The organism is Pseudomonas sp. Seg1, from assembly GCF_018326005.1.
Lineage (GTDB): Bacteria > Pseudomonadota > Gammaproteobacteria > Pseudomonadales > Pseudomonadaceae > Aquipseudomonas.
This window is the reverse complement of sequence record NZ_AP021903.1, coordinates 6340787-6571472: the sequence shown is the minus strand read 5'-3', so window position 1 is coordinate 6571472 and position 230686 is coordinate 6340787. Positions and strand designations below refer to the sequence as shown.

General features: G+C 59.3%; 212 protein-coding genes and 2 pseudogenes (2 of these 214 cut by a window edge). 125 read left to right on the top strand and 89 right to left on the bottom strand.

Going from position 1 to position 230686, the window contains the following annotated elements; translation table 11 throughout:
• The 6 genes in view from KI231_RS29675 to KI231_RS29650 are tightly spaced (at most 3 nt apart) and all read right to left on the bottom strand, a layout consistent with a single transcriptional unit that may run on beyond the window.
• Positions 1-225, bottom strand: the beginning of a protein-coding gene (locus KI231_RS29675; protein ID WP_213027062.1) for a glycosyltransferase family 4 protein. Its footprint begins 1152 nt before the window's first position; the window shows 225 of its 1377 coding nt (coding positions 1-225); its start codon is at positions 223-225; the stop codon falls past the left edge of the window.
• Positions 222-1487 (bottom strand): ABC transporter ATP-binding protein, encoded by a 1266-nt coding sequence (locus KI231_RS29670; protein WP_213027061.1) that lies wholly within the window; start codon positions 1485-1487, stop codon positions 222-224. The genes KI231_RS29675 and KI231_RS29670 overlap by 4 nt, the downstream gene beginning before the upstream one ends.
• The gene (locus KI231_RS29665; protein ID WP_103302830.1) at positions 1487-2284 is read right to left on the bottom strand and encodes an ABC transporter permease; all 798 of its coding nucleotides are present in this window, start codon (positions 2282-2284) and stop codon (positions 1487-1489) included. Before KI231_RS29665 ends, KI231_RS29670 begins: the two co-directional genes overlap by 1 nt.
• On the bottom strand, positions 2285-3727 hold the full coding sequence (locus tag KI231_RS29660; protein WP_213027060.1) for a mannose-1-phosphate guanylyltransferase/mannose-6-phosphate isomerase: 1443 nt from the start codon (positions 3725-3727) through the stop codon (positions 2285-2287).
• A 3-nt stretch (positions 3728-3730) separates the two neighbouring features.
• Positions 3731-4702, bottom strand: a complete 972-nt coding sequence (gene gmd / locus KI231_RS29655; protein ID WP_103302826.1) for a GDP-mannose 4,6-dehydratase — start codon at positions 4700-4702, stop codon at positions 3731-3733.
• Positions 4699-5613 carry a GDP-mannose 4,6-dehydratase gene (locus KI231_RS29650; protein WP_213027059.1) on the bottom strand — a complete coding sequence of 305 codons (915 nt, stop codon included), beginning with the start codon at positions 5611-5613 and terminating at the stop codon, positions 4699-4701. The genes gmd and KI231_RS29650 overlap by 4 nt, the downstream gene beginning before the upstream one ends.
• A 427-nt stretch (positions 5614-6040) precedes the next feature.
• Here KI231_RS29650 and KI231_RS29645 point away from each other — a divergent pair, with 427 nt between their 5' ends.
• The 7 genes from KI231_RS29645 (at position 6041) to KI231_RS29615 (ending at position 15206) form a co-directional block, all read left to right on the top strand.
• Positions 6041-7669 (top strand): glycosyltransferase, encoded by a 1629-nt coding sequence (locus tag KI231_RS29645; RefSeq protein ID WP_213027058.1) that lies wholly within the window; start codon positions 6041-6043, stop codon positions 7667-7669.
• Positions 7663-8967, top strand: coding sequence for a glycosyltransferase (locus KI231_RS29640; protein ID WP_213027057.1), 1305 nt, complete (start codon positions 7663-7665; stop codon positions 8965-8967). The genes KI231_RS29645 and KI231_RS29640 overlap by 7 nt, the downstream gene beginning before the upstream one ends.
• Positions 8964-9851 (top strand): class I SAM-dependent methyltransferase, encoded by an 888-nt coding sequence (locus KI231_RS29635; protein WP_213027056.1) that lies wholly within the window; start codon positions 8964-8966, stop codon positions 9849-9851. Before KI231_RS29640 ends, KI231_RS29635 begins: the two co-directional genes overlap by 4 nt.
• Positions 9848-11002 (top strand): acyltransferase family protein, encoded by a 1155-nt coding sequence (locus KI231_RS29630; protein WP_213027055.1) that lies wholly within the window; start codon positions 9848-9850, stop codon positions 11000-11002. Before KI231_RS29635 ends, KI231_RS29630 begins: the two co-directional genes overlap by 4 nt.
• The gene (locus KI231_RS29625) at positions 10996-11823 is read left to right on the top strand and encodes a class I SAM-dependent methyltransferase (protein ID WP_213027054.1); all 828 of its coding nucleotides are present in this window, start codon (positions 10996-10998) and stop codon (positions 11821-11823) included. The genes KI231_RS29630 and KI231_RS29625 overlap by 7 nt, the downstream gene beginning before the upstream one ends.
• Before the next feature lie 76 nt (positions 11824-11899).
• Positions 11900-13087 carry a DUF3142 domain-containing protein gene (locus KI231_RS29620; protein WP_213027053.1) on the top strand — a complete coding sequence of 396 codons (1188 nt, stop codon included), beginning with the start codon at positions 11900-11902 and terminating at the stop codon, positions 13085-13087.
• Complete coding sequence (locus tag KI231_RS29615; protein ID WP_213027052.1) at positions 13074-15206, top strand: hypothetical protein; 2133 nt, start codon at positions 13074-13076, stop codon at positions 15204-15206. Before KI231_RS29620 ends, KI231_RS29615 begins: the two co-directional genes overlap by 14 nt.
• On the opposite strand, the gene KI231_RS29610 is transcribed toward KI231_RS29615, so the two are convergent.
• On the bottom strand, positions 15203-15832 hold the full coding sequence (locus tag KI231_RS29610) for a LysE family translocator (RefSeq protein WP_213027051.1): 630 nt from the start codon (positions 15830-15832) through the stop codon (positions 15203-15205). The two genes, KI231_RS29615 and KI231_RS29610, sit on opposite strands and share 4 nt — an antisense overlap.
• Before the next feature lie 144 nt (positions 15833-15976).
• Between KI231_RS29610 and KI231_RS29605 the strand changes: the two genes are divergently transcribed.
• Positions 15977-16450 (top strand): Lrp/AsnC family transcriptional regulator, encoded by a 474-nt coding sequence (locus KI231_RS29605; protein ID WP_103302808.1) that lies wholly within the window; start codon positions 15977-15979, stop codon positions 16448-16450.
• A 74-nt stretch (positions 16451-16524) separates the two neighbouring features.
• Here KI231_RS29605 and lpdA read toward each other — a convergent pair whose 3' ends face one another.
• Positions 16525-17925, bottom strand: a complete 1401-nt coding sequence (lpdA, locus tag KI231_RS29600; RefSeq protein WP_213027050.1) for a dihydrolipoyl dehydrogenase — start codon at positions 17923-17925, stop codon at positions 16525-16527.
• A gap of 211 nt (positions 17926-18136) precedes the next feature.
• Here lpdA and hflK (KI231_RS29595) point away from each other — a divergent pair, with 211 nt between their 5' ends.
• The 8 genes from hflK (KI231_RS29595) (at position 18137) to cfaB (ending at position 27421) form a co-directional block, all read left to right on the top strand.
• Entirely contained in the window at positions 18137-20098 is a 1962-nt protein-coding gene (hflK, locus tag KI231_RS29595; RefSeq protein WP_213028857.1) for a protease modulator HflK, read from the top strand.
• Entirely contained in the window at positions 20095-21135 is a 1041-nt protein-coding gene (hflC, locus tag KI231_RS29590; protein WP_213027049.1) for a protease modulator HflC, read from the top strand. The genes hflK (KI231_RS29595) and hflC overlap by 4 nt, the downstream gene beginning before the upstream one ends.
• The gene (gene hflK / locus KI231_RS29585; protein WP_213027048.1) at positions 21132-22193 is read left to right on the top strand and encodes a protease modulator HflK; all 1062 of its coding nucleotides are present in this window, start codon (positions 21132-21134) and stop codon (positions 22191-22193) included. Before hflC ends, hflK (KI231_RS29585) begins: the two co-directional genes overlap by 4 nt.
• Positions 22190-24097, top strand: a complete 1908-nt coding sequence (locus KI231_RS29580; RefSeq protein ID WP_213027047.1) for a heavy metal translocating P-type ATPase — start codon at positions 22190-22192, stop codon at positions 24095-24097. The genes hflK (KI231_RS29585) and KI231_RS29580 overlap by 4 nt, the downstream gene beginning before the upstream one ends.
• 110 nt (positions 24098-24207) lie before the next feature.
• Positions 24208-24459, top strand: a complete 252-nt coding sequence (gene bufA2, locus KI231_RS29575) for a BufA2 family periplasmic bufferin-type metallophore (protein ID WP_213027046.1) — start codon at positions 24208-24210, stop codon at positions 24457-24459.
• Between the two features lie 65 nt (positions 24460-24524).
• A complete protein-coding gene (bufB, locus tag KI231_RS29570) occupies positions 24525-25370 on the top strand; it encodes an MNIO family bufferin maturase (RefSeq protein ID WP_213027045.1) in 846 nt (281 codons plus the stop codon).
• Entirely contained in the window at positions 25361-26149 is a 789-nt protein-coding gene (locus KI231_RS29565; protein ID WP_213027044.1) for an HvfC/BufC N-terminal domain-containing protein, read from the top strand. The genes bufB and KI231_RS29565 overlap by 10 nt, the downstream gene beginning before the upstream one ends.
• 84 nt (positions 26150-26233) lie before the next feature.
• A complete protein-coding gene (gene cfaB, locus KI231_RS29560) occupies positions 26234-27421 on the top strand; it encodes a C17 cyclopropane fatty acid synthase CfaB (protein WP_213027043.1) in 1188 nt (395 codons plus the stop codon).
• A 36-nt stretch (positions 27422-27457) separates the two neighbouring features.
• Here the strand turns inward: cfaB and cls are convergent, their stop codons facing one another.
• Positions 27458-28897 carry a cardiolipin synthase gene (gene cls / locus KI231_RS29555; protein ID WP_213027042.1) on the bottom strand — a complete coding sequence of 480 codons (1440 nt, stop codon included), beginning with the start codon at positions 28895-28897 and terminating at the stop codon, positions 27458-27460.
• 132 nt (positions 28898-29029) lie between these two features.
• Here cls and KI231_RS29550 point away from each other — a divergent pair, with 132 nt between their 5' ends.
• Complete coding sequence (locus KI231_RS29550) at positions 29030-29548, top strand: DUF3617 domain-containing protein (RefSeq protein ID WP_213027041.1); 519 nt, start codon at positions 29030-29032, stop codon at positions 29546-29548.
• 80 nt (positions 29549-29628) lie between these two features.
• On the opposite strand, the gene KI231_RS29545 is transcribed toward KI231_RS29550, so the two are convergent.
• From KI231_RS29545 to folE2, 6 genes are read right to left on the bottom strand one after another with little or no spacing between them, the layout of a single operon-like run.
• Complete coding sequence (locus tag KI231_RS29545; RefSeq protein ID WP_213027040.1) at positions 29629-30960, bottom strand: dihydroorotase; 1332 nt, start codon at positions 30958-30960, stop codon at positions 29629-29631.
• Positions 30961-30963: 3 nt separating this feature from the next.
• The gene (locus KI231_RS29540; protein ID WP_213027039.1) at positions 30964-31524 is read right to left on the bottom strand and encodes a gamma carbonic anhydrase family protein; all 561 of its coding nucleotides are present in this window, start codon (positions 31522-31524) and stop codon (positions 30964-30966) included.
• Entirely contained in the window at positions 31521-32396 is an 876-nt protein-coding gene (locus KI231_RS29535) for a metal ABC transporter substrate-binding protein (RefSeq protein WP_213027038.1), read from the bottom strand. Before KI231_RS29535 ends, KI231_RS29540 begins: the two co-directional genes overlap by 4 nt.
• Before the next feature lie 11 nt (positions 32397-32407).
• Positions 32408-33271, bottom strand: a complete 864-nt coding sequence (locus KI231_RS29530) for a metal ABC transporter permease (RefSeq protein ID WP_213027037.1) — start codon at positions 33269-33271, stop codon at positions 32408-32410.
• Positions 33271-33939 carry a metal ABC transporter ATP-binding protein gene (locus KI231_RS29525; RefSeq protein ID WP_213027036.1) on the bottom strand — a complete coding sequence of 223 codons (669 nt, stop codon included), beginning with the start codon at positions 33937-33939 and terminating at the stop codon, positions 33271-33273. Before KI231_RS29525 ends, KI231_RS29530 begins: the two co-directional genes overlap by 1 nt.
• Positions 33936-34832: a GTP cyclohydrolase FolE2 gene (gene folE2 / locus KI231_RS29520; RefSeq protein WP_103302774.1), complete on the bottom strand. Its 897-nt coding sequence runs from the start codon at positions 34830-34832 to the stop codon at positions 33936-33938. The genes KI231_RS29525 and folE2 overlap by 4 nt, the downstream gene beginning before the upstream one ends.
• A gap of 84 nt (positions 34833-34916) precedes the next feature.
• Here folE2 and KI231_RS29515 point away from each other — a divergent pair, with 84 nt between their 5' ends.
• A complete protein-coding gene (locus KI231_RS29515; protein WP_213027035.1) occupies positions 34917-36119 on the top strand; it encodes an N-acetylmuramoyl-L-alanine amidase in 1203 nt (400 codons plus the stop codon).
• On the opposite strand, the gene KI231_RS29510 is transcribed toward KI231_RS29515, so the two are convergent.
• Entirely contained in the window at positions 36116-36493 is a 378-nt protein-coding gene (locus tag KI231_RS29510) for a glutamine synthetase (RefSeq protein WP_213027034.1), read from the bottom strand. The two genes, KI231_RS29515 and KI231_RS29510, sit on opposite strands and share 4 nt — an antisense overlap.
• Positions 36494-36718: 225 nt before the next feature.
• Here KI231_RS29510 and zigA point away from each other — a divergent pair, with 225 nt between their 5' ends.
• Together zigA and KI231_RS29500 are read left to right on the top strand one after the other, a co-directional pair.
• Complete coding sequence (gene zigA / locus KI231_RS29505; protein WP_213027033.1) at positions 36719-37924, top strand: zinc metallochaperone GTPase ZigA; 1206 nt, start codon at positions 36719-36721, stop codon at positions 37922-37924.
• On the top strand, positions 37924-38574 hold the full coding sequence (locus tag KI231_RS29500; RefSeq protein ID WP_213027032.1) for a DUF1826 domain-containing protein: 651 nt from the start codon (positions 37924-37926) through the stop codon (positions 38572-38574). Before zigA ends, KI231_RS29500 begins: the two co-directional genes overlap by 1 nt.
• A gap of 4 nt (positions 38575-38578) precedes the next feature.
• Here the strand turns inward: KI231_RS29500 and KI231_RS29495 are convergent, their stop codons facing one another.
• Positions 38579-38935 (bottom strand): NADH:ubiquinone oxidoreductase, encoded by a 357-nt coding sequence (locus KI231_RS29495; RefSeq protein WP_213027031.1) that lies wholly within the window; start codon positions 38933-38935, stop codon positions 38579-38581.
• Between the two features lie 41 nt (positions 38936-38976).
• On the opposite strand from KI231_RS29495, the gene KI231_RS29490 reads away from it, so the two are divergent.
• Positions 38977-39948, top strand: a complete 972-nt coding sequence (locus KI231_RS29490) for a CobW family GTP-binding protein (protein ID WP_213027030.1) — start codon at positions 38977-38979, stop codon at positions 39946-39948.
• A 1-nt stretch (position 39949) separates the two neighbouring features.
• Here the strand turns inward: KI231_RS29490 and KI231_RS29485 are convergent, their stop codons facing one another.
• A complete protein-coding gene (locus KI231_RS29485) occupies positions 39950-40363 on the bottom strand; it encodes a DUF3301 domain-containing protein (RefSeq protein ID WP_064389782.1) in 414 nt (137 codons plus the stop codon).
• Between the two features lie 117 nt (positions 40364-40480).
• Here KI231_RS29485 and pdxY point away from each other — a divergent pair, with 117 nt between their 5' ends.
• Entirely contained in the window at positions 40481-41353 is an 873-nt protein-coding gene (gene pdxY, locus KI231_RS29480; protein WP_166221993.1) for a pyridoxal kinase PdxY, read from the top strand.
• A 116-nt stretch (positions 41354-41469) separates the two neighbouring features.
• On the opposite strand, the gene KI231_RS29475 is transcribed toward pdxY, so the two are convergent.
• Positions 41470-41952, bottom strand: a complete 483-nt coding sequence (locus KI231_RS29475; protein WP_003229693.1) for an acyl-CoA thioesterase — start codon at positions 41950-41952, stop codon at positions 41470-41472.
• A 280-nt stretch (positions 41953-42232) separates the two neighbouring features.
• On the opposite strand from KI231_RS29475, the gene KI231_RS29470 reads away from it, so the two are divergent.
• Positions 42233-43996: a cation:proton antiporter gene (locus tag KI231_RS29470; protein ID WP_213027029.1), complete on the top strand. Its 1764-nt coding sequence runs from the start codon at positions 42233-42235 to the stop codon at positions 43994-43996.
• Positions 43997-44017: 21 nt separating this feature from the next.
• On the opposite strand, the gene KI231_RS29465 is transcribed toward KI231_RS29470, so the two are convergent.
• The 4 genes from KI231_RS29465 to uvrD form a co-directional block, all read right to left on the bottom strand.
• Positions 44018-44425 carry an SMI1/KNR4 family protein gene (locus KI231_RS29465; RefSeq protein WP_007995855.1) on the bottom strand — a complete coding sequence of 136 codons (408 nt, stop codon included), beginning with the start codon at positions 44423-44425 and terminating at the stop codon, positions 44018-44020.
• A 138-nt stretch (positions 44426-44563) separates the two neighbouring features.
• Positions 44564-45439 (bottom strand): Tim44 domain-containing protein, encoded by an 876-nt coding sequence (locus KI231_RS29460; protein ID WP_213027028.1) that lies wholly within the window; start codon positions 45437-45439, stop codon positions 44564-44566.
• Between the two features lie 177 nt (positions 45440-45616).
• On the bottom strand, positions 45617-46057 hold the full coding sequence (locus KI231_RS29455; protein WP_103302756.1) for an EamA family transporter: 441 nt from the start codon (positions 46055-46057) through the stop codon (positions 45617-45619).
• 147 nt (positions 46058-46204) lie between these two features.
• Positions 46205-48388 (bottom strand): DNA helicase II, encoded by a 2184-nt coding sequence (gene uvrD, locus KI231_RS29450; RefSeq protein WP_213027027.1) that lies wholly within the window; start codon positions 48386-48388, stop codon positions 46205-46207.
• A 257-nt stretch (positions 48389-48645) separates the two neighbouring features.
• Between uvrD and KI231_RS29445 the strand changes: the two genes are divergently transcribed.
• From KI231_RS29445 to KI231_RS29435, 3 genes are all read left to right on the top strand, one after another.
• Positions 48646-51519 carry a GGDEF domain-containing phosphodiesterase gene (locus KI231_RS29445; RefSeq protein ID WP_213027026.1) on the top strand — a complete coding sequence of 958 codons (2874 nt, stop codon included), beginning with the start codon at positions 48646-48648 and terminating at the stop codon, positions 51517-51519.
• A gap of 127 nt (positions 51520-51646) precedes the next feature.
• A complete protein-coding gene (gene hexR / locus KI231_RS29440) occupies positions 51647-52513 on the top strand; it encodes a transcriptional regulator HexR (RefSeq protein ID WP_213027025.1) in 867 nt (288 codons plus the stop codon).
• Positions 52514-52748: 235 nt separating this feature from the next.
• Positions 52749-52952: a PA3496 family putative envelope integrity protein gene (locus tag KI231_RS29435; protein WP_103302750.1), complete on the top strand. Its 204-nt coding sequence runs from the start codon at positions 52749-52751 to the stop codon at positions 52950-52952.
• Here the strand turns inward: KI231_RS29435 and KI231_RS29430 are convergent.
• Positions 52894-53856, bottom strand: coding sequence for a LysR family transcriptional regulator (locus KI231_RS29430; protein WP_103302748.1), 963 nt, complete (start codon positions 53854-53856; stop codon positions 52894-52896). The genes KI231_RS29435 and KI231_RS29430 overlap by 59 nt on opposite strands.
• Before the next feature lie 190 nt (positions 53857-54046).
• Here KI231_RS29430 and KI231_RS29425 point away from each other — a divergent pair, with 190 nt between their 5' ends.
• Together KI231_RS29425 and oadA are read left to right on the top strand one after the other, a co-directional pair.
• Positions 54047-55462 carry an acetyl-CoA carboxylase biotin carboxylase subunit gene (locus KI231_RS29425; RefSeq protein ID WP_025112637.1) on the top strand — a complete coding sequence of 472 codons (1416 nt, stop codon included), beginning with the start codon at positions 54047-54049 and terminating at the stop codon, positions 55460-55462.
• Between the two features lie 11 nt (positions 55463-55473).
• Positions 55474-57282, top strand: coding sequence for a sodium-extruding oxaloacetate decarboxylase subunit alpha (gene oadA / locus KI231_RS29420; RefSeq protein WP_123536726.1), 1809 nt, complete (start codon positions 55474-55476; stop codon positions 57280-57282).
• Between the two features lie 200 nt (positions 57283-57482).
• On the opposite strand, the gene KI231_RS29415 is transcribed toward oadA, so the two are convergent.
• The 4 genes from KI231_RS29415 to KI231_RS29400 form a co-directional block, all read right to left on the bottom strand.
• A complete protein-coding gene (locus KI231_RS29415) occupies positions 57483-59738 on the bottom strand; it encodes an autotransporter outer membrane beta-barrel domain-containing protein (RefSeq protein WP_213027024.1) in 2256 nt (751 codons plus the stop codon).
• Positions 59739-59936: 198 nt separating this feature from the next.
• Positions 59937-62894, bottom strand: coding sequence for an autotransporter outer membrane beta-barrel domain-containing protein (locus KI231_RS29410; protein ID WP_213027023.1), 2958 nt, complete (start codon positions 62892-62894; stop codon positions 59937-59939).
• Positions 62895-62979: 85 nt separating this feature from the next.
• Complete coding sequence (locus KI231_RS29405) at positions 62980-63816, bottom strand: amino acid ABC transporter permease (protein WP_213027022.1); 837 nt, start codon at positions 63814-63816, stop codon at positions 62980-62982.
• Positions 63813-64634 carry an ABC transporter substrate-binding protein gene (locus KI231_RS29400; protein WP_213027021.1) on the bottom strand — a complete coding sequence of 274 codons (822 nt, stop codon included), beginning with the start codon at positions 64632-64634 and terminating at the stop codon, positions 63813-63815. Before KI231_RS29400 ends, KI231_RS29405 begins: the two co-directional genes overlap by 4 nt.
• A gap of 112 nt (positions 64635-64746) precedes the next feature.
• Between KI231_RS29400 and KI231_RS29395 the strand changes: the two genes are divergently transcribed.
• From KI231_RS29395 to KI231_RS29380, 4 genes are all read left to right on the top strand, one after another.
• On the top strand, positions 64747-65646 hold the full coding sequence (locus KI231_RS29395) for a homocysteine S-methyltransferase family protein (RefSeq protein ID WP_213027020.1): 900 nt from the start codon (positions 64747-64749) through the stop codon (positions 65644-65646).
• Between the two features lie 403 nt (positions 65647-66049).
• The gene (locus KI231_RS29390; protein ID WP_213027019.1) at positions 66050-66415 is read left to right on the top strand and encodes a DUF6124 family protein; all 366 of its coding nucleotides are present in this window, start codon (positions 66050-66052) and stop codon (positions 66413-66415) included.
• Positions 66416-66621: 206 nt separating this feature from the next.
• Positions 66622-67974, top strand: a complete 1353-nt coding sequence (locus KI231_RS29385; protein WP_213028856.1) for a HipA domain-containing protein — start codon at positions 66622-66624, stop codon at positions 67972-67974.
• The gene (locus tag KI231_RS29380; RefSeq protein WP_095191927.1) at positions 67971-68249 is read left to right on the top strand and encodes a helix-turn-helix domain-containing protein; all 279 of its coding nucleotides are present in this window, start codon (positions 67971-67973) and stop codon (positions 68247-68249) included. The genes KI231_RS29385 and KI231_RS29380 overlap by 4 nt, the downstream gene beginning before the upstream one ends.
• Before the next feature lie 100 nt (positions 68250-68349).
• Here the strand turns inward: KI231_RS29380 and KI231_RS29375 are convergent, their stop codons facing one another.
• The 3 genes from KI231_RS29375 to KI231_RS29365 are packed head-to-tail and all read right to left on the bottom strand — an operon-like array spanning position 68350 to position 70114.
• Complete coding sequence (locus tag KI231_RS29375) at positions 68350-69021, bottom strand: GNAT family N-acetyltransferase (RefSeq protein WP_213027018.1); 672 nt, start codon at positions 69019-69021, stop codon at positions 68350-68352.
• A 12-nt stretch (positions 69022-69033) separates the two neighbouring features.
• Positions 69034-69480, bottom strand: a complete 447-nt coding sequence (locus KI231_RS29370; protein WP_213027017.1) for a GNAT family N-acetyltransferase — start codon at positions 69478-69480, stop codon at positions 69034-69036.
• Positions 69481-69490: 10 nt separating this feature from the next.
• Complete coding sequence (locus tag KI231_RS29365; RefSeq protein WP_213027016.1) at positions 69491-70114, bottom strand: FMN-binding negative transcriptional regulator; 624 nt, start codon at positions 70112-70114, stop codon at positions 69491-69493.
• A 92-nt stretch (positions 70115-70206) separates the two neighbouring features.
• On the opposite strand from KI231_RS29365, the gene pdxR reads away from it, so the two are divergent.
• Entirely contained in the window at positions 70207-71784 is a 1578-nt protein-coding gene (gene pdxR, locus KI231_RS29360; protein WP_213027015.1) for a MocR-like pyridoxine biosynthesis transcription factor PdxR, read from the top strand.
• On the opposite strand, the gene KI231_RS29355 is transcribed toward pdxR, so the two are convergent.
• From KI231_RS29355 to aspA, 7 genes are all read right to left on the bottom strand, one after another.
• A complete protein-coding gene (locus KI231_RS29355; RefSeq protein ID WP_213027014.1) occupies positions 71717-76312 on the bottom strand; it encodes a dermonecrotic toxin domain-containing protein in 4596 nt (1531 codons plus the stop codon). The two genes, pdxR and KI231_RS29355, sit on opposite strands and share 68 nt — an antisense overlap.
• Before the next feature lie 143 nt (positions 76313-76455).
• Positions 76456-77487, bottom strand: a complete 1032-nt coding sequence (locus KI231_RS29350; protein WP_103302722.1) for a histone deacetylase family protein — start codon at positions 77485-77487, stop codon at positions 76456-76458.
• A 164-nt stretch (positions 77488-77651) separates the two neighbouring features.
• A complete protein-coding gene (locus tag KI231_RS29345; protein WP_213027013.1) occupies positions 77652-79541 on the bottom strand; it encodes an ankyrin repeat domain-containing protein in 1890 nt (629 codons plus the stop codon).
• Between the two features lie 72 nt (positions 79542-79613).
• Positions 79614-80606: an AraC family transcriptional regulator gene (locus KI231_RS29340; RefSeq protein WP_213027012.1), complete on the bottom strand. Its 993-nt coding sequence runs from the start codon at positions 80604-80606 to the stop codon at positions 79614-79616.
• A gap of 166 nt (positions 80607-80772) precedes the next feature.
• Positions 80773-81777, bottom strand: coding sequence for an asparaginase (locus KI231_RS29335; RefSeq protein WP_213027011.1), 1005 nt, complete (start codon positions 81775-81777; stop codon positions 80773-80775).
• 171 nt (positions 81778-81948) lie between these two features.
• Entirely contained in the window at positions 81949-83394 is a 1446-nt protein-coding gene (locus KI231_RS29330) for an alanine/glycine:cation symporter family protein (RefSeq protein WP_213027010.1), read from the bottom strand.
• A 608-nt stretch (positions 83395-84002) separates the two neighbouring features.
• The gene (gene aspA / locus KI231_RS29325) at positions 84003-85427 is read right to left on the bottom strand and encodes an aspartate ammonia-lyase (protein ID WP_103302711.1); all 1425 of its coding nucleotides are present in this window, start codon (positions 85425-85427) and stop codon (positions 84003-84005) included.
• A 180-nt stretch (positions 85428-85607) separates the two neighbouring features.
• Here aspA and KI231_RS29320 point away from each other — a divergent pair, with 180 nt between their 5' ends.
• The 5 genes from KI231_RS29320 (at position 85608) to KI231_RS29300 (ending at position 89419) form a co-directional block, all read left to right on the top strand.
• Positions 85608-86516 carry a LysR substrate-binding domain-containing protein gene (locus KI231_RS29320; protein ID WP_103302709.1) on the top strand — a complete coding sequence of 303 codons (909 nt, stop codon included), beginning with the start codon at positions 85608-85610 and terminating at the stop codon, positions 86514-86516.
• 331 nt (positions 86517-86847) lie between these two features.
• A complete protein-coding gene (gene purE, locus KI231_RS29315; RefSeq protein ID WP_003229641.1) occupies positions 86848-87339 on the top strand; it encodes a 5-(carboxyamino)imidazole ribonucleotide mutase in 492 nt (163 codons plus the stop codon).
• 10 nt (positions 87340-87349) lie between these two features.
• Positions 87350-88432, top strand: a complete 1083-nt coding sequence (locus KI231_RS29310; RefSeq protein ID WP_047596872.1) for a 5-(carboxyamino)imidazole ribonucleotide synthase — start codon at positions 87350-87352, stop codon at positions 88430-88432.
• Between the two features lie 111 nt (positions 88433-88543).
• A complete protein-coding gene (locus KI231_RS29305; RefSeq protein ID WP_007920223.1) occupies positions 88544-88789 on the top strand; it encodes a GlsB/YeaQ/YmgE family stress response membrane protein in 246 nt (81 codons plus the stop codon).
• 93 nt (positions 88790-88882) lie between these two features.
• The gene (locus KI231_RS29300) at positions 88883-89419 is read left to right on the top strand and encodes a DUF3299 domain-containing protein (RefSeq protein WP_007920225.1); all 537 of its coding nucleotides are present in this window, start codon (positions 88883-88885) and stop codon (positions 89417-89419) included.
• A gap of 171 nt (positions 89420-89590) precedes the next feature.
• Here the strand turns inward: KI231_RS29300 and KI231_RS29295 are convergent, their stop codons facing one another.
• On the bottom strand, positions 89591-90490 hold the full coding sequence (locus KI231_RS29295; protein WP_213027009.1) for a D-hexose-6-phosphate mutarotase: 900 nt from the start codon (positions 90488-90490) through the stop codon (positions 89591-89593).
• A gap of 58 nt (positions 90491-90548) precedes the next feature.
• Positions 90549-90953 carry an acyl-CoA thioesterase gene (locus tag KI231_RS29290; protein WP_003229628.1) on the bottom strand — a complete coding sequence of 135 codons (405 nt, stop codon included), beginning with the start codon at positions 90951-90953 and terminating at the stop codon, positions 90549-90551.
• Between the two features lie 377 nt (positions 90954-91330).
• Here KI231_RS29290 and KI231_RS29285 point away from each other — a divergent pair, with 377 nt between their 5' ends.
• From KI231_RS29285 to KI231_RS29250, 8 genes are all read left to right on the top strand, one after another.
• The gene (locus tag KI231_RS29285) at positions 91331-92629 is read left to right on the top strand and encodes an MFS transporter (RefSeq protein ID WP_103302704.1); all 1299 of its coding nucleotides are present in this window, start codon (positions 91331-91333) and stop codon (positions 92627-92629) included.
• Between the two features lie 247 nt (positions 92630-92876).
• A complete protein-coding gene (locus tag KI231_RS29280; protein ID WP_034152107.1) occupies positions 92877-93878 on the top strand; it encodes a phosphate ABC transporter substrate-binding protein PstS in 1002 nt (333 codons plus the stop codon).
• Between the two features lie 423 nt (positions 93879-94301).
• Positions 94302-96335, top strand: coding sequence for an ABC transporter permease subunit (locus KI231_RS29275; protein ID WP_213028855.1), 2034 nt, complete (start codon positions 94302-94304; stop codon positions 96333-96335).
• A gap of 16 nt (positions 96336-96351) precedes the next feature.
• Complete coding sequence (gene pstA / locus KI231_RS29270) at positions 96352-98022, top strand: phosphate ABC transporter permease PstA (RefSeq protein WP_103302699.1); 1671 nt, start codon at positions 96352-96354, stop codon at positions 98020-98022.
• 183 nt (positions 98023-98205) lie between these two features.
• Positions 98206-99039, top strand: coding sequence for a phosphate ABC transporter ATP-binding protein PstB (pstB, locus tag KI231_RS29265; protein ID WP_103302696.1), 834 nt, complete (start codon positions 98206-98208; stop codon positions 99037-99039).
• Between the two features lie 71 nt (positions 99040-99110).
• Positions 99111-99872, top strand: a complete 762-nt coding sequence (phoU, locus tag KI231_RS29260) for a phosphate signaling complex protein PhoU (protein ID WP_007954334.1) — start codon at positions 99111-99113, stop codon at positions 99870-99872.
• Between the two features lie 180 nt (positions 99873-100052).
• On the top strand, positions 100053-101009 hold the full coding sequence (locus tag KI231_RS29255) for a response regulator (protein WP_201229384.1): 957 nt from the start codon (positions 100053-100055) through the stop codon (positions 101007-101009).
• 205 nt (positions 101010-101214) lie between these two features.
• The gene (locus tag KI231_RS29250) at positions 101215-102111 is read left to right on the top strand and encodes a peptidoglycan DD-metalloendopeptidase family protein (protein ID WP_213027008.1); all 897 of its coding nucleotides are present in this window, start codon (positions 101215-101217) and stop codon (positions 102109-102111) included.
• A 182-nt stretch (positions 102112-102293) separates the two neighbouring features.
• Here KI231_RS29250 and KI231_RS29245 read toward each other — a convergent pair whose 3' ends face one another.
• The 3 genes from KI231_RS29245 to phoB form a co-directional block, all read right to left on the bottom strand.
• Positions 102294-103634: a hemolysin family protein gene (locus KI231_RS29245; RefSeq protein ID WP_007920256.1), complete on the bottom strand. Its 1341-nt coding sequence runs from the start codon at positions 103632-103634 to the stop codon at positions 102294-102296.
• Between the two features lie 122 nt (positions 103635-103756).
• Positions 103757-105079 carry a phosphate regulon sensor histidine kinase PhoR gene (gene phoR / locus KI231_RS29240; protein ID WP_213027007.1) on the bottom strand — a complete coding sequence of 441 codons (1323 nt, stop codon included), beginning with the start codon at positions 105077-105079 and terminating at the stop codon, positions 103757-103759.
• Between the two features lie 38 nt (positions 105080-105117).
• A complete protein-coding gene (phoB, locus tag KI231_RS29235) occupies positions 105118-105807 on the bottom strand; it encodes a phosphate regulon transcriptional regulator PhoB (RefSeq protein ID WP_007896474.1) in 690 nt (229 codons plus the stop codon).
• Positions 105808-105958: 151 nt separating this feature from the next.
• Between phoB and KI231_RS29230 the strand changes: the two genes are divergently transcribed.
• Entirely contained in the window at positions 105959-106345 is a 387-nt protein-coding gene (locus KI231_RS29230) for a COG4315 family predicted lipoprotein (protein ID WP_016985771.1), read from the top strand.
• Positions 106346-106457: 112 nt separating this feature from the next.
• Here the strand turns inward: KI231_RS29230 and ubiA are convergent, their stop codons facing one another.
• Positions 106458-107348, bottom strand: coding sequence for a 4-hydroxybenzoate octaprenyltransferase (ubiA, locus tag KI231_RS29225; RefSeq protein ID WP_103302687.1), 891 nt, complete (start codon positions 107346-107348; stop codon positions 106458-106460).
• The gene (locus KI231_RS29220) at positions 107348-107908 is read right to left on the bottom strand and encodes a chorismate--pyruvate lyase family protein (RefSeq protein ID WP_213027006.1); all 561 of its coding nucleotides are present in this window, start codon (positions 107906-107908) and stop codon (positions 107348-107350) included. Before KI231_RS29220 ends, ubiA begins: the two co-directional genes overlap by 1 nt.
• Before the next feature lie 202 nt (positions 107909-108110).
• On the opposite strand from KI231_RS29220, the gene KI231_RS29215 reads away from it, so the two are divergent.
• From KI231_RS29215 to KI231_RS29205, 3 genes are all read left to right on the top strand, one after another.
• Complete coding sequence (locus tag KI231_RS29215) at positions 108111-108278, top strand: rubredoxin (protein ID WP_007954349.1); 168 nt, start codon at positions 108111-108113, stop codon at positions 108276-108278.
• A gap of 20 nt (positions 108279-108298) precedes the next feature.
• Positions 108299-109447 (top strand): NAD(P)/FAD-dependent oxidoreductase, encoded by a 1149-nt coding sequence (locus KI231_RS29210; protein WP_213027005.1) that lies wholly within the window; start codon positions 108299-108301, stop codon positions 109445-109447.
• Positions 109448-109637: 190 nt separating this feature from the next.
• On the top strand, positions 109638-109913 hold the full coding sequence (locus KI231_RS29205; RefSeq protein WP_003213368.1) for an HU family DNA-binding protein: 276 nt from the start codon (positions 109638-109640) through the stop codon (positions 109911-109913).
• 95 nt (positions 109914-110008) lie between these two features.
• Here the strand turns inward: KI231_RS29205 and KI231_RS29200 are convergent, their stop codons facing one another.
• From KI231_RS29200 to tssI, 4 genes and pseudogenes are all read right to left on the bottom strand, one after another.
• Positions 110009-110680: a hypothetical protein gene (locus tag KI231_RS29200; protein ID WP_213028860.1), complete on the bottom strand. Its 672-nt coding sequence runs from the start codon at positions 110678-110680 to the stop codon at positions 110009-110011.
• Positions 110681-110814: 134 nt separating this feature from the next.
• Positions 110815-111084 (bottom strand): hypothetical protein, encoded by a 270-nt coding sequence (locus KI231_RS29195; RefSeq protein WP_213027004.1) that lies wholly within the window; start codon positions 111082-111084, stop codon positions 110815-110817.
• A gap of 13 nt (positions 111085-111097) precedes the next feature.
• Positions 111098-111769: a DUF2931 family protein gene (locus tag KI231_RS29190; protein WP_213027003.1), complete on the bottom strand. Its 672-nt coding sequence runs from the start codon at positions 111767-111769 to the stop codon at positions 111098-111100.
• Positions 111762-115109: pseudogene (tssI, locus tag KI231_RS30460) on the bottom strand (type VI secretion system tip protein TssI/VgrG). The gene KI231_RS29190 and the pseudogene tssI overlap by 8 nt, the downstream one beginning before the upstream one ends.
• A 717-nt stretch (positions 115110-115826) precedes the next feature.
• Here tssI and tssA point away from each other — a divergent pair.
• From tssA to KI231_RS29040, 29 genes are all read left to right on the top strand, one after another.
• Entirely contained in the window at positions 115827-117389 is a 1563-nt protein-coding gene (tssA, locus tag KI231_RS29180; RefSeq protein WP_213027002.1) for a type VI secretion system protein TssA, read from the top strand.
• A 32-nt stretch (positions 117390-117421) separates the two neighbouring features.
• The gene (tssB, locus tag KI231_RS29175; protein ID WP_003229587.1) at positions 117422-117925 is read left to right on the top strand and encodes a type VI secretion system contractile sheath small subunit; all 504 of its coding nucleotides are present in this window, start codon (positions 117422-117424) and stop codon (positions 117923-117925) included.
• Between the two features lie 25 nt (positions 117926-117950).
• Positions 117951-119426: a type VI secretion system contractile sheath large subunit gene (gene tssC, locus KI231_RS29170; RefSeq protein WP_103302677.1), complete on the top strand. Its 1476-nt coding sequence runs from the start codon at positions 117951-117953 to the stop codon at positions 119424-119426.
• A gap of 9 nt (positions 119427-119435) precedes the next feature.
• Entirely contained in the window at positions 119436-119843 is a 408-nt protein-coding gene (gene tssE / locus KI231_RS29165) for a type VI secretion system baseplate subunit TssE (protein ID WP_103302675.1), read from the top strand.
• A gap of 40 nt (positions 119844-119883) precedes the next feature.
• Complete coding sequence (locus KI231_RS29160; protein ID WP_249412084.1) at positions 119884-120291, top strand: hypothetical protein; 408 nt, start codon at positions 119884-119886, stop codon at positions 120289-120291.
• Between the two features lie 159 nt (positions 120292-120450).
• Entirely contained in the window at positions 120451-121233 is a 783-nt protein-coding gene (locus tag KI231_RS30130; protein WP_249412083.1) for a hypothetical protein, read from the top strand.
• Positions 121224-121574, top strand: a complete 351-nt coding sequence (locus tag KI231_RS29150; RefSeq protein ID WP_177431362.1) for a hypothetical protein — start codon at positions 121224-121226, stop codon at positions 121572-121574. Before KI231_RS30130 ends, KI231_RS29150 begins: the two co-directional genes overlap by 10 nt.
• The gene (locus KI231_RS29145; RefSeq protein WP_146041222.1) at positions 121574-121957 is read left to right on the top strand and encodes a hypothetical protein; all 384 of its coding nucleotides are present in this window, start codon (positions 121574-121576) and stop codon (positions 121955-121957) included. The genes KI231_RS29150 and KI231_RS29145 overlap by 1 nt, the downstream gene beginning before the upstream one ends.
• 77 nt (positions 121958-122034) lie before the next feature.
• Positions 122035-122349 carry a hypothetical protein gene (locus KI231_RS29140; protein ID WP_213027001.1) on the top strand — a complete coding sequence of 105 codons (315 nt, stop codon included), beginning with the start codon at positions 122035-122037 and terminating at the stop codon, positions 122347-122349.
• Positions 122346-122567 carry a hypothetical protein gene (locus tag KI231_RS29135; RefSeq protein ID WP_213027000.1) on the top strand — a complete coding sequence of 74 codons (222 nt, stop codon included), beginning with the start codon at positions 122346-122348 and terminating at the stop codon, positions 122565-122567. The genes KI231_RS29140 and KI231_RS29135 overlap by 4 nt, the downstream gene beginning before the upstream one ends.
• Complete coding sequence (locus KI231_RS29130; protein WP_213026999.1) at positions 122564-123010, top strand: hypothetical protein; 447 nt, start codon at positions 122564-122566, stop codon at positions 123008-123010. The genes KI231_RS29135 and KI231_RS29130 overlap by 4 nt, the downstream gene beginning before the upstream one ends.
• The gene (locus tag KI231_RS29125) at positions 123003-123428 is read left to right on the top strand and encodes a hypothetical protein (protein WP_103302665.1); all 426 of its coding nucleotides are present in this window, start codon (positions 123003-123005) and stop codon (positions 123426-123428) included. Before KI231_RS29130 ends, KI231_RS29125 begins: the two co-directional genes overlap by 8 nt.
• Before the next feature lie 27 nt (positions 123429-123455).
• Positions 123456-125243, top strand: a complete 1788-nt coding sequence (gene tssF / locus KI231_RS29120) for a type VI secretion system baseplate subunit TssF (protein WP_213026998.1) — start codon at positions 123456-123458, stop codon at positions 125241-125243.
• Positions 125207-126214: a type VI secretion system baseplate subunit TssG gene (gene tssG, locus KI231_RS29115; RefSeq protein ID WP_103302661.1), complete on the top strand. Its 1008-nt coding sequence runs from the start codon at positions 125207-125209 to the stop codon at positions 126212-126214. Before tssF ends, tssG begins: the two co-directional genes overlap by 37 nt.
• Positions 126215-126225: 11 nt before the next feature.
• Positions 126226-128883, top strand: a complete 2658-nt coding sequence (gene tssH / locus KI231_RS29110) for a type VI secretion system ATPase TssH (protein ID WP_103302659.1) — start codon at positions 126226-126228, stop codon at positions 128881-128883.
• Positions 128884-128893: 10 nt separating this feature from the next.
• Positions 128894-130414 (top strand): sigma-54 interaction domain-containing protein, encoded by a 1521-nt coding sequence (locus KI231_RS29105; protein ID WP_213026997.1) that lies wholly within the window; start codon positions 128894-128896, stop codon positions 130412-130414.
• Positions 130415-130729: 315 nt separating this feature from the next.
• Complete coding sequence (locus KI231_RS29100; protein ID WP_007920296.1) at positions 130730-130870, top strand: hypothetical protein; 141 nt, start codon at positions 130730-130732, stop codon at positions 130868-130870.
• 18 nt (positions 130871-130888) lie between these two features.
• Positions 130889-132085 (top strand): type VI secretion system-associated FHA domain protein TagH, encoded by a 1197-nt coding sequence (gene tagH, locus KI231_RS29095; protein WP_213026996.1) that lies wholly within the window; start codon positions 130889-130891, stop codon positions 132083-132085.
• 5 nt (positions 132086-132090) lie between these two features.
• On the top strand, positions 132091-132591 hold the full coding sequence (tssJ, locus tag KI231_RS29090) for a type VI secretion system lipoprotein TssJ (RefSeq protein ID WP_103302649.1): 501 nt from the start codon (positions 132091-132093) through the stop codon (positions 132589-132591).
• Positions 132592-132593: 2 nt separating this feature from the next.
• On the top strand, positions 132594-133925 hold the full coding sequence (gene tssK / locus KI231_RS29085; protein ID WP_103302646.1) for a type VI secretion system baseplate subunit TssK: 1332 nt from the start codon (positions 132594-132596) through the stop codon (positions 133923-133925).
• 5 nt (positions 133926-133930) lie between these two features.
• The gene (icmH, locus tag KI231_RS29080) at positions 133931-134806 is read left to right on the top strand and encodes a type IVB secretion system protein IcmH/DotU (protein WP_103302644.1); all 876 of its coding nucleotides are present in this window, start codon (positions 133931-133933) and stop codon (positions 134804-134806) included.
• 13 nt (positions 134807-134819) lie between these two features.
• Positions 134820-138359 (top strand): type VI secretion system membrane subunit TssM, encoded by a 3540-nt coding sequence (gene tssM, locus KI231_RS29075; RefSeq protein ID WP_213026995.1) that lies wholly within the window; start codon positions 134820-134822, stop codon positions 138357-138359.
• The gene (locus KI231_RS29070) at positions 138359-139087 is read left to right on the top strand and encodes a PP2C family protein-serine/threonine phosphatase (RefSeq protein WP_103302641.1); all 729 of its coding nucleotides are present in this window, start codon (positions 138359-138361) and stop codon (positions 139085-139087) included. The genes tssM and KI231_RS29070 overlap by 1 nt, the downstream gene beginning before the upstream one ends.
• Positions 139084-140085, top strand: coding sequence for a serine/threonine-protein kinase (locus tag KI231_RS29065; protein WP_213026994.1), 1002 nt, complete (start codon positions 139084-139086; stop codon positions 140083-140085). The genes KI231_RS29070 and KI231_RS29065 overlap by 4 nt, the downstream gene beginning before the upstream one ends.
• 28 nt (positions 140086-140113) lie before the next feature.
• Complete coding sequence (locus KI231_RS29060) at positions 140114-142147, top strand: type VI secretion system Vgr family protein (RefSeq protein ID WP_213026993.1); 2034 nt, start codon at positions 140114-140116, stop codon at positions 142145-142147.
• Positions 142148-142195: 48 nt separating this feature from the next.
• A complete protein-coding gene (locus tag KI231_RS29055) occupies positions 142196-144430 on the top strand; it encodes a hypothetical protein (RefSeq protein ID WP_213026992.1) in 2235 nt (744 codons plus the stop codon).
• Positions 144427-144957: a hypothetical protein gene (locus KI231_RS29050; protein ID WP_213026991.1), complete on the top strand. Its 531-nt coding sequence runs from the start codon at positions 144427-144429 to the stop codon at positions 144955-144957. The genes KI231_RS29055 and KI231_RS29050 overlap by 4 nt, the downstream gene beginning before the upstream one ends.
• Positions 144958-145003: 46 nt before the next feature.
• On the top strand, positions 145004-145426 hold the full coding sequence (locus tag KI231_RS29045) for a hypothetical protein (protein ID WP_249412082.1): 423 nt from the start codon (positions 145004-145006) through the stop codon (positions 145424-145426).
• A gap of 534 nt (positions 145427-145960) precedes the next feature.
• Positions 145961-146896: a PoNe immunity protein domain-containing protein gene (locus KI231_RS29040; RefSeq protein ID WP_213026990.1), complete on the top strand. Its 936-nt coding sequence runs from the start codon at positions 145961-145963 to the stop codon at positions 146894-146896.
• 65 nt (positions 146897-146961) lie between these two features.
• Here KI231_RS29040 and KI231_RS29035 read toward each other — a convergent pair whose 3' ends face one another.
• Complete coding sequence (locus KI231_RS29035) at positions 146962-147348, bottom strand: DUF6124 family protein (RefSeq protein WP_213026989.1); 387 nt, start codon at positions 147346-147348, stop codon at positions 146962-146964.
• Between the two features lie 501 nt (positions 147349-147849).
• On the opposite strand from KI231_RS29035, the gene KI231_RS29030 reads away from it, so the two are divergent.
• From KI231_RS29030 to KI231_RS28940, 19 genes are all read left to right on the top strand, one after another.
• A complete protein-coding gene (locus KI231_RS29030; RefSeq protein WP_213026988.1) occupies positions 147850-148599 on the top strand; it encodes a lysozyme inhibitor LprI family protein in 750 nt (249 codons plus the stop codon).
• A 41-nt stretch (positions 148600-148640) separates the two neighbouring features.
• Positions 148641-149045, top strand: coding sequence for a hypothetical protein (locus tag KI231_RS29025; RefSeq protein ID WP_213026987.1), 405 nt, complete (start codon positions 148641-148643; stop codon positions 149043-149045).
• A 43-nt stretch (positions 149046-149088) separates the two neighbouring features.
• Positions 149089-149616 (top strand): hypothetical protein, encoded by a 528-nt coding sequence (locus KI231_RS29020; RefSeq protein ID WP_213026986.1) that lies wholly within the window; start codon positions 149089-149091, stop codon positions 149614-149616.
• A gap of 33 nt (positions 149617-149649) precedes the next feature.
• Entirely contained in the window at positions 149650-150075 is a 426-nt protein-coding gene (locus KI231_RS29015; RefSeq protein WP_213026985.1) for a hypothetical protein, read from the top strand.
• Positions 150076-150084: 9 nt separating this feature from the next.
• Positions 150085-150546: an XAC2610-related protein gene (locus KI231_RS29010; RefSeq protein WP_213026984.1), complete on the top strand. Its 462-nt coding sequence runs from the start codon at positions 150085-150087 to the stop codon at positions 150544-150546.
• A gap of 21 nt (positions 150547-150567) precedes the next feature.
• Positions 150568-151617, top strand: a complete 1050-nt coding sequence (locus KI231_RS29005; RefSeq protein ID WP_213026983.1) for an SEL1-like repeat protein — start codon at positions 150568-150570, stop codon at positions 151615-151617.
• The gene (locus KI231_RS29000; protein WP_158249164.1) at positions 151614-152027 is read left to right on the top strand and encodes a lysozyme inhibitor LprI family protein; all 414 of its coding nucleotides are present in this window, start codon (positions 151614-151616) and stop codon (positions 152025-152027) included. The genes KI231_RS29005 and KI231_RS29000 overlap by 4 nt, the downstream gene beginning before the upstream one ends.
• A gap of 214 nt (positions 152028-152241) precedes the next feature.
• Entirely contained in the window at positions 152242-152670 is a 429-nt protein-coding gene (locus KI231_RS28995) for a hypothetical protein (RefSeq protein WP_213026982.1), read from the top strand.
• Positions 152671-152769: 99 nt separating this feature from the next.
• Positions 152770-153258, top strand: coding sequence for a cell division protein (locus tag KI231_RS28990; RefSeq protein WP_213026981.1), 489 nt, complete (start codon positions 152770-152772; stop codon positions 153256-153258).
• Entirely contained in the window at positions 153251-154693 is a 1443-nt protein-coding gene (locus KI231_RS28985; RefSeq protein ID WP_213026980.1) for a TIGR01777 family oxidoreductase, read from the top strand. The genes KI231_RS28990 and KI231_RS28985 overlap by 8 nt, the downstream gene beginning before the upstream one ends.
• 9 nt (positions 154694-154702) lie before the next feature.
• On the top strand, positions 154703-157153 hold the full coding sequence (locus KI231_RS28980; protein ID WP_213026979.1) for a PEP-utilizing enzyme: 2451 nt from the start codon (positions 154703-154705) through the stop codon (positions 157151-157153).
• 38 nt (positions 157154-157191) lie between these two features.
• A complete protein-coding gene (locus tag KI231_RS28975; protein WP_249412081.1) occupies positions 157192-157869 on the top strand; it encodes a hypothetical protein in 678 nt (225 codons plus the stop codon).
• 88 nt (positions 157870-157957) lie between these two features.
• Positions 157958-158407, top strand: a complete 450-nt coding sequence (locus tag KI231_RS28970) for a hypothetical protein (protein WP_213028853.1) — start codon at positions 157958-157960, stop codon at positions 158405-158407.
• A 10-nt stretch (positions 158408-158417) separates the two neighbouring features.
• Positions 158418-158789 (top strand): hypothetical protein, encoded by a 372-nt coding sequence (locus KI231_RS28965; RefSeq protein WP_213026977.1) that lies wholly within the window; start codon positions 158418-158420, stop codon positions 158787-158789.
• A gap of 19 nt (positions 158790-158808) precedes the next feature.
• The gene (locus KI231_RS28960) at positions 158809-159357 is read left to right on the top strand and encodes a hypothetical protein (protein WP_213026976.1); all 549 of its coding nucleotides are present in this window, start codon (positions 158809-158811) and stop codon (positions 159355-159357) included.
• Complete coding sequence (locus tag KI231_RS28955; RefSeq protein WP_213028852.1) at positions 159344-160198, top strand: tetratricopeptide repeat protein; 855 nt, start codon at positions 159344-159346, stop codon at positions 160196-160198. Before KI231_RS28960 ends, KI231_RS28955 begins: the two co-directional genes overlap by 14 nt.
• Positions 160195-160956: a lysozyme inhibitor LprI family protein gene (locus KI231_RS28950; protein ID WP_249412080.1), complete on the top strand. Its 762-nt coding sequence runs from the start codon at positions 160195-160197 to the stop codon at positions 160954-160956. The genes KI231_RS28955 and KI231_RS28950 overlap by 4 nt, the downstream gene beginning before the upstream one ends.
• A gap of 55 nt (positions 160957-161011) precedes the next feature.
• Positions 161012-162010, top strand: coding sequence for a hypothetical protein (locus KI231_RS28945; RefSeq protein ID WP_213026975.1), 999 nt, complete (start codon positions 161012-161014; stop codon positions 162008-162010).
• An 80-nt stretch (positions 162011-162090) separates the two neighbouring features.
• The gene (locus KI231_RS28940; protein ID WP_213028850.1) at positions 162091-162495 is read left to right on the top strand and encodes a hypothetical protein; all 405 of its coding nucleotides are present in this window, start codon (positions 162091-162093) and stop codon (positions 162493-162495) included.
• Positions 162496-162552: 57 nt separating this feature from the next.
• Here the strand turns inward: KI231_RS28940 and KI231_RS28935 are convergent, their stop codons facing one another.
• Entirely contained in the window at positions 162553-162915 is a 363-nt protein-coding gene (locus KI231_RS28935) for a DUF6124 family protein (RefSeq protein ID WP_213026974.1), read from the bottom strand.
• 418 nt (positions 162916-163333) lie between these two features.
• Between KI231_RS28935 and KI231_RS28930 the strand changes: the two genes are divergently transcribed.
• Positions 163334-163717 (top strand): SCP2 sterol-binding domain-containing protein, encoded by a 384-nt coding sequence (locus KI231_RS28930; protein ID WP_213026973.1) that lies wholly within the window; start codon positions 163334-163336, stop codon positions 163715-163717.
• Between the two features lie 172 nt (positions 163718-163889).
• A complete protein-coding gene (locus KI231_RS28925) occupies positions 163890-165251 on the top strand; it encodes a hypothetical protein (protein WP_213026972.1) in 1362 nt (453 codons plus the stop codon).
• Positions 165252-165315: 64 nt separating this feature from the next.
• On the opposite strand, the gene KI231_RS28920 is transcribed toward KI231_RS28925, so the two are convergent.
• The 6 genes from KI231_RS28920 to exbB form a co-directional block, all read right to left on the bottom strand.
• Positions 165316-166716: an aminoacyl-tRNA deacylase and HDOD domain-containing protein gene (locus KI231_RS28920; RefSeq protein WP_213026971.1), complete on the bottom strand. Its 1401-nt coding sequence runs from the start codon at positions 166714-166716 to the stop codon at positions 165316-165318.
• A 79-nt stretch (positions 166717-166795) separates the two neighbouring features.
• Complete coding sequence (gene recG / locus KI231_RS28915; protein ID WP_213026970.1) at positions 166796-168871, bottom strand: ATP-dependent DNA helicase RecG; 2076 nt, start codon at positions 168869-168871, stop codon at positions 166796-166798.
• A 9-nt stretch (positions 168872-168880) separates the two neighbouring features.
• A complete protein-coding gene (locus KI231_RS28910) occupies positions 168881-169810 on the bottom strand; it encodes a hydrogen peroxide-inducible genes activator (protein WP_103302608.1) in 930 nt (309 codons plus the stop codon).
• Positions 169811-170088: 278 nt separating this feature from the next.
• A complete protein-coding gene (locus tag KI231_RS28905) occupies positions 170089-170835 on the bottom strand; it encodes a TonB family protein (RefSeq protein ID WP_038359287.1) in 747 nt (248 codons plus the stop codon).
• The gene (gene exbD / locus KI231_RS28900) at positions 170832-171260 is read right to left on the bottom strand and encodes a TonB system transport protein ExbD (RefSeq protein WP_103302606.1); all 429 of its coding nucleotides are present in this window, start codon (positions 171258-171260) and stop codon (positions 170832-170834) included. The genes KI231_RS28905 and exbD overlap by 4 nt, the downstream gene beginning before the upstream one ends.
• A 6-nt stretch (positions 171261-171266) precedes the next feature.
• Positions 171267-172226 (bottom strand): tonB-system energizer ExbB, encoded by a 960-nt coding sequence (gene exbB, locus KI231_RS28895; RefSeq protein WP_213026969.1) that lies wholly within the window; start codon positions 172224-172226, stop codon positions 171267-171269.
• 188 nt (positions 172227-172414) lie between these two features.
• Between exbB and KI231_RS28890 the strand changes: the two genes are divergently transcribed.
• A complete protein-coding gene (locus KI231_RS28890) occupies positions 172415-173272 on the top strand; it encodes an SDR family oxidoreductase (protein ID WP_213026968.1) in 858 nt (285 codons plus the stop codon).
• Positions 173273-173408: 136 nt separating this feature from the next.
• On the opposite strand, the gene KI231_RS28885 is transcribed toward KI231_RS28890, so the two are convergent.
• The 6 genes from KI231_RS28885 to KI231_RS28860 form a co-directional block, all read right to left on the bottom strand.
• On the bottom strand, positions 173409-174149 hold the full coding sequence (locus tag KI231_RS28885; RefSeq protein WP_103302603.1) for a putative periplasmic lipoprotein: 741 nt from the start codon (positions 174147-174149) through the stop codon (positions 173409-173411).
• 69 nt (positions 174150-174218) lie between these two features.
• Entirely contained in the window at positions 174219-174599 is a 381-nt protein-coding gene (gene ridA, locus KI231_RS28880) for a deaminase RidA (protein ID WP_003229509.1), read from the bottom strand.
• 24 nt (positions 174600-174623) lie between these two features.
• Positions 174624-176729, bottom strand: coding sequence for a bifunctional GTP diphosphokinase/guanosine-3',5'-bis pyrophosphate 3'-pyrophosphohydrolase (gene spoT, locus KI231_RS28875; RefSeq protein WP_064589822.1), 2106 nt, complete (start codon positions 176727-176729; stop codon positions 174624-174626).
• A gap of 57 nt (positions 176730-176786) precedes the next feature.
• Complete coding sequence (rpoZ, locus tag KI231_RS28870; RefSeq protein WP_007894670.1) at positions 176787-177050, bottom strand: DNA-directed RNA polymerase subunit omega; 264 nt, start codon at positions 177048-177050, stop codon at positions 176787-176789.
• 167 nt (positions 177051-177217) lie between these two features.
• Complete coding sequence (gene gmk / locus KI231_RS28865) at positions 177218-177838, bottom strand: guanylate kinase (RefSeq protein ID WP_103302602.1); 621 nt, start codon at positions 177836-177838, stop codon at positions 177218-177220.
• Between the two features lie 10 nt (positions 177839-177848).
• Positions 177849-178712: a YicC/YloC family endoribonuclease gene (locus tag KI231_RS28860; RefSeq protein WP_103302951.1), complete on the bottom strand. Its 864-nt coding sequence runs from the start codon at positions 178710-178712 to the stop codon at positions 177849-177851.
• 270 nt (positions 178713-178982) lie between these two features.
• Between KI231_RS28860 and rph the strand changes: the two genes are divergently transcribed.
• The 3 genes from rph to gltS all read left to right on the top strand — a co-directional run bounded on the left by rph (position 178983) and on the right by gltS (position 181712).
• Positions 178983-179705: a ribonuclease PH gene (rph, locus tag KI231_RS28855; protein WP_027610407.1), complete on the top strand. Its 723-nt coding sequence runs from the start codon at positions 178983-178985 to the stop codon at positions 179703-179705.
• Positions 179706-179733: 28 nt separating this feature from the next.
• A complete protein-coding gene (locus KI231_RS28850; protein WP_103302601.1) occupies positions 179734-180102 on the top strand; it encodes a DUF4870 domain-containing protein in 369 nt (122 codons plus the stop codon).
• Positions 180103-180503: 401 nt separating this feature from the next.
• The gene (gene gltS, locus KI231_RS28845) at positions 180504-181712 is read left to right on the top strand and encodes a sodium/glutamate symporter (RefSeq protein ID WP_213026967.1); all 1209 of its coding nucleotides are present in this window, start codon (positions 180504-180506) and stop codon (positions 181710-181712) included.
• Positions 181713-181813: 101 nt separating this feature from the next.
• Here gltS and crc read toward each other — a convergent pair whose 3' ends face one another.
• The gene (crc, locus tag KI231_RS28840; protein ID WP_007920349.1) at positions 181814-182593 is read right to left on the bottom strand and encodes a catabolite repression control protein Crc; all 780 of its coding nucleotides are present in this window, start codon (positions 182591-182593) and stop codon (positions 181814-181816) included.
• Positions 182594-182675: 82 nt separating this feature from the next.
• On the opposite strand from crc, the gene pyrE reads away from it, so the two are divergent.
• Positions 182676-183320, top strand: coding sequence for an orotate phosphoribosyltransferase (pyrE, locus tag KI231_RS28835; RefSeq protein WP_007954442.1), 645 nt, complete (start codon positions 182676-182678; stop codon positions 183318-183320).
• Between the two features lie 172 nt (positions 183321-183492).
• Here the strand turns inward: pyrE and KI231_RS28830 are convergent, their stop codons facing one another.
• The 7 genes and pseudogenes from KI231_RS28830 to coaBC form a co-directional block, all read right to left on the bottom strand.
• Entirely contained in the window at positions 183493-183876 is a 384-nt protein-coding gene (locus tag KI231_RS28830; RefSeq protein WP_213026966.1) for a hypothetical protein, read from the bottom strand.
• The gene (locus KI231_RS28825) at positions 183863-184435 is read right to left on the bottom strand and encodes a hypothetical protein (RefSeq protein ID WP_103302598.1); all 573 of its coding nucleotides are present in this window, start codon (positions 184433-184435) and stop codon (positions 183863-183865) included. The genes KI231_RS28830 and KI231_RS28825 overlap by 14 nt, the downstream gene beginning before the upstream one ends.
• A gap of 18 nt (positions 184436-184453) precedes the next feature.
• A complete protein-coding gene (locus KI231_RS28820) occupies positions 184454-184714 on the bottom strand; it encodes a hypothetical protein (protein ID WP_103302597.1) in 261 nt (86 codons plus the stop codon).
• 191 nt (positions 184715-184905) lie between these two features.
• Positions 184906-185811, bottom strand: a complete 906-nt coding sequence (gene argB, locus KI231_RS28815; RefSeq protein WP_003229488.1) for an acetylglutamate kinase — start codon at positions 185809-185811, stop codon at positions 184906-184908.
• A 17-nt stretch (positions 185812-185828) separates the two neighbouring features.
• Positions 185829-187205, bottom strand: a pseudogene (locus KI231_RS28810) (phosphomannomutase/phosphoglucomutase); the annotation flags it as partial.
• A 331-nt stretch (positions 187206-187536) separates the two neighbouring features.
• Positions 187537-187992, bottom strand: a complete 456-nt coding sequence (gene dut, locus KI231_RS28805) for a dUTP diphosphatase (protein WP_016985816.1) — start codon at positions 187990-187992, stop codon at positions 187537-187539.
• Between the two features lie 5 nt (positions 187993-187997).
• Positions 187998-189206, bottom strand: a complete 1209-nt coding sequence (gene coaBC, locus KI231_RS28800; protein WP_103302595.1) for a bifunctional phosphopantothenoylcysteine decarboxylase/phosphopantothenate--cysteine ligase CoaBC — start codon at positions 189204-189206, stop codon at positions 187998-188000.
• Positions 189207-189341: 135 nt separating this feature from the next.
• Here coaBC and radC point away from each other — a divergent pair, with 135 nt between their 5' ends.
• Positions 189342-190016: a RadC family protein gene (gene radC / locus KI231_RS28795; RefSeq protein WP_213026965.1), complete on the top strand. Its 675-nt coding sequence runs from the start codon at positions 189342-189344 to the stop codon at positions 190014-190016.
• Positions 190017-190147: 131 nt separating this feature from the next.
• Here radC and KI231_RS28790 read toward each other — a convergent pair whose 3' ends face one another.
• Positions 190148-191734: an ABC transporter substrate-binding protein gene (locus KI231_RS28790; RefSeq protein WP_213026964.1), complete on the bottom strand. Its 1587-nt coding sequence runs from the start codon at positions 191732-191734 to the stop codon at positions 190148-190150.
• 448 nt (positions 191735-192182) lie between these two features.
• Between KI231_RS28790 and rpmB the strand changes: the two genes are divergently transcribed.
• Both rpmB and rpmG read left to right on the top strand, forming a co-directional pair.
• A complete protein-coding gene (gene rpmB / locus KI231_RS28785) occupies positions 192183-192416 on the top strand; it encodes a 50S ribosomal protein L28 (RefSeq protein ID WP_007920377.1) in 234 nt (77 codons plus the stop codon).
• An 11-nt stretch (positions 192417-192427) separates the two neighbouring features.
• A complete protein-coding gene (gene rpmG, locus KI231_RS28780; RefSeq protein WP_003177274.1) occupies positions 192428-192583 on the top strand; it encodes a 50S ribosomal protein L33 in 156 nt (51 codons plus the stop codon).
• A 74-nt stretch (positions 192584-192657) separates the two neighbouring features.
• On the opposite strand, the gene KI231_RS28775 is transcribed toward rpmG, so the two are convergent.
• Positions 192658-192867 carry a peptidase inhibitor gene (locus KI231_RS28775; protein ID WP_103302592.1) on the bottom strand — a complete coding sequence of 70 codons (210 nt, stop codon included), beginning with the start codon at positions 192865-192867 and terminating at the stop codon, positions 192658-192660.
• Between the two features lie 162 nt (positions 192868-193029).
• On the bottom strand, positions 193030-193392 hold the full coding sequence (locus KI231_RS28770; protein ID WP_103302591.1) for a cupin domain-containing protein: 363 nt from the start codon (positions 193390-193392) through the stop codon (positions 193030-193032).
• A 233-nt stretch (positions 193393-193625) separates the two neighbouring features.
• Between KI231_RS28770 and KI231_RS28765 the strand changes: the two genes are divergently transcribed.
• Complete coding sequence (locus tag KI231_RS28765) at positions 193626-195119, top strand: aldehyde dehydrogenase (protein WP_213026963.1); 1494 nt, start codon at positions 193626-193628, stop codon at positions 195117-195119.
• A gap of 244 nt (positions 195120-195363) precedes the next feature.
• Positions 195364-196509, top strand: coding sequence for an MFS transporter (locus tag KI231_RS28760; RefSeq protein WP_213026962.1), 1146 nt, complete (start codon positions 195364-195366; stop codon positions 196507-196509).
• Positions 196510-196677: 168 nt separating this feature from the next.
• Here KI231_RS28760 and KI231_RS28755 read toward each other — a convergent pair whose 3' ends face one another.
• Positions 196678-198228, bottom strand: coding sequence for a phospholipase D family protein (locus tag KI231_RS28755; protein WP_213028849.1), 1551 nt, complete (start codon positions 198226-198228; stop codon positions 196678-196680).
• A 277-nt stretch (positions 198229-198505) separates the two neighbouring features.
• Between KI231_RS28755 and KI231_RS28750 the strand changes: the two genes are divergently transcribed.
• From KI231_RS28750 to KI231_RS28735, 4 genes are read left to right on the top strand one after another with little or no spacing between them, the layout of a single operon-like run.
• Positions 198506-199156 carry a DUF1120 domain-containing protein gene (locus tag KI231_RS28750; RefSeq protein WP_213026961.1) on the top strand — a complete coding sequence of 217 codons (651 nt, stop codon included), beginning with the start codon at positions 198506-198508 and terminating at the stop codon, positions 199154-199156.
• Positions 199157-199199: 43 nt separating this feature from the next.
• Positions 199200-199967, top strand: coding sequence for a fimbria/pilus chaperone family protein (locus KI231_RS28745; RefSeq protein WP_349306213.1), 768 nt, complete (start codon positions 199200-199202; stop codon positions 199965-199967).
• Positions 199968-200005: 38 nt separating this feature from the next.
• Positions 200006-202393 carry a fimbria/pilus outer membrane usher protein gene (locus KI231_RS28740; RefSeq protein ID WP_249412079.1) on the top strand — a complete coding sequence of 796 codons (2388 nt, stop codon included), beginning with the start codon at positions 200006-200008 and terminating at the stop codon, positions 202391-202393.
• 13 nt (positions 202394-202406) lie between these two features.
• Positions 202407-202934 (top strand): hypothetical protein, encoded by a 528-nt coding sequence (locus KI231_RS28735; protein WP_213026960.1) that lies wholly within the window; start codon positions 202407-202409, stop codon positions 202932-202934.
• Positions 202935-202954: 20 nt separating this feature from the next.
• Here KI231_RS28735 and KI231_RS28730 read toward each other — a convergent pair whose 3' ends face one another.
• Positions 202955-204391, bottom strand: coding sequence for an aminotransferase-like domain-containing protein (locus KI231_RS28730; RefSeq protein WP_213026959.1), 1437 nt, complete (start codon positions 204389-204391; stop codon positions 202955-202957).
• A 179-nt stretch (positions 204392-204570) separates the two neighbouring features.
• On the opposite strand from KI231_RS28730, the gene KI231_RS28725 reads away from it, so the two are divergent.
• Entirely contained in the window at positions 204571-204816 is a 246-nt protein-coding gene (locus KI231_RS28725; protein WP_213026958.1) for a DUF1127 domain-containing protein, read from the top strand.
• Between the two features lie 115 nt (positions 204817-204931).
• On the opposite strand, the gene KI231_RS28720 is transcribed toward KI231_RS28725, so the two are convergent.
• Entirely contained in the window at positions 204932-206242 is a 1311-nt protein-coding gene (locus KI231_RS28720) for an NAD(P)/FAD-dependent oxidoreductase (protein WP_213026957.1), read from the bottom strand.
• Positions 206243-206388: 146 nt separating this feature from the next.
• Here KI231_RS28720 and KI231_RS28715 point away from each other — a divergent pair, with 146 nt between their 5' ends.
• Positions 206389-206742, top strand: a complete 354-nt coding sequence (locus KI231_RS28715; protein ID WP_103302949.1) for a YkgJ family cysteine cluster protein — start codon at positions 206389-206391, stop codon at positions 206740-206742.
• 141 nt (positions 206743-206883) lie between these two features.
• Here KI231_RS28715 and KI231_RS28710 read toward each other — a convergent pair whose 3' ends face one another.
• Positions 206884-207372, bottom strand: coding sequence for an Lrp/AsnC ligand binding domain-containing protein (locus tag KI231_RS28710; protein WP_003177284.1), 489 nt, complete (start codon positions 207370-207372; stop codon positions 206884-206886).
• Between the two features lie 156 nt (positions 207373-207528).
• Between KI231_RS28710 and dadA the strand changes: the two genes are divergently transcribed.
• From dadA to KI231_RS28685, 5 genes are all read left to right on the top strand, one after another.
• Complete coding sequence (dadA, locus tag KI231_RS28705; RefSeq protein WP_103302581.1) at positions 207529-208833, top strand: D-amino acid dehydrogenase; 1305 nt, start codon at positions 207529-207531, stop codon at positions 208831-208833.
• Positions 208805-209158 carry a RidA family protein gene (locus tag KI231_RS28700; protein ID WP_038359209.1) on the top strand — a complete coding sequence of 118 codons (354 nt, stop codon included), beginning with the start codon at positions 208805-208807 and terminating at the stop codon, positions 209156-209158. Before dadA ends, KI231_RS28700 begins: the two co-directional genes overlap by 29 nt.
• A 95-nt stretch (positions 209159-209253) precedes the next feature.
• Positions 209254-210327: an alanine racemase gene (gene alr, locus KI231_RS28695; RefSeq protein WP_213026956.1), complete on the top strand. Its 1074-nt coding sequence runs from the start codon at positions 209254-209256 to the stop codon at positions 210325-210327.
• 89 nt (positions 210328-210416) lie between these two features.
• Positions 210417-210965, top strand: coding sequence for a cupin domain-containing protein (locus tag KI231_RS28690; RefSeq protein ID WP_007920393.1), 549 nt, complete (start codon positions 210417-210419; stop codon positions 210963-210965).
• A gap of 182 nt (positions 210966-211147) precedes the next feature.
• Positions 211148-211564: a c-type cytochrome gene (locus KI231_RS28685; RefSeq protein WP_047596762.1), complete on the top strand. Its 417-nt coding sequence runs from the start codon at positions 211148-211150 to the stop codon at positions 211562-211564.
• Positions 211565-211622: 58 nt separating this feature from the next.
• Here KI231_RS28685 and KI231_RS28680 read toward each other — a convergent pair whose 3' ends face one another.
• The 3 genes from KI231_RS28680 to KI231_RS28670 are packed head-to-tail and all read right to left on the bottom strand — an operon-like array spanning position 211623 to position 214095.
• Complete coding sequence (locus KI231_RS28680) at positions 211623-212345, bottom strand: AAA family ATPase (protein WP_213026955.1); 723 nt, start codon at positions 212343-212345, stop codon at positions 211623-211625.
• A gap of 1 nt (position 212346) precedes the next feature.
• Positions 212347-213222, bottom strand: a complete 876-nt coding sequence (locus KI231_RS28675) for an ABC transporter ATP-binding protein (RefSeq protein WP_213026954.1) — start codon at positions 213220-213222, stop codon at positions 212347-212349.
• A 9-nt stretch (positions 213223-213231) separates the two neighbouring features.
• Positions 213232-214095, bottom strand: a complete 864-nt coding sequence (locus KI231_RS28670; RefSeq protein ID WP_213026953.1) for a 6TM ABC transporter family protein — start codon at positions 214093-214095, stop codon at positions 213232-213234.
• A gap of 340 nt (positions 214096-214435) precedes the next feature.
• Between KI231_RS28670 and KI231_RS28665 the strand changes: the two genes are divergently transcribed.
• On the top strand, positions 214436-216358 hold the full coding sequence (locus tag KI231_RS28665) for an acetyl-CoA hydrolase/transferase C-terminal domain-containing protein (protein WP_213026952.1): 1923 nt from the start codon (positions 214436-214438) through the stop codon (positions 216356-216358).
• 131 nt (positions 216359-216489) lie between these two features.
• On the opposite strand, the gene KI231_RS28660 is transcribed toward KI231_RS28665, so the two are convergent.
• Complete coding sequence (locus tag KI231_RS28660) at positions 216490-217062, bottom strand: xanthine phosphoribosyltransferase (RefSeq protein WP_047596759.1); 573 nt, start codon at positions 217060-217062, stop codon at positions 216490-216492.
• A 57-nt stretch (positions 217063-217119) separates the two neighbouring features.
• Complete coding sequence (gene rep, locus KI231_RS28655) at positions 217120-219129, bottom strand: DNA helicase Rep (RefSeq protein ID WP_103302574.1); 2010 nt, start codon at positions 219127-219129, stop codon at positions 217120-217122.
• A 262-nt stretch (positions 219130-219391) separates the two neighbouring features.
• Between rep and KI231_RS28650 the strand changes: the two genes are divergently transcribed.
• A complete protein-coding gene (locus KI231_RS28650; RefSeq protein ID WP_213026951.1) occupies positions 219392-221065 on the top strand; it encodes a putative bifunctional diguanylate cyclase/phosphodiesterase in 1674 nt (557 codons plus the stop codon).
• Positions 221066-221247: 182 nt separating this feature from the next.
• On the opposite strand, the gene KI231_RS28645 is transcribed toward KI231_RS28650, so the two are convergent.
• Positions 221248-222645: a NorM family multidrug efflux MATE transporter gene (locus KI231_RS28645; protein WP_213026950.1), complete on the bottom strand. Its 1398-nt coding sequence runs from the start codon at positions 222643-222645 to the stop codon at positions 221248-221250.
• A gap of 159 nt (positions 222646-222804) precedes the next feature.
• On the opposite strand from KI231_RS28645, the gene KI231_RS28640 reads away from it, so the two are divergent.
• Positions 222805-223725, top strand: coding sequence for a LysR substrate-binding domain-containing protein (locus tag KI231_RS28640; RefSeq protein WP_213026949.1), 921 nt, complete (start codon positions 222805-222807; stop codon positions 223723-223725).
• Between the two features lie 181 nt (positions 223726-223906).
• Complete coding sequence (locus KI231_RS28635; protein WP_213026948.1) at positions 223907-225883, top strand: methyl-accepting chemotaxis protein; 1977 nt, start codon at positions 223907-223909, stop codon at positions 225881-225883.
• Positions 225884-225896: 13 nt separating this feature from the next.
• On the opposite strand, the gene KI231_RS28630 is transcribed toward KI231_RS28635, so the two are convergent.
• The 5 genes in view from KI231_RS28630 to KI231_RS28610 are tightly spaced (at most 6 nt apart) and all read right to left on the bottom strand, a layout consistent with a single transcriptional unit that may run on beyond the window.
• Entirely contained in the window at positions 225897-226610 is a 714-nt protein-coding gene (locus KI231_RS28630; RefSeq protein ID WP_213026947.1) for a phosphocholine cytidylyltransferase family protein, read from the bottom strand.
• Entirely contained in the window at positions 226607-227236 is a 630-nt protein-coding gene (locus KI231_RS28625; RefSeq protein WP_213026946.1) for a gamma-glutamyl-gamma-aminobutyrate hydrolase family protein, read from the bottom strand. Before KI231_RS28625 ends, KI231_RS28630 begins: the two co-directional genes overlap by 4 nt.
• Positions 227233-229548, bottom strand: a complete 2316-nt coding sequence (locus KI231_RS28620; protein ID WP_213026945.1) for a PEP-utilizing enzyme — start codon at positions 229546-229548, stop codon at positions 227233-227235. The genes KI231_RS28625 and KI231_RS28620 overlap by 4 nt, the downstream gene beginning before the upstream one ends.
• Positions 229549-229554: 6 nt before the next feature.
• Entirely contained in the window at positions 229555-230304 is a 750-nt protein-coding gene (locus KI231_RS28615) for a class I SAM-dependent methyltransferase (protein WP_064589796.1), read from the bottom strand.
• A 2-nt stretch (positions 230305-230306) separates the two neighbouring features.
• On the bottom strand, positions 230307-230686 hold the 3' portion of the coding sequence (locus tag KI231_RS28610) for an adenylyl-sulfate kinase (protein ID WP_213026944.1). 163 nt of this gene lie beyond the right edge of the window; 380 of the gene's 543 nt are visible here — the last part of the coding sequence; its start codon lies off the right edge, out of view; the stop codon is at positions 230307-230309.

The following is a 230686-nucleotide window of genomic DNA, read 5'->3' as shown; positions in this document are numbered from 1 at the left end:
TTCGAGTTTCACCCGCAGACCGATCAGATCGAGCTTCAGCGATTTCAGCGGGGCCAGACTCTTAACCTGATACAGGCCACCGTCGATCATCACCACCGGAATGCATTCAAGGTGCTCGTCGGCTGCGGGCAGTTGCTGGATGACGTTGCGCACCACACGCTGGATACCCGAATTGGCGCTGGGGTGTTCAAAGACGTAAGTGCATTCCACCAACAGTCGCGTCATTTCGAGATCTCTCTGTCGGGCAGGGGCGCGAGGTGTTCCCCGGAACGGCTGATTTCAGTTTGCGCTTGCAGCCAGGCGCAGCCGACAAAGTCTTCCTGACGGTTGTTGATGACGTGGAAGATCAAACCGAAGTCGCGCCATTCGAAGTTGCGATCCAGATGCGAATCCAGACGCGACAGGCTCAGTGCGACCGAATAACTGCCCTTGCCCAGGCACATGTCAAAAGCGAAGCGGAAGGTCACGCGCTCGCCGGCACTCAGATCGATGACCGGTTTATCGAGGCGATGGGTATTGATGCCGTAAATCGCCTGACCCAGACGATCCTTGATCATGAAGCCGAGAATCAGCCGTTCGATGTCTTTGCGCACTTCGGTCTGTACTTCCAGCACCACAGGCTGGCCGACTTCCGCGACTTCGAGGCTGCGGCCCTGGGCATCGAGCAGGCGGACACTGACGATCCCCGCTTCCCCGGTGCCGGAAATGGTTTGTACCTGCCCATTGGCCAGCATCTCCTGACGCACGATCTGGCCTTCGCGCTGGGCGAGCATGGCGTTGTAGTAGTCCATGACCTCTTCGGGTTTGCCGCGCATCGCCAGACGCCCGTTTTCCAGCAGGATCGCGGTGTCGCAGATCGACTGGATGGCCGAGCGGTCGTGGGAGACGATCAGCAGGGTGGTCCCGGCCTTGCGGAAGCTGCGGATGCGTTCGAAGCTTTTGTGCTGGAAATAGGCATCGCCCACCGACAACGCTTCGTCGACGATCAGGATATCCGGGCGGCGCGCGGTGGCGACACTGAACGCCAGGCGCATCTGCATGCCACTGGAATAGGTGCGCACCGGCTGATCGATGGCCTCGCCGATCTCGGCAAAACTTTCGATCTGCGGCATCAGCGCCTCGATCTCTTCTACCTGCATGCCCAATAACTGGCCGGCCATGAACGCGTTCTGGCGACCGGTAAAGTCAGGATGAAAACCCATGCCCAGTTCCAGCAGGGCAGCGACTCGACCTTGCAGTTGAATCTGGCCGCGAGTCGGTTGGGTGGTGCCGGTGATCATCTTCAGCAACGTGCTTTTGCCCGCGCCGTTGACGCCGACGATGCCCACGGCTTCGCCCGCTTGAATCTCGAAATCGATGTCCTGCAAGACCCAGTGCAAGTGATGCCTGGGCCGGGAAAACGGCACCATCCATTCGAGCAGGCGGCTCCAGCGATTGGGGTACTGCTTGTAGGCCTTGGCCAGGCCACTGACACGTATGTTCCCCATCAGAGTTCGTCCACCATTTCACCAATACGTTGGCGGAACAGGCGCAGCGCCATGGCGCAGAACAGCAGGCCGATGATCAGTAGCGGCACCAGCGACGGCCAGTTCGGCCACTGGTTATAGAGGAACACGTTCTGGTAACTGGTCATCAGCGCCGTCATCGGGTTGAGGCTGATCAGGTGCTGGATGCCTGGCGGCAGAATCGACAGCGGGTACACGATCGGTGTCAGCCAGAACCAGAATTGCAGGCAGATACCGAACATCTGCCCGACATCGCGGAAGAACACGTTGAGGATGCCGAGGATCATCCCCAGTCCGGCGGCAAAGATCACTTGCACGATCAGCAGTGGTATCAGCGCCAGCAACGCCATGCCGGGCATACGCCCGCTGATCAGCAGAAAACCGAAAAACAGCGCGAGGATGATCGCGAAGTTGATCCCGGCATTGAACAACGCAATCACCGGCAGGCAGATACGCGGGAAGCTGATTTTCTTCAGCAGGTTGGCGTTTTCCAGAAACATGCTCTGGCTGCGCGAGGTGATTTCCGCAAACAGCCCCCAGGTCAGCAGGCCCGCACACAGGTACACGCTGTAGGCCAGACCGTCATCCACACCTGGCAGGCGTGCGCGCATGATCTGGGAAAAGATCACCGTGTACACGACGATCATCGACAACGGATTGAGCACGGTCCACAGCGCACCGAACAACGAATTGCGATAACGCGCCTGAAACTCCCGCTTGACGCTACCGAGGATGAATCCACGGTAGCTGCGCAGCGAGCGGTACAAGGAAAGCAGCATTCAGGCCGTCCTGCCGTAATCGTCTTCGAAGCGCACGATGTCGTCTTCACCCAGGTATTCGCCGCTCTGCACTTCGATGATCACCAGATCGATGACGCCGGGGTTTTCCAGGCGATGCCGGTGTCCGGCGGCAATGAACGTCGATTCGTTCTTGGCCACCAGATGCGTGCCGGCGCCGTTGTTGGTGACCTTGGCCATGCCTTCGACCACCACCCAGTGTTCGTTGCGGTGATGGTGCATCTGCAGGGACAACTTGCCGCCGGGCTTGACCACGATGCGCTTGATCTTGAAGCGCGGACCTTCCTCCAGCACGGTGTAGGTGCCCCACGGACGGCTGACCGTACGATGCAGGCGATAGGCTTCGTGGGATTTGTCCTTGAGCTGTTTGGCCACCCGCCGCACATCCTGTGCGCGGTCGGCGTGGGCCACCAGCACGGCGTCGGCGGTGTCGACGATGATCAGGTTATCGACACCGACAGCGGCGACCAGGCGGCCTTCGCTCTGGACGAAATTGTTGTGGCTGTCGATGAAAATCGCTTCACCGCTGGCGCGGTTGTTGTCGGCATCCGCCGGCACCAACGCGGCCACCGCGCCCCATGAGCCGATATCGCTCCAGTCGAAACCGGCGGGCACTACCACGACTTTTTCCGAACGCTCCATCAGCGCGTAGTCGATGGAGATGTCAGTGATCTCGGCGAACAGCGCCGGCGACAGTTCCTGTTGCAGGCAGCCGACGGTTTCCACCGGAGCGCTGGCGGCCATGCACGCGCGGGTCTGTTCCAGCAACTCAGGTGCATGCAATTGCAGTTCGGCGATCACGGTGGCGGTGGCGAAGCAGAACATCCCCGAGTTCCACAGGAAGTTACCGCTCTCCAGGTAGTGTGTGGCGGTGTCCAGGTCGGGTTTTTCCACAAAGCGCTGCACTTTCGCTGCGCCTTTGGCGTCCAGTGGCGCACCGGTCTCGATGTAGCCGAAGCCGGTTTCCGGGGCGGTCGGCAGCACGCCGAACGTCACCAGATAACCGTCCTTCGCCAGATTGACGGCGTGCTCGACCGCTGTTTTCAGTGCGTTCTGATTAACGATCAAATGGTCGGCCGGCATCACCACCATGATCGCGTCGTCGCCGTGCAGCGCTTGCAGTGACAGCGCGGCGGCGGCGATGGCCGGGGCGGTGTTGCGCCCGCTCGGCTCCAGCAGGAAGTGCCCGCGATGGCGCGATACGTGGGCAGCGCAATAGTGATCCTTGCTCTGGAAGTAGTACTCGCGGTTGGTCACCGTGACGATGTCGCCCCAGCCGTCCAGCAATGCGGCGGCACGCTGATAGGTCTTGCCCAGCAGCGACTGGCCGTCGGGCAGGGTCATGAACGGCTTGGGATGGCCCTCGCGGGACACCGGCCACAAACGGGTGCCGGCACCGCCGGACAGAATCACGGGGATCAGCATGGCCTACTCCTTGGCGACGCGTTTCATGTCCGCATCCATCATCATGCGGATCAAGGTATCCAGGTCGGTCTTCGGCTTCCAGCCCAGCACGCGCTGAGCCTTGGCCGGATTGCCGAGCAGCACTTCGACTTCGGCCGGACGGAAGAAGGCCGGGTCGATCTTCACGTAATCGCGGTAGTTGAGGCCGACGTGATCGAAGGCGATACGGCACATCTCGCGCACCGTGGTGGTGACGCCGGTGGCGACGACGAAATCGTCAGGCTTGTCCTGTTGCAGCATCAGCCACATGGCTTCGACGTAGTCGCCGGCAAAACCCCAATCGCGTTTTGCGTCGATGTTGCCCAGGGCCAGCTCCTGCTGCTTGCCTTGCTTGATGCGGGCGGCGGCGTCGGTGACTTTGCGGGTGACGAACTCGATGCCGCGCAGTGGCGATTCATGGTTGAAGAGGATGCCGCTGCTGGCATGCAGGTTGAAACTTTCGCGGTAGTTGACGGTGATCCAGTGGCCGTACAGCTTGGCCACGCCGTACGGGCTGCGCGGGTAGAACGGCGTGTTTTCGTCCTGCTGCTCAGCCTGAATCAGACCGAACATTTCACTGGTCGACGCCTGATAGAAGCGGGTATGCGGGCTGAACTGGCGGATCGCTTCGAGCAAGTGAGTAACGCCCAGGCCATCGACAATGCCGGTGGTTACCGGCTGATTCCACGACGCGGCGACGAAACTCTGCGCCGCCAGGTTATAGATTTCGTCCGGAGTCGATTGAATGACTGCACGTTGGACCGAGCAGGCATCGGCCATGTCACCGTCCAGATAGACGATGTCGGCCTCGACGCCCATTTCGCGCAGACGCCAGCGCGAATCGCTGCTGCGCCGAGCCACGAAGCCATAAACCTTGTAGCCCTTGTCGAGCAACAATTTGGCCAGATACGCGCCGTCCTGACCGGTGATCCCTGTGATCAATGCACTTTTTGTCATTCTTGTCGTACTCGCGTCTCCCAGTCGGACAGGATCGCCCGCAGGGATTGTTGTGTAGTGATGTCTGGCGCCCAGCCGGTGGTGTTGGCCAGTTTTGCGTGGCTGCCGCAAACGCGGCGTTGATCGGCGCGACGCATGCGCGCCGGGTCCTGAACCAGTTGCATCTCGACTTCGGCCAGGTCCGCCAACTGTTCAATGAGGCTGCGAATGCTTTGCTCGCGTCCCGAGCAGATGTTGTAGACCTGCCCCGGTTGGCCTTTTTCAAGCAGCGTGAAGTAGGCCGAGACCACATCGCCGACATCGAGGAAGTCGCGCGTGACATCGATGTCACCGACTTCCAGTTGTGGCGTTTGCAGACCCTGCTTGATGCGAATGATCTGGCGGGCGGCGCTGGCGATGACAAAGCTGTCTTTCTGCCCGGCGCCGATATGGTTGAACGGGCGCGCCACCAGCACCGGCCAGTGTTCGCTCAGGCCCCATTGCAGGCTGAGAAATTCCGCCGCGAGTTTGCTCACCGCATAAGGGTTGCGCGGGCAGGGCGGTTGTTGCTCGGTGATTGGAAGATCGTGCTCAGCCACTTGGCCGTAAACGTCGCCGGAGCTGACATACAGGAAGGTGCCGGTAAAGCCGCGAGCCTTGAGGGCCTGCAACAGATTGAGAGTGCCGAACAGATTGATGTCGAGGGTGCGGGCCGGATCACGAAAGGCTTCGGGGACAAAGGTCTGCCCGGCCAGATGAATGACCGCGTCGGGCAATTGCGGCCAGAGATCGACGAGGCTGTCGGCATTCGTGAGGTCGTAGGGCGAAGCGACAGGCAGCAACTCCCAAGACGAATCAGGTACTGCCAGACGTGCCTGGATATGGTGTCCCACGAATCCGCTAAGACCCGTGACGAACAGACGCTTTTTCAAACAGCGACCCCTTGGTCTTGAACTTGCGCCACTTTCCCACAGGCTTTAAGGAAATATCCGTCAGATCGAAAGAAAAAAGCGTCTGAGGGGCTGGCGAAGTCAAATGTTGTAGTTGTTTGTTACCAATCTGTGCCAATTGCTCGGCAATTTCAACAGGCCAAACCGTGACCGGTCAGTTCTCATTAGCGTAGTCAGGTTTTTTCTCGCCGTGCGGTTCACGAATGCTCGACGGATGTGTTTAGAATGCCCCTCGTCGCCATGCTCGGGGTTCGCCGTGGGCTTGGCGCAACAGGGTGAAACCGACCACTAAAACAAGAACGAAGACGGGCCTCAAGAGTAAGGACAAGCACCGGTGAGACCGGCTTGATCCGACGCTGGGCCGTCATAGCATGAGGTTGCCGGAATGGCTGCTTCATCGTGGGATGCCATGAATTTCATTCTTTACTCGGACGTCAACGACCGTTCCATCAGCCAGAGTCTCGGTCGTCCTGAATACAGTTACTACTTCGTGCTCAAGGCCTATCGCCCGGTGCTGGAAAGCCTTGGTCGCGTGCATGTGGTGGCGTCCGTCGCCGACGTCGATCCGCTGTATCAACAGCTGAGTCAGGCCGGTGAGGAATGTCTGTTCCTTTCGTTTTCGCCACCGCATAAAGCCCCGACCGATCTGCAATGCCCGATGGTCTGCGTGATTGCCTGGGAATATGACTCGATCCCGTCCGAGTGCTGCGACGACGATCCCCGCCAGGACTGGAGCCAGACCCTGGCGCGTCATGGCCGGGTAATTACCCTGTCCACCCACACGGCGCAGGCGATCCGTAAAACCCTGGGTGAGGACTTCCCCGTACTCGTGCTACCCACACCGTTGTGGGAGCGCTTTGCGCAGGTCCGACAAGACTATCCAGGAGCCCCGGTAAACCCGGGTACGACGTTGCAGATCAAGGGCTGCATCATCGACAGTCGCGCGATGGGCCTGTCCGCCGATGGCTTGATCGCGCCGATACACAGTGAGCAGGAACTGGAACTTCGCGGCCTGGCTGAACCTGAGCCGGAACCCGAGCCCGAAGCGGCACCGCCCCTGACCTGGCGTCGGCGTGCATTCATCACCAAGCATTACCTGCGCGAAGCCTGTCGGGCGCTGACCAGCCCTGGCGAACACCCGCCGCTGTTCTTGCTCAAGCACAATCTGCTGTTGTGGTATCGCGAAGCCGTTGGCGATCTGGTGCCGGACTCCCTCCGTCAGCGGTTGGCGAAATTGCGTACGCCAGCACCGCAGCCACTGCCGGTGGTCACCACGGTCAGCGAAGCGCTGGACCCCGCAGGACATCCGCAAGCGGTATTGCCTGACACCAGCGAACAGGTGGCCATCGATGTCAGTGGCGTGGTCTACGTGAGCGTGTTCAACCCTGAAGACGGTCGCAAAAACTGGCATCACCTGATCACCGCTTTTTGCTGGGCCATGCGTGATAACGAAGACGCCACGCTGGTGCTGAAAATCACCCAGAACGACCTGGCGAGCTACTACGTTCACTTGATCACCTTGCTGTCGCAACTCTCGCCGTTTGCCTGCCGGGTCGTGGTCATGCACGGCTATTTGCAGGACGAGGAGTTCGCCCGGTTGTACGGTGCCGCGAGTTTCTACGTCAACGCCTCCCGCTGCGAAGGTTTGTGTTTGCCGCTGATGGAGTTCATGTCGTGCGGCAAACCGGTGATCGCCCCGAATCACACGGCGATGCGCGACTACATCGACGAAAAGGTCGGCTTCATCGTCAAGTCCAGTCACGAGCCGACGATCTGGCCGGAAGACGTGCGGATCCTCTATCGCACCGTGCGCCATCGCCCGGACTGGAGCTCATTGAGAGCCGCTTATGAGGACAGCTATGCCATGGCCAAAAACCACCCGCAGGCCTATCTGGCCATGGCCGCTGCCGCCAATGAGCGCATGCGCGATTACTGCGGGTTTACCCCGGTGCAGCAGCGTGTGATGGCGTTTTTCGACCTGAAGGCGAACAGCGAAAACACGCCGCTGATGGCCGAGGCGGGGACTGCCGCATGCTGATCATCATTCATTCGGAAACCAACAAGAGCAACATCCAGCAGAACCTCGGCCGCCCCGAGTACAGCTACTACTTCGTCCTCAAGGAATTCCGCCCGGTGCTGGAGCGAATCGGTCAGGTGATCGAGGTCAGCAACCCGGACGAACTGGTTGATCGCCTGTATTTCGATTGCCTGAGCCGTGGCGAGGACTGCGTTTTTCTGTCCTTCTCGCCGCCGCATCGCACGCCGATTCATTACGCCTGCCCGACCATCCCGGTGTTTGCCTGGGAGTTCAGCACCATCCCCACCGAAAACTGGCAGGGCGAACCTCGCCATGATTGGCGGGTGGTGCTGGAGGCATGCGGCCGGGCGATCACCCATTCGAGCTTCACGGTCGACACCGTGCGCAATGCGATGGGCGCGGATTACCCGATCTGTGCGATCCCAGCGCCCGTGTGGGATCGCTTCGCCGCGCGCGGTGAACATTTGGATCGACGCCCTGTCATCGAGCCGATCACCCTGACGCTGCGCGGGTTGCTGATCGACAGTCGCACGGTGGATTTACGCCCCTATGGGCCACCCGGGCGGTGCGAAGGCTCGCCGCTGTCCTTCGCCGGGCCGGCGCAGGATTGCTCGCTGCAGCTTGACGGCGTGGTCTATTGCTCGGTGTTCAACCCCTACGACGGGCGCAAGAACTGGCAGGACATGCTCAGCGCGTTTTGCACCACGTTCCGTGATACCGCCGATGCGACCCTGGTGCTGAAACTCACGCACCACGACATCGCCGAGGCGTTGACCGACATGCTGCACCACCTCTACAAGAACCAGTCTTACCAATGCCGGATCGTGCTGATCCACGGTTATCTGGCCGACGTCGATTACGAACGCCTGGTGCAGGCCACCAGCTACGTGGTCAACAGTTCCTTCGGTGAAGGCCAGTGCCTGCCGCTGATGGAATTCATGTCCTGCGGCAAACCGGCGATTGCGCCGTTGAACACCGCGATGGCTGACTACGTGAGCGCCGACAACGCGTTTATCGTCGATTTCACCGAAGAGCTGACGGCCTGGCCCCACGACCCGCGAGCGGCCTATCGCACGATGCGCTACATGACCAATTGGGACTCGCTGTGCGCGGCTTATCGGGCCAGCTACGACGTGGCGAAGACTGATCAACAGCGTTATGCGGCGATGTCGGCCGAAGCGGTGCGCAGCCTTGAGCGCTTCTGCAGTCAGGCCAGCGCCGAGCAGCGTTTACAGGCGTTCCTCGAGCCGTTGTTGCAAGCGGCCGGCTCTTCATCAGCGCCAGTCGCCGTCGCATGATCCGGCGCCTGCTCGCACGATTGCGTCCGGCGCCTGCAGCGGTTCCCGTCGTGGAGCCGGCCCCTGCCGCACCCGATGCCGCGTCACCACTGTATGTCGGGTTGCGCGACGCGGTCCTCGACGGCTGGTTTCTCGGTGACAGCGGCGAGTTGCTCAAGGGCTTTGCCATCACCGCTGACGATACGTTGCTCGACGTCGGTTGCGGTGACGGCGTAGCGACACTGTTCGCCGTGCGCCAGGGCGCGTCAGTGATCTTCACCGACAGTGAACACGACAAGGTCCGCGAACTGGCGCGGCAGGTCGACGCGCAAAGCCGCCAGTTGAATCTGGGGCTGGTCAGTAACAGCCTGCCGCTGCCGCTGGCCGACGGTTGCGCCAGTAAAGTGGTGTGCATGGAAGTGCTCGAGCATGTCGACCAGCCTGAAGCGTTCATGGCCGAACTGGTACGCATGGGCCGTCCTGGCGCGCAGTATCTGCTCAGCGTGCCGGCCCCGGTTGGTGAGCACCTGCAAAAAGGCATCGCGCCGGCCAGTTATTACCAATCGCCCAATCATGTGCAGATTTTTACTCCGGAGCGTTTCGCCGCGCTGGTGGAGGACGCCGGTCTGGTGATCGAGCATCGTCAGGCCAGCGGTTTTTTCTGGGTGATGGGCATGATCTTCTTCTGGGCCGGCGAACGGGCGGCCGGCCGCGAACTCACGGGGGCCGTGCGTGACCGTATCCATGAGCCGTTCACGCCGATGATGGAGCACTGGGCCAGGGCCTGGCAGAGCCTGCTCGATCAGCCTGACGGGCTGCTGATCAAACAGACGCTGGACCGGTTCATGCCCAAAAGTCAGGTGATCATCGCGCGCAAGCCACTGGATGGCGGAGGCGCACCATGAGCGACAAGCGCATCATGGACATCGAAGTCTTGCGCGCTGTCGCGGTAATGGGCGTGCTGTTCCATCACGTGCAGGGCAGTCTGTTTACCGATACCGTGCCGCTGCTGGTGAAAATTCAGGTGTGGACGCAATCGTGGTGGGGCGTCGATCTGTTCTTCGCGATTTCCGGGTTTGTCATCGCTCGCGGCCTGATCCCGGCACTGCGCCGTTGCAACACGCGTCAGGAGTATTGGCAACAGACGCGCAATTTCTGGTTGCGCCGCGCCTTCCGGTTATTGCCGGCGGCCTGGCTGTGGCTGGCGCTGATGCTGCTGGCGTGTGTCTTTCTCAATCGCTCGGGGGCGTTCGGTTCGCTGTACGCCAACCTGCAGGCGACGCTGGCAGGTGTGCTGCAGTACGCCAATTTCCGCTTGGCCGACAGCTTCTTCCACTACGAATACGGCAGCAGTTTCGTCTACTGGAGCCTGTCGCTGGAGGAGCAGTTCTACCTGCTGTTCCCGCTGCTGATTGTGCTGTTGCGCAAACACCTGGTCTGGGCGTTGCTGGCGCTGATCGCGGTGCAGATTCTCACCGTGCGCTCTCCGTTGCTGATGTTTGTGCGCACTGATGCGCTGGCAGTTGGTGTGCTGCTGGCAATGTGGAGCGCGCAACCTTCCTATCGACGCTGGGAGCCGACCTTTCTGCGCTTGCCCGGGGTTGGCACAGCGGTGTTGCTGGGCATCGGATTGCTCTTGTGTTTCATGGCCACCGACCGCTTTACGTTTGCCAGCTATCGCATCGGTTCGCTCACCGTGCTCAGCGCGCTGCTGGTGTGGATCGCGTCGTACAACCGCGATTACTTGCTGCCGGCCGGCCGATTGCAGCAACTGATGGCCTGGATCGGCAGCCGTTCCTATGGCATCTACCTGATCCATGTTCCGGCCTATCTAATGGTGCGTGAATTGATCTTTCGCTTGCAGGCAGCCGGCCTGCCAAGTCCTGCCGGGCATCCGATTCTGACGTCGCTGCTTGCCCTGGGCCTGATCGCGCTGCTCAGCGAACTCAATTACCGCTTCGTTGAAATGCCCATGCGCAACCGCGGAGCTGCCCTGGTGGCGCGCCTCGGTACGTCCCGATCCGCTGTCCCATCCTCTGGAGCCACCTCATGCTGAGCTTTTTGAAGAAACGCACAGTGGCGGCGCCTGCTCCCGCCGTTGCGCCAGCCGTCATCCCACCGGCGCCCAAGGTCGATCCATTCCTGCTCGGCCTCCACGATTCGGAGCTCAGCGGCTGGTTCAACCAGAAGACCGGGGAGTTGTTCACAGGCTTTCCCGTGGGCCCCGAAGACACGCTGCTCGACGTCGGCTGCGGCGATGGCGGCAACGTGCATTTCTGCGGCATGCGCGGGGCGAAGATCATCATCGCCGACATCGACGGCGCCAAGGTTGAAGCCACCCGCCAGCGTCTGAGCGATACCCCGGCGCGCGACATCGAATGCCACGTCACCGACTGCAACCCCTTGCCGATCGCCGATGGCACCGCGACCCGCGTGGTGTCCACTGAAGTCATCGAGCACGTTGACGATCCGGCGCAGTTTCTCGCCGAACTGGTGCGTGTCGGCCAACCGGGCGCGCTGTATCTGCTGAGCGTGCCGCACCCCAGCTCCGAGCACCTGCAAAAGGGTATCGCCGCGCCGGTGTACTTCGAGAAGCCCAACCACGTGCGGATCATCGGCGAAGAGCAGTTCAAGACGATGGTCAGTGAGGCGGGGCTGGAAGTCATCAGCCACAGCCAGCACGGTTTCTATTGGGCCATGTGGATGTTGCTGTTCTGGGAAGCGAAGGTTGACCTGAGCAACCCCGATCATCCGTTGCTCAACCACTGGGCGGCTACCTGGCAGGCACTGCTGGAAACTCCGCGCGGGTTGCAGATCAAACAGGCACTCGATGCGGTGGTGCCAAGATGTCAGATCATCATTGCCCGCAAGCCCTGAAGTTTTACCGCCGTGAGCCTGCTCGCGGCGGTTTTGTGTACCCTGCATTTTTGTGTCGGCAGGGATTAGCGATTTCATGCGGTTGGGTTATTCGATACTGATTACGGTGATGTTGCTGGCGGGGTGTGAACAACGGGACGCACCGCCACTCGACCAGCAACTTTATGTCTGGCAACGCCAGTGGACGCCCGCCCATGCGGCGGCGTTGCGCGATAGCCGAAATGATTTTTCCACCTTGCGCGTGTTGGCGTTGCAGGCTTTTCCGGGGGCGGACTGGAGCCGGGCGCGAATCGATGCAGCCTTGTTGAAAAGCGATGGCCGTCCGCTGATCGCAGTGATTCGTCTTGACGGCCAACTCAAGGCGCTGGACCAGCAACAGGTCACGGCGCAAATCCTTCAGGTGATCCAGGACTGGCAGGCGCAAGGCCTCACGGTGCAGGGTGTGGAAATCGACCACGATGCCGGCAACGCCCGGCTGCCGGACTATGCAAAATTCCTCAGCCATCTGCGTTCGGCGTTGCCGGTGTCATTGCCGCTGAGCATCACCGCGTTGCCGGCGTGGCTCGACAGTGCGCAGCTGCCGACCCTGCTGGCCGCGGTCGATAGCAGCGTGCTGCAAGTGCATGCCGTCAGTGACCCGCGACGCGGTCTGTTCGATCCCGAGCAGGCACGGCGATGGGCGGACGCCTGGGGGAAGATCACATCTAAACCCTTTTACCTAGCGCTACCGGCCTATGGTGTGGCGCTGTTGGCGGATGGCGACGGCGCACCGCTGGTTGAAAGTGAAGTACCGCTTGAGCGCGGCGGTCAGCGCCGCGAATTGCTCGCTGATCCGTTGCAACTGAGCCAACTCGGTAAAGCATTACGCGAAGATCCGCCTGCGCATCTGGCCGGGTTGATCTGGTTTCGGCTGCCGTTGGCCAATGACCGGCGCGCCTGGAGTCTGACCACGTTGCGCGCTGTAGCGCGGGGCGATGCGTTGCACAGCCAGCTCGGCCTGAGCTTTAGCGAGCAGGGCGGTCTCTACGACATCACGCTGAACAATCCCGGCAACCTCGACAGCCCATGGCCCGCGCGGATCACCATTAAGGCCCAAGGTTGTGAAGGGGCCGATGCGCTCACCGGTTATTCGTTGCAACAAAGCCCGGATCTGCTTACCTTCACCCGCCTTCGCGACGGCCGCTTGCCGGCGGACGGGCAGCGCGCCATCGGTTGGGCACGTTGCGCACATATTGATCAAGGAGGTTCGCATGTTGACCCGTAACTGGCCCCGCCATCTGCTTTGCCTGAGCCTCAGCCTGCCGCTGGGTTCAGCTGTGGCCTGCGGCCCGGATTTCCCTAACCGGCTGCTCGATGATCGCGGGCAGACCCTGGCCGATTTGCCGGCGGGCAGCTTCAAATTCGAAATAAGTCGTCTCGGCAAGACCATCGCCGGGCTGAAGAATGTCACGGCGGCGACGCACAATCCCGACGACATGTATGGCGATGAAGAGGCGCCGGCCAAGGCCCGCGAACAAGCCGAACAGCTTGGTCTGGACAACGAGCAGGCCGCGCTGGTCATGCAACTGCGTGGCCTGACCGATGCCCGTCAAGCCGAAGAGCAGGGCGCCAGTCTGCCAGCGGAAATCCGTCTGTACGTGGCGGGCGCGGTAGCGTTTGCGACGGGCGAACATCAACTGGCGGTCGAGTATTTCGACAAACTGCTGGCATTGCCCGCCGAGCAGCGTCCGTTGCGCAGCACTTGGGCGGCCTACTCGCTTGGCCGTACCTGGTTGGCCATGAGCAGTGAAGCGGAAGACGCCATCGCAGCGCTGGAGCAATCGCGTGAAGCGTTCCGCCAAGCCCGCCAGATGAGCATCGACGGCTTCAGCGATCCGCTGGAACTGGGCGTTGCCAGTCTCGGCGAGGAGGCGCGGGTGTTGCGCAGCGCCGGCGACTGGAGCGGCGCCATCGAACTGTATGAAGCGCAAAATCTGCATGGCTCGGCCGTGGGTTACACCTCGCTGAAACAATTGGTGAACGAACTGGCCGAGTTGCCCGAGGCTGATCTGGCGAAGTTGCTGCAACGCAAAGCGGTGCAGCAGTTGGTCACCGCATCGTTGGTCAGCCGTCTCGACTGGTCGTATGGCGAGCAGCCGCCGAACGAGAAAAAACTCATCAAACTGCTGCAGAGCAGCACCCGCGGCAGCCTCGAAAACGCCGATCGGCTGGCGGCAATGAATTACCAACAGGGTGACTACGCCAGCGCCAAGGCCTTCCTCGAAAACGCCGGTGACGGCGGACTGGCCTGGTGGTTGCGGGCGAAGCTGGCGGTACGCGATGGCGATAAAAATGCCGCCGCTGCTGCTTACGCCAAAGCCGCACAAGCGTTCCCGCAGAGCGAAAGCTGGGGCTATCAGCGCACGGCGGACTGGGCGTTTGAAACCGTCCAGCCGAAATGCCGGGTCGAGGGCGAAAGCGCGATTCTGGCCTTGCAACGGGGCGAATACCTGCAAGCCTTCGTGCAGTTGTATCGCAGCAACAGCATCTATTGGTTTGACGCCGCGACGGTGGCCGAGCGCGTGCTGACGGTCGAAGAGCTCAAGCAGTATGTCGATGAAAACGTCCCGGCCCCGGCAGTGCCGATTGACGATGGGCAAGGAGACGCCGAGCAACTGCATACAGCCGAAAATCTGCGTTATCTGCTGGCCCGGCGTTTGTTGCGTGAAGGGCATTACGCCGAGGCGCTCGACTATTTCGACAGCAGCAGTATGAAAGATGAGGCCAGGTACTACGGCGAACAGCGTCTGGCGGCAGACAATGCATGGTGGCCGACGAAACGCGCCACGGCGTTGTTCAATGCTGCGGTGGCCGCGCGTGAAAACGGCTTCTTGATCCTGGGGTACGAGATGGCGCCGGATTATGTGTCGTTTGGCGGTTTCTATTCTCTCGGCAGCCCGGCGTTGCAAGCCGGGCCGCTGGTCAATGAAGACGAAGTGCAACGCCAGCAGGCCAGCGAAGCGCTGACCAAGCATCGTTTCCACTACCGTTTCGTCGCGTCCGAGTTGGCCAATCGTGCGGCCGACAACCTGCCGCATACCAGTCAGGCGTTTGCTGCCGTGTTGTGCAGGGCCGCCGGGTTCAACACCAGCGTGGAAGATCAGCAAGCGCTGTATCAGCGTTACGTGAAGGAAGGGCCGTACGTGCAGTGGGCGGAGAATTTCGGCCGTCAGTGCGAGGAGCCGGACTTTGCCAACGCTGACAAACGTTACGTCACCCAAGTGACCGATGCCGTACGCACGGCGCTGCGGCCTTACAAATGGCCGGTGATCGGTGCCGTTGTGCTGTTTGGCGTTGCCGCGTTGCTGGTGTTCGGCCGTCGTCGCAAGGTGCGCAAAAACTAAGCCTGCTGGATGAACGTCAGGCGCACCGCAAAGCCGATCAACAGGCTGCCGAACAGCCATTGCTGAACCCGTTGCGCCGTTGGACTGTGTTGCAGCCAACGGCCCAGCGCGGCGCCGGTCAGGGCGTAGGCGCTGTCGAACAGCAATCCGACGCCAACCAGCAGCATGCCGAGGACGGTGAATTGGCTCAGCACCGGTGCGCCATCGGCGACGATGAATTGTGGCAACAGCACGGAGCAGAACAGCAGCGCCTTGGGGTTGAGCAGATTGGTCAGCAAGCCGCGCCGGATTGCTTCGCGCCATTGCCCGCGCGTGTCGGCAATGTCCCCGGCGTTCAGGTTCGGCACCAGTGTGCTGCGCAGGCATTGAATGCCGATCCACAGCAGATACGCCGCCCCGGCCAGTCGCACCACGTCGAACGTCCACGGCGCAGCCTTGAACAACGCCGCCAGCCCCAACGCCGCCAATGCCACGTGACAACCGCGGGCAATCGCCAGACCCATCGCCGTGGCCAGCGCTGCCCCACGACCCTGACGGGCGCCGGTTTGCAGCAGCAGGATCATGTCCGGTCCGGGCAAAAGAAACACCACGGCCAATGCCAGGAAAAACAGCCAGAGACTCGCCACGTCATACCCCTTTCGTTGTCGATTCGGTGACGTCAGTCTAGGGCTGAAGGGCGGGGCAGGTGCTTGCGTAGTCAGCTTCAAAAGGTTGCAGATTTGGCATAACCTGCGTTCTTTTCATGCGCACACCATCAGGATCTGCCAAAGATGAAACTCGACGCTTTTGATCGCAAGATTCTCGCCGCGCTGCAACGGGACGGACGCCTGAGCAACGTCGAGCTGGCGGACGAAATCGGCCTGTCTGCCTCGCCCTGCCTGCGCCGGGTGCGGATGCTGGAAGAGGCCGGGGTGATTCGCGGCTATCAGGCCAATCTGGATCGCGATGAAGTGGGGTTGGGGCTGACGGTGTTTGTCGGGGTCAAGGTTGAGCGGCATAACGATGAACAGGCGGAAGCCTTTTACCGGGCGGTCACCGCGTTGCCGGAAGTGATTTCGGCGTTTCTGGTGTCCGGAGAGTCGGACTTTCTGCTGCAGGTTGTCGTGCCGGATCTGCGCGCGTATGACCGTTTTCTCAGTGGTTGCCTGTTGAAGCTGCCGGGGGTGAGTGACATCCGCAGCAACTTTGCGATTCACACGGTGAAGACTCCGGGAGCCTTGCCGCTGGGGCATCTTCCTGCCTGAAAGCAGAGATCGCAGCCTTCGGCAGGCAATGCGTACTCCTGTAGGAGTTGCCGAAGGCTGCGATCTTTTGATCTTTACATCTGCGTCGCCATCCCCTCGACATTCATTGCTGCCTGGCGCAGCGCCTCGGACCGTGTCGGGTGCGGATGGCAGGTCAAGGCAATGTCCTCAGCCGAAGCGCTGAACTCCATCGCCACACAGAACTCGCCGATCATTTCACTCACGCTTGGGCCGACCAGGTGCACGCCGAGCACTTCGTCTGTGCGCTCGTCGGCGATGACTTTGGCGAAACCTTCGGTCTCGTGATTGATCTTCGCCCGGCTGTTGGCGGTGAACGGAAACTTGCCGACCTTGTAGACGCGACCTTCAGCCTTGAGCTGCTCTTCGGTCTTGCCGACGCTGGCCAGCTCCGGTTTGGTGTAGATCACGTTGGGGATCAGGTCGTAATTGACCTCTCCGGCCTTGCCGTGAATCTGCTCGACGCAGGCCATTGCTTCATCTTCAGCCTTATGGGCGAGCATCGGCCCGGAGGTCACGTCACCAATCACCCAGACGCCGGGGGCTTCGGTGCGGTGCTGTTTGTTGGCGAGCATGCCGCGCTTGTCGGTACTCAGACCGACGTTTTCCAGGCCCAGGCCTTGGGTATACGGGCGGCGACCGATGGCCACCAGCACATAATCAGCTTCCAGCAGTTCGGCGCTGCCGCCCGCCGCCGGTTCGACGCTGAGCTGCACACCGTTGGCCGAGGCGGTGGCGCTGGTGACTTTCGAACTCAGTTTGAAGGCGATGCCTTGTTTGCTCAGCGCGCGCTGCAAGGTTTTGCCGGCCTCGCCATCGACACCCGGACAGATGCGATCGAGGTACTCGACCACCGTGACTTGCGCACCGAGCCTGCGCCACACCGAACCGAGTTCGAGGCCGATCACGCCGGCACCGATCACCACCAGATGTTTGGGCACTTCGCTCAGGGACAGCGCACCGGTAGAGTCGAGGATGCGCTTGTTGTCGATCTCGACACCCGGCAGGGGCGTGGGCTCGGAGCCGGTGGCGATGATGATGTCCTTGGCGGTCAGCTCGATCTTGCTGCCCTGATCGCCAGTGACCGTGACTTTACCCGGCCCGTCGATATGTCCCCAACCCTTGATCCAGTCGACCTTGTTCTTGCGAAACAGAAACTCGATGCCTTTGGTCAGGCCGGCCACGCTCTCGTCTTTCTGCTTCATCATTTGCGCGAGGTTCAGCGTCGGTTTGACTTCGATGCCGAGGTTGGCGAATTCCGCGCCCATGGCCGCGTCGTACAACTCCGAGGCATGCAACAAGGCTTTGGACGGCATGCAACCGACGTTCAGGCAGGTGCCGCCAAGGGTTGCGCGACCCTCCACGCAAGCAGCCTTGAGGCCCAACTGGCCGGCGCGTATCGCCGCGTTATAGCCACCGGGGCCGCCGCCCAGAATCACTACGTCATAGTTGCTCATGCGCTTACTCCTGGTTGAGGGATGCGGATCGCTAAAAGTAGTCGGTGATAAAAATTACGAGCGTAATATGTGCGCGTATAGACATTTCGGTCAAGGCTTCAGGCAAGCGACAGGTTGCGCGTCTTTAGATAAGCGCAATTGTGTACGAATATTTCACGACTTTCGTTATATCGTAACGATAAGAGCAGTGAGCCGATGGCTTTGGGGTGATATGCAAGTCGATCTGGAGGTTGAGGGCACGCAAGTGACCGGACTGCCGCGCTTTCAGCAGGCCGCGACACAGGGCCGGCGATTACGCCGTCTGGCGATTGGCCTTGGCAGTCTGGCCGGGGCAGGGTGGGGGCTGGCGTTTTTTGTCGGATTGTTCGCGCCGCAATCGTTATGGCTGCCGCTGCTGGTCAATCAGGGGGCGGCGTTGCTGGTGTTGGTCGCCGGACTGCAATCGGCGTGGTGGGTGACGCAGTGGCGTGCCCGGGTGATGAGTCCGCTGGCGTCGCTACCGCTTGCGGCTGAGGAGTCGCCCGCACCGGATGGCTGGTACGAGCGCCTGCTCGATCGTCTGAGTCGACGCAGTGTTTACTTGCTCGGCCTGATCGGCGCGGCGACGTTGTGGCTGGGTGGTTGGGCACTGTTGGTGGTGCTCAGTATCGAGCAGGTGTGGAACCTCGCCTTACCGGCCGCTGCAGTAGGTGTGTCCGCCACGGTTGGCGCGGCACTCGCCTTGCTGTTGGCGTTCGGGCTGCTGGTGCTGGAGCGGCAACTGGCTCAGGAAAACCCCGCGCAATGGCCCGAAGCCGGTTCATTGGCCCAACTGATGCGCGTGGCAATTATCAGTCTGGTGTTGGGAGCGCTGTGTTTACTGTTCGCCAGTGACCAGGCGTTGTGGCCCGTTCGCTTGGCGGTGCTAGTGGGAATCTTGCCGGGATTGGTCGCGATCGAGTGGTTATTGCGTGCCGTTCTGTCACTGTTCAGCCCTCGACGTGATCAGCTTGAACCGACCTTGCTGGCGCGCAGTTTTGTTGCCGATCTGCTGCGTTGGCCGCCGCAACCCTTGCTCGTGTTGCAGCACGAATTGCATAACCGGTTTGGCATCGATCTGCGCCAGATCTGGGCGTTCAGCTACATGCGCAAGGCGTTTCTGCCGGTGTTGGCATTGGTCGCGGTGGTGGGCTGGGCATTGACCGGCCTCCACGAAATTCCCCTGCAAGGATGTGGTATCTACGAGCGCTTCGGCAAACCGGTGCAGGTGTTCGGCCCCGGCTTGCACGCAGGTTTACCGTGGCCATTGGGACGGGTATTGAGCGTCGAAAACGGTGTGGTGCATGAGTTGGCGACCAGTGTTGGCGAAACGCCGGCAGTTGTTCAATCCGAACCGGCCGAAGGGCCGGCTCCGTACACAGCCAACCGTTTGTGGGACGCCAGCCATGTAAACGACAAATCCCAGGTCATCGCCAGCAGCCGCGGCGAGCAGCAGAGCTTTCAGATCGTCAACATGGACGTGCGTTTCGTCTATCGCATCGGTCTGAGCGATCAAGCGGCGCTGGCGGCAACCTACAACAGCGCCGATGTGCCGACGCTGATCCGCAGCACCGCCAGCCGGATTCTGGTCCACGATTTCGCCTCGCGCACCCTCGACGGATTGCTTGGAGCGGACCGGGCAGGGCTGGCAGAAGACATCGGCCGCGCTGTGCAAAGCGATCTGCAAAAACTCGACAGCGGCGTGGAAATTCTCGCCACGGTCGTCGAGGCGATTCATCCGCCGGCCGGTGCAGCCAACGCTTACCACAGCGTGCAAGCAGCGCAGATCGGTGCGCAGGCATTGATCGCCCGCGAACGCGGTGCAGCGGCCGAAGCGAGTAATCAGGCGCAGTTGCAGGCCAGCCTTGCCCGCGATCAGGCCAGCGCCAGCGCCCGCGAAATCAGCGCCGCCGCGCAGGCCGCTGATTTGAAATTCAGCGCCGAACAAAAAGCCTACGCCAGTGCCGGCCAAGCGTTTGTGCTGGAGCAATACCTCAGTCAACTCAGCCAAGGCCTGAGCAAAGCCAAATTGCTGGTACTCGACCATCGACTGGGCGGCAGCAGCAACGCCCCGACCATCGACCTGCGCTCATTCACGCTGCCGGCTGACCCGACGCCCGCGCGTACCATCGCTCAACCAGGAGTCGCCCATTGAGCCAGTCGCATCAACACGATCATCACGACCACGGCGGCCACGATCACAGCCACGGCGGACATCACCATCATCACGGTCATCACCACCACGGCGCGCCGGAAGAGGCGGGGCCATTGCCGTGGCGACGCCTGGGCTGGGCGGCGTTGCTGGTGGCTTTCGCCATCGCGGCGGCGAGTCTGGTGCAAGTGCGCTCCGGCGAAGCCACGGTCATCACGCGTTTCGGTAACCCATCGCGGGTTTTGCTCGACCCGGGTTTGAGCTGGCGCTGGCCGGCACCGTTCGAAGCAGCGATTCCAGTCGATTTGCGTCTGCGCACCACCTCCAGTGGGTTGCAGGATGTCGGCACCCGCGACGGTTTGCGCATCATCGTTCAGGCCTACGTAGCGTGGCAGGTCCAAGGCGATCCGGACAATGTGCAACGCTTCATGCGCGCGGTACAGAATCAACCGGACGAGGCGGCGCGGCAGATCCGCACGTTTGTCGGCTCGGCCCTGGAAACCACCGCGAGCAGTTTTGATCTGGCGAATCTGGTGAATACCGATTCCAGTCAGGTACGCATCGCCGACTTCGAGGCGCAGTTGCGCCAGCAGATCGATCAGCAACTGCTCGCCACGTATGGTGTGCGCGTAGTGCAGGTCGGTATCGAACGGCTGACTTTGCCCTCGGTGACACTCACCGCCACGGTTGATCGGATGCGCGCCGAGCGTGAAACGATCGCCACCGAACGCACCGCTATCGGCAAACGCGAAGCGGCACAAATCCGTTCTGCCGCCGAGCGTGATGCGCGAATCGTGCAGGCTGACGCGACAGTGAAAGCCGCCGATATCGAAGCGCAATCCCGTGTCGAAGCGGCGCAGATCTACGGGCGCGCCTATGCCGGTTCGCCGCAGCTGTACAACTTGCTGCGTTCGCTGGATACCCTCGGCACCATCGTTACTCCAGACACCAAACTGATATTGCGCACCGATGCCGCGCCGTTCCGTGTGCTGGTCGATGGCCCGCCGAATCTCGATAGCAAAAGCGGAACGCAGCCATGAGTGAAGAAGTTCCACGTGGAACACATGCGCTGAACAGTCCGTGGATTCAAGCCGGTCGCTTGGCGTTTTTCGCCTTGTACGCGGTTACCGTATTGGCCGCATTGGCGTGGGCGTTTTCCAATGTGCGGCAGATCGATCCGCAGAATCGTGCCGTGGTCTTGCACTTTGGCGCGCTGGATCGCATCCAGAATGCCGGTTTGCTGTTGGCGTGGCCGCAGCCATTCGAACAGGTGGTTCTGCTGCCGGCGGCGGATCGGGTGATTGAGCGGCGAGTGGAGAATCTGTTGCGCAGCGATGAGGCGTTGAAGGCCGACCGAGTCGCCTCGTTCGCGACACCGATCAGCGATGCACTGGCCGGTTCTGGTTATTTATTAACCGGTGATGCCGGTGTGGTGCAACTGGATGTGCGGGTGTTTTACAAAGTCACCGATCCCTATGACTTCGTCCTGCAGGGCGATCATGTGCTGCCGGCGCTCGATCGTCTGGTCACTCGCAGCGCCGTGGCCCTGACCGCCGCGCGGGATCTGGACACCATTCTGGTCGCTCGACCAGAACTCATTGGCGCCGACAATCAAGCCGCCGAACGCCGTGAACGCTTGCGCGGTGATCTGGTGCAAGGCATCAATAAACGCTTGGCTGAACTGAAGGCGAACGGGCAGGGCATCGGCATCGAAGTGGCGCGGGTCGATGTGCAATCGAGTCTGCCCGATCCTGCCGTCAGTGCATTCAACGCCGTCCTCACCGCCAGTCAGCAGGCCGACAAAGCTGTGGCCAATGCCCGCACTGACGCCGAGAAACTCACCCAGTCCGCCAACGAGCAGGCCGACCGCACGCTGCAAGTCGCCCACGCTCAGGCCGGTGAACGCTTGGCCAAAGCGTCAGCTGACACCGCCACGGTGCTGAGCCTGGCCAAGGCCCGACAACAAGGCACCGACCCGCAAATGCTCCTGCGCCTGTACCGCGAGCGCATGCCGAAAATCCTCGGCCAGGCTGGATCGGTGACCACGGTCGATCCGCAAGACGATTCCCGCCTGATCATTCAGGGAGCCAGTCAATGAACGCGACTACCGCTGCACCGAGTCTGTTGTCCTCAGCCGAACAACGGCGCGCAGCCCGGCAACTGACGTTGGCGATGCTCGCACTTGGGCTGCTCGGCCTCGGTTTGATCTGGCGCTGGGCGATGCCGGAACAAACCGGTGTCAGCCAGTTGCTGCTCGGTTTTGCTTCTTTATTAGTTGCCGTGCCGGTGATGCGTTCGGCGTGGTACAGCGTGCGTTATCCGAGCCTGCATGGCATTACCGATCAACTGATTGCCCTGGCGATGCTCGGGGCGTGGGCAACGGGTGATCTGCTGACCGCCGCGCTGCTGCCGATCATCATGATCTTCGGTCATGTGCTGGAGGAGCGCAGCGTCATTGGTTCACAGGAAGCGATTCACGCCCTCGGCCAATTGACCCGCAGTCACGCGCGCAAACTGCAGGCCGATGGCTCGATCATCGAAATCGACAACGGCATGCTCAAACCCGGCGACACGGTCGAGGTGCGTGCCGGTGACCGTGTTCCGGCGGACGGACGCGTTCTATCTGGCCAGGCCAGTCTCGATACTGCTTCGATTACCGGCGAATCCGTGCCGGTGGAAGCAGACGTCGGCATGTCGGTATTTGGCGGTGCGATCAATCTGGACGGACTGCTGCATATCGAAGTGACCCGCACCGGCGATGAGTCGACCCTCGGCAAAGTCATCGCGCTGATGCAAAACGCCGAGCGCTCAAAACCGCCCATCACTCGCCTGCTCGAACGCTATGCCGGCAGTTACATGGTGCTGGTGTTGCTGCTGGCAGCCGTGACCTGGTTTGTCACCCACGATGCGCAAGCGATGCTCGCGGTGTTGGTGGCGGCGTGTCCGTGCGCCTTGGTGCTTTCCGCTCCGGCCACGGCGATTGCCGGTGTCGCGGTAGCGGCGCGCCACGGGATTCTTATCCGCAGTTCGGCCTTCCTCGAAGAATTGGCCGACCTCACTTCGCTGGTGGTCGACAAGACCGGGACCCTGACTTTTGGCACTTTGCGCTTGCAGTCGATCAACAGCCCATGCGCGGATTCGTCCTCGGTGATGGCGCTGGCGGCCAGTCTCGGCGCTGCAAGCAGTCACCCGGTCAGTCGCGCACTGGCCGGGTTGGTGCGGCAGGAAGACTATTTGTCCCTCAGCGATATCCATGAGCGGCAGGGGCTCGGCGTCGTCGCCTTCACCGGACAGGGCGAAGCGGCTCTCGGCCGCCCTGAGTTGTTTGCGCAACTCGGCATCACCACGACCACGGTTCCCGATCACGACGGCCCCATCGCCGGGCTGTCGCTCAACGGGGAATTTCTCGCGTGGTTGTTACTGGCTGACAGCGTCAAACCGGAAGCAAGATTTGCCCTCGGTGAATTGCGTGAACTGGGCCTTGGACGGCAACTGCTGCTTACGGGCGATCGACACAGTGTGGCGCAGTCTCTGGCCAGAGAGGTCGGGTTGCACGAAGTCGAAGCCCAGGCCTTGCCCGAGGACAAACTCAATCGCGTGCTCAAGGAAATCGACAATGGCTTCCGGCCGATGGTGGTCGGCGACGGCATTAACGACTCGCTCGCGCTCAAGGCGGGTGTGGTGGGTGTGGCGATGGGGGCGGGCGGTGCGGATATTGCTCTGGCGTCGGCGGACATCGTGCTGATCGGCAGCGATCTACGCCGGCTCGGCACCTGCGTGCGACTCAGTCGTCAGTGCCGCAGGACATTGCAGGTAAATGTGATCATCGGCCTGGGCTGGACGCTGGCCATTGTGGTGTTCGCCGCGTTCGGCTGGCTGGGGGCTGCCGGGGCGATGATTGCGGCGTTGCTGCACAACCTCAGCACGCTATTGGTGCTGGGTAATGCCGGGCGATTACTGCGTTTTCAGGAACCGTTGCTCAAGCTCAAGGAAGAATCCTGAAATTATTTTTCGCTCCTCTGTAACGCCGTCGGGGCTGCTCTCTCTAGTGCCATGTCGGGACTGAACAACCTTCCAGCCGACAACCCCTGACGATGACCGAGGATATAAAAATGACGATCAAGACCGCTGCTGCCGGTGCCGCCCTCGCTTTGGCCGCTGCTACCCTGTTTGCCGGTGTCGCAACCAACGCGATGGCCGCCGATGCCAACGTTCACTGCTACGGCGTGAACGCCTGCAAAGGCCAGAACGACTGCAAAACCAAAGACCACACGTGCAAAGGCATGGGCTCCTGCAAGGGCCAGGGCTTCAAAGCCATGACTCAAGCGGCGTGCGAGAAAGCAGGTGGCAAGGTCGGCGAGTAACTGACCGGCAAGTGCCGCCGCAGTGGCTCACGCCACTGCGGCCACTTTTTATCAGGAGTTTGCTCATGCCCGCCTCTGTACCTTTTCTCGGCTACGGCCTGGGATTGCGCAGCGCTTACTACCAGCAGATCCTCGAACAGTCGCCCGACGTGGACTGGTTCGAAGTGGTCTCGGAGAATTTCATGGTGCAGGGCGGCAAGGCCCTGTATCACCTCGATGCCATCGCCGAGCGTTATCCGTTGGTGATGCATGGTGTGTCGCTGTCCATTGGCGGTCCGCATGCCATTGACGTCGACTATCTGCAACAGCTCAAGCAACTGGCCGAACGGGTCAGGCCTGCTTGGGTCTCGGATCACTTGTGCTGGAGCCGCGGTAACGCCCATCAATTGCATGATCTGCTGCCGTTGCCCTACACCGAAGAGAGCCTGGAATACATCGCCGGGCGGGTGATGCAGGTTCAGGATATTTTGCAGCGGCCCTTGGTCCTGGAGAATGTCTCCAGTTACGTCCGTGCAGCCTCGGACGATTTCACCGAATGGGAGTTTCTCGCCCTGTTGAGCCGTGTCAGCGGCTGCGAGTTGCTGCTGGATGTGAACAACGTCTACGTCAGTTCGCGCAACCACGGCTTCGATCCGTGGACCTTCATTCAAAGCCTGCCTGTCGACAAAGTCCGCCAACTGCATCTGGCCGGGCACAGCGATTACGGCGATTACGTGATCGACACCCATGACCATCCGGTGAGCGATCCGGTCTGGGCGTTATACCAGCGCACGCTGGAGCATTTCGGTCCGGTGGCGACTCTGCTGGAACGAGACGACCATTTCCCGCCCTTCGAAGAACTCCTTGATGAATTGCAAAAGACTCGTGAGCTGGGCACCAAGGTCTTGGCCGGGAGGCAGCAATGCGCCTGAATGAATGGCAATTGGCGTTCGAAGCATTTCTGCTCGATGAGACAGCGACGGCCAATCTGAACCTGGACGAGAGCCTGATCGGCGGCCCGACGCTGGATATCGCTACTGGCCTGGCGATCTATCACAACGCCTACAAGGCACGTTTGCTGGAGGTGCTGCGTAACGACTTCGAAGCGATCTGGCAGTGGCTGGGCGACGAGGAGTTTGATCTGCTCGCCACGGCCTACATTCGCCAATCCCCGTCGGCGCACTACAGCCTGCGTTGGCTGGGCAAGGGTTTTGAGGGTTTTGTCCGCAAGTATCTGGTGCCCGAGCAGAGTGCGCCATTGGCCGAAATGGCCGCACTGGAGTGGGCATTCACCCTGGCCTTTGATGCGCCGGCGGGTGATCCATTGACGATCGAAAGCATGGCGGCGCTGGCCCCGGAAGAGTGGCCAGAACTGCAATTCAAACCCATACCTTCTTTGCAGTGGCTTGATTGCCGCTTCAATAGTCTTGCGCTGTGGCGCTCGGTCAAGGACGGCACTGATTTTCCGGCCCGCGCGGCGCTCGATACGCCCAACATCTGCCTGATCTGGCGCCACGAGCTGATCTGCAACTACCGCAGTCTTGAGTCGGCTGAAGCGGCGGCGCTGAATGGCTTGCTCAATGAAGGCTGGAGCTTTGCCGAACTGTGCACGAATTCAACAGTCACTTATGGTAAGGACGCGCCATTGCAAGCGGTTACCTGGTTGAAGCAGTGGGTGCAGGATGGTTTGCTCGAGCGTCTGCAACGATAGTTTCGGCTGATCAAATCGATAGCCTGCTATTTTTCAAGGATGGTCTACCCTCAGATCTGACGTCTGAAACAAGGGGGATTTTCCATGCTCGCGCAACTTCCACCGGCCTTACAGAACTTGCAGCTCCCGCTTCGCCTGCGGCTCTGGGACGGCCATGAGTTCAATCTGGGCCCGACGCCCAGTGTCACCATCGTGGTCAAGGACCCGCAGATGGTCAGCCAGTTCACCCATCCGAGCCTGGACGCATTAGGGGCGGCGTTCGTTGAAGGCAAGCTCGAACTGGAGGGCTCGATCAGTGAGGTCATCCGGGTCTGCGACGAACTGAGTAATGCCTTGCTGGGTGAAGATGACGACACTCAACCTGTGCGTTCGGTCCACGACAAGGAAACCGACGCCAAAGCCATTTCCTATCACTACGACTTGTCCAACGCGTTCTACCAGCTCTGGCTGGACAGCGACATGGCGTATTCCTGTGCCTATTTCGAGACCGGCAGTGAATCGCTCGAACAGGCGCAGCAAGCCAAGTTCCGCCATTTGTGTCGCAAGCTGCGTTTACAGCCCGGCGACTATTTGCTGGATGTCGGCTGCGGCTGGGGCGGACTGGCGCGTTACGCCGCACGGGAATTCGGCGCCAAGGTGTTCGGCATCACCCTGAGCAAGGAACAACTGGAACTGGCGCGCGAGCGGGTCAAAGCTGAAGGCCTGGAAGATCAGGTCGAACTGCAGTTGCTCGACTACCGCGATCTGCCGCAGGACGGTCGATTCGATAAGGTGGTCAGCGTCGGCATGTTCGAACACGTCGGTCACGCGAACCTCGCCGAGTACTGCAAAACCCTGTTTGGCGCGGTAAAGGAGGGCGGTCTGGTGATGAATCACGGCATCACCGCCAAACACACCGATGGCCGCCCGGTGGGGCGTGGTGCCGGGGACTTCATCGAGAAATACGTATTCCCCAACGGTGAGCTGCCGCATCTGGCGATGATCTCGGCCGAGATCAGTGAAGCAGGGCTGGAGATCGTCGACGTCGAAAGTCTGCGTCTGCACTACGCGCGTACGCTGGATCATTGGAGCGAGCGGCTGGAAGACAACCTGGAAGCAGCGGGGAAACTGGTGCCCGATCAGGCGCTACGGATCTGGCGTCTGTACCTGGCCGGTTGCGCCTATGCGTTCGCACGTGGCTGGATCAATCTGCACCAGATCCTTGCGGTGAAGGCGCACGCCGATGGCAGCCATGAACTGCCATGGACTCGCGACGACATCTATCACCCTTGACCCTTGATCACCCTTTCCTTTCGGTAGAGAGGCGTTTCAAAGAATCGGTGAAATCAGCCGGGCGATCCGCATGCCGACCTGTTGCAGGCGGTGGATCTCCCGGCTTTCTTCTTTGGCGATCTCGTAGGATTGCTCGAAATCCTTTATGAGCATGTGTTCCACACTGGCGGCGAAGGCGCTGTCGACGGTCAGCAGCATCACCTCGAAATTCAACCGGAACGAACGGTTGTCCAGATTGGCGCTGCCAATGGCGCTGATCTCGCTGTCGATCAACACCACTTTCTGATGCAGGAAACCGGGTTCGTAGCGGAACACCCGCACGCCGGCGCGAACCGCTTCAAAGGCGTAAAGGCTAGAGGCGGCATAAACAATGCGGTGATCGGGCCGCGACGGCAGCAGCAAACGTACATCGACCCCGCGCAACACCGCCAGGCGTAAAGCGGCGAACACGGCTTCATCGGGAATGAAGTACGGGCTGGTGATCCACACCCGTTCCGTCGCCGCGTGGATGGCTTCGACGAAGAACAGCGAACAGGTTTCGTAGGCATCCGCCGGGCCACTGGCGAGCAATTGGCAGAGCACGCCGTCATCCGGGTATTCGTCCGGCAAGATCAACGGTGGCAATGCACGGGCGGCCCAGAACCAGTCTTCGGCAAACGATTCCTGCATGCACGCCACTATGGGGCCGCGCACTTTTACGTGGGTGTCGCGCCAAGGTGCCAGTGGAGGCTTCTCGCCCATGTATTCATCGCCGACGTTGTGCCCGCCAACAAAACCGACCACGCCATCGACCACGACAATCTTGCGGTGATTACGGAAGTTGACCTGAAAGCGGTTGAGCCAGCCACTGCGCGTGGCGAACGCTTTGACCTCGACGCCGCCATCGCGTAACGCCTGCACATAACTGTGGGGCAGGGCGTGACTGCCAATGCGGTCGTAGAGCAAATGAATCGCCACGCCTTCGGCGGCTTTCTTCAACAGCAGGTCGCGCAGACGTTGGCCGAGTCGATCATCGTGGATGATGAAAAACTGGATGAGCACGGCTTCCTTCGCTTGGTCGATAGCGTGGAAGATTGCCTCGAACGTCGCGGTGCCGTTTACCAGCAATTGGACTTCGTTGTTGGCCAGACATGGCATGCGCCCCAGTTTCGGCATCGCACGCAGCGATGCGTAGGCTTTCGAGGCGCGAGCGGTCAGGGCTTCTTCCACCCAGGGACGCCAGTTCAGTTCGGAGATGGCCTGACGCATATGTTCGTTGGCCTGGCGGCGCGCCTTGATGTAACCATCGAAGGTGCTGCGGCCGAACACCAGATACGGAATAAGCGTCAGGTAAGGAATGAAGATCAGCGACAATGCCCAGGCGATCGAGCCTTGAGCCGTGCGCACGGTCAGCACCGCGTGAATCGCAGCGATCAAACCAAGGGTGTGTATCAGGGCGATCAAATAACCGAAAATGTGCGGTCCGAAATAATCCATGGGGCAGCCTTGCTCCTCAAGATTCAATGCCTTAACAGACCATGTTCTGTGGCGAATGTCGCTATTTAATTGGTGCATGAACCGAAGCAATCGGCCGACGTCTAACGGCCACTACTGATCAGGAGTTACTCGATGAACGTTTGTTTGCTGGGTTTGGCGCTGGGCCTGGGTTTGGCATTGCCGGTGATTGCGCAGGCGCAAATGCTGCAGCCGGGTCTGTGGGAAATGACCTCAAGCAATGTGAAGGTCGATGATCAGCCGATGGATGTGCAATCGATCCTTGGCCAGCTTCAGGGCCAGATGACCCCGCAGCAGCGGGCGGCGCTGGAGAAGAACGGCATCAATATCGGCGGCAAGGGGATCCGCGCTTGCCTGACACCTGAGCAAGTGGCGACCAACGATATTCCGCTGGCCGATCCGCAATCGGGTTGCAAGCAGCAGATCACCGAGCGCAGCGGCAACCAATGGAAGTTTCGTTTCAGCTGCCCGAAAGCGCAGGGTACGGGTGTAGCGACGTTCCTCAGCGATCGGGAGTTCACCACGGTCGCCAACGGTACGTTCAACGCGATCGGTATCAATCAGAAGGGCAGCCTGGAAACCCGCGCGGTGTGGTTGGGTCAGGATTGCGGCGCCGTCAAACCAAGAGCTTAAAAGCTTCGCGAGCAAGCCCGCTCCCACAGGTTCAGCGTGATCCTGTGGGAGCGGGCTTGCCCGCGAAGGCGTCAGTAAAATCAACGCATGAACCGCAGCGGCAATCCCCGACACCCATCATTCACGCGACCCTCGCGCCAGGCGATCTGCCCCGACACCAGCGTTGTGCTCACCCGATGCCGAAAGCTTCGACCCGCAAACGGTGTCCATCCGCATTGCGACAGTATCGGTTGTCGAGACACCTCCGACATCTGCGGTTGAACCAATACCAGATCTGCCCAATAGCCCTCGCGCAGATAACCACGATCCGGAATGGCAAAAAGGTCCGCCACGCGGTGACTGGTCTTCGCCACCAGCGTAGTCAGCGGCACCACGCCATCCGCCACCAGTTCCAGTAACGCCGGCAGCGCATGCTGCACCAATGGCAAACCCGACGGCGCCTCGGCGTAGGGTCGCTGCTTTTCGGCCCAGGTATGCGGCGCGTGATCACTGCCGATCACATCCAGTCGATTGCTCAGTAATGCCTGTCGCAATGCATCGCGGTCGGCTTGGCTCTTGATCGCCGGATTGCATTTGATCAGGTTGCCGAGGTTTGGATAGTCGCGATCATCGAACAACAAATGGTGCAGGCAGACTTCTGCGGTGATGCGTTTTTGCGCCAGCGGTTTGTCCTCGAACAGTTCGAGTTCGCGAGCGGTGCTCAGGTGCAAAACGTGCAGGCGAGTGCCGTGACGTTTGGCCAGGTCCACGGCCAGCGAGGAGGAGCGATAACAGGTTTCAGCATTGCGAATCAGCGAATGCGCCTCTGGCGGCAAACGATCGCCGAACCGTTCACGCAGTCTGGCCGCATTGGTGTCGATGCTCGGCGTGTGTTCGCAGTGAGCCAGCAGGATCGTTGGTACTTCAGCAAACAGCCGTTCAAGAATTTGCGGTTCATCCACCAGCATGTTGCCGGTCGAGGCGCCCATGAATACTTTGACCCCGGCCACCTCACAAGGATTGAGCGCGGCCACGGTGTCGAGGTTGTTCTGGCTGACTCCGAAGTGAAAGCCGTAATTGGCCACCGAACTGATTGCCGCTCGGCGCTTCTTGTCGGCCAGTGCTTCGAGGGTGAGAGTCGCCGGATGGGTATTGGGCATGTCCATGAAACTGGTGATACCACCCGCGACTGCCGCGCGCGATTCGGTATGAATGCTGCCCTTGGCCGGCGCGCCGGGTTCGCGGAAATGCACCTGGTCATCGATCATGCCCGGCAGCAGCCATTGGCCGCTGGCATCGATTTCCACGCTCGCGTTTTCGCCTTCGATACTGCGGGCAATCTTGACGATGCGACCGTTGCTGACCAATAGATCGCTGTCGAACTCCCGTCCCTCGTTGACCAGCCGTGCGTTGCGGATCAGCACACTGCTCATGGTTCAGAACTCGTTCTGCAAGGCTTTGTAGCCGCGCACCAGATCGACATTGGTTCGCGCCACGTCTTCGGAAAACTCCGAGGCGCTGACACTCACCGGCGGGAATAACGAGAGATCGGTATTCGGGCCAATGCGCGTAGTGGAGGGCACGTAGAACGCGTCCGGCAAGTCGCGACCGTCGACCACCGAGTTGTGGCGCACCACACAACCATTGCCGACTACGCAATTGAACAACACGCTGTTGAAGCCGATGAATACTCGGTCGCCGACCACGCAGGGGCCGTGCACGATCGAGCGGTGGGCGATGGACGTGTATTGGCCAATGGTTACCGCCGCGCCGGACTTGGAATGGATGACCACGCCGTCCTGAATGTTCGAATTGGCGCCGATGGTGATTGGCTCCATCTCGCCAGACGCATCGACTTCGTCAGCGCGGATAACCGCATAGGGGCCGACGAAGACGTTTTCGCCGATCAGCACTTTGCCGCAGATGATCGCGGTTTTATCGACGTAGGCCGACTCGGCAATTTGCGGCAGATCGCCTGAAGGGTTTTTGCGGATCATGGTTGGCTCAGCGCGTCGTAAAGGGTGTTGAGGTTGTATTCGAACAGCCCGGTGAAGGTGCTGGCCGGGCCGCTGGCAGCCAGGGCATCGGAGTAGAGCGTGCCGCCAATGTGTGCGCCGCTTTCGTCGGCGATCTGTTTGAGCAGGCGCGCGTCCTTGATGTTTTCCATGAACACCGCTTTGACGTTGGCCTGACGGATCTGGGTAATCAGCGCCGCCACTTCCGCCGCTGACGGTTCACGCTCGGTGGACAATCCTTGCGGTGCCATGAAGTCGATGCCGTACGCCTGACCGAGGTAACCGAAGGCATCGTGGCTGGTGACGATCTTGCGATTGCCCGGCGGCAGCGAACCGAGTTTGGCCTTGGCTTCGGCGAGCAGGGCGTAGATCTGCTTCAAATAGGATTGGCTGTTGCGCTCGTAGTCCGCCTTGTTCGCCGGGTCGGCGGTGATCAGCGCCTTGGTGATGTTGGCGATGTACAACTCGGCGTTGGCCAGATTGTGCCAGGCATGTGGATCGGGAACGGTTTCGCCGTCCTCATCCAGCGAACGCGGAATCACGCCATGGCTGGCACTGATGATGGCGGCTTTGGTTTCATTGCTCGTTACCATACGATCAAGCCAGGGTTCAAAACCCAAACCGTTCTTGAAGATCAATTTGGCCTTGAGCAACGCTTTGGCGTCGTCCGGCGTCGGTTCGTAGGTGTGCGCGTCAGCGTCCCGGCCGACCAGATTGGTGATCTGAATGTGCTCGCCGCCGACGTGATGAACCATATCGGCGAGGATGCTGAAACTGGTGACCACTGGCAATTTCTCCGCCGCCGACAACGACATCGACAGCATCAGGCTGAACAGCACGAGTAGAACACGCATCGGGAAACACCTCATTGGGATGTGAGCAACGGTGGGCGGCGCAGCAGCCCATGTACCGGTCCGAACACCACGGACAGCAGATAACCGACGCCGGCTACCAATACGATGGCCGGGCCGCTGGGTAGCGAGTAATAGAAAGACAGCAACAAGCCGAGCCACACCGACAAGCAGCCGAGGAGTGCGGCGATGGCAATCAGGATCGGCAAGCGTCGACTCCAGAAACGTGAGGCAGCGGCGGGTAGCATCATCAATCCGACGACCATGAGCGCGCCGATTGCCTGGAATCCGATCACCAGATTCAGTACGACCAGGGTCAGGAACACGCCGTGGGCGAGTGGGCCGAGGCGGCTGACGGTTCGCAGGAATAATGGATCGAGGGTGTCGAGCAGCAGCGGTTTGTAGATAAACATCATGGCAATCAAGCTGAATGCCGAGACCCACAACATGCCGGTGAGGGTTGGGCCATCGACGGCCAATGCTGAGCCGAACAACAGGTGCAGCAGGTCGAGGCGTTTACCGGCAATACCCAGAATCAACACACCGCAGGCCAGCGATATGGGATAGATCGCCGCCAGGCTTGCGTCTTCACGCAGGCCGGTACGGCGGGTAATCCATGCAGCGAGGCCGGCCATGCTCAGGCCTGCTCCGAGACCGCCCAGTGTCAGCGCCGGCAAACTCAGGCCGGCGAACCAAAAGCCAAGTGCTGCTCCGGGGAGGATGCCGTGGGCGACGGCGTCACCAATCAGGCTCATGCGCCGCAGGATCAAGAACACCCCAAGCGGCGCAGTGCTGCAGGCCAACACCAGGCCGCCAAGCAATGCGCGACGCATGAAGACGAATTCGTTGAACGGTTGCCACAGGGTGACAGTGAGCATCAGGCCACCTGCATGTGCGGGGATTGCTGGATGAGTTCTGCGCTCGCGCCGTAAACGCAAATTCGGTTTTTGATCAGCAACGTTTTCGGGATGTGTTGGCGAACGGCGGCGAGGTCATGGCAGACCAAGACCAGCGTTCGTCCTTCGGCGTGCCAGGCGTGGATGTGTTGCCACAGGAGCTGTTGACCCAGTTCATCGAGTGCAGCATGGGGTTCGTCGAGGAGCAGCACAGGCGAGTCGGTCAGGCTCAATCGCGCGAGGAGCGCGCGTTGTAGTTCACCACCGGACAGCGCCATCAGCGGGCGATTGTCGAGGCCATTCAGGTGCCAGGCTTCCAATGCCGCGGCGAGGCGTTGGGCACGCAATTGGGTGGAAAGTCTGCGACCCCAGAATCCCGCGGCAACCAGTTCCTGAAGGCTGATCGGGAATTGACGATCCAGATGCTGTTGTTGTGGGAGGAAGGACACACCACTTTGACGTGGAACACTCAGGGTGACCTGTCCTGCCAAGGGTTTTTGCAGTCCGGCAATGACTTTCAGCAGGCTGCTTTTGCCACAACCATTGGCTCCGATGATTGCCGTCAGACTGCCGCTTTCAAGCTCAAGGGTCAGAGGCGAAGTGAGTGCTTGGCCGGGTGCGCCCCAGCTCAGGTCCTGGCAGCGAATCATGCTAGCTCCCGGTGCCAGGTGCTTTCCGCGACAGCGTCATGGGCATGGAGGCTTTCGGCGTGAATCACTCGCAGGTGGAGTGCGCTGACTCCCGGGGAGCGGCGTAGCGCGAGATTCAATCGGCGTGCGGCGTCTTCGCAGAACATCAGGTTCTGCCCATTGGCCAAGGCGAAGGCTTGTTCGTCCGCACGTTTCACCGCCGTTTGTACGGCGGTGCCGAGCGCTGCTTCAGCGTCGTTGATGATCGTGCTCAGCGGCAACTCGTCTATAAATTCGTCGAGGTGCACGTGCAGTTGGGCGGTGCTGCGTTGACTGTGTGGCGTGGCAACAATGCCTTGGGACGAGCCTAGCCAGGTTAGAACTTCGGCATGTTGCAGTGGCTTGTTGGCGAAATCATTGATGAATTGTTGCTGGATCAATTGTCTCGCCAAGGCTGCTGAGCATGGACAAGTTGAAGAGTATGGCACCTCGATTTTGAGTTCCACGTGGAACACTGTGTTTTTCAGGCTGGCTGAAATGATCGCGGGGTAGGACTTCCACCCAGCCAGAGGACTGACCATCGCCGGCCTTTTCAGCAGCAAATTGGTATGAATATTCAGGTAGGCGTTAGTGGATAAACCATGGTGGCTGTCGAGGAAAAACTGGAGAAGTCGGCGCAATAGAGCAGGGCGGAGGTTCTCCTCCTCAAGGGCTTCCAAAGCCAGATACAGGCGCGACATGTGAATACCGCGCGCTTCACCATCGTCAAGGCTCACGCCTGCATCAGCCTTCGCGGTCAAGCGTTGGCCATCTAACAAGACCGGTAGCGCTATGCCGCACATGCCCACCCATTCGAGCGGCAAGGCTTGGCGAGCAGATTGTGCGGCGATATCCGGGAGTGTCAGCGAATTCATGTTCGGAACCATCGTGTTGATTGAATTGGATGTTACATTATAACAATTCAAATCACGATGCCTTTTTCATGAACAGGCTTTCATATGCACAGACGTCATTTGCTCACTCTGATTCTAGCCAGCGCCGCCTTCGCTTTACCTATAAGTGGCTCCGCGACACAAATCCGCCAAGCGAGGTTCTGGCGCTCCGATAAAAAGCTTCGGTTGGTGTTCGATTTAAGCGCACCTGTTCGATACAAGGCGTTCAGCCTCAGCGCACCAGAGCGGCTTATTATTGATTTGAGCGGTGCAACGCTCAGTGGAGATTTGAGCCAACTGGCTCTCAACGACACGGTGATTCGTTCGATTCGATCAGGGCAAACGGGGCTGGGCGACACCCGTATCGTTCTCGATCTGAAGATTCCAGTGCTGGTTAACAGCTTCCTGTTGGCCCCTCAGGATGGTCAAGGTCATCGTCTGGTTCTGGATCTGGTCAGCGCAAAACAAGAGTCGACAGTCGCAATGGTTCCACGTGAAACACCTGCGATTAAGGTCCATCGAAAGCGCGACATCATTGTGGTTGTCGATCCTGGCCATGGCGGCAAAGATCCCGGCGCAGTTGGTGCGAAAGGTGAGCGTGAGAAGGACGTTGTACTTTCAATCGCTCAGATGCTCGCCAAGCGCCTGAAAAAAGAGAAGGGCTTTGACGTAAAACTAGTGCGAAACGACGACTTTTTTGTGCCCTTGCGCAAGCGGGTGGAGATTGCCCGTCAGCATAAGGCTGACCTGTTTATCTCCGTGCATGCTGACGCAGCGCCGCGACTGACGGCCTCAGGCGCATCGGTTTACTGCCTCTCCGAAGGTGGTGCGACATCGGCGACTGCGCGGTTCATGGCGCAGCGCGAGAACGGTGCGGATTTGCTTGGCGCAACAAGTCTGCTCAACCTCAAAGACAAGGATCCGATGCTTGCGGGTGTCATCCTCGACATGTCGATGAACGCCACCATTTCTGCCAGTTTGCAGCTTGGCAGCAAGATTCTGGAGAGTCTGGCGGGGATTACCACACTGCATCAGAAGCGTGTGGAACAGGCAGGATTTGCAGTGCTCAAGTCACCCGATGTGCCATCGATCCTGGTGGAAACCGGCTTCATTTCCAATGCTCGCGACAGTCAACGTTTAGTCACCAAGAGACATCAGCAGGCCATTGCGGACGGGTTGTACGAGGGCTTGCAGCGCTACTTTCAGAAAAATCCGCCGATCGACAGCTTTCTGGCCTGGCAGCAGGAGCAGCCCAAAAGCCTGGTTTAGCAGCCGCTAATCCGGCTACAGGTAAATTTTGCGCTACTGCCTCCCGAGCTGGAGAAACGATTGATCGTCGTCCATCCCACGCGTCGGGTGTAGCCCACCCACGCTTCACCGTCGGAGGCGATACCGGTGAAGAACGTCAGTTGGCCGAAGCGGCTGTTGGTTTGTGCCCAATAACGTTGGCCGTTCTTTTCGAAACCTCGCAGGTAGAGCGTACTGCCATCAGTGTTGACGCTGTAGGCATTGCCGTCGGCATCCATGCAGGCCAGCAGATTGGCGCTACGCGTGCAGGTGGCGGGCGCGGGATTTTTCCCCCAGGCGCTAGCGGCAGTTAACAACGCCAGACTCAATATTGAGCATTTCAGCGCTTCTTTCATGACATTTCCTGAGCGGCGTATTGATCGCAGCTTCCGACTCTTGGTCGTGAAGAGCAAGGGCGGGGCTGGCTAATTCATATTGTTATACTATAACATCAATTTTAACTGAGCCTGATTCGGTCGATTTCAAGCGTTTAGCTTCCTGCGAATCCATTGTTTGAAGCCCAAAAACGTCCAGCGCTACGCAAAAGCGCAGATCGGCTGCCACCTGTCGAGGATTACCCAATGTCAGCCGCACTGCCTGTGACCGTTCTTTCCGGATTTTTAGGCGCCGGAAAAAGTACACTTTTGAATTACGTACTACGTAATCGGCAAGGGCTGCGTGTGGCAGTCATCGTCAACGATATGAGCGAGATCAATATCGATGGCAGCGAAGTTCAGCGTGATGTAAGCCTGAACCGCGCTGAAGAAAAGCTTGTGGAAATGAGTAATGGCTGTATCTGCTGTACGTTACGCGAAGACTTGCTTCAAGAAGTCAGCAAACTGGCCCGCGATGGACGATTCGATTACTTGTTGATCGAATCCACCGGCATCTCCGAGCCTCTGCCGGTCGCGGAGACCTTCACCTTCCGCGATGAGCAGGGCCAAAGCCTCGCCGATATCGCCCGGCTGGACACCATGGTCACTGTAGTCGACGGGGTGAATTTCCTCCTCGACTATCAGGCCGCAGAATGTCTCGCCTCCCGCGGAGAAGTCCTTGGCGAAGAGGACGAACGCTCCATCACCGACTTGTTGATCGAGCAAATCGAATTCGCCGATGTACTGCTGATCAGCAAGATCGATTTGATCAGCCAGCGGGAGCGTGAAGAACTGGTCGCCATTCTCAAGCGCCTCAACGCCCACGCCGAAATCATCCCGATGGTGATGGGGGAGGTACCGCTGGAGAGCATTATCAATACCGGCCGTTTCGACTTCGAGAAAGCCGCACAAGCGCCGGGTTGGTTAAAGGAATTGCGCGGTGCGCACGTCCCGGAAACCGACGAGTACGGCATCGCATCCACTGCTTATCGCGCGCGCCGTCCCTTTCACCCGCAACGCTTCTTCAACTTCATCGACCGCCCGTGGCTCAACGGCAAATTGCTGCGCTCCAAAGGTTTTTTCTGGCTGGCCAGCAAGCCGAATGACGCCGGCAGTTGGTCGCAGGCCGGCGGTTTGATGCGTCATGGTTTTGCCGGGCGTTGGTGGCGTTTTGTGCCAAAAGACCAGTGGCCGCAAGATCAGGAAAGCACCCTGGCGATCATGGAAAACTGGACGCCGAGCGTCGGAGATTGTCGTCAGGAGCTGGTGTTCATCGGCCAGAACATCAATTTCCCTCAGCTCTCAGGCGAACTCGATGATTGCCTGCTGACCGACGAGGAAATGGCGCTCGGTGTGGAAGGCTGGCGGTTGCTGGCGGATCCGTTTGGCCCTTGGCACGCAGAGGTGGCCTGATGCTCGCGTTGAAAATGCTCCACGACCGTACGCGTCATCAGCATCAAGGCAATACGCCAAAAGCACTGATACGGATTCTTGAAGATGACGTAAACCTCGCCATATGGCAGCGTCAATTACCGCTGCACATCGCCGACTTTGCCAGTGTGCTGTTGTCACTCAACGTACCCTTGGCCGAGTCGCTGTGCCTGGAGATCAATGACGAAGACGCCGATCCTGATCTCACTGGGCTGGCCACAAGCTTCCGCGATCTGGAGGGCTACGAAGGCTTTATCGCTGACTTGAAATGGCTGGTCGGCGCGTTCGCCTGCCTGCTCGGTGCGCGGCGTATTGGCCTGCGCTTGCGCGTGCTGGATAAGGCCATGTGCCCGCGTTTCCACGTCGACCATGTTCCGGTGCGGCTGATCACGACCTATGCGGGCATTGGCAGTGAATGGCTCAAGGAAGGGGCAATGGATCGTCGTCAGCTTGGCCAGGCAAACGCCGAGCCGCACGAGTCCCGGCAGATTCAGCGACTCAAGAGTGGCGAAGTGGCGCTATTGAAAGGCGAAAAATGGCACGGCAACGAAGGTTTCGGGCTGATCCACCGCTCGCCGCAATTGGCGCCCGGCGAGCGTCGGTTGATGCTGACCCTCGACTGGCTCGGCTAGCGCTTCAAGGCTTGAGCCACGCGCCTTGGCTCTGACTTTCGCAATACGGCTTCAAGTAGGCCGCATCGGTGGCGACGCCGTAATAGTGGATATCCTGGCGATAGGGCATATTGGCGACTTGGGCGTTGCTGCACACGCCAAATGCCCCGCTCGGGCATTGATCGACGTACTGCACGTCGACCTTTTGCCCGGCCAGCGTTGGCTGACAGAAGCCGTCGTTAAACAGTTGTTCCGGGATGTTGCGGTTCTGCTGGCAGACTTTGACGTCGAGCCGTTCGCCTTGGCTATGCACCACGCAGGCCTGGGCCAGGACTTCGCTCGACACCAGCAGCAACAGCAACGACCATCCGTTTAAACGCATCTTCGACCCCCTCAGAAACTCTCCTCAGACAAGTGCCAGCCATGTTGCAGAACATTCCTACCCATGTCATCGCAGGCCCGCTGGGCGCTGGCAAGACCAGCCTGATTCGCCAGCTCATGGCGCAACGGCCGGCGGATGAGCGCTGGGCGGTGCTGATCAACGAGTTCGGTCAGATCGGCCTCGATGCCGCGCTGCTGACCAGCGACGGCGATGGTATCGCACTGGGCGAAGTGGCCGGGGGCTGTTTGTGTTGCGTGAATGGTGCGCCGTTTCAGATCGGCCTTGGACGGTTGCTGCGCAAAGCCAGGCCGCATCGGCTGTTTATAGAACCGTCCGGACTGGGCCATCCTGCGCAATTGCTCAAGCAACTGAGCGAGGCGCCATGGCTGGGTGTACTGACGGTTCAGCCGTGTGTTTTGGTACTGGATGCTCAAGCACTCCAGGCGGGTAAACCGTTGCCGGCAGCTCAACAGCAAGCATTGACCAGCGCCGGTTTGCTGTTGCTGAACAAGGCTGAAAATCTGGATGAAGCCGCCCGACAGACGATATCCAGTCAGTTGCCGCCAGTCAGGCAGATCTGGACACAGCAGGCACAACTGTCAGTGAGCGAATTGCCGGGGTTGGCCATTCAAGCGGTGGCAGCTGTGGATAACCTGATCATGCCAAACGGTGCCGCGCCAATGCCGGCGCTCTGGAGCGACCCGACGCTGCCGATTTGTCTGAGTCAGGCGCAGGAGGGCGGATGGAGTGTCGGTTGGCGCTGGCATCCGAGCCAGACATTCGATCGACAAAGCCTCGACGATTGGCTCAGCGGTCTTACCTGGAACAGAGCGAAAATGGTTATCCACAGCACCGATGGCTGGACGTCAGCCAATGCTCTGGATAACGCAGCGCTGGTTTGGCAAATCAGTGAATGGCGCAAGGACTCACGGATCGAACTGATTTTCGCCGATCCACAGAGCATCGCCGAGTTGCAGGCCGGGTTGGCGCAGTGCCGGATTCAGCCGAGCTGATTCACGGCTTCCACTTGGTGTGTTCCTGCCGCCACTGACTCAGCTCGATCACCTCGGCCCGGGGCTTGTGCACCTCGACCACCGGCGGCGTATCGTCGAACGGTGCCGGGTAGGGCGCTAGCTCGATCTGCGCACTGTGCGCGCCAAACTGGGTGATGGTGCCGTTGTGACGGGTCTCGCCGGTCACGGTGAACTCGAAGTTGTACACCCGCGCCAGACGTCGACGGCCGTTGGCGTCCTTGATGAAACCGATTTTCTTCAGCGCCACGTTGCCGTCGAGCAGCTCGACACGCACGTTCAGGCAATGTTGCTTGACCCGTTCCAGCGCCCGCTCGCGCAAGCCATGGTTGTGCCACAACCAGGCGCCGGCAGCGGCGAACAGCATCAGCACGAAGATGTTTTCGAGGGTCAGCATCAACAAGGGACTCCAAAAGATAGCGTCAGCTTAACTGCGTCGCCGGTCTGTCGTACAGGCTGCGTTTCGTCGCATACTGCGCGGCTTGAATTTCAATCGTTTTACGGAAAAACCCGAATGAAACGTACGCCTCATCTGCTCGCCATCCAGTCCCATGTGGTGTTCGGCCACGCCGGCAACAGCGCTGCGGTTTTTCCGATGCAGCGCGTCGGGGTGAATGTCTGGCCACTCAACACCGTGCAGTTTTCCAACCACACGCAGTACGGCCAATGGGCGGGCGAAGTGCTGCCGCCGCAGCAGATTCCCGAATTGATCGAAGGCATCGCGGCCATCGGCGAGCTGGGCAACTGCGACGCGGTGCTGTCCGGCTATCTCGGCAGCGCGGCGCAGGGCCGGGCGATTCTCAGTGGTGTGGCGCGCATCAAAGCGGTCAATCCCAAGGCTTTGTATCTGTGCGATCCGGTGATGGGGCATCCGGAGAAGGGTTGCAGTGTGCCCGCCGAAGTCAGCGACTTTCTGTTGGACGAGGCGGCCGCCGTGGCGGACTTCATGTGCCCGAATCAACTGGAGCTGGACAGCTTCTCCGGGCGCAAGCCGCAGTCGCTGTTCGATTGCCTGGCGATGGCGCGGGCGCTACTGGCGCGTGGGCCGAAAGCCGTGCTGGTCAAGCATCTGGATTACCCGGGCAAGCCGGCGGATGGTTTCGAGATGTTGTTGGTAACCGCCGAGGGCAGTTGGCATCTGCGTCGCCCGCTGCTGGCATTTCCGCGTCAGCCGGTGGGCGTGGGCGACCTGACGTCCGGATTGTTCCTGGCGCGGGTTTTACTGGGAGACAGTCTGGTCGCTGCGTTCGAATTCACGGCGGCGGCAGTGCATGAAGTGCTGCTGGAGACTCAGGCGTGCGCCAGTTATGAGCTGCAACTGGTGCGGGCGCAGGATCGGATTGCGCATCCGCGGGTGAAGTTCGAGGCGACCGCGATCAGTCTGTAAGACCGCGTTACCCCATTCGCGAGCAGGCTTGCTCCCACATTTGGTTTTGTGTACGCCACCGATCCTATGTGGGAGCGAGCCTGCTCGCGAAAGCTTTCGTCAGAGCGCTACCAATCTCAGGCGTCGCCCTTGATCTCCTGATAGCGCTTTTCCAGCTCTTGGCGAATCTGCCGGCGCTGCTGAGCCTGCATGTAGCGGCGTTTGTCTTCACTGTTTTGCGGTTGCAGCGGCGGCACGGCGGCCGGTTTGCGCTGGTCATCCACCGCGACCATGGTGAAGAAACAGCTATTGGTGTGGCGCACCGAGCGCTCACGGATGTTTTCCGTCACCACTTTGATGCCGACCTCCATCGAGGTATTGCCGGTGTAGTTGACCGACGCGAGGAAGGTCACCAGTTCGCCAACATGAATCGGCTCGCGGAAAATCACTTGATCCACCGACAGCGTCACCACGTAGCGGCCGGCATAACGGCTCGCGCAGGCGTAGGCCACTTCGTCGAGGTATTTGAGCAGGGTGCCGCCGTGGACATTGCCAGAGAAGTTGGCCATGTCGGGGGTCATCAGTACCGTCATCGACAGCTGGGCGTTTCCGGGTTCCATAACGTTCTCACGGATCAAGGCTGGTTTGCTGGAAGCGCCTCTGCGGGCGCCTGGTCGCTTTTCAAAAGCACCGTTATCGGGACGCCGGGCGACTGGCCGCCGTCACGCCGGGATCGATCTGTTTCCATATATTGCACCGCCTTTCAGGCGTAAGTCGCGGTGTTACCCTGCAAAAGCCCACCCCAAGGGCAATTCCCACACGAAAAGCGGATTTTTACCCTGCTCGCTCAGATCTTTCTGACGCCTGACTGCGAGCCTCGTCATTCAAGGAGCCCACGCCATGCATGCCATCAGTTTTATTCAGGACCTGGCAGTGATCATGTTGGTCGCGGGTGTGGTGACTGTCCTGTTTCACCGTTTCAAGCAGCCGGTGGTGCTGGGCTACATCGTCGCGGGATTCATCATCGGCCCGCACACCCCGCCATTCGGCCTGATCCACGATGAAGAAACCATCAAGACCCTCGCCGAGCTGGGGGTGATCTTCCTGATGTTCTGTCTCGGGCTGGAGTTCAGCCTGCGCAAGCTGTTCAAGGTCGGCGCCACGGCGTTTATTGCGGCGTTCCTCGAAATCGTCCTGATGATCTGGATTGGCTATGAAATAGGTCGCTGGTTCGACTGGAACACCATGGATTCGCTGTTCCTCGGCGCAATTCTGGCGATCTCCTCGACCACCATCATCGTCAAGGCGCTCAATGATCTGAAGATGAAGAACGAGCGTTTTGCGCAGTTGATCTTCGGCGTGCTGATCGTCGAGGACATTCTCGGCATCGGCATCATCGCTTTGCTCTCAAGCATCGCGGTCAGCGGCACCGTCAGTTCCGGCGAAGTGTTCTCCACGGTGGGCAAGTTGTCGCTGTTCATGATCGTCGCACTGGTCATCGGCATTCTGCTGGTGCCACGTTTGCTGGCCTACGTCGCCAAATTCGAAAGCAACGAGATGCTGCTGATCACCGTGCTGGGCCTGTGTTTCGGCTTCTGCCTGCTGGTGGTCAAGCTCGAATACAGCATGGTGCTGGGCGCGTTCCTGATCGGCGCGATCATGGCCGAGTCGCGGCAACTGCTGAAGATCGAGCGGCTGATCGAGCCGGTTCGTGACCTGTTCAGCGCGATTTTCTTTGTCGCCATCGGCTTGATGCTCGACCCGATGATTCTTCTCCAGTACGCGTGGCCGATTGCGGTCATCACTGTAGCGGTGGTGCTTGGCAAGATGCTGTCCTGCGGGCTCGGTGCGTTTATCGCCGGCAATGACGGACGCACCTCACTGCGGGTAGGGATGGGGCTGTCACAGATTGGCGAATTTTCCTTCATCATCGCCGCGCTCGGGATGACTTTGCAGGTCACCAGCAACTTCCTCTATCCGGTGGCCGTGGCGGTGTCGGTCATCACCACGCTGCTGACGCCTTACCTCATTCGCGCGGCTGACCCCCTGTCGATCAAGCTGTCCGCCGCAATGCCTAAGCGTCTCGGGCGTGTGTTCGGGATGTACGGCGAGTGGCTGCGCAGCATCCAGCCGCAAGGCGAAGGCGCCATGCTGGCGTCGATGATCCGGCGGATTCTGTTGCAGGTGGGGGTCAATCTGGCGCTGGTGGTTGCGATCTTCTTCGCCGGAGCGTACTTCGCAGAACGCATCTCGCTGTCGCTGCACGACTGGATCAACGATCCGAGCTGGCAGAAGGCGTTGATCTGGGGCGGGGCCTTGATGGTGTCGCTGCCGTTCCTGATCGCCGCCTATCGCAAGCTCAAGGCGTTGTCGATGCTGCTGGCCGAGATGGGCGTGAAGCCGGAGATGGCCGGAAGGCACACGCAGCGAGTGCGCCGGGTGATCTCCGAGGTGATCCCGATTCTCTCGCTGCTGGTGATTTTCCTGCTGCTGGCAGCCTTGTCGGCCAGTATTCTGCCGACCAACAAGTTGCTCGTGCTGATCGCCGTGGTCGCGGCCGCCGTGGCGGCGCTGCTCTGGCGCTGGTTCATCCGCGTGCACACACGGATGCAGGTGGCTTTGCTGGAAACCCTCGACAATCACAAGGAGTCGTCGGGGCATTGACCACTTGGCGCGTTGGGCGAATCAGCTTTCCAGCCAGACGTCCCGCGCCCAGTGCCACACCGATTCCCAGGATTCTTCGGTGATCAGCTCTTCTTCGCCGGACCACAGCACCACGGTGCCGTCTTCTTCGACGCAGTAATAGTTGTCGCCGTCCTGGCAGATCGGGATCAGATCGCGCGGCACGCCGGCGTCCCAGGCATTCGCTGCCACATCCGGCAAATAGGTATGCGATTGCGGGTCGGTGACAGTCACCGGCTCCAGGCTGCCGTAAACCACGTCGCTGACGGTCAGCAAAAACTCTTTGAAGACGAACGGAATGTTGATGAAGAGTTCTTCTTCGACTTCCACCAGTTGGTCTTCGTCAGGCAACTCCAATGGAACCGGTACGGGTTCGTTGGCTTCGCGCAGTTGTTCGATGATTTCTTCCACGTCCGGGATCCTCTTGCTTGAATGGCGCGGTTTATATGGGCCGGTTTATACAGTAGCTCGCTATAGATGCAACCGCGAAATAGAAAAACCCCGGACAAGTCCGGGGTTTTCTTCAACCGTTGCCTGACGCAGAAGGGATCAACCGTTCTGGCGGATACCGGCTACCAGCCAAGGCTGGTTTTCGCCTTGCGGACGTTCCATGTTCCAGCTTTCGCTGAAGACTTCGCCCTGGTCGAAACGCGAGGTCTTCGACACACCGCTGAAGGTCAGGGTGGCGATGGTCTTGTCGGCACGGTCATCCACGCCGTCCAGTTGCACCTGAAGGTTGTCGATGTAGGTCGACTGGAAGCCGTCGCCCAGATCCGCACGCTCACGCTTGAGGAACTCAAGCATTTGCGGGGTCACGAACTCGGCGATCTTGTCCATTTCGTTAGCGTCCCAGTGTTGCTGCAGCGACTGGAAGTGGCTGCGCGCAGCGGCCAGGAAGTTCTGTTCGTTGAACCAGGCTGGCGCGTTGATTACCGGACGGGCGGCAGCCGGAGCAGCCGAACCACCGAAGATCGAACCCATGCCAGCAGGCTTCTGCTCGAATGCCTCACGCTGCATCGGCGCGCCGGCCGGAGCCAGGTGCTCCTGTTGCCTGCGTCGACGAGCGGCGATGAAGCGGAAGATCACGAACGCGATCAGGGCCATGATCAGGATGTCGAAAATCTGCATGCCCTGGAAGCCGCCACCCATGAACATGGAAGCGAGCAGGCCACCGGCGGCGATGCCGGCCAGAGGGCCGAGCCATTTCGAAGCGCCGCCAGCCTTGGCAGCAGCACCGGCGGCACCGGCAGCACCCGCGGTCGCCGCAGCACCGCCCATGCCTGGAGAAGAAGGAGCCATCTGGCTGGTCTGGTGCGTCGGCGCAGCGCCGGCGCTTTTGCCACCACCAAAGCGCTTGGCATTGGCGTCGAGGCTCATCGTCAGGCCGATGCACAACGCCATGGCGATGCTAAGAAAACGTTTCATAAAGGGAATTCCCGTTTGTGGAGACACGCGCGCCATGTTGCACAGCTCAAGTGGCACTGGCTAGCGAGAGAGTGTTTCGGGCTTTTGCCTGACAGCTTACGTTCAGCTCGGTCGCGGCAATAGGACCCTGTACTTTTGTCTGTAGGAAAAAGGGATAGGTTCAGCGGGAAATGTTGCCTAGCGACGAAACGCCAGCATCACCACACCGGCAGTGATCAAGCCGATACCGCCCCATTGGCGCAGATCGAGTTTCTCACCCAGCAACATCACGCCAAGTACCGCCACCAACACCACACTGAGCTTGTCCACCGGAGCGACCAGTGAAGCCGGGCCCACCTTTAACGCGCGGAAGTAGCACAGCCACGACGCGCCGGTGCCCAGACCGGACAGCAACAGGAACAGATAGCTCTTGGCGGATATCGATCCCAACGACTGATATTGGCCCGTGGCGTACAGAATCAAGGCCAGACTGACGAGTACCACGATGGTGCGCAGCAGGGTGGCGAAATCGGAATTGACGTTTTCGATGCCGATTTTGCCGAAGATCGCCGTCAAAGCAGCGAAAGTCGCCGAGAGCAGGGCCCAGAATGTCCAGGAAGAAAAGAAGCCTGAGCCCATGGTGTTGCCTCCAGTGTTCATGTGCGATCGTTCCCACGCTCTGCGTGGTAACGCCGCCATGGACGCTCCGCGTCCACAGTGACGCGGAGCGTCACGGGATGCATTCCCACGCCGAGCGTGGGAACGATGAGCAACGACGGGCTGCCTTTAGATCGCTTCCAGCTTCGCGTACCCCAGCATCAGCCACTTACTGCCTTCGCTGAAGTTCACCTGCACTCGGGCCTGTGCACCTGCACCTTCGAAGTTGAGGATCACGCCGTCACCGAATATCGAGTGACGAACTGTTTGCCCAAGGCTGAACCCCGTTTCCGGAATCTCGCTGCCGCTGAACAGGTTGCTGCCGCTCATCGACTGATTGCCGCCGAACGGTCGGCTGACGCTGTTCGACAGGCGTACTTCCTGAATCAGACCTTTCGGCACTTCGCGCACGAAACGCGAGACCTTGTTGTAGGTTTCGCTGCCGTACAGGCGTCGGGTTTCAGCATAGGTCATCACCAGATTCTGCATCGCCCGGGTGATGCCCACGTAGGCCAGGCGCCGCTCTTCCTCGAGACGGCCAGGTTCTTCCAGGCTCATCTTGTGCGGGAACAAGCCTTCTTCCATGCCCACCAGGAACACGTAAGGGAATTCCAGGCCTTTGGCGCTGTGCAGCGTCATCAACTGAATGCTGTCTTCATGCTCGTCAGCCTGCGTGTCGCCGGCTTCCAGCGAAGCGTGGCCGAGGAAGGCCGCCAGTGGCGTCAGTTCTTCGTCGTCTTCGGTGTTCTCGAAGTTGCGCGCGGCGCTGACCAGCTCCTCAAGGTTTTCTACCCGGGCCTGGCCTTTCTCGCCTTTTTCCGCTTCGTGATAAGCGATCAGCCCCGATTGCTCGATGACAGTCTGGGTCATCAGGTGCAGCGGCATCTCCATGCACTTGGCGGCGAGGTTCTCGATCAGTTCGATAAAAGCACCCAGCGCACCGGCGGCGCGACCGGTCAGGCCTTTATTGGCGACCAGTTGGCGCATCGCTTCCCACATCGACACATCGCTGTGACGGGCGTGGTCGCGGATCGCTTCGACGGTTTTCTCGCCGATGCCGCGAGCCGGAACGTTGATCACCCGTTCCAGCGCGGCATCGTTGCCGCGACCTTCGAGCAGGCGCAGGTAGGCCATGGCGTTCTTGATTTCCGCGCGCTCGAAGAAGCGCTGGCCGCCATAGATGCGGTAGGGAATGCGCTCACGCAGCAAGGCTTCTTCCAGAACGCGCGATTGAGCGTTGGAGCGGTACAGAATCGCGATATCGCTACGAGCCAAGCCGGTTTTCAGCGCGCTTTCGATGGTTTCGACAACGTAGCGTGCTTCGTCGTGTTCGTTGAACGCGGCGTACAGATTGATCGCTTCGCCATCGCCGCCATCGGTCCACAGCTCTTTGCCGAGACGACCGGTGTTATTGGCGATCAGAGCGTTGGCGGCTTTGAGAATGCCAGCGGTGGAGCGGTAGTTTTGCTCCAGGCGAATGGTCACCGAATCCGGGAAGTCGGACGAGTACTGATGAATGTTCTCGATTTTCGCGCCGCGCCAACCGTAGATCGACTGGTCGTCGTCGCCGACCACCATCAGGCTGTCGCCACCCTTGCCGACCAGACGCAACCAGGCGTACTGCACGGCGTTGGTGTCCTGGAACTCGTCCACCAGAATGTGCCGGAAACGCTTTTGATAATGCGCCAGCAGGCCCGGGTGATCGCGCCACAGATCGAGGGCGCGCAGCAGCAGTTCGGAGAAGTCGATGACGCCGGCGCGCTGACACGCGGCCTCGTAGGCCTCATAAATGCCGCGCATGGTCGCCAGATACAAATCGCCGCTGGCTTGTATGTGTTTGGGACGCAGACCTTCGTCTTTCTGCCCGTTGATGAACCACTGGGCCTGACGGGCCGGCCAGCGTTGTTCGTCGAGGCCAAGCTCGCGGATCACCCGCTTGACCAGGCGTTGCTGGTCATCGCTGTCGAGAATCTGGAAGGTCTGGCTCAGCCCGGCCTCCTGCCAGTGCGCCCGCAGCAAGCGGTGCGCCAGGCCGTGGAAGGTGCCGACCCACATGCCGGCCGGGTTGATACCCAGCAACTGCTCGATGCGATGACGCATCTCGGCAGCGGCCTTGTTGGTGAAGGTCACCGACAAAATGGAGTGGGGCGAGGCGTTTTCGACCTGGATCAACCAGGCGATACGGTGCACCAGCACTCGGGTTTTACCGGAGCCAGCACCGGCCAGGACCAACTGACGGCCAACGGGGGCGGCTACGGCCTGGCGTTGGGCATCGTTGAGAGAGTTCAGCAGAAGGGAGAGATCATCGCGCATCGGGGCATTCTAGGGTGCGCCGCAGGCCCGGGCAAACCGAGCTTTGCATTAGCCGATGAAAGTGCTGCCGATGACGACCGGTCGGTCACCGGCTACAGGCGTTGGTCCGTCTCGCTTGGAGGGTTTTACCGGCGAGAGAGGCGGGTAAAGTTTCGCCCGATTTATGATCTGGAGCAGTTTGGCAAAGGGGGCGGCTTGTGTATGCTCCGTCCACGTTTCGGGCGCACGCCCTCCTTATAAGAACAAGAACGTTGCCCATGACCCTCAGCGCCGAACTGTCGGGCCCCTCCGTGGAACCCCGGGTTATCCGCAAGCACTATGCCGTTGAAATGGCGGTGGAGCGCACGCGCCTGCTGTATCAGGGCTCCTTGTTGCCCACCCTTTTCATGTTGATCAATGGTCTGGTCTGCGCCGGTTTGCTCTGGAGCCCGCAGCGCTATTTCGTGGTCAGCGTCTGGCTGGTGTGGTTGCTGTCGCTGGTGGCGTTGCGGGTGATTCAGGTCGCGGCGTTCGATTCGGCGATCCCCAACCGTCAGGCCCAACCGATCTGGTTCCGGATGTTCCTGATCGGTTCGACCATGACCGGCCTGACCCTGGCCGGTGCCGGCATCGCTTTGGTGCCTGCAGACAACTTCATTCAGCAAGCCTGGGTGTTCGGCCTGATTGGCGCCGCGACGCTGTCAGCCAGCGTCGCCTATGCAGTGAGCCTTCCAGCGTTTCTGTCGTTTACCTTGCCGTGTCTGTTGCCGGCGATTGGTTTTCTGTTCTGGGGCGGCGATGAACTGGCGCGAGGCTGGGGCTGGCTCGGGCTGATCCTGCTGGGCTCATTGAGCGTGGTGGCGTGGCAGGTCAATCGGCTGATTGATCGCAGCTTGCTGCGGCGCTTTCAGAATCAGCGCCTGATCGAACACCTGCAGCAAACGCAGTCGCGCAGCGAGCAGCTCAATCAAGAGCTGGCGACGGAAATCGACCATCGCCGCTGTGCCGAGGGCAAGTTGCGCGAAGCGCAGGTCGAGCTGGAGGATCGCGTCGCCCAGCGCAGCCGTGAACTGGATGCCGCCAATCAGGCCCTGAGCAAAAGCGAAGCGCGCCTGGCGCTGGCCTTGAAGGCCAGTGAGCTGGGACTGTGGGACTGGAATCTGCAAACCGATGAAGTCCATCACACGCAAATCCAGGAACTGTTCGGCCTCGCCCCGGAATACGTCACGGCGATCCTGCGTGACCTCAAGCCGCGCTTGCACCCGGAAGACGTGCCACCGCTAAAGCATGCGCTGGTCGAACATCTGAAGGGGCGCACCGAGGATTATCAGATCGAGTATCGCGTGCGTCACGGCGATGGCCACTGGGTGTGGATCGAAGACCGTGGTCGCGCCGTGGAGCGCAGCGACAGCGGGCAAGTGATCCGGATGGTCGGCACGCGTCGCGACATCAGTGCCAGCAAAAGCCTTGAAGAGCAGCAGAGGCTGGCGGCGACGGTGTTTGAAGCGGCCAGCGAAGGCATCGTGATTCTCGACCCGAACTACGCGTTGATCGCGATCAATCAGGCCTTCAGTCGGGTCACCGGCTATGACATCGACGACATGCTCGGGCGCAACGTCGTCGAGCTGCCATGCAGCCGCGATGCCCGTCGGCATTACGTAGCGATCCGTCACGCGCTGGAACAGCACGGCAGTTGGCAGGGCGAACTGGTGGAGACCCGCAAGAATGGCGAGTTGTACCCGCAGTGGCTGCAACTGAACGCGGTGCGCGATCATCGGGGAAATGTCAGTCATATCGTCGGTTTCTTCGCCGATCTTTCCGCTCGCCGCGAATCCGAAGAGCGCATGCGTTACCTGACGCACTACGACGAACTCACCGGGCTGGCCAACCGCTCGCTGTTCCGCGAGCGTCTGCACGAAGCGCATCAGCGGGTCCGGCAGGGCGGGCGGCGCAGTCTGGCGCTGCTGCACATCAATCTGGATCGCTTCAAGTTGCTCAACGACAGCCTCGGTCATGAAATCGCTGACCAGTTGCTGCAGAAAATGGCCCGTCGTCTGATTAATGCTTTACCGGAAGCCGACACCATCGCGCGCCTTTCCGGTGATGAATTTGCCGTGCTGTTCGATGCCTACGGCAACCTGTCGAGTCTGGCCCGTGTCGCCACGCGGTTGTCGGCCAAGCTGCGTCTGCCGCTGACTGTGGAAGGGCATGAGCTGGTGGTCAGCGCGTCGATGGGCATCAGCATGCTGCCGGACAATGCGCGGGAGATTTCCGCGCTGGTCAGTCAGTCGAATATGGCCATGCAACATGCCAAGCATCTGGGCGGTAACAACTTCCAGTTCTACACCGAGAGCTTGCAGGCCAGCACCCTTGAGCGTTTGCAACTGGAAAACCAGCTGCGCAAAGCCATCGACGAGAAGCAACTGAAGGTGTTCTACCAGCCGAAGCTGTGTCTGGAGACGGGACGCCTGAATGCGGCGGAGGCGCTGGTGCGCTGGGATCATCCGACGATGGGTCGGGTGCCGCCGGGGGATTTCATCGGGTTGGCCGAGGAGACCGGTCTGATCGGGCCGATCGGTGAGTTCGTGTTGCGTCAGGCCTGCTGGCAGGCGTGCGAATGGCAGCGACAGGGGCTCGCGCCGATTCGTGTTTCGGTGAATCTGTCGGTGCATCAACTGCGTCAGGGCAAACTGGTCAGCCTGGTGCGTCAGGTGCTCGAAGAAACCGGGCTGGCGCCGCACTACCTTGAGCTGGAACTCACCGAAAGCCAGTTGCTCGACAGCGTTGAACACATCATCGCGACGTTCCAGCAACTGCGCGATCTGGGGGTGAAACTGGCCATCGATGATTTCGGCACCGGCTATTCGTCGCTGAGTTACCTCAAGCGCATTCCGGTGGATTACGTGAAGATCGATCAGGCATTCATTCGTGGCCTGGGCGAGGGCAGTGAAGATGCGGCAATCACTCGGGCAATCATTGCCATGGCTCATGGCTTGTCACTGAAAGTGGTGGCCGAAGGGGTTGAGCGGCAGGAGCAGCTGGAATTTTTACGCGCTGAACGTTGCGATGAAGTGCAGGGCTATCTGATCAGCCGACCGGTGGAAGCTGCCGGGCTGGCCGGGCTTTTGCGCGAACAGGAAAACCCGGATTAAGGGCTACATGGATGCCATCGCGCCTGATATGGGGACATGGAGTTACGCATTGAGCAGGCAAAAAGCCGATTCATGTAGTATAACTACAAGCTTGCTACATCCCCGACCATAAGAAGAGTCCAGCCCCTTGAATCTGCTGCAACACATCGCCCAGTCACGTCACCTGTTACGCAAGTCGGAGCTCAAGGTCGCCGACCACGTGCTGCTTGACCCTGCGGCCGTGATGCACAGTTCCATGGCCGACCTGGCCCACAGCGTCGGCATCAGTGAGCCGACCGTCGTGCGCTTCTGTCGCGCCATCGGTTGTTCCGGTTTTCAGGATCTGAAGCTCAAGCTTGCGCAAAGCCTGGCGGCGGGTGCCAGCTTCGGCCAGTTCGCGATCCATGAAGACGACTCGGTCGCCGATTACAGCCTGAAGATTTTCGACACCACGCTGCACACGCTGATGGAGGTTCGCGAGAAGCTCGATCCGGTGGAGTTGCAGCGCGCGGTGACGCTGATGTCGCAGGCGCAGCGTGTCGAGTTCTACGGCTTCGGTGCCTCAGGCGCGGTGGCGGCGGATGCCCAGCACAAGTTCTTTCGCCTGCTGCTGACGGCGGCGGCGTATTCCGATCCGCACATGCAGGCGATGTCGGCGGTAACGTTGAAGCCGACGGACGTGGCGATCTGCATTTCCCAGTCCGGGCGTTCGAAAGACCTGCTGATCACCGCCAACCTCGTTCGCGAGAGCGGTGCGTCGCTGATCACGCTGTGTCCGAGCCAGACGCCGTTGGCGGAGCTGTCCACCGTCAACCTGGCGATCGATGTGCACGAAGACACCGAAATCTATACGCCGCTGACCTCGCGGATCGCCCATCTGGTGGTGATCGACGTGCTGGCGATGGGCGTGGCCATGGCGCGCGGGCCGAGCCTGGTCAATCACCTGAAGAGTGTGAAGCGCAGCCTGCGCAGCTTGCGGCTGTCGCCGAAAGCGGTGAAAGCGCTGGATGACTGATGACTGACGTCATCGTAAGCTCGTTCCGACCTTAATCGCGGGCAAGCCCGCTCCCACAGTGGCAGGTGGTTTTCACAAATATTGTGTTCGACACAAAGCTCTGTGGGAGCGGGCTTGCCCGCGATGGCGTCCGCAAAAAACAACGCAAATTCATTGGACTGTCATCCTCCGGCAGCCAAACCGTCATCCCTCACGCCTATCGTGAAACTCCCGTAAACGCCTTGGGAGACTCGAAATGGCTCAGCCTTACGAAGAACGCAACAGCGCCGCGAAAACCCGTCGTCAGCAGGAAGACCAGCGCCGCATGGAGTTTCGCCGCGCTATCGAAGATCGCTTCGAACTTCGTCAGCTTCAAGCCGAAATCGGCGACTTTCCCGAAATCAATCACTGGCAGGCAGCGCCCGCAGCTTCCCGTCGAAACGCTCAACCAGCGCGCTGATCTGCACGCGCTCGCTGCGGATAAACGCCAGGAAGGCGTGCGCCACCGGTGACAGCCGTTTGGCCTTCGCTTGCACCAGGCACCAACTGCGAAACAGCGGCAGCTCCTCGACCGGCAACTCCACCAGGCCGCCGGTCGCCAGTTCCAGGTTCAGGGCGTGGCGCGTCAACAGCGCCAGGCCCAGACCCGCCAACACGCATTCGCGCTGGGCTTCGGCCGAAGCGACCTCCTGGGTCTGAGTGAAGTGCACGCGCTTTTCCTTGAAATACTCCTCACACGCCAAACGTGTACCCGAACCCGGTTCGCGAATCAGCAATGTGTACGGTTCAAGGTCCTGCAAGCGCAACGGGCCCATGTGTGCCAGCGGATGATCCGGACGCGCCACGGCAACAATCGGATTATTGAGAAACGGCAGAAACTCCAGGCCCATGTCTTGCGGCACCATCGACATGATCACCAGGTCGTCGCGGTTGTCGGAGAGGCGGCGAATCACCTGGCCCCGGTTGACCACGGTCAGTTGCAGGTTCACTTCCGGATGCTGGCGCTTGAACGCTGCGAACAGGTGCGGCACGAAGTATTTGGCGCTGGATTCCACCGCGAGTTTCAGTTGGCCCTGCAGCGAGCCCTGCATGTCCGACAGCTGCATATCGAGATTTTCCAGGCGCCCGAAAATATCCCGACTGGCCCGTTGGAGTGCTTCGGCGGCCTCGGTCATGTAGAGTTTTTTGCCGACGTAATCGAATAATGGCTGGCCGATCAGCTCTTCCAGCTGACGAATCTGTAGGCTCACAGCCGGTTGTGTGAGCGACATTTCCTCCGCCGCGCGGCTGTAAGAACGCAAATCGCACACTTCGTTGAAGATCTGCAATTGACGCAATGTCATACGCATCAAGGACTTACGCATTTTCTACAGGCTCTGAACGCGGGAAGATGCGCTGACTATAAGTCTTTACTTATGCCTGACCCAATTTTTATTCATTTTTGTTAATCCCTCATGAGCGCTAGTGTGGACCTGCGACTAAATTGAAACATTTGGTCACGCGTCGACCTGGGTCTAGCAGGTCGTGGTGCCACCGGCTCAAGGGAACCTCCAAGTGATAACAAAGATCCTGATCGCCAACCGTGGTGAGATTGCCGTACGAATCGTGAGGGCCTGCGCCGAAATGGGCATTCGCTCGGTTGCGATTTTTTCCGACGCCGACCGTCATGCGTTGCATGTGAAGCGTGCGGACGAGGCCCATAGCATCGGTGCCGAGCCATTGGCCGGTTACCTCAACCCGCGCAAATTGGTGAACCTGGCGGTTGAAACCGGCTGCGATGCGTTGCACCCCGGTTACGGTTTCCTTTCGGAAAACGCCGAGCTGGCAGACATCTGCGCCGAGCGCGGCATCAAATTCATCGGCCCTTCGGCAGAAGTCATTCGCCGCATGGGCGACAAGACCGAAGCCCGGCGCAGCATGATCAAGGCCGGCGTACCGGTGACGCCGGGCACCGAAGGCAACGTTGCCGATATCGAAGAGGCGTTGGCCGAGGGCGACCGTATCGGTTACCCGGTGATGCTCAAGGCCACTTCCGGTGGTGGCGGTCGCGGTATCCGTCGTTGCAACAGCCGCGAAGAACTCGAACAGAATTTCCCCCGCGTCATCTCCGAAGCCACCAAGGCCTTCGGTTCGGCGGAAGTGTTCCTGGAAAAATGCATCGTCAATCCCAAGCACATCGAAGCGCAGATCCTCGGCGACAGCTTTGGCAACGTCGTGCACCTGTTCGAGCGGGACTGCTCGATCCAGCGCCGTAACCAGAAGCTCATCGAAATCGCTCCGAGCCCGCAACTGACCCCGGAACAGCGCGCCTACATCGGCGACCTGTCGGTGCGTGCGGCCAAGGCTGTCGGCTACGAGAACGCCGGCACCGTGGAGTTCCTGCTCGCCGAGGGCGAGGTGTACTTCATGGAGATGAACACCCGGGTGCAGGTGGAACACACCATCACCGAAGAAATCACCGGGATCGACATTGTCCGCGAACAGATCCGCATCGCCTCCGGCCTGCCGCTGTCGGTGAAGCAGGAAGACATTCAGCACCGTGGCTTCGCGCTCCAGTTCCGCATCAACGCCGAAGACCCGAAAAACAACTTCCTGCCGAGCTTCGGCAAGATCACCCGTTACTACGCCCCCGGCGGTCCGGGTGTGCGCACCGACACGGCGATCTACACCGGTTACACCATCCCGCCGTTCTACGACTCGATGTGCCTGAAGCTGGTGGTCTGGGCGCTGACCTGGGAAGAGGCGATGGACCGTGGCCTGCGCGCCCTCGACGACATGCGTCTGCAAGGCGTGAAAACCACCGCTGCCTACTATCAGGAAATCCTGCGCAACCCGGAATTCCGTAGCGGCCAGTTCAATACCAGCTTCGTTGAAAGCCATCCTGAACTGACCAACTACTCGATCAAGCGCAAACCCGAAGAGCTGGCCCTGGCCATCGCCGCCGCCATCGCCGCCCACGCAGGCCTGTGAGGAATACAACAATGTCCAAGAAGATTTTTGTCACCGATACCATCCTGCGCGACGCTCACCAATCGCTGCTCGCCACCCGCATGCGCACCGAAGACATGCTGCCGATCTGCGACAAGCTCGACAAAGTCGGCTACTGGTCGCTGGAATGCTGGGGCGGCGCGACGTTCGATGCCTGCGTACGTTTTCTGAAAGAGGACCCGTGGGAGCGCCTGCGCCAACTGCGTGCGGCGTTGCCTAACACCCGCCTGCAAATGCTCCTGCGCGGGCAGAACCTGCTGGGCTACCGCCACTACAGCGACGACGTGGTCAAAGCCTTCGTCGCCAAGGCTGCGGTCAACGGCATTGACGTGTTCCGCATCTTCGACGCGATGAACGATGTGCGTAACCTGCGCGTGGCCATCGAAGCGGTGAAAGCGGCCGGCAAACATGCCCAAGGCACCATCGCTTACACCACCAGCCCGGTGCACACCATCGACGCCTTTGTGGCGCAAGCCAAACAAATGGAAGCCATGGGTTGCGACTCGGTGGCGATCAAGGACATGGCCGGTCTGTTGACTCCGTATGCCACCGGCGAGCTGGTCCGGGCGTTGAAAGCCGAGCAGTCGTTGCCAGTGTTCATCCACTCCCACGACACCGCTGGCCTGGCGACCATGTGCCAACTGAAGGCCATCGAAAACGGCGCCGACCACATCGATACCGCGATCTCCAGCTTCGCCTCGGGCACCAGCCACCCGGGCACCGAGTCGATGGTCGCTGCCCTCAAAGGCACCGAGTACGACACCGGCCTGAATCTGGAATTGCTGCAGGAAATCGGCCTGTACTTCTACGCTGTGCGCAAGAAGTACCACCAGTTCGAAAGCGAGTTCACCGCTGTCGATACCCGTGTGCAGGTCAACCAGGTGCCGGGCGGGATGATCTCCAACCTCGCCAACCAGTTGAAAGAGCAGGGCGCACTGAACCGCATGGGCGAAGTGCTGGCGGAAATCCCGCGCGTGCGTGAAGACCTCGGCTTCCCGCCGCTGGTGACCCCGACTTCGCAGATCGTCGGCACTCAGGCGTTCTTCAACGTGCTGGCCGGCGAGCGTTACAAGACCATCACCAACGAAGTGAAGCTTTACCTGCAAGGTGGCTACGGCAAGGCACCGGGCGTGGTTAACGAAAAACTGCGTCGTCAGGCCATTGGCAGCGAAGAGGTTATCGACGTGCGTCCGGCCGACCTGCTCAAGCCGGAAATGACCAAGCTGCGTGCCGACATCGGCGCCTTGGCCAAGTCGGAAGAAGACGTGCTGACCTTCGCCATGTTCCCGGACATCGGCCGCAAGTTCCTCGAAGAACGTGCCGCCGGCACCCTCGTGCCGGAAGTGCTGCTGCCGATTCCCGAGGCTGGTGCAGTGGCGTCGGCAGGTGGCGAAGGTGTACCGACCGAGTTCGTCATCGACGTCCACGGCGAAACCTACCGCGTCGACATCACCGGTGTCGGTGTGAAGGCTGAAGGCAAGCGTCACTTCTACCTGTCCATCGACGGCATGCCGGAAGAGGTGGTGTTCGAGCCGCTCAACGAATTCGTCGGCGGTGGCAGCAGCAAACGCAAACAGGCGTCCGCGCCGGGTCACGTCAGCACCACCATGCCGGGCAACATCGTCGATGTGCTGGTCAAGGAAGGCGACACCGTCAAGGCCGGCCAGGCAGTACTGATCACCGAAGCCATGAAAATGGAGACCGAAGTCCAGGCCGCCATTGCCGGCAAGGTCACTGCTATCCACGTCGCTAAAGGCGACCGGGTGAACCCGGGCGAAATCCTGATCGAGATCGAAGGCTGAGATAACAGCCGCGATCCAACGCTTTAAACCTCGGGGGAGCATGGTGCTCCCCTTTTTTTCGCCCGGGATTTTTCTGAATCACGCAATTCCCCTGTGGGAGCGAGCCTGCTCGCGATAGCGACGGATCAGCCAACACTTATAGCGACTGACACTCAGTCATCGCGAGCAGGCTCACTCCTGCAATGAAGGCGTTCAGACCATCAGAATGCCATTCGCCATTGGCCCATCACGCTGTGAGTACGGCTTTCCGTTCCGAAATCACCAGTGATGCCCAGACCTACGGTGTGATTGGCTGACAGTCCGAGGTCAAGTCCTGCATCGACGCTTAGGCTGTTGCGATCCAGCGCCGCACCGGCCACTTCGAAACGCTTGCCACCCTTGACCAGCTGTTGCCGTGTATCGATGTCGAGCTCGCCGAAGGTGTGTTTCCAGCCGGCACTGAGTCGCGGTGTCAGGCTCATGCCGTTGTCCAGTCGGTTGATCTGCGCCGTGCGCAGGCCAAAGGTGCTGCTGAGGTTGTCACGGGTTTGCCCGAACACTTTCAGCGCCGCATCCCCACCTTTTTCACTGTAGCTGTCGCGTTGATAGCGCTGGTAGCCGAGGCTGGCGAAGGGTTCCAGCGTTACGTTGTTACGACCGAGATTGAAGCCCAGTTCGGCAAAGGCTTGCTGGGTGTTCGCGTCGTAGTCGCCCTTAAGGTTGTCGCTGAAACCCTTGAACGCCACCCGACGTTTGCTGCTGCCGTCGTGGCTGGCATAGGTGGCGCCCAAGCGCAGTGCCAGCGGTCCGTCCTGACGCACGGCGTAGGCACCGAGGTGCCAGCTGTCGAGGTCGCCGTCGTACTGGCGGGCATCGAGTCGGGTCTGGGATTTGCCGCCCAGCAGACCGACATGCCATTGCTCATTGAGCCGCCAGTCAGCGCCCATGACCAGACCTTGGGTAGCGTGTTTGAGGGTGCTGTCGTAGTCTCGGTCGACCTTGCCGCCATGGCCAAGGGCCTGAACCCAGACTCGTCCGGAATCTGCACCGCCCGCCGCATGGCGAGGTGAGTTGCCGGAACCACGCGTAGTGTTGGAGCGGTTATCCAGTTGGCGCATGGCCGACAGCATGCTGGTACTCACGGGCGTGATGCTGTTCAGCGTGGCTTTGGCGAGGTTGGCGTTGCTGCCGGCGGCGAGTTGTTCGAGGGCGATGGAGGCTGTTTTCCTGTCGCTGGCCAGTATCGCGGCGACGGCGTTGTTGGCGGGTTTTTGCGGTGCTGAGGCCGGCGCTTCGACAGCTTCGCTGACCGGCGCAGTCACGAATTCATCCTGAGCGGGTGATGAAACTGAGGTTGCAGCAGGAGCAGTCACTGAATCGGAAGCGGGAGCCGTTGCTGTTGAAGCTGACGCTGTATCCGCATTTGGTAGGGGAGCTGATGCCGTCAGCGGTGCCGACGGTGTGGAAGACGATGGCACCATCGGCTCGACAATACTTTCTGCCACCGCACGACCACTGTCCGTAGTGGCGACGCTTTTCAGCGGTACATCGTTGCGGGCGTAAGTCAGTCCGACAGACTTTTTGTTGTATTGAGCTGTGGCCGTCATGAAAGCCAGATCGTTCTGGATCGTGCCGAACTCACCTTCAATCTTGGCGGCTTCGATGATTTTGTACGGGCTGGTTGCTGGATATTCCCCTGGCGCCGCAACGATTTTCAGGGTGGCGCCACCAAGCTCGGCGGTGCCGTCGACTTTGATCGTCTGGCCACGGCCCTCAGGGGTGACCTCGTAGGCCAGCTCGGCTGTCCGGGACAGGCTCAAATCGCCTTTGACCCGGGGGCTGCCATGCAATCCATTGATGGTGAGCAGGCCTTCAACGTGCAGGTTTCTTACCGTCCCCTTACCTGCAAAACTGCCGCCCGTCTCGACATGTACATCGCCTTTGATGCTTCCCTTGTTGAAAAGCTTGCCGACGCTGATAGCACCACCCTCGATGCTGCCAAGATTGGTCAGTGTGCCGTCGCGATCTACCAACACGCCTTCCGTGAAGTCTCCCTTGCTACTCAATGTCCAGTCTCCATGCAGGAGATGCAGTCCATTGAAATTACGGGTGTCTTTGATCGTTCCGCCGTCAGTGACGTCGAGTACCAGGTAGTTTACGCCCCCGTCACCGTCCAGCCGACCACTGAAGCTGGCACCGTCTTTGAGAACGATGAAATCGTTGATAGCAGTGCCCTGGAAAGTACTTTCGGGCGAGTCGAAGGAGATTGGAACGGTGTTTATATGGGTGGAAAAATCTTTAAGCCTTTGAAGAGCCGCTTCATATGGCGTGGCCTCCGGCAGTTCCGGGACTTCCATGATCACAGGTGAGTCAGTCATTTGCGAAGGTAGCTGTGCGTTCGCAAGCTCTACGCCGCCAAGTGCCAGCGCAATGGCCAAAGCCAGGTGTTGTGGTTTGTATCGATGTTGAACGGGCATCAAGTTCGGCCTCTTTTGACAGGAGACCCAACTCTATTGATGCGCCAGAAAATCCGATGTCGGCTACTTCCCGCAGCCTTGCAGGCGACGTCGGATCGTTTTGTAGAAAATCGCCACGGTGGTACCAACCGGTGCTTTTACTCGGCTGCACCGATCCCTTTTCCTACAACCAACCCGGACCTCGCCGACTGTTCAAACTCAAAAGCTCATCTGCCACTGCCCAATCAACCCATGATTGCGACTGTTGCTGCCGATTTCGCCGCTGTACCCCACGCCCAGCGTATGCCGCGCAGAAATTCCCACGTCCAGCCCGGCCTCCAACACCAGACTGTCGCGATCCAGCGAACTGCCATCGACACTGAACGCCGTGCCGCCAACCACGAAGGCCTGACGCGTCGAGCTGCTGACATCACCGTAGGTGTGCTTCCAGCCAACGGCCATTCGCGGTGTCACGCTCATGCCGTTGTCCAGGCTGCTCAGGTGCGCCAGACGCAGGCCGAAGGTGCTGCTGAAGTTGTCCTGGGTCTGGCTGTCGACTTGCAGCGCCGCCGCGCCACCCTTTTCCCGATAGCTGTCGCGGTGGTAGCGCTGGTAGCCGAGGTTGGCGAAAGGTTCGGCGCTGAGGCGGCCGCTGCCCATGGCGTAACCGAGTTCGGCGAAGGCTTGCTGGCTGTCGGCGTCGTAATCGCCTTTGGGGCGATCGCTGAAGCCATTGAAGGCGATGGTGCGTTTGCTTTCACCTTGATGGCCGCTGTAGGCCGCGCCGAGACGCAAAGCCATCGGGCCGTTTTGATGCAAGGCATAAACGCCGGCGTGCCAGCTCTCGACGTTGCCATCGATGCCAGTAGCGTCCAGGTCGGTTTTCGAATAACCGCCGAGTATGCCCAGGCGCCATTGCGGATTGAGAGACCAGTCAGCGCCGAGCACGCTGCCCTTGGTGCGTTGTTCCAGACCGCTGCTGCCGTGTTCGCCGTCAAGCTTGCCGTAGCCGCCGATCGCTTGCAGCCAGAGTCGGCCGCGAGCGTTTGGATCATTCAGGTTGCGCGCTGCGGACGGCACGCCATTCGCTGCCAACACCGGGGTGTCGCGCTGATCGAGGCCGACCATCAAGCCCGGGCTGCCGCCCATTTGCTGCATCGCCGAGAGCATACTGCTGCCGACCTGACTGCTGGCGCCGAGGGTGGCGCTGGTCAGGTTGGCATTGCTGGCGCCGGCCAGTTGCTCGATCGCTGCACCCGCCGTGCTTTGGGTGGTGTTGAGCAGGGCGTTGTAGAGGGCGTTGCTCGTGCCCATCGAGGCCAGACTGTTGGCGGCATTGCTGCCGTTGCTGGTGGCGGCGAAGTTATTGAAGGCGACGTCGTTGCGGGTGTACGTCAGGTCGACTTGAGTCGGCGTATAGGCCAACGTCGGGGTGAGAAACGCGTAGTCGCTGGTGACCTTGCCAAAGGTGCCGTTGACCTGCGCCGCTTGCAGCACGGTGTAATGGCTCTGCCACGGATAGGTGCCGCTGCCGGGGTTCACCGCCAGGGTCGCGCCATTGAGATTGGCCGTGCCGCCGATTTGCACCGGCGCACTGCTGCCGTCGGCGTTGACGCCGTAGGCGAGGGTGGACGCACTGCCCATGTTCAAGTCATGCACAACCGTTGCGCGACCGAGGCCGGTGTCAGTACGCAATGTGCCGTTGACGTTGAGGCTGCCCACCGAGCCGCCACCGGCATAGACACCGCCGGCATCCACGCTCAGGTTGCCGGCAATGCTGCCCTGATTGATCAGGGTCGCGCCGTTGCGCACTGCACCGCCGTCGCTGAAATCGCCCTTGCCGGTCAGCGTCCACGCGCCTTGGCTGACTTCCAGCCATTCGAAGTTACGACTGTCGCCGAAGCTGCCACCCGCCGCGTCGTCCATCACCACTCGGTCGTAACCGCTGCCGCCGTCCACGGCGCCGACGAAGCGGCTGCCACGGCGCAAGGTCAGGCTGTCGTTGCCGCCTCCCAGATCCAGCGCCAGGCCATTGCTGCCGCTGATGGTGCCGCCGTTGACGACGTTGTCAGCGAACTCGCCAACGAACTTCACGGCAAAACCGTCGAGGCCCTGAATGGTGCCGAAGTTCTCCAGTGTGGTCGCCGCCAGCCCTGAACCGCCGCTGCCGTCGTCCACCAGAATGGCGCTGTTGGCACCACTGATCAGTGCGCCACTGGCGTTGAGAATGTAGCCGCCGCCGAGGGCAATGCCCTCACTGCCATTGGCGAAACCACCTTTGTCGACGCCGCCGGCGCCGACGCCTTGAATGGTGCCGTAGTTTTCGATGTGGGCGATCTTGTCGATGTCTACGCCATCGCCGTCACCGTTGGCTTGCAAGCCGGAATACGCGCCGGTAATGGTGCCGTGGTTGATCACCGTACCGTCGCCATCGGAACCGAAGCCGGAGCCGTTGCGCCCGGTGATCTGCCCGTAGTTGACCAGCGTTGCACCGAGGTCGGTGGTGATGCCGTGGCGGCCGCCGGAAATCACCCCGTAGTTGGTAACGCTGACGCCGCTCGCGGAGTCTATGTCGATGCCGTCGAATTTCTCGTCGGCATTGTGCGAGTCACCCGTAGAGATCTCGCCGTAGTTGGTAATCGTCGCGTTGGCGCCGGTCTTCATGCCGTCGCTGGCGTCGCCGCGAATCAGTCCGCCCGTGCGGTTGATGATGGTGGTTTTCACCCCGTCGCTGCGCAGTGCATCCAGATCCAGCCCTTGGCCGGTGGTTGAGCGAATGATGCCGCTGTTGTCGATCAACAGGCTGCCGCTGACGAAGTTGCTGTCGATGCGCAGGGCGTCGTTGGCGCCAAGAATCTGCCCGCCGCTGCGGTTGTAGATTGTGTAATTGCGCGCCTGGGTCAGGTCGCCACTGCTGTCGATGGCCCGACCGCCCGTGGAGATGATTTTGCCGGCGTTATCGATTACCACGCCGGCACCGCTGGTTTTGTCTTTAAGGCTCACGGTCTTGCCGCTGTTGGTGATACTGCCCGGCGCCGAAATCGTCAACGTGTCGCTGCCACCGAGGGTTTGTGCGGCGGTGGTGGCGGTGTCGATCTGTACGGTTTTACCGTGGGCGGCGGTGGCGGAAATCAACAGAGCGATTGCGAGCGACAGACGCTGCGGCGGGAAGGGCATGAGAGGACGGCCTTTTGTTAGAGACGGGCCGTCCTGTATAGCGATGGGTTTTTACAGAATGATGTCTGTTACGTTGCCGTTCACCTTAGGAACGGCGCACGTAAGCCTTGCCGTAATGCCGTTCCATGCGCGCCTGAATCAGCTCAAGACCGATCGACATCAGCCAGTAAATGATCGCCGCCGTCGTCAGCATCTCGATGTAGCGATAGCTTGAACGGCCATACGACTGCGCCAGAAACATCACTTCCCAAACGCCCATCACCGAAATCAGCGACGAGTCCTTGAGCATCGAAATGAACTGATTGGTCGTGGGCGGGATGATCGTGCGCATCGCCTGGGGCAGCGTGATGCGCCAGAGAATTACGGAGTCGCGCATGCCCAGAGCCAGTGACGCTTCGCGTTGGCCATAGGGAACACCGAGGATGCCGGCGCGGAAAATCTCGCTGAGATAGGCGCCGTAGTTCAACGACAAGGCGATGATCCCGGCAACGATAGCGCCGGGCACGATGCCCAATTGCGGCAAGCCGAGGTAGATCAGCAGGATCTGAATCAGCAGCGGCGTGCCGCGAAAGAACGAGGCGTAGAAACTGGCGATGCCGAACGCCACCGCGCTTTTCGACAGTCGCGCCAGCGCCGTGACGAAGCCCAGCAATGACGAAGCGACAATCGAGCACACGCACAGAAACAGCGTCAGCGCCGCGCCTTGCAGAAAGCCATTGGGTGCAAGCTTGAGACCGACAAGATTGGGCAGCTTGTCGAGGATGATCGAGAACTTCAGGTCGAAGCTCAGGAAGAATCCGGCGAACAGACAGAACAGCGCCGCCCACGTCAGGTACAACCGTGTACGGAACCCGAAGAACCGTCGCAGGCGTGATTCAGCCACCGGTTGCGGTGGCTTTGGAGGTGTCGGGAAAGAAGTCATTGACTGATATCGGCGCCGATCCATTTTTGCGAGAGCTTGCTCAGGGTGCCGTCCTGTTTGAGTTGGGCAAAGACCTCACGGACTTTGGCATCCCATTGCGCGTCACCCTTTTCGATGGCGACCGAATTCGGCTCCGAGTACAGCGCATCGCCGGCGAGTTTGAAGCGTTTGTCTTGATTCAGGCGTGGCTGCGCAGTGACGAGGTTGGTGAGGATCGCATCCAGACGCACGCCGGCACCCAGGCCCAAGTCCTGGAAGGCGACGTTGTCGGTGTCATACGGGGCGATCTGCACATCTTCGAACGGGTACTGCAACTGCGTGTCTTCAGCGCCTTCGATGACCAGATTCTTGTTCAGATAACTTTCGTAGCTGGAGGCACTGGTGAGGCCGACTTTCTTGCCGCTCAGATCCTTGGCGCCGTGGATACGATCGTCTTTGGCGTTGACCACGATCACTGCGGGCGAGGCGTAGTACTCGACCGGGAAGTCGAACACTTCGGCGCGGGCCTTGCTCGGGGTCATCGAGCAGATGCAGATGTCGTAGCGCCCGCTCCAGCGGCCGGCGGCAATGACGTCCCACGACGGCGTTTCCAGCCGCAGTTTCACGCCCAGTTTGTCCGCCACGGCTTTAGCGACTTCAACATCGAAGCCGTCGAGCTGGTTTTGCTCGTTGAGAAACGAGAAGGGCGGATAGCTTTCCATCAGTACGCCGACCAGCTCTTTTTTCTGCTCGACACGATCCAGTGTGGTGCCGCCGAAGGCTTGGGTGGAGGCAGCCAGAATCGTCAGGCCCAGGGCCAGTAGTGGTTGAAATTTCACAGTCGATCCCTGGAAAAAAAGAGGTTGTTATTAACCGAATGGTGCGTATTAAATAGTTATAAGAACGACTCTGGTAGTGAGTTATTTTCATAAGCATATGAGTGAAAAGCATATGGGCGCAGCAAGCACGATTATTCTCGATGGCGGCATGGGCCGTGAGTTGCAACGCGCCGGTGCGCCATTCCGGCAGCCAGAGTGGTCAGCCCTGGCGTTGAGCGAAGCGCCGCAAGCGGTGGAAGCGGTACACGCCGCCTACATCGACAGCGGTGCCAATGTGATCACCAGCAACAGTTACGCGGTGGTGCCGTTCCACATCGGCGAAGAACGTTTCGCCGCTGAAGGTCAGGCGCTGGCGGCACTGGCCGGTGAACTGGCACGGCGTGCGGTGCAGGCGTCGGGCAAAGCCGTGCGGGTGGCCGGTTCCTTGCCGCCGTTGTTCGGCTCTTATCGCCCGGATCTGTTCGAGGCGTCCCGGGTGACCGAATTGCTCAACCCGTTGGTCAAGGGCCTGGCACCACACGTGGACCTGTGGCTGGCGGAGACCCAGAGCTCGATCGTCGAGGCGCGCGCCATTCACGCCGGGCTGCCGCAGGACGGTAAACCGTTCTGGCTGTCGTTTACCTTGAAGGACGAAGATACCGACGAAGTGCCGCGCTTGCGCTCCGGCGAGCCGGTGGCCGAAGCGGCTGCGGTGGCCGCCGAGTTGGGCGTCGAGGCGCTGTTGTTCAATTGCAGTCAGCCGGAAGTGATCGGCGCGGCGATTGATGCGGCGCGCGAAACCTTCGAACGACTGGGGGTGAAGATTCACATCGGCGCGTATGCCAATGCGTTCCCGCCACAGCCGAAAGAAGCGACGGCCAATGATGGACTAGACCCGTTGCGCGAAGATCTCGATCCGCCGGGTTATCTGCATTGGGCGCTCGACTGGCAGCAGCGTGGTGCCAGTCATTTGGGTGGTTGCTGCGGGATCGGCCCGGAGCACATTGCGGTGTTGGCGCAGAAACTCGGTTAAGAGAAGAGGGCTGATACGACAGATAAATCGCCAATTATTCTGGTGCAGTAAACCTCTGTCGTCGCTCTTGTTTAAAGCCTGTTGGCTTTACGTCTTGCGACCTACAAATCCTTGCGCCGCTGCCTACGCATGCACCAGAATCCGCCGGCTTGTGCGCCTTTGGCTGGCTGCGTAACTTGGTTTGCATCACTGATTTCCAGTGATCGGGCTTAGCGGCCCGGCTAGTCACTACGGTTGCACATATCTATCCAGTCAGGCATTCGCCTGCACTTGATGGTGGCTGTGCGCATGGCACCTTCGGGTGCACCGGGTTTTTGGTGACTACCGGTCCGCTAACTTGCGCACAGCCGCCACCCTTTCGCTTAGCGGTGAAAAGATGGCGGCCTCACAGAGGTTAGTCACCATGTTCAAACCAACGCCAAACCCGCCGGTCACCGACCCGACATCCCCCTACGAATCGCCCGACTCAAAGAAATTCCACGAAGCCGCCGAGCGCGCCCTCGACCACTATCTCGGCACATCGGCGGCCGACATCATGGCCGCGCCTTACAAACCCAACACGCTGTACATGGCAAGTCTCGAGGCCGACAACGAGTCCCTGCTGGCAGATGCCAGTGAAACCCTCGGCTCGGCCACCGTCATCATCAACAACCATATCGCGCAGGTTGAAGGTACCCACCGCAAAACCCTGCAAGGCATCGCTCAGGTGGTGATGCTGGCAGAGTTGGCGGTCAATCGGGTGCTGGACAGGTTAGTGCCCACGGAGTGATCAACGCGCTGGCGGCACATGCGCATGTGCTACCAGCGCACTGGTTGGGAAATACGTTATTGCTGCTTGATTTAATTGGCATAGGTCATGGCGTATCTGCATTTTGTTGCAGATGAGCTTATAAGCTTCGACAAAATATGCACTATATTGCATTTATGGCTGAAAGATTCTTCGCAAAAATGCATTTAAATGCAGGTGAAAAGCTCATGTACAACCTGACATTACAGATATTCGCGGTTGGGCAATGGCATGACGCGATGGTTCTGAGCTTCACTAACCCCGAAAAGGGTTTCGAAAGTCGCTGCGATTTCGGGTATCAAACCACTTATCTCGTCGATAACTTAGATGCCCTCGGTTCGCCGTTCTCAAAAGCTGTGAGTGTACGGTTCCCATTGGAATGGGATAGCCGGAGATCCGCTGTGCCAGCCTTCATCCATGACATCGCTCCTGCCGGTGCGGCGAAACGTTTTCTTCTTGCTCGTGTGGGGCAAGAAAAACCCGCAGGCATCAGCGCCGATCTTTATCTGTTGGGTCGAAGTACAGCGGCACCGATCGGCAACATGCGGATAAAGGAGTCTGCCGAATCTGTGGATGAGCGAGAGCCCATTGGGTTTCAGCGTCAGGACGTGATCCTGCGTGACAACCGGTTTCTCGAGTACGCCTATGAACTGGGTGCAGCCATTGGCGGCGCGACGGGGGCGGGGGGGGAAGCACCGAAGCTTTTGTTGGCAGAGAACAAGGCCGGTCTCCTGTTCCCCGATGCAGTCCTTGAGGATTCAGAGGTCAGTCAGCACTGGTTTGTGAAATTTGCCCGTAACAAAGGCAACCGGACCGATCAGGACATCTTGCGAAGTGAGTTCCACTACTACAGGGCCTTGCAGACATTAGGCATTGAAACGGTCGCATCACAAGGGCTGGCACTGGAAGAGGCGACGAAACCCAGCTTGTGGATGCAGCGTTTTGATCGTCGGGTAACGGCTCAAGGTGTTGAGCGTTACGCGGTCGAATCTATTTATTCGCTGGCTAACGTGACAACGCCAGGCAGCGCGATGGACCATTTGGACGTGATTCGCATGCTTGCCGGCCTATGGCGTGAGGCAGGGCAAGCGGATCAGATTCCTGATCTGGTGGCGGACTACTTGCGTCGGGATCTGATCAACAAAATTCTCGGTAACTCGGATAACCATGGCCGCAATACCGCGATTATTCGTGGGGCAAGTTCGTTTCGACTTGCGCCCATTTATGACTTGGCGCCGATGGTCATGGACGATGAAGGCGTTACCCGTACGACTAAGTGGCCGAAAGCGTTGGAAAGAGCGGGTGATGTCGATTGGCGAGGCGTTTGTCGTGCATTGGCTGATATTGCAGACCCGGATGATCCCTTGGCTGCTTTGGCCGATGCGCCGGATTCATTCGAGCGCCTTCGTCAGGATGCACGACGCCTTGCGGCCCTTCCCGATATTTTGACCGAGAGCGGCCTGCCGGACCGAACCATGAATCACCCAGGCATCGCATTGAAGAATCTGGAGCAGCGATTGAAAGAGTGGGATCTGAAATGAGCCTGACCGTTGCCGAACGCACTGTGCTTATTGAAAACATACGGGAAGCGCTGGCACAGGGAACGCTTGAGATCGGCGAAGCCGTTCGCCGCTTACGTGTAGAAGTGACGGGGTTGCATCAAACCCAGTTCGCGAAAATGTGCAAAATCTCGGTGCGTACCTTGGTGCACATCGAACACGGTGAAGGTAATCAGACACTGAAGTCGCTGAACGCCGTGTTTCGTCCGTTTGGGATGAAGATGGGCGTTGTGCGGATTCGGCGAGATATCAGTTAAAGATCAAAACATCGTCCGAACGCGGCCCGAGCCTGCGGCAGCTCCTGCACAAGGCAAATGTAGGGCCTGCCGCAGGCTGCGATTTTTTGCTTTTAAAAGGTTAAGAACGGCACTCGACCAAGCCTTTCACCTGCCCGGTCGGTGTCTGGTTTTCATCACTCAACCATTGCTCAAACCCCGCCGCAATCGCCGGCCACTCACCATCCAGAATCGAATACCACGCCGTATCGCGGTTCTGCCCCTTGACCACCATGTGCTGGCGGAACACGCCTTCAAAACTGAAACCCAAACGCTCGGCCGCGTATTTGGAGCGGGCGTTGCCGTTGTTGCACTTCCATTCGAGGCGACGATAGCCCAGCTCGAAGGCGTATTTGCCCAGCAGGTAAACCGCCTCGGTGCTCTTCGGCGAACGCTGCATCGGTGCGCCGAAGGTGACGTGGCCGATTTCGATGCGGCCCTGAGCCGGAACAATCGACATCAGGCTGAGGATGCCTTGCACCTGGCCGCTGGCGCGGTCGATGACGCTGAAGAAATACGGGTCGCTGCTGGCTGCGTGATTGTTCAGCCAGTCATTGAACACACCGCGCTCGGGGAACGGGCCGTAGGGCAAATAATCCCAGAGTTTCGGATCGGCGCCGGGACCTTGCAGCGCGTTGAACAACTCGTCGGCGTGGCGCGCCGGGTCGAGTCTTTCCAGGCGGATGAAGCGTCCTTCGAGCAGCTTGGTCGTGGGGGCAGGAACGCCTTTCCAGTCAGCAAGTGAAGCAGTCATGCGCGTCTCTCCTTAAAGGGCTTTGCGAAACTGGATGAGGCCCGGGCGCTCGGCGATGCGCTCGTAGAGCTGGATCGCCGTGGCGTTGCTTTCGTGGGTCAGCCAATGGACTTTGCAGCAACCGTCGGCTTTAGCGGTGGCGTAGACGTGTTCGATCAGTTGGCGACCGACACCCGTGCCGCGGGTGTGCTCTGCGACCAGCAGGTCTTGCAGGTAGCAGGAGTTTTCGATGCTCCAGTTCGAGCGATGGTAGATGTAATGCACCATGCCCAGCGCTTTGCCGTCAGCCCAGGCGAGCGCCGCGTGAGTCGGCTCGCTCGGGTCGAGGAAACGCTGCCAGGTGCTGTGCGTTACGGCGTCCGGCAATTCGGTGTTGTAAAAGCGCAGGTAGGCCTGCCACAGCGGCAGCCAGGCGGTGTGGTCGTCGGCGCTGACCTGACGGATCTCGATCTGACTCATGGGGTTTTCCTTAACGCATCAATTGGGCAAGGGTTTGGTCGTTGATGTCGGGGCTGGCGGCCAGACCTTCGCGCACGCCGGCAATGTCTTCGGCGCTGCGGTTCTGGCTGAGCTTGCGCTTGCCCTCCAGCCGGTCGATGGGAATGGCGAAACCGACGATGGCCTTGAGCATCCCGTCGATGTAGTCGGCGGGGGCGTCGTCGACTTTCCATGGCTGCGCGCGGCCCGCTTCGTGGCGGTCGGTGAGGGTGCTGACGATGTCGAGCAGTCGCCCGCCATCGCTGAAGGTTTCGGCATGGCCGTAGGCGTGCACAGCGATGTAGTTCCAGGTCGGCACGACTCTGCCGTGTTCGGCCTTGCTCGGATAAAAGCCCGGGCTGACGTAGGCGTCGGGACCGGCAAAAATCAGCATGGCTTCGGCGCCGTCGCGCAGGTCTTTCCACTGCGGATTGGCCTTGGCCAGATGCCCGTACAGCGTGCCATTTTCGCCTTGCTCGCAATGCAGCAGCACGGGGACATGACTGGCCTGCAGACCGTTTTCGCCGTGGGTCACGAGAATGGCGAGGCGGGTGGCGAGGATCAGTTCGTGGAGTTGCGACAACTCGTCGATGGCAAAGGCGCGCGGCGTATACATGGAGATATTTCCCTTGGCGAATGCCTGCATCGTAGGCAGGCTATTGGTCTGTTGTAAGAGCCATTGATGACCAATTTCATAGGTCCATTGCCATGCCTGATGCCACCACGTTGTCCATGCCCTTCAATCCGGCCGGAATCGAGCTCGACCGCCGTCAGGGCCTGACTCGTCAGCTCTACCAGGCGTTGCGCTTGCGTGTGCTCGACGGCCGTCTGGCCAGCGGTACACGATTGCCGGCCAGTCGCGATCTGGCGCTGGCCTTGGGTATTTCCCGCAACAGCGTGGTGCGGGCCTACGATCAGCTGTATGCCGAAGGCTTTATCGAGGGCAAAGTCGGGGATGGCACCTACGTCGCTCAATTACCCCAGACCGCGTCTTTGGATAAAAAACTATCCACAAAAGTATCCACAGGGTTTTCAACAGGCTTACCCACAGCCTTATCCACAAATTGGCTGGATTTACCTGTTGATCCATCCAGCAAAGTTATCCACAGCGACGCAATGAGTCGGGTCCAGAACAACCATTTGGCTCGTCCTCCGAGTGGCCCGCCACGCGCATTTCGAGTGGGCGTCCCGGCCTTTGATCTGTTCCCGTTCGACGTCTGGGCCAAGCTCAACGCGGCTTTCTGGCGCAAACCGGATCTTCAGCAACTGTGCTACGGCGATCCTGCCGGTGATGCGCGCTTGCGCAGCTTGATTGCGGCTTATTTGCGCAGCTCACGCGGTTTGCAGTGCACGGCTGAACAAATTGTGATCACCAGTGGCGCGCAACAGGGCATCAGCCTTTGTGCACAGCTGCTGGTGGCGCCGGGTGACGGCGTTGGCATCGAAAATCCCGGTTACCGCGCGGCGGGTCATGCCTTCGCTGTGGCAGGGGGCCGCTTGCGCGGTATCGCCGTGGATGAAGAAGGCATCGATTGCGCGGCGTTATCGGCGGCCAGTGATTGTCGCGTGGCGTACGTGACGCCCTCCCATCAATACCCGACAGGGGTGGTGATGAGTCTGGCGCGACGTCTGGAATTGCTCGCCTGGGCCGAACGGACCCAAGGCTGGATCGTCGAGGACGATTACGATGGCGAGTACCGCTATACCGGTGCGCCCTTGGCACCTTTGGCGGCACTCGATCGCCAGGGACGGGTGTTGTATGTCGGCACCTTCGGCAAAGTCGCCTTCCCGGCGTTGCGCCTTGGTTATCTGGTGCTGCCACCGGGGCTGGTGGACGCGTTCTCGCAACGCCGGGCGGTGGACGTCCGGCATTCCGAGGTGAGCACCCAAGCGGTGATGGCCGAGTTCATGGCCGCCGGGCATTTCCAGCGGCATATCCGGCGCATGCGCCGCGCTGCGCTCAGCCGTCGCAATGCGTTGCTCGACGGCTGGCCGACGGGCATTGCCGGCGTGGGTAAATTGCCCGCAGTGTCTGCCGGACTGCACCTGACCGTGCCGGTAGAGAGCATCGCCCGCGAGCAGCAACTGATTGAACAGGCTGCCCGCGTGGATGTGGAAATCAACGGTTTGAGCCATTACTGGCTGCCCGATTCATCGACCGCTTCCGATCAGCGCGCCGGTCTGGTCCTGGGCTTTGCCGCTGTGCCCGAACCTGCAATCAGGGCAGCACTGACGCGGTTGCAGCAGGCTTGGCAGGAGGGAAAAACAGCTCTTCGGCCAATTTAGGCGTCATCGCGCTGCGGTGAATTTTGATGAGTTCCTGATTGCTCAGGTTGCGCATGTCGTAGGCACCGCCAAGGCGCCGCTGCTCCAGGGTTTTCATATGGCGAGCCGTCGACGCGGTGGCCGGGGCGGTGGCGTTGTCATAGTGAATGTGCGCGTACCACAACGCTGCGCCGGTTCTGGCGTCGCTGATTTCATATTCATCGAGAAAGTCTTTAGGGCCTTTGAGGCGGCGGCGAGAAACGGTTTTGCTGATTTTCACTTCACCGACATTGTTCAGCCATTGAACATGGGCGGCCGTCGGCGGCTGCTGTTTGATCAAGGTAATCCGGGTTTTTCGGCCCTTTTTATCGAGCGCTGCCGCTGCGCTGTCGAGCGCGTCCACCAGCGTGGACGCCACACGATCTGCGGTCTCGTTGCTGGCGATCAAGGCCTGATCGATGGCCTCTCTGGCGCTGCGCAGAGTCACGGCATGCACTTGGTAGAGCGATTCAGCTTCGGCCGGTATGCGTTTGGCGCGTTTGATATGGCCATCGGTTCGCTTGTGGAACGCGGGCAGGTCGTCGATCAAGGTTTGTCCCACGGCAAGACTGTTTTTCAGATTCGGCCTGGACGGGGTTGGCGATGTCTTCGGTGTAACTCGCTCGACCCACTCCCCGGGCGTTTTTTCATGAAACGTGGCGATGAGTCTGCCCGATACTTTCGCTCGCACGTCCACCAGGTCAGTGTCCTGGCCATCGGCGCTTTTTCGGACTTCACCGACAAGCGTGCCTTTGTAGCGGGTCTTGATGATTTTTTTGCCGAAGTTTGTCCTGGGGCGTGAGGGGCCGGGCTTCGGCCCCAGCAGGAGTTGGTCGCGCAACAGGTTGCCCAGCCTGTTCACCGTGGCTTCGCTGAATGCATTGATCTGCTTGCGCACTTGCGCCATCCGCTCGGGCTGAAAGTGTTCGGGGTACTCGACGAGCAGGTCGACAAAGCGCTGGTCGATGGCGGTAAATTGTTCGGCCAGATTGCTCGTGGCTTCTATTCGTTCGGCGAGGTTGTCCAGGTTTTCATCAGTGCTCAGGTCCATCGAACTCTGGATGTTGAGTGCGGCATCTTCAATCACGTCTTCCAGGGCAATTCTGGCGTCAGCCGCGCTTTCTGGCGGACCCGCCTTGAGACAGAGTCTCTGCGCCAGGCTGATCTCGAGCATTTTCAGGTCGTTGATTTCATAAGCGGGGAGCTTGGCCTGGTAACGGCGTTGGGTCTCGACACCTTCTTTGCCAAGCAGTTTCAGTTCATCGAAGCGCGTGTGGGCAAACTCCAGCTTCGCAATGAACTTGCCGGTCAGCTCGTTCAATTTTTCGAAGGCCGCGACATGGTCTGCTTGCGCCGTCGCGTTGTGATCGAACAGGTCCGTCGTCGCCGTCAGGGTAGTGCTGTAATCGAGATTGCGTTCGATAAACCAGGAGTGGCACAAAAACATTTGCATGGTCAGCCGGTCGATCATCGCCGTGCGGTAGTTGGGTACCGGCTCCGCCAGGTTCAGTGCCTTGAGCTGGTCGATGTGGGCCGTGTACTCGCTGAGTTGCGATTCAAGGGTGTCGAGGTACTGCTTGCGGGTCTCCTCTACTTTTTCCGGCAGTGCCTCAAGCAAGGCTGTATGGAAATCGGCCAGTGTGTCCTGCTTGGGTTGCATCGTCAGATCGAACGCGCTGATGTCACTCTTCAACTGAGCCAGCTTCTGTTGTTTTTCCAGGCGTGCTTGCGCGATACGACTGCGCAGCGCGCCGCCGCGCAGACGCAACCGCAGATCGATGACCCATCGCCCGCCGGCGGTAACGGTCAGCAAAGGCCCAGTACGTGTGGGCACTTGATGCGAATCGATGATTTGCACATCGCCGTTGTCGTTAAGTTGCACCTCGAACCAGCGTTTGCCGACGGGGGCGTACCATTTTTTCTGGTGAGCAAAGAGGTGCCGATGCAGGCCTTCGGTGGTTGCAGTGCCGAGGTCTTTGGGCTTTGTGGTTTTCAGGCTGTCGAGCAGTGACTCAAGACTGGGGCCTGAACGCGCCAATGCAACGCTCGCATTGAGCGATGTGTCATGGCCGACCGGCAGTTCGAGGGTTGTAACGTCTGGCAGCCGCACCGGTTTGACGACTTCGGGAACAACTGTTGGCAGCAACCGTTCTGCCGTTTCCGCCGCGCTGATGATTTCGCGCCGGGGCGCCTTGCCGACGGCAGCGCGGTGGGCCAGCACCATGCCGAGCGCCAGCAGGATATCGGCGAGCGCGGTCCAGGCGATCTTGCCGGTCGGCTGATTTGCGCCATCGCTGACTTCCTGCAAATCGTCGAGGATCTGCCAGATCCAGGCGGCGGTACTGATGCCCCGCCCGAGGAACGGCAGGGCGGCGTTGAACAGCATCCAGCCGCCGTGTTTTACCGAGGCCCAGCGTGCTTCGGCGTTGGAGACCGTCTGGCGGTCGGCCTGAGTGAGGATGGCCTCGACGTTGGCTTTGTGCAGCGTCTGCAGGACATCGTCGGTGATCGCGCGGGTGTGCAACTGGGCGACACCGAGCATGTCGACGGCAGTGACGGGATTGACCACTGCTTGAGGAATGACCCACACCGACGGCATCTTGGCCGGGAACACGTACTGGCTGTAGTTGAAACGAACATCATCCGGCAACCAGGCGAGCACCGACTCGCGCAGCAGTCGCGAGTGCTTGATCGCATAGAGCAGATTGGTGCGACTGGGGTACTGGATCAACGGTTTTTCGAACAGGGGTCGATAAAGCAGATAAGGACCCTTGTCGGTCTGACGCGGGCCGATGACAAACATGTTGACCACGGTGTCGGCCCTTGAGCTGATGTGGTGGGCATTGAACGCCAGGGGGCTGATGATGATTTCCTGCCCGTCGACTACACGGTCCTCGGCGCTGTCACCGAGGGCGGCCAACAGGTAGCGGTAACCTTGCTCGTCAATGCCGGCCTCGCCACGAATCTTGTGCTGCAGCGCCAGCATCGGCAGTTCGATCGGCAACTGACGGACATATAACTTCTGCAGGGCCGATGCCTGGACGCTATCGTCGACCAGGAGCTTCTGCAGGTACGCCGGATAGGTTTTGCCGATGTTGACGGTGGTGACCAGTTTTTCCACATAGGCCACGGTGAGCCAGTCCGGCAAGGCGCTGCCGTCCCTGTAACGCACGGTTTTGTTGCCCAGCGGCATCCCTTCGAGGTTTTGCAGCGTCAGTTCGCTCAACGAGAACGTCTGGTTCTCGCTGTTGAACGGCACGACAAACGTGCCCCAGACATCCAGGCTGGTGATGCTGATCTCGATCTCATCGATTTTTACCTCGCCGGCCTTGGGATGATCCTTGCGGATCTGCCGGGTCAGCGCTTCGCGGGTAAAAGTGTCGAGGCTGGCCACTTCACTCTGAAACGATTTGCCGGCGTTCTGGTGCTGCACCACGGTCAGGTCCAGCAGGTGTCGGCTGAAGCTGGTCTGATCGGCCGCATTGGCGTTGTCGAGCCAGGACGGCAGCATCGGTTGCAGACGGTCGACGTGAGGTTTGAGGCGTGGCGCCGGCTCTGAGTGATCGCCGGCCGTGCCGTTATGGGGAAAGAGGTTATTGAGGGTCGAGCCTGCGAAGAAGTTGATCTCGCCAAGGGCATCGGCCTCCAGAGCGATCAGCGTGCAAGCCTGATGATCGAAGAAGTTGCCGTCGGGCTCAAACAACCGCCAGTGCAGGTCACCGGCGGCGGTGTTCTCACGATAGCGACGCGGCAGGGCATCACCCAGCGCCTCCATCGAATCGAAACGGCGGAAACCATTCACCAGCGAATGGGTCACGATCAGCGTGCGCTTTTCATGGGTACCGACCAGCACGGCGGTATCGAGAACGTGTACATGGGTGCGCTTTTCACCGTCACCCTGATCCAGGTCGATCAGGCAGGCGCGGGTCTTGTACTTGTCGCCGGACAGCCGCTGGTGCTTGTCGGGGTGACGGAACACGGCGTGAGCCATGGCTTGCTGATCCGCGTCCCAGCCCAGACTCGCGTCGACATTCCACAGGTTGCGCAAAGCATCCGACAGTTGATACCAGCGCGGGTGTGCGGGAGAGGTATGTCGGTTCCAGTAATCAACCTGTTGTTCCCGGTACGCCACGAACAGCAGCGGCGCGAGTTCGTTGAGCAAGCTGGCGAGGGCGTCGACTTCCACGGGCAACTGGAACGCGGACTCGCTGCCGGGGTGCAGGGTCAGAAAGTGTTCATCGTCCAGATACGTGACGGTGGTACCGGACAGGCCGAGCCGCACCAGCACGTCGGTCAGGGACTCGACCTGATCGCCGCCGCTGACGACGCGGTCGTCTTTGACGATCCAGGTCGGGGTCACGACCATCGCCAATTGCGGATCGATATTCAGGTTCGGATACAAGGTCTTGAGCTCTGGGCGCAAAGCCTGGGTGGCGACTTCCCGCAGCGACGGACCGGTCACCAGTTGCGTCAGCACATCAACGGCGCTGGGCAAGGAGATTTCGGGCATGGGTAATTCCTGCTCTGACAAGGGCGGCGCGCCAAATGGCGCCGGGTCAGGGCAAGGTAAAAGTCGCGGGCCGCCGGTGTGCGGTACATACAGATTGCAGGCAAAAAAAGACCCGCGAATGCGGGTCTCTGGCGAGGGTTTGCTTACTGAGCGCTTTCAAAACCTTCCAGTACGTTCACGGCGTTAATGCCGATTTCCTCCACGGCATAACCGCCTTCCATGACGAACAGCGTGGGTTTGCCCAGGGCGGCAATGCGTTTGCCCATCGCCAGGTAGTCCGGGCTGTCGAGTTTGAATTGCGAGATCGGATCGTCCTTGAATGTATCGACACCGAGCGACACGACAATGATGTCGGCGCCGTAGCGGTCGATCTCGTTGCAGGCCTGGTCCAGCGCCGCGCTCCAGACATCCCAGCCCGATCCGGCCGGCAACGGATAGTTGAAATTGAAACCCTCACCGGCCCCTTCGCCGCGCTCATCGTCATAGCCGAGAAAGAACGGAAACTCCGCTTCCGGGTGACCGTGGATCGAGGTGAACAACACGTCGCTGCGCTCATAGAAAATCGACTGCGTGCCGTTGCCGTGGTGATAGTCGACGTCGAGGATCGCAACCTTTTGGTGGCCCTGATCGAGAAACGCCTGCGCAGCAATGGCAGCGTTGTTGAGGTAGCAATAACCACCCATCAAATCGCTGGCCGCGTGGTGTCCCGGTGGCCGACACAATGCAAAGGCACTGCGTGCGCCATGTTGAATGGCCGCTTGCGCGGTCAGTGCGACCTGCGCTGCGCTGTACGCCGCTTGCCAGGTGCCGGCGGTGATCGGCGCGCCGCCGTCGAAGCTGTAGTAACCCAGCTGACCATGCAGGCTGGTCGGTTTGATCGCGCGCAAGGTGCGCGCCGGCCAGGTGTAGGGCAGCAGATCGCCGTCGGTGTTGAATTCGGTCCAGCGCGCCCATGCACCTTTGAAAAAGTCGAGGTAGTCGCGGCTGTGGATGCGCGCGATCGGTTCAAGGCCAAAATCCTTCGGTGCCTCGACCGGCCCCAGGTGCTGGTTCTGCACACGTTGCAGTACATGGTCGGCGCGCGACGGCATCTCGAAACACGGCTTGAGCTGGCCGTCGATCAATTCGCAGCGGCCATGGTGCAGGTGATGATCGTCCGAGTAGATCGTCAGCATTTGTTGTTCTCCGCAGGGCTGATTCGGTTGCGCCCAGTGTTGCGGTGCAATGCGATTCGGAGAACGGCAGGAAAGGCCAAAAGGGGATCGATCTGGCCAAAAAGTCTGACCGCAAATCGCCCCGTCAAAGGCCGAAGCGCCCCTTTACGGGGCGCCATATACATTCAGGGACGGCTTGCGTTTTTATCCGTCGTGGCTTGATGACGGTCAAGCGCCGCCAGCCAATCCGGTCGCTCGCGTTGCTCTAGCACCTTGCGCAATTTGCTGTAGGCATCCCCGCTGCAATCATTTCCCAGCGTCGGATCGGCGCCTTTTTCCAGCATCAGCGTGAACAGCCCGAGCATCTGCTGATGGTCGAGTTCTTTGTCGATGTTGCTTCTCGGGGCCTGGCTTGCCAGCAGATAGAGCACCGAATCCAGGCGGTCACCCTTGTAGCAACGTCCGGAAGGATAGAGAAAATTCAACTGCGCCCCGGCGTCAACAAGACGTTTTGCCGCCGGATAGTTGTTGCGGTAAATCGCTTCGTACAGCGCGGTTCGCTGTTCCTCGCTTTCCCGCAAATCCAGGTTTTGCGGGTGCTTGAACAGCCAGTTGAACACCTCTTCATCCTTGGCCGATGCTCGCTGCATCAGCAGGGTCTTGCCGCGCGCATCGGGCTCGTCGATGGCGGCACCGGCGTTGAGCAGGAACTGCGTGCGCTGGGCTTGCTGCGGATCCTTGTCAGCCTTGAGGTCCTTGTTCAGTGCCTGCATCACCAGCGGCTCGCTGCCGTTGATGCCGTGGGTTTCGGCGCCGCGTTCGAGCAGCAGGCGGGCGATGGCGAAGTTCGGCGCATCCAGTGCATGCAACAAGGCACTGCGGCCGTCCTCGCCGAGGGTTTTGGCTTGCAGGCCGCTGTCGAGCAACTGCCGCACGCGCGGCTCGTCCTGATTGTCGACGGCCTCGATCAAGGGCCATTGCGCCTGGCAGGCTTGCGGGTCGGCCTGGGTGAGGCCGAGATTTTGCAAAACACGCTCGGGAACACTCAGATTCCGTTGCAGACGCAGCCCGCAGTAGATCCGGTAATACTCCTGCGCCAATGCGTATTGGGTGGTGTAGGTCGGTGCCTTTTCATAGTACTGCCAGGCCTGATCCGCGAGGTTGAGATACACCGGAATGCGTTGTGGCGCGCGGCGTACGACTTCCAGCAGCCATTGCCGTGAACCCTCGTCCGGCGCCAGTTGGCTTTTCCAGTAGGCAATGTCATTGAGCTGGCCGATGAATTCCGGCTGATCGGCACCGATCCGCCGAAAGTCCTGATTCAAAAACAGCTCATCGACTTTCTTCAGCCCCGGGCCTTTGTCACTGGCCTGGCTCAGTTGTCGGTGCAGTTCCCACAGCTCTAGCGCGCCGTCGCCGGCCAGGTAAGGTTTGGGGTCGACTTCAATGCTCAGCGGGGCGTCGGGTACTTGGTAGCGCATGGCGCCCCGGGCGCCCCGGGCGCCTTCGACGCCTTTTAGCCAGGTGTCGAGCACTGCTGCCGGAGTGTCCTGCAATGGCTGGAACGACAGCAGGTGATCGTTGCGAATCCGCCCCAGCGCCAGCAACGGTGTACCGGGTGCGCGCGAATCGATCAGCAGATAACGCTTGGTTTCCCAGCCGCTGCTTTTGACGCAGTCGAACGCCAGCGTATCGACCACAATGCCGGGTGCGATGTCGGTACGACTGGCCGACGAGCCCAGATTCAAGTACTGGAACTCGGTAATGCAGCTGTGAAACTCCTCGGCGGTGAGCAGCGGAATCGGCCCGAGTTTTTGCGTGCGTTCGCGGTAGTCCTGATCGCGATAGACGTTCAGGTAAAACAGACCGCGAAAGCCGCTGAGCAACCCCACCGATGGCGTCGGTGTTTCAGCAGCGGTGGGCATCGGGATGATGGTGCGGGCGTACTCGGGCTTATCGACCACCGCTTTGGGTGGCAGCCCCCACCAGTTCAGCTCGATGGCATGGGCGGCCATGGGCAGGTTGATCAGAGCAGCGAGAACGACACGTTGTGCGCAGTAACGAAAAAGGGCCATCGAGCAAAAACACCGGCGACAGAATCAGGCCGCGTAATGTAGTGCAGTCTTTGGCGCTGCGCCTGATTTATCTCAAGGGCGGAACTGACTGGGCGCCACGCCACTCCAGCGCACAAAGGCATGGCGGAAACTTGCGGTCTCGCTGAAGCCCAGTGTCTCGGCGATGCGGTAGATCGGCAGTTGCTCCTCACACAGCATCTGCTTGGCGCGCTCGAAGCGCAGTTCATCGAGCAATTCCTGATAGCTGCTGCCCATGTCCTTGAGATGCCGGCGCAAGGTACGCGGCGAGCACTTCATCTGCTGGGCCAGACCTTCCAGCCCCGGCGCGGCGTTCAACTGCGCGCTGAGCAATTGACGAATCCGCCCCAGCCAGGCCTGACGCCCGGTGAACTCCAGATTCTGTTTGCGGCAACGTTCGGCCATCGCTTGATGGGTGATGCTGTCGGCCAGCGGCAGCGGTTGGTCGAGCCAGTGCCGGTCCAAGGCGAAGGCATTGTCCTTGGCGGCAAAGTGCAGCGGGCTGGCGAAGTGTTCGGCGTAGCTGGCGCGATAGTCCGGGGCCGCGTGTTCAAACCGTGTGGCCAGCAATGGCAGCGGGTGACCGAGCAAGTCATCGCAAATGACTTTGAGTGAAACCAGACAGAACTCGGCATTGAACACCGCCATCGCTGGGCTCTCGCGATAGTCGGCAGCGACAAACCAGACACGTTCGCCGTCGTCTTCCAGGCTCAGTTCGAAAAGTGTTCCCAGCAGCGCCGGATAACGGATCGCCAGGCGCAAAGCGTCACCGAAGGTGGCACAGGTGAGCAAGGCGTAACCGAGGATGCCGTAGCAGGAAACGTGCATGCGCCGGCCCAGTTCCAGACCGATATCGCGCTTGAGCGCGACCGCGTTGGCGCAAACCTGCATCTCCTGATTGGTGGTGATGCGCGTGTCGGCCCGGGCCAGATCCGCTGCACTGATGCCGCTGCCGGCCAGCAAGGCATCGCTCGACAAGCCTTCCGCCTTGAAGGTGTTGAGGACCAGTGAGACGGCGTTGAGGGTGGTGAGGTGGGAGTGGAGCATAAGATCTTCCAGCCTGATGATGGCTGGAACGCAGCAAGTTGCATGCCGGGTGAAACTCCTTTGTAGGAGTGAGCCTGCTTGCGATTACGGTCTGGCAGCCAACATCAATGTTGAATGAAAGATTGCTATCGCGAGCAGGCTCACTCCTACAGAGTCGTGCGGTGTGTCAGATCAGTTCGCCGCAGAGGTCGAGCTCAATCAGTCGGCGGACTTCTTGAGTTTCAAGGCCGGCACCGAGCAGCCCATTCAACTTGCCGAACGCCGCCTCGCGGGTCATGCCGCCACCGGACAACACGCCAACGCCACGCAAGCGGCTGCCGGCCTCGTAAACGTCCAGCTCGACACCGCCTTCATGGCACTGCGTGACCGCGACCACGACCACGCCGTTATCCCGCGCGCGGCCGAGGCTGGCGAGGAACTCGGGATTGTCGCTCGGTCCGGTGCCGCTGCCGTAGCACTCCAGCACCAGTCCCTGAATGCCACCGTCGAGCAGGCCGTCGACTATTCCGGCGCTGATACCGGGGAACAGCGGCAGCACCGCGACATTCGCCTGTTGCTTCGGCTGGTTGTAGTTCAACGCTGCAGGAATCGACGTGGCTTTCACGCCGCCGCCCTGACGCTCCAGACGCTTGAACGGATGACGGCCGAAGCTGCGTACTTTCGCGCAACGGGTCGGTGGCAGCAGTTCGCCGTGGAAGTACAGATGTACACCCGGTGCCAGGCCTTGGCCCAGCGCAACCAGCGCACCACTGAGGTTTTCCCAGGCATCGCTGTCGGTCACGCCGGCCGGCAACATCGAGCCGGTGAAGCACACGCGAGCCTGCAGGCCGAGCAACTGGAAGCTCATCGCCGCCGCGCTGTAGGCCAGGGTGTCGGTGCCGTGCAGGATCAGCACGCTGTCGCAGCCTTGCACATCCACAGCGTCGACCACTGCTTCACGCAGTTGCTGCCAGTAGGCCGGTGTCATGTTGGCGCTGTCGATCAGCGGCGACATCTCACGGAAGCGCCACTGCGGTACGACGAGTTCAGGCTGACTGTGCAGGTAGTCGCGCATCCGCGCTTCGAAACCGGATGCAGGGGCCAGACCGTTGGCGCTGGCCTGCATGCCGATGGTGCCACCGGTGTAGAGCACCATGACGTGCTGGGCGGCGGGGTAGGAATTGGCAATCATCTGAAGGTCTCCACAAGAGATGACATTGCAGGAGTGAGCCTGCTCGCGATAGCAGTTCATCATTCAACATTGATGTTGGCTGAAAGACAGCTATCGCGAGCAGGCTCACTCCTGCAAGTTATTGCATCACAATAACTGACGGGCGCAGGGGATGCGCCCGTCATTCACCTGTCAGCGTTGCGCTGCAGGCACGCCTTGCGGCTGAGCATCGGTTTGAGTGGCGGACGACGGGTTGGTCGGCCAAGCCTTCAGGTCCAGATCCAGATCGGTAAATTTGCTGGAGTCGAACACGGGCTGTTTGACGCCGGCACGGCGCTGCTCGTCGTAGTCGCGCATCACGCGCATGCCAACCTTGAACAGCATGGCCAGGGCCACCAGGTTGACGAAGGCCAGACAGGTCATGGTGATGTCGGCGAAGGCGAACACGGTCGAAAGGTCCTGCATCGAACCCCATACCACCAGCGCCAGCACCAGGCCGCGGAAAACCATCAGCGCGGCGCGGTTGCGGGTGAGGAACTGCAAGCTGTTCTCGCCCAGGTAGTAGTTGTAGAGGATGCAGGTGAAGACAAACAGCGACAGCGCGACGCTGACGAACATGCGACCCCAGTCACCGACCACGGCGGCCAGCGAGTTCTGGGTCAGGACGATGCCGTCACCTTCAAAGCCCGGGGTGTAGAAGCCCGACAACAGGATCAGCAGCGCGGTGCAGGTGCAGATCACGAAGGTGTCGAGGAACACGCTGAAAGCCTGAACCACGCCTTGGGCGCCCGGGTGCTTCACGGCGGCCACGGCGGCGACGTTCGGCGCACTGCCCAGGCCCGCTTCGTTGGCGAACACGCCACGCTTCACGCCCATGACGATGGCGCTGCCGAGCAGGCCGCCAAAGGCCGGGTCGAGGCCGAAGGCGCTCTTGAAGATGGTTTCCAGCATGGCTGGCACGTGTTCGATCTGGGTGCCGATCACGTACAGAGTCACGCCGATGTAGGCCAGGGTCTTGATCGGTACCAGCAGGTCGGACACCGAAGCGATGCGCTTGATGCCGCCGATGAAGGTGATGGCCAGCAACACCGCCAGGACGATCCCGGTGTGTTGAGGGTTAAAGGCAAAGGCGTTCTGCAACGAGTGGGTCACGGTGTAGGACTGCAGGCCAATGAAGGCGAAGCCGTATGTGACCAGCAGCAGAATCGAGAACACCACCGCCATGCCTTTCAGTTTCAGGCCGTGCTGGATGTAGTAAGCCGGGCCGCCACGATACAGACCGTCACCATCGGCGCGCTTGTAGACTTGGGCCAGGGTGCATTCGAAGAAGCTGCTGGACATGCCGACCAGTGCGGTCACCCACATCCAGAACACCGCACCTGGCCCGCCGAGGGTCACGGCGATGCCGACACCGGCGATGTTGCCTGCACCGACACGGCCGGCGAGGCTGAGCATCAGGGCCTGGAACGAGCTGAGTTGCCCGGCGCTGCCTTTCAAACTGTCGCGGAACACCGCGAACATGTGGAAGAAGTGGCGCAGTTGTACGAAACGCGAGCGAATCGTGAAGTAGCTACCGAGCCCGACAATGAGCACGATCAGTACTTTCCCTGAGAGGAAGTCGTTAATGACTTCGAGCATGGATTTTTCCTCGCTGTTTTTTGTGTAAGCAAATGCTGGATGTTCAGAAACATCGCGTTACACCGGTCTGCGCGCGGCACGACAGGCGAGGCGAGGGTTTCGTCCCGGATCCATTTCGCGGGTTTGTTATTAGTTCGGGTTTCGCATGGGTTATGGCCTCGTTACCGACGACCGCTCACGCGAAGAGGGGCGGCACTATACCGATCAGTGGCGCGCCCGTCTGCACGGTAGTGGTGCAAGCGACGAAACGAAGCTTTGAAACACCCGACGTTACCGGCGTCGGGTTTGTGCGGGAGCCGCTTCTCTGTTGACTCAAACCCTGTGGCGAGGGGATTTATCCCCGATGGGCCGCGTAGCGGCCCCAAAACCTGTAATCACGCTGTATCAGGAACATCGCGTGGCAGGGTTTTGCGACTGCTTCGCAGTCGATCGGGGATGAATCCCCTCGCCACAAGGGCCTGTTTCCACATGAAGCAATCCCCAGACATACGGGTCTCAGGATCAGAAAGTTAAAAAAAAGGGCCTGGGGAAATATCCCCAAGCCCTCAAAAGGTGAGAGGTGTCTAGTCCCTCGACCTGGTGAGCGGTGCAACAAGTAACGCGTCGGCTCAGGCTTTGAGCGGAACCAGACGCGGAGCAATCATGTTTTCCGGGCGCAGGATGTCGGCAAGACTCTCTTCGTCGAGCAGGCCTTCTTCGCGCACCAGTTCCAGCACGCCGCGGCCGCTTTCAAGAGCGATACGGGCGATGCGGGTGGCGTTTTTGTAGCCGATGTACGGGTTCAATGCGGTGACCAGACCGATCGAGTGTTCGACCAGTTCACGGCAGCGCGCTTCGTTGGCGGTGATGCCGACGATGCAGTGCTCGCGCAGCATGTCCATGGCGCGTTGCAGCAGGCGGATCGAGTCGAAGATCTTGAAGGCGATCAAAGGCTCCATCACGTTCAGTTGCAGTTGGCCGCCTTCGGCTGCCATGGTCAGCGCCAGGTCGTTACCGATAACCTGGAATGCCACCTGGTTGACGGCTTCCGGGATTACCGGGTTGACCTTGCCGGGCATGATCGAGCTGCCTGGCTGACGCGCCGGCAAGTTGATTTCGTTGATGCCGGTGCGTGGGCCGCTGGACAGCAGGCGCAGGTCGTTGCAGATCTTCGACAGCTTGACCGCGGTGCGTTTGAGCATGCCGGAGAACAGCACGAAGGCGCCCATGTCGGAAGTCGCTTCGATCAGGTCGGCCGCCGGTACTACCGGTTGACCGCTGATCAGCGCCAGGCGCTGAACAGCCAGCGCTTGATAGCGCGGGTCGGCGTTGATGCCGGTACCGATCGCGGTGCCGCCCAGGTTTACTTCAGTCAGCAGTTCCGGGGCCAGCGTCTTCAGACGGGCCAGGTCTTCGCCCATGGTGGTGGCGAAAGCACGGAATTCCTGGCCGAGGGTCATCGGCACGGCGTCTTGCAGCTGGGTACGGCCCATCTTCAGGACGTGGTTGAATTCTTCACCCTTGGCCGCGAATGCCTGAATCAGGCTGTCGAGGCTGGCGAGCAGGGTGTCGTGACCCAACAGCAGACCCAGGCGGATGGCCGTCGGGTAAGCGTCGTTGGTCGACTGCGCCATGTTCACGTCGTCGTTCGGGTGCAGGTACTGGTACTCGCCTTTCTGGTGACCCATTGCTTCGAGCGCAATGTTGGCGATCACTTCGTTGGCGTTCATGTTGGTGGAAGTACCGGCGCCACCTTGAATCATGTCGACCACGAACTCTTCGTGGAAATCACCGCGGATCAATCGTGCACAGGCTTCGCTGATGGCGGCGTGCTTGGCTTCGCTCAGGTGACCCAACTCGCGGTTGGCGTCAGCAGCGGCCTGTTTGACCATTGCCAGGCCGACAACCAGTTTCGGGTAATGCGAAATCGGAACGCCCGAGAGGCGGAAGTTGTTCACCGCTCGCAGGGTCTGGATGCCGTAATACGCTTGAGCGGGTACGTCGAGGGCGCCAAGCAGGTCGGTTTCTGTGCGGAAAGATGCAGCGGAGGACATGATAGAAATCATCTCGATATGGACCCGGTCTGTGCCGGAACGCTGCGAATGCTAGGCTTGTGGGAATTTTTGGGCCAATGCTGTTAAGCACTGCCCTATGCGCATTCGGCATAATGCCCGTGTGACGCCGCGTGCGCGGCAGACGTGTGACCTGTTTTGGTGCGTGTCCGGGAGGACGTGATGAATCTGGAAAGCAAATGGCTCGAGGACTTCAGTGCTCTGGCCGCCACCCGCAGCTTCTCGCAGGCAGCCGAACGGCGCTTCGTGACGCAACCGGCGTTCAGTCGACGGATTCGCAGCCTGGAAGCGGCGTTGGGGCTGACATTGGTCAATCGCTCGCGTACGCCGGTCGAACTGACGGCTGCAGGGCAGTTGTTTCTGGTAACCGCGCGCACCGTGGTCGAACAGCTCGGCGAAGTGCTGCGCCATCTGCATCATCTGGAAGGCGGGCAGGGCGAGGTGATGCAGGTCGCTGCGGCGCACTCGCTGGCGCTGGGCTTTTTCCCGCGCTGGATCGCGCAACTGCGCAATGAAGGTTTGAACATCGCCACGCGACTCGTCGCGACCAACGTCGGTGACGCTGTGCATGCCTTGCGTGAGGGCGGTTGCGATCTGATGTTGGCGTTCTACGACCCGGACGCGGCCATGCAGATGGACCCGGAAATCTTCCCGTCGCTGCACTTGGGCCAGACCGAAATGCTCCCGGTGTGCGCGGCGGATGCCGACGGCAAGCCGCTGTTCGATCTGGAAGGCGAGGCCAGCGTGCCGTTGCTGGCGTATAGCGCAGGCGCCTTTCTCGGGCGTTCGGTGAACGGTTTGCTGCGCCAGCGTCAGCTGCGTTTCACCACGATCTATGAAACGGCGATGGCTGACAGCCTGAAGAGCATGGCGCTGGAAGGCCTCGGCATCGCTTGGGTGCCGCAGTTGAGCGTGCGTGCCGAACTGGCACGGGGTGAACTCGTCGTCTGCGGCGGCCCGCAATGGCATGTGCCGCTGGAGATTCGCTTGTACCGCTGCGCGCTGGTGCGCAAGGCCAATGTGCGCCTGTTGTGGCGCAAGCTCGAAGGCGGAGCTGCGCACGGATCTTGAACCCGGCAACTAATCCTGTGGGAGCTGGCTTGCCAGCGATGCGGTGTGTCAGTCACCCTCTCTGTTTACTGGTCTGACGCCATCGCTGGCAAGCCAGCTCCCACAGCGATCAAAGTGATGTCTTGGCGCTGACCTGCAAGTCAATAAAACCGGGCTTTTGCGGCAGATGACAGATGGTCGCGATGGGGGCTGTTTATTGCTTTCATTGCGGTATACTGCGCGGCCTTCGGCCGGTACGTCCGGCCATTTTTCGTACAATCAAGCCACGCAATCCTGCGTGGCTTGTTGTTTTTGACGCGCCTGCGGGCGCCCAGAGAGAAGAGGCGCGACGATGAGTGCACTGGTTGGCGTGATCATGGGCTCCAAGTCCGATTGGTCCACCCTTAGCCACACCGCCGATATGCTGGAAAAGCTCGGCATCCCGTACGAGGTCAAGGTGGTTTCTGCCCACCGCACCCCGGATCTGCTGTTCCAGTACGCCGAAGAGGCTGAAGGCCGCGGCATCGAGGTGATTATCGCCGGTGCTGGTGGCGCGGCCCATTTGCCAGGCATGTGTGCGGCCAAGACCCACCTGCCGGTGCTGGGCGTTCCGGTGCAGTCGTCGATGCTGTCGGGCGTCGATTCGCTGCTGTCGATCGTGCAGATGCCAGCCGGCATTCCGGTCGCCACCCTGGCCATCGGCAAGGCCGGCGCGATCAACGCCGCGCTGCTCTCGGCAAGCATCCTCGGCGCCAAGCATCCACAGTTCCACGCGGTACTGAAAACCTTCCGTGCCGAGCAGACAGACAGCGTCCTGGACAATCCAGACCCACGTATTGCCTGAGGTTGTTGAGATGAAGATCGGTGTAATCGGTGGCGGCCAGTTGGGCCGCATGTTGGCCCTGGCGGGCACTCCGCTGGGCATGAACTTCGCTTTTCTCGACCCTGCGCCGGACGCCTGTGCGGCCGCATTGGGCGAACACCTGCGGGCCGACTACGGCGATCAGGATCATCTGCGCCAATTGGCCGATGAAGTCGATCTGGTGACCTTCGAGTTCGAAAGCGTCCCGGCGGAAACTGTCGCGTTCCTCTCGCAATTCGTCCCGGTTTATCCGAGCGCCGAAGCTCTGCGCATTGCTCGCGACCGCTGGTTCGAAAAGAGCATGTTCAAGGATCTGGGCATCCCGACTCCGGCCTTCGCCGACATTCAGTCGCAAGCCGATCTGGATGCGGCCGTCGCTTCGATCGGCCTGCCGGCCGTGCTGAAAACCCGCACTTTGGGTTACGACGGCAAGGGCCAGAAAGTCCTGCGCAAGCCAGAAGATGTGGTTGGTACCTTCGCCGAGCTGGGCAGCGTTGCCTGCCTGCTGGAAGGCTTCGTGCCGTTCACCGGTGAAGTCTCGCTGATCGCCGTGCGTGCCCGTGATGGTGAAACGAAGTTTTATCCGCTGGTGCACAACACCCACGACAGCGGCATCCTCAAGCTGTCGGTCGCCAGTACCGATCACCCGTTGCAGGCGTTGGCTGAAGACTACTCCAGCCGTGTGCTCAAACAGCTGGATTACGTCGGCGTGATGGCGTTCGAGTTCTTTGAAGTCGATGGTGGCCTCAAGGCCAACGAAATCGCCCCGCGCGTGCACAACTCCGGGCACTGGACCACCGAAGGCGCCGAGTGCAGCCAGTTCGAAAACCATCTGCGCGCCGTTGCCGGTCTGCCGCTGGGTTCGACGGCCAAGGTCGGCGAGAGCGCGATGCTCAACTTCATCGGCGTGGTTCCGCCGGTGGAGAAAGTCATCGCCATCGAAGACTGCCATTTGCATCACTACGGCAAGGCCTTCAAGGCCGGGCGCAAGGTCGGTCACGCCAACCTGCGCTGCGCCGACATGGCCACCCTTCAGGCGCAGATCGTCAAGGTCGAAGCGCTGATCGCCGAGTAAAACAGTTTCATGTGGCAGCGGCGGAACCATTCAGGGGCCGCCGTTCTCTCATGGCAGGATGCGAAACACTGGCTAGTCTTTCGCATATCTACCAAATCAGAGGGAAATGCCATGGGAATTATCGGAACCATCTTTATCGGCTTGATCGTCGGCCTGCTGGCTCGGTTCCTGAAACCGGGCGATGACAGCATGGGCTGGATCATGACCATCCTGCTCGGTATCGGCGGTTCGCTGGCGGCCACCTACGGCGGCCAGGCTCTGGGCATCTATCACGCGGGCGAGGGTGCAGGCTTCATCGGCGCACTGGTCGGCGCGATCGTGTTGCTGGTGATCTACGGCCTGATCAAAAAGAACTGATCCAAAGCGACAAAGCCCTCTCTGCCTACGCGGCAGGGAGGGCTAGAATGCTCGGCGATTCACTGTTCCTTTCTTTCCATACCGAGCACCTTCATGCGCCGTCTTCTGTTGACTCTCCTTTTTCTGGGCAGCGGTTTGGCCCACGCCGGCGAACTGCCGGAAACCGACTGGCTGGAACTGATGCCCAAGTCGGACCAAAAGGCCCTCGAGGCCATGCCTGAAATCGACCACAACTCCCCGGAAGCCACCGGCACCTTCACCGAGAAGGGCGGGATGAAGCAGGCCAAAGGTCTGCCGGCGGTGATGTATTCGACCAAAACCGTGGCGTCGATGAATGACAAGCATATTCGCATCGGTGGTTACCCGGTGCCGCTGGAGTCCGATGCCAAGGGCCGCAGCACGCTGTTCTTCCTCGTGCCGTACCCGGGCGCCTGCATCCACGTGCCGCCACCGCCACCGAATCAACTGGTGCTGGTGCGTTATCCGAAGGGTTTGAAACTGGACGATATTTACACGCCGCTGTGGGTCACCGGCACGCTGAAAGTCGAGAAAGTCAGCAATGATCTGGCTGATGCGGCGTATGCGCTGGAGGCCGACAAGGTGCGGGTGGTGCAAGAGTCGGATCTTTAACAGTCACCACGAAACAACTGTGTGCCAGCCCCTGTGGCGAGGGGATTTATCCCCGATGGGTTGCGAAGCGACCCCGCTTTTGAATCAAGAACAGGGGCCTGCTCCGCAGGCCATCGGGGATAAATCCCCTCACCACAAAGGCTCACTCCAACATTGGTACTGCGGGGTTGGTCAGAGCGGTTTGCTGCCGATGCTGACACCCATCGTATGGCTCGCACCCGATGCCAGATTCACCACATCATCCATCACGTTCGCCGTCTCGATGCACAGCATGCGCTGCCAGCCATCGTTATCCATGTCGCTGAATGCTGCCGCGCGATCGATCCACGGATTCCAGATCACCGCCGTGCGCGAGCCGGTGGCCGTCAGCACGATACGCCGCTCCCAGGCCGGATCGACAATGCTCAGTCGCGGCGGAGCATTCAGGTAGATACGGTCGGTTTCGCCGGCAAACTGCAGGTCGCCTGTCTGCGCGTGGGTGTTCCAGTTGTCCAGGGTCTCGATGTAATCCAGACCATCCACGCCTTCGACCTGCACATTGCGTACATCGCTGACGGCGAAATACGTGTGCAGCGCCTGACTGATGCTGACGTCTTCGGCGCCACGGTTATGGCTGGTCAGGCTGATGTGCAACTGGTCATTCAAGTGCAGGGTCAGCGTCAGATCGACCTGATGCGGCCAGCCCGGGAAGCCGCCCTCCGGATAAGGCAGCTTGAATTCAACCTTGACGCCATGGTCTTCGGCTTCGATGCCGCCCAGCTCCCAATCCATCGCCCGGACAAAACCGTGAGCCTGCGCCGGTTCTTCGCTGACGCGCATCGCTTTCACGCTCTGCGGATTACGCTCGAAGACGCCGAACCACGGCCAGCACACCGGCACGCCGGCGCGGATGCTTTTGCCCGCCTTGAACACCGCCTTGTCATTGAGCCAGATAATCGGCGGCTGGCCGTCGATCTGATAACTGAGGATGTGCGCGCCTTGCTGGGCCACCAGCACTTCGGCCTGACCGTGGCGAATGCGCCAGCAGTTCAGTTCATCCAGTTTCACGGCTTCAACGTTGGGCGTGTTCATGGGACAGCTCTCGATCAGACACTTGGGACGACTATCGACCGCAAATCGGCCGCGATGTTTAACGTGCGCGTGGCGGCACCGAGCGAGTGCGGCCGCTGCCGTCGATGGCGACGAAGACAAACACCGCCTCGGTGACTTTACGCCACTCGCTGGACAGCGGATCGTCGCTCCACACTTCGACCATCATCTGGATCGAGCTGCGACCGATTTCCAGGGTCTGGGTGTAAAAGGACAATTGCGCACCGACCGCCACAGGCACGAGGAACGCCATGCGGTCGATGGCAACCGTGGCGACGCGACCGCCGGCCACGCGGCTGGCCATTGCGGTGCCGGCCAAATCCATCTGCGCTACCAGCCAGCCGCCGAAAATATCGCCAAAGCCGTTGGTTTCGCGTGGGAGTGCAGTGATTTGCAGGGCCAGGTCGCCTTGCGGGATCGGATCTTCTTGTTCGAGCTCTATCATGCCGGGGGTGCCTCTGACCCGTGACTCTTCGTTGGTATTGCTGGTGGTAGCCGTCTTCGGGAAAAACGATTCAGCACCGAACATTCTACGTTCGTCACGTTTTCCATCAGGCGCCTAAGGAGAAACTCTGCGAAACCGGCTAATCCCGAGCCAAGGCCGGGCCAACGACGTTTTCGCACAGCAACCCCCTACAAACCGGAGCAAGGTTGCGAGTATATCGGTCGGTAGACTCCACGACGACCATCCGGTTCTCATTTCGACCGTCAAATACGCGCCTCTATGTGCTTTTTCGAACAATTTGCTATGGTGCCGAACCTGCCCAAGTCACAGCCAGCGTTGTTGTGGCGGTAGATCCGACTATAAGAGAAGCCCTTGCCATGACCACAGCGCCTTCGAGCCTCGCGCAGCCCGAGCAACCCGCACGACCATTGACTCGCAACGACTACAAGACTCTGTCGCTGTCCGCCCTCGGCGGTGCGCTGGAATTCTACGATTTCATCATCTTCGTGTTCTTCGCCACCGTGGTCGGCAAGCTGTTCTTTCCGGCCGACATGCCCGAGTGGCTGCGCCTGATGCAGACCTTCGGCATCTTCGCCGCCGGTTACCTCGCACGGCCGCTGGGCGGTATCGTCATGGCGCACTTCGGCGATCTGCTGGGTCGCAAGAAGATGTTCACCCTGAGCATTTTCATGATGGCCGTGCCGACCTTGATCATGGGGCTGCTGCCAACGTATGCGCAGATCGGCCTGTGGGCGCCGATTCTTCTGCTGTTGATGCGCGTGATTCAGGGCGCGGCGATTGGCGGTGAAGTGCCGGGGGCGTGGGTCTTCGTTTCCGAACACGTGCCGCAGAAACATATGGGTTATGCCTGCGGCACCCTTACCAGCGGCCTGACCGCCGGTATTCTGCTCGGCTCGCTGGTCGCCACCGCGATCAACAGCATCTATACGCCTGCCGAGGTTTCCGATTACGCCTGGCGGATCCCGTTCCTGCTCGGTGGTGTATTTGGCCTGTTCTCGGTCTACCTGCGCCGCTGGCTGCACGAAACCCCGGTGTTCGCCGAACTGCAACAACGCAAGGCGCTGGCTGAAGAAGTGCCGTTGCGCGCAGTGCTGCGCGACCATCGCGGTGCGATTGCGATCTCGATGCTGCTGACCTGGTTGCTGTCCGCTGGCATCGTCGTAGTCATATTGATGACCCCGACCGTGCTGCAAACGGTCTACCACTTCACGCCGACAGAGTCGTTGCAATCGAACAGTCTGGCGATCGTCTTTTTGAGCATCGGCTGCATCATCTCCGGTGCGTTGGCGGATCGCTTTGGCGCCGGACGCGTGTTCGTATTCGGTTGCCTTGGCTTGCTGATCAGCTCCTGGACCTTCTATCACAGCCTCGCCGCTCACCCGACCTGGCTGTTCCCGCTGTACGCGTTGACCGGTTTCCTGGTCGGCACCATCGGTGCGGTGCCGTATGTGATGGTTAAAGCGTTCCCGCCGGTGGTGCGCTTCAGCGGTTTGTCCTTCTCTTATAACGTTGCCTACGCGATCTTCGGCGGCCTGACGCCAATGGTGGTCAGCCTGTTGCTGAAAGAAAGCGCGATGGGCCCGGCCTACTATGTGGCGGTGCTGTGCACGGTGGGGATTCTGGTGGGTGCGTGGCTCTGGAAGAAGGGTCGCTGATTCCGAGCTATTTGTAGCTGTCTGATCGTTCCCATGCTCCGCGTGGGAATGCATCCCGCGACGCTCCGCGTCACCTCTCAATGCAGACGCAGAGCGTCCATGGCGGCGTTCCCACGCAGAGCGTGGGAACGATCTGTCGCGACATGCTGGCCTTTCATCCAATTGTCATATTTCAGCCATAGAGTGTTCACACGGCCTGCTGATACTTGGCCCCGACTTAACACACCCTATCTGCTAGGAGTAAGGCATGAAACTGAAGCGTTTGATGGCGGCAATGACTTTTGTCGCTGCTGGCGTTGCGACTGCCAACGCGTTCGCCGCTGTTGACCCTGCTATCCCGAGCTACACCAAGACCACTGGTGTGTCGGGCAACCTGTCCAGCGTCGGCTCCGATACTCTGGCCAACCTCATGACCCTCTGGGCTGAGAACTACAAAAAAGAATACCCGAACGTAAACATCCAGATTCAGGCCGCTGGCTCCGCCACTGCGCCACCTGCGCTGACTGAAGGCACCTCCAACCTGGGCCCGATGAGCCGCAAGATGAAGGACACCGAACTGGCGGCCTTCGAACAGAAATACGGCTACAAGCCAACCGCTATTCCGGTTGCCGTGGACGCCCTGGCGGTGTTCGTACACAAAGACAACCCGATCCAGCACCTGACCATGGAACAGGTTGATGCGATCTTCTCGTCCACTCGTCTGTGCGGCGCCAAAGCCGACGTGAAAACCTGGGGCGACCTGGGCGTGACCGGCGACCTGGCCAACAAGCCAGTGCAACTGTTCGGCCGTAACTCGGTATCCGGCACCTACGGCTACTTCAAAGAAGAAGCCCTGTGCAAAGGCGACTACAAGCCAAACGTCAACGAACAACCAGGCTCGGCTTCGGTCGTGCAGTCGATCAGCTCCTCGCTGAACGGCATCGGTTACTCGGGCATCGGCTACAAAACCGCCAGCGTGAAGACTGTTGCTCTGTCGAAGAAAGGCAGCACTGACTTCATCGAAGACACCGAAGAGAACGCCCTGAACGGCAAGTACCCACTGTCGCGTTTCCTCTACGTGTACGTGAACAAAGCCCCGAACAAGCCTCTGGCTCCGCTGGAAGCTGAGTTCGTGAAACTGGTTCTGTCCAAACAGGGCCAGGAAGTTGTAGTGAAAGACGGCTACATCCCGCTGCCAGCCAAGGTTGCTGCAAAAGCACTGGCTGACCTGGGTCTGCAAGAAGGCGGCGCTGAAGTCGCAAAGAAGTAACAAATTGAGTCCGGGGTGAACCCCGCCGGACTCAAGGAAAAAGGCCGGATCTGCTTGCAGGCCGGCCTTTTCCACACCTCAAATTTTCGATCCTCTGCCAGTCTTGCTGGCGGTGGATTTGCTGCGTCACTGCACTGTCATCTTTCTGTCATACAGGATCGCTAGGGTGAGCGCATGAATGATCTGGCCAATTCCCACATGACTACTAATCCTCCCAAGCGCATTGATTTCAATACGCCTGAGCTGCAACGCAAGCGCCGCATTCGCGCGCTCAAGGATCGCTTCACCCGCTGGTACGTCCTCGTTGGCGGTCTCGCGGTGCTGGCAGCCATCACCCTGATCTTCTTCTTCCTCGCCTACGTGGTTGCGCCGCTGTTCAAAGGTGCCGACCTGACTGCGAAAGATGCCATTACTCCCGCGTGGATGCAGGACGCCGGCAAGCCGCTGATGATTTCGCTCGAAGAGCAGAATCAGGTGGCGATGCGCGTTTCCGACAAGGGTCAGGCACTGTTCTTCGACATCGACAATGGCGCTGAATTGAAGCGCGTCGATCTGCCGGTTCCGGCCGGCACTACCGTAACCTCCATCGGCGAAGACCAGCCAGGTCATCCGCTGGTAGCTGTCGGTCTGTCCAACGGCCAGGCGCTGGTGTTCCGTCACACCTATAAAGTCAGCTACCCCGACGGCAAGAAAACCATCACCCCGGCCATCGAATACCCGTACGGCGAGACGCCGATCGCGCTGAACGAAGCCGGCGGTGCGCTGGAGCACGTCAGCCTCAACGCGACCGACACAACGCTGATGCTGGTGGGTTCGACCGGTTCGCAACTCAACGTTCTATCGCTGACCAGCGAAGAAAACATGATGACCGGCGAAGTCACCAACGAGCAGAAGCGCATCGATCTGCCGCAGATGACTGAACCGGTAAAAAACATCTTCGTCGACCCGCGCCAGCAATGGCTGTACGTGGTCAACGGGCGTGCCCAGGCCGACGTGTTCAGCCTGCGCGACAAGAGCCTCAACGGCCGCTACAAACTGCTGGAAAACGCTGACGCCGAAGTCACCGCGACCACGCAACTGGTTGGTGGTATCTCGCTGATCGTCGGTGACTCCAAGGGTGGTCTGGCCCAGTGGTTCATGGCCCGCGATACCGATGGCGAGTTGCGTCTGAAGCAGATCCGCACCTTCCAGATGGGCACGACGCCAATCGTTGAAATCACTGCTGAAGAACGCCGCAAAGGCTTCCTCGCCCTCGATGCCAGCGGCAAGCTCGGCGTGTTCCACAGCACCGCGCACCGCACTTTGCTGGTTGATCAGGTAGTGGAAGGCCAAGGCCTGTTCGGTCTGTCGCCACGCGCCAACCGGGTGATCGTCGAAGCCGGCGGCAAGCTGCAACCGCTGCTGCTCGACAACCCACACCCGGAAGTTTCGTGGAGCGCGTTGTGGAGCAAGGTCTGGTACGAAAACTACGACGAGCCTAAATACGTCTGGCAATCGACCGCCGCCAACACCGATTTCGAACCGAAACTGAGCCTGTCGCCGCTGACCTTCGGCACCCTGAAAGCCGCGTTCTACGCGATGCTGCTGGCTGCACCGCTGGCCGTTGCCGCCGCGATTTACACCGCGTACTTCATGGCTCCGGGCATGCGCCGCAAGGTCAAACCGGTGATCGAACTGATGGAAGCGATGCCGACGGTGATCCTCGGTTTCTTCGCTGGCCTGTTCCTCGCACCTTATGTCGAAGGGCACTTGCCGGGCATCTTCAGCCTGTTGATGCTGCTGCCGATCGGCATCCTGGTTGCCGGTTTCACCTTCAGTCGCCTGCCTGAGTCGATCCGCCTGAAAGTCCCGGACGGTTGGGAAAGTGCGCTGCTGATCCCGGTGATCCTGTTTGTGGGCTGGCTGTCGCTGTACATGAGTCCGTTCATGGAGAACTGGTTCTTCGGCGGTGATATGCGCATGTGGATCTCCCACGACCTGGGCATCACCTACGACCAGCGCAACGCTCTGGTAGTCGGTCTGGCCATGGGCTTCGCGGTGATCCCGAACATCTATTCGATTGCCGAAGATGCCGTGTTCAGTGTGCCGCGTGGCCTGACCCTCGGCTCGCTGGCTCTCGGCGCCACGCCATGGCAGACCATGACCCGCGTGGTCATCCTGACCGCCAGCCCGGGCATCTTCTCGGCATTGATGATCGGCATGGGCCGTGCGGTCGGCGAAACCATGATCGTGTTGATGGCCACCGGCAACACCCCGGTCATGGAAATGAACCTGTTCGAAGGTCTGCGCACCCTGGCCGCCAACGTCGCGGTGGAAATGCCGGAGTCGGAAGTCGGCGGCAGCCACTACCGCGTGCTGTTCCTCTCGGCGCTGGTGCTGCTGCTGTTCACCTTCGTCATGAACACCCTGGCAGAACTGATTCGTCAGCGTCTGCGCAAGAAATACTCGTCGCTTTAAGCAAAGGTAGAAGTCTGTGAAACAGAACTCCCTGAAAGGATGGTTCAAGAGCGGCGCCCCGGGCGTCTGGATCAGCGGTGGCGCGGTGTCCATCGCGGTCATCATGACCATTGGCCTGCTGGCCGTGATTGCCGTGCGCGGTCTCGGTCACTTCTGGCCGGCGGATCTGATCCACGCCAGTTACGACGTGCCGGGCCAGGCCCAGCACCTGGTCGTCGGTGAAGTGGTACAGAAGGAAGAAGTCCCGCGTGCCCGACTGAAGAGCGCTGGTTTGCCAGTGCCGGATCAGGGCCCGGAATTCATGACCCGCGAGCTGATCAAGGTCGGCAACCGTGACTTGAACGGCAACGACTTCACCTGGATCGTCGGCGAGTGGCTGACCAACCAGACCACGCCGCCAGAGTTGATGGCGATCGAACGTCGCGAGTGGGGCAATTTCTACGGCTACCTGGTCAACGTCAAACAGGACGGCAAAGTCATCGCCGAGGGCGAGGCTGCATGGCCTGAGCTGCAGGCGCGGATCAACCGTGTGAACGGCCTCGCTGCACAGCTCAAGTCGCTGGAAAAGACTGACATCGGCGCGATCAACGCAGGTCTGGAGCGCATCCGTCTGCACGGTCGCAAACTGGAACTCGAAGGCAAACTCGACGCCACCGCACAAGCGGACATGGAATCCGAGCGCGCCGAGCTGAACGCGCGTTATCAAGATATCGAAGCGCGTCTGGCCGATCTGCATGCGCAGTTCAACCGCGATGCCTTGACCGCTCGCGACGCCAACGGCAAAGAGATCGAAATCGGTCTGGGCAAAGTGGTTCACGCCTACCAGCCGAACGCGATGAGCACCTTCACCAAGGTTGGCTTCTACTTCAGCAAGATCTGGGAATTCCTCTCGGACGACCCGCGTGAAGCGAACACCGAAGGCGGGATCTTCCCGGCGATCTTCGGCACCGTGATGATGACCCTGATCATGGCGATGATCGTGACGCCGTTCGGCGTGCTGGCGGCGGTGTACCTGCGTGAATACGCCAAGCAGAACACCCTGACGCGGATCATCCGCATTGCGGTGAACAACCTCGCTGGTGTGCCGGCGATCGTTTACGGCGTGTTCGGTCTGGGCTTCTTCGTTTACGTACTCGGTGGTTCGGTCGACCGTTTGTTCTTCCCTGAAGCGCTGCCGGCACCGACCTTCGGTACGCCGGGTCTGCTTTGGGCGTCGCTGACGTTGGCGTTGCTGGCGGTGCCGGTGGTGATCGTGGCGACCGAAGAAGGTCTGGCACGAATCCCGCGCACCGTGCGTGAAGGCTCGTTAGCCCTCGGCGCGACCAAGGCTGAAACTTTGTGGAAGATCGTTATCCCGATGGCCAGCCCGGCGATGATGACCGGCATGATCCTCGCGGTGGCCCGTGCCGCCGGTGAAGTGGCGCCGCTGATGCTGGTGGGTGTGGTGAAACTGGCGCCGTCGCTGCCGGTGGATGGCAACTACCCGTACCTGCACCTGGATCAGAAAATCATGCACCTGGGCTTCCACATTTATGACGTTGGCTTCCAGAGCCCGAACGTCGAAGCGGCACGTCCGCTGGTTTACGCCACGGCGCTGTTGCTGGTGCTGGTGATCGCCACGCTGAACCTTTCGGCGGTGTATATCCGTAACCACCTGCGCGAAAAATACAAAGCACTAGACAGTTAAAACCAATCCTGTGGGAGCTGGCTTGCCAGCGATGCAAGCGACGCGGTGTTTCAGTTACACCGCGGTGATGCCATCGCTGGCAAGCCAGCTCCCACAGGGATCGCGACAAAAACTGAATTTGCGTTACCCGCTGGTTTGGCCAGTGGTTCAACGAACCGAATTTGTTAGCACAGGGAGCCTCCCATGCAGCACGAAACACATACCCACGGCATCAACATGTCTGCCCTGGGCCGCGACAAGCAAAGCCTGAACCTGGCGCAGGAAACCGTGGCCATCGAAGTACCCGGCCTGAGTCTTTACTACGGCGAGAAACAAGCGCTGTTCGACGTCAGCATGAACATTCCGAAACAGCGCGTGACCGCGTTCATCGGCCCGTCCGGCTGCGGTAAGTCGACCTTGCTGCGCACCTTCAACCGCATGAACGATCTGGTTGACGGCTGCCGTGTTGAAGGCGCGATCAACCTCTACGGCAACAACATCTACCGCAAGGGCGAAGACGTCGCCGAGTTGCGCCGTCGCGTCGGCATGGTGTTCCAGAAGCCCAACCCGTTCCCGAAAACCATCTACGAAAACGTGGTGTACGGCCTGCGTATCCAAGGCATCAACAAGAAACGCATCCTCGACGAAGCCGTTGAGTGGGCACTCAAAGGCGCGGCGCTGTGGGACGAAGTCAAAGACCGTCTGCACGACTCGGCACTCGGCCTGTCCGGTGGTCAGCAGCAACGTCTGGTGATCGCACGTACCATCGCGGTGGAGCCGGAAGTGCTGCTGCTCGACGAACCGTGCTCGGCTCTCGACCCGATCTCGACGCTGAAAGTCGAAGAGCTGATCTACGAGCTGAAATCTAAGTTCACCATCGTCATCGTGACCCACAACATGCAACAGGCCGCGCGGGTGTCCGACTACACGGCGTTCATGTACATGGGCAAACTGGTGGAATTCGGCGACACCGATACCCTGTTCACCAATCCGGCGAAGAAGCAGACCGAAGACTACATCACCGGTCGTTATGGCTGACAGTTGCGGGTTACTCACAGTATTGACGCTGCGGCCCACCGCACCTTACCGGACGCTCCAAGGACGCCAACATGATTAGTAAAGAAGGCCTTACCCACCACATCTCCGCGCAGTTCAACGCCGAGCTTGAGGAAGTGCGCAGCCACCTCCTGGCCATGGGCGGGCTGGTCGAGAAGCAGGTCAATGACGCGGTGACCGCGCTGATCGAGGCCGATTCCGGTCTGGCTCAGCAGGTGCGCGAGATCGATGACCAGATCAACCAGATGGAACGCAACATCGACGAAGAATGCCTGCGCATTCTCGCTCGTCGTCAGCCGGCGGCGTCTGACCTGCGTCTGATCATCAGCATCTCCAAGTCGGTGATCGACCTTGAACGCATCGGCGACGAAGCGACCAAGATCGCCCGTCGTGCGATTCAGCTGTGCGAAGAAGGTGAAGCGCCACGCGGTTACGTCGAGGTTCGCCACATCGGCGACCAGGTGCGCAACATGGTCCGTGATGCGCTGGACGCGTTTGCCCGTTTTGACGCCGATCTGGCGCTTTCGGTGGCGCAGTACGACAAGATCATCGACCGCGAATACAAGACCGCCCTGCGTGAACTGGCGACCTACATGATGGAAGACCCGCGCTCTATCTCGCGGGTCTTGAGCATCATCTGGGTGCTGCGTTCGCTGGAGCGGATCGGCGATCACGCGCGCAACATCTCCGAATTGGTCATCTACCTGGTGCGCGGCACCGACGTGCGCCACATGGGCCTCAAGCGCATGAAAGAAGAAGTTGAAGGCACAAGCGGCGAAACCGCTAATGTTCCGGGCGATGCTGACGATAAGTAAGATTGCCTGAGAAAAGCGCCCGGCCTTTTGGCTGGGCGTTTTTGTTTATGGCGCTTGAGTAAGAGAATCGAATTCAAAAGCAGCACCCGCGAACGAAAAGTCCCGGCGTGACTGAAGATTGTTGGCAATGTGCCATCAGTAAAAGCGGTATGCTTGCCGGGATTTTTATAGGGGTGTTGGATGAGCAAGATCAGTGTGTTGGTCGTGGACGACGCTTCGTTCATTCGTGACCTGGTAAAAAAGTGCCTGCGTAACTACTTCCCCGGGATCCGCACCGAGGACGCCGTCAACGGTAAAAAAGCTCAAGCGATGCTGGCCAGAGAAGCCTTCGACCTGGTCCTGTGCGACTGGGAAATGCCGGAAATGTCTGGCCTCGAACTGCTGACCTGGTGCCGCGAGCAAGACAATCTCAAGACCATGCCGTTTGTCATGGTCACCAGCCGTGGCGACAAGGAAAACGTCGTGCAGGCGATTCAGGCCGGCGTGTCCGGCTACGTCAGCAAGCCGTTCACCAACGAGCAACTGCTGACCAAGGTCAAGCAGGCGCTGAACAAGGTCGGCAAGCTCGACACCCTGATGAACAGCGCACCGACCAAGATGAACTCGGCGTTCGGCAATGATTCGCTCAGTGCGTTGACGGGCGGCAAGCCTGCCGTGGTCGGTGGCGCTCCGGCGGCCGCTGCGGTCAATCCGTTCGCCAAGCCTGCCGCTGCTGCGCCGGCACCCGCCGCTGCGCCGTCCCGTGGCCTGCTCAACAGCCCGCCAGTGCAGGCACCTGCCGCGTCGAAAGCGCCGGCCGGTGGTCGTGGTCAGGGCCAGTTGCGCCTGCCAAGCGGCAACCAGCAGTGCGTGATCAAGGCCCTGAGCATCAAGGAAGCGCTGTTGGTGGTGAAACGCACCGACACCCTGCCGCAGATCCTCGACAGCGCTGTGCTCGATCTGGAGCAGGGCGACAACGCCGAAATCGCCCGCCTCAATGGCTATCTGCACGCCATCGTCGCCCACGAGCAGAAAGCCGACAGCGACTGGCTGCAACTGACGTTCCGCTTCGTCGATCAGGACGCGCAGAAACTCGATTACATCTCTCGTCTGATCGCCCGCGGTACGGCGCAGAAGCACTTCGTTCCGGGCGCGTAACACAGTTTTACGCTGATCGTTCCCACGCTCTGCGTGGGAATGCCTCAACCGGACGCTCCGCGTCCTCTCGCATGGGACGCAGAGCGTCCCGGGCTGCATCCCCACGCAGAGCGTGGGGACGATCATTTGAAACATCTGTCGACTAGCTTGGTCTGTCTCAGCTGCTAGGCTCTCTTCCAGGCCTTACTTCGACAGACTCTTGCCCATGCTCGCGCGCCTGCTGTTTTTCTGTGGTCTTTTCATGGCCTCCACCTCGGCTGTGGCCATGACCATTTACAAATCCACCGATGCCAACGGCGTGGTCTCGTACAGCGACCGTCCGAGCAAAGGCTCGCAGGTGTTCGTGTTTCAGGACCGCATGGTCGAACGCCTCGAGCGGCAGGTGTACCTCGACATCAAGAAGCAGAAGGGCGCCGACGTGGTGTTTGTGCGCAACGACCTGTATGCGCCCGTAGAGGTAGCACTGGCGTTTACCGGAATGAGCAACGTGCGTGGCGCACCGGCGCAAACCATCCGCCGGGTACTGCCGGCGCGCAGTAATACGCGCCTGGCATTGCTGACAGCGGTTTCCGGTAAGCAGCCGCTGGTGTATACGCCGCAATTTCACTACTCCCTCGGCGACCCTGCCGGAACCGCACAGGGTTATCGCTATCCGCTGCCCTGGCGCGGTGGGCCGTTCCGTCTGAGCCAGGGCGCCAACGGCCAATACAGCCACTACGGGCCGAAAAACAAGTACGCAATGGACATCGCCATGCCGGTCGGCACGCCGATTATTGCGGCACGGGCAGGGGTAGTGGTGAAAACCGAGAATTCACAGAGCGGGCGCGGCAACGATGCGTCGGGCAATTTCGTTCGGGTACTGCACGATGACGGCACGATGGGCGTGTACCTGCATCTCAAGCAGGGCTCGGTGAGCGTGCGCGAAGGGCAAAGGGTGACGGTGGGCAGTCCGTTGGCGCTGTCAGGCAACACCGGCAACAGCAGCGGCCCGCATCTGCACTTTGTAATACAGCGCAACAGCGGCGCGGGGCTGGTCTCGATTCCCTATCAGTTCAACCAGCCGGTAGGGGCGTTGCCCAACTTTGCGTTGGGCAAACAATAAACACACGAGGGATCAGATGTGGATGGCTTTTGTGGCGAGGGGATTTATCCCCGATGGAGGGCGCAGCCGTCCCAAAACCATTGAATGCGTTGTGTCAAATGCTACGAATGCAGATTCAGGGCCGCTTCGCAGCCCATCGGGGATAAATCCCCTCACAACAGAAACCGCCCCCAGAACACCCATCAATCCAGCATCAACACCTTCGCCAACACAATCTTCGGCCCCTTCATCTTCTTGATGATGATTCGCAGGCCTTCGACTTCCAGCACTTCTTCCTCTTCCGGCACCCGTTTCAGGGTCTCGTAGACCAGCCCGGCAAGGGTTTCTGCTTCGATGTGGTCAAGGTCGATACCCAGCAGACGCTCAACCTTGAACAACGGCGTATCGCCGCGCACCAGCAGCTTGCCCGGCTGATAGGCGAGGATCCCGCGCTCAGCCTTGCGGTGTTCGTCCTGGATATCACCGACCAGCACTTCCAACACGTCTTCCATGGTCAGGTAGCCGATGATGTTGCCGTCAGCCTCCTCGACCACGGCGAAGTGCGAGCCGCCCTTGCGGAACTGCTCCAGCAACTGCGACAGCGGCATGTGCCGCGACACGCGCTCCAGCGGACGGGTCAGCTCGGCCAGGTTGAACGACTCGGGGATGTGATCCAGCGCCGCCAGTTCCAGCAGCAGATCCTTGATGTGCAGCAGGCCGACGAACTCCTGGCGCTCGCTGTCGTACACCGGGTAACGGCTGAACTTGTGGCGACGGAACATCGCCAGGATTTCTTTCAGCGGCGCGTTGAATTCCAGGGTGATCAGGTCTTCGCGGGAGTTGGCCCAGTCGACCACTTCCAGTTCGCCCATTTCCACCGCCGAGGCCAGTACGCGCATGCCTTGGTCGCTCGGATCCTGACCACGGCTGGAGTGCAGGATCAGTTTCAGTTCTTCGCGGCTGTAATGGTGTTCGTGGTGCGGGCCGGGTTCACCTTGGCCGGCGATACGCAAAATGGCGTTGGCGCTGGCGTTAAGCAGGTAGATCGCCGGGTACATCGCCCAGTAGAACAGGTACAGCGGCACCGCCGTCCACAGCGACAGCAGCTCGGGTTTACGGATCGCCCACGACTTGGGGGCCAATTCGCCGACGACGATGTGCAGGTACGAAATGATGAAGAACGCGGTGAAGAACGACACGCCTTTGACGATCTCCGGCGATTGCACGCCGACCGCGCTCAGCAGCGGTTCGAGAATGTGCGCGAAGGCCGGCTCACCGACCCAACCGAGGCCGAGGGAGGCGAGGGTGATACCGAGCTGGCACGCCGAGAGGTACGCATCGAGCTGACTGTGTACGGTGCGCAGAATGTGTCCGCGCCAGCCGTTCTGATCAGCGATGGCCTCGACCCGGGTCGAGCGCAGTTTGACCATGGCGAACTCTGCCGCAACGAAGAAGCCGTTGAGCAAAACCAGGATCAGAGCAAAAAGGATCATGCCGAAATCGGCGAATATTGTTGCGAGGGACAAGCCAGGGGAAGGGTCCATGATGGAGTTTTGCGGATTCCGTGTGATTCAAGAGAGGTAAAAGCCGCGCCTGAAAGGCAGGCACAAGTCAGCCAATGTAGCGGCTGACATGGCGATTGCCTAGTGGTGAGTGCCGGTCGGTCTTACTCGGCGGCGCTGATCGCCCGCGCTTGAGCGACTTGAGCCGGGGCGAAATGGCAGGTAAACGTGCTGCCATGACCGGGCACGCTACTGATCTCCATGCGTGCGCGGTGGCGCAGCAGCACGTGTTTGACGATGGCCAGGCCGAGGCCGGTGCCGCCGGTGTTGGAGTTGCGGCTGGAGTCGACGCGGTAGAAGCGTTCGGTCAGGCGCGGCAGGTGTTTGCTGTCGATGCCGATGCCGGAATCCTGCACGCTCAAGTGCGCGCCCTGATCGTCGCCCCACCAGCGAATGCGGATGTTGCCCTCGGCCGGGGTGTACTTCACCGCGTTGAATACCAGATTGGAAAACGCGCTGCGCAGTTCCGCCTCGCTGCCCTTGAGCAGCAGGCTGGCGTCGGCTTCGAGGGTGATGCGCTGGTTTTTCGAACCGGACAATTGCTGCGCATCGCTCTTGATCGATTGCAGCAGCGTATCGACCTGCACGGGTTGGTTGTCCGACGGGTAATCAGTGGCTTCCAGTTTCGCCAGCAGCAGCAAGTCGTTGAGCAGCGTTTGCATGCGCCCGCCCTGTTGCTGCATCTGCTGCAAGGCACGGCTCCAGCGCGGGTTCACTTCTTCGACGTTGTCGAGCAGGGTTTCCAGATAACCGCAGATCACCGTCAACGGCGTGCGCAGTTCGTGGGAGACGTTGGCGATGAAGTCTTTGCGCATTTGTTCCAGCTGATGGATGCGCGTGACGTCGCGCACCAACATCAAGTGTTCGTTGTTGCCGTAGCGGGTCAGGTACAGCTGAATACGCACGCGATCATTGGTCGGCGAGGGGATTTCCAGCGGTTCGGCGTAGCTTTCCTGCTCGAAGTATTCCTTGAAGCGCGGATGCCGTACCAGGTTGGTCACCGGTTGGCCGCTGTCTTGTGGGGTCTTGAGGCCGAGCAGGGTTTCGGCGGCGCGGTTCCACCATTCCAGATTGCCGTCGCTGTCGAGCATGATCACCGCGTCTTTCAGCGCTGCGGTGGATTCCTGAACCCGGTCGATCACCGCTTGCAGGCGCCCGCGCACCCGTTGGTCGCGGCGTTGCAGGTGATAGATGCTGTCGAACACTTCGCCCCACAGGCCATAGCCGTCGGGCGGTGCTTCATCGGGTTGATGCAGGCGCAGCCATTCGTGCAGACGCAGCAATTGCTTGAGCGTCCAGGCCAGGTAAATCCCCAGACCCGCCGCGAGGCTCCAGCCGTAGTAGCCGCTGATCAGGCCGATCACCAGGCAAACGGTGACCAGCAACAGCATGTGGCGAATCAGGGTGCCATGCCAGTTTTGATTCACGGGAAATACGGTCCTTGTCAGCGAGTCTGGCGGTCGGTTCAGGCCTTGGTGGAAAACCGGTAGCCAGTGCCGCGCACGGTTTGTACCAGATTTTCGTAGGCGTCGCCGAGGGCCTTGCGCAGACGCCGGATGTGCACGTCGACGGTGCGCTCTTCAACATAGACGTTGCCGCCCCAGACCTGATCCAGCAACTGGCCACGGGTGTAGGCGCGTTCCTGGTGGGTCATGAAGAATTGCAGCAGACGGTATTCGGTCGGGCCCATCTCGGCCGGTTTGCCGTCGATGGTCACGCGGTGGCTGATCGGGTCGAGCAACAAGCCGCCGACTTCGATTGGCGCTTCGCCATCGGTCGGGCCGGCGCGGCGCAGCACGGCCTTGAGGCGTGCCACCAGTTCGCGGGGGGAAAACGGTTTGGTGATGTAGTCGTCGGCGCCGACTTCCAGACCCTGAATCTTGTTGTCCTCTTCGCCCTTGGCGGTGAGCATGATGATCGGGATGTCCCCGGTCAGCTCATCACGTTTCAGACGACGGGCCAACTCGATGCCGGAGGTGCCGGGCAGCATCCAGTCGAGCAGGATCAGGTCCGGTTTGCGGTCGACGATGATGGCGTGCGCCTGCTGCGAGTTCTCCGCCTCGAGACAGTCATAGCCGGCCATTTCCAACGCAACGGCGATCATTTCGCGAATGGGCGCTTCGTCGTCGACGATCAGAATGCTCCTGCCAACCATGCCTTAATCCTCTTGTCATTTAACTGTCTTGCGCCGCATTAGATAACGGAATTATTGCAGTCGTGTGACAGTATTTTAGTCCGGCGGCGATTGTACGGATCCTGAACTAAGCTCTAAGTCCGAATCCTGACAACCACAAAAGAAGGTTTCCATGACTCAAATGACTGTTTCTTTCAAAGCCCTGTTGATGGCTGCTGCCCTGACTCTGCCTGGATTTGCGCTGGCTGCCGAGCCGGCCATGATGAAGGACGGCATGATGGTTGATCACAAAGGCATGACCGTTTATACGTTCGACAAGGACGCTGGCGGCAAGTCGATGTGCAATGGTGATTGCGCCAAGAACTGGCCACCGATGATGGCGCCGGCGGGTGCCAAGGCAGAAGGCAAATGGACGGTCATCAAGCGCGATGACGGCATGATGCAGTACGCCTACGATGGCAAGCCGCTGTACACCTTCATGAAGGATGAGAAGCCTGGAGAAATGAAGGGCGATGGCATGAAAGACGTGTGGCACGTCGTTCACGAATCACAAAAATAACCGCAATCTCCCTGTGGGAGTGAGCCTGCTCGCGATAGCGGTTTATCAGTCGCATTTTCGTTAGCTGATACACCGCTATCGCGAGCAGGCTCACTCCTACATTGATTTGCGCCTAGCGCAACGCGTAATCCAGCACGATCCCGACAAAAATCGCCAGCCCGGCCCAATGGTTGTGCAAAAACGCCTGGAAGCAGCGCATCCGGTCCTTGCTGCGGGTGTACCAGAACTCCCACGCATAACACCCGGCAGCCACCAGCAAGCCGAGATGGAACCAGACGCCCAGCTCAAATTTCGACCCCGCCAGCAGCAGGCAGCCCAGCGACAACGCCTGCAAGCTCAGGATGATTACCCGGTCCGCCTCGCCGAACAGAATCGCCGTCGACTTCACGCCAATCTTCAAATCGTCATCGCGGTCCGTCATCGCGTAATAGGTGTCGTAACCCACCGTCCACAGCAGATTGGCGATCCACAGCAGCCACGCCGCCGCCGGCAACTCGCCCGTCTCGGCAGTGAACGCCATCGGCATGCCCCATGAAAACGCCGCGCCCAGCACCACCTGCGGATAATAGGTGTAGCGCTTCATGAACGGATAAGTGAAGGCCAATGCCAGCCCACCCAGCGACAGCCAGATGGTCGGCGCATTGGTGCACAACACCAGCAGGAAACTCACGCCCATCAGCAGCGCGAAGAACACCAGGGCTTCTTTCGAGCTGATCTTGCCGCTGGCCAGTGGTCGCTGCGCGGTGCGTTTGACGTGGCCGTCGACCTTGCGATCAGCCCAGTCATTGATCACGCAACCACCGGCGCGGGTCAGCACCACGCCGAGGACGAAAATCACCACGTTGGCCAGCGACGGTGAGCCTTTGCCAGCTATCCACAAGGCCCACAGCGTCGGCCACAACAGCAGGTAAATGCCGATCGGCTTGTCCATGCGCGTCAACTGAATGAAATCCCAGGCACGCGGGTTCAAGCGATTCAGGGACTTGAGCAGGCTCTGATACATCAGCAGTTCTCCGGATGGACGCGGACGGCGCTCCACAGGCTCGGCAGGAAGATTTCGGCAACCAGCACGCTCAGCGCGCCACGATCGAAACGCGAGCGCCGACCCCACAATTCAGGGGCGCGGGAGACTGGCGGCAGCCAATGTTCCGGGTAGTGGCAGACTTCGATGGCGCGGCGCTGAAAGGCGTGATCGCAAAACAGCAATTCGCCCAACGAGCGGCTGCCCAATTCGTCCATGTGCAAGCCGTCACCCTGCAGGGCTGCGCGCGAGGCCACGCTGCGGGCAAACACCCAGGCCTCGCCATGGCCACGCAAATACACCTCGCGCACCCAGCCTTCGCTGCCTTCGGCCAGGTCCAGTGCGGCACATTCGTCCGCGCGCAAGGTGTCCCAGCCTTCGAACAATGGCGTGACGCTGAAGCCATCGTTGGACAGACGGGTCAATCGGCGGGTCAGCGAACCTTCGTCGAACAGCCAGTCGAGGGTCGACGAATCGGGGAGCGGGGACAGTTGGCTTTGAGTCAGCCAGAGCGGGGCCGGGCAAGGATTAGTCTGTTGCACAATGAGTCATTATTGGCCGCAAATGAGGCGGCGAGCTTACCATGGCGGGCGGCGATATTGATTGATCCGGGTCGCCGTTGCGCCGAACAGGCTTGCATCTGCCCGGCTCGATCAGTACAAAACGCGCTGAGCCGGACGGCAGCGCAGCACCCATCGACCGTCCGCGCCGGCAAAACAGCCTGAACCCTGAGGAAGTACCTGAATGAAGAAGTGGCAATGTGTGGTCTGCGGCCTGATCTACAACGAAGCCGATGGCTGGCCGGATGACGGCATCGCACCGGGCACCCTGTGGCAGGACGTGCCGGAAGACTGGCTGTGCCCGGACTGCGGCGTCGGCAAGATGGACTTCGAAATGATCGAAATCAACTGAGAAAAACCAAGGAGTAAGGCATGAACGCACCTGTCGTAATCGTCGGCACCGGGCTTGCGGGCTACAACCTGGCCCGGGAGTTTCGCAAACTCGATAGCGAAACCCCGTTGCTGCTGATTACCGCCGATGACGGCCGCTCTTACTCCAAGCCGATGCTCTCCACCGGTTTCGGCAAGAACAAGGACGCCGATGGCCTGAGCATGGCCGAACCGGGCGCCATGGCCGAGCAATTGAAAGCCGAAGTGCGCACCCACACGCGCATCAGCGGCATCGACGCCGGCCACAAGCGGCTGTGGATCGGCGAAGAAGCGGTGTACTACCGCGACCTGATCCTCGCCTGGGGCGCGGAAACCGTGCGCGTGCCGATTGAAGGCGATGGCGCGGATCTGGTGTTCCCGATCAATGATCTCGAAGACTACGCACGTTTCCGCGCAGCGGCGGCCGGCAAGCGTCGGGTGCTGTTGCTCGGTGCCGGCCTTATCGGCTGCGAATTCGCCAACGACCTGATCCTCGGCGGCTACGAGGTGCAACTGGTTGCACCGTGCGAGCAGGTCATGCCGATGTTGCTGCATCCTGCTGCGGCGGCAGCGGTGCAGGCCGGGCTGGAAAGCCTGGGCGCCAAATTTCACCTCGGCCCGGTACTGACCCGTCTGCAGAAAGTCGCCGATGGTCTGGAAGCGCACCTGTCCGACGGCCAGGTCATCCCGTGCGACGTGGTGGTCTCGGCGATCGGCCTGCGCCCACGCATCGATCTGGCGGCGGCTGCCGGCGTGCAGGTCAATCGCGGTGTCGTGGTCGATCGGCACCTGAAGACTTCCCACGCCAATATCTATGCCTTGGGCGATTGCGCCGAGGTCGACGGGCTGAATCTTTTGTACGTCATGCCCCTCATGAGCTGTGCGCGAGCGCTTGCACAAACCCTCACCGGAAACCCGACGGCGGTGAGCTACGGCCCAATGCCGATCACCGTGAAAACCCCGGTGTGCCCACTGGTGGTTTCGCCGCCACCACGCGGCAGCGAAGGCGTCTGGACCGTTGAAGGGCAGGGCGCCGACATCAAGGCCCTGTGCCACAGCGCCGACGGTCAGTTGCTCGGTTATGCGCTGACTGGCGCGGCGGTGATGGAAAAACTCGCACTGAACAAACAGCTTCCGCCCCTGCTGGCGTAAATACTGGTCGTTCTGTCGGAATCACCCCGCTTTTGCCCCCACAAAGGTCGCGGGGAGACTGGCGCCGCCGGTATCCGCGTGCCATTCTCACTCCCGTCTGCCGCAGAGTAGAGCCTGCGGCGCCTTGGGCGCTGTTCCAACGAGAACAGCACGGACATAACAACAAAAAACCGTCAAAGGGGCTTCACTAATGCGTAAACCAGAACTCGCCGCTGCAATCGCTGAAAAAGCAGATCTGACCAAAGAACAGGCCAACCGCGTACTCAACGCCGTCCTCGAAGAAATTACCGGCGCTCTGCACCGCAAGGACAGCGTGACGCTAGTAGGCTTCGGCACCTTCCTGCAACGCCACCGCGGCGCCCGCACCGGCAAAAACCCGCAAACCGGTGAACCGGTGAAAATCAAGGCCAGCAACACCGTTGCGTTCAAGCCAGGCAAATCGTTGAAAGACAGCGTTAATCCTTAATTGCGGCGAACTCCCTGAGTAAAGGGGAGCACCGTAAGAAGAAATGGGCACGTCGATTGCGGTCGAGTGCCCATTTTTTGTGGATGTATGTCAGGTTATTTGCGGAAGCAGGCTTTGCCGTTGCCAAAGTCTACGGCCAGGCAGTTTGGCTTGATCGCCAGTTGCAGATCTTTGAACAACACAGAAAGATCGCCGTTGGCAGGGTCAGGATAGGCTTGCCAGTCCAGCGTCGCCCATCGAGTTCCCGGCATGACGGTGAACCACTCGATTTCATCAGGAGAATTTTGTGTATGTAAGCCGATTTTTGCCAATGCTTTATTTGGGGAGAACGGCAGTGTCAGCGTGTTTCGCTGCGAGTCTGTCCAAACCTCCTTCAACGTCGAACCGTCTTCGAGTTGCCAATGAACTTCCACTGGATGGATCGCGGGTGGTGAGACCGGATCGAAGTGATAAAACGTCAACCAATAGTTATGGTCAACTCGTTCTCGCTCTACTGGAGCCAAATAACGGCTGGTGGTCGCCAGATCAAATTCGATTGGTTGTTCGAACGTTAAGGGCTGGTTTTTTCGTTTCTTCCAGCCAATGTTGAAGGCTCGGCTATCCCCCGCGACATCGAACCATTGATAGGTTCCACGATTATGATCTGTGCCAAAGCCAATTTTTTTCAGCGTTCTCTGGTAATCGTAAGGAAACCAGAGGTCTGTTTGTTGATTCGAGTTCAAGAGCAATTGACCCGGTGGGCCTGTATTGAACTCGAGACTGACCATCACGGGCTTCAGGGGCGGCGGCGGAGGTTGGTGATCGTACCGTAGCTCTAAAACGTAGCTCTCTTTAGCCAACTCATTTTTTTCTTTTTCGGCATATTCCTTTAGTTCGATCAGCGTTCTCTCGCGTGAAAGATTTAGGAAAGCTTCTTTGCTGGTTGGGCAGCAGGCTCTTGCTCCAGCATGAGAGTGTTTTCCTCGACATACCAGTTTCCCTTGGCGACACCGCCAGCCGATCCGTAGGCGATACCAGCAGAAAAGGTGCCGTCCTTACGCAACAGCAACTCGGCGCCCATTTCCATTGCGCCCGTCAGGTAGTAATGGCCGTCCAGTGGCGGGTTGTCTGCGGATGCGTGGGTAACGGGAAGCCACATCAGCGCTGCGAACAACAGCGGTTTCAATTCCATGAGGTAATGCTCCTTACCAGCTCCCGAAGGGAATGCCGAATTTTTCGATGTAGGCTTTAGATTCAGGTGATAGAGACAGTGCGTACCGCCCCTCGTTTTTTCCTTGATACGGGCCTTCCTTCATTGCACTCCCTTCGACCCGAGTAATCTCGACAGACTTGAGGCAAGCGCCCCCTAGCCAGACCTTTGCAATACCGCCGGGGGCCAAGCCAATACCGATGTCATCGCGGTAGTCCGTGATCCATTTGCCATCAGCCCTGCAGAAAGCTTTTTCCGGCTTACGCATGATTTCCCGAGCCGATTCGGAAATGGTGATGTAAGCCTCATAGGTTTGAGGTTCGGCCAGGGATTGCCATCGTACATAGATCAAGCGGGGCAGGTCGGCGCCGGTGATATCCCGCCCTGCGCCACTTCCGGGGTTTTCTGGCCACCCTGCGGGCGTGCCTTTGTTATCAGCGGGAGCTCTTACCGAAGCAATACCGGCTCCGGCACGTCGGAATACTCGCTCTCGAATATCCACCACATCGGCGGTTTCAATCCAGATTTCCATGTAGTCCGGTGCTCCAAAGCCAAGGAACCATGGACGCTTGTCCGCAGCTTGGGAGACGTCTAGTCCGCAGCCGGCCAATAATATGCCTAGAAGGAAGTACATTGTTTTCCTGATAGGTCGAGTGAAGTCATTCATGGGGGTGCACCACTCGTTGGTTGTTCTTGGTTGGTCGGTTGATGAAAACAATATTCAAGTCGCTGCTGTTCAAGCCCTTGGCCGCATTCCAGTGAGCAGAGAGATGTATATAGCGGCTACGTAACAATGCCCTTTCTTTGATAGTCAGGCCTTCGACGGGAGACTCGCCCAAGGCGTAGGACTGGAGCTTCCTGTGAATGGGGACCAACTCTTCGGGCAGTTTCAGATTCGGCGTATCTGGGATGACCTTGAACGGCACATTTGCTCTGACCGCAAGCTCACGCATGATGCGCAGATACACCAGTGACAGCTCGCCATGTACTGGCCGCTCAATGCTGGCCGCCCCGTAAACCCGCTTTTGGGGATCCGGACTGAATCTGCCCTTTTGTGCTGATTGAGTCACGGCTCTTTCCCAAAATGCCACGCGCAATTGACTGCCCGGGATGTCCTCTTCGATGACGCCTTTTGCATACTAGGCAAATGCTTCTTTCTCGGCAGCAACATAGGCTGCACTGCGGGTCGCGTCCTTGTCTCGGCTGATAGTGCTGGTGATCGGGTTGCTCAGCAGAAGTTTTTCCTTGGCTCTGGGCAAGTAGCCGCCGCCCAGATCCGATTGAGCGCCGGGCAAAAACAGATCGATGTCGCCCAGGCTGTTGAGTGCAAAGTTCTCGCGATATTCATCGCGCGCAACCAGATGGACTACTTTGTTGGCGCAACCATCAGGCAGCTTTAGATCGAGTCCGGAGTTTCTGCTGTTAGCGCCGGTAAAATCGAACAGCCATGGGTTGGCGATTGCTGCAACGGTGTCAAACAGACCAATGAAATTGATACTGATGCTCGATTGCGGGCGCCAGTCAAAGGTGCTGGAGAGTGCCGGAGAACCTGCTGGAAACGCATCTGCGAGAATACTGCGCTCGCCTTTGAGAACCTCATTTGCAAAGTGTCGAGCCGCGGCGGCACCACGACTGAAGCCGAAAATATCGAACTCGATCTTTTCTATAAGTAGATTGGGATTCTTATCGATCAGTGAGCGCACTTGACCGATAATTTTTTCAGGGCTCTGCTCCACACGAGCTGATACGCCAGTCTCACCTCGGCCTGTCGCTTGTGCGTAAAGTGAGTCACCTGCGTCAGCTGTTGTGCCAATACCTTCGATGTACACGCGCAAAGAGGCATTTCTCGTTTTCTCCGGCAGTGTTTCGAAGGAATGATCCGTATACAGCTCATACAGCCGCACAATATTGCTCACATCATTTCCATAACTGTTGTCCGGCGAACTCCCGTTTCCGTCGTAACCGTAGGTGGCGCAGTGCTGCTGGATCTCTGCAGCCGCTTCCGCAAGATTGGCATCTGCGGCGTAGCACGCGGCGACTGTCTCGCTGTTGGCCTTGTTATTCCCAGTGCCATCGAAAAACACGCCGATACGCAAAGTTATTCCCCCAGGTGTCTCATCCTCCAGGTCGACTTCTTCCTCCTCTTCCTCAAGTTCTTCCTCTGCACGTGCGTTGACCGCTGGCGCAACGGGAAACGCTTGATCCAGGCCTGGTAGCAGCAGATTGCGCGCCTCACTGTCGTGTGGCTTGCGGCCCGTTTCGATTTCCTTGCTACTGAAAATGCCGCCAGCATCGATCACGAGGTGATGGCCGCCGGCTTTCAGCGTGATGCTGGCGCCGGCATCCAGCGCCACACTGGCGCCGGCCTTCAGATGCACTTGCTGACCGGCCTCGATATCGAAAGACTTTCCAGTCTGGGTGTAACTGCTGCCATTGATGGTTTCGCGACGTTCATTGCCCACTTCCAGTTGAAGGCTGTTGCCGATTTTCTGCGCCATGTCGCGTTGCGCGCGCAGGTAGATCAGTTCCTGCCCGGCGCGATCCTCGATCGACAGTTCGTTATAGCCGCCGGTGTCGGGCGAGCTATGGCTGCGTAGCACTGTTCTGGTTTTGTGGTCGGGCAACGTGTAGGGCGGCAAGTTGGCTTTGTTGGTTACGCAACCGGTGATCAGCGGTTTGTCTGGATCACCTTCCAGAAAGGTCACCACGACTTCCATGCCAATGCGCGGAATTGTCACCGCACCGAAGTGATCGCCGGCCCAGCTTGAGGAAACCCTCACCCAGCAACTGCTGCGCTCACTGTTGAATTCGGCGCGATCCCACGGAAGTTCGATCTTCACCCGACCGAACTCATCACAGTAGATGTCCTCGCCCTCAGGCCCGGTGATGCGCGCGGTCTGGGCAACCAGTGGTGGACGACGCGGGGGCAGAGGCGGGCGGAAAACTACCTCGGCGGGAATGGCGCAGAAACTATTGCGATAACCCTGGATGAAGTCGTCATCGGGTTTGAAGTCGCTGGTGGTTGATTCTTCCAGCACTTGGGGTTGCCTGCCGGTGTGCATCACACTGGCCAGCAGCCACAGGACATTGCACTGCTTGCGGGGATGCTCGGCAAGTTGGAACAAATGGCCGCAGCGTAGCGTCGGCTGGTCGCTTTTACCCTCGGCCAATTCATAGTCGGTGCGGTGTCGCTCCAGTGCCTGTCGGGCAAGCTGTTTACCGTGCTTTTCGTTTTCCAGCAGCGACGGGTAGCGGTAGTCCTCCAACGCCGGGATGAACTCAGCGGTGAATCGGCTTTGCAGCAGAAGATTTGGGCGTTTGAGGTCATAGCCGCGGCGAATCGCCGTGCTGGTTCGGGTGCTGTTGCGGACGCTGAAACGGCTGATGACCGTATGCTCCGCGACCATCCCCGTGTCTTGCTGATACGCGGTAGCACCCAGTTTTGGCAGGAACACCTGGTCATCGGTGAAGACCAGCGAATGGCCGTCTGACGAGTGTTGGTGGTGCTAGGCAATTCCATCCTCGGCACAAAGACGCTGGATAAACGCGAAATCACTTTCGCCATACTGCGTGCAGTATTCACGCTTCGGGCTGGTGGAGACGTGAAAAATATACGCATCGGCCAATATGCCGTGGGGTTGGAGAACCTGAGCAATGATCTGCGGCACAGTCAGATTCTGGAAAATCCGCTGATCCTGACTGAACTGCAAATAATGCAACGCCGGCACCAGCGTCAGCTCATAGCGGGTCAAGCGTCTCCCGAATTCACTCACCTTCACATCTTCAATGCGCCCGTGGATGCCTTCTTTGTTGAACCCGAATTGCAGAAACGCCGGCTGACTGAGCAGGCCTTCCAGATCGATATCAGCACGTTCGCTGACCAGTTCGACCCGGATGGCGTATCGGCAACTGATGGCTTCCTCGCCATCGAACGCGAGCACTTCAAAGTCGTGGCGAACTCCGGGAATTTGCAGGATAAAAGGCGCGCAACTGCCCGTGCTGAACATACGCTTGTCCTTAAGCAAAGTGAGTCGATGCGCGGTGTCCGATCATCCTTGATCGCCACGCGAATAGAATTTGCCAAGGCACGCTAGCAACGCGGGAAATAAATTGATGTAAGAAGTATCTCTGACATTTGTCAGAGCATTCCGGGTGTGAAAGTGCGGGATAAATTTGAAGGAGAAGACTGTAGGAGGGCACTTCGATAATTATTGAGTTGGCACTGATGTGCAGTATTGCCGGTTCGGTGAAACTTTCAGAAAAATGAAATGCCATCAAATTGATGGCACTTTTTTTGTTGGGCGTTGTCGCCGGTGAATGGTTAATAGAAGTGCAAGAATTTTCGGAAGAGTCCTACTTCTATTTTTTTCGAGAGTTGTCATGCTTGGCGCCGCATAAAGAGACCCGCGTTCGGGGCGATGCGGTCAGGCTTGATCGGGCCGCTCTGGCTCAAGGGTTGTGAGGGAGGAAGACAAATGTGCGCAATATAAATCGCTATCAGGGATTCCCCTGTCGAATATAGGGTGATCTCTTACAGACGCCAATGAACACTTCGTCTTGTTGTTTGATCAGATGCTTGCTAGTGGCCATCATAGTGATTACGATGCGCCCACTTGAAAGAGCACACACTCAATTGGATGAGTTACGTCACTGCTCTTCGATACTGTCCAGCGCCGCGGCAACTCCAATAGGCGCATGACCGTAATCCTAAATAAAGGCCATGGATGTCCTACTCAAGCAAACTTTCCGCCCATTACCTCGAACTCGCAAAAGTCTCTGTTTCCAAAGAGAATTTCGCGGGCGAAGACGTTCGTTTTTCGAGCGAATTCGAGGCGCTGGAAAGCGAGCTGGCCAAAGCCTCTTCGATGCACGAAAGCGGGCAGATCGACTGGCTGAAAATTCGCGAAAACAGCGAAAATCTCCTGCGTACCCAATCCAAGGATCTGCGTGTCGGTGCCTGGCTGACCTGGTCGCTGTACCAGCGTGAATCCTTCCCCGGACTGCTGGCCGGTCTCGGTTTGCTGCACCATCTGTCGGAAAACAACTGGGCCGACGTTCACCCGCTCAAACCCCGCACCCGTGCCGCCGCGATTGGCTGGCTGGTGCCGCGTCTTGAGCAGGTGATCACCGAAAACATTGCAATCAAAGAGCAGTTGCCGATGTTCCGGCAGCTCTCCGAGCACCTGTCCGGCCTCGAAGCCGCGTGCGCCGAACACTTGGGCGACGACTCGCCGCTGTTGCTGCCGATCTCCCGTCGTCTGAAAACCATGATCCAGCGCGCGGCCGACAATCAGCCGGCCCCCGGCGTCGTGGGCGCGGCGGTGGCGCAGGTCAAGCAGGCCGCCAGCCAGTTGCTCGCGCCCGGCGCACCGATCGACAACGAAAGAGATGCACACAAAGCCCTGCGTGCCCAACAGGACAGCGCCCGGCCGTTGTGCGCCTGGTGGCTCAAGCAGAAAGCCACCGACCTGCGTGCCCTGCGCCTGAATCGAACTCTGCTGTGGATGACCATCGACGCCGTCCCCGAGCGCAACGCCGAACAGATCACCGTGTTGCGCGGCTTGCCGGTCGACAAGCTCAAGCAATATCAGGATCGTTTCGATCAGGGTAAGTACGCGGACTTGCTGGTGGAACTGGAGGCGAGCCTGGCGAAGGCGCCGTTCTGGTTCGATGGCCAGCGAATGGTCTGGGAATGTCTCCAGAACCTCAACGCCGAGTTGGCCATGCGCGAAGTGGAAATCCACTTCGCGCTTTTGGTTCAGCGCCTGCCCGGCATCGTCGAGTTGCGCTTCCATGACGGCGTGCCTTTTGCCGACCCGGTCACCCGGGCGTGGATCGCCGCCAATGTCATGCCGCATCTGCAAAGCGCCAGTGCGCCGCGCAAGGTCGAAAGCGAAAACGTCGAAACCCAGCCGGCCTGGGAAAAGGCTCTCGAAGACGTCCTCCCGCTGCTGCGCAAGGAAGGCTTGAAGCCAGCCGTGCAGACGCTCAAGCAAGGCTTGCAGTCGGCCCATGGCGGCCGCGAACGCTTCTTCTGGCAGTTCGCCCTCGCCCGGCTGTGCTTCATGGCCAAGAAGTACGAACTGGCCAAGAACCAGCTCGAAACCCTCGATCAGACATTACAGGACTCAGGCCTGCACGCCTGGGAGCCCGATCTTGCATTGGAAGTGCTGCACCTGCTGCACAGTTGCTGCGAGTTGTTGCCGCAGAACCATGCAGTGCGTGAACGCAAGGAAGAGATTTATCGCAGGCTGTGCCACCTCGATCTCGAAGTGGTACTCGAATAGGCCCCAGGGCCACAACCGCAAGGAGAAAAGCCATGGCCAAAGAAGGCTCGGTAGCCCCCAAGGAACGCATCAACGTCACCTTCAAACCCGCCACCGGCGGTGCTCAGGAAGAGATTGAACTGCCGCTGAAGCTGCTGGCAATCGGTGACTACACCCACCGCAAGGACGATCGCAAAATCGAAGATCGCAAGCCGATCAGCATCGACAAGATGACCTTCGACGAAGTGTTGGCCAAGCAAGAACTGGGTCTGACGCTGAGCGTGCCGAACCGTCTGCAGGAAGATGGCGAGGCCGACGAGCTGGCTGTGCAACTGCGCGTCAATTCGATGAAGGACTTCAACCCGGCCAGCCTGGTCGAGCAAGTGCCTGAGCTGAAAAAACTGATGGAACTGCGCGATGCGCTGGTGGCCCTCAAAGGCCCGCTGGGTAACGCTCCTGCGTTCCGTAAAGCCATCGAAGGCGTGCTCGCCGACGACGAATCCCGCGGTCGCGTACTCGGTGAGCTGGGCCTGAACGCCGCAGCCCCGGACGCCTGAGACTCCAGCCAAGGAAGCCAACACAATGAGCACTAGCGCAGCACAAGAGAAGAGCGCCGGCAACGGCGAGTACAGCATTCTCGACAGCATCATCGCCGAAACCCGTCTGACTCCGGACGACGAAGCCTACGACATCGCCAAGCGCGGTGTGTCGGCGTTCATCGAAGAACTGCTCAAGCCGCAGAACAACGGTGAGCCGGTCAAGAAGGCCATGGTTGACCGCATGATCGCCGAGATCGATGCCAAGCTCAGCCGTCAGATGGACGAAATTCTGCACCACCCGGACTTCCAGGCGCTGGAATCGTCGTGGCGTGGTCTGCAGTTGCTGGTCGATCGCACCAACTTCCGCGAAAACATCAAGATCGAAATCCTCAACGTCTCGAAAGAAGACCTGCTGGACGATTTCGAAGATTCGCCGGAAGTCATGCAGTCGGGCCTGTACAAGCACATCTACACCGCTGAATACGGCCAGTTCGGTGGTCAGCCGGTTGGCGCGATCATCGCCAACTACTACATGTCCCCAAGCTCGCCGGACGTGAAACTGATGCAGTACGTGTCCAGCGTAGCCTGCATGTCCCACGCGCCGTTCATCGCCGCTGCCGGTCCGAAATTCTTCGGTCTGGAAAGCTTCACCGGCCTGCCGGATCTGAAAGATCTGAAAGACCACTTCGAAGGCCCGCAATTCGCCAAATGGCAGAGCTTCCGTACCTCGGAAGACTCCCGCTACGTTGGCCTGACCGTGCCGCGTTTCCTGCTGCGTAACCCGTACGACCCGGAAGAAAACCCGGTCAAATCGTTCGTGTACAAGGAAACCGTTGCCAACAGCCACGAGCACTACCTGTGGGGCAACACCGCTTACGCATTCGGCACCAAGCTGACTGACAGCTTCGCCAAATTCCGCTGGTGCCCGAACATCATCGGCCCACAGAGCGGTGGCGCGGTTGAAGACCTGCCTCTGCACCACTTCGAAAGCATGGGCGAAATCGAAACCAAGATTCCTACCGAAGTATTGGTTTCCGACCGTCGTGAATACGAACTGGCCGAGGAAGGCTTCATTTCCCTGACCATGCGTAAAGGCTCCGACAACGCGGCGTTCTTCTCCGCAAGCTCGGTGCAGAAGCCGAAGTTCTTCGGCATCAGCGCAGAAGGCAAGGCGGCAGAGCTGAACTACAAGCTCGGTACCCAACTGCCGTACATGATGATCGTCAACCGCCTGGCTCACTACTTGAAAGTGCTGCAGCGCGAGCAACTCGGTTCGTGGAAAGAACGTACCGACCTCGAGCTGGAACTCAACAAGTGGATCCGCCAGTACGTGGCTGACCAGGAAAACCCGAGCGCCGAAGTCCGTGGCCGTCGTCCGCTGCGCGCTGCGCAAATCATCGTCAGCGACGTTGAAGGCGAGCCGGGCTGGTACCGCGTGAGCTTGAACGTGCGTCCGCACTTCAAGTACATGGGTGCCGATTTCACCCTGTCGCTGGTTGGCAAGCTGGACAAAGAGTAAGAGCGACTCATGGACGGATACGGCAGCCTTTTCGAACGCCTTAATGGCGACGCGGAACTACGCAATGGCAAGAGCCTTGAGGTTTCTGCCATGGCGTCGGTGGCTGCCCATCTGGCCAAAATGCTCAGCACCCGGGCGGGCAGCGTGCAAACGCTGTCCGACTACGGGTTGCCCGATCTCAATGACATGCGTCTGAGCCTGCACGACTCCCTGAGTCAGGCCCGTCTGGCCATCGAAAACTTCATCGAAGCCTACGAGCCGCGCCTGAGCAACGTGCGTGTCATTTCCCTGCCGCGTGATCACGATCAGCTTCGCCTGTCCTTCAGTATCGAAGGCCTGCTGGAAGTTGAAGGTTTCAAGCGTCAGGTCAGTTTTTCCGCGCGCCTGGATGGCAGCGGGCAAGTGAAGGTGAATTAGGACCATGCGAGGGAGCGCCGTTCACCGGGGAACGTTGGCAATGTTGGGGCGTAGCACTTTGCTATTTGTCGCCTTGGCTGGCGCTGCGCTGATCGCTGCTGCCTGTTACGTGAAAACGACGGCGGCACGCCTGGCTCAAGAGTACTCCACAGACTGGAACGAAGCCGGAACCTGTTTCATCCGCTCCTGCATTCCGCAGTATTCGGCGCTGGGCGTCGCGGGAAGCATTGCGAAGATGTTCACCAGCGAAGCTTTTTTCCGGGTTTACGCCAAAGACGGCACGTTGTTGAAGTCGTCGGAATGGTTGCTCTGGCAGAACGAGTTCACCACGGATGAGCGCTCGTATTGGCTGGGTACCCGAGCGGTCTACCCGACAGTGTCAGGTTACGAGGGCTGGAATGTTCCAGCGTGTGGTCAAGAAATGAACAGTCGTCATCCCAAGTTGTGATTCTGGAAAATTGATGAGATGACTCGCCCATTACGTCCCCATTCGTTCGCGCGGACTGTGTCGAAATGATCTGGCTACAGCGCTTCCTCATGGTGATGGGTACGCTCGCCTGCGTGGCGCTCGCGGAGGGCGCTGAAAAAGCCATGGCCGGGATCGCGCATGAATAGCCGTCGAGTCATCGGTCTGGCCGTGCATGCGCTGGCGTGCGTGATTTATATCGTCCTGAATGGCTATGCCGTGCCGGCCTACAAACAGCTGGTCGGCGGGCTGACCTCGCGTGGCGTTGCCATCGGCATGGCGATGTACCTGATTTTCTATTTTTTCGTTTCTCTTAATCTGATTCTGGTCTTCATCCAGCGCCAGGCCATTCAGTTCGGTCTGGTGGTTTTCATGATGCTGGCGATCCTGTTTTACCTGCTGCCGCAGTATCCCATCCGGGGTTTGGCGTATTGCGCGCTCACGGGTGGTTTGACGGTTGGCGCGCTCCTGCTGAGCAACGCCCTGAACTCGGTGTACAGCCGCTGGCGCCGGCCGGCGGGCGGGCGACCGCTGACGATTCATCCGCGTCGAGCGACATCGCGACTGCTGCTGATTACCGCGCTGATCGGTGTATGCATATGTACCGTTTTGCTGGGGTTGAAGATTTTCGGTGGCGTAACGGCAGAGCCCATCACCCGACACTTGAACGATTCGGGCGAGTGCTATCTCGTCACTTACGCGCCCGGCTATCACAGGCTGGGATTGATCGGGCGAGTGTTCGAATTGTTCGCCAGCGAATACTTTTTCCGCGTCTACACCGCTGACGGCGCGCTGCTCGAATCGTCCGAATGGAATTTTCGGGTCACTGAAATTTTCGGTGGGCCTGCGGAGTTCAGCGGCTCGACAGTGCTGTATCCCGGTACGCAAGGTTATGAAGACTGGTGGGTGCCGGAATGCGCCTGATCACGCCATTGAACACGTTGCTCGTCCTCGCCAGGCAGCCTCTTTTTTACGGGCTGACGGCGCTGCTGTCGGCGCTGGCGCTCTTCGCGACGCCGGTTTTTTCCAACGCGATGATGTTGCTGATGGAACGGAGCAACTTCATCCCGCAAGAGTCGTCGATCTGGGCCTTCGAACCTTACGAAATCAATCAAGGCTCCTCGTCGTACTGGCTCTACGGTGAGGACCGGGTGAATTACTACCACTTTGCCTACAGCCCTGAAAACGCCTACCGCCTGATCGCCAAAAACAACCAGTGCGCAGGCTTCGACAAGCGTGATGTGCGCACATGGTGCACGCCATGATGCCTTGGCCGCGTGTGTGGAAATGGCTCAATCACCTGCTGAGCCTTATCGGAGCATTGGCCATCATCGCCGTCGTGATGGTCGCGATCAAATTGAGCTGGAGTCACTCGAAAAAGCCGGTATTGCCCGGTTACCCCGACGCGGTGTGGCGGGGTGCTGAGGATGGTGGCGACTTCATCGAAATTACCCGGTCGATGCCGCCGGACTACTTCATCGAGGTGCGCTCAGAGGGCGGCAGTCTCGTCAAAGCAGGCTGGGTGCGCTTCGCCACTCACGATGGCAAGCCGTTGACGATGAACCGTGTCAGTGCTTCCGACGGTGAATACCTCTTCATCGACTCGTATGTGCCGATCACCGCCAGCAAGGGAGGGCGCGCTCAGTGAAATTTGGCACCTGCAGGAAATCGCTGTCGGCGGTGGCCGCCCTGTTGTTGGCGGGCTGCACGACGCAGTTGGTTTATATGAATGATATTTACCTGGTCAACACCTGTGGTGTACCGCTTGAAGTACAAGCGCAGCACGCGACCAACTGGCTGCCGCCATTGGAACCGCGTGTGGTTGCGCCGGGCGAGCGAGTCAGCGTGGCCAGTTACCGGTCCTACGGCGAAGACGTCGATGGGCAGGTCAGCTGCCGCTATTCGCTCACGGTGAAAGGGCCGCAACGCACGCGCCTGGTCAGTGCCGATGAAATGCGCCAGGCCTTGCTCGACATCAAACGCGAGCGCGATGGACTGCAGCGCAGCTGGACTCTCAAGGAAGGAGTGTTTTGCCCATGATCGACGTATCGGATGAGATGCGCTCGTACCTGATCTTCATGATCGACAGCGATCTGTTCGGCAGCATCGCGATCCTGAGTTTTCTGCTACTTGTCACGGCGATCAGCAAGCGCCTGCGTCAGTCATGGCTGCATCGCGCCTTGACGTTCTCGGTGCTGGTGGCGTTGGTCGCCATCGAAATTGCCGGCGGTTACTACTCATCGTTGCCTGTCGCATGAACCTGCCGGCCCGACTGATCTGCTGCCTGTTGATCCACACAGTTTTCTGTGTGGGTTACACGTTGCTCAACAACTTCGCGGCCGACTGGTACATCTCCACCTACGGCAGTTTGACCTCGCGTGGCGTGAACATTCGCCTGACCAGCAAATTCCTCTACGAGTTTTTTCTGGTGTTCAACTGGCTGCTGGCGATGATTCTGGTCCTGCGCGTGAAGCTGGTGTTGTGGGCGATCTGGGTGACGCTGGTGCTGTTGTGGATGCTGCCGGATCACCCGCTGCGGGCGCTGCTGTATGGCGTCGGTCAAGGGACCTTCACCTTGGCGGCGATTCTTCTCTGCACCGGGCTGGACCGCTGGTACACGCGCAAACCCATGGCTGGCAAGAGCCCGGCACTCGGGCAAGCAGCGGCCAGCGTGACTGCTTCGGGGGCCGACCATGCTTAGTCGCGCGCAACTGAATTTCTTCATGGCGGCCTTGTGGGCGCCATTGCTGTTGATGCTGGCGTTTTCATCCTATGGCCTGTGGATTGGCGACTCCTCGACAATCGAATCGTCCGAGACCCACTGGGTATATCTGTTGTGGTTCGGCATGCCCGGGCTGCTGTTGTTCGCCCTGTGGGTATCACGGACGGCGAAGAGCCGTAATGAGCAACAAGCGTTACGGATGGTGTGGTGGGCGCCAGTCAAGTTCATCCCGTTTTACGCCGTGCCATGGATGCTTTATGGCCTGTGCAGCCTGATCGCCGGCCCGTTCGATGACGCTTTCATGGCCTACAGCTGGATCATGCTGGTGCCTTACCTCCTGATCGCCGGTTACTTCTGTGCCGGCGTGACGGTTGCGCTCTACAGGATATTTTTTTGATGAGTTCTACTACCAGGCAGGTAACCCGTGTCCTTTAACCACTACTACCAAAGCGAACTCACCGCTCTGCGCCAACTCGGTCGCCGTTTCGCCGAGCGTAGTCCGGCGCTGGCCCCGTATCTGGGGCAGGCCGGGCGGGATCCGGACGTGGAACGGTTGCTCGAAGGCTTTGCGTTCCTGACCGGGCGGCTGCGTCAGAAGCTCGATGACGAGCTGCCGGAACTCAGCCATTCGCTGATGCAACTGTTGTGGCCGAACTACATGCGCCCGTTGCCGGCGTTCAGCATTTTGCAGTTCGATCCGCTGAAGCGCTCGGGCCCGGCGCTGTTGGTCGAGCGCGATACGCCAATTGAAAGCAAGCCGATCGAAGATGTGCGCTGCCGTTTCCGCACCTGCTACCCGACTGAAGTGCTGCCGCTGGATCTGGCTGCGCTGAACTACTCGGTGAAGGGCGACGGCTCGCTGCTCAGCCTGCGTCTGGAAATGAGCGCCGACGGCCACCTCGGTGAGCTGGAACTGAGCAAACTGCGCCTGCACTTTGCCGGTGAGCGTTACATCAGCCAGATGCTCTACTTGAGCCTGCTGCGCAACCTTGAAGGCATCGAACTGATCCCGCTCGACGGCGCTGGCAAGCCCATCGATGGCGTGGCCGGCAAGCCGATGGCGTTCAAGATTCCTGGTGACCGGGTCAAACCGGTGGGCTTTGCCGAAGAAGAAGCATTGATCCCGTATCCGCTGAACACCTTCCGTGGCTATCGCTACCTGCAGGAATACTTCGCCTTCCAGGACAAATTCCTGTTCGTCGACGTCAACGGTCTGGACATCCTCAAGGCGCTGCCGGAAGACACCCTCAAGCAGATGCGCGGCCTGGAATTGCGTTTTGATATCCGCAAGAGCGGGATCATGCGCATGCGTCCGACCCTGGATAACGTGAAGCTGTTCTGCACGCCGATTGCCAACCTGTTCGCGCACGACGCACTGCCGATCCGCCTCGACGGCAAGCAGGACGAATATCTGTTGCTGCCGGCGGAATACGATCTGGAAAACTGCGGTGTGTTCTCGGTGGAAACCGTGACTGGCTGGAAGCCCGGCGGCCTCGGTTATCAGGAGTACGTGCCGTTCGAGTCGTTCGAGCACGACCCGAGTTTCGACGTGCCCAACAGCCGTCCGCATTACAGCATCCGCCAGCGTTCGTCGCTGCTGCACGATGGCCTCGACACTTACCTGAGCTTCGGCATTCGCCACACCGAGGCCCACGAAACCCTGTCGATCGAGCTGATGTGCACCAACCAGAACCTGCCGCGCAAGCTCAAGCTCGGCGACATCTGCATGGCCTGCGAAGAGACCCCGGAGTTCTTGAGTTTCCGCAACATCACCCCGGCCACTTCGAGTTTTGCACCGCCGCTGAACCGTGACTTCCTGTGGAAGCTGATCAGCAACATGTCGCTTAACTATCTGTCGCTGGCCGACGTCAATGCGTTGAAGGTGATTCTCGAAACCTACGACTTGCCGCGTTACTACGACCAGCACGCGGAGAAGGTCAGCAAACGCCTGCTCGGCGGCCTCAAGCACATCAAGCATCACCACGTCGATCGGCTGCACCGTGGCCTGCCGGTGCGCGGTTTGCGCACCGAACTGACCATCGACCCGGAAGGGTACATCGGCGAAGGCGACCTGTTCGTTTTCGCCTCGGTTCTTAACGAGTTTTTCGCGCTTTACGCCAGTCTCAATTCGTTTCACGAGTTGCGCGTAAAAAGCACACAGGGAGAGGTGTACCAATGGACACCACGTATGGGCCTGCAGCCCCTGCTTTAAGCGGGCTGACGAAGGTAATACGCGAGTACTCGCTGTTTCAGGCCGTGCTGCTGGTGATCGACCGGCTGCGCGAGGCACACCCGCACCTGAGCGAAGACGATCTGTACGATCAGGTTGAGTTCCAGGCCAACCCGAGCCTGGGCTTTCCGCGCAGCGATGTCGATCGCGTGGAGTTTTTCGAAGAGCACGGGCAGATGCGCGCGCGCATGCGATTCAACCTGATCGGCCTGGTCGGCTCGGGTTCGCCGTTGCCGGCGTTCTACGGCGAACAGGCGTTGGGCGACAGCGAAGACGGCAACCCGACGCGCAACTTCCTCGACCTGTTCCACCATCGTCTGCAACGGCTGATGCTGCCGATCTGGCGCAAATACCGCTATCGCGCGAGCTTCCAGAGCGGTGCGATCGACCCGTTCTCGTCGCAGCTGTTCGCACTGATCGGCCTGGGCGGCGACGAGATCCGCAAGGCCAAGGAGCTCAACTGGAAACGCCTGCTGCCGTACCTCGGCCTGCTCAGCTTGCGGGCGCACTCGGCGGCGTTGATCGAAGCCGTGCTGCGTTACTACTTCAAGCACGAAGACCTGGTCATCGAGCAGTGCATCGAGCGTCGCGTGGAAATTCTCGAAGAGCAGCGCAATCGTTTGGGTCGCGACAACAGCGTGCTCGGCGAGGACCTGGTGCTCGGCGAGCAGGTGCGCGACCGCAGCGGCAAATTCCGCATTCACATCACCCAACTCGACTGGCAGCGATTCCATGAATTCCTGCCGATCGGTTTCGGTTACCAGCCGCTCTGCGCGCTGGTGCGGTTCACCCTGCGTGACCCGCTCGATTACGACATTCGCCTGGTCCTGCGCCAGGAAGAAATCCGCGAACTGCGCATCGGTGAGCAGAACGCCTGTCGCCTTGGCTGGACCAGTTGGCTGGGCCGCGAAAAAGCGGACGGCGTGGTGACCCTGGGCAGCAAAATTCATTAAGGACGTGAGCCATGATCAACGTAGACCTGCAACAACTCATCCAGGCGCTGGACGCCGAAACCCGCCGTGATCTGGAACGTTCGGCCGAGCGTTGCGTCGCCCGTGGCGGCAGCAAGATCCTCGTCGAAGACCTGATGCTCGGCCTGCTGGAGCGCCCGAATGGTTTGCTGTCGCGCGCGTTGCAGGATGCCGACGTCGATGCCGGTGAACTCAGCGCCGCGCTGCAATCGCGGGTTGAGCACAGCGCTTCGCGCAACCCGGTGTTCGCCCCGGAACTGGTGCAGTGGTTGCAAGATGCGCTGCTGGTGGCCAACCTCGAACTGGGCCAGACCCAGGTTGAAGACGCCGCGTTGATTCTCGCCTTGCTGCGCAATCCGATGCGCTACGCCGGCAGCCGCTATCAGCCGCTGCTCGCCAAGCTGAACATTGATCGCCTGAAGGAATTTGCCCTGTCGCAAAAAGAGCAGCCGGCCGCCAATGGCAAACCCGCCGCGCAGGGCGAATCGCTGTTGCAGCGCTTCACCCACAACCTGACCCAACAGGCCCGCGACGGCAAACTCGACCCGGTGCTGTGCCGTGACGGCGCGATCCGCCAGATGGTCGACATCCTCGCCCGTCGCCGCAAAAACAACCCGATCGTGGTCGGTGAAGCCGGCGTCGGTAAAACCGCCATCGTCGAAGGCCTGGCGTCGCGCATCGCTGCCGGTGAAGTGCCGCAGGTGCTCAAAGGCGTCGAGTTGCTGTCGCTGGACATGGGCCTGCTGCAGGCCGGCGCTAGCGTCAAAGGTGAATTCGAACGTCGCCTCAAAGGCGTGATCGACGAAGTCAAAGCCTCGCCGAAACCGATCATTCTGTTCATCGACGAAGCCCACACCCTGATCGGCGCCGGCGGCAATGCCGGCGGTTCCGACGCGGCCAACCTGTTGAAACCGGCACTGGCGCGTGGCGAACTGCGCACCATCGCTGCCACCACCTGGGCCGAGTACAAGAAGTACTTCGAGAAAGACCCGGCCCTGGCCCGTCGTTTCCAACCGGTGCAACTGCACGAACCGACCGTCAGCGAAGCGGTGACCATCCTCCGCGGTCTGGCTCAGGTTTACGAGAAGAGCCACGGCATCTACCTGCGTGATGACGCGGTGGTGTCTGCTGCCGAATTGTCCGCGCGCTATCTGGCTGGCCGCCAACTGCCAGACAAAGCCGTCGACGTCCTCGACACCGCGTGCGCCCGCGTGCGCATCAGCCTCGCCGCCGCCCCGGAAAGCCTTGAGCGCCTGCGTGGCGAACTGGCCGAAGGTGGCCGCCAGCGTCAGGCCCTGCGCCGTGATGCCGAGGCAGGCCTGCTGATCGATCACGAAGCGCTGGACGCACTGGAAGCGCGGCTGGAAGAAGCCGAAAGCGAAATGGTCGCGCTGGAAACCCTGTGGACTGAACAGAAAGCGTTGGCCGAGCGCCTGCTGGAACTGCGTCAGCAACTGGCCAAGGCCCGCGAAGCCGCCGCCGTTGAGCCGACCGTCAGCGTTGAAGAAGACGCCGAAGGCACCGTGATCGAAACCATTGCGGCTGAAGTTGAAGAAGGCCAAAGCGTCGAAGCGCTGGAAGCCGAACTGAACAAGACCCACAGCGAGCTGACTGCCGCACAGGTCAAGGAGCGCCTGGTCAGCTTCGAAGTCTGTCCGCGTCTGGTGGCTGAAGTGATCAGCGCGTGGACCGGTGTGCCGTTGGCGCAACTAGCCCGCGAGCACAATGCCAAGGTCGCCAGTTTCGCCACCGACCTGCGCACGCGCATCCGTGGTCAGGAGCAGGCCGTGCACGCCCTGGATCGCTCGATGCGCGCCACAGCTGCTGGTCTGAACAAGCCTGATGCGCCGGTCGGCGTGTTCCTTTTGGTCGGCCCAAGCGGCGTCGGCAAGACTGAAACCGCATTGGCGCTCGCCGATCTGCTGTACGGCGGTGATCGTTTCATCACCACCATCAACATGTCGGAGTTCCAGGAGAAGCACACCGTCTCGCGTCTGATCGGTGCGCCACCGGGCTACGTCGGTTATGGCGAGGGCGGCATGCTCACCGAAGCCGTGCGGCAGAAACCGTACTCGGTGGTCCTGCTCGATGAAGTCGAAAAGGCTGATCCGGATGTGCTCAACCTGTTCTACCAAATCTTCGACAAAGGTGTGGCCAACGACGGCGAAGGTCGCGAGATCGACTTCCGCAACACGCTGATCCTGATGACCTCGAACCTCGGTAGCGACAAGATCAGCGACCTCTGCGAAGACGGTGCGCGGCCGACTGCCGAACTGCTCGAAGAAACCATTCGCCCGGTACTCAGCAAACACTTCAAACCGGCGCTGCTGGCGCGGATGAAAGTGGTGCCGTACTACCCGGTCGGCGGTCCGGTATTGCGCGAGCTGATCGAGATCAAACTCGGTCGTCTCGGCGAGCGCCTCAACCGTCGTCAGCTGGATTTCAGCTGGTGCCAGAACCTCGTCGATCACTTGTCCGAGCGCTGCACGCAAAGCGAAAGCGGTGCGCGCCTGATCGATCATTTGCTCGATCAGCACGTCCTGCCGCTGGTGGCCGATCGTCTGCTCGACGCGATGGCCACCGGTGAAAGCCTCAAGCGTGTGCATGCCACGCTCGACGGCAACGCCAGCGTGATGTGCGAGTTCGCCTGAGGTGGCGGTGATGTTCACTCAAGTACCGCAACCACTGGTCTACGCCGAAGCGTTGCTGGCGCAGTTCGCCAGCCTGTCGCGGGCGGCGGACGGTGCTGCGTTGCTGGGTGACTTCGTGCGTGGCCTGGCCGAGCTGAGCGGTTGCGAACTGACGCAACTGTATTTGCTCGACGCCACCCACACCTGCCTGGGGATGAACGCCGAGTGCCTCGACGGCGCGCTGCAACCGCGCCAGGCGGCGAGCCTGCCGGCGGATTACAACGGTGAGCAACTGCTGCAATTCGCCCTGTGCCAGAACCGCGTGGTGTGTCTCGACGACCTCGGCGGCAGCCTGCACGAAACCAGCTTTCTGCCCGCCGTTTCGGCGCCGTGGCAGTCGCTGTTGTGCGTGCCGCTGGTCAATCGGCACAAGGCCGTCGAAGGCCTGTTGCTGTGTGCCAGTCAGCGTCGCACCGACTTGCACGGTTTTGCCGAATCGCTCGGCCAGCTCGGCTCGTTCGTGCTCGGCCAACTGCATTTGCTGCAACGCCTGCGCCAGCCGCTGGATGCTCATGCGCCGGCGGTGCGCAGCGTGCCAAGCATAAGCGGTTACGGTTTGATCGGCAAAAGCGCCGCGATGCGCCAGACCTACTCGTTGATCAGCAAAGTCCTGCACAGCCCGTACACCGTGCTGTTGCGCGGCGAGACCGGCACCGGCAAGGAAGTCGTGGCGCGGGCCATTCACGACTGCGGCCCGCGACGTTCTCAGGCGTTCATCGTGCAGAACTGCGCGGCGTTCCCGGAAAACCTGCTGGAAAGCGAGCTGTTCGGCTATCGCAAAGGCGCCTTCACCGGCGCTGATCGCGACCGCGCGGGGCTGTTCGATGCGGCAAATGGCGGCACGCTGTTGCTCGATGAAATCGGCGACATGCCGCTGTCGTTGCAGGCCAAGTTGCTGCGCGTGTTGCAGGAGGGTGAGATCCGTCCGCTGGGCTCCAACGACACGCACAAGATCGACGTGCGCATCATCGCCGCGACCCACCGCGATCTGTCGGTGTTGGTCAGCGAAGGCAAGTTTCGCGAGGACCTGTATTACCGCCTCGCGCAATTCCCGATCGAACTGCCGGCCCTGCGTCAGCGCGAAGGCGACATTCTGGAGCTGGCCCGGCACTTCGCCGACAAGGCCTGCACGTTCTTGCAGCGTGACCCGGTGCGTTGGTCGGAGGCGGCGCTGGAACATTTGTCCGGCTACAACTTCCCCGGCAACGTCCGTGAACTCAAAGGCCTGGTCGAACGCGCGGTGCTGTTGTGCGAGGGCGGCGAGTTGCTGGCCGAGCATTTCTCCCTGCGCATGGAAGCGATGCCCGAAGACAACAGCGGCCTGAACCTGCGCGAACGCCTGGAGCAGGTCGAACGTACGCTGCTGCTCGATTGCCTGCGCAAGAACGATGGCAACCAGACTCTCGCTGCCCGCGAACTGGGTTTGCCACGGCGCACGCTGCTGTACCGCCTCGGTCGCTTGAATATCAATTTGGGTGACTTCGATGGTTGATCTGATCACTGCTTTCGCAGTCTGCACAAATCCTGTGTTGAAGGGCTTCTCTGTGGCGAGGGGACTAGTCCCCGATCGGCTGCGCAGCAGTCGTAATCCGGTGAATGCGGTTGGCCAGAACCACCTCGGTGTCTGGTTTTGGGGCTGCTTCGCGGCCCAGCGGGAGCAAGCTCCCTCGCCACAGGAGGTGCGTGCACCTCGTTGGTCTGGCTCAAGACCCCGATGTAGAGCCTTACAGATGACTAAAAGAATTAATTTCAGCGCCGCCCGCAAGGGTCGGCGCTTTGTGCTTTGTCTACCCCTGGAGACCCTCTGATGTCTGTTCGTCACTGGCAAGCTGTCCTGCTGACCCTCGTCGTTCTCTGCGGCCTTGGTGGCTGTAGCGGCAATTACAAATTCAACGATAACGACTATCGCCCGTTGGGTGATCCGCAAGCGGTCAATCGCGGCAAGTGACCGCAAGGAGCATCAAACATGGAATTGGTTTTCGAAATGCTGAACACCAAGCAGTTCGTGCCCACCGAGTTGTGCCAGAAGACCTTCAAACAGGCTGGCGGCGTGATCGGGCGGGGCGAGGACTGCGACTGGATCATTCCTGACCGCAAGCGTCATCTGTCCAATCACCACGCGATTGTCAGTTACCGCGAAGGCACGTTCTTCCTGACCGACACCAGCAGCAACGGGGTGCAGGACGGCGACAGCGGTGCACGTCTGCACAAAGGCGAGCCGGTGCGCATCGAGCACGGCAGCACCTACGTGCTGGGCGATTTCGAGATTCGCGCGAGGCTGGTGCGTGACCCGGCGACCTTCGACGGTGAAGCCGGCCGTCCGCGTGCTGCCGGCAGCATTATCCCGGACGACGCGTTCCTCGATCTCGACCCGCTCAACGCGCTCGAACAGCAAGAACGCGTCTACTCGGAAATCGACGAACTGCTGGCGCCGAACACCAAGCCTGAAGACTCGCGTCAGCGTGCCGACTACGCGCGCATCGACATGGAAAGCCTGATGGTGCCGGAGCTGATCGCAGCCCCCGCCGAGCCTGAACCGGCGCCGGCACCGAAAGCCGTCGAGCGTCAGAGTGAAGGTTTCTGGGAGCACTTCGGCGCGGCGCTGGGCGTGGACGTCAAAGGTTTCAGCCACGACGAACGCGAAGCCATGGCGCTGAATGCTGCGCGTTTGTTGCGTCAGAGCATCGGCGGTTTGCAGCAGAGCCTGCGTACTCGTTCGGAGCTGAAAAACGAACTGCGTCTGGCCCAGACCACCGTGCAAGGCACCAACAAGAACCCGTTGAAATTCGCCGTCGATCCGAGCGAAGCGCTGCAGATTCTGTTGCAGCCGCACAAGCCGGGCCACTTGCCGGCCGAACAAGCCATCTCCCGTGCGTTCCGCGACTTGCAGGCGCACCAAGTGGCGTTGCTCACCGCCAGCCGCGCCGCCGTGCGCGGCACGCTGGAGCATTTCTCGCCGGAGCAGTTGACCCTGCGTTTCGAGCGCGACAACAAACCGCTGATCGCTACGTCCGGCGGGCGCTGGAGAGCGTTCGGCCGCTATCACCAGGCGCTGCGTCAGGACGACGACTGGAGCGAGCGTCTGCTCGCCCGCGACTTCGCCCAAGCCTACGAAGAACAGATCCGTCTGATCTCCACCCTCCACACCGACCACCAAGGATGATGCGCATGTCTCGCCGCTCGACCGCTTTTTTCAAGACGCTGACTGCGCTCACCGTACTGGTGTTGCTCGCCGGTTGCTCGTCGCTGTCGCCGTACTCGAAAGTGACCAAAGTCAATCTGAAGCTGACCGGCAGCGATCAGCTCAACCCGGACCTCAACGGTCGCCCGTCGCCGATCGTGGTGCGCCTGTTCGAACTGAAGCACCCCGTAACTTTCGAGAACGCTGATTTCTTCAGCCTCTACGAACGCGCCAAGGAATCCCTCAACCCGGATCTGGTGGCCAGCGAAGAACTCGAACTGCGCCCGGGTGAAACCGTGGAAATGAAGCTCAGCGTGGAGGAGGGCAGCCGTTACGTCGGCATCCTCGCCGCCTACCGCGACCTGCCGGAAACCAAATGGCGCTACACCGTGCAGATCACCCCGCTGGAATTGACCGATGCCGATCTGACCCTGGATCAGGCCGGTATCCGCAACACCCACGAAGTGCTCGCCAAGGCGGATGACTGACCATGAATACCCATAAAGTCATTTGGCAGGAAGGCATGCTGCTGCGTCCGCAGCACTTCCAGCACAACGATCGTTATTACGATCACCAGATGAAAACCCGCACCCAATTGCTGGGTGGCTACACCTGGGGTTTCCTCAATCTGCAGATCGACCTGCAGTTTCTCAACATGGGCAAACTGGTGATCAGTGAAGCCTCGGGGATTCTGCCGGACGGCAGCCTGTTCGAACTCGGTGGCAACACCGAGCCGCTGGCGCTGGACGTGCCGCCGAATACCGGCAACACGCCGATCTACCTGGCGCTGCCGCTGGTCACCGGCAATCACATCGAGTCGCGCCGTCCGGAGCAATCCGACGTACTCGCGCGTTACACCGCCTACGACGCCGAAGTCGCCGACTCCAACGCCGGCGACGATTCCGCCAGCCAGGTCAGCTGTGGTCGTCCGGACTTCAAACTGCTGCTCGGCGAGCAGCAGAGCGATCAGGCCTACGTGAAGCTGAAGATCTGCGACGTGCTCGACACCACGCCCGACGGCGTGATCAGCCTCGATCCGGATTTCGTACCGACCTACATTCAGGCCCACGCCTCCAGCTACCTGCTGTCGTGCCTGAAAGAAGTCATCAGCATGCTCAACCACCGGGGCGACACCATTGCCGAGCGGATTCGCTCCAACGGCAAGGTCGGCGGTGCGGAAGTCGGCGACTTCATGATGCTGCAACTGATCAACCGCACCGAACTGCTGCTGCGCCACTATCTGGGCCTGGAGCAGGTACATCCGGAAGAGTTGTACCGCACGCTGTTGACCATGCTTGGCGATCTGGCGACCTTCTCCGGCGAGAGCAAACGCCCGCGCCTGGACAGCCGCTACTCCCACGCCGACCAGGGCGCGAGCTTCCGCAAACTGATGGAAGCGATTCGTCAGGTGCTGTCGATGGTGCTCGAACAGCACGCCATCGAACTGATCCTGCAAGCGCGTCAGTACGGGATCATCGTGTCGCCGTTGCACGACCACAAACTGCTCGGCTCGGCTTCGTTCGTGCTGGCGGCCAGTGCCAACTGCGACTCCGAAGAACTGCGCCACCGCTTGCCGGCGCACCTCAAGGTCGGCCCGGTGGAGCGCATCCGCCAACTGGTCAACCTGCACTTGCCGGGGATCAAGGTCAAACCGTTGCCGGTGGCCCCGCGGCAGATCGCGTTCCACTCCAACAAAACCTATTTCATCCTCGAACTCAGTTCCGAAGACCTGGCACAACTCGAGCGCTCCGGCGGCTTCGCGTTCCACGTGTCGGGCGAATTCGCCGAGCTTGAACTGAAATTCTGGGCCATCAGGAACTGACCGACATGATCAAGGACATGGAACACAATCAGGACGACAAAACCGTCCTGCTCGACCGTCAGGGCCATGGCCCGGCGTCGAGTCCGCTGACCGACTTCGCCGCGCCGCCGCGTTTCGAGCAACTGGAAGAACGGATGATCTACGCCGCGCGCCTGCGCCCGGCGGAAGCGTTCAACATCAGCCTCAATTCGCTGGTAGCGGCGTCCTCCGAACTGCTTTCGGAAGTGGTGCGTCTCAAGCACAGCGAAACCCGTGAAGACCTCTACGCGCTCAACGAGCGCCTGACCGCCGGGCTGAAACTGTTTGAAGTGCGTGCGCTGCACAACGGTGCGGAAAGCAGCCAGGTGATGGCCGCACGTTACGTGCTCTGCACCGTGGTCGACGAAGCTGTCGTGACCACGCCGTGGGGCAACGAAAGCGAATGGTCGCAGATGAGCCTGCTGAGCAGCTTCCACAACGAAACCTTCGGTGGCGAGAAGTTCTTCCAGTTGCTCGATCGGCTGTCGAAAAACCCGGTCAAGCACCTGCCGATGCTCGAACTGATGTACCTGTGCCTGTCCCTCGGTTTCGAGGGCAAGTACCGCGTGCAGGCGCGCGGCATGCTCGAACTCGAAGGCATCCGTGACGCCTTGTACCGGCAGATCCGTCAGTTGCGTGGCGACGTGCCGCGTGAGTTGTCGCCGCACTGGGAAGGCCTCAACGATCAGCGTCGCAGCCTGGTGCGCATCGTGCCGGCGTGGATGGTGGTGTTGTTCACTTTTGTCTGCCTGGTGGTGATGTATTCGGGCTTCGCCTGGGTCTTGGGCGAGCAGCGCGAAACCGTTCTGCAACCTTATCAGCCGCTTGATCCGGCCGCGGTCCAGCCGCAGTCGCAGCCGTAAACAGGGACGTGTGATGAAGAATTTTTTCAAGAAAGTCGGCGCCTTTTTGCGCCAGACCTGGGTCTGGACCCTGCTGCTGGTGCTGTTCGTGGCGCTGCTGGTGTGGTTCGTCGGCCCGTTGCTGGCGGTGGATGACTACAAGTTCTGGGAGGGCGCGACCTCGCGTCTGCTGACCATCAGCGTGCTGTTCCTGATCTGGGGCCTGACCATGGTCTTCGTCAGCTGGCGCGCCGGTGTGCGCAAGAAAGAAGTCGAAGCCACCGAAGACGGCCAGGAGCGTATTCGCCGCGAAGAGCAGATCGACGACGAGCAGAAGGAGTTGAAGGCACGTTTCAAAGACGCGCTGAAAACCCTGAAAACCTCGAGCCTGTATCGCGGCCGCAGCGAACGCTGGCGCAGCGACTTGCCGTGGTACTTGCTGATCGGTCCGCAAGCCTCCGGCAAGACCAGCCTGCTGGACTTCTCAGGTCTGGAATTCCCGATCAACAAGATCGACCGCAAGCTGACCCGCGACACCCTCGGCACCCGTCATTGCGACTGGTACTTCGCCGACCACGGTGTGCTGATCGACACCGCCGGCCGCTACACCACCCAGCCTGACGCGGAAGTCGACGGCAGTGCCTGGCGCACCTTGCTGGAACTGTTGCGCAAGCGTCGTCGCGGCCGTCCGTTGAACGGTGTGCTGGTGACCATTCCGGTGGAATCGCTGACCGGTGGCACCGAGCAGGACATTGATGTGCTGGCGCGCCAGGTCCGCGCTCGTCTGCAAGACGTTTATCAGAAGCTGCACGTCGATGTGCCGGTGTATCTGGTACTGAGCAAGGCTGACAAGCTGCTCGGCTTTGACGAGTTCTTCGATCAACTGACCCGCGAAGAAAGCGATCAGGTACTGGGCACCAGTTTCCGCAAGGAACAGGTCGGCACCGACGTGGCAGTGCTGCGTAACGAGTTCGAAGAACTGCTGCGTCGCTTGAATAGCCAAGTGATCATGCGCATGCACTCCGAGCGCGACACTCAGCGCCGTGGCCGCATCCTCGACTTCCCGCATCAACTGGGGCAGATCGGCGAGCGTCTGTGCCTGTTCGTCGACATGGCATTCACCGGCAACCGCTATCAGCGTGCAACGCAACTGCGCGGTTTCTACCTGACCAGTGCACCGCACCTGACCCAGGAAATGGATTCGACCACCGCTGGCATTGGCGCCAACCTCGGCATTAATGCCGGCGTGCTGCCGACCTTGCGCAGCGGTCGTTCGCGCTTCATCCATCACCTGCTGAGCCAAGTGATTTTCCCCGAGGCCGATCTGGCCGGTCTGGACAAGCGTGAGCGCAGCCGCATTCATTGGGGCCAGCGTGCGTTGTACGTCGGCGCACTCGCAGCACTGGCACTGTTCGGCATGCTCTGGGCGGGCGGTTTCTCGGCCAACTACGAGCGTCTGGAAAACCTGCGCACACTGGCGCAGAACTGGACTCAGCAGCGTTCGGCACTGACCCCGCGCGATGATGCGATGGGCGTGCTGAAAACCCTCGACACCAGCTACGCCGCGACGCAGGCCTTCCCGAAGAAGGGCGACGTTTCGTATCACGAGCGCGGCGGTCTGTATCAGGGCGAAGACGTCAATCCGGTGGTCAAAGTGGCTTACGAGCGCGAGCTTGAGGCGCAACTGCTGCCACGGGTTGCAACCATGCTCGAAGGGCAAATCCGCGCCAACATGAAGGACCGCGAAAAGCTGATCAACAGCCTGCGTGCGTACCTGATGTTGAACATGAAGGATCGTCGCGACGCCGCGTGGCTCAAGGACTGGGTCGCCACTGACTGGTCGCAGCGCTACACCGGCAACACCGCGGTGCAGAACGGTTTGACCACTCACCTTGAGCGCCTGCTGAAGCAGCCGTTCATCTACCCGCTGAACGATCAGTTGGTCACGCAGGCACGTCAGGTTCTGCGTGCCGAATCGCTGGCCACCGTGGTCTACCGCATGCTCCGCGAGCAGGCGCGCAACCTGCCGGAATACCGCTTCAGCCAACACCTCGGCCCACAGGGCTCGCTGTTCATCGGCACCGAGTACGTGATTCCGGGTTTCTACACCCAACAGGGTTATCAGCAGTACTTCTCGGTGCAGGGTTCGGCGCTGGTTACCGACATCCTGCGTGACAACTGGGTGCTGGGCGAAGGCGCGGGCATCAGCGACATGGACTTGCGTCGCCTGATGGTCGAACTGGAGCAACTGTACTTCCGCGACTACGCCAACTACTGGAGCGAGGCCGTTGGCCAGGTGGCCTTGCCACCGATCAGCGACGCCGGTGAAGGCGCCGAGCAACTGGCGGGCCTGACTTCGGCCAACTCGCCGGTGCTGGCATTGCTCACTGAAGTCCGCGAGAACACGCGCTTCCCGGCCGCCGCTGATCCGGTGGATGAAGCCGGTGACGCTGCCGATGCACTGGCTGGGCAGAAGGGCAAGCTGGGTAAAGTCGGCAAACTGGCCTCGGCCGTAGCGGACAAGGCTTCGGCGATGGCCGTGGCGAAAAACCTGCCGGACACCGCTAAGAAGTCGCTGCAACGTCGCTTCGAGCCGCTGCATCGTTTGCTTGATGACAACAACGGTCCGGCCGCTGACCTGACGCCGGCCCTCAGCGCGCTCAACGACCTGCAACTGCAACTGTCCGGTCTGGCCCGTTCCAGTACGCCGGAACAAGCCGCGTTTGAAATGGCGAAAACCCGCATGAGCGGCCAGCGTGATGCGCTGACCAACCTGCGCACCGCGTCGGGTCGCCTGCCGCGTCCGCTCAGCGTGTGGTTCAACGTGCTGGCCGAAGACTCGTGGCGTCTGGTGCTCAACGATGCTTACCAATATCTGAACGGCCGTTATCAGAACGAGCTGTACAGCGTGTATGGCAAGACCATCAGCAAGCGTTATCCGTTCAGCGCCAGCAGCACCAGCGACGTGGCGATCAGCGATTTCCGCGAGTTCTTCCGGGCTCAAGGCACCGTCGACCGCTTCTTCGACAGCTACATGCGTCCGTTCGTCAGCGGTGATCCGGGCAACTACCGCATGCGCAGCATCGACGGTCACAGCCTGCCAGTGTCGAAGATGTATCTCGACCAGATGGCGGCAGCCCTGACCATTCGCCAGAGCTTCTTCTCGATCAACCCGGCCGAGCCGACCGTGCAGTTCAAGCTTGAGCCGTACACCCTCGACCCGGCGGTCAGTCGCTCCGAGTTCAAGTTCGGCGACAAGACCATGGAATACCGTCACGGCCCGATCCTGCCAATGTCGTTCAAATGGCCGACCGATGCTGAAGACGGTCGTACCAGTCTGGTCATGGACAAAATGGCCGGGCGTCCGATCGGCATCGAGAAGAACTCCGGCCCATGGTCGCTGTTCCGTCTGTTCGACCTGATGCAGACCGAGTACTTGAGCGGTCGCGACGTGCTGGTGCTGAAAGCTGACGTGGGCGGCCTGCGCGCCAACTACCTGCTGACCAGCCAGCGCACGCCGAACCCGTTCGACATGGGCGTGCTGCGCACCTTCCGTATGCCGGTGCAGCTCTGATGCTGGTGGCCAGTCCCTGGCGCAGCGCGGCGCGTACCGACCCGGGCAAGGTGCGGGCGCGCAACGAAGATGCCTTCCTCGACAATCCGCAGCAGGGGCTGTGGGTGGTCGCGGACGGCATGGGCGGTCATCAGGGTGGCGACATCGCCAGCCAGTTGATCGTCGCCAGCCTGGCTGAACTGCCGCAACACGAGGACTTCGACGAACGCCTCAAAGCCATTCGCCAGTGCCTGCACTGGCTGAACCGGCGTTTGGGGCAAGAGTTGACGGTCACCGCCGGGCGTCACGACAGCATCATGGGCAGCACCGTCGTGGCGCTGCTGGTGGAAGGCAATCGCGCGGCCTGCATCTGGGCCGGCGACAGCCGTTGCTACATGTGGCGCGGGCAGCGGCTGTATCAGCTGTCCAAGGACCATTCACTGCAGCAGCAACTGATCGACGAACAGCAAATGAGCGTCGAGCAGGCGGCCGCGCACCCGGCGGCTCAGGCCTTGACCCGAGCCGTTGGCGCCGCCGAAACACTGACCCTGGATGTGCTGGAACTTGAGGTGTATCCGGGCGATGCGTTTTTGCTTTGCAGCGATGGTTTGTACCAGGGACTGAGCAGCGATGCCCTCGGCAACGCCCTCAGCCTCAGTGCGCCGCACGTGGCGCTGGAACGTTTGTTCGACGGCGCCCTGCGCGGCTCCGCTCGCGACAACCTGACTGCCGTGGTGATCCGCCAATGAGCAAAATCGAATCGCCAATCGATGACTTGCTGATGAGCGAAGAACAGGCCAACAACCTGACCTACTTCGCCTTCGCCAAGGCTAACAACGCAGAGCCTTTGCTGGCGCCAACCAAGGCCAGCATCGGTGCACTGCCAGACGTACTCGCCGGTCGCTACCACCTCGAGCGTCTGCTCGGGGCCGGCGGCATGGGCGCTGTTTACCGGGCGAGGGATCTGCTGCACGAACAGTTCGGCGATCCCGACCCTTACATTGCGCTGAAAATCCTCAGCGAAGAATTTGCCGAATCGCCGGACGCCAGTGCCTTGCTTTACAGCGAGTTCGCCCTGACCCGACGCCTGCGCCACGACAACGTTGTGCGCGCGCACACCTTTGAAGTCGACACCGATTGCCAGCGGGCCTTCATCACCATGGAATACATGCGTGGCCTGACCCTGGACAAATTGCTATGCGAGCGGCCCCTCGGCCTGCCGTGGAAAGAACTGCGCGACATCGTGCTGCCGCTGCTCGACACGCTGGCCTACGCCCATCGTCGCGGCGTGCTGCACGGCGACATGAAACCGAGCAACGTCATGCTCAGCGAAGACGGCCTGCGCCTCTTCGACTTCGGCTTGGGTCAGGCAGAGGAGGGCACGTTGCCCGGCCTGCCGCACCTGAGCCGCGAACGCTTCAACGCCTGGACCCCGGGCTACGCCGCCCCCGAACTGCTTGAGGGCCAACCGTTGTCGGCCAGCGCGGACGTGTACGGCGTGGCCTGTGTGATCTACGAACTGGCGAGCGGCAAACACCCGTTCCGCCGCTTGCCCTCGACCCAGGCCCGCGACGAGCACCTGGAGCGCGAACTGCAAGCCCCGCAGAACTTACCGAAACACTGTTGGCCAGCGCTGCAAACCGCGCTGAGCTTCGATGCGGCAGAACGCACCATCACTGCCGAACAACTGCGTGACGCCTTGGGCGCCACTTCATCCTGGCTGCAACGTCTGCGGTTTCGGGCGTAACGGATGACATTCGAACAGGGAGCACACAATGTTCAACTCAGCTAACGAGACCCACTTCAGCCTCAAGGTCGAAGACTACGTGGGCGACCTGCAAGTGCTGGCGTTCACCGGTACCGAAGGCATCAGCCAGCCGTTTCGCTTCGACCTCGAACTGGTCAGCGAAAACCCCGATCTGGACCTGGAAAAGCTCCTGCACAAACAGGCATTCCTGGCGTTCGATCCACAAGGCTCCGGCATTCACGGGCAGATCTACCGCGTCGCCCAGGGCGATGCCGGCAAGCGCCTGACCCGCTACAAAGTCTCGATGGTGCCGCAACTGCAATACCTGCATCACCGCAGCAACCAGCGCATCTACCAGCAGATGTCGGCGCCGAAAATCATCGCGCTTATCCTCGAAGAACACGGCATCAAGGGCAACGCCTACAACTTCCAGCTGAGCCAGCCGTGCCCGGATCGCGACTACTGCGTGCAGTACGACGAAACCGACCTGCACTTCGTCCAGCGCCTGTGCGAAGAGGAAGGCATCCACTACCACTTCCAGCACACCCCAAAAGGGCACCTGCTGGTGTTCGGCGACGACCAGACCGTGTTCCAGAAACTCGGCCAGCCGACCGCGTACGTGCAAGGCAGCGGCATGGTCGCCGACGAACCGGTGATCAAAGGCTTCAAACTGCGCCTGGAAACCCGCACCAGCCGTGTGACACGCCGCGACTACGACTTCGAAAAACCGCGCCTGCAAATGGAAGCGGCATACAAGCCAGAAGGCGAGAGCACCGAACCGGATCTGGAAGACTACGACTACCCCGGCCGCTTCATCGACCGCGCGCGCGGCAAATTCCTCAGCCAGCGCGCCCTCGAACGCCACCGCGCCGACTACCGTCAGGCCGAAGGCCGCAGCGACCAGACCCGCCTCGTCAGCGGCCACTTCCTGGAAATGTCCGACCACCCGCGCACCGAGTGGAACGACCTCTGGCTGCTCACCGAAATCGTCCACGAAGGCAAACAGCCGCAAGTCCTCGAAGAAGGCGTGACCAGCGACACCACCGACAACAAGGACGACTTCCACCAGGGCTATCGCAACACCTTCCTCGCCACCCCGTGGGACGTGTTCTACCGCCCGGCCCTCGAACACCCGAAACCCCGCGTCCTCGGCAGCCAGACCGCCCACGTCACCGGCCCCAAAGGCGAAGAAATCCACTGCGACCAGTACGGCCGCATCAAGGTGCAATTCCACTGGGACCGCGAAGGCCAGGCCGACGACAAAACCAGCTGCTGGCTGCGCGTCTCCAGCTCCTGGGCCGGCGACCGCTACGGCGCCATCAGCATCCCGCGCGTCGGCATGGAAGTCCTCGTCACCTTCCTCGAAGGCGACCCCGACCAACCACTGGTGACCGGCTGCCTGTACCACAAGGAAAACCCGGTGCCCTACGCCCTCCCGGCGAACAAAACCCGCAGCGTCTTCAAAACCCTCAGCTCACCGGGCGGCGGCGGCTACAACGAACTGCGCATCGAAGACAAAAAAGGCGCCGAGCAGATCTACATCCACGCCCAGCGCGATTGGGATGAAAACGTCGAGCACGACCAGAAGATTCGGGTCGGCAACGAACGCCACGACACCGTCGAGAAAAACACCTACACCGAGCTCAAGGCCGAAGAACACCGCACCACGGTGTCCGACCGCAAGGTTGAAACGCGAGTCGATGATCACCTGACAGTTGGGCAGAACCAGCACATCAAACTGGGCACCGCGCAACTGACCAGCGCTGGGAAAGAGATTCATCTCAAGGCTGGGGACAAGATTGTTATCGAGGCGGGAACTGAGCTGACCATTCTTGGCGGTGGCAGCTTTATCAAGCTCGATGGCGGCGGTGTGACGGTGGTTGGGCCGGTGGTGAAGATTAATGCTGGCGGGGCGCCTGGGAATGGGACCGGGATCGGGATCAAACCGCCGGTGCTGCCGGGGGCGGCGGATAAGGATAAGGCGGGGAGTTTGATGGATCAGGCGTTGTTGAATGCGCCAGAAGAGTCGAAACCCGAAATGGATTATCCGTTCTCGCTCTGAATTCAGCGCGAGAAGGATTGGAAGATTGTTTAAATATGGACCAAAACTATGTTGATTAGCCCCCCGTTTACTCCTGTAGCTGTCGCAAATGAACTTGATCAAGATTATCTAAGCCGAGCCATGATCGGTGGTGAGCCGGGAAACGGCGCTTTCCCTGTTAGTCATGATATGGGATGGCATGGTGGTATTCACCTGAAAGCCCCGCAAGTTGGTAGTGCGCATATATCGGTGCGCTCAATTGCAGACGGAGTTGTTGCTTATTTTCGGCAGCCAGAGCCAAAAACTAATGAATTAGATCACCCTCTTAATTATCGAGGAGGCTGGACCGATAGCGGATGTATAGTAATAAGGCACGAAACGGAAGTGGGAGAGGGGACACAAGCTAAGGTCGTTTTTTACTCAATCTATATGCATTTATCATCAATAACGCTCGTTGATATTTATCAAGGTTTACGAGTTTATAGAAAGGATGAGTTAGGGGTAGCTGGCAGCATATATGGTGCAGATCATAAAATTCATTTTGAAATAGTTTCAAGCCAGGAAAACGTGTCGCGACTAATTGGCAGAGCTAGCGAAAAACTATCTATTTTAGAGAATGGGCGCACGGATAGCCACTGGGGGGATACGCACTTTCATCTGCCTCCAGAAGCTATTTTCTATTCTGAGCCGCCTAGCGATCTCCGAAGTTCGCTCAATACATCTGCCATAATTCATCGTCCGACGGAGGCGTATTTTGTCAAAATGACCTACGATCAGGGTCAGTGCACTGTTACAACGTACGATGAGACAGGTCAGGTAAAAGGGGAACGTAGAGAAACTCAGGATTACGAGTATAAGCTGTATAAAACTGCCTCTACGATCTATCCTGATTGTCCAAGTGCAGGCTATGAGCTACTTAGATTTGGAAAAGTGTTTGGTCCAGATCAGCTTCAACCAACTGATTCTGCGCACTGGCGTCAAGTTGCGTATTCGGACGGAATTGGCTGGGTGAATTTGAACGGCCCCACCGTTACCTTTTATAGTGATGCAGATTTCCCACATTGGACGGGTTGGCGCTTGGTCGATGATGACGCTAATGGGGATGGGCGCTGTCAGTCGAATATTGTTATGGACTTATTGGGTATTACGGAAACACCATCAACGCAAGAACAGCGTGATTCCTGCAACTCTATAGTTACACGTCCGGAAAATCAGGAAAAGCTAAAAAAACTGATTTTTAAATTTCCCAGTGAATGGAAGAAAAGTGATTTCAACGGCAGATATGGTTGGTTGACAGAAGGGAGTAGTCCAATCATTGCCGAAGAGAGCTATCAAAAGCTAAAACTCCACTACGAAAAGCTAGCGTTTTGGGAAGATGCAGCTTTAGAGGGTATTGAATCAGAACATTGGCATTTTCATCCGAGATCTTTTATTGAAGCGTTTAGGAAGTGCGCTTGGTTTAGTTTGGAAGAGTTAGCTTACACGCTTCCGAAATATCATGATTATCGCCAAGTAGGCGCCAATTGGGTGGCAACAACTACTGGTAACCCGAATCTGTATCAGATCTCACATGCTTCTGCAATGGCTAGGCTTAATTCTTATTATGTAAGCTTAAATAAAGTTATGATGAAATATGGGATTACAACTATCTCACGTAGAACTCATTTTTTGGCGCAAGTGTTGTTGGAAACGGGGCGATGGAGAACTGTCGAGGAGATCGGCAAGGGTTATCCACATCCAAGTCTGCCTATGGCGCAGTATTATGCAGCCTTTTACGGGCGTGGAATAATGCAAATGACATGGGCTGGCACTTATGAGAAGTATGGTAATTATAGATCGGCGAGATCACTCCCTGCCATGCCTAATGGAGGCTACGCAGATCCTAGAGTCACGCCTTCATCTACTCACTATTGGAAGGATCCAACTTTGCGAAATGCTAGTAATCAGATTGTTGGAGTCGTTGGAGTACCGCAACGTTGGGCTCCGAGGTATGATCCGAACCTAATTGAAAGTGATCCTTACAATGCTTGTGATAGCGGAGGATTTTTCTGGGTTTCGACATTTATCAACCAGTCTGGCTCGATGAACATGAATAGACACTGCGACAAACCCTTTACTCCGGTAATTGTAGGTGCTGTTTCTTCAGTAGTTAACGGAGGTACCAATGGTTATCATGAAAGACAAGCTTTTGCACAATATATATTTCGATTCCTGAGTGAGTCTAACGATACAAGTCTTACTATGAATTTGAATACTCCGAGGCAGCACGTTATCGTGCAATTTGCTATGAGTCGTCCATCATGAAAAAAATAGGCACTTTGATTTTTTCATATATATTTTATAGCGCTTTAGTATATGGGGCTGCTGGAGTCAGTAGTCCAAATTTAGTGGATCTTCCTGAAGAGATACGGTTGAAGATCTCGGCGGAAAATGAAGTGCAACTCAAAGAAATTCATACGCTGCCTGATGGGACGGTTGGTTTTAATGGCGCATATGTAAGTGCAATTATTTTTGATGATAGTATAACAAACTGCTCTATATTTATATATTCTAATGGTAGTCTCTATGGGGCTTATGGCGGGGCCCCGTGTGAATTTATCGGGGCGGCTGAAATAGACTTGTCCGGCGGGCTGGACGGTCCGGATGTTTACTATAAAGTTAACGTTTTTTCTCCAAGTTTAGGTGCTTCTGTTAATGATTTGGTTGCGTTTTATTATGATTCCTCAAAGAAAAGTTTTTGTGAAAGCAGATTGTTATCTACATGGAAGTTTAACGGAAAAATCAATGCCCGCCCCAAGTTGAGTGATGGTATTTGTGGCTATGTTAATTAGGTTGCGAATCAAAGTTGTAGGATTTATTTTCCAATAAGATATGTAGGTGAAAAAGTTTCTGAGAATATTATTATTCTGTTTTCCAGTTCATGCCTATTGTGAGATTAAATCAGAGTCGCTCTGTTTTGTGTCTGTACCTGATGGGAAAATAAAATACGAGCTACGAACTTATTCTGATGATTCTACTGATTGGCGCGGAGGGTTTGTTAGATATAAACAATCAAAGCAGCCGATATCACTGGTCTTGAGCAATATTGAACGTGAGGTATTGGATCCTCAAGCAGCGGTGCAGTTGACGCGGACATGGTCCGAAGTGTTGGATGGTAAAATAACCGGTGAGTATGAAATGGTTAGTCAGGGTGGAATAATAGTTTCAATGGAATATAGAAAAACGAATGGTAAGGAGTACTCGTTCAGGTTTGATCCAACAGTCGACGCTTCCGAAGATGGCGGGTGTGATTGGAAATAATTTTCAGAAGCTTATGGAACAGATTTATTAATCTTGAAGGACAAGGGGCGGATTTATTTTTTAGTCCGTCCTACAGGCGCGTCTTACGTCTTCAAAGTCTGCTTCGCCCTCACCGCTATCAAATCTTCCAGATAGTCCAAAGCACACACCACCATGAGCTGCGCACCATCGGCAATTCGGCTAAGGGCCAGCGCTACGGAACGATTCGAGTCTTTGACGTCGTCCGTTAATTTGGCGGAAGGTGAAATGGGGACAGACCACGTTTTAGTAATGATCCGAAAAACGTGGTCTGTCCCCATTTCCGCTGATGGCGCAGGGCTCACAGATCGTCTCGATGTCTTACACAACGCAGTCCAACGGCAAGGAATTTGAAATGGGTACAGACCACGTTTTAATAATGATCCGAAAACGTGGTCTGTCCCCATTTTTTCCTTCATGTGGAGAAGCCGAAGTTAAAGCAGCTGTCAACAAACGTAAGGCATCCCTGAGCGCGAAGCATGGTATTTGAAGGCCTTGGCGAAAGAGGTATAGATTATGAACAGACGACAACAGTTTTTAAGCCAGGAACGGTTTGATAACTTCTTAAAAGTTAAGAAAGCTGATTTGGAATTCGCAAAAACAAATTTGTTTGAAGCAGACTCATCCGAACAGGAAAAGTCGCTCAGAGCCAGATATTTTCAAGAACAGACTCTTGATGAAATATTGATACGCTACACGTCTGGTGATGAGATTGAGAGTCTAGTGGTACTCTTGGAGTTACTGGTTAGCCAGTATCAAGAGGTTCAAGAGACACTGGCCATTAGTGAGGGTGTTTCTATAATAGCGCCGCTAAATTTAAGATTGCTTTGCGAATATGAGGAGTGTGTACAGGTAATAAGTTTATGTGTCTTGCTGCATAGAGTCGACCTTCTACGAGTTTTTGTTGAGCTGTTTGATAAAGCCGGTTGCGCTGGGGATGATACTTTTTATGAGGACTTGTTGAGCAAGGTCCTCCCTGGTCGTCATGACGTGGACGAGTGGTATCACGAAGCATACACGCCCCTCGTACATGTGATCTATGAAGAAGATGGGGAGGAGGCTTCAGAACTTTTAAAAGAATATTGTGATACCTGGTATACCTCTTTTGGGCAAGCCCCGTGGCACGATACCCACTTGATGGGTGATAGAGGTAGTTACGTAGGATATTGGGCTTTTGAGGCCGCTGCGGTTGCTTTTTTGTACGGTATTAATGATCGCGCCATCGAACACATGGTCTATCCGAAGGATTTGGTTGAATATGCCAGAAATTATGTGCCAATCAATTCCTCCAGTGTTTCTCGAATAGAGGCAGGGGAGGCCTGCAAAAAAACTGGATATTGGTTTACTCCTGCAAAATTAAACTCTAGACAGTATTTCAAGCAGGGCGAAATTATGCCGAAAATAGGTGAGTCGCAGTGGGGGGATACACTCTGGTACTGGTCGGGCGAATAACAAAGCATATTAATGTTTATGTAAAAGGGGACGGATTTATTTTTAGTCCGTCCCACGGGCATCTCTTATTTTTTCGCTTCCTGCCTCACCGCAAGCAATTCTTCCAGGTGATCCAGCGCACGCTCTACCATAAGCTGCGCACCATCGGCGATTCGGCTAAGGGCCAATGCCACCGAGCGGTTCGAGCCTTCGACATCGTCGGCTAATTTAGCGGCGATGGCGCTGATGGACAGCATGTCTTCGGAGGCGTTGGCCAAGAGGGCTTCCGGATCAATGCCGGTGGAGATGGTAAAGAGCCTGCCTTTGCGGCGTTTGGACGGTTTGTCGTTGGTGGGTGGGAAGTAGTGGGTGAAGGCGCGGTCGGCGGCTTCTTTGTCGAGCATTTCTGTGTCGAGGGATTGCTCGGCGGGGGTGCCAGTGTTGTCTGGCGGGTTGGGCGTTACTTTGAACATGGGTGTATCTCCGTCTGTACATGAGGAGCTACTACCATTCGCTTGCACGCAAATAAGGTGGCAGCTGTGCGCAGGTGTGCAAGACCGGGCAGACGGACCCGGCAGATCGCTCTCGAAAGAAGGATCTCCCACGCACAGCCGCCATACAGTCGGTAGCGAGAGCAGGGATATGCCCGATCAGCGACCAATGACGTTGCGCGTCGTCTTTTACCCGGACTTGCACGTCCGTGTCACCGTTTTTTGCGGTGACAAATCAAGGTTAGCGGTGAATGCAAGGGGTGGATAGTTCATGGATGGCTCGGCGTCTTGCGGGAAATGTCCGACGAACATGACATCCGTTTAGCCGAAGATCGAAAGATCGTAGGTTCTGTTTAAGCGCTTGCTCCAGAAAGTGGATGGGTCTTACAGCAGGGCAGCTGCGTCTGGTTTTGAAGGTTGAATGGGTCAAATTCAGATCGGATGAATTGCAGTTTTTTTTTATTTTTCCAAGGAAACCAGGGAATGAAGATTTTCAGATTCGGCGTCGTTTTTTTACTGTCCTTGCTATCGTCCCTCGCCCACGCGGAAGGCACGTTTATAGCGACCGTTCTTCAGGCGGACTTTTCCAAAGATCCGGAAATACGACTGCTCGTCAGGGTGATAGACATTGCAGCGGGGCCGGATTCGCCCTCTATGGCGCTTCGTAAGGAGTGTCTGGCGCGGGTGAAATCGTCTGACCGTCCCGGCCCGGATCCATGCTTTGCGATTGAAATAACCGAGAGCAAAAAGCAACGGGCCATCGTTCGGCAAACGCTGCTCAATGATCCTCAGCGTTCAACTGACCCGATCTATCTGGAGATTGTTTACCAGTCGGAAGTCAGTGCGAGCGATCCGACCAATCACTATGGGCGATCAGCCTGGCTGAAAATTGAAGAGAACGGTTTCTACAACTGGAACAACGAAACCAAGCAGGCATTGGCGGACGTTGAGTGGCCAACTGTGTCGAGTGGGGCGCTTGATCTGGTCGTGACGGATACCGATGCGCTGCTCAACCTGGTTTACCGGGAGCGCATGGAACGGTTGGACGAAAATGCACAGAAAGGGCTGAGAGAAACCCAAAGAGCCTGGATGAAGTTTCGCGATGCCGAGTGTCTGCCTGAGGCGAAATCGTATAAATCGGTTTTCGGTGAATGGTCAAATTCCTGCTTGATCCGCGCGACGATAGAGCGAGCGCGTCAATTGGCTATGGCTCCGGACAAGAACAAGCAGTGAATTAAAGCGTTTGATCATCCGGTAGATGGAGTAGGTAAGTCTTGAAAGGATTGTCGCTGTTTTCAGTTTTGTGTTTTTCATGTTGTGCATTTGCAGGCAACGTACAAGAGCCAATCGTCGATATATACAAAGCGGATGTCGCTCAAGTTTCCGGAAAACTGGTCCGTTACTACCAAACGTTCGATAGCCCCTGCGTCAATATTCAGATTCTCAAGCCTGGGGGAAGAGGGGCTACGAGTGACTCGATAGCATTCTGCGACATTGCAGGGAAGAGTTTTAACAACGGCTTCTCCGATGTCTCATTGGATAAGGCGACGTTTTCCGACACCGAATTGCAGCTGACCTTCAAGCTGATGTCGTTGGTTGGAGTGAATGAAACTACCGAATTATGCAAATTCCGCGTTGATGGTGAGCGTCTCGCTGAACCTGAATGTACGTCGCAGTAATGGTCGTGTATTGCACAGTCAGCCACGCCATCGGAGAGTCAAAGTGAAAGTCGTTTCCCTGTTGTTCCTGGCATTGACGTGGGCATTGTCCGCTAGCGCAGCGCCGGACGGTGTCAGTACAAGCCAAGCAATGCCCGCCGCCATGATCGCTGCGCTAACGAAAAAAAATCAAATGCCTACAGAGAGTTTTCGCTCTATTACAGATGGCGTCGTGAGCTGGAGCGGTGGAACGATAGCTGCCGTGGTAATCGAAGATCCGAATGGCATTTGCGCGATTTACAGGTACCAAGGAGGCCAGTTGGATCTGCCTTTTGATGGCGTGCCCTGTAAGTTTCAGGGGCCACCCTCGCTGATGTCGGATAGAAAAACTGCTATGCCCGATGTCGTGTTCGCTGTCGAGTTGTTCGTCCCCAACCGGGGCGGGATGGCCAATCACAAGGTCGCGTTTTATTACGATTCCGAGAAGAACGCTTATTGCGAGAGTCAGTCGCTTGCGAGTTGGTATCTGTCAGGGAATCGGGCGCTGGCTCCTGATCTTCAGGACGGCCAGTGTCTAGCAGGATCGGAATAGGCCAGTGCCCCGATCTCTCATAAGGAAATGAACATGAAAAAAGTACTACTTCTCTTGGGCAGCCTCCTGCCCCTGATGGCCCATGCAGAAGTCAGCACTGAATCACTTTGCTTCGAACTCTCCCAGGACAGCCCAGTAAAATTTGAGCTCCGCACTTACTACGATGGGGCCAGCAGATGGTCAGGTGGATTCGTCAAATACGCCAAGTCCAGCGTGCCCATTTCCATCGTGTTGACGGATTCCGAAAGTGAAATCCTCGACCCCGATGCCCCTTGGCAAAACACCAGAACCTGGTCTGAAGTCGTCTACGGCAAGGTCACGGGAACCTATGAATTAATGACTCAAGGCTCACAAATCGTCTCCATGTCGTACACCAAAAAGTCCAACGGCAAGGAATACAGCTTTCTGCTCAGTCCCGGCGTTGACTCCTCCCTGGAGTCCGGATGCAAGTGGGAATAGGGCAAGCACATGCAATTCAAAACTCTATTGGTATCACTGCTCGGCCTGCTGTGGACGATCCCGGTGTGGGCCGAAACAACCACGTTTAGTCCCACCAAAGGCATCGAAGCAACATTGGTCCTCGAAGGTTCCACGCTGAACGTCGCCGCTAAAAGCGCAACCCATAGCGGGTCGCAGATAATCGATTTTCAAGCGGAAAAACCACTGCATATTCAGATCGACGATTTCAATTTCGATGGCCTGAGGGACTTTTCCGTCTGGCAAATTGATGACGGTATGGGCACTTACAGCTACTTCAGAGTGTTCATCTATCAATCCAAGACAAATCGTTTCAAGGAGGCTCAGCCCAATTGCGGCGATGGTTTCATCAATCTGCGCGTCGACAAAAAGCGTAAGGCGTTGCTCAGCACTTATTGGGGCATGAACAGGCCAGAGCAATGCATCACCCGATTCACCATTCGCAAAACCTGAATGACTCAAGGAAGAACACGGTTGAAACGTTTTTTTGCGGTACCGAGTTGCGGTATGACAACACGCAGGCTAACCCAGTGGCTTTCCTTCGCATTGTTGAGCACCGGCCTTTGCACAAGCGCCTTTGCCTCTACTGAACAACAATGCCCGGCTAACAACTTCGCTGACTTCGTCAAAGTCTTTTCATCGGACTCGACGGTACAGAAAACATTTACCGCATCGTCGGTGAAGACAACTCACGTCGTGGCTGAGAACAACATACCCAAGGTCGTCGTGCGCAGCGTCAAGCATTTGCCCGCCGATGAATTCAGCATGCTGAGTGCGGAGAATGCTGCAGCGTCGAATCTGGCTATCGAGATTCCGTTTCTGAACAGGGTGGTGGTGCGTGATCAGCAAGGGGCCTTCTTGAAGATTTTCGTCTTCAAGCACAGCGACTGCTGGGTGCTGAACAGTGTTGAAGACTGGACTCTCGAAGCGGTGATGGATGACGTGGCTCGGACTGACCAACCCGCACCCGGTGAACGCGAACTGAAAAAAGGCGTGATGTTCGATCGGCTGGTCAACAAGGCATCTGGCGAATCCGGAGTCTCTTTGTACGCGGCAGCGCTGGACAGCTATGTGAACGGTGCCCGCAAAGGTTCGGCCCAAGCGGCGATAGCGGCTGCGGGAATTAGTCTTTCCGGGCAAGCACCACGATTGCCGAATGAGCAGATTCTGGAGCTTATGAATCAGGCATTTCAGAGCAATCCCGACGATGGCGTGGCTCTCTCCTTGTTTTACTGCGATGAGGGTGAGTACGGCGATGACAAGGCCTGCATCGATCCGCAAAAGTCGATGGCGACATTGGAAAGCGCCGCGCTACGAGGCTCTACCCACGCACTCCTGCGATTGGGTGAAGTCTACGAAACCGGCACTGTCGTCGCTGCTGATCTACCCCGCGCAATCGCCTGTTACCGCGAGGCCAGCAAGACCGAGCTTAAGTGGAGCCCTGCTGCGGTCGAGCGCTTGTTGGCCCGAGGCGTCGTCATGGACAGCTCAATTGAATGTATTGGCGCAGGTGGAACTCAGTGAATGTCGCCCGTTTGATGTTCTTTGCATTTGTGGCGATGTCAGTCTCGTCAGTCAGCTATGCCCAAGATGCAGATTGCGAGGCCGTGGCCGGGCAACGTGCCGAGTGCGCAGAAGAAGCGATGAAGGCTGCGGATCGCGTGCTTAATGACCGTTACCAAGCGCTGATTGATAGAGCAGGGTCTCGGTATATTTTTCAATACCAGTCTCGGCATGAAGAGCATAAGGCGTTTCTGGATCGACTGAAAAACTCCCAACGGACGTGGATAAAGCTGAGGGATTCGAACTGCAGGCTTGAGGGGTTTGAGAATGAATGGGACAAGCCATCCTATTCTGCAGACCTGAATAGGTGCACCGCGAAGATGAGTCTGGAGCGAGCCTTATATTTGGACGGCATCCTTCCGGCACATTGATGTTGTGCTGATTAATGTTTTTGCTTGGTTGGGTGGTGATATGGAAATGTATAAAAGGGCCATTCGATTGAGTGTGTCCCAATCTTCTTTCACCTGGGTGTTCGCGTGCTGCACGGCACTTCTATCACCGACAGTGTTTGCTCAACAATCCACCTGCGAGTTTCACGACGTCCAGTCAACGCTCGAGGTGGTCAGTTGTCTCAACGAGGGCGCCGTGGAAGTCCTGAAGCTGGCGCCACGCAATCATCCAACTTATGAAAGTGATATCGACCGCCTCCCTACATTTATCGTGCGGGGTGATGACCTCAACGAGGTCAAGAAAACGGTGGGAATGAGTGCTTTGTCGTCGCCCTACAACGTGCTCGTCAAGTTGCCGGATGCTGAGGAAATCATGTACTTCGATCAGTTGCCCGAATCAGCCACTAAAAAACTGGCAATGCCAGGCTGGGTACTGACTGATGCCCGAGATGTCGTGTATGAACGACAGGGTGGCGGGGAAGGTTTTGGACTTGTATGCAGTACCCACGAAAAAGCAAACGGCTCTCAATATGTAGTCGTCACGCAATGTAATGGCTTTTACGAAGAAGATATTGCCAGGTTGAAGAGTTTACTCGGCGTGATCGACGCTCACGCCGTGCGATAGCGGTTACTGAACGCGATCAATCGTTTGTCTTCGAGCGACTGATAGCCCGCGTTTTCCTTTAAACTCCCCACCCCCAAAGGAATGCGCTCAGGACACGGAATGCCAGCCCTCTCTTTCTCCCTTCGCCGCGCGTTGGTGCTGTGGTTATACGCCGCCGCGCTGGTGCATCTGCTCGCCGGTCTGACCCTGAGCTGGGCCGGTCATTCCGGTTTGCTTGACGGCTATTTGCACACCCTCGAACAGATTTTCTGGGGCGTCGACGCGGTGCCTGCCGCCGCCCGCGAACAGCAGGTCTGGTGGCTCGCGCTGTTCGGCGCGACGCTGCAAAGTTATTCGCTGTACATGCTCGCGCTGGTGCACATCGGCCATCGTCTGAAAGCGCCGATGGCCTGGGCCTTTTTGATGGCCGGCATCCTGCTCTGGGCGCCGCAGGACATGTTGCTCTCGGCACAAAAACAGGTCTGGTCGCACCTGTGGCTCGACGCTTTTGCGCTGCTCGTCCTGTTGCCACCGCTGATCTGGCTGTATCGCCATGACCGCCGAAATTCCCTTTCCGATACCGCAATGAGTGAGTCGTCCCATGCCTGATTTTTCGCTGCTGGATTGGGCGTTCACGTTGCTGATCGCGCAGGCTTGCCTCGGTGCGCTCGACACCCTGTATCACCACGAGCTGACCGTGGCGCTGCCGTATCGGCATAGTGCACGGCTGGAGTTGTCGATCCACGCGCTGCGTTCGTGTTTCTACGGCGTTCTGTTTCTCGGCATCGCGCACTTGCAGTTCGGCGGTGCCTGGGCGCTGGTGATTGCATTGTTGTTCGCCCTGGAAATCGGCCTGACGCTGTGGGACTTCGTGGTCGAGGATCGCAGCCGCAAACTGCCCGCCATTGAGCGCATCATGCACACCGTACTGGCGGTGAACGGCGGGGCGTTTTTTGCGTTGTACGGTGTGCAATTGGCGCAGTGGGCGAGTTTGCCGACCGGCCTGAGCGCTGTGGATTTCGGCTGGAAGGGCTGGGTGCTGACGCTGTTTGCCGTGGGCGTGACGGCGTCGGGGATTCGTGATGGTCTGGCGGCGTTGCGCATGCAGCGCGAAGGCAAGCCGTCCAACCCGTTTGCCGGCGGCGCTTTCAAACGTGTGCTGGTGACTGGCGGCACCGGGTTTATCGGTGAAACGCTGGTCAATCAATTGCTCGATGCCGGCCACACCGTCAGCGTGCTGGCGCGGGATCCGTTGAAAGCCGCGTATCTGTTCGACGGTCGTGCCCGCTGCGTGCGTTCGCTGAGCAAACTGGGCTACGAGGAAACCTTCGACGTGGTGATCAACCTGGCCGGCGCTCCGGTCGCCGGGCCGCGCTGGAGCCCCAAGCGCCAGGCGCAACTGATCGCCAGTCGCGTCAACACCACCGACGCGCTGATGACCTGGCTGAAAAACGCTCGGCACAAACCGGCGTTGTGGGTGCAGGCCTCGGCCATCGGGTTCTACGGCGTGCGCGATGCCAGCGAAAGCCTCGACGAACAGGCGAGAAAGGGCGACGGTTTCATGGCCGAACTATGTGCGCGCTGGGAAGCCGCCGCGCAACCGGCGACTGAATTTGGCGTGCGTCAGGTAGTGCTGCGCCTCGGCGTGGTGTTCGGTCCGGGCGGTGCGTTGTTGCCGTTGCTGATTCCGTTTCGCCTGGGCTTCGGCGGGCGCATGGGCGATGGTCAGCAGATCATGAGCTGGGTGCACCGCGACGATGTGATTCAGGTGATCGCTCGATCCTTCCACGATGAAAACCTGCGCGGCACCTACAACATGGTCGCCCCGGAAACGGTCAGTCAGGCAGCGTTCGCCGAGAACGTCGGCAAGGTCCTCAAGCGTCCGGTGTGGTTCCACATTCCCGCCGCGCCAGTGCGCGCTTTAGCCGGGGAAATGGCTCAGTTGTTCTTCGACGGGCAGCGTGTGGTGCCGCAGCGTTTGAGCGAGGCCGGATACACCTTTCGTTATCCGACCCTCGACGCCGCTCTGCGCGATCTGGCCTGAGGACCGCCCATGAGCAAGCCCTTGATGTACCTGCTGGCCGGCAACGGCAGCGCCGCCGATTGGTGGGACGACGCGCTGCCGCACTTTCAGCGCTACGAAGTGGTGCCGCTGGAATTGCCCGGTTTCGGTGCCAACCCGCAGCCACCCTGCGAGGATCTCGCGGACTACGCGCAGACCTTGCTTAAGATGACGCAAAAGGGCAGCGCGATCATGGCGGTCGGGGTTAATGCGTTGCTGGTGCTGCATGCGCTGCAACGTCGGCCGGGGCATTTTTCGCGCAGTGTTCTGTTGGCGCCGGTAGGGGCGTTTTTGTGGCAGCGGCGGTTGCCGGCGCTGATGTCGCCGCTGCCGATTCGCAAGACCATTCACTGGCTGCTGTCGAACAAACCGACACTGTTCGCTCGCAAGTTTTCCAATCAGACCTGGACGCCCGCGCAGTACCAGCGCATGGGCGCCGGTTATGCGCGTTGCCGGGCATTTGTGCCGCATTGGGATCTGGTGCGGGCGGACACCGCGCTGCCGTTGCTGGAGTGGATCACCGATCCGGTCGAACTGGTTTGGGGCGATCAGGACAACGTGCTCGGCTTCGAGCAAGCGGCGGCGTGGTCAGCGATTCTGGCTCGCGCCGATCTGACCATCAGCCTCAAACCCGGCTGGGGTCATTACCCGTGGATCGATTCGCCGGCCGAATTTGCCGCGTGGCTGGAGTCCGGCGAGCGCGGATTTGTTGCGCACACCAAGGGCGGTCGGTTGCGCCTCGCTGAACTAGCCCGGCAACCGGTGCCGGCGGCGCTGACCCTCAACGATTGCGATGATCCGCGTCTGTCTGCGTTTCTCGCCGCGCAACCCGACGTGACCTGGGCGGTGCGCTCCTCCAGTTATGGCGAAGATCAGGCCGACTCGGCGAATGCCGGCCTGAGCACCACTTATCTGCGTGTGCCGCGCGCCAATGTGCCGATGCGCATCGCCGAATTGACTGCCGAAGGCGTCGAGGAAGTGGTGGTGCAGCGCTTCATCACGCCGCAGGTTTCCGGCATTGCGTTTGTCCGGCATCTGTCGGTGGAGCTGGAATGGGTTGAAGGGCATCTGGAGTCGCTGGCCGACGGTCACGTCAGCCCTGAGCGGGCGACGCTGTCGCGGCTCGGTGATGCCTGGCGCAGCGGCACGTTCACCACGTCCCACGGTTTGACCGAAGCGCTGCTGTGGCAGTTTCTGCAAGACGTGTTGCGCGTTTTTCACTACGTGCCCGGCGATGTCGAATGGGCCTGGGACGGCGCGCAATTGTGGCTGCTGCAATACCGGCCGATCAGTGACTACGGCTGGCGTCGGCACCTGACTGCCGCCAATATCGCCGAGATCCTGCCGCCGCAACCGAGCGTTTTTGTCGAGTACGCCCAGCGCCGGGCGGCGGCGAGCATTCCGGCGATCATGGCGCGTTGGGATGCGCGGGTGTTGCAGGACAACGAGCCGTTCACCGCAGTGTTCGGCGGCGCGTCCTACATCAACAATGATCTGTTTCTCGCCCGACTCGCCGACTGGGGCATCAGCGCCAGCAACTACGCCGGCGAAGTCGGCGGCGCGACCCCGCATTTGCCGTGGCAGCCGCTGAAAATGCTGCGTTCGTTGCCGCTGTTCCTGCGCATGCAGCGCATCGCTCGCGAGCATCTGCCGAGCCTTGAACGCGGCTTGCAACGCTTCGATCAAGAGCTGGCCGAACTCGTCGCCGAAGGGGCCGATGGCCAACAACTGGCAGACTGGTTCACCCGGTTTTACGTGTTCGTCGTGCAAGGCAATCTGTGCATCGCCACGGCGCTGGCCAGCAGCGGTGGTGATTGGCTCGGGCGCCCGCCGACCGCTTACGACAACCTTGAAAACAGCCCGCATCGATTGCCTTGGGAGACCGATCCCGGCACCCCTCGGCCGGCGCCGAGCGAACTGCCGCTCCAGCTATTTCCGCAATGGTCAGGGCTGATCCGCCTCGCGCATTCGACCGGCCTGCCGGGCCTGCGCGGTTATTACCTGCAAGTGCGCGAGTGGTACCGCGACAACCTGATGCGCATCTTCTTCCGCCTGCACCACGCCATGCCGTTGGCGGATCGCGAGCATTGGTTCGCACCGCATCCGGACATTCGCAGTCGTGACGGCAGCTTCTGGCAGGACGGTCGCGAAGGTGCCGAGCAGGCCACCGGATTCATGATTTATCCGGGTCAGGTGCGGGGCGTTCTCGGGGAAGACATCTTGCTGGAGGACACCCTCGATCCGGGGCGTCATGCGCACTATCAAGCGGCGCGGGCGGTGATTGCGCGGATGGGCGGGCGGCTCTCCCATGGCTCGACGTTGTTGCGGGAGTTGCGCAAGCCGTCGGCGGTGATGCCGCAGGTTGATCCGGCGTGGGTGGGCTGTGAGGTGTTGTATCGGGATGGTGAGCTGCAATTGATCAATGCGAAGGATGCGCAGTGAAGCCTCGATATTTCCATGGATTACTGGCGTGTTTGTTCATGCTTGCTCAAATGGGCCATGCCGCTGAGACCGTGATGGTCGGCAATACGACAGGCCAGTCGCGGGTCGCTCAGGGGCCGGCGGACGTTGGCGTCGATATGGGGGCGTGCCGGTTTTCCATGCCGCTCTTGCAAGACCAATGGCTGCAATTCAACGCCCCCGATCTGATATTCATCGCCTCCCAACAACGGCCCGATCCCTCCAGCGCACCGCACTTGTGGCAAGCGCCGACATCCAGCGGTTATGAATGGAATTTTGAAACGTCGGCCAATTGGACTCAGCCATGGTTCGGGATGATGTGTGAAAACCTCGGCAGCTTTTCCTCCCTGACGACGCAGCCGCCAGCGGATGACACGATCGAACTGCAACTGCTGCGCGAGGCCAATGACCGCAAGTGCCCGGCGACCTTGACCGAAAACGGCTGGCGGCCAACAGCGCTGGCGGGTGATCCGCAAACCTATGCGTTTGAGTCACTGGAGGGGGCGAAGTCGTCGGGGTTCATCATCGGCTACCACCCACCGCATCAGCCCCAATTCAGCCGTATCGCCTTCTGCCTGATGCAAGGTGAGCAGGTGCTGATCGGCGCTGCCGAATCAGGCTCGGCCACGCCGTTGTCAATTAACGCCGCAGGCTTCGAACAGATCAAGTCAGCGGTGCGCGGCATTGCCTTCGAATGAACATCCCGACGATACGTCGCACAGATGGAGTTACAGCGTGAAAGGATTTTTGGTTCTACTCGGCAGCTTGCTGCTGGCGGTCTCATCCATGGCTTTCGCCGCCGACCCGGATTTCAAGGATTACACCGTCACCCCGGTCTTCACCGGCACTCACCCTGCGCTGGTGCCGCAGGAAAACAGCAGCCCGGTGATGGATCAGGCACGCGCCCAGGCGCTGAAAGGCAAGGTCAACTTCGCCGGCCATTACATCGTGCACCAGTTTGGTTGTGGCGGCGGTGCCATCTGCGCCGAAGTGCTTGATGCGCGCACCGGAGAAGTCGTCGGCGGGCTGCCGAATGCCTACGACGGCAGCACCTTCGCCATGGCGTACCAACCCGACAGCCGCTTGATCTTCATCACCGGGATTGCCCTCGATGGTGAAGTAGACGCTCAGGGCAATTCGCTGGAGAGCGTTAACCGCGACCGTTACTACGAGTTTGTGAACAACGAGTTTCGATTGCTGACGATGACCGACACGGACTCGCCGCCGTTTGAATAAGGATGATGGGATGAACCGTTTTTTCATTCGGTACGTACTGAGCGTGCTGCTGCTTTTGCCTTTCGCCCTGCCGGCGAGTGCCAGTGAAGGGAGTTGCTACGGCCACCTCACTGAACTGGTCAGGAGCAGCGATTTCCCGTTTCAGTATGTCGGCAAGGACAAGGTCAATCTGCTGATTGATGAGGACGATGGAGAAATGGTGCGCGCCCAATTGTTCTTCGACACCAACGGCACCGGGACCATTGGCTGGGTCAAATACACCCCGGCGACACGCGTGTTGCTCAACACCTCGGCGGAACTGGACGAACCGGTGGCGTTGTCCTTCGACGCCAGGTTCGCCGATGGCTACGCAAAATGCCTGACGGAAAAACAGGCCGGCTAACGGCGACAGGGAATTCTCGATGAATCAGTTTTATCTCGCGGGCAGCCTGGGGTTGCTGCTCTCTGCGCCTGCGTTTGCAGCGCCGGCGGATGCTTACACCCAGCGCGATGTCATGCAGTGCGGCGGGGTTGAAGTGGTGTTGGTGTCGTCCTGCCGATCGGTGACGGTGGATGATGCAGAAACCCACCTCATCCCGGTCTGCTCAGACCAAGCGATCAACATCGGCGGCAAGGTGCTGCGGCGTGATGTCGGCAAGGTTTCGCAACTCACTTCCGACGGTGCGAAAACGAAGATGTTGAGCAACGTGGTGGTGGCGATGGATTGCGTGACGGGCAGCAAGGGCAGCCTTGTTTCAATCGGAGGCTACGGCGGTTGCGGTGCCTGCCCGGAGTGGCACGGTTATTACTCGACAGCCGGGCGACTGGAGCAATACAGCTTCGATAACACCCAGCGCTCGTTTGGCTCGAAGGGGTCATGGGAGGAGCTGATTGAGGCGTATGGGGTTAGCAAAAGACAGCTGCAATCGCCAAGCCCGGCGGTGAAAAGGATTGAATATGGTCAGCCTTAAGTGGGTGTTGCTTGGCAGTCTGTTTGCAACCGCCGCCTGCGCTTTTGCCGAAGACGAAGATCCGCCAATTGTCGGTATCGGCGGGCACACGGTTACGTTTCGAGCGACAAAGTGGACGATGCCCGGCGTTGAGTCGGCGACCGCATGGTTCACCGCCAACGGCAAAACTTTCCCGCTCTTCAGCGCCGACGTTGGCGCGGATGCACACACCGATTGGCTCAGCCCTGACAAGAAAACCTTGTTGCTCGACCCGGTGATGTTCGGCATGTTGTCGCTCGAAAACGGTGAAGAAAAACTGGAGTCGCAACAGCATTGCGATGTGATTTCGATGGAGACCGGCTGCGTGCTGGCTGAGCGTTCTCCTCGTTTTTGTCTCGGCAAATGGGTCGGTAATCAGTGGTTTTCGGAGGATGGCGAAGTCCTCACGCCCACTCTGGAAACGCAGTCCCCCAAGGACTGGTTGAAATATATCTCGACGATCAAAGCTGCACAGTCCCGGGCTGACTCCATCGAAGGCAGCCTGGACTTTTTAAGTCCCGAATCCTACATGGCATGCCATCCCCCGGCGCAAAACGTTCAGGCCTACAACGACCTGGGTTTTTACCTCGCCGAGGGCGGTAAAGATGAACTGGCGCTGAAGTTTTATCGCGGCGTAGAGGCGGTCGGCAAACGCACAGTGTTGATGCTGAACATGGCCGATTCACTGTGGCGACTTGATCGAAAAGACGAAGCGCAGCGCTATTACCGCGAGTACGGCGAAGCGATGGCAGCCGCTGGCAAGACACAAAAAATTCCGCAACGCGTCGTTGAGCGAACTGCACATCAGGGATTGAAAAATTGAACAGGATTATCCGCTTTATTGCGTTACTCCTCGGGATGTTGTGCGCGTCGATTGCATACGCTGAGGGTGAGTGCAAAGTCATCAGCTCTAGCTTGGAGTTTAATCAATGCGTGGCGGTCGAACTCAAGCGAGCCGACGCCAAGCTCAATGCCAGCTACAAAAAACTGATGGCGAGGTTTGAGATTCAGCAAAGACGTGACCCTGAACAGGGCAAGGCTTTCATGGCCATCGCTAGGGAGTCACAGCGTGCGTGGATCAAGTTGCGAGATACCACATGCCCGCTCGAAGCCACGGATATCGACCCTGATACAGCGCTTCACTCCACAATAGTCGATAGCTGCATCACCAGAATGAGCCTGGAACGCACGGCATATCTGGACGGGATCGTGGCAGATGGCTCGGGTGATGTAGTTGATATGAACAAGGTATCGAGATCCGGCGCGAAGCGTTACCAAGACGTAGTGGCACGCTATCTCTATTCGTTCGACAACCCATGCCTGACGGTACAGATTCTCGCGCCTGACGGTGGTTGGCGAGTATTGTCATCTGCGCAGTTCTGCAGTTTTGACGGCAAGTCATTCCAGTCCGGTTACGCCGATGCTGGATTTGAGAAGCCTGTATTTGCAGATGACGGTCTGCACCTGACGTTAAGCACTACGGAGCTTCGCGCGCCCGGTGAGAAGCGTCGTGCCTGTGTGATTCCGATCAAGAACGCGCAAATCAAAGAGCTGAAATGTGGCGCACCTGAATCATCGTGATGCCCCTCGAGCTAGTTATTAAAGACTGATCAATTCGTCGATCAACAAGGAAGTAATGGAAGTGACCAGATTTTCCAGTTGTGTGTGCTTGCTCGCATCGAGCATCGGTCTTACCGCGCAACCGGCAACGGCGGATGACTTGCAAACCATCAAGCAAATGCATCCGCCGGTGGTGGCATCGGTGGGCGAACAGAAGATCACCGTGCTGTTCTTGAAGAACACACTCAAAGGTCAGACGACAGGTGCCTATGTTCCCGGTGGTGAGGTTTTTTTCACGACGATGAGTGCTACGAAGCCAGAGCTCTCGTTTGTGGCGCCGCTGGTGGGTGATGAAGTCGCATCGGTGTTTTTTTTCGAACGCAAATTCCCTGAGCAAGCGGGGAAGTCCCTGTACGTGCTCATGAGGCGAAAAGAGTCAAACGCTGGTTTCGAAGGCTACACCTATTGGACGCTGGAATTGCCACTCATCAAGCAGGGCGAGCAGTTGTCGTTGCGGTTTTTTCGCGGTGATCCACCAGACCCCGAACTGCAGGATTGCCGAGACGGCCGAGACCTTGAAAACGGCGTCGATGTTGTGTGTGCCTACAAGGATGCGGCGAGTATCAAAAAGCGCCTGGCAGACCTCGATGCAAAGATCATTGCTGATTCAAAGCTTCAACAGGACCTGCGCCAGAAGTCGCCCAAAACTAACGGCGACGTGACCAGTGTTGCTTGTCCTTCACCCGAGTTTTCAGCGTTCCTCGCAGCCTTCTCCGAGCGCGCTGACGTGCAAAAAGCTTTCGTCCAGCAACCGCTGAAAATGGTTACGACTGTGGCCGGTGATCCTGAGCCTGAGATGGAAAAGCGCAGCCTCAGCGGTGATGGGCTCAAGTTTCCAATCATCCCGGATCTTGCCAAGCGAGACGCCCAGGGCCTGACATTGACCGTCAAGGAAGAGCAGGGAGATCGCGCCGTCGCCATCCTGCAGAAACCGGATACCGACTATGTATTCGAATATCGGTTTGTCCGTGGACAGTGCTGGCGGTTGGAAGAAGTAATGGATTATTCGCTTTAGATTGGCGGCATGTGCTGGCGGGGCCGCGTTGGCGTTTTCAGAGAATGAGATAAGACGGATTTGTGAAGAGATTATTTTTGATGCTGTTGTTTGTGTTGCCGCTGACGGCCCACAGTGAAGTCACCACCGAAGTTTTTTGTTTTCGTTCGCAGGAAGGCAAAAATATCAATTTTGAATTCAGAACCTATTTCGACTCTGCTGCAAAATGGAGCGGTGCGGGCGTCAAGTACAGCAAGTCGAAGCAGGCTATCGGCCTCGTTCATCGCAATACTGAACAAGAAGAATTGGTATATGGACGTCCGTATCAGTACACGACTACTTGGGTAGAAGTGGTTGATGGTGCGCTGACGGGTGAGTATCAGATGGTCACTCAGGGTGGTCGTGTTGATTCGATGACGTATACGAACTACAAGTCTGAAAAAAAGTATTCGTTCAGGCACGATTTCAATATGGATGCTTCACCTGAGACAGCCTGTCAGTGGTGAGCCTTGGTTCATCAAAAAGGGGACTTAACGTCCCCTTTTTTTCATCCGAAAATCCCGTTACGGCTTGGCCTTCACACTCCGCACTTCAATGTGGTCGAGCATGCCTTCCACCATCAATCGCACCCCGTCCGCCATTCTGCTCAAGGCCAGTGCTACCGAGCGGCGGGAGCCGTGGAGGTCGTCGGCGAGGTCGCAGGCTATGACGCTGATGGACAGCAGGTCTTCGGAGGCGTTGGCCATGAGGGCTTCGGCGTCGGTGCCGGGGGAGAGGCTGAAGAGGCCGCCCTGGCGTTTGGGACGGGGTTCGGCGGCGGGTTTGAAATGGTGGTCGAGGGCGCGTTCGGCGGCTTCGTGGAATTTCTTGGAGTCAGGAGATTCGTAGGGAGAGGTTGAATCAGCGTCGAATGTGTCATCAGTCATGGGTGTAAATCCTGAGCAGTTAATTGATTTTCCCCGAATACGGACTTGCACATCCGGTCGCCGATTTTGCGGCGACACACAAAGCTTATCGATTGCCCACCCATGCGCCTAGTTCATGAACAGCCCGGCTGCTTGCAGGAAATTTCCCATAGGTTTGCGGGGTAGAAGATCAGAAGATCAGAAGATCAGAAGATCAGAAGATCAGAAGATCAGAAGATCAGAAGATCAGAAGATCAGAAGATCGAAGCCTTCGACAGCTCCTACAGAAATGTGTGTAGGCGCGTGTAGGGAAGTGTGACTTGGTAGTCATCGTGCTAGAAAACAGCGGCATCCTCTTCCAACGTTAGCCAATAGTGGCGTTATCGCTTGAAGCCGCTACACTGCCCCGGCCGTTCATTTTCCTTTTGAGGCTGTGCGCATGAAATTTCGTTTTCTTCTGTGGATGCTGGGTCTGCTGATGGGTAAGGCCAGCCGGACAAATCCTGCGTTCCAGCAGCAGTTGGGTGACAAGGAACTGGTGTTCCAGCTACAGACGCTGGATGGGAAAGTGGCGCGGCATTTCCTGGTGAAGAATCAGCGCATCACCAGCAAGTCTGGCGTGGTGGCGGAGCCGGCGTTTGCGATTGCCTTTAAAGATGCCGCTTATGGCTTTGCCACGATGCAGGCGAAGAACAAGCAACTGGCGTTTATGCAGGGGATTCAGGACAAGTCGATCCAGATCAAGGGCAACCCGGCGCTGGTGATGTGGTTTCAGGGGTTGATGAAGTATTTGAAGCCGAGGAAGGCCAAGCCTAAGGCTTGAAGCGACATTTTTTAAAAAGCAGTGAGTAATTGATTCGGCTCGATAAGTCAGTCAATTGGCGCGTAATACCACGAGCACCTGTCAGAAGTGACAGGTGTTTTTGTTTGAATGTTGAGGCTTCATAGGGGCGTCCAGCAGTAAAGGGACTTATCCGGATTGGAGATTTATCAACATGACCGTACAAGCAGGCGAGTTTGATACAACATTCGCCAATGACGGCAAACTCGATTGGGAGTTTCCTGAGTTTGTCAGCATTACTCCGCAAGTTGTTCTTCCTTTGCCTGACGGTCGGCTGCTCGTCGTGGCAAATGAGTCAGGTATGTCCCCTGCCTTCGTAGTCGCAAGGCTTACTGAGAAGGGGCAGCTTGATGTTGGCACCGGGTTTGGCGAAAACCAGCAAGGTTTTGCGCGGATTTCGACAGGGGAAAAACTGCTATTAGGGAGATTGGGCGCAAGCTTGCTGAGTAATGGTGGGATGCTGATTACGGTCGATTACACGTCGCGGCAGCCGAGTTATGAAAGTGGTTTCGTTGCCATCCAGTTGCTGCCGGACGGTCGACTCAATGATGAGTTTGGTGAAGACGGTGTGGTTACGTTCCCGGACGGTTCAATACCCGTAACACTAAGTCGAGCGGCCACGGTTGCACGCGCACGCCAAAATTTATCTCGAAATATTAAGCCTGCTGTTCAGAGCACCGCCAATTCTGGAGCGTCCGGTATCGAGTTGTCAGGCGGCAAAATAGCGCTGGTCTCATTTGGCTTTGATCCTGCTGCGCAGCAAACCAAAGGCTTGGTCATGCGACTCAATCCTGATGGTACTTTTGACGACACCTTCAACAAAATCGGTTCGGCCAATGTTGAATTGGCTGAGTTGGGTCCGGCAGGAAATAATGCTGCCCGTGGAGTGGCTGTTCAACCAGACGGTAGCTTGGTGGTGTATGGCGACTTTCATGATGAAGGCACCTTCGGTACGTATGCCGTGCGCTTCACAAAGGATGGAATGCGGGACGATAAGTTCAGGACAACCATTATGTCCTCTGATCGGCTGCCGATTTTCAACGATATGGCCGTGAGGAAAAAGGACGGAATCATTGCTCTGATAGGAGGCCAGCGCGGTGACGGCTTCATGAGTGGTGAAGGCGTGATTGTCGTACTCAGTGCGGATGGGTCACCTCACCCTATGTTCAACAATGGCCAACCGTTATGTACCAAAGTCGTGCCTGAGACTGGCCAAAATTGGTCGAGCTGCGCCTTTGGCGAGGTGGATGAAAGCAAGTTGATTGTCGCCGGCACCAGTGGTGGGGTGTTTGCTACTGATGAGACGCACGCCGTCTGTGCACGTTATCGCCTTACCGGCGAGCTCGATTCGACGTTCAACGGCAGTGGGTGGGTATCTTTTGATCAGGAGGAGAAACTGGAAATTAGTTTAGATCTGCACGTCACCGCGCAAAATAAAATCGTCATCTGCGGTGAGTATTGGAAAGACCGGTTGAGTTTTGCTACAAGCGGATGGATAGCACGCTTCATTGCCTGATCAATAAACAACGCTCTGATGGCCCGCTCTCACGAATAAAAATGATCTCGTGAGAGCGGGTTGTTTATGCCTGGCTGAACTGCGAAGCCAGTTCGCGCAGCAGGACTTCGGCTTCGAGGACTTTGCTGACAACGTCGTTGGCCTTCTCGCGGGTCAGACCCACACGCTCCAGCAGGGCGTCGGGGATGTCTTCATCCGGGCCGGAACCGATGCCACGGCTGCGCAGCAGGCGCACGGCCAGACACACGAGGTTCGGATACTCGGCGTAGGCGCCGTCGTAGCTTGGGTCGTGCTGGAAGCGCAGGGCGGTGGCCAGTTCGTCCGGCATGTCCCAGTAGCGCATCAGCCACGAGCCGATCTGTTCGCGGCTGATACCGAGCAGGTGTTGCTCGATGTAGCTGTGGCACAGGTGCGGGTTGACCTCCAGGTGGCGGCAGATCAGCGAGAAGTGTGGCGGAAAGACGTGGGCCAGCAGCAGGTAACCGAAGTTGTGCAGCAGACCGGCGAGGTAGGTCAGGCCGGCCTCCGGACGCTGGGCGCGTGGCATGGCGCGGGTCAGGCCTTCGATGACGGCGGCGGTGTAGATCGACTGCTGCCAGTACGGCGTGGTGTGTTGCGGGTGGTCTTTGGGCAGGCTCAGGGTCTTGCCGAGGGCCAGGCCCAGCGCCAGGTTGATCACCAGATCGAAGCCGAGTACGCGAACGATCGCGTCTTCCACCGAACGAATCTTGCCCGGCGAGGCGTAGTACGGCGACGCCGCCCAGCTCACCACTTGCGCGGCCAGCGCCGGGTCGGTTTCGACCACGCCGGTGATGTCGTCGATGGTGGCGTTGGGGTCGACGCGCAACTTGATGATTTTCTGCGCGGTTTCGGCCAGTGGCGGAATCTCGATGGTCGCTTCCAGACGCTGTTGGATACGCCGCGCGGTGAACGCTTGCACGGCCTGGGTGATTTCCTCGCGGTCATCGTCCGGGCGGTCGAGGTTGGGGCGGATGCTGCTCAGGGCTTCGCCGAAGTTGGCGGCGCTGGCCTTGGTCAGCATGGTCTTGAAGTCTTCGCTGGCGATTTCCAGCAGCAGGCCCGGCTCGCCGGAGTTGATCAGCAACTTCGGTTCGCGCAGCAGGCTTTCTTCATAGAGGCACGGCGAACTGGTCAGCGCCGGCAGGCCCGGCAGCAGGCTCAGGCTGTGTTTGCCGAGCATCTTTTCCAGGCGCTCGGTCGAGACGGCGGTCAGGCGACGGCCCGTCAGTTCAGCGAGGCGATTGAGATCCAGCAACTGGCTCTGTGGAAACAGCACCATCAGGGCGCCAACGGCGTCGTCCAGCAACACGGCTTGCACTTTGCGCGAGGCATTGAGGCCGTGGTGCTCGAGCACTTCTTCGTAGGCAACGCCCAGCTTGTTGAGCAGCAGCCGAATGACAGACGGAGCGTGCGGAGATTCGGGGGCGAGAGCAGCTTCGGTCATGGTCTGTATCCGTTTTTGAAACAATGGCAGGAGTATAACCAGCTCTGTCGGAAGGATCTTTCAGAAACTGCGACGGTGCTCACACTTGGCCGTATTGCTGCCCGTGGCGCAGCCAACGGTCGAGCAATGGGCTGACGTGGGTCGGCCAGCGTTCCAGCAAGGCCTGCGCAGCATCGCGCACGGCGGGCAGCAGGTCGGCGTCGCGCATCAGGTCGGCGACCTTGAATTGCAGCAGGCCGGTCTGGCGGGTGCCGAGCATTTCGCCGGGGCCGCGCAGTTCGAGGTCTTTTTCGGCGATGACGAAACCGTCGTTGGTCTCGCGCATGATGCCCAGACGCTGACGACCGATCTGCGACAGCGGCGGATGGTAGAGCAGCACGCAATGGCTGACCGCGCTGCCCCGGCCAACGCGGCCGCGCAATTGGTGCAACTGCGCGAGGCCAAGGCGTTCAGGGTTTTCGATGATCATCAGGCTGGCGTTGGGCACATCGACGCCGACTTCGATCACCGTGGTGGCGACCAGCAGTTGCAGGTTGCCGGCCTTGAATTCGGCCATCACCGCAGCTTTCTCGGCGGGCTTCATGCGCCCGTGAATCAACCCGACTTTCAACTCGCCGAGGGCGAGGGTGAGGTCTTCAAACGTGGTTTCGGCAGCCTGACAGGTCAGCTCTTCCGACTCTTCGATCAGCGTGCACACCCAATAGGCCTGACGGCCCTCGGCGCAGGCACTGCGCACGCGTTCGATGACTTCGACGCGGCGGGTGTCGGTGACCAGCACAGTGTTGACCGGGGTTCGACCGGGCGGCAGTTCATCGAGGATCGAAGTGTCGAGGTCGGCGTAGGCGCTCATCGCCAGCGTGCGTGGAATCGGCGTGGCGGTCATGATCAGTTGATGCGGGCACATGCGCCCGCCGACACCTTTCTGCCGCAGCGCCAGGCGTTGCTGGACGCCGAAGCGGTGTTGTTCGTCGATGATCACCAGTGCGAGATTTTTGAACTGTACTTCGTCCTGGAACAGCGCGTGAGTGCCGACCACCATCGGCGTGCCGCTGGCGATCTGCTCCAGCGCGGCGACGCGGTTCTTGCCCTTGAGCTTGCCGGCCAGCCACGCGACATCTATGCCCAGCGGTTCGAGCCAGCGCTTGAAGGTGATGAAGTGTTGTTCGGCGAGAATCTCGGTCGGTGCCATCAGCGCGACTTGATAGCCGGCCTCCAGCGCTTGCAGCGCGGCGAGGGCGGCGACCACGGTTTTGCCCGCGCCAACGTCGCCCTGAATCAGCCGCAGCATCGGTTCGTGCTGACTGAGGTCGTAGGCGATTTCGTTGCCGACACGCTGTTGCGCACCGGTCGGATTGAAGCCGAGGTTGGCCAGATATTTCGGTGGCAGCTTTTTCGCTTTCGGCATGGCCGGCGCGCGCAGTGAACGCATGCTCTCGCGCAGGCGCTGCTGCGACAGTTGGTGGGTCAGCAGCTCTTCGAAGGCGAGGCGATGTTGCGCCCAGTGATGACCGAGGGCGAGTTCGTCGACATCGGCATCGGCGGGCGGGTTGTGCAGGTAGCGGATCGCATCGGCCAGCGGCGCCAGTTGATAGTCGCGGGCCAGTTCGGTCGGCAACCAGTCGGGCAGGGTGTCAGGCTTGAGCAACGTCAGCGTTTGCATGCACAGCTGGCGCAGACGCGCCTGTGTCAGGCCTTCGGTGAGCGGGTAAACCGGGGTCAGGGTTTCATCCACCGGCGGCGGTTCGTCGCCAGTGATGGCGCGATATTCCGGGTGGTAGATTTCCAGTCCTGACGCGCCGGGACGGGCTTCGCCGTAGCAGCGAATCCGCGTGCCGCGCTTGAGGCCTTCTTTTTGCGCGTTGCTGAAGTGGTAGAAGCGCAGGCTGAGGCCGCCGGTGCCATCCTGCAAACGCACGACGAGGCTGCGGCGGCGGCCCATGACCACGTCGGCGCCGCTGACGGTGCCTTCGACCACGGCGTCCTGCCCTGGCCGCAATGCGCCGATCGGCACCACGCGGGTGCGATCCTGATAGCGCAGCGGCAGGTGGAACAGCACGTCCTGGAGATTCTCCAGGCCGACCTTGGCCAATTTCTCGGCCATGGCTTCGCCGACACCCTTGAGTGCCGTCACCGACACTTGCGACAACTCAGTCATGACGCTTGCTTAACCGGCCGTAACCGGTGCCGCTGGCTTGGCCACCGAGCACAGGCGAACGGAATCGGCGAGGATCTCGATGGCTTTCGGCCGCGGGAAGCTCGCGCGCCAGGCGATGGCCACGGTGCGGAACGGCACCGGCGGCGACAGCGGCCGCACTTCAATCACGCCCGGGGCGTAGTGATGGCTGTCCACCGCCGACAACGGCAGGATCGAGATGCCCAGGCCGGAAGCGACCATGTGCCGAATGGTTTCCAGCGAGCTGGATTCGACCGTGGTGTGTTTGGCGCCGTCGTTGCCCTTGGTCAGGGTCGGGCAGGCTTCCAGCACTTGATCGCGGAAACAGTGGCCTTCGCCGAGCAGCAGCAGACTCTTGTCGTTGAGCAGGCCGGCGTCGATGGTTTCTTTTTGCGTCCACGGGTGCTGGGCCGGCATCAGGACGTAGAACGGTTCGTCGTAGAGCGGCAGGGTCAGCACGTCGGCTTCGTTGAACGGCAGCGCGATGATGATCGCGTCGAGCTCGCCGTTGCGCAGTTTGTCGCGCAGCACGTGGGTGAAGTTTTCTTCGATGTACAACGGCATCTGCGGGGCGACCCGGTGCAGTTGCGGAATCAGGTGCGGGAACAGGTATGGGCCGACGGTGTAGATGGCGCCGACTTTCAGCGGGGCGGTCAACTGGTTCTTGCCGGCCTGGGCCAGTTCACGAATGCCTTGGGCCTGCTCCAGCACTTTCTGCGCCTGGGCAACAATGCCTTCGCCGACCGGGGTCAGGCGCACGGCGCTTTTGCTGCGCTCGAAGATCAGCACACCGAGTTCGTCTTCAAGCTTTTTCACGCCCACGGAGAGGGTCGGTTGGCTGACGTGGCACTTCTCGGCCGCGTGACCGAAGTGCTGCTCTTGGGCGAGGGTAACGATGTAGCGCAATTCTGTGAGAGTCATAGCAAGCGTCCATGAAGATGCGGGCCAAGCATACCGGCTGCAATCGATAGACGCACGTTATCAGACTGAGGGAGGCGTGCGACACCGGGCAATGTGTGATTGCCGCGGGCAGATAAGCAAAAGGCACCTTTCGGTGCCTTTTTGATTTGGTTCTCTGGGTTTGCAGAGAGTCCTGTGGGAGCTGGCTTGCCAGCGATTGCAGTGTGTCAGCCAAGGATTTATCAACTGATCCACCGCTATCGCTGGCAAGCCAGCTCCCACAGGTATTGCAGTGTTGCTTAGCGGCGGCGTTCGAGGGAATAAACAAACGGCGCAACAATTTCGATCGAGCCATTGTTCAGCATGTCGGCCGGTGGCTTGGGCAGCGGTTGTGCGCGGCGGATCATTTCCAGGGTGGCCCGGTCCAGATCGGCGTTGCCGGAGCGGCCCACCAGTTCGAACGACAACACATTACCTTCGGCATCGACCACAAAACGCAGACGGTTCAAGCCTTCCTTACCCCGTGCCTGAGCGCTGGCCGGGTACTTTTTGTACTTGGCCAGATGCGCGAGCAGGGTGCCTTGCCAACTGGCCTTGGCGGCCATTTGTGCAGGCGACGGGCCTGGTGCAGGCTGGGCGGATTTCTCCGTCGGTGCCTGAGTCGGTTGCGTGTCGGCCGGTTTTTCCTCGGAAGGTTTTTCTTTCGGCGGATCGGGGAGCTTCTTCTCGACCGGCTTCGGCGGTTTAGGCTTTGGCTTCGGTTTAGGCTTCTGCACCGCGATTTCGGCTTTTGGCGCTTCGGCCAGTTTCGGAATCGGCAACTCTTCGACCGGAGCCGGTGGCTGCGGCGGTGTGACGACTTTCGGCGGTGCAGGCGGTGGCGGGGCCGGAACCGGGGCCAGCTCGACCATCATTGCCTGCGGCGGCAATTCGATGGGCGGGCGGGCGGTCCAGTTCAGCGCCAGCGCGATGGCCAGCGCATGAACGCCCAGCACCACGGCCAGGCTACCGCTGTAACGCGTCAGCTTATGGCGCGTCGTGATCATTTCTTGACCGCGCTCTCGAGTCCGACCAGACCAACCTTCAGGTAACCGGCGGAGCGCAGGTTATCCATCACGCTCATCAGATCGCCGTAATCCACGCCTTTGTCGGCCTGGAAGAAGATCGTCGTGTCTTTCTTGCCTTTGGTACGGGCGTCGAGGGTGGCGCCCAGTGTTTCGGGCTTCACTTCGTCTTCACCGAGGAACAGGCGCTGGTCAGCCTTGACGCTGAGGAATACCGGTTTCTCTGGCCGCGGCGCCGGTTTGGCGGTCGAGGCAGGCAGGTCGACTTTGATATCGACGGTGGCCAATGGAGCGGCCACCATGAAGATGATCAACAACACCAGCATCACGTCGATGAACGGCGTGACGTTGATTTCGTGGTTCTCGGCCAGATCGTCGTCTGCGCCTTCTTTCAAATGCAGGCCCATGGCCGATTACCCCACTTTGACCATGTGCGGCTGCGAGCTGCGCTCAGGCTGGTGGTCGAGGTCGCGGCTGACCAGCAGCAGAACTTCTGCCGAGGCATCGGACACCTGCGCCTTGTAACCGGCGATGGAGCGGGCGAAGACGTTGTAGATCACCACCGCAGGAATGGCCGCAACCAGACCCAATGCAGTAGCCAACAGCGCTTCAGCGATACCGGGCGCTACGACGGCGAGGTTGGTGGTCTGGGTTTTGGCGATGCCGATGAAGGAATTCATGATGCCCCACACGGTACCGAACAGACCCACGAACGGTGCGGTGGAACCGATGGTGGCGAGAACGCCAGTGCCGCTGCTCATGTTGCGACCGCAGGCTGCAACCAGACGCTCAAGACGGAAGCTGACGCGTTCCTTGATGCCTTCTTTCTCGCGGCTGTTGACCGACAGGCGCATTTCTTCGAGCGCGTCGTGCACCAGCAGGTTGGCGAGGGTGCCTTCCTTGCCCGCCGTGGCGCTGGCTTCTTTAAGGGTGGTGGCTTTCTTCAGAGCGGCGATTTCACTACGCAGACGACGCTTGGCGCCCATCAGCTCGAAGCCTTTGGCGATCCAGATGGTCCAGGTGATGATCGACGCGATGGCCAGACCGATCATCACGATTTTCACGATGATGTCGGCGTTCTGGTACATGCCCCATGGCGACAGGTCGTGGGCCATGCCCAGCGTGTTGTCGGCTTCGAGCACTTCAGGAACGTCGGCAGCGTCTACTGCTTGCATCGGATCGGTGGCGGTCGGAGCAGCGGCTGGCGCGTCAGTAGCAGGTGCATGCTGTTCGGTCGCGGCCGGGGCGGCTGGTGCCTGGGCGTCGGCGAAAGCAGCGGTTGGTGCCAGCATCAGGCTGAGCAGCAAAGCCGCCATTGCGCTCCAGGCGCGAGGTCGATTGGTTGGCGAAGCGGGAATTTGATTGCGTGTCATGCTGGCCGGACCTGAGATAGAAAAACGTTGATGCTCTTCCAGGCCTCGTAAGGCCGAGAACAAAAGTGGCGTGCATTATTGCAAGTAATTCTTGTTAACAAAAGTAATAGAGTATCTTTTTTTCCTTCATTGCTAGCCGCCCGTCCTTTGCCAGCGCTAGTCTGTATCTTTCCGATAGGAGTTTTTTGATGTCCGCGCCTTCTGTTTTGATTGCCGGTTGTGGTGATGTTGGCAGTCGTCTGGCCAAGCAATTGCTGGCGGCTGGCTGGGAAGTTCATGGCTTGCGCCGGGATGTTTCGAAGCTGCCCGACGGTGTGATCGGCGTCGCCGGCGACCTGTTCAACGAAGACTGTCCGGCGACCTGGCCGGTGGGTGCCGTGGACTATCTGGTGTATTGCGCGGCAGCCACCGATCACGACGAGGCTGGTTATCGCGCGGCTTACGTGCAGGGTTTGCAGAATGTCCTGAGCTGGCTCGACGACTATGGTCAGGTGCCGGAGCGGCTGATTTTTGTGTCCAGCAGCAGCGTTTATGGACAGCAGGATGGGGAGTGGGTGGATGAGCACTCAGAGACCGTCGCCGCCGGTTATTCCGGGCGCTTGATGCTGGAGGCTGAGCAGGTGGCGCTCAATAGCGGCATACCGGCGAGCATTCTGCGTCTGACTGGCATCTATGGCCCGGGCCGCGAATGGTTGTTGACTCAAGTGCGTCGCGGTTATCGCGTGGCGGTGGAGCCGCCGCTGTATGGCAATCGGATTCATGCTGACGATGCGGCCGGTTTGCTGGCATTCCTGTTGGAGAAGGCTCGGCAGGGCGTGAAGCTGGAGGATTTCTACATCGGCGTCGACGATGCACCGGCGCCGTTGGCCGAAGTGGTGGGCTGGCTGCGCGAGTATCTGGGCGTTACCGAATGGGCGGAAGATGCCAGCGTTCGGCGCACCGGCAGCAAGCGTTGCAGCAACGCCCGGGCGAAAGCGTTGGGCTGGACGCCGACTTACCCAAGCTACCGCGAAGGTTATGCCGCAATTCTTGAAGGTAAGTGCTGACTCCCGCACACCACAAACCAGTGTGGGAGCGGGCTTGCCCGCGATGGCGGCATGGCAGTCAACACAAGTGTTGAGTCTGATGGCCTCATCGTGGGCAAGCCCGCTCCCACAGGGTTATGTTGTTCTAAGCGTGTGCTTACTGCTTTTCGAGCAACCACTTGCGTTCGCCCGGCGTGTACTGCGGCATTTCATCAGCCAATGCAGTGTTTACCGCCTGGAAGATCTCCAGTTCCTTGCCCTTGCGCGCAAAGATGTAGGCGTTGCCCTGACCATTGAGCTGCAGCCACATATTGTCATTGGTGCTGCTCATCGATGCGCAGTCACCCGCCAGGCACAGGGCATAGCGATCGGCACCCGGCAAACCGGAGACCTGGCCATCGGCCTGGAACTGCACGGTGTTGCCTTCACCCTGGCCGCTGGCGATTTTCCAGCTGCCGCCCATGTAAGCGGAATACAGCGCGCGTTCGAAACTGGCGCCGATCGGTGCGCCTTCCGGCACCGGGATCTGGGCGCGGTCGAAGACCTGTTCCGGTTCGTTGTCGCTGGCGGCTTGCTGCAGTTGCCCGCCATCACGTTTCAGCTCGCTGGCGGAGCTGCCATAGAAGTCGACTTTCCAGGCGCCGGATTTCTCACCCAGCAGCCGTCCTTCGACGTTCTCGAAACCGTTGGTGTAGCGGGCCTGGCTGGCCTTGGTGTTGATATCCCATTCCAGATTCGGGCCGTAGGCCTGAAGCGCTTCGCGCAGGGAGCCGCCCTTGGTGGCAGCATCGATCGCCACCTGGTTGATCCAGGTGCCGCTGATGTCACGGTCGGCAGGGTTGCTGGCGCAGCCGCCGAGGAAAATGGCGAGCAGCGGGAGAGCTAGCGCTTTGCGCATGGTGGAATCCTTTCAAAACCTTGTCTTGCTGAGCAGTCGGCGCGGCGTTTGAAGGCCGCGCCGTGCGCATCACTCGATGACCAGAATGGCATCCATTTCAACCTGCGAACCCTTTGGCAAGGCAGCTACGCCGATGGCGGCGCGGGCCGGGTATGGCTGGTCGAAGTACTTGCCCATGATCTCGTTGACCTTGGCGAAGTGGCTCAGGTCGGTGAGGAAGATGTTCAGTTTGACGATGTCCTTGAACGAACCACCGGCAGCTTCGGCCACGGCTTTGAGGTTCTCGAACACCTGGACGGTCTGGGCTTCGAAGCCTTCAACCAGTTCCATGGTTTTTGGGTCCAGAGGAATCTGGCCCGACATGTAGACGGTGTTACCAGCCTTGATCGCCTGGGAGTAAGTACCGATGGCGGCCGGGGCCTTGTCGCTGGTGATAACAGTCTTGGTCATGTATGACTCCTTGTTAGGTGTGAGTTATGCACGCATGCGGGTAATGCGGATTACCCCGGTCAGGGCGCGCAGTTTCTTGATCACGCGGGCCAGGTGCACACGGTCGTGGACGCTGACCACCAACTGGACAACGCTGATGCGACCATCGCGTTCGTCCATGCTGATTTTCTCGATATTGCCGTCGGCCGCGTTGACGCTGCTGGCCAGCAGAGCGATCAGGCCGCGCTGGTGTTCCAGCTCGACGCGCAGTTCGACGTTGAATTCGCCGGTGACATCCTTGGCCCACGAGAGCTGGATGCATTTTTCCGGGTTGTGGCGGATTTCGCTGATGTTGCGGCAGTTGTCGAGGTGCACGACCATGCCTTTGCCCGCCGACAGATGCCCGACAATCGGGTCGCCCGGGATCGGCGTACAACATTTGGCGTAGCTGAGAACCAGACCTTCGGTGCCGCGAATCGCCAGCGGGCCTTCCGGACTCGGCAGTTGTTCGCCTTCACCGAGCAAGCGGCGGGCGACCACGTAGGCCATGCGATTGCCCAGACCAATGTCTTCGAGCAGGTCTTCAATCAGTTCGAGGCGGTACTCGGTGAGCATCGCTTTGACGCGTTCGGCCGGGATCTTCTCCAGCGCGCTGTCGAAACCGTTGAGGACCTTGTTCAGCAGGCGTTCGCCGAGGCTGATGGATTCCGAGCGGCGTTGCAGTTTCAGCGCATGGCGAATGTGCGTTCGCGCCTTGCCGGTGACGACGAAGTTGAGCCAGGCCGGGTTCGGTCGTGCACCGGGGGCGCTGACGATCTCGACTGTGGAGCCGCTTTGCAGCGGTTCGGACAGCGGTGCGAGGCGGCGGTTGATCCGGCAGGCGATGCAGCTGTTGCCGACGTCGGTGTGCACCGCGTAGGCGAAGTCGACCGCCGTGGAGCCTTTTGGCAGCTCCATGATCCGGCCTTTGGGCGTGAACACGTAGACCTCGTCCGGGAACAGGTCGATCTTCACGCTCTCGATGAATTCCAGCGAGTTGCCGGCACGTTGCTGCATTTCCAGCACGCCTTTGACCCACTGGCGGGCGCGGGCGTGAGTGCCTTTCGGCTGCTCGTCACCGCTGGATTTGTACAGCCAATGAGCGGCAATGCCGTTGTTGGCCATCTCTTCCATTTCGCGGGTGCGGATCTGGATCTCGATCGGTACGCCGTGCATGCCGAACAGCGTGGTGTGCAGCGACTGATAGCCGTTGGCCTTGGGAATCGCGATGTAGTCCTTGAAGCGCCCCGGCAACGGTTTGTACAAATTATGCACAGCGCCTAGCACGCGGTAGCAGGTATCGACCTTGTCGACGATGATCCGGAACGCGTAGACGTCCATGATCTCGTTGAAGGCCCGACGCTTGCCGCGCATTTTCTTGTAGATGCCGTAGAGGTGTTTCTGGCGACCGCTGACTTCACCCTGGATGCCGTCGATGGCGAGGCAATGGCCGAGGGACTCTTCGATCTTGTTGACGATTTCCTTGCGGTTGCCCCGGGCGCGCTTGACGGCCTGGTAGATCCGCGCGGAACGCATCGGGTGCATGGCCTTGAAACCGAGGTCTTCGAATTCGATGCGGATCGCGTGCATGCCCAGCCGGTTGGCGATGGGCGCGTAGATTTCGAGGGTTTCCTTGGCGATGCGCCGGCGTTTTTCGCCGGACAGCACTTCCAGCGTGCGCATGTTGTGCAGGCGGTCGGCAAGCTTGACCAGGATCACGCGAATGTCGCGCGCCATGGCCATGGCCATTTTCTGGAAGTTTTCGGCTTGTGCTTCGGCCTTGGTCTCGAAATTCATCTGGGTCAGTTTGCTGACCCCGTCGACCAGTTCGGCCACGGTTTCACCGAACTGCGCTTGCAGCGCTTCTTTGGCGATACCGGTGTCTTCGATCACGTCATGCAGCATCGCGGCCATCAGGCTCTGATGGTCCATGTGCATGTCGGCAAGAATATTGGCCACGGCAAGAGGATGCGTGACGTACGCCTCGCCGCTGCGGCGGCGCTGGCCGTCGTGGGCTTGTTCGGCGTAGAAATACGCTCGGCGGACCAGGTTGACCTGGTCATTGCCGAGGTAGGTCGATAAGCGATCGGCGAGGGCGTCTATGCTCGGCATGATGATTCCTGCCGTAGGCTGTGATCCCGCGCCGTGCTACGTCGACCAGGCATAGGCTTAGACGGCCTCGTTGGACTCGTCCTCGAACGCTGCGAACAGCGGTTCGTCTTCGACGATTTCAGCGTTGGCGATGAACTCGTAGCTCATCAGGCCTTCAGCGATTTCACGCAGCGCTACAACGGTAGGCTTGTCGTTTTCCCACTGAACCAGTGGCTCTTTGCCGCCGGTGGCCAGTTGACGGGCACGTTTGGTAGAGAGCATGACCAGCTCAAAACGGTTTTCCACGTGGTTCAGGCAGTCTTCAACGGTTACGCGGGCCATGGTATTCCTCGGAGCGAATGCAATATGCGCGCTGCCCGGTTGGGCGAGCGGACTCAACAGTTTAAAAAATCACCAGCGATTAGGGAAGCGCTGATTTTTTAACCAAGCCCTTCAACGCGCCGCAAGTGCCAATGTAAAGCCCTTGCAGCGGTTTTGGGAAGTGCTGATTAGCCGAGCAATTCGGCCAGTAATTTGCCGAAACGCACCTGTTGGCGTTTCTGCTGCAGCTGATTGGCACGGAAAATCGCCTTCAGATCGTCCAGCGCGTGGCCGAAATCATCGTTGATGATCAGGTAGTCGTACTCGACATAGTGGCTCATTTCACTGACGGCTTCGCGCATCCGCCCGGCAATGATCTCGTCGCTGTCCTGGCCGCGGTTGGTCAGGCGCTGATGCAATGCTTGCAGCGACGGCGGCAGGATGAAGATCGAACGTGCCTGCGGCATCAGCTTGCGCACTTGCTCGGCGCCTTGCCAGTCGATTTCCAGAATCAGGTCGTGACCTTCGTCCAGGGTTTGTTGCAGGCGGCTTTGCGAGGTGCCGTAGAAGTTGCCGAAGACTTCGGCGCGTTCGAGGAAGTCGCCGTGCTCGCCCATCTTCACGAACTCTTCGCGGGTCACGAAGTGATAGTTAACGCCGTCCACTTCACCCGGACGCATGGCGCGGGTGGTGTGGGAGATCGATACGCGAATCTCCGGATTGGCATCGGTCAAGGCCTTGACCAGGCTGCTTTTGCCCGCGCCCGATGGCGCGGAAATGATGTACAGGGTGCCGGTGCTGTGGGTCATGTCTGTTGCCTTACTCAATATTCTGCACTTGTTCGCGCATCTGCTCGATCAACACCTTGAGGTTGACGGCGGCTTGGGTGCTGCGCGGATCGAAGGCCTTGGAGCCCAGTGTGTTGGCTTCGCGGTTGAGTTCCTGCATCAGGAAGTCGAGGCGGCGCCCGGCCGCACCACCGGACTTGAGTACCCGGCGAACTTCGATGATATGGGTGCTCAAGCGGTCCAGCTCTTCGGCCACATCGCTTTTTTGCGCGAGGATGACCATTTCCTGTTCCAGACGCTGCGGATCCAGTTCGGCCTTCATGTCGGCGAAGCGGTCGAGAACCTTCTGGCGCTGGGTCGCGAGCATCTGCGGTACCAGTTCACGCAGGGTCACGACGTCTTCTTCAATGGACGTCAGGCGTTCGTTGATCAGTCGAGCCAGCTCTGAGCCTTCACGCTCGCGGCCCGCTTTCAAATCTTTCAGGCCTTGATTGAACAGTGCGAGGGCTTCGGCATTCAGCGCTTGCGGATCGCTTGCATCAGCAACCAGCACGCCAGGCCATGCCAGCACCTCCAGCGGGTTCAGCGCGGCCGGATTCTTGATCAGCCCGGCAACGGTTTCGGCGGCGGCGACCAATTGCGCGGCGCGCTCGCGATCAACTTGCAGCGGCTTGCCGGTGCTTTCTTCGGTGAAACGCAGGGTGCATTCCAGTTTGCCTCGCGACAGGCCCTGACGCAGGGCTTCGCGGACGGCGCCCTCAAGGTCGCGGAACGACTCCGGCAGGCGCAGGTGCGGTTCCAGATAGCGGCTGTTGACCGAGCGCAATTCCCAGCTCAGGGTGCCCTGGACGCCGGCTTTTTCGACGCGGGCGAAGGCGGTCATGCTGTGCACCATGGCGGTGACCTCGCAATGCAGATCGGCGCGGAACTGCAGTTCCACGGGCGCGATATGAATGAATTTAAGCCGACTGGCAGCAAAGGCGCAGGATTGTAGCGCAGTGCGGCGAATGCGCCCAAACACACGGTGTGACAAAGGGCTGCAGCCCGTCGGTAATGCGTGGTTCAGGGGCTTCGGTCGTCGGCGCGGATTTTTAACAAGTGCCCAGTGACGGTGCAGCGCTCTATAATGCTCGGCAGTTTTCCGTCCCTAGTACAGGTATTCCCTATGAAACGTCCAAGTGGTCGCGCTGCCGATCAGCTCCGCTCGATCCGCATTACCCGCAACTACACCAAACACGCCGAGGGGTCCGTACTGGTCGAGTTCGGTGATACCAAAGTCATCTGCACCGTCAGCGTCGAAAACGGCGTGCCGCGTTTCCTCAAGGGCCAGGGCCAGGGCTGGTTGACTGCCGAGTACGGCATGCTGCCTCGCGCCACTGGCGAGCGTAACCAGCGTGAAGCGAGCCGTGGCAAGCAAGGCGGCCGCACCCTGGAAATCCAGCGTCTGATCGGCCGTTCGTTGCGCGCTGCGCTGGACATGTCGAAGCTGGGCGACGTGACGCTGTACGTCGACTGCGACGTGATCCAGGCTGACGGCGGCACCCGCACCGCGTCCATCACAGGTGCCATGGTCGCGCTGGTCGATGCGTTGAAGGTCATCAAGAAGCGCGGCGGCCTGAAAGGCGGCGACCCGCTCAAGCAAATGATCGGCGCGGTATCGGTCGGCATGTATCAGGGGGAGCCTGTGCTGGATCTGGACTATCTTGAAGATTCCGCCGCCGAGACTGACCTCAACGTGGTCATGACCAGCACCGGCGGTTTCATCGAGGTGCAGGGCACCGCCGAAGGCGCGCCGTTCCAGCCTGAAGACTTGAACGCCATGCTGGAGCTGGCCAAGAAAGGCATGAACGAAATTTTCGAACTGCAGAAGGCCGCACTGGCCGACTGAGCAGGTTCCAACCCGCAAGGAGGACGCGATGAGTGACGAGCAAGAGTTGCTGCCCAAACCGAGCCAGGAGGTTCGCCAATGGGCGATGTTTTGTCACCTGTCCGCCTTGCTGGGGATCTGGATTCCGTTCGGTAATCTGATCGGGCCGTTGATCCTGTGGCAGATGAAGCGCGAGTCGGATCCGTTCATTGATGCCCAGGGCAAGGAAGCGCTGAATTTTCAGATCACCGTGGCGATTGCTGCAGCGATCTCTCTGCTGCTGATGGTGTTGATCATCGGTTTCTTCCTGCTCGGTCTGCTGGCCATCGGTGCGCTGGTGTTGACGATCATCGCCGGAGTGAAGGCCAACGAAGGTTTTCCTTATCGTTATCCGTTCACTTGGCGCTTGATCAAATAAAGATCAGTGCAGATTTCCCCTGGGAATTGTTGAAGTTCGTAGTGCTTTAAAATAAATGCCCTGACTTGTCAGGGCATTTATATTTTTGCAACTGAAATAGTTTTCCTGACGCGTAGGATTAGTCTGCTTGCGATAAGCGGATAAATAGCTTGTAACATCATTTTCGTTTTTACACTTTTAGTCACAACTGCACAGCCTTAGTGCTGTGCACGATCTTGGCAATTAGAGTTCGTGATTGTTAAAGTCGTCGCACGTTATATTCCTGTTGAAATATTTCGATATATTCAGACCATCGAAGGTTCTTGAATTTCACAGCAATCAGTGTTGAGACGATCAGCCGATTCATGGGGCGTGCCCAGGTAAAAAGTGCGCCTCTGAATATATAGCCAAGAATAATCCCAATGATTCAGCTCGATTTTTATGGAACGCTTGTTGCCGCCTCCTTGGTACTTCTGCTGGGGCGCGGACTTGTTGCACGTGTCGGATGTTTGCGTAATTACAATATCCCGGAGCCCGTCGCGGGCGGTTTAGTGGTTGCTCTGGTTTTATTGCTATTGCGCACTTTCGATATTGAAATTCGATTCGATACTTCTCTGCAAACACCTTTGATGTTGGCATTTTTTGCCACCATCGGATTGAGTGCGGACTTCGCCAGCCTGAAGAAGGGTGGACGTGTCGTAGGCATATTTCTGCTGGCGGTAACCGGCCTTCTGGTCGTTCAGAACGCCATGGGCATCGGCCTTGCGACGATGCTCGGGCTGGATCCGTTGATGGGCCTGCTGACGGGCTCGATTACCTTGGCGGGTGGCCACGGCACAGGCGCTGCGTGGGGAACGGTGTTCAGCGAGAAATATGGCTTGGCATCGGCTTCCGAACTGGCGATTGCCTCTGCGACGTTTGGCCTGGTGCTGGGTGGCTTGATTGGTGGTCCGGTGGCTCGTCTGCTGATCAAGCGTGTTCAAGTGCCGGGCTGCAATCCACAGGAAACGCCACGTTTGCCAAAGGGATTTGAGCAGCCGAACAAAGAGCGCTCGATTACACCGTTTTCGTTTATCGAGACGCTGGCTTTGATCGCAGTCAGCCTGCTGGGCGGCAATCTCTTGAATGGCCTGTTGCAAGGAACGGCTTTTGAGTTGCCGACGTTTGTCTGCGTGCTGTTCGTCGGGGTCGTGCTGCGTAACGGCTTGTCAGCGTTGGGCTTGTATCAGGTCTTCGAGCGAGAAGTCTCTGTGCTGGGAAATGTCAGCCTGTCGCTGTTCCTGGCAATTGCCTTGATGTCGCTCAAATTGTGGGATCTGGCCGCTCTGGCGTTGCCGATTTTCATCATCCTGGCGGTACAGGCCTTGGTCATGGCGCTGTTCGCGATCTTCGTGACATTCAGAATGATGGGTAGTAACTACGATGCGGCGGTACTGGCAGCAGGTCACTGCGGTTTCGGGCTAGGTGCGACGCCAACGGCCATCGCCAACATGCAGGCGGTGACTCAGCGCTACGGGCCTTCGCAGATCGCGTTTCTGGTGGTGCCGATGGTGGGGGCGTTCTTTATCGACATCATTAACGTGATCGTTATCAAGCTGTACCTGGTACTGCCGTTTTTCGTTGCCGTCTGATCCCCGGTTCATGTCCGGCGATCGGCTTTAGCGTGGGTTGGCGCATAAAAAAATGCCCGTATCGTTTGATACGGGCATTTTTCATGTCTGCGAATCGACGCTTAGATGGTCAGCGTCCAGTCGTAGTCGACGATCAGCGGCGCGTGCTGCGAGAACCGTGGCTGACGTGGCAGGCGTGCGCTGCGTACAAAGCGGCGCAGACCCGGGGTCAGGATCTGGTAGTCGAAGCGCCAGCCGAGATTGAGCATCTCGGCCTGTTCGTTGTCCGGCCACCAGCTGTACTGGTCGCCTTCACGGCTGACTTCGCGCAGGGCGTCGACATAGCCCATGTTGCCGACAATCTCGTCCATCCAGGCGCGTTCTGGCGCCAGGAAGCCCGGGGATTGCTGGCTGTCGCGCCAGTTCTTGATGTCGAGCTTCTGCTGCGCCACGTACAGCGAGCCACAATAAATGTACTCGCGACGTTTACGCCGCTGTTTGTCCAGATACTTGCCGAAGTCGTCCATGAGCTTGAACTTCTGGTTCAAGTCCTCATCGCCGTTCATCCCGGAAGGAAGCAGCAAGGTGGCAATACTGACTTTGTCGAAATCTGCTTGCAGGTAGCGCCCGTAGCGGTCGGCCGTCTCGAAACCGAGACCGCTGATGACAGCCTTCGGTTGCAACCGCGAATACAAAGCCACGCCACCTTGGGCAGGGACTTCAGCATCGCAGGCATAAAGGAAGTAGCCATCCAGTTGGAAGGCTGGGTCATCCAGTTCAAAGGCGGAGGCACGGGTGTCCTGCAGGCAGATGACGTCGGCATTCTGTGCTTGCAGCCAACTGAGCAAACCACGCTCGACTGCCGCCTGAATACCATTGACGTTCACACTGATGATCCGCATAAATGGCCCCAAAAATCGCGTGCGTGTATGATACACGGCGTCAAGCTAATTAGCTAAATCCGTGGTATTTGGGGTTTTTTTCATGCAAGCGTATCAGCGCGATTTCATTCGTTTTGCCATCGATCGCGGCGTTTTGCGCTTCGGTGAGTTCACCCTGAAGTCCGGGCGCACCAGTCCCTACTTCTTCAATGCCGGCCTGTTCAACTCGGGCTCGGCCCTCGCGCAGCTGGGGCGTTTCTACGCCGCAGCCATTGCCGAGAGCGGCATTCCCTTCGACGTGCTGTTCGGCCCGGCCTACAAAGGCATCCCGTTGGCGGCAACCACCGCCGTCGCGTTGGCTGAACACCACAACCGTGACCTGCCTTGGTGCTTCAACCGCAAGGAAGCCAAGGCCCATGGCGAAGGCGGCAGCCTGGTCGGTGCACCGTTGACCGGCGAAGTGCTGATCATCGATGACGTGATCACCGCCGGCACCGCGATCCGCGAAGTGATGCAGATCATCGCTTCCCAGGATGGCGCCAAGGCCGCAGGCGTGCTGATCGCCCTGAACCGTCAGGAACGTGGCAACGGTGAATTGTCGGCGATCCAGGAAGTCGAGCGCGATTTCGGTATTCCAGTGATCAGCATTGTTTCGCTGAATCAGGTTCTGGAATTCCTCGCTGATGACCCACAGCTCAAGCAGCATTTGCCTGCCGTGGAAGCGTACCGCGCCCAGTTCGGCGTGTAATTGCCTGGAGTGAGCTCTGTGGCGAGGGAGCTTGCTCCCGCTTGAGTGCGTAGCGCTCACAAGATTTTGGGGCCGCAGCGCCGCCCAGCGGGAGCAAGCTCCCTCGCCACAAAAAGTGCTTCATAGTGAAAGACCCCGTTCATTCAGGATGAACGGGGTCTTTTTGTCTGCGCTAGCGCAGGTTGCTCCATTTTTTCAGCAGTTTCAGGGTCAATCTCGCGTTGATCAGTGCAAACGCCAGCAACGCCAGTACCACCATCACGTACAGCGTACGATCAACATCAAAGTCCCACAGATCCAGCGTGCTGCTGCGAATAATGCACACGGCGGCGGGGAGGTTGACGTAAAACAGCGCTGCAAAGGCGCATGTCAGCGGCAACCCACAGTTCAAAAAAGTCCCCATGATCTTTTCTCTGCTGCGTTTTCTCACCTGAAGGCCTTGTTGGTATTCATCCAGTGCCAAGGCTTCATTGAGCCTGGGCCAAGCCAGATTGAACAGGAAAGTGGTCAGGGTCAGCAGCAAGCCACTGACCGCGACGATGTCACCGAACGGCATTGAGCCCCAGCGTGGCACACAGTAAATCGTGGGAATCCTCACTGATCTCGAATTGCCCGGCGCTGCCTTTGCGCTTGGTGATGGGTTTGAAGGTCGGCTCGTTTTGTGTAATCAGCATGTTCAGTTCATCGCGAATCACGTCTGAACTGATGACCACCAGATAGACATCTTTCGCATGTTCCGCAGACTCGACGACCGCGCGCATGCTGTGCTGCAGGATGTCGTCGAGTTGATTGCGGAAGCGCGACACGGTGTTCTTCAGCAAGGTTTTGCTTTGGCTCTGGGTCAGTTGGAAGATTGTCGAGATCTGCGACTCTGTCGGCAATGTCTGCCCAAAGTAACTTTGAATCAGATAGAGCAGGCGGTCCTGTTTGGCCTCGTCGGCCCGGCTGGGCATGCCGCCCTCGACCAGCATTTTCAGGTATTCGGTCAGGCTGGCCTTGGCGATACGCTGCAGGGCGTGGGTGATTTCCGCATCGCCAATCCGCAAGGTCTTCTTGACCGGTTCCTTTTGTTCTTGCTCGAAAGCGTCGGCGTCGATCGTGAACGAGATCTGCATGGCTCAGGCGCTCCGGGATTATTTTTTGTGCGAGGGCCTAATGACCTCGGCGCTCTTGATGCCGGAAGGCTTATCGGTTTTCTGTGGATAGGGATCATTAGGCGCGTCACCTTGTCCGGTCAGGATCTTCCAGCCGTTCAGAACGTGCGCGGTCTTGCGAAATTGCGGGCAGGGCGGCATCGAGGTTTTGGCTTGATTGGAATACTGGTGGCCGCAATCCACGCACTCGTAGGTGCCTGGGGCAACATCACTGCCATAGGGAACGTAGTCTTTTTGCATGGGTAGATCTCCGGTAGGTGAAGGGAAGATCCTAGGGAGATTTGTTCTGATGGGCTGTCGGACGTTTCGCTTAGTGAAGTCAGAAACTTCCTGCGCGCATAAAAAAGATCGCGGACTTCGTCAGTTCCTACAGCACTTTCGTACTGTGTTGCAGGAGCTGCCGCAGACCGCGATCTTTTGTGTTTCAGCAATCAGGGACGCTTGCGATTGCTGATCAGCGTACCCACGCCGGTATCGGTGAAGATTTCCAGCAGGATCGCGTTCGGTACACGACCATCGATGATCAGCGAGCTGCCGACGCCGCCCTGAACCGCTTCCAGCGCACAACGGATCTTCGGCAGCATGCCGCCGTAGATCGTGCCGTCGGCGATCAGGTCGTCGACCTGCTGGGTGCTCAGGCCAGTCAGGACCGTGCCCGACTTGTCCATGAGCCCGGCGATGTTGGTCAGCAGCATCAGCTTCTCGGCTTTCAGCGCTTCGGCGACTTTACCGGCCACCAGGTCAGCGTTGATGTTGTACGACTCGCCGTTCTCACCCACGCCAATCGGCGCGATCACCGGGATGAAGTTGCCTTTGACCAGCAGGTTGAGCAGTTCGGTGTTGATCCCGACCACTTCGCCCACCTGACCGATGTCGATGATTTCCGGCTGGGTCATCTCCGGCGTCTGACGGGTAACGGTCAGCTTCTTCGCGCGAATCAACCCGGCGTCTTTACCGGTCAGGCCGATGGCGCTGCCGCCGTGACGGTTGATCAGGTTGACGATGCTTTTGTTGACCTGGCCGCCGAGGACCATTTCCACCACGTCCATGGTCGCAGCGTCGGTGACACGCATGCCGTCGACGAAATGGCTTTCGATCGACAGGCGCTTGAGCAGATCACCGATCTGCGGACCACCACCGTGAACCACCACCGGGTTGATACCCACGGCTTTCATCAAGACGATGTCGCGGGCGAAGCCGGTTTTCAGCTCCTCGCTTTCCATCGCGTTGCCGCCGTATTTGATCACCAGGGTCTTGCCGACATAACGTCGGATGTAAGGCAACGCTTCGGACAGGACCTGGGCGGTGTGGGCGGCGGCTTCGCGTTCGAGGGTCATTCAGGGCTCCGGGTGAATCAGAACGGTAGTTGGAGATCAGGTGCAACGCGTTTCAGTTGGGCGTGAAACACATCCTTGATGCGCTGCAATTCAGCCTCGTCATCGGCCTCGAAGCGCAGCACCAGCACCGGTGTGGTGTTGGATGCGCGCACCAGGCCCCAGCCTTTGGCGTAGTCGACTCGCACGCCGTCAATGGTGGTCAGGTCAGCGCCTGCGCCCCACTGTGCGTCGTGCAGTGCATCAATGATGCTGAATTTGCTCTCTTCGGTCACATGGATATTGATTTCAGGCGTAGAAATATCATTCGGGAAGGTCGCAAACAGCTCCTCCGCCGTGGATTTTTCCTTGCTGAGGATCTCCAGCAGCCGTGCGGCGCTGTAGATGCCGTCGTCGAAACCGAACCAGCGCTCCTTGAAGAAGATGTGCCCGCTCATTTCACCGGCCAATAGGGCACCGGATTGTTTCATCTTCTTTTTGATCAACGAATGACCGGTCTTCCACATTAGCGGACGACCACCGTATTCCTTGATCAGCGGCACCAGGCGACGGGTGCATTTGACGTCGAAAATGATCTCGGCGTCCGGGTTGCGCGCGACCACGTCACGGGCGAACAGCATCAGCAGGCGATCCGGGTAGACGATGCTACCGGTGTTGGTCACCACGCCGACGCGGTCGCCGTCGCCGTCGAAGGCCAGGCCGATGTCGGCGTTGGTTTCCTTGACCTTGGCGATGAGGTCAACGAGGTTCTCAGGCTTGCCCGGGTCCGGGTGATGGTTCGGGAAGTTGCCGTCGACTTCGCAGAACAGCGGGATGACTTCGCAGTTCAACGCTTCGATCAGCTGCGGGGCGATAACCCCGGCCGCGCCGTTGCCGCAGTCGACCACGACCTTCATGCGCCGGGCCAGTTTGATGTCCTGGACGATTTCGGTGTTGTAGCGGTCGAGAATCTCGACCTGCGTGACGCTGCCCGTGCCGCTGCTCAGGTTGTTGGTCTTGAGGCGCTCGTGCAGGGCCTGAATCTGTTCGTTGGCGAGGGTGTCGCCGGCGATGACGATCTTGAAGCCGTTGTAGTTCGACGGGTTGTGGCTGCCGGTGAGCATCACCCCGGATTTGCCGGCCAGTACGTTGGCGGCGTAGTACAGCGCAGGGGTCGGTACCAGGCCGACGTCGCTGACGTGGCAGCCGCTCTCGGCAATACCGCGGATCAGTTCTGCGACCAGCTCCGGGCCGGACAAACGGCCGTCGCGACCGACGGAAACGTTAGGCTCGCCTTGGGCCAGGCTCTGCGAGCCGATAGCGCGGCCGATCCAGTAAGCGGTTTCGGCATTGAGAAATTCCGGCACAGTGCCGCGAATGTCATAGGCTCGGAAAATGCTGTCGGGCAGCTTCGGGGCGATCTTGGCTGGGGTGCTCATCTACGGAAATGCTCCATCTCGAAAGTGGCGGGACAGACCGACGAATCGTTCGACGGCAGGCTCAAACTGAAGGGTATGACGGCGTTTTCCACAGAGAGTTCGTGGTGTGAAAGGGCCATGACGCCTTGTCTGGCGTGGCTTTCGCCCGGCAAAACCTTGATTTGCGGTGCTAAAACCTGCTGCCGATGTAGCGCATTTTTTGTGGCGAGGGAGCTTGCTCCCGCTGGGTTGCGTAGCGGCCCCAAAGATCTTGTGGGCGCTGCGCACCCAAGCGGGAGCAAGCTCCCTCGCCACAGTAACGGGTTATCTGTTATTTCGTGCCGGTATGGCCGAAACCGCCAGTGCCGCGTTCAGTTTCGACGAACTCTTCAACCATTTCGAAGTGCGCCTGCACCACCGGTACCAGCACCAATTGCGCCAGACGTTCGCCGACGGTCATGGTGAAGTCGGTCTGGCCACGGTTCCAGCAGGACACCATCAGCGGACCCTGATAGTCGGAGTCGATCAGACCGACGAGGTTGCCCAGCACGATGCCGTGTTTGTGGCCCATGCCCGAGCGCGGCAGGATCAGCGCGGCGAGGTTCGGATCGCCGATGTACACCGACAGACCGGTAGGGATCAGCACGGTTTCACCCGGCTTGATCACGATGTCCTGTTCCAGCATGGCGCGCAGGTCGAGGCCGGCGGAGCCCGGGGTGGCGTATTGCGGCAGCGGGAATTCGGTGCCGATGCGTGGGTCGAGGATTTTGGCTTGCAAAGCGTGCATGTAAATTAAACCTGGTTCAGACGTTCGGCGATAAAAGTGACCAGTTGGCGAGCGATCTTGCTCTTGCTGGTCTGGGCGAAAACCGTGGCGTGCAGCTCACGGTCAATCACGCTGCAGGCGTTTTCTTCGCTGTTGAAACCGATGCTCGGGTTGGCGACGTCGTTGGCGACGATCAAATCGAGATTCTTGTCCTTCAGCTTGCGTGCAGCGTAGTCGAGCAGATGTTCGGTCTCGGCGGCGAAGCCGACACTGAACGGACGGTCGGGACGGGTCGCGATGGTGGCCAGGATGTCCGGGTTACGCACCATTTGCAGGACGAAGCCGTCACCGCTCGTAGGGTCTTTCTTGAGCTTTTGCGGGGCAACGACTTCCGGGCGGTAGTCCGCGACCGCTGCCGAAGAGATAAACACATCACACGGGATCGCGGCTTCGCACGCGGCGAGCATGTCCCGGGCGCTGACCACGTCGATGCGGGTGACGCGATCTGGTGTTGGCAGATGCACCGGGCCGCTGATCAGGGTCACGCGGGCGCCGGCCTCTACTGCGGCTTCGGCCAGGGCAAAGCCCATTTTTCCGGAGCTGTGGTTGGTGATGTAGCGCACCGGGTCGATGTTTTCCTGGGTCGGGCCGGCGGTAATCACTACGTGCTTGCCGGTCAGTGCCTGACGCTGGAAGCAGTCTGCCGCGCACTGCGCCAGATCGGTGGCTTCCATCATCCGGCCCATGCCGACGTCGCCGCAGGCCTGGCTGCCGGAGGCTGGGCCGAAGGTCTTCAGGCCACGGCTTTCCAGAAGTTGCAGGTTGGCCTGGGTGGCCGGGTCGCGCCACATCGCCTGATTCATCGCCGGCGCAACGGCCACGACGGCATCGGTGGCCAGCACCAGAGTCGTCAGCAGATCGTTGGCAATGCCTTGGGCCAGACGGGCGAGCAGGTCGGCGGTGGCCGGGGCGATCAGCACCAGATCGGCCCACTTGGCCAATTCGATGTGGCCCATCGCCGCTTCAGCGGCCGGGTCGAGCAGATCCAGGTGGACCGGGTGCCCGGACAGGGCCTGCATGGTCAGCGGGGTGATGAACTCGGCACCGCCATGGGTCATGACCACGCGCACCTCGGCACCCTGGTCGATCAGGCGTCGAACCAGATCGGCGCTCTTGTAGGCTGCAATGCCGCCGCCGACGCCCAGAACGATGCGTTTCCGATACAGCCGCTGCATAGGTCTGCCTTTCATTTCGTGGGTGACATACGTGGCGAAACCCCCTCCCCAGGGTGAATTCGCCCGCAAAAAAGATGGGCTACGATATCACAGCGACCGCTACGGAACAGCGGCGCCCACAGACAAGGAATGTGTATGAGTATTCGCGATTGGCCAGCGGCGGAACGGCCGCGGGAACGGTTACTTGAACAGGGCTCTGCGAGCCTTTCGGACGCCGAGTTACTGGCGATTTTTTTGCGCACGGGAGTCGTTGGAAAAAGCGCAGTGGACTTGGCGCGACACTTGTTGAATCAGTTCGGCAGCCTGCGTTTGTTGCTTGAGGCCGATCAGGAAGCATTCAGCAAACAGTTGGGACTGGGGCCGGCAAAGTTTGCACAGTTGCAGGCTGCTCAAGAAATGAACCGCCGGTATCTGGCCGAGCGCTCACGCAGAGAGCCGGCGCTGGAGAATCCGCAGGCTGTTCGCGATTACCTCAAATCCATGCTCCGACACGAGCCGCACGAGGTGTTTGGTTGCCTGTTTCTGGATTCCAGGCACCAAGTGTTGACGTTCGAGGCGCTGTTTCGCGGCTCGATCGACAACACCAGTGTGCATCCGCGTGAAGTGGTGAAGCGTGCATTGGCGAATAACGCCGCGGCGGTGATCCTCTGCCATAACCATCCGTCGGGCAATACCGATCCGAGTCAGGCGGACAAGCTGCTCACCAAGCGTTTGCAGAAGGCGCTGGAGCTGATTGATGTGCGGATTCTGGATCACTTCATCATTGGCGAAGGGGAGCCCCTGTCGATGGCGGAGTGTGGCTGGATGTAGCGCCTAAGGGAGAATACAAACCCTGTGGGAGCTGGCTTGCCAGCGATAGCGGACTGACAGACAACATTTGTACTGAATGTGCCGCCGTCATCGCTGGCAAGCCAGCTCCCACAGATTTCAGGGTATGGCAGTTATTTGAGATTGACCTTGGAATAGTCCTGGCGCCCGAACGGGCTAACCGAGTAACCCTGCACATCCTTGCGGGTCAGTGCGTACGCGGTCGGGTGCGCCAGCGGCAGCCACAGCGCCTGCTGCTGAATCTGCGCCTGTGCCTGTTCGTACAGCTTGGTGCGAACACCTTGCTCGCTAGTGGTCTTGCCAGCGCTGATCAGTTTGTCCAGGTCAGCATTGCAATAACGGGCGAAGTTGGTGCCGGACTTGACCGCTGCACAGGAAAACTGCGGTGTGAGGAAGTTGTCCGGATCGCCGTTGTCACCGGCCCAGCCCATGAACAACAGGTCATGCTCGCCAGCCTTGGCGCGGCGAATCAACTCGCCCCATTCGATTACGCGGATTTCCGCCTGAATGCCGATCTCCGCCAGATCCGACTGCAACATCTGTGCGCCGAGGCTCGGATTCGGGTTGAGCAGGCTGCCGGACGGCCGCGTCCAGATAGTGGTCTGGAAACCGTCTTTCAAACCGGCCTTGGCCAGCAGCGCTTTGGCTTTCACGACGTCGTGCGGGTAGCCCGCCAGGTTTTTCGCGTAGCTCCAGGTGTTCGGCGGGTAAGGGCCGTTGGCGGGTTCGGCGGTGTCTTCGAACACGGCTTTGATGTAGTTGGCCTTGTCGAAGGCGAGGTTGATCGCCTGGCGCACTTCCGGCTTGTCCAGCGGTGGATGCTGGCTGTTGATGCCGACGAAAGCGGTCATGAAGGCGTCAGTCTTTTCGACTTTCAGTGTCGGTTCTTTCAGCGCAGCCTGTACGTCCAGTGGCTTCGGCGACAGGGCGATCTGGCATTCGTTACGTCGCAGTTTTTGCAGGCGCACGTTGGCGTCCGGGGTGATGGCGAAGATCAGCGGGTCAACCGATGGCTTGCCGGCGAAATAGTCCGGGTTGGCCTTGTAGCGGATGGCGGCGTCTTTCTGGAAGCGGGTGAAGACGAACGGGCCGGTGCCGATCGGCTGACTGTTGAGCTTTTCGGTCGCGTTGGCTTTCAATAACTTGTCGGCGTATTCGGCGGAATAGACCGAGGCGAAGCCCATGCTCAGCGTTGCCAGGAAGGTCGAGTCCGGGTGATCAAGGGTGAAGCGCACGGTCAGCGGATCCAGTGCGTCGATCTTCTTGATCAGCGTCGGCAACTGCATCGACTGCGCATGCGGGAAGCCACTCTGGGCGACTTTATGCCAAGGGTTCGCCGGGTCGAGCATGCGGTCGAAGCTGAATTTGACGTCTTCAGCGGTCAGTTCACGGCTCGGCTTGAAGTAATCGGTCGTGTGAAACTTCACCTGTGGATGTAGCTTGAATACGTAGGTCAGGCCGTCGGTGCTGACTTCCCAGCTGTCAGCCAGGCTCGGGACGACCTTGCCGCTGGCGGTGTCGAACTCCACCAGGCGGTTCATCAGCACATCGGCCGAGGCATTGGTGGTGGTCAGCGAGTTGTACTGCACCACGTCGAACCCTTCAGGGCTGGCCTCGGTACAAACGCTCAGCGCGGCGGCCTGGGCCAATGGGCTCAGCAGGAGCGGGGCGAGCAACAGGGGTAGGGCAGCGAGGCGCATGGTCGGCTTCCTTTTACAGATCGAAGGCCCATCTGCAAGTGCAGTCTGGAAAAGGCCTACCCTAGAGGTCGCGATTGCAAATGACTATCCCCTTTTTGTATTTTTGGGGCCGCTGTCATGCAGTTTCGCTTGGCGGTCGACAGCGCGAAGGGCGCCAATCTTGCCTGTAGGCGGTTTTCTGCGACGAGTGGTAAAAACCGGTGCCAGCCTTTATCCAAGGCGTTCGCGGGTCGGAAAAGCGCATTTTTGTTGATTGATTGCACACGGAAAGTTGTTGCACCCCGGTCTTTCTGGTATAAAGCAGCGCTCTTTTCTAGGGGCCCGGTTCCTTCACTGTAGGTGTAGCCGGTAAGACCTCTAAAGAAACGCGGCGCCTGGCGCCAAATGACTGAGAGATTAAGCGGCCAACCCATGCCGGGTTGGGCATGTGGTTTTAGAGGGCTGAGGCATGTCGAGAGTATGTCAAGTTACCGGTAAGGGTCCGGTGACTGGGAATAACATTTCCCACGCAAACAACAAAACCCGTCGTCGTTTCCTGCCGAACCTGCAGCATCACCGCTTCTGGGTTGAAGAAGAGAAACGTTTCGTGCGTCTGCGCGTATCTGCCAAAGGCATGCGTATCATCGACAAGCGCGGCATCACTGTCGTGCTGGCCGAACTTCGCCGCGATGGCAAGATTTAAGGGAGCTAATCATGCGTGAATTGATTCGTTTGATCTCGAGCGCCGGTACTGGTCACTTCTACACTACCGACAAGAACAAGCGTACTACTCCGGACAAAATCGAGATCAAGAAATATGATCCGGTTGTTCGCAAGCACGTGATCTACAAGGAAGGCAAAATCAAGTAATTGATTTTTCCTGACTTACGAAAAAGGCCCGTATCTCACGATACGGGCCTTTTTTGTTGCCTTTGAAAGGGTAATCAACCGCAAATGAGTTCAATGATCTCGTTGCGCTCGTTCACCAACACTCGAATTCGGTCCGGATCAGTGCGCAGGTTGTACAGGCCGTCTGGCACTTCCAGGCGATGTTTCTTCACGCCGGCGGCATTGCGCACAGCGAGCAGGTTGTCCGAGTCGGCAATATCGCCGAGGAAAAATTTTGCGTTATTCAGGTTGCAGTAGTTGGGCATGATGCCTCCTTGCGTCGATTCGAAAGAAAGGCGCCTTCTGGTCAAGCCCGTCGACACTTCCTGTGCCGGCATGGGAATTAACGCTGAAATTCGGCGCCTTCGCGAAGTTTCGCTCAAAGGTCTTGCCCACGTCCTACCTGTCTCGTCACCTTCTGTGTCGGATCAGCCCTTCTGTTCAAAGATCACATAGATCTTGCGGCACGCCTCCAGCACTTCCCAAGTGCCACGGAAGCCAGCCGGAATCACAAAGCGGTCGCCAACACGCAAGGTCTTGGCATTGCCATCGCTGTCACGCAGCACCGAAACTCCCTGCAGGATCTCGCAATACTCATGCTCGGTGTAATTCACCGTCCATTGCCCGACTGCGCCTTCCCACACGCCGACACCCATTTGCCCACAAGGGCTTTCGTATTGATGGAACACGGCTTGTTCGGGGTCGCCCTTGAGCACTTTGGCCGGGTCCGGGCGATAGCGTTCGGCTTCGCTGCCGGTCAGGCTGATGTCGACGACGTTCTGGATGTTCATTGTTGTTTTCTCCCGTGATGACGGCGCGATGGCTTGAAAGGGCCAAAGTCTATGTTTATTAAAATGAACACCGCAAGGCCGTATAGCGCGCTTATGTCAAATATATTGAAACAACCCCGGCCGCTGGTTTAGGGTGGCGGGTGCCTTGGGCCGAAAGCATGCTGGCCTGGCAGAATTCCTGAAGACGTCCGCGAAGAGCGCGGCGCTCTATTCAACAAGAGGAGGACACTCGAATGACCACCCTGACTCGTGCCGATTGGGAACAACGCGCCCGCGACCTGAAGATCGAAGGCCGCGCCTACCTCAACGGCGAATATACCGACGCCGTTTCCGGCGAGACCTTCGAGTGCATCAGCCCGGTCGATGGCCGTCTGCTGGGCAAGATTGCCAGCTGTGACGCCGCCGACGCCCAGCGCGCCGTGGAAAACGCCCGCGCCACCTTCAATTCCGGCGTCTGGTCGCGCCTGGCACCGACCAAACGCAAAGCCACCATGATCCGTTTCGCCGGCCTGCTCAAGCAGCACGCCGAAGAGCTGGCCCTGCTCGAAACCCTCGATATGGGCAAACCGATCAGTGACTCGTTGTACATCGACGTTCCGGGCGCGGCGCAAGCGCTGAGCTGGAGCGGTGAGGCGATCGACAAGATCTACGACGAAGTCGCGGCCACCCCGCACGATCAACTGGGTCTGGTGACCCGCGAGCCGGTCGGCGTGGTTGGCGCCATCGTGCCGTGGAACTTCCCGCTGATGATGGCCTGCTGGAAGCTCGGCCCGGCGCTGTCGACGGGTAACTCGGTGATCCTCAAGCCGTCGGAAAAATCCCCGCTGACCGCCATCCGCATCGCCGCGCTGGCAGTCGAAGCCGGCATCCCGAAAGGCGTGCTCAACGTGCTGCCGGGTTACGGTCACACCGTTGGCAAGGCGTTGGCCCTGCACAACGATGTCGACACTCTGGTGTTCACCGGTTCGACCAAGATCGCCAAGCAACTGATGATCTACTCCGGCGAATCGAACATGAAACGCGTCTGGCTGGAAGCCGGTGGCAAGAGCCCGAACATCGTCTTTGCCGATGCGCCGGATCTGCAGGCTGCTGCCGAATCCGCCGCCAGCGCCATCGCCTTCAACCAGGGCGAAGTGTGCACCGCCGGTTCGCGTCTGCTGGTCGAGCGTTCGATCAAGGACAAATTCCTGCCGATGGTCATTGAGGCGCTGAAAACCTGGAAACCGGGCAATCCGCTGGATCCGGCGACCAACGTTGGCGCGCTGGTCGATACCCAGCAGATGAACACCGTGCTGTCGTACATCGAATCCGGTCATGCCGATGGCGCCAAACTGGTGGCCGGTGGCAAGCGCATCCTTCAGGAAACCGGCGGCACGTATGTTGAGCCAACGATTTTCGACGGCGTGAGCAACGCCATGAAGATCGCTCAGGAAGAGATCTTCGGGCCGGTGCTGTCGGTCATCGCTTTTGATACAGCCGAAGAGGCGATCCAGATTGCCAACGACACGCCTTATGGCCTCGCCGCTGCGGTGTGGACTCAGGACATCTCCAAGGCACACCTGACCGCCAAGGCACTGCGCGCCGGCAGCGTGTGGGTCAACCAGTACGACGGCGGCGACATGACCGCGCCATTCGGCGGCTTCAAGCAGTCGGGAAACGGTCGCGATAAATCGCTGCACGCGTTCGACAAGTACACCGAGCTGAAAGCGACGTGGATCAAGCTGTAAGCCTTTAGCGGGAGCCTGACTCGTTCAGGCTTCCAACTACAGAGATCCCCCTGTGGGAGCAAACTTTTGTGGTGAGGGGATTCATCCCCTGATCGGCTGCGAAGCAGTCGCAAAACCAGTGCATGCGAGGGTGCAGGTTTTGAGGTCGCTGCGCGACCTGTCGGGGATGATCCCCTTGCCACAGGGTTTGCTCCCACATTTGGTTTTGTGGTGCACATAAAAATAATCCACAGGAGCGTGGACCATGCGTTGGGCGACGTATTTCGCCGTGTTGGCGTCTGTCTTGAGTGTCGGCCTGGCCCTGGGGGTCAGCATGCCACTGGTGTCGTTGCGTCTGGAGAGCTGGGGTTACGGCTCTTTCGCCATCGGCGTGATGGCAGCGATGCCGGCGATTGGCGTGTTGTTGGGCGCGAAGATTTCCAGTCATCTGGCGGCGCGTTTCGGCACGGCGAACCTGATGCGCCTGTGCCTGTGGGCCGGAGCCCTGTCGATCGGTTTGCTGGCGCTGCTGCCGAGTTACCCGATCTGGCTGCTGTTGCGCTTGATGATCGGCGTGATCCTGACCATCGTTTTTATCCTCGGCGAGAGCTGGATCAACCAATTGGTGGTGGAGCACTGGCGCGGGCGGCTGGTGGCGCTGTATGGCAGCAGCTATGCGTTGAGCCAACTGTCTGGTCCGTTGCTGCTGGGCGCGCTCGGCACCGAACACGATTACGGCTTCTGGGTTGGTGTTGCGCTGCTGACGATCTCGCCCTTGCTGTTGCTGCGCCGCAGCGGTGCGCCGAGCAGTGAAGCGAGCAGCGTGACCTTCAGCGATCTGTGGGGTTTTGCTCGGGAGCTGCCAGCGATTGCCTGGGCGGTGTCGTTGTTCGCCGCGTTCGAGGCGATGATCCTGACGCTGCTGCCGGTGTACTGCCTGCAGCAGGGCTTCACCGCCGAGATCGCGTTGGCGATGGTCAGCACGGTGGTGGTCGGCGATGCGTTGCTGCAACTGCCGATTGGCGCGTTGGCCGATTACCTGTCGCGGCGCACGTTGTTCACCGGCTGCGCGGTGGTGTTGATGCTGTCGAGCCTGGCGATTCCAATGCTGATCGACACGCCGCTGATCTGGCCGTTGTGGGTGCTGTTCGGGGCCCGCGCCGGCGGGCTGTTCACCTTGTCACTGATCCTGATCGGTGAGCGCTATCGCGACGATGCGCTGGTGCGGGCCAATGCGCACATTGCCCAGCTGTGGGGTGTGGGTTGTCTGATCGGGCCTTTGATGGCGGGGGCGGGCAGTCAGTGGGTCAGTGGGCATGCATTGCCGTGGTTGATGGCGGCTGGGGCGTTCGGGCTGGTGATTCTCCTTATGCGCCAAGGTGCATTCGGTACGGTGGCCGAGCCGGCCTGAGTCTGGTTGCAAAGTTTGTGATTACCTTGTGGTGAGGGGATTCATCCCCGATGGGGCGCGCAGCGGCCCTGCTTTTTTCCACATGACAGCGGGACTGCTATGCAGTTTATCGGGGATAAATCCCCTCACCACAAGAGCCTCCTCTCACAGTAGAAGCTGCGTGTCCGGCTACAACATCCGTTCCAAACCGACCGAGGTGCTGAACCACGCATTTAAGCGCCGCCACCAGCTCCCAGGCTCCTTGGTCAGCGTGTGCATCTGGCCGTTGTCCTCGGTCACCCAGACGATATTTCCATTCTGCATTTTCGCTTCGTAGCTGAGCGCCGGCGCCATACCTTGCAACGCCAGTTCGCGGACGTGTTCGGCCAGCTCCGGACTGTCCACCAGCACGCCCACCTCGGTGTTCCACAGCACTGAGCGAGGGTCGAAGTTGAACGAGCCGATAAACGCTTTTTGCCGGTCGAAGATCATCGCCTTGCTGTGCAGGCTCGAATCCGAGCCGCGAAACGATTTGCTGTAGAACACGTGCGGGGCGCTGCCGCCACCGTCCCCCGGCTGGCGCCGCAGTTCGAACAATTTCACCCCATGCTCCAGCAGTGCCTTGCGATAAGGCGCGTAGCCACCGTGCACCGCCGGCACATCTGTGGCCTCCAGTGAGTTGGTCAGCAAGCTCACCGAGACTCCGGCGTCGGCGCGTCCGGTCAAGTACACAAGCCCCGGCTGGCCCGGAACGAAGTAGGCAGAGATCATGATCAGTTCTTTGCTGACGCCGCGCAGTTCCGGCGCCAGTTGCGTGGTCAGCAGCAATTGCGGATCAGGCTCGGCCTTGGCCAACACCTTGCTTGGTGCATCCCACAGTGCCTGATTCCACGCCCAGATCAGCTCCTTGCGCCAGATGTCCATGCGCGGTTCGGTCTTGAACGTCATCAGCTGCTGATACAGCGCGTGATTCTGCTTGCGGGTTTCTTCGAGGGATTCTTCCAGGCGTGTGCGGGTGTTCTGCAAGTCCTTGGCGGTCGGTCTGCTCGAGAGAAACTCGTCGATCGGCTTGCTCAGCGCACTGTTCCAGTACTGGTCGAAACTGTGCCCGAGCTGTTCGGCCACCGGGCCGACGCTGAGCATGTCGATGTCGGTGAAATTCAGGTTTGGCTCGGCATCGAAATACTCGTCGCCCAGGTTGCGTCCGCCGACAATCGCCACGCTGTTGTCCGCCAGCCACAGCTTGTTGTGCATCCGCCGATGTTGCAGCGACAGATTGAACAGGCGCCCGGCTGCCCGCGTGACACCCGTGCTACGACCCAGGTGCAACGGATTGAACAGGCGAATCTGGATCTGCGGATGCGCCGCGAGGGTAGCGATGATCTGGTCGAGGCCGTCGCTGGTGGTGTCATCGAGCAGAACCCGCACCCGGACGCCACGGTCGGCAGCCTTGAGCAGTTCTTCCACCAGCATCCGCGTGCTGATGCCGTCATGGACAATGTAGTACTGCAGGTCGAGGCTGTTTTGTGCATTGCGGATCAGTTCGGCGCGGGCGGTGAAGGCTTCGGTGCTGTTGGACAGTAGACGGAAACCGGAGCGCCCCTGATGTGGCGCGGCCTGTGCCTGGATCGAGCGACCAAAGCTGGAGTCTCCGGCTGGTAATGCCTGGCTGGGTTCGCGAGGTATTTCGAGGCCGGCACATCCAGCGATCCAAGTGACCAGAAGGCACACAGCAAACAGCTTTAGTCCAGGGCGCACGTTGTGTTCTCAAATCGTGACAGGAGGCGAAGTATGGCACGCACTGCAATGACATCAACGCTGGCAGTAAGTGCGTGCTGTTCATGCAGTAGGAAAGAGTTAGTAAACGAATTTTGCCTATAGAAGTTGTCGTGCTTTCCCTTTGTGATCAGTGTCGTTTCCTACAGATTTATCTCTCATAAGCCGCAATCATCTACCCGCTTACTTGCATCAAAAGTTAGTAGGGAACGAACTTTCATTTAAATGGATATGACGACTTATGAAAAAGACAATTCGGATTGCTGCTCTGGCGGCGATGCTTCTACCCGTATCGGCGATGGCCGAAAGCGTTGACCTGAACGTTATCGGCACCATCATTCCAACCGCCTGCATTCCTGCCTTTGCCGGCGGTGGGACAGTGGATTTGCGCAAGATCTCCGCTGCAACACTGAATCAGACAGCGCAAACCATTCTCGCAGGTCGCGATGTTTCGCTGACCATCAACTGCGATGCTGTGGCACAAGTTGAAGTGTCGGTTCGCGATAACCGCGAGGCAACCAAATTGCCTGGCATCAGCGATGGCACGGGCCAGACTGATCCGGCACTGTTCTTCGGTCTCGGCGATATCAATGGCACGCGCATTGGTGGATTTGCCCTGCGTCACGGCACTCCCGAAACCGACGGCACGGGCCGGGCGTTGCTGACCCGAGCGAGCTTCCTGTCTCCTTGGCAGGTGCCCACCAGCACATTGGTGAGAAATGCACCGGATTTGTATTCCTGGGGTATTAGCGCCGCCACCGGTCCGATCGGAGCCAGGCACCATGCCTTCCCGATGCACTTGCTGCCGATCATTGGCCCCAGCAACGCTTTGCCGATTGCCAACGAAATCCCGCTTGATGGCTCGGTAACGTTCGACATTTTCTACATCTGACGGCCTGCCCCGGCGGTTGCGTATCGTCGAGTACCGTTCGCCCATGCAAGAGCGCCCCGGCACGGCCCGGGGCGCTCCCAGGATTCTCCCGGATATCCCGATGCCTATTTCTCTCAGTCTTTTGTTCAAGGCGGCACTGCTGTGCCCGCTCGCCTGGCTTTCGATCACTATCGCCCACTCCGCCGGCATGGTTCCACAAACGCCGGTCCTCGTGGTGGAGGAGGGCGTGGGTGAAGCCGTCATGAATGTGCGCAACACGGATTTGCATCCTGCGTTGCTGCATTCAAGTGTTAAAAACGTCGAGCAGGATGATGAAATACTGCTCCTCGTTACGCCTCCTCTGGCGCGCGTCGAAGCGGGCAGCATTCAGCAGGTGCGGTTCATCCTGCAAAACCCCCGATCTTTGCAGGTCGAGCGCTTGAAGCGGGTGGTGTTCGAAGGCATTGCTCCTGCAGCAGATTCCAGTGGCGCCCGAGTCAGCCTGGGGATAAGGCAGAATTTGCCGGTGATTCTGCGTCCCGCTGGGTTGGCGGTTGAGCGAGAGCCGTGGAAACGACTGAGCTGGAGTGCCACACCTGGCGGCCTACAGGTGTTCAACCCCAGCCCTTATGTCGTACGGCTGGCCAAAGCCTTTGTGCCGTTGCCCGGCTCAGACATGGCCAATTTGCCGCGCACCTACATCTTGCCCGGCGAACGCTTGAACATTGCGCTGCCCTTGAGCACCTCCGTACGAACAATGTCGGTGCGGATCTATCCGGCGACCACTTACGGATTTTCGGTTGAACACTTCGATGCCCCGGTCACTCGCTAGTGTGGGTCAATTTTCGCCGTTGCCTGATGGTGGTTCTGGTGAGCGGTTCGAGTTTCGTGACAGCGCGCGAGCCTGTGGAATTTGATGCCAAAGTACTGAAGGACCGCGGAATCGATCCGGCACTGGCGCAATATTTTCGTGATTCGCCGCGCTTTACCCAAGGCTCGCGTTTAGTCGCGCTGGAGGTCAACGGTCAGCCCAAGGGGCGCGTGCGCATGACCTTCAGTGCTCATGGCGAGTTGTGTCTGGAGCCGCAGTGGCTGAAGGCTGCCGGCATACGGCCCTTGTCTCCGGTGGCCAAGTCGCAACCGGATGGATGCGTGACCGTCACAGAAGGTTTTCCCGACGCCATTGTGCAGCTGTATCCAGGCAGGGAGCAGGTCGAGTTGTTGGTGCCCACCAGAACCCTTGCGTTGCCGGAGCGTACCGCGCATGACTTTGACGATGGCGGTGTCGCCGGCGTGTTCAACTACGACTTGCTGGTGGCGGGCAGCGAGCTCGGAGGGCAGCGCAGCACTTATCGAAACCTTGGCTCCGAAGTCGGCTTGAATGCCGGAAACTGGATATTGCGCAGCCGGCAGTCTTACACGGCGTTACCCGGCAGTACGCGATTCGAACATCTTTACGCCTATGGCATGCGCACGTTGGAGGCCTACGAGGCCAGTGTGCAAGTCGGTCAGTTGAATCTGGCCTCAGCGCTCTTTGCCGGTGAATCCTTCACTGGTGTGCAGATCCTTCCCGAGACGGCATTCGCGCAGTTGCGTGCCGCGCAGAACGGTGCTCGTGGTCACGTCGAAGGGGTGGCTTACTCGCCGTCCCGGATCGAGGTCCGGCAGAACGGTGTGGTGATCTACACCACGATGGTGCCGGGCGGCCCCTTTACGTTGCGCGCGTTGCCACTGTTGAGCAATCAGCTCGATCTTGAAGTGAGCGTCCACGAGCAAGATGGGCAGATACGGCGATACCAGGTTCCGTCTGCCAACCTGCGCGAGGGGATGGTTGAGGGGACGGGTGGATTCAATTTTGCGCTCGGTAGCGTACGGCGACTGGGAACGGACGACCGACATGCGCCGTCCTTTGCCACATTCAGCAAGGACTGGGACTGGAACCGAGTCAGTCGCATCACCGGCGGCTTGTTGGTGGGAACGGACTATCTGTCGGCGGGTTGGGGGTTGCAAAGGCAGTGGGGCGATCTCAACCTGGGCGTGCAACAAGTGTTTTCTGACGCGGGCGTCGAGGGCGTGTCCGGCAATCAGGTGCAGATGACGCTTAACGCGTCAATATCGCCAACACTGTCGACCAGCCTGATCGCGGTGCATCAGAGCGGGGGTTTTCGCACGCTATCGGATACCGGCTGGAATCAGGAGCGCGGCGAGCCCGCGTCACGCAGTCGCAACCACTTACAGGGTTCACTCAATCTCTCGACCGAACACTGGGGCGCCTTTGGTGCGACGTGGTCGCGTTACCTGAGCGAGGGCGCACCGCCACAATCGCGGACGGGTTTGTCCTGGTCACGGACATTGCCACAGCGAATCAGCCTTTCCGTCAGTCTGGAACGGGATGTGGGGGGGCAATCGCGAGAGAGGCGGGGTACTTCCGCCTATCTGACCCTGGGGGTTCCGCTTGGCGGTCAGGCGAGGCTGCGAAGTTACCTGCGCACTGATGAACAATCCGGAACGCGCAAGGGCCTGGCGGTCAGCGATGTGCTCAGCGAAAACCTGGCTTACACCGTCCGGGCGGAATATCCGGACGCGGCGTCCGCCAACTACGCTGCGCGCATCAACGCCCTGCCGTACTACACAAGCGTTGATCTGGGGGTCGGCCAGCGCTCCGGTGCGACGGACTATGACGTGGGACTACGTGGAGGCGCAGCGTTTCATCGCGACGGTGTGACATTGTCGCCCTATCCGCTAAGAGACACGATTGGCGTGCTGAAGGCCGGTGATCGGGCCGGCGTCAAACTGAACACGCCTCAGGGCCCGGTCTGGACCGACGGCACAGGCCACGCGATAGCCGCGACGCTCCCTGCCTATTCGACGGCCAGGCTGGAAGTCGATCCTTTGAGTCTGCCGCGTAATGTCGAGGTGCTCGACGGGTTGCAAGAGGTGACGATGGGGCGCGGCTCGGTGAAGCACCTGGATTTCTCTATCGTGACTGTCAGGCGTTTGTTGTTGAGGGCCATGACAGTTGATCGGCAGTGGCTGACTCAGGGGCTGACAGTCGAGGACGAGCAGGGCCGTTATCTGACAACCGTGCTGGAGTCCGGAACCATTTTTCTGCCGGATGTGAAGTCCGATCAGACCTTGCTGGTGCAACTGCCCGACACCACACGGTGCATTTTGCAGTTCGCCCTTTCCGATGCCCCCGAAGACAGCGCACAGATTGAGCGCGTCGATGCGATGTGCACCCCTGTCGAGCTGTCCTGAGCGAGTGTCTGACATGAATGTATTGGTTACTGTGGTCTTGCTTGTTTGCCTGTTCTCACCTTTTGCGCTGGCGAGCGACCAATGCCGACTGGGGCTGTCCCCGGTGGGGGTGGATTTTGGATCACTCACTCGGGCCGAGCTGTTCGAGCGTTCGGGCTCGTTCGGTGAGGGCGGCGGTTTCGGTGGGCGCACGCTCCATTTGCGAATTCAATGCGCCGTTCCTCGTGCCATGACGTGGGGGTTCGTTGCGACGATGGCGGATGCCCAGCGTTACCGCTGGTCTGCGGGTACGTTTCAGATCCGCATCATTGCGGCGCGGCTGGACGGAATGGCAGTGCGACTGCGGCGGGCCGGCGATGACGCCGTCGAGGCGGATCTGTTGCGCCCGGGTGAGCGCCTGGTGACATGGCGTTCAGGTGCAGTTGTCCAGGGCGGACATCTGGAGGTCGAGTTGCGGATCGAGGCCCATGTGGATGAAGCCATGAGCCGGGTTCGCGACTTGACCCGTCATGAGGCACAGGGGACATTTCTGCTCGACTGAAGACGATCCGCCTGCACGTTTCAGCCTGAGTTGAGGGTGTTCGCTTCGGCCAGCAGCCGGATTGCCGTCGCGCCGACCTTGCGCACCGCTTCTTCGATCTGCGGCGTCGGTTTTGCTGCGTAGTTCATGCGCAGGCAATTGCGGTACTTGCCCGAGGCGGAAAAGATGCTGCCGACGGCAATCTGTACGCCTTGATCATGCAGCTCACGATTGAGTTTCAAGGTGTCAAAACCTTCGGGCAATTCCACCCACAACATGAAACTGCCCTGCGGACGGCTGGCGCGGGTGCCGGCCGGGAAATAGCGGGTTACCCAGTCGATCATCAGGTCGCGATTGCGCTGGTATTGCGTGCGCATCCGCCGCAAATGCGGTTCGAAGTGGCCGGATTTGAGAAATTCTGCAATGGCGATCTGCGGTTGTGGCGCGGTGGAACCGGTGCTGATGTATTTCATGTGCAGCACGCGTTCCAGATAGCGGCCCGGCGCAACCCAGCCGATGCGCAGCCCCGGCGCCAGGGTCTTGGAAAACGAACTGCACAGCAACACCCGGCCATCTTCATCGAAGGATTTGATCGTGCGCGGACGGGGGTAGGTGTAGGCCAGTTCTCCGTATACATCGTCTTCGATAATCGCCACGTCGAAGCGCTGCGCGAGGTTGAGCAGGGCGCGTTTGCGCGACTCCGGCATGATGTAGCCGAGCGGATTGTTGCAGTTGGGCGTGAGCTGAATGACCTTGATCGGCCATTGCTCCAGCGCCAGTTCCAGCGCTTCGAGGCTGATGCCGGTGAGCGGGTCGGTGGGGATTTCCAGAGCCTTCATGCCCAGCCCTTTGAGGGTCTGCATGGCGCCGTGAAAACTCGGCGAATCCACCGCGACGATGTCGCCCGGCTCACAAATCGCGTGGATGCTGGTGGACAGCGCTTCGTGGCAGCCGGTGGTGACGACGAGGTCGCTGGCGCTCAACTGGCAGCCGGAGTCGAGCATCAATCGGGCGATCTGTTCGCGCAGTTCGAGGGTGCCGTGGATATTGTCGTAATACAGACCGGGCATGTCCTGCCGACGACTGATTCGCGCCAGGCCACGCAGCAGCGGTTTCATGGTCGGTGAGGTGACGTCGGGCATGCCACGACCGAGTTGCACCACATCCTTGCGCGGCACCGCGCGAATCAGTTCCAGCACCTGATCCCACTGTGAAATCTCCACCGGCCGCTGCGCCGGACGGCCGACGGCGGGCAACTCCGGCAACTCGCGGCCGACCGGCACGAAATAGCCTGATTTGGGTTTCGGCGTGGCCAGGCCACTGTCCTCAAGCATGCGGTAAGCCTGCTGCACCGTGCTGAGACTGACGCCATGTTCTACGCTCAAGGCGCGCACCGACGGCAACCGGTCACCCGGACGATAGAAGCCTTGTTCGATGCGGGTGCCGAGCAGCTCGGCGAGGTTCACATAAAGCGTCATGGCACTGCCTCGATGCAGGTGATTCGAAAAACCAGTACAGATGCGGCGTAAATCGACAATTCAGTGGCAGAAACAGCAAATCTGTATGGAAATAATACAGATGTGTTGAATCTGTAATGCTTTTGCCGACCCGCGCATCATGGAATCTCTGGCTACCCAAGTAAACAGGAGCGACAAAAATGAACGGCTTGAGCGATGTGCGGCTGACGTTACACAGTCAGGAACTGGAGGCAGGGCAGGAGGACAGTGCGTGGAACACGGCCATGCGCAACGCGCCGTCCGACCTCAGTCGCTTGGGTCTGTTCTGGCATCGTCTGCACACGCGCAAGGCGTTGCTCGGTTTGACGCCCGAGCAGCTCAAGGATGTCGGGCTGACGCGGGAGCAGGCGCTGGAGGAGGGCTTGAAGCCGTTCTGGCGGATCTGAGATCTGTATTGTTCTTTCGGGCATCGCGAGCAGGCTCACTCCTACAGGGGGAACGCATTTCAACTGTAGGAGTGAGCCTGCTCGCGATAGGGCCTTCACATCCACCGCAAAAACATCAGACCAGTTCTTTAAGGCGATGCCACAACATCCCCAGCGCCAGCAACGGCGAGCGCAAATGCTTGCCCCCTGGAAAGGTGATATGCGGCACCTTGGCAAACAGATCAAAGCCGCCGCTGTGCTGCCCGCTGATCGCCTCGGCGAGCAACTTACCCGCCAGGTGCGTGGCATTCACCCCGTGCCCTGAATACGCCTGGGCGTAATACACGTTCGGTTGGTCCGCGAGCCGACCGATCTGCGGCAAACGGTTGGCGCCGATGCCGATCATGCCGCCCCACTGATAATCAATGTTTACTCCGGCCAGTTGCGGGAAAACTTCGAGCATCTTCGGCTGCATGTACGCGGCGATGTCCTTCGGGTCGCGCCCCGAGTAATGACAGGCGCCGCCGAACAGCAATCGGCGATCCGCCGAGAGCCGGTAGTAATCCAGCGCCACACGCTGGTCGCAGACCGCCATGTTTTGCGGCAAAAGGCCATGCGCCTGCTCTTCGGACAGCGGCTCGGTGGCGATGATGTAGCTGCCGGCGGGCAGGACCTTTCCGCTGAGTTGCGGGTTGAGGCCATTGAGATAGGCATTGCATCCCAACACTAGCGTCTTCGCCCGCACCGAGCCTTGCGCCGTGTGCACTTTCACTTCAGGGCCGTAATCAATGCGGGTCACCGCCGATTGCTCGAACAGCTGCACGCCCAGTTGCTGCGCCGCTGCGGCTTCGCCCAATGCCAGATTCAGCGGATGCAGATGCCCGGACCCCATATCGACCAGGCCGCCAACGTAGCGTTTGGAACCGACCACCGTGTGCATTTCATTGGCTTGCAGCAGACGGGTTTCGTAGCGATAACCAAGGCTGCGCAGCTCTTCGGCGTCCTCGGCAAAACCCTCGAGGTCAGACGGCTTGTTGGCGAGGTCGCAGTAACCCCAGGTCAAGTCGCAGGGGATCTGGAAGCGCTCGACGCGCTGGCGGACGATTTCCACGGCTTCCAGCCCCATCAATTTCATCTGCCGCACGCCGTCGGTGCCGATCACGTTGGTGAACTGGTCGAGACCATGACCGACGCCGCGAATCAGTTGCCCACCATTGCGACCGCTGGCGCCCCAGCCGATCCTGTGTGCTTCCAGCAGCACCACGCTGAGGCCACGTTCGGCCAGTTCCAGCGCGGTGTTCAGCCCGGAAAAGCCGCCGCCGACCACGCACACGTCGGCAATCACTTCACCTTGCAGCCGCGTATGGTCCGGTTGCGGCAGGCTGCTGGCGGCGTAGTAAGAGGCAACGTGGGGTTGGCTCGCGGTGGTTTGGGCGCGGGCGGTCATGGGCGTCATCCTGAGCGGGGTGTCGAGAAAATTTGACGGAGCATAAGCCGCACCCGCGAAGGTGGGCAACATTGGTCGGTCTACGGTGTCTGGATTGCGGCTTTTGCGGCACAATTGCCGCCTATTCCACGTTGGTCACCGTTTCGATGAGCTGCAACAGCGAGAAAATCCGCACCCTGCGTCAGCAGATTCCCTCGTTCGAGTGTGTGCCCGGCTGCCACGATTGTTGTGGGCCGGTGACAACATCGCCGGAAGAAATGGCGCGCCTGCCGCGCAAGACCCGCGCCGAGCAGGATGCGGCGATGGAAGAGCTGAACTGTGTGCACCTGGGGCCGAATGGCTGCACGGTGTATGGCGAGCGACCGTTGATTTGCAGGTTGTTTGGCACCACCAAAACCTTACCGTGCCCGAATGGGCGGGGGCCGGTGGAGCTGATTCATCCGCGCGCAGAAAAGCAGATCTTCGAGTACATGGCGGCGAATCGGCAGGTGTTGGTTTAGCCAGTTCGCTGGTCCGAGTCGAGGCCATCGCTGGCAAGCCAGCTCCCACAGTTATTGTTGTCGGACACAGAATTTGCGTTGGACACTGAACCTGTGGGAGCTGGCTTGCCAGCGATAGGGCCGGGTCAGGCCCGGCAAAAATCAGTCCGGGATCGGCAGGCTCAGGCTCTCCTTCACCTCTTCCATCACGATATAGCTCTTCGACTCGCGCACATGCGGCAGCTTCAACAAAATATCGCCCAACAGCTTGCGGTACGAGGCCATCTCGGAAATCCGCGCCTTCACCAGATAGTCGAAATCCCCTGACACCAAGTGGCACTCCAACACATGCGGCAACTTCAGCACCGCGCGTCGGAACTCTTCGAAAGTGTCGCCGGATTTGTAGTCGAGGCTGATCTCGACGAACACCAGCAAGCTACCCTTCAAATGCTGCGGATTCAGCCGGGCGTTGTAGCCCATGATGATCCCCTCACGCTCCAGACGCCGCACCCGCTCGGTGCACGGCGTGGTGGAGAGGCCGACCTTTTCCCCGAGCTCGGTGAAGGAAATCCGCCCGTCCGCCTGCAGGATCCGCAAAATGTTGCGGTCGATCTTGTCCAGCTCACGTTTGGTCTGAGTGTTGGTACGCATAGGGGATGCGCCTCCGTGAAAAGGGTTTTTGCCGAGAATTGTCGCCAAATATAGGCGCTTATATAGTGAAAAGCACTGGCATTTATTTTTTACACTGCGCGCATCATTGCTCTAACAACAGACGTACGCGGCCCCTGCCGCGATGAGGGATACAAAATGCGCGTAATGGTCTTGGGTAGCGGCGTCATCGGTACCGCCAGTGCTTACTATCTGGCCCGTGCCGGGTTTGAAGTGGTGGTGGTCGACCGGCAGCCAGCCGCCGCCATGGAGACCAGTTTCGCCAACGCCGGCCAGGTCTCGCCGGGCTATGCCTCGCCGTGGGCCGCGCCGGGCGTACCGCTCAAGGCGATCAAGTGGCTGCTGCAACGTCACGCGCCTCTCGCGATCAAGGCCACCGCCGACATCGATCAATACCTGTGGATGGCGCAGATGCTGCGCAACTGCACCGCCAACCGTTACGCGGTGAACAAAGAGCGCATGGTGCGTCTGTCCGAGTACAGCCGTGACTGCCTCGACGAATTGCGCGCCGAAACCGGCATCGCCTACGAAGGCCGCAGCCTCGGCACCACGCAACTGTTCCGCACCCAGGCGCAACTTGATGGCGCCGCCAAAGACATCGCCGTGCTGAAAGAGTCCGGTGTACCGTTTGAAGTGCTCGACCGCGCCGGCATTGCCCGCGTCGAGCCGGCACTTGCAAATGTCACCGACATCCTCGCCGGTGCTTTGCGCCTGCCGAACGACCAGACTGGCGACTGCCAGATCTTCACCACGCGCCTGGCTGAAATGGCGGTGAAACTGGGTGTGGAATTCCGCTTCGGCCAGGACATCCAGAAACTCGACTTCGCCGGTGACCGCATCAACGGCGTGTGGATCGACGGCAAGCTGGAAACCGCCGACCGTTACGTGCTGGCCCTCGGCAGCTACTCGCCGCAGCTGCTCAAGCCGCTGGGCATCAAGGCCCCGGTGTATCCGCTCAAGGGTTACTCGCTGACCGTGCCGATCACCAATCCGGCGATGGCCCCGACCTCGACCATTCTCGACGAGACCTACAAGGTCGCGATCACCCGTTTCGACAACCGCATTCGCGTCGGCGGCATGGCCGAGATCGCCGGTTTTGACCTGTCGCTCAACCCGCGTCGCCGCGAAACCCTGGAGATGATCGTCAACGACCTTTATCCTCAGGGCGGCAATCTGGCCGAGGCGAGCTTCTGGACCGGCCTGCGTCCGACCACTCCGGACGGCACGCCGATCGTTGGCGCCACCCCGTTCAAGAACCTGTTCCTCAACACCGGTCACGGCACTCTCGGCTGGACCATGGCGTGCGGTTCCGGTCGCTTGCTGGCTGACCTGATGGCGAAGAAAAAGCCGCAGATCAGCGCCGAAGGCCTCGATATTTCCCGTTACGGCAACAAGACCCAGGAGTCCGCAAAACATGGCAATCCAGCGCCAGCTCACCAATGAGCGCATGAGTCAGATCGTCAGCCACAACGGCACCGTGTATCTGGCCGGGCAGGTCGGCGACGATTTCGACGCCGGGATTGAACAGCAGACTCGCGACGTACTGGCCAATATCGAGCGCCTGCTCGATCTCGCGGGCACCGATAAACAGCACCTGTTGTCGGCGACGATCTACCTGAACGACATCGAAGCGCACTTTGCCGGGATGAACTCAGTGTGGGATCAGTGGCTGCCCAAAGGCGCCGCCCCGGCCCGTGCCACCGTCGAAGCGAAGATGGCCAAGCCGAGCATCCTGGTCGAGATTTCCATCGTCGCCGCGCTGCCGTAAACCGCTGTAAAGATCCCTCTCCCGGTGCTGTTGGCGGTTCACGCCGTCAGCCAGCGCCGGTTTTTATTCCCATGACCGCCTAGAAGTCTGCCGCCATGCGTCCTGCCCGTGCCCTGATCGACCTAGAAGCCCTGCGCCACAACTACCGAATTGCCCGCGAAGTCACCGGCGCCAAGGCGCTCGCCGTGATCAAGGCTGATGCCTATGGCCATGGCGCGGTGCGTTGCGCCCAGGCGCTGGAGGCCGAGGCCGATGGTTTCGCCGTCGCCTGCATAGAAGAAGCGCTGGAGCTGCGCGCCGCCGGCATCAAGGCCCCGGTGTTGTTGCTCGAAGGCATCTTCGAGGCCGATGAACTGGCGCTGATCGTCGAGCATGATTTCTGGACCGTGGTGCACTCGCTGTGGCAACTCGAAGCGATCGAGCAGGCTGCGCTGAGCAAACCCATCACTGTGTGGCTGAAACTCGATTCGGGCATGCACCGCGTCGGTTTGCATCCAAAGGATTACCCGGCGGCGTATCAACGCCTGCTGGCCAGCGGCAAGGTGGCGAAGATCGTATTGATGAGCCACTTCGCCCGTGCCGATGAATTGCACGAGCAGAGCAGCGCCGATCAGGTCGCGGTGTTTGAGGCTGCGCGTCAGGGCTTGGCAGCGGAAGTCAGTCTGCGCAACTCGCCTGCCGTGCTCGGTTGGCCGCAGATTCACAGCGATTGGGTTCGCCCGGGCATCATGCTCTACGGCGCCACGCCGTTCGAAGAAGCCAACGCCGTGGCTGATCGCCTGCAACCGGTGATGACTCTCGAATCGAAAGTCATCTGCGTGCGTGAATTGCCGGCCGGCGAACCAATCGGCTACGGCGCCAGATTCATCACCGACAAGCCAATGCGCATCGGCGTGGTGGCCATGGGTTACGCCGATGGCTACCCGCGTCAGGCGCCGACTGGCACACCGGTGCTGGTGGCCGGTAAACGCAGCCGCATCCTTGGCCGCGTGTCGATGGACATGCTCTGCATCGACCTTACCGATGTGCCGGAAGCGGACCTCGGTTCGACCGTCGAGCTGTGGGGCAAAAACATCCTCGCCAGCGAAGTCGCACAGTGGGCCGACACCATTCCCTACCAGATCTTCTGCAACCTGCGTCGAGTGCCAAGGCTCTATTCCGAGGCTTGAGGCTGCGACGGGACCCGAGTGTTGTAAATACTGAACGCTGTCGCCATGATAACGCTCAATATTTCTACAACACTCTGGAGGCTCCAGCCTTGGACGTCGGTGAACGACTGCAATCGATCCGCAAGCTCAAAGGGCTTTCCCAGCGTGAACTCGCCAAACGCGCGGGCGTCACCAACAGCACCATTTCGATGATCGAAAAGAACAGCGTCAGCCCTTCGATCAGTTCGCTGAGAAAAGTTCTGGGCGGCATTCCCATGTCCATGGTCGAGTTCTTTTCCGAAGAAATCCTGCAGGAAGTCCCGACCCAGATCGTCTACAAGGCCAACGAGCTGATCGACATTTCCGACGGCGCCGTGACCATGAAACTGGTCGGCCGTGCGCACCCGAGCCGGGCTATCGCATTTCTCAACGAAATCTACCCGCCGGGCGCCGATACCGGCGAAGAGATGCTCACCCATGAGGGCGAGGAAACCGGGATTCTGGTCGAAGGTCGTCTGGAACTGGTGGTGGGGCTGGAAACTTTTATTCTCGAAGCCGGCGACAGCTACTACTTTGAAAGTACCAAGCCGCATCGTTTCCGTAATCCGTTCGACGCGCCTGCGCGACTAATCAGCGCAGCCACGCCGGCGAATTTTTAAAGATAGAGGCGCCAAGCCATGACGGCGAAGGCATCCAACGAGTTTTTCCACTGTGCGGTATAACCCCTTCGACTATGGGGTTGTTTCAGTGTGGCGGGCTACCCGCTATACTTCCGCCCGCCTGCGAACCGTGGCCGCAGGCGTGAATAGCCACCATTGAGGGTGAACGCGTGAACCTAATTATGAAAATGCTGGCCGCACCAGCAACCGTACTGGCCCTCTGGGCTGTCAGCGCTCAAGCTGCGACGAATGACGACATTGCCAAACGCCTCGAGCCGGTTGGCCAGGTGTGTGTTCAAGGGCAGGAATGCAAGGGGATGGAAGTGGCTGCAACTGCCGGCGGCGGTGGCGGTGCGAAAACCCCGGACGAAGTGATTGCCAAACATTGCAACGCTTGCCACGGCACCGGCCTGCTGGGCGCACCAAAAATCGGTGACACGGCAGCCTGGAAAGACCGCGCCGATCACCAAGGCGGTCTCGACGGCATCCTGGCCAAAGCCATCACCGGCATCAACGCCATGCCGCCGAAAGGCACCTGCGCCGATTGCTCGGATGACGAGCTCAAGGGCGCAATCCAGAAGATGTCCGGCCTGAAGTAAGGCGCGCTTCTGATGAAAAAAACCGTCTTCGGACGGTTTTTTTTGTATTAGCCGAATATTACTCATTCTCCAGCGTTTTGATGAATTCCCCTGATGAGTTGATAACCGCTTTGTAGATAGCATATGCATCAGTTTCTTCCGGAGATATCTTCTCGGAACGTCCCTCCGAAATCTCCAGTAAGTCACATCCCGGGATCGACATGATGAGCGGTGAGTGTGTAGCAATGACGAATTGTGCTCCTTTTTGCGCAAGTTCGAGTACGCGTCTAATGAACGTCAATTGCCGCAGGGGGGATAAGGATGCTTCAGGTTCATCTAGGATATAGAGGCCCTTCGCCTTGAATCTGTTTTGAAACAGTGCCTCCATCGCTTCGCCGTGCGACATGCTATGCATATCTCGCCCGCCGTAATAAGTTTTAATTTCAGGGCCAAAGCTTGGTTCTTGATCAAGTTGGCGTATCGCAGTGTTGAAGTTATAGAAAGTCTCTGCCCTGTAAAAAAATACATCTGTTTCTCTTGCGTAACCCTTTGAAAGGATAAGAGAGTTATGCAGGGGCGAGTGTGTGTTCTCGGTAATGAAGTTGAAATTCTTGCCACCCCCTTCGGGATTACAACCCAGTTTTATTGCGACGGATTCTAGAAGTGTGGATTTGCCGGAACCATTTTCCCCAATGATTACCGTTATCGGACTTACAAGCTGAAGTGGGAATAGTGAATTGATAAAATGGGGGGCGACCTCGCCCGGTTTTAGTCGTATTTGTTGTAGAAAAAGAGATTTCATTTCAGGCCTCTTTGAAAATTCTTTTGATTGATATATTTACCCCGATCAAAGCTATAGCGAGCTTTATGGAGTTGGCGCTAGCCATGGTGAATATTCCGATATAACCCAAATAGGCAATCAGCTTTGTTCCGAAAAGTTCTGGAGTTGAGCTTGCGATGATAATGATTACGAATGCTGTGCCTAATGCGATCAGCAGTTCAGGCCAGAAGCACATTACAAGGCTCGCCTTGTTATATCTGTAGCGCGCATGCGTGGCTTTTTTCAACAGGTCCAAGCTTTTATTTAGATGGTGGGTTGAATCTTCTTTATGGGTAGCCGGGATGTTGAGGGTTTTTATAATTGAATCCTTGTAAAGCTCTTCCTGTTCTATTTCTATCGTGTACATTTTTTCAATTCTTGCGGCGCCGTATTTTATGTAGGTAGATGTAAGGGCCGTGATGATTATGATCGGTAGCGTGAAGTACGCATTTTCATTCAGAAGTGTGTATGCGGTTGCGAAGGTCAAAATGCAGGAGCCTGCCAAATGAATGAAGTCATGTACTGCACTTGCTACCCGTTCGGCGTCTTCTTTTATCAGCGTGATGCGGGAACCTATGGTGCATTGGCTAGGATTGTGAACCACTGAACTTATCAAGAAAAAGCGCGTGCAAGCCTCTGCATAGGCTGCCAAGGAGTTACCTATACTCTGTGCGAATATTTTGCATAGAAACGATAGAGAAAAAATTAAGAAAAACTTCAAGCTGTGATTGCCGTTTGTTATGTTGGTGAGTCCCTGGGCTAAAATTGATGGTATTTGTAATTGACAATAGGCAGCAATAGCCAAAAATCCTATTGCTGAAGAAATCATGATTGCGTTCTTAAAAAGGCAGCTAAGCATGACCGGTCCTTATAATTCATGCGCATTAATTCTTTTGCGACGATAGAATGCTTCTCTGTTTGAAAAGTAAATTGAAATAAGTGCTGTTGTCGGGTTGAGTACACGTTCTACATATATTGCCGAGGCAAAGATTGCCCCAGTGCTCATCATGTTCTGGCTTAACGCGTGGATAACTGTAAGTAGCAACACACCTATGGCGAGTACATAACACGTACCTGAGAGTGACTCGAGTATGGAGGATTTCAAGCGCGATCGAAAGGCGAGTCTCTCAATATTTTTTATATCTATACGCGTTTTGTCGCTGTAGAACTTTGATTGGGCAAGAAAGTTACAAATGGTCCCGATTATCTTTGTGTTCTCCGTTACGTATTTCGCATACAGGATGTCACTTGATTTGTGCGTGATGTAGAACGCAATAAGCGCGTAAACTATTCCTGATAAAGGTGCAAGCGTCATGAGTGGATAGTAATAGGCTGTTATCAGCAGGGATAAAATAATTAGTGAGCTGTTGAGTGATATGTCGAAAAATATGCCGTGATTAAGGTATAACGAACTGTCCACGTCGCCGTCAATTAAATCAATAATTTCCCCGTTATTTCTTTTGATTGAAGGGTTGTTAGTGGATAGGTGGGTTATTAAGTTGTTTTTTAGAATAAGTCTGGTTTTTGATGAGATTTTTTGTATGTGTATGTTTGCTAGTAATCGTAGTATTGGGGTTAATATGATGATTAAGCAGGCAGTGCTGATCATGCCTATGTATGAGCTGTCCTGAATCAGATAGAGGTTTATTGAATTTCCCATCAAATAAGGTGAGGCTGCGCTTACGGCTGCGATCATGAGTCCGAAACAACAAGGTGTGATGTTTTTTCTCATTGGCTTGGATATTCCATCTGATGTGGTTCCTGTGCTGTTGGTTGTCAAATCCTAGCTAATGGTGAAATAAGTGTAACTGAGATGTTTCCTGTTATTTTGCGCGATAAAACTTCTGCTTGTTGTAGGAGTTTGGTTCTGGGTTTGTAGGGCAATTCTTTCGTCATAAATAGTTCGTTGTTATTGTTGGTTTTTCTCTTTTCGTTGATTGTGGTTGTAGCGAAGGTTTCAATTTCTACTTTGGGTGGTTTTGAAATTTTTCGCATCACTCGGCCTTTCTTTGGAAGTAAATCCCCGGCAAGCTCGGTCTACCTCTATTCACGGAACGGGCGGGAGGCTTCAGATGGTGCAGTTGTGTTCGATCGAACAGGCAGTGGACGACGTGCTCGCACGGTTGCCGGCGCATATCCACATGGGCTTGCCGCTGGGGCTGGGCAAGCCCAATCATTTCGTCAACGCGCTGTACCGGCGCATCAAGGACCTGCCCGAACGGCAACTGACGATCTACACCGCGCTCTGCCTGGGGCGGCCGAGCCTGGGCGACGGTCTGCAGAAGCGCTTCATCGAGCCCTTCGTCGAGCGTGTCTTCGGTGATTACCCCGAATTCGATTTCCTCGCCGATCTGCAACGCGACAGCCTGCCCGCCAATATCCGCATCGAGCAGTTCTTCATGCAGCCCGGCAGGCTGCTCAACAGCGCGCCGGCCCAGCAGGATTACGTCAGCAGCAACTACAGCCACGCCGCCCGCGACATCAACGCCGCCGGCCTGAACCTGGTGGCGCAGTTGCTCGCCAGCAGTAGCGAACATCCTGATCGTCTAAGCCTGAGTTGCAACCCGGACATCACCCTCGACCTGTTGCCGATGATCGCCAAACGCCGTGAGGCTGGGGAGACGATTCTGCTGGTCGGGCAGGTGCACACCGATCTGCCGTACATGCCCGGCGATGCCGAGGTCGACATCGACACTTTCGACCTGCTGATCGACGCGAAGGACAGCAGCACGCTGTTTTCCACGCCGAACATGCCGGTTGGTTTTCAGGATCATTTCATCGGTCTGCATGCCAGTACGCTGGTGCGCGACGGCGGTACGTTGCAGATCGGCATCGGCTCGATGGGCGATGCGCTGACTGCCGCATTGCTCGCGCGTCAGGCCGATAATGGCGGTTATCAAGCGTTGCTCAACGACATAAACCTCAGCAAGTGGGCGCAGTTGATCGAGCGCGAGGGTGGCACCGGACCGTTCGCCAAAGGCCTGTACGGTTGCAGCGAAATGTTCGTCAACGGCCTGCTGGTGCTGGCGGACGCCGGGATCATACGGCGCAAGGTCTACCCCGACGTGCAGACGCAGGAACAGGCCAATGCCGGCACTCTCGATGAAGCGGCGCAAATCGATGGCATCTCGGTGCACGGCGGTTTCTTCCTCGGCCCGCGCAGTTTTTACGAGCGCCTGCGCGAGCTGCCGCAGAGCAAGCGCCTCGAATTCAACATGACCCGCATCAGCTACATCAACGAGCTCTATGGCCAGGAAGAACTCAAGCGCCTGCAAAGGCTTGATGCGCGGTTCATCAACACCGTGTTCACCATGACTCTGCTTGGCGCGGGCGTGGCCGATCAACTGGAAGACGGGCGGGTGCTCAGCGGCGTTGGCGGACAGTACAACTTCGTCGCCCAGGGCCACGCGCTGCACGATGCGCGTTCGATTCTGATACTGCGCAGCTGGCGTGAGTCCGGTGGCGATGTCAGTTCCAACATCGTCTGGGAATATGGCCATTGCACGATTCCACGGCATCTGCGCGATATCGTGGTCACCGAATACGGCATTGCTGATTTGCGCGGCAAGACTGACGCGGCGGTCATTGAGGCGTTGCTCAATATCAGCGACTCACGCTTCCAGCCGGGGCTGATCGAGCAGGCGCAGAAGGTTGGTAAATTGCCGAAGGGTTTCCGCATCGATCCGCGATTTGCCGAGAACACGCCGCAACGTTTGCAGGCAATTGCAGCGAAGCATCCGCATCTGTTTCCGGAGTATCCGCTGGGCTGTGATTTCACAGTGATAGAGAGGGATTTGCTGCGGGCGCTGAACTGGCTGAAGAGCAAGTTCAAGCTGACCGAGATTCTGGAGCTGGGCAAAGCAGCGCTGGATGCGCCGGAGGCTTCGTTGTATCCAGAGCATCTGGAGCGGATGCAGCTCACGAACCCGGAAGGCCTGAAGGAAGACCTTTTCCAGCGCCTGCTCCTTACCGGCCTGAAGGCCACCGCGCAATAACTGCCTGGCCCAAAACAACTGTAGGAGTGAGCCTGCTCGCGATGGCGGTGTATCAGCTGACGAAAATATCAGCTGATACACCGCCATCGCGAGCAGGCTCACTCCTACAGGGGGGCTGCGGTGAGGCTGGATTATTCGATGAAGGTAACGACGCCATCCTTCAGCGATTTCACGCGAGCCAGCGATTCAACGCGATAACCCTGCGAGTCCAGCTCGGCACGGCCGCCCTGGAACGACTTCTCGATGACGATGCCCAGACCGGCCACGGTCGCGCCAGCCTGTTTGATGATCGAGATCAGCGCCTGCGACGCCTTACCGTTGGCCAGGAAGTCGTCGATGATCAGCACGCGGTCGCTGCTGGTCAGGTGACGCGGGGAGATGGCGACGGTGCTTTCGGTCTGCTTGGTGAACGAGTAAACAGTCGCCGACAGCAGGTTTTCGGTCAGGGTCAGGGACTGGTGCTTGCGGGCGAAGATCACCGGCACGCCGAGGTTCAGACCGGTCATGATCGCCGGGGCAATGCCCGAAGCTTCGATGGTGACGATCTTGGTGATGCCCGAATCCTTGAACAGCGTGGCGAATTCGTCGCCGATCAGCTTCATCAGGGCCGGGTCGATCTGGTGGTTCAGGAAGGCGTCGACCTTCAGGACCTGGTCGGAAAGCACAATGCCTTGTTCGCGGATTTTCTGCTGCAATGCTTCCATGAAGCTGTCCTCATTTGGCGCTTTGAGCGCCGAAGGTCTAGTAAAAAGTGGTCAATTCTAGCGCTTTAACATCGCGCGTATATCGGCCAATGCGTTGTTGCCGCGCACGGCTTTGACTTCGGTCGGTGTGTCGTCGTTGCCTTCCCACGCCAGATCGTCCGGCGGCAGCTCATCGAGGAAGCGGCTGGGCGCGCAATCGATGATCTCGCCGTACTGTTTGCGCTTGGCAGCGAAGGTGAAGGCCAGGGTCTGACGGGCGCGGGTGATGCCCACGTAGGCCAAGCGGCGTTCTTCTTCGATGGTGTCGGCTTCGATGCTGGAACGGTGCGGGAGTATTTCCTCTTCCATGCCCATGATGAACACGTAGGGGAATTCCAGACCCTTGGACGCATGCAGGGTCATCATCTGCACGCCTTCGGCGCCGTCCTCTTCTTCCTGCTGACGCTCGAGCATGTCGCGCAGGACCAGTTTGCCAATGGCGTCTTCGACGGTCATCTCGCCTTCTTCGTCCTTCTCGAGCGTGTTTTTCAACGCCTCGATCAGGAACCAGACGTTGCTCATCCGGTAGTCGGCAGCCTTGTCGCTGGAGCTGTTGGTGCGCAGCCAGTTCTCGTAGTCGATGTCCATGACCATGCTGCGCAGCGCCGAGATCGGGTCTTCGCCGGCGCACTGCTCGCGGACCTTGTCCATGAAGCGCTTGAAGCGCGCCAGACGATCGGTGAAGCGGCTGTCGAGGTGTTCGCCAAGGCCGATTTCGTCGGTGGCGGCGTACATCGAGATCTTGCGTTCGGTGGCGTAGTTGCCGAGTTTTTCCAGGGTGGTCGAGCCGATTTCACGGCGCGGCACGTTGATCACCCGCAGGAAGGCGTTGTCGTCGTCCGGGTTCACGATCAGGCGGAAGTAGGCCATCAGGTCTTTCACTTCCTGACGGCCGAAGAAGCTGTTGCCGCCGCTCAGGCGGTACGGCACCTGGTGGTGCTGCAACTTCAGCTCGATCAGCTTGGCCTGGTAGTTACCGCGATAGAGGATCGCGAAATCGCTGTACGGGCGGTCGGTGCGCAAGTGCAGGCTGAGGATTTCCATGGCCACGCGCTCGGCTTCGGCGTCCTCGTTGCGGCAGCGGATCACGCGGATCTCGTCACCGTGGCCCATCTCACTCCACAGCTGCTTTTCGAATTCGTGCGGGTTGTTCGAGATCAGCACGTTGGCACAACGCAGGATGCGGCTGGTGGAGCGGTAGTTCTGCTCCAGCATCACCACTTTCAGCGACGGATAGTCGTCCTTGAGCAACATCAGGTTTTCCGGCCGTGCGCCGCGCCAGGCGTAGATCGACTGGTCGTCGTCGCCCACCACGGTGAACTGGTTGCGCTTGCCGATCAGCATCTTAACCAGCAAGTACTGGCTGGCGTTGGTGTCCTGGTATTCGTCGACCAGCAGGTAGCGCACCTTGTTCTGCCACTTTTCGAGAATGTCGGCGTGCTCTTCGAAGAGCTTTACCGGCAGCAGGATCAGGTCGTCGAAGTCCACCGCGTTGAACGCCTTGAGCGTGCGCTGGTAGTGGGTGTAGACGATCGCGGCAGTCTGTTCTTTCGGATTGCGCGCGTTCTCCAGCGCTTGCGGCGGCAGGATCAGGTCGTTTTTCCAGGCGCCGATCATGTTCTTGATCTCGTCGACGCCGTCGTCGCCTGCGTATTCCTTCTGCATGATGTCGGTCATCAGGGCTTTGACGTCGGTCTCGTCGAAGATCGAGAAACCGGGTTTGTAGCCCAGCCGCGCGTGTTCCTTGCGGATGATGTTCAGGCCCAGGTTGTGGAAGGTGCAGACCGTCAGGCCGCGACCTTCGCCGGCACGCAGCAGGGTGCCGACCCGCTCCTTCATCTCGCGCGCGGCCTTGTTGGTAAAGGTCATGGCGACGATGTACTGGGCGCGGATGCCGCAGTTCTGGATCAGGTGCGCGATCTTGCGCGTGATCACGCTGGTCTTGCCGGAGCCAGCACCGGCGAGCACCAATAGAGGGCCGCCGACGTAGTTCACGGCTTCTTGCTGCCGGGGATTGAGTCGGGACATACGAAAATTCGGGAGTCGTTGACGAAATGGGCCGGCATTTTAACAGGCTCAGAGAATTGTGCTGCTCTGTCCGACTTGTGACGCACCACGCGATTCAAATTTGCCGGTTTTGTTACTTTCGCGGAGGATGCGCGGAGATTTTGCGACTAATGTTCTCATTCGTGACACAAAATAACGTTTTGATAACCGTTGTCATTTGGTCATTGAACTGCGCAACGGCATAATGCCCCGCCCACACCATTGCAGAGTCTAGGGAGCTAGCTTGTCTACGCCTGTCGAACCCTTGCGTTTGCTGCTACTGGCCGAAGAGCCAGCGTGGACAGCGTTATTGCGTGAGTGTCTGGCTCCGATGGGGAGCGCGGCGGTGCTGATCAGCGCGCCGAACTGGGAGTCGGTCAGCAGTTTGTTCGAAGACAACCGCCATGCCGTGCTGTTGACCCTTCCGGCGTTGCAGCCGGCGCCCGGTCGTTGCAGCCTGCCGACGGTATTGCTGCTGGAACACGAACCCGAGACCGCGCCCGTTGGCGTCAGTGACTGGCTGGTGTTCGACGCGCTCGATGCCGGCATGCTGCGGCGTTGCCTGCGCCATGTGCGCGAACGCGGCGTTCTCGAAAACACCCTGCAACGTCTTGCCGAACAGGACCCGCTGACCGGTATCGCCAACCGTCAGGGCTTCCAGACCTTGCTCACCGCACGCCTTGCCGAAGGCGACGGTCGTGGCCTGGCGCTCGGGCATCTAGACCTCGATAATTTCCGTCACGCCAACGACGCCCTCGGCCATCAGGCCGGCGACCGCTTGATTCTGCAAGTCGTCTCGCGGCTGAAAAGCCAGCTGGAGGCCGGTGATCAACTGGCGCGGCTGGGCAGCGACGAATTTGCCCTGCTGATCGATACCCGCCGCGCACCGCAACGCGCCGAGTGGATGGCCGAACGCATCACCGAAGCCTTGGCCGAACCTTATTGGGTCGACGGCGAAAGCCTGTTGATCGGCTCGAGCCTTGGTATTGCCCATGCCCGCGCACAGGGTGGCGCCGACCCGCTGATGTGGCACGCGCACATCGCCATGCAGCAGGCCAAGAGCACCCAGGGCTGCACCTTCCATATCTTCAACGAACGCATCAATCGCAACGCACGGAGCATGGCCGACCTCGAAAGCGAGCTGCGCCGGGCCTTGCGTCGCGATGAGCTGGAGCTGCATTACCAGCCACGGCTGAATCTCGAAGACGGCCAGATCGTCGGCCTCGAAGCCTTGGTGCGCTGGCGTCACAGTGAGCGTGGCTTGCTGCCGCCAAGCGAATTCGTGCCGCTGGCCGAGCAGAGTGGCTTGATTGTGCCGCTGGGCTACTGGGTGATTTCCCGTGCGCTGCGCGACATGCAGGCCCTGCGCGAGCACGGTTTACCGGCGCTGCACATGGCGATCAACCTGTCCTTCCGTCAGTTTCAGGACAGCCAGTTGCTGCCGACCCTCAGCCGTCTGATTGCCGAGCGCGGTGTCGAGGCGCAGTGGCTGGAGTTCGAACTGACCGAGACCGCGGTGATGCGCCGCAGCGATCTGGTCAAACAGACCATGGACGCCCTCGGCCGTCTTGGCGTGCGCTTTTCGCTGGATGACTTCGGCACCGGATTCTCATCGTTCGTGCACCTCAACAGCCTGCCGATCACTCTGCTGAAGATCGACAAGAGCTTCGTCGGCGGCATGGAACAGCGCGAAGAAAACCGCAAACTGGTGCACGCGATGATCAATCTTGCGCACAACCTGCATCTGGAGGTGGTGGCGGAAGGGGTGGAAACGCCGGAGCAGCTCGAATTGCTGCGCGGGTTTGGTTGCGATCAGGTGCAGGGGTATCTGATCAGCAAGCCGCTGCCGTTGGCGGAGCTAGTGGCGTACCTGACCTTCGGATCGAGTCAGCACCCAGCACTGGAAGTCGTGAGCTAACTCCATAACTCAATTTGGAACAACATTGTGGCGAGGGGATTTATCCCCGATCGGCTGCGAAGCAGTCGCAAAACCTTGGCACTGGGAACATCTTATAAACCCCAGCTACCGGTGTTGGGGCGGCTTCGCCACCCATCGGGGATAAATCCCCTCGCCACAAAGGCTCACTCCTACAAGGGATCTCAGTCAGGCTGCGCGACCGTGTAGTGACTTGAGGATGCAGGTTCACGCCGAATCATCCGCTTCATCTTCCACTCAAACGCCAGCGTCAAACTCACCGCCGCACACGCCAGGCCCAGCGCCAGGCCCCACCACACCCCCGTCGGCCCCCAGTTCAGGTGGAACGCCATCCACCACGCCGCCGGCGCACCGATCAGCCAATAGCAACCGAGCCCGACCAAGAACGTGGTCTTGGCATCCTTGAGCCCACGGATGCAGCCCATGGCAATCGTCTGCGTGCCGTCGAACAACTCGAACCACGCCGCCACCGCCAGCAGGCTCACTGCCAGGCGAATCACTTCAGCAAACGCCGGATCATTGTGATCAAGGAACAACCCGACCAATTGATTCGGCAGCAGCCAGAACACCATGGCAAAACCCAGCATCACCACCGCACCGAAGACGATCCCGACCCGCCCGGACATCCGCGCAACGTTCAATTGTCCGGCGCCGTAATGCTGGCCGATGCGCATGGTGATCGCGTACGACATGCCCGCTGGCACCATGAACGCTACCGAAACGATCTGCAGGGCAATCTGGTGCGCACCCATTTGCGTACTGCCCATGGTGCCCATGCACAGCGCCGCGAAGGCGAACAAACCGACCTCCACTGCGTAGGTGCCTCCAATCGGCAGGCCGAGGCGCCACAACTCTTTCAAGTATTGGCGATTTGGCCGCGACAGGCCGGTACGCAATGGATAAGCGTCGTAGGCCGGATGCCGACGGATATGCCAGGCCAGCGCGAGCGCCATGCAGTTGGCGACAATCGCCGTGACCAGACCGATGCCCATCAGGCCCAGTTTCGGCAGGCCGAACATACCGGTGATCAATGCGTAATTGAGCAGGAAATTGGCCACCGTGCCGCCAAGGCTGATGACCATCACCGGGGTCGCCCGGCCAATTGCACTGGTGAAGCCGCGCAGGGCCATGAAGCTCAAATAGCCCGGCAGGGCGAAGGGCAGGGCGATCAGGAATTGTCCGGCTGCGGTGACGTTGGTTTCGGTCTGGCCGAACAGCAGTAACAGCGGTTTCAGATTCCACAGCAGCAACCCGGCACCCAGCGCCATCAGCCACGCCAGCCACAATCCGGCCTGAGTCAGGCGTGCCGCGCCAATGATGTCGCCGGCGCCCTGACGGATCGCCACCAGGGTGCCGACCGCAGCGATCACGCCGATGCAGAAGATCGACACGAACGAATAGCTCGCCGCGCCCAGCCCGCCGCCGGCCAGGGCTTCGGGGCTGATGCGCGCCATCATCAGGGTGTCGGTCAGCACCATCAACATGTGCGCCAACTGTGAAGCGATCAACGGCCCCGATAGCCGCAGGATGGCCCAGAGTTCGGTACGCACAGGATGCTGCATGGTCATCACCACTCATCAATAGAGGGAACAAGGGACCGTCGATTCTCGGCGCTTGGAGGGGATTGCACAAAGGGATAAAAAGGATGGGTTGCATGATTAAAACTCATCCTGAGAAGATGCCGACAGATTGGCCGTATCCCGTAAACAGGAGCTTTGTGCATGTCCCGTCGACTTCCTCCGTTGTATGCCCTGCGCGCATTTGAAGCGGCGGCGCGGCATAGCTCGTTCACCCGCGCCGCCGAAGAGTTGTCGATCACTCAAAGTGCGGTCAGTCGGCATATTCGTACGCTTGAGGAACATTTCGCCTGCCGGCTGTTTCACCGCAGCGGGCGCAATCTGCAACTGACCGAATCGGCGCGGATGCTGTTGCCGGGCATCCGTGACGGGTTCACCGCTTTGGAGCGCGCTTGCAATACCTTGCGTGCCGAGGACGACATCCTGCGCATGAAAGCGCCGTCGACCCTGACCATGCGCTGGTTGCTGGCGCGGCTCAGTCGCTTCCGTCATTTGCAGCCGGGCAACGAAGTGCAATTGACCAGCGCGTGGATGGATGTGGATTCGGTGGACTTCAACAATGAGCCGTTCGATTGTGCGGTGCTTCTGAGCGACGGACATTTCCCGCCAGACTGGGAGGCCAGCCTGCTGTTTCCCGAGGAGCTGATTCCGGTCGGTGCGCCGAACCTGCTGAACGATCAGCCCTGGGACGTGGCGCGACTGGCCAGCGCCGAGTTGCTGCACCCGACACCGGATCGCCGCGACTGGCGCAGTTGGCTGGAGCACATGGGGCTGTCTGATCAGGTCTCGCTCAAGGGCGGGCAGGTGTTCGATACCCTGGAGTTGGGCATGATCGCGGCGGCTCGTGGGTACGGCGTGTCAATGGGCGATTTGCTGATGGTCGCCGAGGATGTGGCGCAGGGGCGCTTGAGTCTGCCGTGGCCGACCGCCGTCGCCAGCGGCCTGAATTATTACCTCGTGTGGCCAAAAACCCGTCCGGGAGGTGAACGTTTGCGCCGCCTCAGCGACTTCCTGCAAGGCGAAGTCCGCGCCATGGCGCTGCCGGCTGTAACACGCTTGAGCTGAAACGTTAGAGCCGCCACAATGCCGGCCTTGTGCCATAACCCTGCTGATCGCTCAAGTATTCGGTTCTACCGCCGAATACGTGCATGTGGAACCGTCGTGCCGGTCTCCACGATTCACCCCCATTAGAAAATTATCCGAGCTGCGATCAAGGAGGATCGGCAAGTTCGGCCAGGAGCTGTCCATGTCTCAACCTCGCGCTCGGATCGCCTCGCAGCTGGGCCTCGCGCTCGCCGTGATACTGGCGATTGTCATCAGCGGCAGTACGGTGTTCGCCCTGCGTTCGCTGGATACCGCCAACCTCGCCACCCGTGAAGAGCACCTGGCCAGTGAGGCGCGGCTGCTGGCCGACCAACTGAGCACCTTTCACGGCACGCTGCGTGAAAGCACCCAGCGTCTGAGCGGGTTGTTCGAGAAGCGCTTCAGCGCAGGTCTGAGCATTCACCCGAGTGAGCCGGTGACCGTTGCCGGCACCCAGACCCCGGGCCTGCACCTGGGCGGCGAAGTGCTGAACAACAACTTCAAGGAAGTTGACGAGTTCAAGCAGATGACGGCCGGCGTCGCCACGCTGTTCGTGCGTAGCGGCGAAGACTTCGTGCGGGTCAGCACCTCGCTGACCAAACAGGATGGCACTCGCGCTATCGGCACCTTGCTCGATCACGCGCACCCGGCTTACGCGAAGTTGATGGCGGGGCAGGGTTATGTCGGCCGCGCCTTGTTGTTCGATCGCTCCTACATGACTCAATACACCCCGGTGCGCGATGGCAGCGGCAAGGTGATTGCGGTGCTGTTCGTCGGTTTCGACTACACCGACGCGCAGAACATTCAGTTCGACAATCTCAAGCGTTTCCGCATCGGCCAGAGCGGATCGCTGGCGTTGCTCGATGAGCAGAATAAATGGCTGGTGGCGCCGGCGGGTGTGCAGGCCCCGGAACAAGCCGTACCGGTGATCAAGGGCTTGGCTGCGAAACCGGGCAAGGGTGAGTTCTGGAGCGATACCTCGGAAGACTTCTACAGCATCGCCGTACCATTTGACGGCGGCCCGTGGTCGGTAGTGGCGAGCATGCCGAAAGCCGAGATTCGCGCGGTGACCTGGAGTGTCGGTACGCAATTGGCGATCGGCAGTCTGTTGGCGATGCTGTTGGCGGTGGGTTCGGTGGTGTGGCTGCTGCGCAGCAAACTCGCGCCGTTGAGCGATCTGGTACGGCAGGCCGAAGCTTTGGGCGCCGGTGATCTGAGCGTGCGTCTGAACGTGTCGAGCAATGATGAGATCGGTCAGCTGTCCCGCGCGTTCAACCAAATGAGCCAGGCACTGTCGACCATGGTCGAGCACATTCGTCGCTCTTCGGAAGAGGTCAACAGCCGTGCGCAGGCACTGTCCGGTTTGTCCGGCGGCGCCTACGAAGGCATGGAGCAACAGTCCGGTGAAATCACCAGCATGGCCGGCGCGGTGGAAGAGTTCAGTGCTACCTCGCTGAACATTGCCGACAACATGGGCGCCACCCAGCGCCTGGCGCAGGAAAACGCTCAGCAGACGCAGATCGGTCGTACCTCGATGGACGAGGCGTCTTCCTCTCTGGAGCAAATCGCCGGCGCGCTGAACACCACCGCCACCGTGATCAACACATTGGGTCAGCGTTCCCAGGAAATCGGCGGCATCGTCAGCGTGATCACCTCGATCGCCGAACAAACCAATCTGCTCGCGCTCAACGCCGCGATCGAAGCGGCCCGTGCCGGTGAGCAAGGTCGCGGCTTTGCGGTAGTGGCGGATGAAGTGCGTAATCTGGCATCGCGCACCCGTCAGGCGACCGATGAAATCTCCGGCATGATTCACAGTATCCAGCAGGAAACCGGCAACGCGATCAGCACCATGGAGCAGGGCAATCTGCTGATGCAGGAAGGCCTGTCGCGTAACGCCAATGTCGCGTCGGCGCTGGCGCGCATTGATGAACAGAGCCGTTCGGCGGGGCAGCAGTTTGCCGCAATCACCACGGCGACTCAGGAGCAGAGCAGTACCGCGACGTTGCTGAGCAGCAATTTGCAGAGCATTGCGCTGGCCAACAGTGAGCAGCGAGAAGTGGTTTCCAACCTGGCGGTCACCGCCAAGGAACTGGAGAAGCTGGCCGCCGATCTGCGCTCCGAGGTTGATCGTTTCCGCTGATACGGCGTGCCGGTTATTGGTACGCGGAGAGGTCTTCGCTGGAGTCGACCTCTCCCCACTCCCCTGAATAGGCAACGGCCTGGATCGCTACCCGACCGGCGTCGATGACGCGCTGCAGGGTATTAGTCATGTGCATCTTGTCGCACTGGCTTGAGGTTAACTCACCCCGTAGCCGCACGACTTCTGCCCAACCTGCGGGCGTGAAGCGCAGCAACCCCATGTACTGGCCTTCGACTTCCCCCACTGATTGCGGTTTGTTGCCGATTTCGGCCAGCGTGTTGTCGCTATTGAGCCGGAATGTTTCAGCATCCAGCAGTGGATCGCCAAAACGCTGGGTCCACAGTTCCAGCCAGTTGGGGTCGTAGGTGACGGCCAGCAACGCTTCGCTGGTCATCAACGACCTGACGGCGTCCGGGCTGTAAAAAATATCCGAATAACTGACGATGCACGGCTGGCCTTCAAGCCAGGCTTCGGCGCAGGCCAGTGATGACACCATGTTGGTGTCTGCCCAGCGAGGGTTATGAAATTCGGTCAGGCCGCGGTCGGCCAGTAATTCGCGTTTGTAGCCGGTGACCACCGCGATTTCACTGATACCCGCTGCACGCAACGACTCCAGTTGCCATTCGAGCAGCGGCTTGCCACGCAACTCCACCAGGCATTTGGGGCAATCATCCGTGAGGCTTTTCATGCGGCTGCCACGTCCGGCAGCCAGGATAATGGCTTTCACGACACATCGGTCCCTTGAGTTGTTTGAGTAGAATCGGTTTCGCCGAACAGCTGGCGAATGCGCTGAATATCGTGGGATGCAAAATCCGTCTCGCGCTCCGGGTGCCACATCCAGCCTTCCCAAGGGCGAGACAGGTGCCGGATCGCTTCGATTTCGCCGTCCTCACTGCGCGCCAGAACTTCAAAGTTCTGCGGACAACTGGCTAGAGACTGGCTGTGATAGCTGTTGACCTCGGCGACGATCTCCCCGGACAGGCGATGCCGGGTGCGCACGTGCCCGCTGACCGCTTTCAGTTCGCTACCTGCCCAATGCCCCAGCATCTGCATGCCGCGGCAGATGCCCAGCACTGGCAGATTGCACGAGCGTGCGTGATCGAGCAGGCGTGTCTCCGTGAGATCGCGGGCCAGGCACTGGCCGATGTCATTGCCACCGGACAACAGCAATGCCTGAGGCGATACAGCGGCCAGCCAGTGTTCGAGGCCGGCATCGACCAATCCGTTGGGCACCGGCAGGGGGATGAACCCCGCTGCCAGCAGAAAGTCGATCAGGCGTTGATCCAGGGCATCGCGGCTCTCGCCGCGCTCCGGATGCAGGTCCACTCTCTGACTGACAGCGACCCGCTTCATGTCATCATCTCCACCCTGCGGCCCGGGCAGTCCAGATGCAGGATATCTGCTGTCGACCAGCGCCGGTAAAGCACTTCTCCAGCGCCAATGACGGCCGGCAGGCCGAGTTCACCGGCGCGAATCGCCATGTGCGAATTGGCTCCGCCCCACGCGGTAATCAGCCCGGCAATCGGATAAGCGAACAACCAGTCGAAACCGGGGTCCGCGTTGGGAATGCAGACAATCGCCCCGGCCAGCTTTTCCCGGTCATCGCATTGCACCACGGGTGCCGTCACACGTTTTTGCGTGATGAAGTTGGGCGCCGTTTCCGGCCACTCGAAGCTCCAGACATCTTCCGGACAGGTGATGACGGGTGGCAGGGACACCTTCAGTGTTTCTGCGTAGCGCGCCTTGCCTTGTTCGATGCTGCGCAGCAGCACGTCTTTTGGGTCGGCAGCGGCAACGTGCAGTTCCTGGAAGGCGCTGATATCGCAATAAGCCAGTTCTTCGCGGTCGATGCCGTACTCGGCGCCGACTTGCGCGATCAGCGCGAGGGCATCCGACAGGTTGCGGGTGAAATGAAACTTGGCCAGTTCGCGCAGCTCGATGCCGTTTTGCAGGAAGTCCAGCAGCCCTACCGGATCCGGTTGCAGGCCATGGGCCTCGAGCAGTTTCACGATCTCGCGCATCTGTGGCAGCGTCAGCGAAAACGGTTGCAGTGGCTCGGGGGCTGCTGGTCGCTGGTCCCAGTCGAAGTAGAGTTCCGGTGCTTCATCGTAACGTGGCGACAGAATGTCGTAGGTGCCGGGGCGCAGGTGCCCGTAGCGTGCGAGGAAAGTTGTCTTGTCGAGTGTCGCCCGATCACGCGCCAACTGACCGCTGACGGTTGAGACGCCGGCCATGAATGCATCGTAGTCGGCTTGCGAGAAAACACCCACGCTGACCAGTGACCTGAGCATCTGCACCGCAACGAAACCCGCACGGGCCAGGCCGGCGAAGGGCAGGGTGCCGTAGCGTTTTGCGTCTTCCAGCAGCCAGTAGATGCGCTCCAGCGGATCGGCGTTGGAGGCCAGCAGCTCTTCGCGGCGGGCATTGAGCACATCGAGTTTGTTGGCGTCGCTGCGCCACAAACCATCCTTGGGATGCACGATGCGGTTAGTCAGTTTGCGCAGACTGGAACTGATGGCCTCCAGTTCGTGCGCGCAAAAGCCTGCACTGGCCAGGCGCTCCAGTTGTTGCGACAGGTCCAGGGTGTAGCAGGAGAAAACGATCTCGAACTCCACCTTGTCGTGCAGGGTCGGCTCTGCCAGCAACCGATCGATGTAGTAGTCGACCAGTCGCCCGGCCAGTCCCTCGTCGAGGTCTGCCGGAATGAACGAGTTGAACGACAGGCGCACATCGATATACGGCAAACCGAAAAAGTGCGGCATCAGCGGGAAGCTGCGCAAGTTGCGGTAGCCATAGTTGTGACGCTGGTAAGCCCAGATGGAGTCGGTCACCAGATCGCGATACAGCGACAGCGCCAGCGGTTTGGGGCGGATACCGATGATCTCTGCCGGGTTCCAGTCGGGCATCACGCCGTAGACCGTGCGCTGGCCGATCAGGAATGGATGCGGGCGCATGCCGCGAGCGATTTTCTGCTCGATACTTTGCAGGCGGGCAGCCTGCGCGGCTTCGGACTCTGCCCGGGCAGGCAGAATCAACGGCCGGGCCTGCAACAGCCACAAGGTCTCGCCTTCGGCTTCGCACGTCACCGCGAACTCGCAGTCGACGGGGCCACCGCCGAACAGCTCCAGCAGCTCCTCAAGCAAAGCAATGATCGGTGAGAGGGCTGCGGGCGGTGAAACGGGGCTGTGCGCCGCCTGCTGCCACAACCGTCCACCCATGCCGCCGGTGACCGATGCGGTGTCGTCACCTTCCGACCAGTTCACCACACGGTACGGCGCGCAGGTATTCGGGTCGTGGGAAAACGCCACGCCGGAACGGATCACGTTGCCGAGCATGGGTTGAATCAGCACCTCGTCGCTCAGATGCGTTTCGCCATAACTGGCGATGACCTGCTCAACCGCCGACTCAAGCCCTGCTTCTTCGACATTCGGCACCGAGAGAAAGGCGCCGGCGAAAGAAGCCTCGGCGCTGTCCTCGCGGCCACAGCTGGAGCGCACGATCCAGGAGGGGGCAGGCAGCCGCCCGCGGAGATCCTGAATGCAGGCGCGCCGATCCGTGTGCCACTGCTCCACGGTAAACGCGAGCAGCGGCGCAATGCGCGCCGACGCGAGCCGCCCTTGCAGGCGCGACAAGGTGCCGGCCTTGGTAGAGAAATGCAGGGCCATCAGGCGTTATCTCAGCTGAGCGACCCAGATATTCGTCGAGTACGGGATCTGGATCGACGGCGTCTGCAGGCTTTGCAGGTAATCGTCGATGGCGCTGATGACTTCGTGAAATTTCGCGCCCGCCTGACGTTCCAGCGTGGCGTGGGAGCGCCAGGCTTCCAGGCACTCTGCGATGGATTGCTCGTGGATGACCCGCGCATCCAGATGCACGACCGGGCCGAACAGCTCGCTGGCGTCGATCACGGCGGTCTGGTCTTCACGACGGGTGCCGTAGCCATAGCCGGCGACGCGCTCTTTGATGATGGCTTCGATTCGCGCCTGAATCGGATCTTCCAGATTGCGGTGGTTCCACATGCAGGCAAACCAGCCGCGCGGTTTGAGAATGCGCGCGGTTTCCTTGAGCGCCTGCTGACGGTCGCAGACATTGAAGGAGCTGCCGAACGTGACCATGTCGAATGCCTGCGCCGCTTGCCCGGTCACTTCACCGGTGCCTTCGTGCCATTTGACATTGGCCAGCGCGGCGGTGCGCTTGATGCCGTTGGCGCGCATTGCATCGTTGGGTTCTACCGCGGTGACATCCAGGCCACGGGCGGCCAGCATCAGCGTCAAGTGTGCAACACCCGCGCCGACGTCGCAGAACTTGTCGCCTTGCTCGGCGCCAGCGATCGAGAGCATGGCGTCAATGGCGGCATCGGCGTAGTCAGGGCGCTTCAAATAGGCATCGGCCAGAGTGGTGTAGTCCCATTCGGTTTTCATACTCAGTTCCTTCCATAAATTTTATTGATCAAATCTTCTGCCAGGGTTTGCCTGGAGCGCTGCGGGTCGAACTCTACAAGCCAGTCTGCCGCTTGTGGTTCATCAATGGTCAGATCAAGCCCGGCAACGTTGTGCAGTTCCCCGGCATCGTATCGACGGTAGATCCCCTTCGGGTCGCGGCGACGCAATTCCTCGACCGGGACCTTCAAATAAACTTCGAAATAGCCGGGCAGGTGGGCGCGGTTCCATGCATGGACTTCGCGAAACAGCGAAATCGTTGCAATCACCACGGTCTGGCCTTGCGCGGCAATCATTCGGCACAGGTGGGCATATTGCATCGCCAGCGCCAGTCGTCCGTCACGGCCATGGTTCTGTGAGTTGG

What these genes read in the sequence shown, in the direction of transcription:
- KI231_RS28920 (WP_213026971.1), bottom strand. Translation starts at nt 166,716, where the DNA reads ATGACCGAAGCTGCTCTCGCCCCCGAATCTCCGCACGCTCCGTCTGTC.
- KI231_RS29620 (WP_213027053.1), top strand. Translation starts at nt 11,900, where the DNA reads ATGCGGTTGGGTTATTCGATACTGATTACGGTGATGTTGCTGGCGGGG.
- KI231_RS28945 (WP_213026975.1), top strand. Translation starts at nt 161,012, where the DNA reads ATGGAAGTGACCAGATTTTCCAGTTGTGTGTGCTTGCTCGCATCGAGC.
- KI231_RS29565 (WP_213027044.1), top strand. Translation starts at nt 25,361, where the DNA reads ATGCGCCTGAATGAATGGCAATTGGCGTTCGAAGCATTTCTGCTCGAT.
- ubiA (WP_103302687.1), bottom strand. Translation starts at nt 107,348, where the DNA reads ATGTATCAGAGCCTGCTCAAGTCCCTGAATCGCTTGAACCCGCGTGCC.
- dadA (WP_103302581.1), top strand. Translation starts at nt 207,529, where the DNA reads ATGCGCGTAATGGTCTTGGGTAGCGGCGTCATCGGTACCGCCAGTGCT.
- KI231_RS29375 (WP_213027018.1), bottom strand. Translation starts at nt 69,021, where the DNA reads ATGACTGCTTCACTTGCTGACTGGAAAGGCGTTCCTGCCCCCACGACC.
- KI231_RS29625 (WP_213027054.1), top strand. Translation starts at nt 10,996, where the DNA reads ATGCTGAGCTTTTTGAAGAAACGCACAGTGGCGGCGCCTGCTCCCGCC.
- dut (WP_016985816.1), bottom strand. Translation starts at nt 187,992, where the DNA reads ATGCACGCTTTGCAAGCCAAAATCCTCGACCCACGCATCGGCACCGAA.
- gmk (WP_103302602.1), bottom strand. Translation starts at nt 177,838, where the DNA reads ATGACCCACAGCACCGGCACCCTGTACATCATTTCCGCGCCATCGGGC.
- KI231_RS29410 (WP_213027023.1), bottom strand. Translation starts at nt 62,894, where the DNA reads ATGCCCTTCCCGCCGCAGCGTCTGTCGCTCGCAATCGCTCTGTTGATT.
- KI231_RS29445 (WP_213027026.1), top strand. Translation starts at nt 48,646, where the DNA reads ATGACCCTCAGCGCCGAACTGTCGGGCCCCTCCGTGGAACCCCGGGTT.
- KI231_RS28750 (WP_213026961.1), top strand. Translation starts at nt 198,506, where the DNA reads ATGAAAAAGACAATTCGGATTGCTGCTCTGGCGGCGATGCTTCTACCC.
- folE2 (WP_103302774.1), bottom strand. Translation starts at nt 34,832, where the DNA reads ATGAATTCGCTGACACTCCCGGATATCGCCGCACAATCTGCTCGCCAA.
- KI231_RS28710 (WP_003177284.1), bottom strand. Translation starts at nt 207,372, where the DNA reads ATGCGTACCAACACTCAGACCAAACGTGAGCTGGACAAGATCGACCGC.
- pdxR (WP_213027015.1), top strand. Translation starts at nt 70,207, where the DNA reads ATGCCTGATGCCACCACGTTGTCCATGCCCTTCAATCCGGCCGGAATC.
- KI231_RS30130 (WP_249412083.1), top strand. Translation starts at nt 120,451, where the DNA reads ATGAATAGCCGTCGAGTCATCGGTCTGGCCGTGCATGCGCTGGCGTGC.
- KI231_RS29285 (WP_103302704.1), top strand. Translation starts at nt 91,331, where the DNA reads ATGACCACAGCGCCTTCGAGCCTCGCGCAGCCCGAGCAACCCGCACGA.
- recG (WP_213026970.1), bottom strand. Translation starts at nt 168,871, where the DNA reads ATGACTGAGTTGTCGCAAGTGTCGGTGACGGCACTCAAGGGTGTCGGC.
- tssJ (WP_103302649.1), top strand. Translation starts at nt 132,091, where the DNA reads ATGTCTCGCCGCTCGACCGCTTTTTTCAAGACGCTGACTGCGCTCACC.
- KI231_RS29500 (WP_213027032.1), top strand. Translation starts at nt 37,924, where the DNA reads ATGCTCGCGTTGAAAATGCTCCACGACCGTACGCGTCATCAGCATCAA.
- KI231_RS28665 (WP_213026952.1), top strand. Translation starts at nt 214,436, where the DNA reads ATGGTGCAGTTGTGTTCGATCGAACAGGCAGTGGACGACGTGCTCGCA.
- KI231_RS29330 (WP_213027010.1), bottom strand. Translation starts at nt 83,394, where the DNA reads ATGCTCGAAGTCATTAACGACTTCCTCTCAGGGAAAGTACTGATCGTG.
- KI231_RS29535 (WP_213027038.1), bottom strand. Translation starts at nt 32,396, where the DNA reads ATGCGTGTTCTACTCGTGCTGTTCAGCCTGATGCTGTCGATGTCGTTG.
- KI231_RS28825 (WP_103302598.1), bottom strand. Translation starts at nt 184,435, where the DNA reads ATGCAGATCTCGTTCACGATCGACGCCGACGCTTTCGAGCAAGAACAA.
- KI231_RS29300 (WP_007920225.1), top strand. Translation starts at nt 88,883, where the DNA reads ATGCGCCGTCTTCTGTTGACTCTCCTTTTTCTGGGCAGCGGTTTGGCC.
- KI231_RS29365 (WP_213027016.1), bottom strand. Translation starts at nt 70,114, where the DNA reads ATGTATACGCCGCGCGCCTTTGCCATCGACGAGTTGTCGCAACTCCAC.
- bufA2 (WP_213027046.1), top strand. Translation starts at nt 24,208, where the DNA reads ATGACGATCAAGACCGCTGCTGCCGGTGCCGCCCTCGCTTTGGCCGCT.
- KI231_RS29550 (WP_213027041.1), top strand. Translation starts at nt 29,030, where the DNA reads ATGAACGTTTGTTTGCTGGGTTTGGCGCTGGGCCTGGGTTTGGCATTG.
- hflK (WP_213028857.1), top strand. Translation starts at nt 18,137, where the DNA reads ATGCAAGTCGATCTGGAGGTTGAGGGCACGCAAGTGACCGGACTGCCG.
- KI231_RS29545 (WP_213027040.1), bottom strand. Translation starts at nt 30,960, where the DNA reads ATGAGCAGTGTGCTGATCCGCAACGCACGGCTGGTCAACGAGGGACGG.
- KI231_RS29435 (WP_103302750.1), top strand. Translation starts at nt 52,749, where the DNA reads ATGGCTCAGCCTTACGAAGAACGCAACAGCGCCGCGAAAACCCGTCGT.
- KI231_RS29200 (WP_213028860.1), bottom strand. Translation starts at nt 110,680, where the DNA reads ATGGTCAGTCTCGAGTTCAATACAGGCCCACCGGGTCAATTGCTCTTG.
- rep (WP_103302574.1), bottom strand. Translation starts at nt 219,129, where the DNA reads ATGTCCCGACTCAATCCCCGGCAGCAAGAAGCCGTGAACTACGTCGGC.
- KI231_RS29010 (WP_213026984.1), top strand. Translation starts at nt 150,085, where the DNA reads ATGCAATTCAAAACTCTATTGGTATCACTGCTCGGCCTGCTGTGGACG.
- KI231_RS29525 (WP_213027036.1), bottom strand. Translation starts at nt 33,939, where the DNA reads ATGATTCGCTGCCAGGACCTGAGCTGGGGCGCACCCGGCCAAGCACTC.
- ridA (WP_003229509.1), bottom strand. Translation starts at nt 174,599, where the DNA reads ATGACCAAGACTGTTATCACCAGCGACAAGGCCCCGGCCGCCATCGGT.
- rph (WP_027610407.1), top strand. Translation starts at nt 178,983, where the DNA reads ATGAAACGTCCAAGTGGTCGCGCTGCCGATCAGCTCCGCTCGATCCGC.
- tssC (WP_103302677.1), top strand. Translation starts at nt 117,951, where the DNA reads ATGAGCACTAGCGCAGCACAAGAGAAGAGCGCCGGCAACGGCGAGTAC.
- KI231_RS28850 (WP_103302601.1), top strand. Translation starts at nt 179,734, where the DNA reads ATGAGTGACGAGCAAGAGTTGCTGCCCAAACCGAGCCAGGAGGTTCGC.
- KI231_RS29475 (WP_003229693.1), bottom strand. Translation starts at nt 41,952, where the DNA reads ATGGAACCCGGAAACGCCCAGCTGTCGATGACGGTACTGATGACCCCC.
- bufB (WP_213027045.1), top strand. Translation starts at nt 24,525, where the DNA reads ATGCCCGCCTCTGTACCTTTTCTCGGCTACGGCCTGGGATTGCGCAGC.
- alr (WP_213026956.1), top strand. Translation starts at nt 209,254, where the DNA reads ATGCGTCCTGCCCGTGCCCTGATCGACCTAGAAGCCCTGCGCCACAAC.
- KI231_RS29515 (WP_213027035.1), top strand. Translation starts at nt 34,917, where the DNA reads ATGCACAGACGTCATTTGCTCACTCTGATTCTAGCCAGCGCCGCCTTC.
- rpmG (WP_003177274.1), top strand. Translation starts at nt 192,428, where the DNA reads ATGCGTGAATTGATTCGTTTGATCTCGAGCGCCGGTACTGGTCACTTC.
- KI231_RS28770 (WP_103302591.1), bottom strand. Translation starts at nt 193,392, where the DNA reads ATGAACATCCAGAACGTCGTCGACATCAGCCTGACCGGCAGCGAAGCC.
- KI231_RS28635 (WP_213026948.1), top strand. Translation starts at nt 223,907, where the DNA reads ATGTCTCAACCTCGCGCTCGGATCGCCTCGCAGCTGGGCCTCGCGCTC.
- KI231_RS28955 (WP_213028852.1), top strand. Translation starts at nt 159,344, where the DNA reads ATGGTCAGCCTTAAGTGGGTGTTGCTTGGCAGTCTGTTTGCAACCGCC.
- purE (WP_003229641.1), top strand. Translation starts at nt 86,848, where the DNA reads ATGAGTGCACTGGTTGGCGTGATCATGGGCTCCAAGTCCGATTGGTCC.
- KI231_RS29275 (WP_213028855.1), top strand. Translation starts at nt 94,302, where the DNA reads ATGCAGGACGCCGGCAAGCCGCTGATGATTTCGCTCGAAGAGCAGAAT.
- KI231_RS28730 (WP_213026959.1), bottom strand. Translation starts at nt 204,391, where the DNA reads ATGACGCTTTATGTGAACCTCGCCGAGCTGCTCGGCACCCGCATCGAA.
- tssA (WP_213027002.1), top strand. Translation starts at nt 115,827, where the DNA reads ATGTCCTACTCAAGCAAACTTTCCGCCCATTACCTCGAACTCGCAAAA.
- exbB (WP_213026969.1), bottom strand. Translation starts at nt 172,226, where the DNA reads ATGACACGCAATCAAATTCCCGCTTCGCCAACCAATCGACCTCGCGCC.
- uvrD (WP_213027027.1), bottom strand. Translation starts at nt 48,388, where the DNA reads ATGCGCGATGATCTCTCCCTTCTGCTGAACTCTCTCAACGATGCCCAA.
- KI231_RS29415 (WP_213027024.1), bottom strand. Translation starts at nt 59,738, where the DNA reads ATGCCCGTTCAACATCGATACAAACCACAACACCTGGCTTTGGCCATT.
- spoT (WP_064589822.1), bottom strand. Translation starts at nt 176,729, where the DNA reads ATGCCGAGCATAGACGCCCTCGCCGATCGCTTATCGACCTACCTCGGC.
- KI231_RS28930 (WP_213026973.1), top strand. Translation starts at nt 163,334, where the DNA reads ATGAAATTTCGTTTTCTTCTGTGGATGCTGGGTCTGCTGATGGGTAAG.
- KI231_RS29245 (WP_007920256.1), bottom strand. Translation starts at nt 103,634, where the DNA reads ATGGACCCTTCCCCTGGCTTGTCCCTCGCAACAATATTCGCCGATTTC.
- KI231_RS29335 (WP_213027011.1), bottom strand. Translation starts at nt 81,777, where the DNA reads ATGATTGCCAATTCCTACCCCGCCGCCCAGCACGTCATGGTGCTCTAC.
- KI231_RS29455 (WP_103302756.1), bottom strand. Translation starts at nt 46,057, where the DNA reads ATGGGCTCAGGCTTCTTTTCTTCCTGGACATTCTGGGCCCTGCTCTCG.
- KI231_RS29635 (WP_213027056.1), top strand. Translation starts at nt 8,964, where the DNA reads ATGATCCGGCGCCTGCTCGCACGATTGCGTCCGGCGCCTGCAGCGGTT.
- KI231_RS29380 (WP_095191927.1), top strand. Translation starts at nt 67,971, where the DNA reads ATGAGCCTGACCGTTGCCGAACGCACTGTGCTTATTGAAAACATACGG.
- KI231_RS29670 (WP_213027061.1), bottom strand. Translation starts at nt 1,487, where the DNA reads ATGGGGAACATACGTGTCAGTGGCCTGGCCAAGGCCTACAAGCAGTAC.
- KI231_RS28720 (WP_213026957.1), bottom strand. Translation starts at nt 206,242, where the DNA reads ATGACCGCCCGCGCCCAAACCACCGCGAGCCAACCCCACGTTGCCTCT.
- KI231_RS29310 (WP_047596872.1), top strand. Translation starts at nt 87,350, where the DNA reads ATGAAGATCGGTGTAATCGGTGGCGGCCAGTTGGGCCGCATGTTGGCC.
- KI231_RS29395 (WP_213027020.1), top strand. Translation starts at nt 64,747, where the DNA reads ATGGGCGCAGCAAGCACGATTATTCTCGATGGCGGCATGGGCCGTGAG.
- KI231_RS29255 (WP_201229384.1), top strand. Translation starts at nt 100,053, where the DNA reads ATGAGCAAGATCAGTGTGTTGGTCGTGGACGACGCTTCGTTCATTCGT.
- KI231_RS28860 (WP_103302951.1), bottom strand. Translation starts at nt 178,712, where the DNA reads ATGGTGCACAGCATGACCGCCTTCGCCCGCGTCGAAAAAGCCGGCGTC.
- KI231_RS29150 (WP_177431362.1), top strand. Translation starts at nt 121,224, where the DNA reads ATGCGCCTGATCACGCCATTGAACACGTTGCTCGTCCTCGCCAGGCAG.
- KI231_RS28660 (WP_047596759.1), bottom strand. Translation starts at nt 217,062, where the DNA reads ATGGAAGCATTGCAGCAGAAAATCCGCGAACAAGGCATTGTGCTTTCC.
- KI231_RS28820 (WP_103302597.1), bottom strand. Translation starts at nt 184,714, where the DNA reads ATGCAAAAAGACTACGTTCCCTATGGCAGTGATGTTGCCCCAGGCACC.
- KI231_RS28640 (WP_213026949.1), top strand. Translation starts at nt 222,805, where the DNA reads ATGTCCCGTCGACTTCCTCCGTTGTATGCCCTGCGCGCATTTGAAGCG.
- pdxY (WP_166221993.1), top strand. Translation starts at nt 40,481, where the DNA reads ATGAAACGTACGCCTCATCTGCTCGCCATCCAGTCCCATGTGGTGTTC.
- KI231_RS28615 (WP_064589796.1), bottom strand. Translation starts at nt 230,304, where the DNA reads ATGAAAACCGAATGGGACTACACCACTCTGGCCGATGCCTATTTGAAG.
- tagH (WP_213026996.1), top strand. Translation starts at nt 130,889, where the DNA reads ATGGAATTGGTTTTCGAAATGCTGAACACCAAGCAGTTCGTGCCCACC.
- KI231_RS29215 (WP_007954349.1), top strand. Translation starts at nt 108,111, where the DNA reads ATGAAGAAGTGGCAATGTGTGGTCTGCGGCCTGATCTACAACGAAGCC.
- crc (WP_007920349.1), bottom strand. Translation starts at nt 182,593, where the DNA reads ATGCGGATCATCAGTGTGAACGTCAATGGTATTCAGGCGGCAGTCGAG.
- KI231_RS29105 (WP_213026997.1), top strand. Translation starts at nt 128,894, where the DNA reads ATGTTCACTCAAGTACCGCAACCACTGGTCTACGCCGAAGCGTTGCTG.
- KI231_RS28745 (WP_349306213.1), top strand. Translation starts at nt 199,200, where the DNA reads ATGCAAGAGCGCCCCGGCACGGCCCGGGGCGCTCCCAGGATTCTCCCG.
- KI231_RS29035 (WP_213026989.1), bottom strand. Translation starts at nt 147,348, where the DNA reads ATGTTCAAAGTAACGCCCAACCCGCCAGACAACACTGGCACCCCCGCC.
- KI231_RS28935 (WP_213026974.1), bottom strand. Translation starts at nt 162,915, where the DNA reads ATGACTGATGACACATTCGACGCTGATTCAACCTCTCCCTACGAATCT.
- KI231_RS29385 (WP_213028856.1), top strand. Translation starts at nt 66,622, where the DNA reads ATGTACAACCTGACATTACAGATATTCGCGGTTGGGCAATGGCATGAC.
- KI231_RS29015 (WP_213026985.1), top strand. Translation starts at nt 149,650, where the DNA reads ATGAAAAAAGTACTACTTCTCTTGGGCAGCCTCCTGCCCCTGATGGCC.
- exbD (WP_103302606.1), bottom strand. Translation starts at nt 171,260, where the DNA reads ATGGGCCTGCATTTGAAAGAAGGCGCAGACGACGATCTGGCCGAGAAC.
- KI231_RS28985 (WP_213026980.1), top strand. Translation starts at nt 153,251, where the DNA reads ATGCCTGATTTTTCGCTGCTGGATTGGGCGTTCACGTTGCTGATCGCG.
- KI231_RS28700 (WP_038359209.1), top strand. Translation starts at nt 208,805, where the DNA reads ATGGCAATCCAGCGCCAGCTCACCAATGAGCGCATGAGTCAGATCGTC.
- KI231_RS28620 (WP_213026945.1), bottom strand. Translation starts at nt 229,548, where the DNA reads ATGGCCCTGCATTTCTCTACCAAGGCCGGCACCTTGTCGCGCCTGCAA.
- KI231_RS29470 (WP_213027029.1), top strand. Translation starts at nt 42,233, where the DNA reads ATGCATGCCATCAGTTTTATTCAGGACCTGGCAGTGATCATGTTGGTC.
- KI231_RS29540 (WP_213027039.1), bottom strand. Translation starts at nt 31,524, where the DNA reads ATGATCCGCAAAAACCCTTCAGGCGATCTGCCGCAAATTGCCGAGTCG.
- KI231_RS29370 (WP_213027017.1), bottom strand. Translation starts at nt 69,480, where the DNA reads ATGAGTCAGATCGAGATCCGTCAGGTCAGCGCCGACGACCACACCGCC.
- KI231_RS28960 (WP_213026976.1), top strand. Translation starts at nt 158,809, where the DNA reads ATGAATCAGTTTTATCTCGCGGGCAGCCTGGGGTTGCTGCTCTCTGCG.
- KI231_RS28790 (WP_213026964.1), bottom strand. Translation starts at nt 191,734, where the DNA reads ATGCGCCTCGCTGCCCTACCCCTGTTGCTCGCCCCGCTCCTGCTGAGC.
- KI231_RS29355 (WP_213027014.1), bottom strand. Translation starts at nt 76,312, where the DNA reads ATGCCCGAAATCTCCTTGCCCAGCGCCGTTGATGTGCTGACGCAACTG.
- KI231_RS29065 (WP_213026994.1), top strand. Translation starts at nt 139,084, where the DNA reads ATGAGCAAAATCGAATCGCCAATCGATGACTTGCTGATGAGCGAAGAA.
- KI231_RS28890 (WP_213026968.1), top strand. Translation starts at nt 172,415, where the DNA reads ATGTCCGCGCCTTCTGTTTTGATTGCCGGTTGTGGTGATGTTGGCAGT.
- KI231_RS29055 (WP_213026992.1), top strand. Translation starts at nt 142,196, where the DNA reads ATGTTGATTAGCCCCCCGTTTACTCCTGTAGCTGTCGCAAATGAACTT.
- gltS (WP_213026967.1), top strand. Translation starts at nt 180,504, where the DNA reads ATGATTCAGCTCGATTTTTATGGAACGCTTGTTGCCGCCTCCTTGGTA.
- KI231_RS28680 (WP_213026955.1), bottom strand. Translation starts at nt 212,345, where the DNA reads ATGAAATCTCTTTTTCTACAACAAATACGACTAAAACCGGGCGAGGTC.
- KI231_RS29125 (WP_103302665.1), top strand. Translation starts at nt 123,003, where the DNA reads ATGCTTAGTCGCGCGCAACTGAATTTCTTCATGGCGGCCTTGTGGGCG.
- cls (WP_213027042.1), bottom strand. Translation starts at nt 28,897, where the DNA reads ATGGATTATTTCGGACCGCACATTTTCGGTTATTTGATCGCCCTGATA.
- pyrE (WP_007954442.1), top strand. Translation starts at nt 182,676, where the DNA reads ATGCAAGCGTATCAGCGCGATTTCATTCGTTTTGCCATCGATCGCGGC.
- tssM (WP_213026995.1), top strand. Translation starts at nt 134,820, where the DNA reads ATGAAGAATTTTTTCAAGAAAGTCGGCGCCTTTTTGCGCCAGACCTGG.
- KI231_RS29340 (WP_213027012.1), bottom strand. Translation starts at nt 80,606, where the DNA reads ATGCTCCACTCCCACCTCACCACCCTCAACGCCGTCTCACTGGTCCTC.
- KI231_RS29280 (WP_034152107.1), top strand. Translation starts at nt 92,877, where the DNA reads ATGAAACTGAAGCGTTTGATGGCGGCAATGACTTTTGTCGCTGCTGGC.
- KI231_RS29645 (WP_213027058.1), top strand. Translation starts at nt 6,041, where the DNA reads ATGAATTTCATTCTTTACTCGGACGTCAACGACCGTTCCATCAGCCAG.
- lpdA (WP_213027050.1), bottom strand. Translation starts at nt 17,925, where the DNA reads ATGAGCAACTATGACGTAGTGATTCTGGGCGGCGGCCCCGGTGGCTAT.
- KI231_RS29290 (WP_003229628.1), bottom strand. Translation starts at nt 90,953, where the DNA reads ATGATAGAGCTCGAACAAGAAGATCCGATCCCGCAAGGCGACCTGGCC.
- KI231_RS29130 (WP_213026999.1), top strand. Translation starts at nt 122,564, where the DNA reads ATGAACCTGCCGGCCCGACTGATCTGCTGCCTGTTGATCCACACAGTT.
- KI231_RS29070 (WP_103302641.1), top strand. Translation starts at nt 138,359, where the DNA reads ATGCTGGTGGCCAGTCCCTGGCGCAGCGCGGCGCGTACCGACCCGGGC.
- KI231_RS28940 (WP_213028850.1), top strand. Translation starts at nt 162,091, where the DNA reads ATGCTGTTGTTTGTGTTGCCGCTGACGGCCCACAGTGAAGTCACCACC.
- KI231_RS29205 (WP_003213368.1), top strand. Translation starts at nt 109,638, where the DNA reads ATGCGTAAACCAGAACTCGCCGCTGCAATCGCTGAAAAAGCAGATCTG.
- coaBC (WP_103302595.1), bottom strand. Translation starts at nt 189,206, where the DNA reads ATGCAGCGGCTGTATCGGAAACGCATCGTTCTGGGCGTCGGCGGCGGC.
- KI231_RS28675 (WP_213026954.1), bottom strand. Translation starts at nt 213,222, where the DNA reads ATGCTTAGCTGCCTTTTTAAGAACGCAATCATGATTTCTTCAGCAATA.
- KI231_RS29250 (WP_213027008.1), top strand. Translation starts at nt 101,215, where the DNA reads ATGCTCGCGCGCCTGCTGTTTTTCTGTGGTCTTTTCATGGCCTCCACC.
- rpmB (WP_007920377.1), top strand. Translation starts at nt 192,183, where the DNA reads ATGTCGAGAGTATGTCAAGTTACCGGTAAGGGTCCGGTGACTGGGAAT.
- KI231_RS29490 (WP_213027030.1), top strand. Translation starts at nt 38,977, where the DNA reads ATGTTGCAGAACATTCCTACCCATGTCATCGCAGGCCCGCTGGGCGCT.
- KI231_RS29230 (WP_016985771.1), top strand. Translation starts at nt 105,959, where the DNA reads ATGACTCAAATGACTGTTTCTTTCAAAGCCCTGTTGATGGCTGCTGCC.
- KI231_RS28670 (WP_213026953.1), bottom strand. Translation starts at nt 214,095, where the DNA reads ATGAGAAAAAACATCACACCTTGTTGTTTCGGACTCATGATCGCAGCC.
- KI231_RS28725 (WP_213026958.1), top strand. Translation starts at nt 204,571, where the DNA reads ATGAACGGCTTGAGCGATGTGCGGCTGACGTTACACAGTCAGGAACTG.
- KI231_RS29495 (WP_213027031.1), bottom strand. Translation starts at nt 38,935, where the DNA reads ATGCGTTTAAACGGATGGTCGTTGCTGTTGCTGCTGGTGTCGAGCGAA.
- radC (WP_213026965.1), top strand. Translation starts at nt 189,342, where the DNA reads ATGAGTATTCGCGATTGGCCAGCGGCGGAACGGCCGCGGGAACGGTTA.
- pstB (WP_103302696.1), top strand. Translation starts at nt 98,206, where the DNA reads ATGCAGCACGAAACACATACCCACGGCATCAACATGTCTGCCCTGGGC.
- KI231_RS29305 (WP_007920223.1), top strand. Translation starts at nt 88,544, where the DNA reads ATGGGAATTATCGGAACCATCTTTATCGGCTTGATCGTCGGCCTGCTG.
- KI231_RS29530 (WP_213027037.1), bottom strand. Translation starts at nt 33,271, where the DNA reads ATGCTCACTGTCACCCTGTGGCAACCGTTCAACGAATTCGTCTTCATG.
- zigA (WP_213027033.1), top strand. Translation starts at nt 36,719, where the DNA reads ATGTCAGCCGCACTGCCTGTGACCGTTCTTTCCGGATTTTTAGGCGCC.
- KI231_RS29350 (WP_103302722.1), bottom strand. Translation starts at nt 77,487, where the DNA reads ATGCTGACGATCTACTCGGACGATCATCACCTGCACCATGGCCGCTGC.
- KI231_RS29030 (WP_213026988.1), top strand. Translation starts at nt 147,850, where the DNA reads ATGAAGATTTTCAGATTCGGCGTCGTTTTTTTACTGTCCTTGCTATCG.
- tssH (WP_103302659.1), top strand. Translation starts at nt 126,226, where the DNA reads ATGATCAACGTAGACCTGCAACAACTCATCCAGGCGCTGGACGCCGAA.
- KI231_RS29665 (WP_103302830.1), bottom strand. Translation starts at nt 2,284, where the DNA reads ATGCTGCTTTCCTTGTACCGCTCGCTGCGCAGCTACCGTGGATTCATC.
- KI231_RS28775 (WP_103302592.1), bottom strand. Translation starts at nt 192,867, where the DNA reads ATGCCCAACTACTGCAACCTGAATAACGCAAAATTTTTCCTCGGCGAT.
- KI231_RS29050 (WP_213026991.1), top strand. Translation starts at nt 144,427, where the DNA reads ATGAAAAAAATAGGCACTTTGATTTTTTCATATATATTTTATAGCGCT.
- KI231_RS28830 (WP_213026966.1), bottom strand. Translation starts at nt 183,876, where the DNA reads ATGCCGTTCGGTGACATCGTCGCGGTCAGTGGCTTGCTGCTGACCCTG.
- KI231_RS28970 (WP_213028853.1), top strand. Translation starts at nt 157,958, where the DNA reads ATGGCTTTCGCCGCCGACCCGGATTTCAAGGATTACACCGTCACCCCG.
- KI231_RS28990 (WP_213026981.1), top strand. Translation starts at nt 152,770, where the DNA reads ATGCCAGCCCTCTCTTTCTCCCTTCGCCGCGCGTTGGTGCTGTGGTTA.
- KI231_RS28685 (WP_047596762.1), top strand. Translation starts at nt 211,148, where the DNA reads ATGAAAATGCTGGCCGCACCAGCAACCGTACTGGCCCTCTGGGCTGTC.
- KI231_RS29605 (WP_103302808.1), top strand. Translation starts at nt 15,977, where the DNA reads ATGAAACTCGACGCTTTTGATCGCAAGATTCTCGCCGCGCTGCAACGG.
- KI231_RS28760 (WP_213026962.1), top strand. Translation starts at nt 195,364, where the DNA reads ATGCGTTGGGCGACGTATTTCGCCGTGTTGGCGTCTGTCTTGAGTGTC.
- KI231_RS29430 (WP_103302748.1), bottom strand. Translation starts at nt 53,856, where the DNA reads ATGCGTAAGTCCTTGATGCGTATGACATTGCGTCAATTGCAGATCTTC.
- cfaB (WP_213027043.1), top strand. Translation starts at nt 26,234, where the DNA reads ATGCTCGCGCAACTTCCACCGGCCTTACAGAACTTGCAGCTCCCGCTT.
- KI231_RS28735 (WP_213026960.1), top strand. Translation starts at nt 202,407, where the DNA reads ATGAATGTATTGGTTACTGTGGTCTTGCTTGTTTGCCTGTTCTCACCT.
- KI231_RS29580 (WP_213027047.1), top strand. Translation starts at nt 22,190, where the DNA reads ATGAACGCGACTACCGCTGCACCGAGTCTGTTGTCCTCAGCCGAACAA.
- argB (WP_003229488.1), bottom strand. Translation starts at nt 185,811, where the DNA reads ATGACCCTCGAACGCGAAGCCGCCGCCCACACCGCCCAGGTCCTGTCC.
- KI231_RS29040 (WP_213026990.1), top strand. Translation starts at nt 145,961, where the DNA reads ATGAACAGACGACAACAGTTTTTAAGCCAGGAACGGTTTGATAACTTC.
- KI231_RS29195 (WP_213027004.1), bottom strand. Translation starts at nt 111,084, where the DNA reads ATGGAATTGAAACCGCTGTTGTTCGCAGCGCTGATGTGGCTTCCCGTT.
- KI231_RS29345 (WP_213027013.1), bottom strand. Translation starts at nt 79,541, where the DNA reads ATGGCCCTTTTTCGTTACTGCGCACAACGTGTCGTTCTCGCTGCTCTG.
- KI231_RS29390 (WP_213027019.1), top strand. Translation starts at nt 66,050, where the DNA reads ATGTTCAAACCAACGCCAAACCCGCCGGTCACCGACCCGACATCCCCC.
- KI231_RS29660 (WP_213027060.1), bottom strand. Translation starts at nt 3,727, where the DNA reads ATGCTGATCCCCGTGATTCTGTCCGGCGGTGCCGGCACCCGTTTGTGG.
- KI231_RS29140 (WP_213027001.1), top strand. Translation starts at nt 122,035, where the DNA reads ATGAATGATATTTACCTGGTCAACACCTGTGGTGTACCGCTTGAAGTA.
- KI231_RS28645 (WP_213026950.1), bottom strand. Translation starts at nt 222,645, where the DNA reads ATGCAGCATCCTGTGCGTACCGAACTCTGGGCCATCCTGCGGCTATCG.
- phoU (WP_007954334.1), top strand. Translation starts at nt 99,111, where the DNA reads ATGATTAGTAAAGAAGGCCTTACCCACCACATCTCCGCGCAGTTCAAC.
- KI231_RS29100 (WP_007920296.1), top strand. Translation starts at nt 130,730, where the DNA reads ATGTCTGTTCGTCACTGGCAAGCTGTCCTGCTGACCCTCGTCGTTCTC.
- KI231_RS28625 (WP_213026946.1), bottom strand. Translation starts at nt 227,236, where the DNA reads ATGAAGCGGGTCGCTGTCAGTCAGAGAGTGGACCTGCATCCGGAGCGC.
- KI231_RS29320 (WP_103302709.1), top strand. Translation starts at nt 85,608, where the DNA reads ATGAATCTGGAAAGCAAATGGCTCGAGGACTTCAGTGCTCTGGCCGCC.
- KI231_RS28925 (WP_213026972.1), top strand. Translation starts at nt 163,890, where the DNA reads ATGACCGTACAAGCAGGCGAGTTTGATACAACATTCGCCAATGACGGC.
- KI231_RS29210 (WP_213027005.1), top strand. Translation starts at nt 108,299, where the DNA reads ATGAACGCACCTGTCGTAATCGTCGGCACCGGGCTTGCGGGCTACAAC.
- tssG (WP_103302661.1), top strand. Translation starts at nt 125,207, where the DNA reads ATGGACACCACGTATGGGCCTGCAGCCCCTGCTTTAAGCGGGCTGACG.
- aspA (WP_103302711.1), bottom strand. Translation starts at nt 85,427, where the DNA reads ATGTCCTCCGCTGCATCTTTCCGCACAGAAACCGACCTGCTTGGCGCC.
- KI231_RS29135 (WP_213027000.1), top strand. Translation starts at nt 122,346, where the DNA reads ATGATCGACGTATCGGATGAGATGCGCTCGTACCTGATCTTCATGATC.
- KI231_RS29640 (WP_213027057.1), top strand. Translation starts at nt 7,663, where the DNA reads ATGCTGATCATCATTCATTCGGAAACCAACAAGAGCAACATCCAGCAG.
- KI231_RS29160 (WP_249412084.1), top strand. Translation starts at nt 119,884, where the DNA reads ATGTTGGGGCGTAGCACTTTGCTATTTGTCGCCTTGGCTGGCGCTGCG.
- KI231_RS29615 (WP_213027052.1), top strand. Translation starts at nt 13,074, where the DNA reads ATGTTGACCCGTAACTGGCCCCGCCATCTGCTTTGCCTGAGCCTCAGC.
- KI231_RS28975 (WP_249412081.1), top strand. Translation starts at nt 157,192, where the DNA reads ATGCTTGCTCAAATGGGCCATGCCGCTGAGACCGTGATGGTCGGCAAT.
- phoB (WP_007896474.1), bottom strand. Translation starts at nt 105,807, where the DNA reads ATGGTTGGCAGGAGCATTCTGATCGTCGACGACGAAGCGCCCATTCGC.
- KI231_RS29145 (WP_146041222.1), top strand. Translation starts at nt 121,574, where the DNA reads ATGCCTTGGCCGCGTGTGTGGAAATGGCTCAATCACCTGCTGAGCCTT.
- KI231_RS29295 (WP_213027009.1), bottom strand. Translation starts at nt 90,490, where the DNA reads ATGAACACGCCCAACGTTGAAGCCGTGAAACTGGATGAACTGAACTGC.
- tssE (WP_103302675.1), top strand. Translation starts at nt 119,436, where the DNA reads ATGGACGGATACGGCAGCCTTTTCGAACGCCTTAATGGCGACGCGGAA.
- oadA (WP_123536726.1), top strand. Translation starts at nt 55,474, where the DNA reads ATGTCCAAGAAGATTTTTGTCACCGATACCATCCTGCGCGACGCTCAC.
- KI231_RS29405 (WP_213027022.1), bottom strand. Translation starts at nt 63,816, where the DNA reads ATGACTTCTTTCCCGACACCTCCAAAGCCACCGCAACCGGTGGCTGAA.
- hflK (WP_213027048.1), top strand. Translation starts at nt 21,132, where the DNA reads ATGAGTGAAGAAGTTCCACGTGGAACACATGCGCTGAACAGTCCGTGG.
- KI231_RS29630 (WP_213027055.1), top strand. Translation starts at nt 9,848, where the DNA reads ATGAGCGACAAGCGCATCATGGACATCGAAGTCTTGCGCGCTGTCGCG.
- KI231_RS28910 (WP_103302608.1), bottom strand. Translation starts at nt 169,810, where the DNA reads ATGACTCTCACAGAATTGCGCTACATCGTTACCCTCGCCCAAGAGCAG.
- KI231_RS28715 (WP_103302949.1), top strand. Translation starts at nt 206,389, where the DNA reads ATGAGCTGCAACAGCGAGAAAATCCGCACCCTGCGTCAGCAGATTCCC.
- tssK (WP_103302646.1), top strand. Translation starts at nt 132,594, where the DNA reads ATGAATACCCATAAAGTCATTTGGCAGGAAGGCATGCTGCTGCGTCCG.
- KI231_RS29460 (WP_213027028.1), bottom strand. Translation starts at nt 45,439, where the DNA reads ATGAAACGTTTTCTTAGCATCGCCATGGCGTTGTGCATCGGCCTGACG.
- KI231_RS29510 (WP_213027034.1), bottom strand. Translation starts at nt 36,493, where the DNA reads ATGAAAGAAGCGCTGAAATGCTCAATATTGAGTCTGGCGTTGTTAACT.
- KI231_RS28885 (WP_103302603.1), bottom strand. Translation starts at nt 174,149, where the DNA reads ATGCGCAAAGCGCTAGCTCTCCCGCTGCTCGCCATTTTCCTCGGCGGC.
- KI231_RS28905 (WP_038359287.1), bottom strand. Translation starts at nt 170,835, where the DNA reads ATGATCACGACGCGCCATAAGCTGACGCGTTACAGCGGTAGCCTGGCC.
- rpoZ (WP_007894670.1), bottom strand. Translation starts at nt 177,050, where the DNA reads ATGGCCCGCGTAACCGTTGAAGACTGCCTGAACCACGTGGAAAACCGT.
- icmH (WP_103302644.1), top strand. Translation starts at nt 133,931, where the DNA reads ATGATCAAGGACATGGAACACAATCAGGACGACAAAACCGTCCTGCTC.
- tssB (WP_003229587.1), top strand. Translation starts at nt 117,422, where the DNA reads ATGGCCAAAGAAGGCTCGGTAGCCCCCAAGGAACGCATCAACGTCACC.
- KI231_RS29190 (WP_213027003.1), bottom strand. Translation starts at nt 111,769, where the DNA reads ATGAATGACTTCACTCGACCTATCAGGAAAACAATGTACTTCCTTCTA.
- KI231_RS28765 (WP_213026963.1), top strand. Translation starts at nt 193,626, where the DNA reads ATGACCACCCTGACTCGTGCCGATTGGGAACAACGCGCCCGCGACCTG.
- KI231_RS29485 (WP_064389782.1), bottom strand. Translation starts at nt 40,363, where the DNA reads ATGCTGACCCTCGAAAACATCTTCGTGCTGATGCTGTTCGCCGCTGCC.
- KI231_RS28965 (WP_213026977.1), top strand. Translation starts at nt 158,418, where the DNA reads ATGAACCGTTTTTTCATTCGGTACGTACTGAGCGTGCTGCTGCTTTTG.
- gmd (WP_103302826.1), bottom strand. Translation starts at nt 4,702, where the DNA reads ATGACAAAAAGTGCATTGATCACAGGGATCACCGGTCAGGACGGCGCG.
- KI231_RS28980 (WP_213026979.1), top strand. Translation starts at nt 154,703, where the DNA reads ATGAGCAAGCCCTTGATGTACCTGCTGGCCGGCAACGGCAGCGCCGCC.
- KI231_RS29060 (WP_213026993.1), top strand. Translation starts at nt 140,114, where the DNA reads ATGTTCAACTCAGCTAACGAGACCCACTTCAGCCTCAAGGTCGAAGAC.